Source organism: Labilibaculum euxinicum, from assembly GCF_009795715.1.
GTDB classification, from domain to species: Bacteria; Bacteroidota; Bacteroidia; order Bacteroidales; family Marinifilaceae; genus Labilibaculum; species Labilibaculum euxinus.
The window spans coordinates 173,015-347,073 of sequence record NZ_WTCR01000006.1 but is presented as its reverse complement, the minus strand read 5'-3'; the positions used below and the strand labels follow the sequence as shown (position 1 = coordinate 347,073).

Below are 174,059 nucleotides of genomic sequence, written 5' to 3'. Positions count from 1 at the left end.
TTGCCTTCAGAAAGGATCTTTTAGGTACTAATCTGGCTCTCAGGAAACTTTCAAATGGCATTTTGCAATTTCCAAAATGCATGTTGGGAGTTTCAAAATGCATGTTGGGATTTTTCTGAGACGAAAACGGGCACAATTTGGCTCATTTGGAGCGCCCAAAATGCCAAAACTAACTTCAAAAACGTCTTTTGCAAATGCAAACGGGTCTTTTGCAAATTGTAAAATGTCTTTTGCAAATTGCTGCATGATACAATTTGTTCGGAAAAACACTTACACGCCATATTTTTCACAAAAACAAAATTTACCATTAACGGCAAGTAAACAGATGTCTTACAAGCGAAACATTACCCCCAAAATAGCTAACAAAACTAATTAAATGTAGGAAAACGTCATTTTTTTATCCTTTCGCTTAAAGCACATGCAACAACCTGTTTATTAAATAGCAGCAACACAAAACAAAAAGGGTGATTTTTTGAACTTCGCCCTGTTTAGGCTTTTTCTAAACTTAACCATATATTATTTTGCTTTTTGATTTATAAAAAACATTCAAAATTCAGCTCTTGGCAGGCTATCAGAAAAATAATTTTTCATCCTGTAAGCCCAGTATTTTTGCGATGTTAAGTCTCCTGAGAAAAAAAACATCAAAAAAAAGCATTTTTATAAAATAATCTTTCCTGGCTTTAATACAGGATCCCAAACAATATGTTCAACCAATAAAAAAATCCACACAACGGACGATAGTAGTCTTCAAAGATACTTTTAAAGACCTTTTTGTTTCCTTCCGCCAGTTGTTTTAATAGTAATTCGTTTTCCATCAGGAGCCAAAAATAGAAATGGGATTTCCAAAAAAGAAAGATGATTCACAAAAAACAAGTCTGCCCTTTTCTGTTGCGCAACAAGAATCATAAAAACATAAAGAAACACCCCCCCTTGTTTATTCCGGATATTGTTTCAATAAATACCTGTAATGACATTGGCCATCACTCTTTTCATCATCTCTCATGTTTTTTTACTTAGATTGCTTATTGAAAACATTCAATTGGCTAAAATCCATTTACTTTATTCATAAAAAAAACACCTCCAAAATGGAGATGTTTTAAACGTATTGCCTACGTATTTGTAATCACATAAAATAAGTCTGCTTACTGAAAAAGCTCTTTCAATTTCTGATCCAATGCTTCTCCTCTCAATTTATCATCCATCACTTTGCCGGTTGATGCATCTACAAGGAAAATAGCTGGAATCATTTTCACAAAATAAAGATCGTCTACGTCATTTTTATTCAGCAGATTAGGCCAAGCCATGTTTTCTTTGTCTAATGCTTTTTCCCATGCTTTTTTATCTTCGTCTTTGGAAATACTGATAATTTGCAAACCTTTCGAAGCATACAATTCATACATGTGTTTTAAATTTGGTATTTCTCTTCGGCAAGGACCGCACCACGATGCCCAAAAATCAATCAGAATGTATTTTTTGCCTTCCATTAATTCTGAGGAGTTAAAAGTTTTTCCTTCCCGGTCGGCCAGGGTAAACTCCGGAGCTTGTTTACTGACAACTCTTTCCGGATAAAGTTCCTTTTTCACCAATTGCCCATAGTAAGAATTTTTAGCCGTCTCCGAAAATTGTTCATACAAAGGAATTTGTTCATCGGTAAAATAACTCATCGACTCCAGCATTACCAAAGGTCCCCACCATGAATCTTTGTTTGCCAAAATAGCCTCATTACTAGTTTTCTCTACACTAGTAAAAAAGTCTTTTTCTGCTTGAGCAAAAGCTTTGTAATCATCTGTATTTCTTAACGAATCTGCAATAGTTTTACTTTTAGCATTTCTTACGGCGACTAATATCGCATCATGATCTTTGTAATATTTTTCGTGTAGTGCACCGAATTTACTTTTAAATGCCAATTTCTCCATATAAAGATCATTTGCATTTGAACCACTTACCTGAACATCAGAAAAATCAACAAAAGTTCTATTATTACTTTCCTGAAAAACAGCCTTTGCTTTTAAGCTGATTTCTGAATTTTCAAGCATTATTTTAAGAACCCCAAGCTGATCAGCTACTTGAAGATAATATAAACGTGGTTCTTCCAATTTACCTGAAAATTCAAATTTTCCGTTGGTCACAACTGCACTGGCAACAGGCTCTTCTTCATTATGCGTTGCAGCAGGCACCAATTCTAATTTTGTTCCCTCTTTCAGTCCGCTTATTTCGCCACTAAATGTGTAATCTGCGTTTTTTTGTGAACAGGCAGTAATCATTACTATGAAAATGAATACTACTAATCCTGAAATACTTTTATTCATTGTTTCAATTTTAATATAAAATTATAGCTGATTTACCAACCAGCAAATTTTGAATGTGGCTGATTAATTTTTTCTTGCTGAGCATTTAACTTTGTTTGATCTATCTGTTTGTTGTTCCTATTCGCCAGAGCTAAGGTAAAAACAGTCGTACTGACACAACATTAAGTATCTTTAAAATTCCCGGAGTGCTTAAACAGCTCTCCGGGAAAAATACTGTTTATTTAACGGGGAGTGTTTTGCACCAATGTTCCATTGCCCGGATTACTGGTAGCTCCCATTGGGAACGGCATTACCCACATGTGCGAATCAGGTGACAATTCCAAACTTTGATTGTCGAAAACTTTAGTTAAAGTTTGTGCATAATTTACATCCTTATTAAAACGTCTCATGTCCCAAAATGGGATGGCTGTCTGCACGTATTCATTTGCTTTATCTTTGCGGATGTAAGCTATTGCCTCAGCCGTTGAGGAAGCTGTTAAATCAGCATATTTATTGTCGAAAATTCTGGTTTTACGAACTGTATTTAAGCTTAGCATGGCTTCATCCAAATTGGCTTGTCCGCCTTTACGGGCCAAACACTCTGCTTTGATGTAATACATTTCTGGCGTTGTAATTCCACCGGCATTAAATTTATCCGACCGTATGCCATAATAAATGCTATCCGGAGCCTGATACTTTTTCTTCCATTTAGAGGCAAAACGGGCATCACCATCTTCAAATTGTGCCGCTCTCGACAATGTAAGTGCTGCTTTTGTTCCCGATTGTCCAGAATTTTTATAGGTACTGGAACCATATCTGAAAATGTAATTCTCAGGACTGGTCATGGTTTTGGAAGGATAACTTGTTGACCAATCGTCTTCTTTTTCTATTTGTTCTTTGTTTTCAGTGTAGTATTCCTTCCAATTGAACAATTTATTGTTTTGATCCAAAGCATTCTGTGCATACTTCAGAGCACTGTCATAGTCTTCCATCTGTAAATAAACCCTTGCCAGCATTGCATACCCACAACCTAAATCCGGATGCAGCAAAGTAGCACTCTCAATAGGTAGATTGGGAATTGCATCTGTTAAATCGGTAAGAATGAATTCGTACATTTTTGCAATGCTAATCTGCTCCGAAGGTGCTCCCATATCGGCACTTGTAATTAAGGGAACAGATAATTTAGTTGCAGCCGTTGCTTCATCGTATTGCTCTGCATAATAATTAGTCAGATGAAAATAGTTCATCGCTCTTAATACCTTGGCCTGAGCAATCAATTCCAGTTTTTCGGCATCACTTGCATCGGTTGCATCAGGAACATTATTGATAATTAAATTCCAATACGAAATGGCTGCGTAGGAATAATAGTAAGTTGCTTCATCCGAATTGTTCTGAATAATACGATCCTCATTTCCCATCCAATTGTAATTGATAGAGCTTAAGGAAACGTAACTCAAATCACTTGGCCGCTTGTATACGTCATTCAACAGATTAATGGCTTGTTCCGCATCATTTAAATGATTGTATTCATTACGGACAAACGCCTCATAATCAGATAAACTTGTTGGTATTTTCTCTCCTTTGGGCAACACATCCAGGTAGTTGTCGCAAGACGAGAACAACATGGCTGCCAAAAGACTAATAATTGCAATATATGATATTTTAAATTTCATAATTCTCTTGTTTTAAATGTTAAAAACTCAAATACACTCCTCCAACAAATGTGGGTTTTTCCTTAGCACCCAACATATATTCGGCTTTTTTATCAAAAGCAAAAGTCTTTAGATTTTCTACATTAAATTGTACTCTTGCACTACCCAATTTTAGTTTATTGCACCATTCTGAAGGCAGGTGATAAGCCAATGAGATGTTGTTTATCTTCACATAAGAGGCATCCAGCACATGAATATCTGAGTAATTGTATACGGATTCACGATAATAGCTGTAATCTGGAGAATTGCCATAGAACAGTAATCGTGGAACATCCGTTTTGTTTTCATCTCCTGCTTGTTTCCATCTGTTTCGAATGTCTTTACTGGTTACACTTATCATCGCAGAACCATATGGATCGGCCATATTAATTTTAGGAATGTTTGTATTTCGAACTTTATGACCTCCTGCATATAGCACCAAAACTGATAAATCAAAATTCTTGTAAGAAAAACCATTCATGATGGAGCCACTATACTTAGGAACTGTGGTGCCACTGAAATGAATGTTGTCCATGTTGGTGTAATCCTCAGCAGTTTTATTCCCATCAACATCGTAAATCTGAGGTTCTCCCTGATCATTCAATCCAGCCCACTTATAAGAATAAATTCCATTAAATGCATTATTCACTCTGGGAAATTCCTGCGGATAATCAAATTGCAAGACATAAAAAGGTGCTTCCACATTAATTTTGGTCACTTTATTTTTATTGTATCCCAAAAGGAAACCTGCATTCCAGGAAAAATTCTTTCCACGAACAAGATCAGCCTGAACAGCAAGTTCAAACCCCTTATTCTCCATTGATCCATTATTAAATGCAAGGGTATTGTATCCAAATCCTTCAGTTGGTGTACCTTGCTGATTGGCTAATAAATCCACACTCTTCTTTTTATAAACATCAACAGAACCTGACAGGCGGTTGTTGAGCAATGAAAAATCAGCCCCGGCATTTATTGTTGTTGTCTTTTCCCATCGTAAATCTGGGTTCGGTGGCGAAGAAATATTACCATAAACACCCCCAACTAAGGAACTGGTATAATAACTGGCTGTTAAGTAAGGCGCAGCATCTTTTGCAATGTTACCCCCAATACCATAAGAAGTTCTTAGTTTCAACATGTTCACCCACTCCACATTAAAGAAATCTTCCCTATTTACGTTCCAATTGGCTCCTACCGACCACAGTGGTTTGTTCTGATACTTGGAGTTAGTTCCCCAAAGATTGGAACGATCCCAACGAATACTGCCCGATAAGGTGTATTTATTATTGTAACTGTAGGCTGCATTCGAATAAAAGGAAACAAACCGGTTAACCAACTCTTGTTGGCTGGCCAAATCACTATTATTTAAATAAGCCCATGAATTCATCAAACCGGAAAAGCCGCCTGTCAGTAAAGGTTGGTTCAAATACTGAGAAGTCAGCATATCTGAGTCATAACCATAACGGGTTTGATCATTATATTCCAGTTTGCTGTGCCTTGTCTCCGATCCTACAATCCATGTAATTTGATGTTTCTCCTGAAAAGTTTTGTTCAGATTTAATTGTTGTCTGAAATTGTAAGAATTTGAAAAATGGTTATGATTGTAGTAAATATCTCCTTTGGGAAGATTATAGACTGCACTTCCATCCGAATTGCTCGCAAATTTATTAATGGTTGTGCGGGTTGAATAAGAATCCAGTTCATTTAAACGTTGATAACGATTTACTCCATATTCATACTGAAACATAGCATCATAGTTCAACCATGGAGTAATCTTTACATTCAATTTTGCATAGGTTCTGTTGCTGAATTCTTTCCTTTTGCCCAGTTTTCTGCTCAATTCATCCAACGGAGTTAGATCTAAACTGTACAAACCGTAATTTGCAACATTATCGCGAACAGTCTTTTTAACCTGAGAAGCAACGCTTACAGGGGTTCCATTATCATCAACCAAACGGTCGTATGGACTTCCGGTAAAACCAGCGCTATAAGAGTCTAACAAATTGTATGTTTGCACTGTAGCCTTCTTGTAATTGATATATACTCCAACATCAGCTTTTAGCCATGAAGCAAGTTGTAAAGAGTTTGCTATATTTAAACCAAGCTGATCGCTATTCGAATAAATATCTTCCTCTTTGTTCTTTTTGTAAGTAGCCGAAAACTTAAAATTATTTAGTTCGGTCGCTTTTCCAATACTTAAATTGTATTGCTGATAAAACAGATCACGTTTTGCATACTTGGCCACATCATCGTAGAACTGAAATCCTCTTGAAGCAAGTTCTGATAACTTCGCATTGGCATCGCTTTCTGAAATTGCACCTGAATACATATCCAACAGAACATCTACCCCTGCACTTGGCCATTTGTAATTGTTCCGACGATTGTCAGCCTCTGCCTGAGCACGAAGCAGTCCATTATTTAATTCCGGATTAGAGGCTGCCCATTCTTTTTCCAACTCAATAACATCAGCCGAATTGGTTAAATTTCCAGTATAATAATCGTAAGGTTTCCAGGTAACTGTACTGGAAAAATCAACTTGAACTTTTCCTTTTTGAGCTTTTTTGGTTACAATAACCACCACTCCATTGGCAGCTCTGGCTCCGTAAATCGAAGCTGCTGCGGCATCCTTCAAAATGGTAATGCTCTCAATATCTTCAATATTAAGGTCTGGTGTATTTTCTGTAACATTTCCATAATTATCAATGCTTGTATTCTCAACCGGAAAACCATCAATTACATACAATGGTGAAGCCATGGCATTCATGGTGGATACACCACGAATAATTCCATCGGAATACCCAGCGATCTGTCCTTCCAAAACATCAGCCAAGCTATTCAATCTTCGGGTCTCCAGACTTTTACTGGTTACTTTCGAAAATGATCCGGTTGACCGCTCTTTGGAAATGGTTTGATAACCTGTTACTACCACTTCATCCATTTGTTCTGAGTCTGCCTTAAGTGCAATATTCAGTAATGCTTGTCCATTGTAAGCAATTTCCTGTGGAAGCATTCCTACAAAAGAATATACAAAAACAACATCCTCACTATCAAATGAAATTGTATAGTTACCATCAATATCAGTTGCTGCACCAATTGTGGTTCCTTTGATAACAACAGATACTCCGGGTAAAGGAATGCCATTTTCATCGGTAACAGTACCATGTACCTCCTTCTCTTGCGCAGATTCATCAAGATTGGGTTTTGGAGGCGCTGGCATCAAAAGAATTACTTTATCTTCAATCTTGTAAGTAATTTTCGTTCCTTTCAAACATTCGTTTAGAATTTCTTCTACATGCGATCCGTAAAATTCAGCATTGTTAATTTTAACGCCTTCAATTTCATCATCCGAATAAAGAAAATCAAATTCACTGCTGTTTTTAACTTCCTGCATCATATCATAAATGTCCGCATCTTTAAACTCAACCGTAAAAGTAGTTTGCTGAGAATATACACTTGCAGAAATCTGCAAACTGGCTATTAAAATTAAAAAACCGGTGATTTTCATAATGCGAATTAATTTCCGAAGCTCTTCCCCGAGAGGAAAAACTTTGTACAAGACTAATTTTTTCATAAATTTGTTTTGGTTAGATTAAACATTGTATTCCAATGGAATACTTTATTTGATTTTAAGACAGGGGATGTTGCCGCACTCCCTGTTTTTTTTTCATTTCGGGTTTTAAGGGTTTACTTCTTTTTAATTTGAATAATATTATTTTTTATATCAAAGTTAATATTTGTTGTTTGCTGCATTTTCTCCAAAATATCATTGATATTGCCGTATCTGTCAATTCTGGCGCTAAAACGCATATTTTTCAGCTCATTACTTTGGAAGAACACTTTAATATCATACCAGCGCTCTAACTTTCTCATAATATCGTTTAAACTCTCTTTTTCGAAAACAAACTTTCCGTTTTTCCAGGCAATAAACCTGTCAACATCTACTTCTCTGGTTTCAACACTTTTTGAAAAGCGATCGTAATCGGCCTGCCGGCCGGGACTCAAACCCACTGATGTGGTTTTTCCGGATAATTCTTTTGCTTTTAGGCTTACAGCACCTTCAACAAGGGTAGTTTGTATGCTTCTCTCGTCAGGATAAGCCATAATATTGAATTGTGTTCCTAAAACTTTTACCTCAACATCGTTTACATCAACAATAAAAGGTTTTCGTGCATCTTTAGCCACCTTAAAGTACACCTCTCCCGACATTTTCACTTTTCTGGTATTTCCGATAAACCGAACAGGATAACGAATTTCAGACTTTGCATTCATCCAGACTTTTGTTCCATCGGATAGGGTTAACTGATATTCACCTCCAACCGGAGTTACTATCACATTTTCAGCAATACGTTCCGGTTCGATATCAAGAGTATTGGTCTGATAATTTAAACCTAAACTGTCTTTTTCGATTACAGAACCGTCAGTCTCTCTTATTAAATCCTTCTGCTGCTTCTCTAAATCTACAATTCTTCCATCTGAAAGATACAACTGAGCCTTTGTTTCACCTGGTTTAATTTCAATAGTTGCCTGTCCCACTCCATCAGGTTGGGTAACATCAGTTAAATACAACATGTATACTGCAAGAGCTAACGGCAAAGCCAGTATGGCTGCATAACGAAGTATTTTTGCGAAATTTATTTTCTTGCTTTTAAGCCTGAATTGAATCTTCCAATCTACCTTTTTACGTGCTTCTTCAAGGTTAAAAGTCTGATACCTCTCCAAGCGGTCAAAATCAATTCCTTTTTCTCTTACCGATGAAAGGATCTCATTTTTATCTTCCTCTTTTTGGAAAAGTGTCAATTGTTCTATTTCAGCATCAGACAATTCACCGGCAAGTTGTTTTGCAAGTAGTTGAGCTAGTTTTATATGTTCCTGTGTGTTCTTCATTTCTTCTTCTTGTATAAATTAGAACACCCAACTTAAAAAAGAGGGTGAAGAATGATCAAGAAAAAGATACAAAAATTTACATCCACATGATATACATTACGATATCGAAGATATTTTGAAGTTTGGAACGGAGTGTTTTGTAGGCAATACTTTTTTGTGTTTTTACCGAATTTACAGAAATCCCCAGATCCTCAGCAATTTCCTGATTTTTTAAACCCTGCATGCTTAATTGTAATATCTTCTTGCACTGAGGAGGAAGCTCATCAATAGAATTGGCAATAATACGACTTGTCTCTTCTTCTACCACCTGCTTCAAAAAATAGGTTTCCGATTCAACTTGATGAACCTGCTCGGCTTCGTACTTTCGTTTTACCTTTTCGTGACGTATGGAATTCAAGCAAGCATTTCTGGTTGCCTGATATAAATATGCTTTAATGGCATTTAAAGAATCAAAATCATCAAATTTAGCCCACAATTTCACAAATACTTCCTGAACCAAATCCTCTCCTTCGCTCGAAACCATCAAAAACCGCTCGGAGAATAAACAAAGCCCGGCATACATTTCATTAAATAATGAATTGTAGCTTAGTGATTCATTATTATCGATAATAATAATTTTATCAGGGGTTTGGTTCATTGCGTGGTTATTTTAGCAACAAATTAATATTAATTTTTTAGTCTTTCCAAGCCCCCTTCTTCTTTTCCCATTTGCAAACACCTGTTTATGTTCTGATTTTATATACATAACACAAACATCACATATCCTAATAATTATATAAAAAAAACGAGCTTGTTTACCCGTTTTATACACAAAAAAAAGGATCGTCTATTGGGCAGTTTTCGCTGCAATTTAAAATGTCATCTAACTGAGATATTTTACATAGGAGAACTACCTTTCTCCCTGATATCCCAAAGTATTATTTACCTCTTTAATCTCAAAAAGAATTCGAAAAAGGAGAACTAACTAAGCTTCCTTTAAAAATCAATAACAAAACCAATGGTGGGAATTGGCTTCCCATCTTCCTTTCCAACCTGAACCAGATTACGAGGTTCTATTATACTTCCCATATCATTTCTTTGAAGAACGTATTCGGGAGCCTCCGGAGAATTACGCATCAGCAGGTTTTGTATTTCAAAAAACAACTCCACCGAAAGTTTTTTTAAATTCCACTTTTTATCGATACGTACATCCAGTTGGCTGAAAATGCCCAAGGATTCTTCTCCCAGCCGACTGTAATCCAAAACAATATCCGGATAACGGGCGGTAGTTTCCTCAATATTTATTGGAACAATTGGGGTTTCGCCTGCAAATCGATAACGAGCACTTACTTCCCAGTTTCTTTTGAGTTTGTATCCTCCTGTAAAAGACACTAAATGCCGGCTGTCCCAAACCGATGGTAAATACTTCCTTCGATCGAATCCTGTAAATTCGCTGTAGAAAAAAGTATAGGAAAAGATACCATAAAAGCGATGGCTCAACTTCTGCTGAAACAAAAATTCCAAGCCGTAACTTCTCCCTTTACCAACTGATTCTACCTCTTCGTTTCCCAGCACATTAAAATCGGCTCCTTTATTCGCTAATGAAACCCGATCGCGAACTGAAACGGGATAATCTTCATAACGTTTGTAAAACCCTTCTACACTAATATTTGAAGAAGTACCAAGAATTCGCTCGAAACCCAATACATAATGATCACTACTGGTATAATCCACATCTTTATTTAGAAACACTCCATTTTCTTTGTAACCAAGTATGGTATATGGTGGTAGTTTGTAGTATCGTCCTACACTTACGTTGATTTTCCAGTCGTCGGCGAATTCGTAGGACAAAGCCAATCGTGGAGAAAAAGTGGCAAATAAATCATTGCCTTGAGTAAAACTATCGCCATCGATTCTAAAACCAAAAGAAAAGTCCAGTTTCTGATCCAGAAACGATTTTGTAACATTAGCAAACAACCCGTACTTCAAAAAATCAATTTTCGTATCGTACTGAAATCCGTCAATCAAATCAACAGTTTCATTTTTGTAGTCACTGCGTTGTATATTAAAACCACCAACAAATTTCCAATCCTTAACAAAGTAGGTCAGGCCATATCGCAGCTTGGTTTCCATTTCACGAGAATCATTCCTAAAATACAGATCTGCTTGATTTATATTATCACCATATCTCGAAAAATCATTGATCAGTAAATTGTTACTGATGGTAGACTGCATAAAACCTTTTCCACTTTTAAAACGCATCTTCCAACTTGCACCAATGGTATTGGTTTGTTGTTCGATAAACGGAGTCTGATCAAGTGTCGATTGCTCATTCTCATCAATGCTTCCCGATCCCTCTACAGCAAAATCATCTATCGATCCTACTCCAATTAAATTCAGCGTATTGTATTTGTCTATTTTATGAGTGATTTTGTATTGATAATCCCAATAATCAGGACGAATGGGCAACCCAATCATTTTAAATAAAAACTGTAGGTATGACCGACGCACTGAGACGATATAGGAAGTTTTGCTCTCTTCTTTATCACCCTTAAAAAGAGGACCTTCATGCGTAAGCGCAGCCTCGCTGGCACTCAGGCGAAAGTTAGTATTGTGTTTTCTCTGATTTCCTTGGCGCTGTTCAAACTGAAGTACTCCTGAAAGCGGGTTATCATATTGACTGCCAAAAGCAGATGTTGCCAAATTTACATTATCAATGAAGGAGACATTTAAAATCCCCACCGGACCACCTGAGCTGCCTTGAGTGCTAAAGTGATTGATGTTGGGAATCTCTACTCCATCCAAATAGTAAACTGATTCGTTGGGAGCTCCACCTCTAATAATTAAATCATTACGAAATCCGCCCGGCGAAGGAGATATCCCCGGCAAAGACTGCGCAACACGAACAACATCGTTATTTCCTCCGGGATAAGTCGCAATTTCAACGGCACTTAAAGTCTGAGTAGAAAGCGGCGTTTCGCGGGGTCGTGTTACCTTATTTTGATTGGATACGATTACTTCGGATAAATTTTGACTTTGTTCCAAAAGGGTAAAATTATACAATTGATTTCCAACCGATTTCACTTCAATATTGTAACGGGTTTGACTATCATAGCCTAAATAGCTAACTACTAAATTATAAGTATCCGGGCTTACATTAACTATTTTATAATATCCATTTGCATCAGTAACAGCACCTTTGGTGGTATTTTCGAGATACACCGAAGCTCCAATCAATGGAAGATCGGTTTTGTCTTTTACGTATCCGGTGATTTCAGTTGTAACTTGCGCCTGAACTGAAATGACCAATAAAAACAGGTAAAGTATAATAAGTTTCTTCATTAAATCATTCTTTGTGACATCATCTGAAATATCAAATAAAAATAACATCCCAAATAAAAAATTAATTTCATCCTTAGAAGATAAGTACTTTTATTGTTTTTCTATATTCGCCTATACCATAAAACCAGATAATGCTAAATATTTAGACGTATAATCACATACAATTCCTTACCTTAGTCGTACTATTAATTACAAAAAATTATGAACGAAACTAATGATTTGAACCTGGCGGTTCTGATTGATGCCGATAATATTCCCTATTCGAACATTAAAGGAATGCTTGATGAAATAGCCAAATTAGGCACTCCAAGTATCAAACGCATTTACGGCGACTGGACAAAACCAACTGTTGCGGGCTGGAAACCGGCCTTACTGGAACATGCCATTACTCCTATTCAGCAATACTCCTACACTACCGGGAAAAATGCTACCGATTCGGCGATGATTATTGATGCCATGGACATTTTGCACGATGGTAAAGTGGACGGCTTTTGTTTGGTATCAAGCGATAGCGATTTTACGCGGCTGGCTACAAGGCTCAGAGAATCTAGAATGCTTGTTATTGGCATTGGCGAAAAGAAAACGCCAAATCCTTTTATTGTTGCCTGTGATAAATTCATTTATATCGAAATTATTAGTGGTAAAAAGATTCGCGAGAAGAAAAAAGAAGCCACTGCAAGTCCTGCCGAAACTCAGAAATTTGATAAAATAGACAAACAGTTTCTTAACCTTCTGATCAATTCGATTGAAGACATTGCCGACGACGATGGCTGGGCTTTTCTTGCAGAACTAGGTTCTTTAATTAACAAGAAGAAACCCGATTTTGATCCTAGAAACTACGGATTTAACAAACTCACCCCTCTGCTTAAATCAATGCAGCAACAGTTCGAAATTGACGAACGGGATAGTGGCAAACGCAATATCAAACACATTTTCGTAAGAATTAGAGAGTAATAATTCTTAAAGAAGATTTGCTGCGAATTGAATCATAAGCTATTCTGAAAACGAAATAAACATTAAAAAACTCCTTTGACCAAATCAAAGGAGTTTTTTAATCAATATTGTACTAATGGATGTTATCATTAGTCTTAGTTACTTTTTCTCATTTTAAGCCCTTCGATTCTTTTCTTATAATAATCACTGCCACTTAATTCAAAAGCTTTGGTTACATATTTTACCGCATTGGTTAAGTCCCCTTTTGTCTCATAATATTCAGCCATCGAATCGAAGGCATTCGCACTTTCGGGATAATATTCTATGGCAAGTTCAAAGTACATTTTTGTCTTTTCGAGCTGTTCCATTTCCATATTCATATAACCTGACATATTTAAAAGTTCTTCCGGATAAGGAGGTTCAAAATATCCAAAATGGTCTTTGAGCTTCTTTTCCCTGTATTTTATTATGCTGAGAAGTTCTTCTTTTGGCGTGTCAAATGAATTTATTTTATCAGTATTTTCCATTTGGTACCATTCAAAAAGCGAAATCAAACCATCCATAATGGAAGGAAAGGGAATTGTGCCATGCAAATCTCTGGGATAAAATTTCCATTCGAAAGACGGTCCGTTTTTAGCATTTTGCCTTAGCTCGTTTGAAAAGGCAATATTCGAACGGGCAAACAAAGTAAATTCTGTTGTGTCTTGCATTACATTGTCCAGAGTTATCTTTGAATTTTGCATGTGCAATTGTCCTCCTAAAGACATAAATAAAGATTTGTTTTCATATGTCTGAGTGGCAAGTAATCCTTGTGCTTCTTTCAATAGTTTTTGATCGTCCCAATCCAAGCTTGGATCTATGGCTAAATAGTTGGTAAACAAATTTGGATGATGAATTAGTGCATAAATGGCAAACAAACCTCCATACGAATGACCAATTAATGTTCTAAAATTGGTAACAGGATATTTATTCTCGATAAAAGGAATAAGTTCCTTTTCAAAAAACTCGGCAAAATGATCAGCCTCTCCATTTTCATCATTAAACGGCATTCCATATTTCGTCGATATAGTTGAGGTCGTTAAATCTCTTATCCTGTTTTTAGCATTGGAAATTCCTATTAGCACCATTTCAGGTGTAAAGCCTCCACTATAATAGTTTTGCACATCACTAAGCGTAGGTAGAAATATTTCTCCGTCTAAAATAAAAACTACGGGATATTTTTGATCTTTATCAGGATTGTAACTGACAGGTAATTGTATGTAAATCGTTCTCGACTCGTTTAGTATTTGGGAATAAAGACTATCTGTAACACCAACTTGCTGCAAAAACTGTTGATTTTGATTTGCCTGAGCTTTTACAAATTGTTGAAAGAAAACAATGAATCCTATTGCCAATCCTATTTTTAATTTACTTCTCATTTTATTGTTCTTAATCATTCTTATTTTTTTTTAATTGAGATTAATAGCTGATGTGAATTTTTGCAGCGGACTCTCCGGGCAACTTTTTGTCCGATAGTACCGGAAATTTGATGCGGGACTCTGCCCTCTGAAAACCACTATAAGCTATGAAATTTACACTTTATTGGCTGTAGTTCTTAATTTTTCATCTCTAAATTCCAAGCAATATTCTTTTCCGTTATTTTCAATAATTGCTTCAAAAGGTTCAGGCTTTATTATTATTGAAGTAGGAAACCAAATTTCTTTTAATTTGTAATTGGGTAATAAGAAAATTCCTTCTTGAGAACCGTTGGTCCCGAATCTCTTTAAATCACCTTTCCAAAATTTTGTTCCTAACTCTGTTTTAAGTTGGTGGTTTATTTCCTGAACATCTTTAGTAGCTACACCTATTTCATTAATTCCTAAAACTTTCGAAATATCAAATTCAGACTCGTCATTATTTTTTAAATCATATCTGACTATAAATTCGGCAACGTTTCCACTTGCATCATAGAAATAGAATGAATCAGCATTCCAACTTTTAAAATTTTCAATTTTTCTACCATCTTCTATATCTATAACCTTAGTTCTTCTTTCCATCCATTCCAGTGCTTGATTCAATTTATTGGCAGGAATTAAGAAACAATAATGATATTTGTGTTCTATTTCAGATTGTTCGAATGATAATTCACTCCAACCAATTTCTAAAGAAAAAAAATTAGAATTTTCGTCTAAAATCTTAAATCCTAAGATCTCCGAATAGAACCTCTTCTCTGATTCAAGTTTATTTGTGTAAAGTTTTAATTTCTTAAATTTCATTTTAATACTTTTTTGGTTTAAATAACTCTAACGGCAGTCTGTCTAATAAGCTCAAGCAACTCATTTAGATTCTAATATTTCTTCACTTTTAGAGACAACTACCAAAATAAATGACCGCCTGTTATCATCTATTGAACTATTAATACTACTCAAAATCAATAATTTAAGCCTTGCTATAAAAATAATTGATCTTAAAACATACACAATACATCCTCATATTAAGTGTATTGTGCAGCTTTTCTCAAATAGTCCCCCCTAATCTACCAAATCTCAATTAAAATTACTTCCTGTAAATAATTTAATGTTCAAAAATACTTGTCCGGAATGGAAATGAAAATCCTCGAAAGAGAAAAAGCTATGCAGAAAGTTTTTTTTCATATATCAACATCACAGTATCTTATGGCGAATTAAGCCCTAAATTCATCTGAAAATTCAATACTCAGTTACAGCATTCTAAAACATTTATTTTTTAATTCCAAAGAGAAGCTCATATTCTCAATTTTGTTATATTTAATCTTTCCAAACGGAAAGATTTGTGCGCTGTTGCACATACTTCTCTGTGAATAACATTCAAATGCAGGAAATAGAAAACATTGAATTATCCTTCTTAAGTTTAGATGATTATCAGGAACTTAAAAAAGCCATGATTGAGTCGTACACAAGTATGCCTAATTCATATTGGAGAGAACATCAAATCAAAACATTAATTGATAATTTCCCTGACGGTCAGGTAGTAATTAAAGTCAATAATCACATAGCAGGATGTGCTTTATCGATTATTGTTGACTATAGTAAATTTGACGACAAGCATACTTACAAAGAAATAACGGGAAACTATACTTTCTCGACGCACAATCCGGATGGAGATGTTTTGTACGGAATTGATGTTTTTATTAAACCGGAGTTTCGTGGCTTACGATTGGGCCGGCGATTGTACGATTACCGAAAAGAATTGAGTGAGCGTTTGAATCTAAAAGGAGTTGCTTTTGGCGGACGAATACCAAACTATCACAAATATGCCGATCAATTATCACCGAAAGAATACATTGAAAAGGTTAGAAGAAAAGAAATTCACGATCCTGTTTTGAATTTTCAGGTTTCGAATGATTTTCATCCGGCCAAAATTCTGAAAAACTATTTGGAAGGTGATGAAGATTCTAACGACTATGCAGTACTTCTTGAATGGGATAATATTTACTATGAGAAGAAGAACAAGAAACCCAGCACTATAAAAAAAGTGGTTCGTCTTGGTCTGATTCAATGGCAAATGCGTTCCTATAATAATTTGGATGAGTTAATGCATCAGGCCGAGTATTTTGTGGATGCTGTTTCAGGTTACCGATCGGATTTTGCCTTGTTTCCGGAATTTTTTAATGCTCCTCTCATGGCCAAAGACAATCATTTATCGGAACCTGAGGCAATAAGAAAATTGGCAGAGCATACTGAAACCATCGTTCAAAAATTTTCGGAACTGGCCATTTCTTACAACATCAATATTATTAGTGGCAGCCTGCCTGAAATTAAGGATGATCGATTGTATAATGCCGGTTATCTGTGCAAACGTGATGGAAGTGTTGAGCGTTATGAGAAACTTCACGTAACACCGGACGAGGTGAAAGTTTGGGGGATGCAAAAAGGATCGGAATTGAAAGTTTTTGATACCGATTGCGGAAAAATTGGCATCCTGATTTGTTACGATGTCGAATTCCCTGAATTGAGCCGTTTGCTTGCCGACGAAGGAATGGATATTTTGTTTGTACCCTTCTTAACGGATACACAAAACGGCTATTCCCGGGTTCGGAATTGTGCTCAGGCCAGAGCCATTGAAAATGAATGCTACGTTGCTATTGCAGGTAGTGTAGGCAACTTGCCTAAGGTACACAACATGGATATTCAATATGCTCAATCGATGGTATTTACCCCCTGCGACTTTGCTTTTCCGGCCAATGGCATTAAAGCTGAAGCAACACCGAATACAGAAATGATTCTAATTGCTGATGTAGATATCGACTTACTTCGCGAATTGAATCAGTTTGGCAGCGTACGAAATTTGCGGGACCGCAGAAATGACATATATGAATTAAAAAAGATGTAATTAAATTCGGGAGTCTTACCTGGAGTATGGCTCCCGAATTAATTTTAATCCCTTCAAAAGTCTGATAAGTACAGCCTTTACTCGAATATCCAATTAACATCAATACTTTCCTTACTATTCAATTTACGGTTCCTATTTTCGTCTATTATCAAACCACTACTGATACAGTATCCGGACTACTGTTAGTCCACTGTCAGAACCACTACTAGTCCGCCAGCAAGACTAGTAGTCGTCTGATTTCAATCAAACATTTCCATAATATCTAATAGAAAACATGGCTAATACCGAAAAGGATTTCAATAAAAAAAATACACTTTTTATTGCATGAAAATTAATCAGGATGGCAAATAAAAGATCATTTTTTCGTAAATTCAGAATCGATTTAAATGAACGAAATAAACTTCCATGATAGATAAACTTCTCATCACCCCATTCCAGAAATTTGTTAAAATAGAAAGTTTTAGTGGTATTCTGCTTTTTATTGCCACTCTGCTTGCACTAATTTGGGCAAACTCTCCTCTGGCTCATTTATACGATTCATTATGGCAATATAAAATTGGGATAACAACATCTGATTTCGAACTGAATAAACCAATAATACTCTGGATTAATGATGGACTAATGGCTGTTTTCTTTTTCCTGATTGGACTGGAAATTAAACGTGAACTTTTAATAGGCGAACTAAATACGGTTCGAAAAGCAAGTTTTCCATTTTTTGCAGCTTTGGGTGGAATGTTGGTTCCTGTGGCCATGTTCTTTTTACTCAATAACAATCAAAGCACATCAAATGCATGGGGAGTCCCTATGGCAACCGATATTGCATTTTCTTTAGCTATTCTTAAACTTCTTGGTAAAAGAATTCCTTTGGGTTTGAAAGTATTCCTAACCGCCTTTGCCATTGTGGATGATTTGATTGCGGTATTGGTAATCGCAATATTTTATAGTGGAAATATCGAGTGGATATTATTAGGATATGCGGCCATTCCTATCCTAATATTAGTCTTTTTATCATATCGGAATATCTATTTTCCTTATTTCGTTTTTATTATGGGCGTACTTGTTTGGTATCTGTTTTTAAAATCAGGTATACATCCTACTGTTGCCGGTGTGTTAATGGCATTTACAATTCCAATCAGGCAAAAAATTGATATTAAAACGTATTCACGCAAATTAATGGGCATTGCTAAGGATATTGAAGAAACATGCGAAAAACCAATCCTCTCCGATCATCAGATTGAACAAATCGACAATTTGGAAGATTGGACCAGTCAGGTACAATCCCCATTGCAGCATTTAGAACACAAGCTGCACAACTGGGTTGCTTTTTTTATTATGCCGGTATTTGCCCTATCCAATGCAGGAATCAAATTTGGTGCAGATATAAATCTGGAAATGCCTTTGGTCATCAACATTGCACTTTGTTTAATTATTGGAAATAGTGTTGGCGTGTCCTTAATATCCTTTATCGGCATTAAACTAAAATTTGCTGAATTGCCGCAAGGAGTGAAAGCCATTCAGGTAGTAGGAATATCATTTCTGGCTGGAATAGGATTTACAATGGCAATATTTATCGCCAATCTGGCTTTTATTACCAATCCTGAATTTATCGATTCGGCTAAAATTGGTATCTTGATTGGCTCGTTTACTTCTGGAATTATTGGCTACTTGATACTAAGATTTGGCAGTCGCTATATTCAACACAAATAATTTCGGAAGCATTAATCACAAATTTTTCCAATGCGAAAAAATAATTAAACTTTTCGGCTAACTCATTACTGATAGAATAAAATGACTGTCTTTACTAATTTTCGTTTTTGCCTGATAAAAAGGATACCTTAGTTGGATGAAAAGCTGTACCTAATTAGAGTATTTCTCTTGCAAAAAAAACAGAGGTTCTTCAAACCCAAATTGTAATGGGTTGAATACAGAATAACAACAAATTACAAACACACGAAAATAAGTGATCCAAGTCGCATAGCGACTGATACATGCTTTACCTCTAATGTCAGGCATATGCGAGTACGTGAAATTAAAACGAAAAAAATAACAATATGATAGAATATTTAACCTACTCTTTATCTGTATTTACAGGCTTTTTTGCCATAATGAACCCGATTGCCAATATTCCTATTTTCTCATCATTAGTTCAAGACGCCGATGAATCAACGAAAAAAACAATTAATAAAAAAGCAACTGTAATTGCATTTTGTATTGTATTTATATTTGTGCTGTTAGGTAAATTCATATTTGAATTATTTGGCATTACAATACCTGCCTTTAAAATAACAGGTGGTATTTTACTCTTTTATGTAGGTTTTGAAATGCTGGAATCAAAAAAATCAAATATAAAACACCTGCAAAAAGTAAAGGTAGATGAAAACATTGCCGTATCCCCTTTGGCAATACCTATATTAGCTGGCCCGGGAACAATTGTTACAGCCATGAATTTTGTTTCCGACAACAACTATTTACATATTGGCATAGTCATTTTTATTTTTGCAATAATGTGCTTCATCACTTATTTAGCCTTCCTTTTTTGTGACTATATCGTTGAAAAGATTGGCCATAATATAATAACTGTAATCGGAAAAATAATGGGGCTTATTCTTTCAATAATGGGAATTGGAATGATCATTCAAGGGATCAAACTCGCATTCCACCTATTCAATTAATCCAATTTTAAACAATACAATCTTCTGATTTACTATGTCCATTAATATATCCAATATTTCCCGCCATCAACTTGACGGCGAAAATGCAAAACACTTCAAACAGCTGTTTCATGCACTCATCATCGGGCTTATTGTTGGACTTGTTGGCGGCTTTTTTAGAAATACACTTAGCTATATCGAAAATATCAGGGATATCTTATATCATCAGGCAGGCCAATCGGGATTCCTGAGCTGGCTTTGGCCGATTCTGTTTGCAATCATCGGAATAAGTATCGCTTTGTTTTTGGTGAAAAAATATGCACCAGAAGCCTCTGGAAGTGGAGTTCAGGAAATAGAAGGTGCACTGGATGGACTGCGTCCCATGCGTTGGAAAAGAGTACTTCCCATCAAGTTTATTGCTTCCTTATTTTCTTTAGGAAGCGGGTTGCTGCTGGGACGCGAAGGACCTACAATTCAATTGGGAGCTAACATTGGTAAGATGGTAAAAGACACCTTAGGCATACCCGACACCGAAAACAATTCATTGATCTCTGCTGGTGCCGCAGCAGGACTTGCAAGTGCCTTTAATGCACCTTTTGCAGGAATTATTTTCGTCATCGAAGAAATGAACGGCCATTTTAAATTTAATTTTTATTCGTTAGCGACTATTATGATAGGTGCAGGAACCTCAGACTTTATTGTTAGGGTGCTGATTGGATCTAAACCTATTATACAGATGACTGTATTTCCAAGCCCAAATATATATGGATTCTGGCTGTTTATTTGCCTCGGTTTATTATGCAGTATTATTGGTCTTTTCTACAATAAACTCCTTATTATATCTTTAGATTTCTTTCAGTTCACCTCGAAACTGCCCTTTATTTATACAGGGATTTTTGTGGGGCTAAGCATAGCAGTAATTGGTATCTTTTCTCCGGATATAATAGGTGGCGGATACGATACAATTGCCAAAGTTCTCGATCATTCTTTCACCTTATCTTTTCTATTGTTTTTATTTATCGCCAGAATGCTGCTGTCCTTATTCAGTTATAGTTTTGGTATGCCTGGAGGGATTTTTTTACCTATGCTTACACTTGGTGTTATTTTAGGCATGCTGTTCGGAGTCAGCATGCAACAATTTTTTCCCCAGTTAATTTCAAATCCAGGCGTTTTTACCATAGCAGGAATGGCAGGCATTTTTGCTGCAACTGTTAGAGCTCCTTTAACAGGATTAGTACTTGCAGTAGAAATGACATCAAACTATGAATTAATTTTACCTTTAATCATTACCACAGTTACAGCATCTGTATTTACATCACTTTTGGGGAATAAGCCAATTTATACAACCCTATTAAAACGCACGTTAGCAAATGTAAAAAAGGAAGAAAAATTTGATGATATAGAGTAAAGCCTATCAAATACTCTAATCTGCGAATTGGCAAACTAAAAGAACAAACAGTTAAACTTTTCTGCTTACATCCTGTTGATCGTGAATAGTAAATGAAAAATAGAAAGCCAACTTTAGCAATAGTTGGAATGCAATTGCAATTCCTATTTGCTGTAAAATATTTTAATGAAACAATGATCACAGGGAGGAACAATCTCATATTTTTCGAGTAATTTAGGTGTTCTTATAAATAATACAACAAACATGGAACCTATACTATTAAAAAATACAATATGCACTGAAGATATCGACCATTTGATTCTGAAAGGTGTACATGATATGGATATCAATCAGGATAAAAGAGATGCAATAGAATCGGAATCTAAAAAGCTATCCGGCACTTTAGTAAAAATAATTGATTACCATATGCATAATGGTGAAAATCCTGATGCTTCCTATACTTTCCGAATCGCAGTTAATTTCAATAATTTCACAGAGCAATACCGACAGGCATTTGTCGAAAATTACAAAAAGGATGTTTTGATTGGCTTTGGCATAAGTGCAATTTGGATGGGTATTTTAAATGGACTGGATGCCGAGAGTGGAATTATGCCCAATCATCCGTTAAAAAGAGAAATTGCAGCCTGCCTGCGGACAATAAGTGAAATCTTAGACAATAAAGGATAAAAAACAAGTGTAAAATCGAAAGAAATAAGATGAAAGTAAAGGCACTTCTTTAATAGAGAAATTGACTCAAACTTCACAAAATTTACAGTTTAATTATTTTTGATCTTCTTGTCACAAATCATAAAAAAATCCCCGTTTGGAATTATTTTCAAACGGGGATTTCGATGTATAATAATTGAGTTTTGACTATCTGTTTTCTTGCGAGAACTTACGTCCGGCATGAAGAGCCTTAATATTCATATCTACCACTTCTTCCCCTTTTCTAGCGAAGATTTTACGAATTCCTTCCTCCAAATATTCAAATGGAACATCGATAAAAGGAGATGCCGCCCCCAACATTACAAAGTTAAAAGCACGTGCAGAACCAACTTCTTCCTTTGCGATTCTATCTGCATCAATCAACACATAATTAGGCAAAGCTTTAATGGTTGCTTCCAATTTTTCCTGCTCAGGATAATCAGTAATATTGATAAAAGGAGTTGAATTAGTTACCACATAGCCACCTTTTTTCAAGTAAGGAAGGTAACGCAATGCTTCCATTGGCTCAACTGATAAAATGATATCAGCACCACCTTTAGGAATTAAATCGGAATAAATAGGCTTATCCGAAATTCTCATGAATGACTGAACATCACCTCCACGCTGACTCATACCATGAGTTTCAGCTTGTTTCATATATAAATCGTTGTCTAGTGCAGCAGAACCTAAAGCAGCAGCAATGGATAAAATCCCTTGACCACCAACACCTGCTATAACCATATCTGTTTTCATCTGTTTGTAATTTTTTGATTAAGGTCAGATGGAACTTACCATCGATCAAATAATTATTTTTGTGTATTTTAATAATTAGTTAATCATGGCCGTTTCATCTGTTTACTTTTTTCAGGTTAATATTTAATTAAGCTTTAGCCGCTGTTTTTGCCATACTTGCTTTCTTTATTTTTTGATCTCTAACATTCTTCTGTACACATACTCTGCGTGGAATAATTACAGAAACCCCTTTGTATTCAAACTCCTTACGGAAGATTTCCTTAATCTCATCATGTTTCTTAGGCACGGGAAGTAATACATGAATGTGCTCCTTCTCTACTCCTAAACCTTCGCAAATTGCTTCCAACTTGCCTTTAGCAGATGATTTCTGACCACCTGTCATTGAGATCGATTCATTATCAGAAATAATTACTGTAATTGGAGTCCTTTCATTAACAGCATCCAATAAACCAGTCATTCCCGAGTGCGTAAAAGTTGAATCACCAATAACGGCTACCGAAGGAATTAAACCAGCGTCAGCAGCACCTTTTGCCATAGTAATTGATGCTCCCATATCCACACAAGAGTTAATGGCATTAAAAGGAGGCAAAGCACCCAAAGTATAACAACCTATATCAGCAAACACACGACCTTCGCCATATTCTGCAATCACCTCATTCAACGCCTTGTACACATCAATATGACTGCATCCAACACACAATGCCGGCGGACGGGCAGCTACAATATCTGGTATTTCAAGACTTTCTTCAATTTTAAATCCAAGAGCTCTGCCAACCATATCCGGAGTTAACTCACCATCACGGGAAAGAGTTCCATCCAAACGGCCAATAACAGCTTCTTTTTCCAAATATCCTTTCAGGATTTCCTCAATCACAGGATAACCTTCTTCCAAAACCAATACTTTACCGCACTCGCCGGTGATCTTTTTGATCATTGTGCGTGGAATTGGGTACTGGCTGATCTTAACAACAGGATATGGACAATCTCCATCAGGATAATTTTCCATTAAGTAATTATATCCTAAACCACAAGCAATGATACCCATTGACTTATCAGCAGCATCGGAATATGTATTATAAGCTGAATCTTCTGATGCGGCTTCGAATTTCTCCTGATTGCTTAACAATTTCTTATAACGCTTACGCGCGATAGCTGGAAGTAATACGAATTGAACCTTATCTTCAGGAAGTTTCAACTCATTTTGTACCATTACCTCAGCAAATCTTGCAACACCGGCACGGGAATGAGCCAAACGAGTCGTAATTCTCATTAAAACAGGAATCTCAAAAGCTTCTGACAATTCGAACCCGAAACGAGCCATATCGTATGCTTCCTGTTGGTTTGACGGCTCTAAAACCGGCATCATGGCAAACTTACCGTATACTCGGGAATCCTGCTCATTTTGAGAAGAGTGCATAGATGGATCATCTGCAACTACGATCAACATTCCTCCGTTTGCTCCTGTAATGGCAGCATTCATAAAACAATCAGCAGCTACGTTCAATCCAACGTGCTTCATACAAACCATTGCTCTTTTTCCTGCATATGACATACCAAGAGCTGATTCCATGGCTGTTTTCTCATTCGCAGCCCAATCGCTGTGAATGTTTAATTCTTTTGCTTGTTTCGAATGTTGTATGTATTCGGTAATTTCAGTAGACGGAGTTCCCGGGTACGCGTAAACTCCAGACATTCCACCATCAATTGCTCCTTGAGCAATGGCTTCAACGCCTAATAATAAAGACTTTTGCATGTTGTATTTGTTTAACTATTTTGATTAATCTATAAGTTACAACACTTAGAAAAAAAAAGTGCCTAATTATAAAATTATTGATGTACTAAAACATCAATTACATTTACTCAAAAAATAGAATAGAAAATTGATCACAAGGATCGAGGTAGGGAATGGATTTTATAGTCCGCCAAACATTTCAAGGTAACTTACCAAGTAGGCGCAAACGTAAAAATAAATTTCAAGAAAATCCATATTTTTGCTTGTGAATTGGAATTAAAACAAGTCTTGTTTTTAATATTCGGTACTAAAATACCAATATTTGGTTTAAAATCAACAAAAGAGAAACCAAAGCAGGAAGTTTAGAATTAGTTCAAATAACGAAAACGGTTGCGTAAAAATAAACTACAAAGCTTTTGTATTGATATTCAATAAAATAACAAAAACTTCTTATAAACTGGCGAGGGATACTATTTCTTAAATAAATTGGCTTTAATTCGTCCAAAAGAGTCGAATGCAAAACGATTTGCCAGAAGAATACTAAGCATTAGATTTAAAGAGCAACCAACAAATATGGCGAGCATAATTAATATCTGATATTTTATGGCGACCATAGGAGAACTTCCACCTAAAATCTGTCCTGTCATCATCCCGGGTAAGGAGATTAAACCAATTACAGACATGGTAGCTATTAATGGATTTAAACCACTTTTTATGGCCGAGCGGATAAATGGTGCCAGTGAATTCTTTCTGCTATCTCCGTTCACCAAAAGAAAATAATACAAATCCTGTTCCTTAGTTAACCTGCCAAAATAATTGCTGATACCAACAATGTTATGATTTAAAGCATTTCCCAACACCATTCCTGATATAGGAATAAAGTAACGGGCATCAAAAACATAGTCGAGATGAATAACAAAACCTAGAAAGAAAGCATCCAAAATTAGAATACTTATAAATCCTGAAATTGCAAACGGAAGGATGAAAAACCGATAGGTAAGCCCTGCCCTCTTAATTGTAGTAAAAGTACCAACCAGAATCATTACACAAACCCAAATTACATTTACCCAGGCATTGTTCCATGCAAAAATATATTCCAGATAAAAGGCGACCAAAGAAAGTTGCATCACCATCCGAATTAAAGCAATAACAGTTTCTTTAACAATTTTCACTTTAAAATAGATGAAGCCTGCAATGGGAATAACCATGAGCAAAAATCCCAAGGCCAAACTCCCTATTCCTATGTCAACGATTTCTTTCATATGATTATAATTTTAAACTTTTGCCATATGGAACTTACCATGCTGGAATAATCATCCCCCTGTGTGTCAAAATATCTTTGGCATGGACGTTTCATAACTCAATTGTTCTGTTGCAATAGTCAATCCATTTCTTGTTATGGGAAGTTGAAACTATTGTTTTGTCAGGCAAAGAATTCAATGTAGCAAAGAGAAGATCGATGGAATGATCATCAAGAGCAGAAACTGGTTCATCCAGAAGGATTATTGGCTTATCAAGACTTAAGCATGCAGCCAAAACAATTCTTTGCTTTTGTCCTCCGCTTATTTCAGCAAAACTTTTATCAAATCCACATTCCCTAACTCCCAACTGATCCTGAAATTGTTGAAATCTTTCTACTTGTTCTGCATTCATTTGAAGTAAATCAGATAGCTCATTGGCTGAATCAACAGGTAAATTACTATTTTGCGGCAACCAGATCATTTTGTTTCGAATCGCTGCAATCGTATCGCTATTCAACTCTAAACCGTCAATTTGAATATTCCCGGATTGTGGTGTAATAAATCCCATTAATACTTTTAATAATGAAGATTTGCCCTTACCTGATGGTCCGCTAAAACATATTGACTCACCTGCAAAAACCTCGAAACTAAGATCTTTGCATATGAGTTGACCAGGAAAACTTAAATTAATCTTTTCACATTTTATCATATTCCCCATCTATACCATAAAGAAAATAATATTATCTCAATTGTACCCAATGCGAATCACATTTCTTTAGCAGAGATGAATACTGTCTGATAAACCACCCTTAATAATGAGAATATTCTCATATGATGATTTTCAATATCATTACAAATAATTTATTAAACACTCTTTATCAGACAGTTTAATCAATGCAATCGATTTAACATGCTGAGCAACATATTAAAAACCAACATTGCATTAGTGATAAATTTTTCTGAAAGATTACTTTTGCATGATAGATATATGGATATCTACATATGATGATTACAATAAAATAACTTTTAAAACATATAACAATGGCAAAATACTTAATAGTTGGTGGTGTAGCAGGAGGAGCAACAACTGCGGCTCGTTTACGCAGAATGGATGAATCGGCAGAGATAATCATGTTCGAAAGAGGCGAACATATTTCGTATGCAAATTGCGGTTTACCATACTATGTTGGTGATGTTATTACAGAGAGGGAAAATCTATTGCTGCAAACTCCTGAAAGCTTCAAAAAAAGATTAAATGTTGATGTTCGGATTAAAAACGAAGTTGTTAGAATTGACCGCGAAAATAAATTAGTAGAAATCAACGACCTCATCAACAATACAAGCTATACTGAAACTTTTGATAAATTGGTTGTTTCTCCAGGCGCAGAACCGATAAAACCACCAATTCCCGGCATAAAAGACAAAGCAATTTTCACTGTTCGAAACGTAAATGATACAGACAAAATTAAAACTTACATCAACGAAAACAAGCCAAAGAAAGCTGTAGTTGTTGGAGCTGGATTTATTGGTTTGGAAATGGCTGAAAACCTTCATCACCTAGGTATGATGGTTACAATTATTGAAATGGCCGAACAAGTAATGACGCCTCTTGATTACGAAATGGCGGCCGTTGTACATCAGCATTTAAAGACTAAAAATGTTGAATTTTATCTGAATGATGGTGTTAGTCAGTTCAAAAGAGATACTGATCATCTTGAGATTCATTTGCAATCGGGCAGAAAAGTGGACGCTGATATGGTTATTCTTTCTATCGGTGTTAAACCTGAAACCAAATTAATTAAAGAGGCAGGTATTGAGTTGGCTCCCAACGGAGGTATTAAAGTAAACGAATACCTTCAAACCAGCGATCCTAATGTATATGCCTTAGGTGATGCTATCGCTTTCCCACATCCTATTACCGGCAAATACACCAATGCATATCTGGCAGGCCCTGCCAATAAGCAGGGTAGAATTTTAGCAAACAATTTGGTTCTGGGACACAAACAAACTTATAAAGGTTCAATTGCAACTGCCATAGCTAAAGTATTTGATCTCACCATTGGATCGACAGGATTGGCCGAAAAGGTTCTTAAAAAGGAAGGCATTTCTTTTGTCTCTAATATTACTCATGGAGGATCGCATGCAGGATATTATCCCGGAGCAATGCCTACAAGTATAAAAATCACTTTCGATCCCCACAGCGGGAAATTATATGGTGCTCAAATAATTGGATATGAAGGTGTAGACAAGAGAACCGATTTAATTGCAACAGTTCTTAAAAAAGGCGGAACAATTTACGATTTACAGGAAATCGAACATGCTTATGCTCCCCCCTACTCATCGGCAAAAGACCCTGTAAATCAGGCAGGATTTACTGCAGGAAATATTATTGAAGGTTTGGTAAATATTATTCATTGGGATGAATTGAATCAATTGCATGCAGCAAATAATTTTATATTAGATGTTCGTACTCCTGATGAATTTGAACTGGGTCAAATTGAAGATGCCGTAAATATAGAAGTGGATCAAATCAGAAATCGCCTGGACGAAATACCTAGAGATAAAAAAATAATAATCTATTGCGGGGTTGGTTTACGTGGCTATTTTGCATCAAGAATCTTAATGCAAAAAGGCTTTTCGGACGTTTACAATTTAAGTGGTGGTTACAAAACCTACGAACACGCAACCTGCAAACAAAGTAACGAGGATATTTTTGAATCCAGTTATGTGGCCAAAGACAGTCATATCTATAGAAAAAAAACAAGCTTCGAAGAAAAAGAAATTCAGTCTGAGAAAAAAATCATTGAGGTAGATGCTTGTGGATTGCAATGTCCGGGACCCATCATCAAACTAAAAAAGGAAATTGACAAATTAGAGAACGGTGACCGATTGCTCCAAAAAGTTACTGACCAGGGATTTATGAAAGATGTTGCATCATGGTGTAACATGACGGGAAATAAATTAATTTCTCTTGATTCTGATAAAGGAATTATATCTGCAGTTATTGAAAAGCAGAAAAAAGATGAACAATGTTCTGTTTTAAACAATGGCATAGCCAAGAATAAAACCATGGTAATTTTTTCTGATGAATTGGATCGGGCTTTGGCATCACTTGTTATTGCCAATGGAGCTGCCGCCACTGGAAATAAAGTAACCCTCTTCTTTACTTTTTGGGGATTGAATGTGATTAAAAAAGCAAACAAACCAAAAGTTCAAAAAGATTTGATGGGCAAGATGTTTAGCAAAATGATGGCAAACAGCGCAGATGATTTAAAACTGTCAAAAATGAACATGATGGGTTTAGGTTCTAAAATGATGAAAAAAAGAATGATGGCGAAAAAAGTAGACTCTCTTGAGGATTTACTAAAAACCGCTATGGAGAATGGTGTTGAGATGATTGCTTGTCAAATGTCGATGGATGTAATGGGAGTTGATAAGGGTGAATTACTTGAAGGTGTTTCTATTGGAGGTGTAGCAACCTATCTTGAAGAAGCTGAAAAATCCAACATTAATCTATTCATATAAAACAGTAGTGTCACTGTAAAACAAAAGGGTTGTTTCAGTATGGAAACACCCCTTTTTTGTATCCTGAGATTTAGGAATTTCAATGACAGATTTCATTGTAAATAACAAAAGAAATTTTTTGGATTAGTATTCCTTAAACCTCACATTTTTCCATATAAAACTTCCTAATTTACTGGACATTGCTTCTTTAATTTTGTAATTTGAATACTCAATTAACACAAAGGAAATTCTATTCCAAAACGATCCTCACCCTCTCAAATTTCAAAAGAAAATTGATTCAATATTTCCCTCAATCGAATTCTACAAACTTATACCCGATGATGCTAATTGATTAAATTAGAAAAAGCTAAGTTGGTTTCTCTCTGGAAGTAGAGAAAAACCATTAGTGAGTAGGTTGACTGAAATAGCAGAGTTTCTTATAGTCCCTTAATTTATAGAATTCTGCTATTTCTTTCAACATTGGAGAATGAGAATACATTCAATTCAAAAAAGGCGGTAAAATCAAAATACATGATTTTACCGCCTTCTATAATTATTTTATTTCTGGTAGAAATAAAGGTCTATTCATCATCCATATCATCGTCATCATCGGCAATGTTATCCACATCCTCATCATCGTCTGACATTAAAAAATCGGAATCAGAATCAGAGTATTTATCTTCATACGATTCCTTCTTACTGTCCAACAGATTTCCATCATCGTCAAAATCGTCATCATCTTCGATAAGTTCCTGAGCTTTACGAACTGACATACGAACCATGTAAATTTTATCCTCAGTCTCAAACGGCAAGGCACTTACTAATTCATTTTTATGATTTCTGAACTCAATCAAATTATCCATATATCCCTCAGGATAATACAATTTTATTTGTTCCTGTATCTCCTGGCTAAGCTTTTCATAGCTCTGGATTACTCTCGGTTTATTGCTGCTCTTCATACAATAATATGTTTATCGAAAAAATGGAAATATATTTGGCTTATTATTAATTACCAACCTAGTAGATATGCAAAAACCAAGGGTGCCACAATTGTAGCATCTGATTCAATAATGAATTTAGGCGTTTCAATACCTAACTTACCCCAAGTAATTTTCTCGTTCGGAACAGCACCCGAATATGATCCATAACTTGTTGTAGAATCAGAAATTTGGCAGAAATAACTCCAAAAAGGAGTGTTTGTTCTTTCCATATCCTGATACAACATAGGAACTACACATATTGGGAAATCTCCTGATATACCACCACCAATCTGGAAAAATCCGATACCTTGGTCTCCTGCGGTATTGCTATAATAATCTGCCAACCAAGTCATGTATTCAATTCCAGATTTCATAGTTGACGCCTTCAATTCTCCTTTTAAGCAGTAGGATGCAAAAATATTTCCCATGGTAGAATCTTCCCAGCCAGGAACTACAATCGGAAGATTTTTCTTTGCAGCTTCCAACATCCAGCTGTTTTTAGGATCAATTTCATAATATTGTTCCAACACTCCTGAAAGTAACAGTTTATACATAAACTCGTGTGGAAAATATCTCTCGCCCTTATCTTCAGCGTCTTTCCAAATATTATAAACGTGTTTCTGTAATCTTCTAAAAGCTTCCTCTTCAGGAATACATGTATCTGTTACTCTGTTTAAACCTTTCTCCAGCAAAGCCCACTCGTCATGTGGTGTTAAATCTCTGTAATTAGGCACTCTTTCGTAATGTGAATGAGCAACAAGATTCATGATATCTTCCTCAAGATTTGCTCCGGTACAAGTAATAATATGAACTTTATCCTGACGAATCATTTCTGCCAAAGACCGACCTAATTCAGCAGTACTCATAGCACCTCCAAGGGTAATCATCATCTTCTTCCCTTCTGCTAAATGCTTTTCGTAAGCAACGGCAGCATCTACCAAAGCAGCTGAGTTAAAATGTCTGTAATGTTCCAATATAAATTTAGTAACGGGTCCTTTAGTTTGCATGATTTTATAATTTATAGCAAAGCATTTTAATAATACTATCTGGCAATTAAAAATTTGAGATTTTCGTCTCTCTTGCAGTGCCAATTCTGCAATTTTATTTGTAATACAATTACTTCTTTACTTTTTGTATCCTAAAAGTTTAAACATCTCATCGGCAGATTGTTCGTTTCGGTAAACATAATCGAAAAAATTGCCTTTTTCATCTCTGTCAATTATTACATGTTTTGGAGATGGAATCAAACAATGCTTAATGCCTCCATATCCGCTGATTGCATCCTGATAAGCTCCGGTATGGAAAAAACCAATATACAATGGCTCTTTTTCATCATTGGAATAACTCGGCAGCAAAACCTCCTGATTTAAATCTTCAGAATTGTAATAATCCGAGTGATCGCAGCTAATTCCGCCAATATTTACACGTTTGTATTCATTTTTCCATTTGTTGATTGGCAATAGAATAAATTTTTCGTGAATAGACCATGCATCAGGAATGGTATTCATTAAACTATTATCAATCAAATACCAAGACTCTGTATCATTTTGTTGTTTCTGTTCCAGCACTTTAAATATGATTGCACCACTTTCTCCAACTGTATATTTACCAAATTCAGTATAGATGTTTGGCTCTGGAATTTCATCCTTAATGCAGGCATCCTTAATGTTGGAAATAATTTCATTAATCATGTATTCATATTGGTATTCGAACCCCAGATGATTACGTATCGGAAAACCACCACCTAAATTAAATGAATCAAGAGTTTCACTATCCTTCTTTAATTCGGAATAAACCTTTAATGCCTTCTGAAATTCACCCCAATAATACAAACTATCCTTAATTCCTGAATCTACAAAGAAATGAAGCATTTTAAGCTCAAACTTTGGATTATTCTTGATTCTATCGTGATAAAAATTAATGATTTCATTACTGCGAATACCCATTCTTGAAGTGTAATAGGCAGATTGAGATTCCTCATTAATAGCCATTCGCAAACCAATTTTCACTACCCGATCCTTTGCCAGTATTTCCAAACGATCCAATTCCTGTACACTATCAAAAATGATGATGCTGTTCTTGAATCCAACCTCCTGCATATCCAGGATTTTTTTCAAATATTCATCTGTTTTGTAACCATTATGAATAATAATTCTGTTGAAATCAATTTTTTTATCTCTGTAAAGATTCAAAATCAAATCGATATCAAAAGCTGAAGAAGTCTCAAGATTAACATTGTGTTTTAATGCTTCACCAATTACATGCGCAAAGTGATTGCACTTTGTACAATAACAATACTCATAAGAACCTGCGTAATTATTTTTCTTGATTGCCTTGTTAAAAAGATTCCGGGCTTTTTTTATTTGATCTCCTATTCGGGGAAGATAAAAGAATCTAAACGGAGTACCATGCTTTTCTATAAGATACTTCATAGAGATCCCCTGAAAAGTAAGGTAATCATCGCGTAAGTCAAAGCCTTCCTGTGGAAAATAATAGCTCTGCTCAATCAAATCAAAATAGGTGTTTTTCATTTACGTAATCATAAAATATTTTTGTTGTTATTAACTGCCTCAATTTGCAAATAAAACCATTTTTTCAATGAAATATCCACTTCATAAAAAAAAAATCACACAAGAACTTGTTTTTTTTGCATAATCTTCCAAAACCCCAACAAAATTAACCCGTTCAAGATTCTTGCCCGTTCCATGACAGTCACAAAAATCATTGTATAACTTCATTCTCTGCATCTTGATCTTCGGGTTTAGCCTTTTTAAATCCTTCAACCAACGTATAAACCAGCCCCATTACACTTATAAAGCCCAACAACTTAATGTATTGTTTAAGTATCGACTTTGATTCTACAGTCCAATCATAAGTTAGATCAGGGAAGCCATTAATAACCAAAACACTACTAACCGAGAGAAATAAAATAACTGACAGGACAACAACCACAATTGTTTTTTTATTCATTATCAACTTCTTATGTTACAAATTAAAAACTCTTCTAAGCTAAGAGTCATGTTAAATATACATGGTAATATAATAAAATATCATTCCAATCAAGACTACTTCCCTTTTTCCTTCTTTAATTGAGAAATTTCAAAAAACAAATATTGGGCAATGAATACAGAATTTCATATATTGAGATATGTAGATTTAATCTTTAACCAAATTTTACAGCACATGATAGATAAGATTAGTACTCTGGGCGGATACATCCATGAATATCAGAAGAGTGTGACTAAACCGGAAGAATTCTGGAGTCGAATTGCAGAAAGTTTTTTTTGGAAAAAAAAATGGGATAAAATATTGGATTGGAATTTTTCTGAGCCAAAAATAAATTGGTTCACTAACGGCAAAATGAATATTACTGAAAATATATTTGAGCGCCATCTTTTCACCCGGGGAAATCAACCGGCAATAATTTGGGAGCCTAATGAGCAAAATGATGAAAATCGCATACTAACCTATAATGAGCTGTTTACAGAGGTAAAGAAGTTTTCCAATGTTCTACTTCAACACGGAATTAAAAAGGGCGATCGCATTGCCTTTTATATGCCAATGATTCCAGAATTGGCAATTGCTATGTTGGCATGTGCCAGAATTGGTGCGATCCACTCCATCGTATTTGCAGGATTCTCTGCCAATTCTCTCGCTGACAGAATTATTGATGCTGAAGCTAAGATGGTTATAACTTCGGATGGTGGCTATAGGGGCAGTAAAATTATCCCTATTAAGGAAATTGTAGATGAAGCAGTATCAACTTGTCCAACGGTAGAAAAGGTGATAGTGGTTCAACGAACTAATTCAGAAATTGCTTTCGACGATAGAATAGATTTATGGTGGCACGAATGCATGGCTGGAGCAGAAGAGTATCATGAGGCCGAAACAATGGATGCTGAAGACACCTTATTCATCCTGTACACTTCGGGTTCGACCGATAAACCAAAAGGAATTGTTCACACTTGTGGTGGCTACATGGTTTACACGGCTTATACGTTTAAAAATGTTTTCCAGTACAGCGATGGTGATATCTATTTTTGTTCTGCTGATATTGGTTGGATTACCGGTCACTCTTACATTGTTTACGGTCCTTTGCTAAATGGTGCTACCACAATGATGTTCGAAGGAATACCAACTTACCCTGATGCAGGCAGATATTGGGACATTGTAAGTAAATATAACGTTTCGCAATTTTACACCGCCCCTACGGCCATTCGATCGTTGATGTCGAAGGGTCAGGAATATGTTGAAAACAAAGATCTCTCGTCACTAAAAGTTCTTGGAACAGTTGGAGAACCAATTAACGAAGAAGCCTGGCACTGGTATCACGATCATATTGGTAAAAACCGATGTCCCATTGTTGATACCTGGTGGCAGACTGAAACCGGTGGAATTGCAATCAGCCCAATTGCAGGAATCATACCAACAAAACCTTCCTTTGCAACTTTACCTCTGCCAGGCATTCAACCCATAATTGTTGATGCCGAAGGAAAAGAATTATCAGAAAAGAGCGTGGAAGGAAATTTGTGCATTAAATATCCCTGGCCCGGAATGCTTAGAACAATTTGGGGCGATCATGAACGATTTAAAAAAACCTATTTCAGCACCTACGAAAATCTATATTTTACGGGAGATGGTGTTAAACGTGATGAAGATGGCTACTATAGAATATTAGGGCGCGTTGATGATGTTATTAATGTATCGGGGCACCGAATGGGAACTGCTGAAGTAGAAAATGCAATTAATGAACATCCACTGGTAAACGAATCGGCTGTTGTTGGCTTCCCTCACGATATTAAAGGGCAAGGCATCTATGCTTTTGTTGTTTGCGGAGAGCTGTCAACCGGTGGTGTAGAAGGGATCAAAACCAGTATCCGAAAAGGCGTTACCAAAATTATTGGCCCAATCGCAAAACCAGACCGAATACAACTTGTGAGGAGCTTACCTAAAACCCGGTCGGGCAAAATCATGCGACGTATTCTTAGAAAAATTGCTGAAGGAGACTATTCCAACTTTGGCGATATTTCTACTCTTCTTGATACCTCGGTTGTTGATGAAATAATAAAGGGGGCCTTAGAAAATGTAAATAAGTAACTGGCAGAGAGCTTATCGAAATCGATAAGCTCTCTTTTTAAATAAAAAAACGAAATTAAAATAGATAAATCAGAATCAAATGAGTAATTTATGGATTGATAAATTCAGTTCTGAAACAAGATATTCTTAACACCCTATTTTAGGCGTAATCAATCGATATGAAAAAACAATTTTTAGGTCTGCGAACTACTATTTACAAAACAAATGAACTTTCAAAAGCAAAACTTTGGTACTCCAGAGCTTTTGAGACTTCTCCATATTTTGATGAGGATTTCTACGTTGGATTCAATATCGGCGGATTTGAATTAGGGCTTTTGCCTGATACAGATTCAAACGCTTCAAAAACAGATAACGTTTTATCATACTGGGGAGTTGATGATATTAACAAAACATTTTCACATTTAATAGAAGTGGGTGCTGCAGTTCACGAACAGCCTGCAAATGTTGGAGGAGAACTTTGGGTAGCAAGTGTAAAAGATCCATGGGGAAATGTTATTGGTATCATATACAATCCGGAATTTAAAGCCCAGTAATTAATGAGAATAGGAATAGCATTAGGTGGTGGCGGCGTTCGGGGCTTCGCTCATATTGGAGTATTAAAAGCACTCGAGGAAAAAGGAATCCGTCCTGATATAATTTCTGGTGTTAGTGCAGGAGCAATAGTTGGTGCCTTTATAGCCTCCGGCTATACCTATGAAAAAACGCTGAAGATTCTAAAAAACAAGAGTCTAATGGCCTACTCCAAATTGCATTATCCCAAATATGGATTATTTGGCTTGAATGGCTTAAAAGAAGACATTCAAAAACACATTAAAATCAAGGAAATTGAAAATTTAAAAATTCCGTTATTTATTACAGTATCGAATTTAAACGATGGTAGGGTTGAATATATTAAGGAAGGAGATTTAAGCACTTATCTTTTAGCCTCGGCTAGCATTCCTGTACTCTTTGCCCCTGTTCTGATTGATGGCAAAATGTATTCTGATGGAGGACTATTCGACAACCTTCCCATCTCCCCCTTATTGCAAAAATGTGATGTAATTATTGCTGTAAATGTGAGCCCTGTTCATAAAATTGAAAAGTTTGACAACCTGGTTCAGGTGGCATCCCGAACTTTTCAGTTAGGAGTTCATTCAAATATTATTCGTCACAAAGAAAAATGTTCTTTATTTATAGAGCCAACCGGCTTACGTGAATATGAAATACTAAATGGAAATCACGCTCAGGAGATTTTTGAATTGGGATACAATTACACAAAAAGTTTAGAAATCGCTCCGTTTGAATAAATGACAAATAGACATTGTTCCAAAACAATAATTTAATTACATTTAAGCTCCGACAAAGAACATATTGTATTGCAAATTCAATCAAAATCACTCTCATGAATTCAAAAGCAACTCAAGCTTTAGAGGCTTTTCAATCGGGAATGAATTGTGCCCAATCGGTGCTGTTACCATATTCTACCGACTATAATTTTGACGATAATTTAGCTTACCAAATCTCAAGTGGATTTGGTGGCGGTATGGGAAGACTTCAAAAAACCTGCGGTGCTGTTACCGGTGCATTTATGGTTTTGGGAATTCATAACTGCAAAAAATACAGCAATCATCAACTCCAAACAGACAACAATCGAATTTTAATTCAGGAATTTAACCACAAATTTGTACTAGAGCACAATTCTACAAATTGTGATGAACTAATAGCATGTAATCTGAATACAGAAGAAGGACAAGCTTACGCTGAAAAAAATAAAGTGAAAGAAAAGATTTGTGAAAAATGCATCATCGATGCGATCGAAATTATAGAATCATTAATAAAATAAGCACCGATAAAATACCAATAAAAAAGCAGGCTAAAAGCCTGCTTTTTTTTATATTATTTCTGAAGATTCTATTTTAAAGAGCTTCTCCAGCACCTCTTTTAGCGAATCAAGTTCAGGATTAATGTCGAAGATATGAGATGGTTTCAGATAGCAAACCTCTTTTTCTCTTTTAAAACGTTCTTCTCCTCCTCCGGTTATATTCAACATGATGCAAGCTTTTTTATTAATATTTCCTTCCTGCACATATTTAATTAAACTAGCTACAGCAACAGCAGAAGCAGGGTGAATATCATTTCCTTCAGTCTCTTCAAATATTTTGGACGCTTCCATTGCTTCATCGTTGGTCGCTTTCAAAACATCTCCACCGGCATCCTTTATCGCATCAAACATTCCTCCAACAATTGAATAAGGAGGTTTGCGATTCGACAACACCTTAGCTACGATTTCTTCCACTTGTTTTCTCGCCAAATTATCGTCTAGTGGCAATATTTCTCTCGAATCAGCTTTCCATGCATCATACATTGGCAAGAAAGGCGTATTCTGAGACACCATCAATTTCATTTTGTTGGAACCAAAACGGCCATCTTCAATAAAACGAAGATTAGCTTCCCATGCCGCAATTGCACCTGTTCCACTGCCAACTGCCTGAAAATAGTAATCAGGAATTTTACCAATCTCTGTTACCGCAGAAAGAACTGTAGTTCCCATTCCATCTCTTCGGGCAACATTTTTAGCTCCGCCTTCAGTAATGAAACCGTCTAACTGACAAGCCAGATTCGATAAATGAATAGCATCAAAATAATCGCTTCCCGATTTTGTTGCAATCAACCTAACATTCTCCTTAATTGGCTCATCGAACCATAGCGCATCAATATTATCCTCTGGAACACAAAGCAACAAAGGAATATTATTATCGGAACACACTCTTGCAAATGCACGTGCAGTATTTCCTGCAGATGCAACCACAAGTATCTGTCCTGTATCACTCAATCTGCCACTTACCGAAAAAGCCTCAGTTTCTTTGAATGAACAGGTTCTGAAATTTGCTCCCTTCTCAGGCCAGTACCCACTAAATGTGATATATAAATTTTCTAATCCCAAATATTTAGACAACCCTTCACTTTTATATGTTGCCGGAGCAGATGATCCTTCCAATGTTCTGTGAATAGGTAACCAATCGGCGAACTTATAAATCCCCAACGAACTATCCTTAAGCTCAAGCTGCTTTTTTTGATATTTCGTTCTTATTAAACAAGCTTTTTCTTCAGCAGGAGCATCCAAAGTCCACCCTTCATCTTCAAATTTCTTTCCTGTCTGTAAAGACTCAAGAATATATTCAGTAGCTCGAAAATCTATAGCCATTCTTTTATGTTTTGATTTTGAAAGCATAAAAATAGACATTTTGAATGGCTTGGTAAACTTTTTTCAGCTATTTAGAAACATTTCCTCTAAGTTTCCCAATCAATTTACTAAGAACAGAAAGAGGTAAGAGAATATAATCAGAGATGATATTCAACAGGTTGGTAAAAAAACAGAATGCTCAATTCCGACCTGAAATTGATTTTATTAATAAAAAACACATTTAAACAATACTGTTTTTCATTTCACTTTTTGGAACAAAAGCTTATATTTAACAATCAGAAAATTTATATCCGAATCCTGATTTTTCAAAAGAATTCGTTTTTATATTCTTTTTGAATAAAATATTAGGTAAACACATGTTTTTATGACTATTAAATGGGGAATTTTAGGTGCAGGCAGAATTGCGAAGAAATTTGCAGAAGATTTTAAAGTTGTGAACAATGGGACAATTATTGCTGTCGCCTCAAGATCGCAAGACCGATCCACAGAATTTGCTCATGAATTTGAAATTCCGAAGGCATATTCTTCTTACGAAGAAATGGTGAAAAATTCAGATATTGATGTTGTGTACATTGCGACGCCTCACAATTTTCATTTGGAGCATGCCAGACTTTGTCTGAACAATGGAAAATCTGTTTTGTGCGAAAAACCGGTTACTGTAAACTCTGCAGAGTTTGAACTTCTTCAAAATCTGGCCAAAGAAAAGAATTTATTTTTCATGGAAGCACTGTGGACCTATTACCTGCCAGCCATTATCGAAGCCATGAATTGGATTCGGGAAGGTAAAATAGGCGAAGTTAAACAAGTACAGGTAAGTTTTGGCTATGCTGGTAATATGGATGAAAAAATTCGTTTGGCAAATCCGGATTTGGCGGGTGGCGCTTTATTAGATATTGGAATATATGGTATTGCAATAGCTGAATTGGTGTTTGATGAAGAAATTGAAGACATACAGGCAATGGCTCATTTTTCTAAAACTGGAATTGATGATTACAACAGCATCCAATTAAAATATATCAATGGCGGATTGGCACAAATTTCAAGTTCTCTGGTTTCCGAACTTAAAAATGAGGCCGTAATTTGTGGTACCAAAGGACGCATAGAAATCCCTCAATTTTGGATGGCTAAAAAAGCATTTTTAATAAGTCCTGATAAAAAATTAGAGTTTATCAATAAAGAATTGCAACTTGGGTATAATCATGAAGCTTTTGCGGTAAATGAATTGCTGAAAAAAGGAGCAGTTGAAAGTTCTGTAATACCTTTATTAAAAAGTAAAAGAATATTATCAATAATGGATCAAGTAAGAGAACAAATAGGTTTAAAATATCCATTCGAAAAGTAATTGTATGAATAAAAACGACATCATATTGGGTAAAGGTATCTTAGGAATTCAATTTGGCATGCAACGTGCCGAAGTTGAAAAAATACTGGGAAACGCAGATGATGTTGGAGAATACTCCCTTTCTCCGGATGAAGTAAGTGTCACACTTTTATACATTGACAAAGGACTTAGCTTTACATTCGAATCCATTGATCAGAACAGACTCAGCTACATTTCGGTTCTGAATGAGCAATACAGTATTTTTCAATTCATTAAGGTTGGTTTAAGTAAAAAAATGCTGCTGGCTGAACTGGAACTTTTTCAACTTGGAAAACCGGAATTTGAGGACGTTGCTTCAGAGGAATTTCCAACTCATGAATTGATATTTTTCCCAAACGAAAATCTGCATCTTTGGCTTGACAACAATCAAATTTCAGAAATTCAATTTGGCCCCTTCTTTGATGATTTTAAAACAATTGTATGGGAAGATTAATAATCTTCCTTTTTTTTGCTGATCACTTCATAGAATCAAACTGAAACTGTTTTAAGGTGAAATACTTAATTCAATATCCCAGGAATTGGTTCTATTATCCCGGTCATATTTGTTGTCTGCTAAATTATTTTTTATAAATTGCGCCCATATTAAAACAAGGAGCTAAAGCTCCATCACAACTTTTATTACTTCCTAATCAAAAAAGTTTAGCCGGTTCCGGTTAACTGCAGAAAGATGGTTTTCAATTGTTAATTGATGTATTAGAGATAATCACATCACGGGTTAATTGTGTTCAATTGGCTCATTTATACATAAAAGAATGAACAAACTATCTTACGAGCACGGAAGCTCGAATTTGCCTCTTTTAGGCGAAACAATTATTGAACGACTTCGCAAAACAGTTGAATTATTTGGCGATAGAGATGCCTTAATTGTTCCTTATCAAAATTACAAAGCAACATATCTTGAATTTTGGCAACAAATTGAAGAAGTAGCAAAAGGACTACTTGCATTTGGTGTTGGAAAAGGAGATCGGGTTGGAATATGGTCACCGAACAGACACGAATGGGTAATTGTTCAATTTGCCACAGCACGAATTGGTGCTATTTTGGTAAATGTTAATCCGGCCTATAAATCAGCAGAACTTAAATTTGCCCTTCGTCAATCAGAAATTAGTCTTTTAATTATGTCGGAAGGATTTCGAAAAACCAACTACTTCGAAATTATTCAGGAAGTAAGACAATCCTGCATTCATCTAAAACAAATTGTAATCTTAGATCGGGACTGGCATGCATTAATTGAGGCAGGCAAGAGAATTTCAACATCTCAAATAGAAGAAATAGAATCTCAGCTTCAGTTTGATGATCCGATCAATATTCAATACACTTCGGGAACAACAGGTTTTCCAAAGGGAGCAACCCTAACCCATCACAACATTTTGAACAACGGCTACTTTATTGGTGAGCGTTTGCATTACAATGAAACAGACCGGGTTTGTATTCCTGTACCGTTTTATCACTGCTTTGGTATGGTATTAGGCAATTTGGCTTGTATTACTCATGGTTCCGCAATGGTAATTCCAGGTGAAGCATTTGAAGCAGAAACTGTACTAAAAACTGTTCAAGATGAGAAATGCACCTCACTTTACGGAGTGCCTTTGATGTTTATTGCGGAATTGGAACATCCTAATTTTGAAAAATACGATTTAAGCAGTTTACGTACCGGTATTATGGCGGGAGCATCCTGTCCTGAAAAAGCAATGCTTGAGGTTCAGGAAAAAATGAACATGAAAGAAGTAGCCATCTGCTATGGCATGACAGAAACCTCTCCTGTTTCCACTCAAACATTTGTTAATGATGAACTAAGTAAAAGAGTAGGAACGGTTGGCCGGGTTCATCCTCATCAGGAAATTAAGATTATTGATCCGGAAACGGGAAAGATTGTTGCGCGTGGTGAAGGTGGTGAATTTTGTACCCGGGGATACTCTGTAATGCTAAAATACTGGAACAATGAAGAAGCTACCAAATCGGTTATTGATAATGCCGGATGGATGCATACAGGTGATTTGGCCAGCATGGACGAGGATGGTTACGTAACCATAACTGGTAGAATAAAAGATCTGATTATTCGCGGTGGAGAGAATATTTCTCCATTCGAAATTGAAGAATTCTTCCATTCTCACGAAAGCATTAGCGAAGTATATGTAATTGGTGTGCCCGACTACAAATACGGCGAAGTTGTAATGGCCTGGATAAAATTTAAAGAAGGAAAATCGGCCACCGAAGAAGAACTTAGAGATTATTGCAAAGGGCAAATTGCAACCTATAAAATTCCTAAGTATTTTAAATTCACAAGTGAGTTTCCAACCACGGTAACCGGTAAAATCCGTAAAGTTGAGATGAGAGATATTTCGAGTAAAGAATTAGAGTTGATTGGACGATAAAATATTCTCAATTTCAAAAAGAAACTATCCTCATGTATTCAATTACATGAGGATTTTTTATTTAAGTATCTTTCATCCTCTTTTTCAGTATGTTTGCGAGTATTCTACAACACACAAGAGTTCTTAAGCTTCAGAACAAAACACATTTAAACACTAACAATCAGAATCTTACATTTCTCAAAACAAAAACACAAGCTAAAAGCATGTTTTATAACTACTTAGATATAGTACTGGTCTCTTGATCTAATTGCTAGTTTTGCGATCTGAAAAATCAGAATAAATATATATAGATGAGCAACGTAAAATTAGGTAATCCGGCTGTAGTCGGACTTGGTGGGTTTGGATTGACAACCCTTTTATTGCAGTTTCATAACATCGGATTGTGTGGATTAGGTCCTGTTGTTGCAATGGGATTTGTTTTTGGTGGACTGGCACAGCTTATGGCTGGTATGCTCGAGCACAAAAACGGCAACAATTTCGGTTTTGCAGCATTTTCCGGTTACGGTTCATTTTGGATTGGTTTAGGTGTTATCTGGCTGATGAATTTTTACGGAGTATACAAATCATCGACCACTGATGTTGGATATTACCTGGTTGCATGGACCTTATTTACTGTTATTTTATGGGTAGCATCATTCTTTATTCATGCTGCAATGGCTACCACTTTTACTACATTACTTATTGGTTTCATTCTTTTGGACTTAGGTCATTTTGGATTTCCAATTTTAGATGAGGTAGCTGGATACGAATTGATTATTTGTGCATTATGCGCCTGGTACATGATGGCTGCTATCATTATTAACGACGTTGCTGGTCGTACAATTTTGAAAGTGGGTCAGCCATGGATCAAAGCGAATTAATATTCTCTTAAATTCAACTCTTTTCGAGTAGAGTTTAACTGAACTAAAAAGAGGTAAACCGAAATCTTTCTCAAATCAGATCGGTTTGCCTCTTTTTCTTTTTCCTACTTTGTACGCCTTTGCGTCTCCCTTTGGTTAAACCATGCTACTTTAATATCTCCTTGTGCAGGCTCACATCAAACTCCTTTACGTGATCTGGTTTGCCATCATTAAAAAAGTCGGTAATATATTTTTGACTGCAATGCTCGTCGAAGGTTTTCTGATCGTAAAACTTCTCTACAAAAGTAATTACATGCGGATTATCGATGCTCTGATTTAGTTCGTAACGAATGCACCCTCCCTCCTGATGTGTTGGCAATAATAAAGCATGTAAATTTTTGATTAACTGATCGGCCTCGCCCTCATTCGCAATAAATCTGGCAATACAAACCAACTGAGTTTCATTTTTTCTAATTTCCATATCTGTTTTTTATGTTTTGATTCTTTCGAAATTCAAACTTAAGGAAAATTTCAGAAACGATCATCACTTCTGATAAGGGATTGTGAGGGAATAAATTGACTGATTAAAGCGACGTGACTTTGTTCTTTAAGAAGTTGCAGAAATTGCTAATAGCGGGCTATTAAATGTTTTTTCAAGGAACTTAATGGGCAAAAGAACAAGCTTAAAGCGTCAAGTTATTTCGAAACATTTCCTAAGAATAAAAGGCCGTTGATATTGCATCAACAGCCTTTATTTTCGCGATTACCCTACAATCTTTCTAAACCCGGAAAATCAATTCCATCCATTTCCGTTCCCTTTACGGTTTCTGTATTTATTTTGATAATCATTCAAACAGCCACTACCGCGTTCGGTATCCGAATTAATGATCTCATTAAAATTATCCTCACCTAAAACTGTAGGCTCATAATCTACACCATAAGTACTTAACACCCGAACAAAAGCCCGTAAATGATTTCGTGAACCTCTCTGCAAATTATCATACACCAAAAGAATATCCTCATTCTCAGTTTCAGCCATCAAATCCTCTAAATCTTTAATATCCACTTCTTCAATAAATGCACCGGCCTTTAGGGCTTCTTCTATTGACAATTTCCCTTTTTCGCTTAATTCATCATACAAAGTTTGCAATGTCTCATTATTGTATTCCCCCGCAATTCCGGTTGCCGGATCCTCAATTCCAAACAAATCCAACAAAGTTAATACTGCTGCTGCATGAGTTGATTCCGAACGGGTAATATTGCTGAAAATCCTTACATCATACAAATCAGCAAACAGACTGTATGTATCATGAGCCAGCAACTCTTCTTCACGCATTAGCAGCAATCCCTCCTGCTCACTTTCATCAGCAACTGTTGTATCCATACTCAATACCGTTTTTAAGTTCGCCGTAATGATATCGGTATATCCATCGGTCGAAACTTCAACCAAGGGCAAATTTGCTAAAGCTTCCGTTCCTCCATCCTCACTGTCGCAGGCAAAAAAGCCAAAACTCAGTGCAAAAGCGATTAAAAATTTTGTCATTCTATTATTCATCTGTTTATAATTTTAAGTTTTTGTCAGATGGAACTTACCATATAATCATTTCCCTGTGTGTAGAAAGCTTTATACATGGACGTTTCATGATTTCTGAATTTTGTTTTCAATTTTAAAATATCCATTACCAGTTTCCACGACCTTGTCCACCTCTGCCTCTTCGGCCTTGTCCGCAACCATTACCACAAGCTCTGCCTCTTCGGCCTTTTCCTGAAATATACTGTGCATTTGAGTTTCTGTTTTGCAGGTATTGCACGCGCTGTTCAGGAGTAAGCACTGCGCTTACTGCATTGGTATGTTTGCTTAGCTCTGCCTGCATTTTTTCTCTCACATTTGCTCTGTCGCTATTACTTACAGCGGCCCTTCTTTCGGCACGCAAAGCGTCCATCACTTTCAAATGATCTGCTCTCAAATCATTCAACTGCTTGTTCTGTTCAACCGTTAAATTTGAAATCTGACTGCAATCATTTGCCCTGCGTCTGTTTTGTGCAAAACTGTCGGCAGCAGGAATTGTAAACATGATTACCATCAATAGTAATCCTAAGTTTCTAACTAAATTTTGTGTTTTCATGATCTCATTTTTTAATTATTTTTTTGACATACTTCTCCCGGGATGCAATACAAATCACTTCCTAAAAAGAATATTTACAATAAAACGCTATTGATTTCTACCGCCGGGACCATTACCATGTCCCCAGCCTCTTCTTCTGCCTTTTGGTGTTTTTACATTTTCATCCTTTTGCAGCAAGCGGCTAAACAAATCATATAGTTTGGCCTGTTGCTCTTCATTCAATTCACTCTTCATATCCAAATAAAACTGAACAGTTGTCAATTTCAACTCCCTATGCATCTCGCCAATCTCACCGGCAATATTTTTCAGTTTCAAAGTATCGCAATTCTTGTTTCCCAATTGCTGCACCATCTCGCTTCGCAAAGCACTCAACCGATTCATAATCTGGTTTGCATCGTGATTGTAGTTCCTGTTTAATGATCGGAATATCATCTTCTCCTCTTCATTCAAGCCCAATTGATCTTTCAGAAAACGAGTTCTGAATTCATCAGGCATCTCCACCTTATTTTCTTCCACAATTCTTTCCTGCTGCATGTGATACCAAAACGAACCAATCGTTGACAAATTAACTGCCAGTAAAATTAAAGCCAGCCACATCCAAATTTTATTCGCTTTATTCATGATATCCATCGTTTAAAAAGAACAATTCAATGGTTTCGTTATCTATTTCGTTAAAATAGGGATCAATCAAATTCGATTGCTGAATATTTTCAGTATCCGAAGCAAAATTTGCTCCCATAAAAATGCCCGATCCAATAGCCAATACAAACAGGATACTCACAAAGGCAGGCATTAATAGTCTGGTAAAAACCGGCTGATTGGCTTTTCTTTGCTCTTCCTTAAAACGGTTCATCGTTTTTGATACAAAATATGGATTCGGCTGTAAAAATTTCTCCTTCTCAATAACTCCCATAGCCGACTGAAGTAAAACCAAGCGATCGGAACATGAACTGCACTTCGACAAATGATTTTCCACCTGCAGCATTTCATCTTTCAAAAGTTCCTTTTCCAGATAAAAAATTAGTTTGCTATTTACCTCGTTGCATTTCATTTGTATTGTTTTTTATATTGGACACCACTCTTAATAAAAACTTGCGCTACCTCCTAAAATTTTTATAATACCCGATGAGTTTTTTCTGCAAATTCGATTTTGCCCTAAACAGCAGCGACTCTACCGACGATTTCGAAATCTGCATCAACTCAGCAATTTCTACATAGCTCAGTTCCTCATACTTACTCAATGTAAAAGCAATTTTCTGATTTTCGGGCAAAGAATCCAAAGCTGCATGAATTGCATTGGCATGATCTTTTTCCTCGAGAGCCTTACCGGGATTTACAAAACCTGCCTTTTCCTGAACCTCTTCCTTTTTTCCCTGAAAAAAATCTTCGATACGACTAAAAAACTTTCTCCTTTTATTGGCCCGAATTGCATTTAAACTGCGTGTTATTGTAATTCGGTACAACCAGGTTTTCAGACTCGACTCACTTCTAAAATCAGCTATCGAATGATAAACCTGAATAAAAACATCCTGAGCAACATCTTCAGCATCTGTCTGATTGTGAATCATCCCCATAGCCGTATTCACCACCATTGCCTGATAGGTCTCTACAAGCTGGCGAAATGCAGTTTCGTTTCCGGATTTGAGTTGTTCAACTAACTCCTTTTCAATCATGGTAAAAATACTTCGATGCTGATTATGTGAATTTAAATGCTTAGACACCCATTCGCAAATAAACTTGCGTTCTTCCCCGAAAAAAATTGAAATAAGTAAATCTAAAAACTTCGATAAGGAAGGTATTAATTTATCTTTTTAGTATGTTAAGAAAAATGATTTTCATAAATTAGCGCTTTTTTATTTTACAAATAAAAACGGAACTGTGGAATCAAACACCACTATAAAAATAGGGCGTATCCGAAAAGCCAAACGAGTAGGATCATAATATATAATTTAGCAAAATGGATTCACAGAAAGTGGACATGTTTATCATGACCTATGGAAAGTTTTTTGAAAGTCACCAGATTATCGGAGTAAGAGAAAGTTTAAAAAATGCCGATGAATCAAAATGGGCAATTGTTCAATCTATTTCATTTAAAGATCCAACAACAAGTTTAATCGTTTCCTTACTTGGCGGAACACTGGGTATCGATCGTTTCTTTTTAGGCGATACAGGATTGGGAATTGGCAAATTGGTAACATGTGGTGGCTTTGGAATCTGGACCCTTATTGATTGGTTTCTGATTATGGGCGCAGCAAAAGGAAAAAACTTGTCGAAACTTATGCAGGCACTGGCTTAATGGCAGGAAGCAGGAATCGGCTTTATATGCTACTGATTGGTGCATGTTTAGTGGGGTATCTATGGTTATTTATCAACCTAAATAAAGAAACTTCAATATTTCCGAATGAAATAAATGTTTGTTTGTTTAAAAAAATAAGCACAATTCCCTGTCCTTCCTGCGGCTCTACAAGGTCTGTTCTATCTTTGCTTCATGGCAGGATAGAACAGGCTTTTCTTTTAAATCCTATTGGTTTTCTTCTATTTTTAATAATGACGGCAAGTCCGATTTGGATCTGTATTGATTTTCTGCTTAAAAAGGATAGCTTTTTTATTTTTTACAACAAAGCAGAGCACATCCTAAAACAAAAACCCGTTGCCATACCTCTTATCGTGTTGGTTCTCTTAAATTGGATTTGGAACATTTATAAAGACATATGATATCAACTGGTAAGTTTGCTTACGAACCAAAAGATTATGAAGCTGAAAAAGCTTCGAACAGCTATGTGATGTCGCTTGCTGCCCTGGTAGCCGGGTTACCTCTCCCTATAATAAATTTGATTGCAACTTTCTTTTTTTTTATTGCCAATAGAAAAGGAACCTACTTTGTTCGCTGGCACTGCACACAGGCATTGTTATCGCAATTCTCTTTGCTATTCATAAACAGCTTTGGCTTTTGGTGGACCGCAGCAATCCTGTTTGATTCCGAACCCATTACAAACAGATACTTTTCCTATCTGATTACTGCTTTTATTTTCAATCTGGCCGAATTTATAACTACAATATATACAGCAGTAAACACACGAAAAGGAATTCATGTATCGTGGTGGTTCTATGGCCGCTTAACCGATATACTTTGTCATCCGAAAACAGAAATACCCGGGAAATAATTTTAACCAAGCTTATTTCAGATTAAAAATATGAAACTCTTATTATTTCAGGCTATTATATCTATAAGTTTATTCTTTGGAATTTGGGGATTACTTAATAACGTCAATTGGATTTCTATTTTTAAGATAGAACGAATTCAAGAAAATACGGAAGAAAAACTAAGAGAGCTTTATTGGGAGCTTTTTAATGAATATGATGCAGAAATAAAAGACATTGAAGTTCTTGCTCCTCTGGATAGTATTCTTTCGAAAATTTGTACTTCTAATAACATTGACAGGACGCAAATTAAACTCCATATTATTAAGAGTGACGAAATATCTACCAGTAATCAAGATTCAGGAATACCTGAAAAAGGCGTAATGGAAAATCAGGAATAAAATTGAAGAAAGTATGAATTTTCAGAAATTAAGAAACTCCTGGATTACAATTTTAGGCTTATCTCTTAAACTGTAATGCCGGATCAGAAATAAGAATCTTTTGCCGTTAAGATAGCAGTAAAAAGATTTTTATAAATTTGTTCAACCGTAGATAGATTAAAGAACAATACTACTATCATAAATTAAGTAATAATCTGTCAAGCTATTTCAGGAAAAGACATCCCTCTGCCATAAAGTAAGTTCCCGATCCTAAAAAGTGGCTTCCCTATGTTCAAAAGCGACAATTTGTCGGAAAAAGCGTCCTCCCAATCCTAAAAAGTATATTCCTTATGTACAAAAGTGCTTTCCCTGTCCTAAAAAGCTTTCTCCCAATGGTAAAAAGTTCCTTCCCTGGGGAAAAAAGTAAATTTTTAGTTAAAAAAATGAATTCCTAATCATAAAAAGTAAAATACCTTGGCACATTGCGTTTTTTATAGCCTGCCAATCAATTTCCACCCCTTATTAACATATCCATCTTCACATTAAAACATAACTTTAATTTCTTATGTTTTTGTTTTTTAAAATATTATACTTACTTTCAGTATCGCTTAAAAAAAACATATAGATAAACAGAACAATTGACCCTGAAAAAGATATTATCATGCCAAAAAGTTTACAAAAATCCTTAGAAGAATGTAGAATACTCGTATATGGTTTATCGGGTAACGAAGCTATTAAAACAAGAATTGCGGCGATTTATCCGGAAAAGCGGATTTTGGATGGAGTAAAGCTTTACGAGAATGCGAAATCGGCTTTCGAAAGCCAATCGACAGAAAAAATTGAATCGACAGAAGCAAATCGTGAATTTAAGATTGTATACGAAAAGATCTACGGGCAATTGGTTAAGATCCGTAAAGCCGGACGTTACTTCTTTAAGAATAACGCCGAACTAAGAACTCTTCTTCGTTTAAACAAGGAAATACCGGGCAACTATGCTGACTGGAAAAACCTATGTGAGGAAACTACAAATGCAGTTCTTCAGCACGTTGTAATTCAGGATAAATTAGCATTGGTTGAATTAGGCTCTGAAAAAATTACTGAAATGGCACAGCAATTGGAAAAAATTGATGAGCTAAAAATAAAAGCGGAAAAAGAGGATGGTGAAGCTCAGGTTGCCACGGTTCGAAAACAAGAAACTTTTAACAAATTAATGGCATACTGCACCGATTTACGCGCTTGTCTGGATCTGTTTTACGAAAGATCGGAACGCCAAACCTTAGAACAGCTTGGAATATTAATTAAATAGAAACTACTACCACATATATATTTTGAATATGTACCCCCAATTGCTTTACAGCGGTTGGGGTTTTTCACAATAAAAAGACGCGATAAAAAACCGCGTCTTTCTGATATCTCATTGATTCTGTTTTCCCGAACACGAACTGTGGAGGAATGACTAAAATTTAGATTCGCAGCATCGTTTTATGATTGCGAGAGTTGTAGAATCTTTATCATACACTCCATACCATCCCTGCAATTCGTGAGGAGGATCCCCTAAATAAGTATCGCCTTTTTTCCAGAATTTTCCTGGATGTAGTGGTCTTCCTTCTCCTGAATAGGACCAAAAATTTACACCTCTCACCATTCCATTATTCTTTATGGATTCATCTACTTTGTTGAAAATAAATTCGAAAAAACGATCGCGGCAATTGGTCGTTGTGTCGGGAGAAAAAGATGAACCATCGCGGGCAATTCCAAATTCTTCGAGCACTATTGGCTTTTGAAGCTTTTTAGCTGCATCTACGTGAACATCCCAATAAGAATTTACCTTTTGAAGCATTTCAGTGTATACCGAATCGCTTTGTTCGGGACTATACCAACCCCAATTTTGTGCCCAGATGTGCATGGTTATGTAATCGATATTCGAATCGTCGTTATCAATTAAAACATTAACCCCGGAAACCAAATCGGCCGTATTTCCTTCGGTACCCAAACTCACCAAATGATTTGAATCAAGACTTTTGATATAGGCTGAAGTGGCACGCGTCCATTTCTGCAGTTGCTTAGGCACATCGTAACCCCGTGGTTCGTTCGCCAATTGCCAGGCCATAATCACAGCATCATCTTTATAGGCTTTTCCGGTTATCGAATTAATTCTGCCAATAATGGTTTTAATATGATTCTTCATCATCTCCTGCGCCGAATCGTTGCTAAAAAACTGTTTGGAGTAGTCGGTGAACTGCTGCCACGAAGTTGGAGGCTCCTGAGGATAGGGAACTTCCCCCATACCTGCCCAACGCAGATACTGAGGAAATCCCCCACTCCAGGTCCAGAAATTACCAAGCACCATAACCGCTTTCATCTCTCTTTTTCCCATTTCGGCAAGTAGAAAATCCAATCCTTGCCATATATCATTATTATACACTCCCGGAGCCGTTTGCAGGGCTGGATGGATACAGTAGCGCATAGCAGAGTCCGCTTCACTTGCAGCCAATATCCGCAAATTGGTAATCCCCAATTCCTGCATTTCATCCAGTTCCCTTACTAATCGCTGCTGATCGCCCGATTGAGGCGCTCCCAGATTCATTCCCTGCCAATAATTGGCTCCTTTAAAGTTATATTCCTTTCCGTTTAGTGTGAATCCATTGTTAGCCACTTTAACAAAGTTGGCTTCATGTTTTTGCTGACAAGCAGAAAAAACGATGAGTAAACCGGCTAATAAAAAGAGTAGAGTCTTGTTCATAATTTTTATAAGTTTATGCACCAATACTTTTTTAGGTGCTGTAGTTTTTCTTACTCGGAAATTTGCTGCAAATGCCTTATTTGCAAATCGCTTTGCTTTGGTAAATCATTTCCTGTCAATTCTATTGTTCGTTTTTCGCCCGGCAGTAAATCAAAGTAATTATCGGAACATCTAATATCTGAATCCTTAAAACTCAGGTACAAGTCGCGAACTAATTTATCGGCTGAAACTTGAATAAAGTGCCTGTCTTCTTTTTCGATCAATTGTACGTCAATCTTAGCTTCGGGCAAAAGTTGATCTTTTGGTTTGGCAAAATAGTACCTGCCGTCAGCCAGAAGCCGATCCTCTTCTTTTACTTCCATTTGCAGCACAACCGACTTTTTATCGAATTTACCAAGTAGATCAGCAAGACTGCTTTTGAAAAGTACCGAACTGGTATTGGCTTTCAAATCAACATAAATTTCCTGTTTGAACAATTGTTCTCCTTCAAAACTGATCAGATTCAGACTCAAAACACCCTTCTTCCCAACCAATAAATCTGAAACACCATAAATGGACAGAGTATCATTTTTTGCAAAAGCAGATACCAAAACGGGTTTATATGCTTTTCGAACCATGTAATGCATGGCTTTCCATTTGTGATAATAATCGGTACTGCTCCAACTGGCAACCGGCCAGCAATCATTAATCTGCCAGTAAAGAGTTCCCATGCAATAAGGTCTGGCCCGCCGGTGTGCCTCAACAGCGGTTTTTATTCCCCTTGCCTGCAATACCTGACTCATGTATAGAAATTCCTCAAAATCAGCGGGTACTTTGTAATCCCAACCCATGTATTCTTTAATGCGTAAATTACCTATTCCGCTTCGCTGATGAGAAGCCATCACTTCTGATTCAATGTTGTAATCTTCGGGTAAGGTGTACTTTTTCACCGTTTCGAAATCGGGGAAAGATTGAAAACCGTATTCGCTCATAAAACGAGCTTTGTATTTGTCAAAATCCTCGAACGGATGCAATCCGTGCCACACGCCCCAATAGTGCATATCTCCGCTCCTGCTGTCGTAAGCCGCATGCTTTTCGGGTTCGAATCCTGCCTGTGGTGACGATGGCCAATAGTCATCTCCATCTGTATATTCCGCAACTGCGTCCGGTAAAATGGCATGGAAAATATCCATGTATGCCTTTTGAATTTCTTCCCGTTGTTCTTCGTTATATAATTCTTTCCAACCCCAACCGGCTTTGGAAAAATAACTCCAGGCAGTATTTATTTCGTTGTTTCCGCACCAAAGGGCAATGGATGGATGATTGCGCAAACGCACAATATTGTCTTTGGCTTCCTGTTTCACATTTTCTAAAAATTCCTCGTTGCCCGGATACATGGAGCAGGCAAACATGAAATCCTGCCAAACCATAATGCCGTTTTTATCGCACAGATCATAGAAAATATCGTTCTCGTATGTGCCGCCACCCCAAACACGAAGCATGTTCATGTTGGCATCTTTTGCATCGGTAATTACCTTTTCGTAATCTGCTTTGCTAACCCGTGGCAAAAAATTATCATTGGGAATGTAATTTGCACCTTTTGCAAATACTGCCACGCCATTTAGTTCAAAATAGAACGACTCCCCTGCCTCATCTTTTTCCCGAACCAGCTTCAGACTTCTCAATCCTGTGCTTAGCACGTATTTAGATATCACCGAATTGTCCTTCACCAATTGAGCTTCGAATTGGTACCTGTTCGGCTCACCCAATCCGTTCGACCACCACAATTTCGGATTTTCGATATTGAATGGAACAGAAATCAAACTGTTTCCTTTTTCAATTTCAACCTGCTTATTCAGCAATTCTTTGCCGGTAGATTGATCTTTTACGATTACTTTTCCTGTAAAAGCTTCGTTTGCTTCCACAGTAAAATCAGCAATCAGTTTTGCCTGCTCTTTCTTTACCGATTTTTGCTGAATGAACACATCTTTAATACGAGCTTCATCCCAGGCTTTAAGCTCAATTGGCCGCCAAATACCTGAAGTCACGAAACGCGGTCCCCAATCCCAGCCATAATGATAACCGGCTTTGCGTGTGAAAACCGACACTTTTTTGTCGCCCAACCCGCCATTTTCTGATTGATCGTTACCCGCAGGATATGTATAGGCTGATGCATTCAATAATTCCAATCCTTTTTTAACAGGAGAATGAAAATAAATGCGAAGTTGATTCTCACCTGCTTTTACCAGACTTTTAATATCTATTTCCCATTCCCGAAACATATTATCGGCTTTCAACACCAACGAACCATTAACATACACATCGGCATAAGTATCCAATCCTTTAAAATCGAGACGCAGATTTTGCCTGCTGATTTCCTTTTCGGATAATTGAAAAGAACTGCTGTATTCCCAATCCTCTTTATCAATCCATTGCTGATTTTTTTCGTTTGTACGATAAAACGGATCTTCAATCTGTTTATTCGCAAGCAAATCGGTATGAATGGTTCCGGGTACTGCTGCTTTTCCTGCCAACTCACCATTTACCTGATGATAAGTCCAGTTAGAGTTTAATTCCCTTGTTTCCATGTTTTGAATTTCATTGGGTTGACATGCATTGAATAGTCCTGTAAAAAATAGTAATGCCATTAAATTCAACCTGTAATTGTTCATGAGCTTGTTGTGGTTTTTACAAAGTTTATTTTGATAATAATTCTATTAGTTCCTCCGGACGTTCATCGGAATCTACAATTTCGCTTCAAAAGGACCCGCTGGTAATTTCGCAGAATTGATTAAGTTGCAATCGGGATTGGAACTCCATGCGTAACGCACCGAAATAGGTTCTGTCACCTGATCCGAACTAAGAATGATTGTATTCTTATCAATTTTAGCCTTTGCCCAATGGTAAACTCCATCTTTTCCGGCAATTGCAAAACCTGTTACCTCTCTGTTATCCGAAGCTGTGAGCCCTTTGTAACAATGATCAAATTCTACAACGAGAGAAGAATTTTTAGCAAGCATCGCTTTATAAGTGGGACCGCAATAAGGGATATTCTCGCCATAAACTTTGTTTCGAGCCCACAAAGCCAAACGTTTTCCAACATCCTGTTTGTTGCCTGGATGAATGTTTTTACCATCTCCTATATCAACAGCTACGGCCATTCCTGTGTTTGGTAATTTAAGGGTTAAACGCTGCGCCTCGCGAAGTTCGGCCCAACTATCATTCACGGGTTCCGTATTTCGCTTCAGATAAGAAGCCAGCTGTACAAAAACAAAGGGAAAATCCTCTCCGCCCCATTTGCTCCTCCAGTCATTAATCATAGCAGGAAATAATTCTTTGTACTGCTTTGCTCTGCCGGTATTGCTTTCTCCCTGATACCAAATTACACCACGAAAACTGTATGGAATTAAAGGATTAATCATGGCATTAAACAATACTGTTGGTTGATTGGGATCGTTTAGTTCCATTGGAATTGTTTTAATGTCTTTTAAATCATATCCGACCTTACACTTCCAGTTTTTAGCCAATTCCATTCTAAATCCATCTTCCGATGTTAAAGCAAAATGAGAAGCTTCTCCCATAAAACCACCGGCACCACGATAATCGGATAAACGAATTGCAATTACATTTTTACCGGGTTTTACCAAATTCGAAGCCAGCTTGTATTGTCTGGGAACATCCCATTCGGTGCTCTCTCCCACTTTTACACCATTAAACCATGTTTCATCGGCATCGTCAGGCGCGGCAATGTGCAAAGTCATTTCTTTATTCGCATTTTCATCAGAAATACTGATGGTTTTTCTGAACCAAATACTTCCGTCAACAGATCCAATTTTAGTGCTTTCTACCATACCCGGCAGATTCATTGGCATCCAATCTGCATCATTCAAATCAACCGAAGCAAAAATGGTATCCTTACCATTAATTCCTTTATCGGCCTCGCCTGTTTCCTGAATAAAAGCAGCAAGGTCTTTTTTGTATTTTAGTTCCAACTCTTCTTTGGATGTTGGATTTTTTTCAATTTGAAGTACTTTCTCCCGAAAATCAGCTATGTTTTTTAAGGTTTCAGCACTCGTCCAGGCTTCGGCTACGGTTCCTCCCCAAGCTGTCTGGATTAACCCAATGGGCATATTTAAATTTTCAAGCAAATCGCGGCCAAAGAAATAAGCAACTGCCGAAAATTTTTTACAGCTCTCGGGAGTGCATGTTTTCCATCCTTTCGATTCCATTTTTGTTTCAGGCTGAAAAGATGTGTTTCGGTCAACCATAAAAAAGTGGAGGTTTGGACGATCTGCATTGGCAACCTCCTCTTCAGCATTGTTAACATGAGCCCAATTGCCTAAAAGCGGCATTTCCATATTCGATTGACCGGAACAGATCCAAACTTCGCCCACATAAACATCTTTAATTTCCAATGTTTCATTTTTGGTTTTCACCGTCAGGTTATTCGGACCACCATAAACTTCAGAATCAAGTTCAATTTTCCATTTTCCATTTCCATCTGCGACTGCTTGTTTTTGCTGATCTCTGAAGAGAACAGTAATTTTTTCGTTAGCCGGAGCTTCACCAAATACAGAAACAGGCTTATCGCGCTGAATAACCATACCATCACCAAATAGCGGAGACAGACTTATTTCCTGAGCAAAACAGTTCGCGCCTGAAAATATCAGTGTGAACAAAAAAATGACAAATTTATAATGTTTCATATGTTTTTTTAATTTTATTATGAATTCAAAACCATGAACAAATTCCTTGAATCCTTACTATATCTATTTACTAATAGCCTCACCAACAATTTCAGACATCCGTTTGTACCCAATTTTATTAGGATGAATTTTGTCCGGAAACAAATCTTCATTATTGTACATCGCAGAATGCAAATCAATCAATTTAACATCTCTTTGAGTTAAAATGGAATCGATAACAGGAATAACGCCATTTACAATAACTGAATCACGAATACCCCAAACCTGAGCAAATGCACGCGGCGGATAACAAACAAAAATCTGCATTTTCGGATTGGTGGTTTTAAGAGTATCAATCATACTCAAATAATTGGAATAGAATTCATTGCCATATTGATCCCAATTCTGAGGCTTTGAATCATTGGTTCCCAATAATATTATTGCGACATCGGCATTATACTGCAGTGCCTCGGTAAAAGCGCTTTCTTTCCAAAGGGGAAAGTCTCCTTTTTTCAACATGGTTCTGCCACCAACACCAAAATTTCTCACCTCTTTGTTTTCACCCAACATTGCGTTCATCTGATTTGGATAAGAATCCTGATTATCTCTTCCAAATCCTTGCGTAATACTATCGCCAATACATGCAATTTTAACAACATGCTCCTTACAGCCAAATAAACAGAAGCAACTTAGAAGACTTACAATTAGAAATTTTCTCATTTTATCTTATTTAAATTAATTTATATCAAAAATATAAATCCATTTGGGCTTACCAACACATTAGTTTTCTAAGTTCCATTTCCAATTCGTCAGCAATCAAAGCATGATCATCAATATTGGGATGAGTGTCACAACCTCTGATATACCTGTTTTTAAAGAAATATTTACTCACTTTGTTATCTCCTTCACTCTTTCTTCTTTCTACTACACTGTTGATGTATTTTTTCAGGACATCATTTAAAGTTTTATCGCCCATTGGACTTGTTAAACATACAATTTGCGTTTCTGGATAATAGGTTCTAATCAGCTTTATAAAATTAAGGTAGGCATTACAAAACAAGGTAGAATCCTGAATCCCATCATTCTGTCCCAGGCAAATCGTCAGTACATCTGGAATGTATTTGTCAAAATCCCAATTTTTGCCATCAATACCCAAACTTGTTCGGTGAAATACTTCAGGCATTTCCGTTGATGATCCGCAACAACTATGAACCAGTCCAATTCCCGAAACAGAAGTCAAATGCCATTGTGCATTTAATCTTCTGGCCGTTCTCGGGCCATAAGCCATATAAGCATTGTGTTGATCGTACCATTCTGAAGTGCCGCATTTTTTATAGGATTCGTCGCTGCCCATACCGCATGTAATTGAATTTCCGATGCACTCAATCTTTCTTTCGGATGATAATTTGCCGGGCATAATCGATGCACAGTGAATCTCTTTTATTTTTATGTATCCGATACCAGCTTCGGTATCCTTGCAGATTAAAACCGTGTGTTCACCGGAATCTAAATTTGTCGGAAGAGAGATTGTATCCAACTTTCCACTAAGTCTGATGCGGTTCTCAATTGAATTATCAATTACCAATTCTATAAAATTATGATTTCCCCATAGGTTTTCATCCTCAATAATAAACCGGCAAGAATTCCCTTTAAAACGAAACCGGAGATAAGCTCCAGGAGCCCACACCTTTGGGCATTGACCGCTAAAGTCCCAGCGACCTATGTATTCTATATTTTCATTCGAAAAATTCACTGATACTAAATCAGATTCGCAATTTTGATTTTGAGAAATCGCAGGCAAAACAAAATTAGAATTTCCATTTTGTCCCAATGCTGAAAAATGCATGCCTATTACCAATCCTAATATGTATAAATATTTTGTCCTCATTACTATTCTCCAATTTACTTCAACAAGATGTTTTTAACTACTTTCAATTCCATAGGTGTTAGACACTTCAACTTATATTATTGACGCTTTTCAGCCAATTCGGAAATTACCTGTTTCATATATTTATCGCTCAATTTATACAGCAATAAAAACAGAGCAGAAAGCGCGGCACCAATGGCTGGATAAATACTAATCATCAAACGAATTCCTTTTAATGATTCGAAAGATTGTTCAGCATTGGCCTCAAAACCATAAGCGGCCAACAACCAACCTGTAACGGCGCCTCCAAGTGTCCATCCCATTTTTTGCGACATTGATGAAGATGAAAACACCAATCCAGTAGCGCGTCGTCCGGTTTTCCATTCCGAATAATCGGCAATATCAGCGTACATCGACCAGATTAGCGGCAATACAATTCCAGCTGTTACTCCAATAAAAATGTTGAGCAGAAAAATCAATCCTATTTGTCCGGGTTGCAGCCAATATAGGGCAATACTGAAGAACGATGCCAAAACCATTGCTCCGATAAAGGTTTTCTTCTTTCCTATTCTTGCTGAAACGGGTTTGGCTAACAAAACTCCTATCATATTTGTTACCAACCAAATGGTCATATATGCACCCGCCAATTTATCCCACTTCATTTCTCCAAGTAAAGGAACTGTTTGATCTTTGATAAAATATTTGAAGTAATACATGATGCTTCCATCGCGAAGAGAATTGAAGATCAGCACAGCAATACCAGCGCCAAGCATAATAAACCACTGTGCATTTTTCCCCAAATCTTTTACATCTTTCCAAATCGAATTTTTCACTTCCAATGGCTTTACTCTCTCTTTTGTCCACAAATAGGTCATGATGAAAAAGAAAGCTGCTACAACAGCATAAATTGCAACAGAATATTGATAGCTGCCTGCTTCACTTGAACCTATTTCCCTAAAAAAATCCAATAAATATGGAATAGAAGCAGTCATGAAGATTCCCCCGGAATAGGCACCAATAAATCTGAAGGAAGCCAAAGATGTTCTTTCATCCGAATTATCGGTCATTACTCCCATTAAGGAAGAATAAGGAACATTAATTGCCGTGTACACCATCATCATTAAGGTATAAGTTACATAGGCGTAAATCAATTTCCCTGACGGACCAAATTCCGGAGTGGAAAAGGTTAAAACCCCAATAATTCCAAACGGAATGGCAACCCATAAAAGATAGGGTCTGAATTTTCCTTTCGATGTACTGGTTCTATCTGCAACAATTCCCATAATCGGGTCATTCAATCCATCCCACAAACGAGTCAATAACAACATTGTTCCAACTGATGCAGGAGATAACTCAACCACATCAGTGTAAAAAATCATGAGAAACATGGAGAAGATCTTCCAAAACATAGAAGATGCAAAATCGCCAAAACTATATCCAATTTTTTCTTTTAAACAGATTTTCTGATCCATTCTATTCGCTTTTAGTGGAGCTGTGTATAAATACTCCAGATAGGTTCGTACTTGCAAATGCCATTCAACACAGCTTCCCGTTTGCTGGTTTTATTATTTCTGAGGACTAAGTTTTAGCAATAAAACATCATGCCCTTTAATTTTTGACTCAAAATTTTTATTGGTTAACCCGATATTTTTGGATGCATACAGATCGTACATCGAGTAACTTTTGTATTTCTTTTCCAATTGCTTGTGAGTTAGCTGATCGTTTATTGGATGTTTCCACCAATCATAGGAAAGGAGTAATTCATCGTTGCTCATGTTAATAAAAGCCACAGCCCATTCTCCATTGGCAAGAGGTTTCACCCAGATTTCCAATTCCAGACTTTTCAGATGGCAATAAGCTTGAATACCCAAAACATCCTGATTGACTGCAATTACATTTTTATTTTCGATTGTTTTCAATGTTTCGTTAGACATGCTGCGGAGGTCGTTTCCTAAAATCAGAGGCGAGGTCAACAAACTCCACATGGCAAAATGTACACGATCTTCCGAATCCGTCATGCCGTTCCCGACCTCCATCATGTCTAAATCGTTCCAATGACCCGGGCCTGCGAATTTCCGGAGGTCTTTACGTAGATTAATAATTGGCCAAATGCCTCGTGATGACCAGTTTCCATGACCTACTTCACAATCCCAGCAATTGGTAATATCGCCAGTTACTCTCCACAAATGTCCAATATCCTTTGCCCATTTCCAAGGCTCATTATCGCCCCATTCGCAAATACTGAAAACAATTGGTTGTTTGCTTGCATGCAAGGCATCTCTCATGGTTTCATAAGCTCCTTTTGCATTTAAATTTTCGGTATTGCACCAGTCATATTTCAAAAAATCAATTCCCCATTCGGCGAAAAGTTTAGCATCCTGATACTCAAAACCACGGCTACCAGGATAACCAGCACAGGTTTGATTTCCGGCACATTCGTACAAACCAAATTTTAACCCTTTTGAATGCACATAATCAACAATGGATTTTATTCCTCCAGGAAATTTCTTTGGATCCGGAACCAGATTGTTATTTTCATCTCTTTCCTTAGCCATCCAGCCGTCATCCAATACAATATATTCATATCCGGCTTCTTTTAATCCTAATTCAACAAAAGCATCAGCGGTTTGCATTACCAACTGCTCATTTATATCTGTACCAAATGTATTCCAACTATTCCAACCCATAGGTGGAGTTAAAGCCAAATTCTCTGCTTTTTGAGCATTCACGCAAATGCTGAACACAATCATTATTAGTAATAAAAACAATTTTCTCATTCTGATTATTCTTTTAGTCTGCTATAACTTTCAATTAGTGCTCTGGTATTATGGTACGGACATTTCCAAAATCCTACTTTGCAATCACTGGCTACAGGTTTTCCTGCTGCATCAACCCGCCAAAACCATTCTCCACCCTTACCATCTTTAATATTGGCTTTAACAAATGTCCATATTTGAATGGCTCTGTCTAAATACTTTTTATTTCCTGTTATTTTGTATGTATCCACCAAGCCTATAATCGCCTCGGCTTGAACCCACCAGTGCTTATCTTTATCAATAACCCCATCAATTTTCTCGTAAAAAACACTGCCATCACGATCCATTCCGTCATGAATAACTTTATCGGTTACCTGAACGGCTATTGTTTCCATTTTCTCAATCCATTTCTCATCATGAATCACTCTTGCCGCATCGCTAAGCAGCCAAGCCGATTCAATATTGTGTCCAAAGGATATTTCATTGGATTTTACGGTCCAATCCATATCAAAAAACAATTGAAACTGGAAGGTTTGTTGATTAAGAATACGATTGTAAAATATCGCCAGCAAATCTTTAATGCTATTCTTCAATTCAATATTTTCCCATACTTTATACAAATTAGTGTAGGGTTCAATAATATGAAGGTGAGTATTCATTGACTTTGGCTCATTGGCATCTTTTGTGCTCAATCGCATATCACTTAATGGTTTCCAATCCTTACTCAAAGCTTCCACATAACCTCCAAATTCATCATCTTTGTATTTACTTTCCAATAAATAGAAAAGATTTATTGCATGTGTAAGGCTCCTTTGATCTTTTGATGCTTTGTAATATTCGGAGAAAGCATAAATCCCAAATCCTTGTGCATAAGCTTGTTTTCTATCATCAACCACCTGTCCGGCAGTATCAACTGCCCAAAACAAACCGCCGTTATCATGATCAAAAAAATAGGTGAGGATATAATCGAAAGCCCGCTTGGCTATTTCAAGATACCGCTCATTCTTACAGTAATTATAAGCGGATGAAAATGTCCACAAAATTCTTGTGTTTAACACAACCCCTTTTGCAATTTTACTATTCACCACCCCGCTATTATCAATCTCTCCTAAAAAACCACCATTGTGCTTGTCAATTGTACTTTCTGCCCAATAATCAAGTATATCAAACCATTCTTTTTTAATTTCATCTAGGAATTGCTCCAATGAATCATTTTCTTCACTCATTTTCAATCTATTAATTCATTTTGGAATCTGTATAAAAACATGAAACCCGCAAAATATTTATGTCTTTCAATTGATAGGTTATTGTATTGCTCCCAGCTACGTACTTGCCAAAATTTCTCAATATCAATAACTTTTATCCGATTTTATTTGGACTTGCGCCTTAAACCAAACGCATTCCTTATTTACTTTAAATCAGGAATTTGATCACGGGTAAGTACATAACTATTACTAAATGCATTTGTCCACCACGCGGCATTGGCATGTTCATGATCTGTACTGGTAAAATCCACCTCATTGATATCATTTGTCCTATCATAATCGTACCAAGGCATATAATAGACCCATTTAGCTCCGGCATCCCATTGTTCTGATACATCGGCCGTGTTGCCACACTCACTTAGGGTGATCATTTTAGTAGGATAAGTTTGCTGTATTGTATTGAATTGATCAGCAATAGAAGTAGCCTCGGTATTATTATAAATGTCTCTTCCAACGATATCCACATACTCGTCACCAGGATAAAAGTCGCTGTCTTTTGTCTGTGTAGTCCACACCCATATCAAATTGTTCAATCCGGCATCCTGAAAATGGCTAAACATATAAATCCACAATTTTTTGTAGGCCACGGAACCATTTGCGCCCCACCAAAACCAAGCTTTCCCATCGGTATATTCGTGAATATTACCTGCAGCCTCGTGCAAAGGACGCCATAACACCGGAATATTCTTTTGCTTAAGCAGCAGCAAATAATCGGTTATTTTTTCAAGATTAGCCTTTACAAAATCATTTTCCCAGGTTCCTTCAATAGTTGCATTTGAAGCCTTAAAAGTTGTTTCATCCGGTTTGTAAGTATAATCTGTTGAACCTTCGTAGGTAGGAATCAACCAGTGCCATCCTGCACTTATAATTCCATTATTGTTCCACCAGTCTTCTACTGCTGAAATATCAGAATAGTCGATCCAACTTGCCGGAGAAGACATAAGATGGATATAATCAAACGTGTTTATCGCAGGATATTTCCCAGTTTGTGAATAAACCCATTCAGCCTCATTAAAATTCCAGTTTACATTGGCCATCGTTGCGGAAATTATTTTTTCTCCGTAGTTGTCTTTTAAAAAGGCATAAAGATTTGTTGCTTCAGAGGAAGGATTAGTAACAGCAAGATTATTTGTAATACCAATCGCCTGACTTGCCCCTGTTGTGAAACGAATTAAAATTTGCTCTGAATTTACCGCTCCATTTATTCTTTTAAAAGCAAAGGCATCAACAAGCAATGTGTATTCTGTTTCAGGTTGAAGAGTTGAAAAACTTACTGTCACAATATTTTCTTCGGCCGTTGCGTTGTTTACAACATCGCCATTTAAATAAATTTTTGATTTTGAAACAACAATTAGATTGCTTTCAAACACCAATTGCATAGATGTCGTTTTTGTATCTACCTCTGTAGCTCCATCTTCAGGATTTGAACTTACCAAATGAGGAGTTTCAAGTACAGGAGGTTCATCTGGGCCACTTTCAGCACCGCACGAAACAACAAAAAGCACAAACAAAGCAGGCAACATACTTTTCACTAAACGATTATACAGGAATCTTTTTTGTAGCATTATTGATTATTTTAACCTTATTGCCTTTTTCTCGAAAGAGAAAAGTGGCAATAAGGTTTATTGAACAAATAAATTCAAAATTGAATTAAAATTTTATTAGGATCCGATAGAAACTTCTGTTGCAGTATAATCATGCCCACCAATTATCAATCCTCCCGATTGCAATGCTGTTAAAATATCTGCTGTAATCGTCAGTTCAAAATCTCCGCTTATATCGAAGTAATCCGTTCCTGCAGCTATTTCTGTCCATGAGCCATTTTTTAACGAACCTTGTGCCCCAGTCAGAACATCTATGGTTTTTACGTAAATTACATCACCAACATTTGCAGAAGTAAAGAGATCGGCAGATAATTGAATATTTCCTGACCAATCACCAGGCATTACTTGTGAGCCTGTCCAAACCGTTTCAGAAGCTGAGGCCACGAAAGTAATAACAGACACCTTCGATATAACCAAATTTTGGCCTTGTATTATCGTAGCAGTTTCAGACCATCCGTCACTTGTATTTAATATCTGATCCAGAAATTCCTGTGTCAGCTCCATTTCATAAGATGTTTGGGCTGCATCGCTAAACTCCAGCATGGCTTGTTCTCCCCAATTTGCATCATTAATCTGCATTTTTCCCGGAGTAGCTGATACGGTAAAATAGAATTTCAAGATTGACCCTGCCTGTACTCCGTCAAAAGAAGGTTTGTAAAGACGAAAAGCTCCACCAGCATCTTCACTTGCCCATGATGCCAAATCATGAGTCTCATTCATAATTACTGTTTCTATACTACTAACACCAATTACTGAGATTGTGTATGAAATACTTCCTGTAGCAGAAATCAAAGTTAAATCGGTATTGCCGTTAGCCTTACTTGGAATAAAAACATACATAGTAGTTCCTTCAACAAAAGAACTAGTCGTATTACCATCCACTTTTACCTCTGTTAATGCGTCCCCATTTACTACATCAATCGAGAATATTTTACCCGAATTAATCTCCGTCTCGGAATCAGGAAGTATTGGAATATAGCAATAATCAGGACTATTTATAGTTATTGCGGAAGTGTTAACCGTTCCTCCGTTGCTCATGGTCAATACCAACACACCTGTTGTGGCCAGCATTGGAACTTTAACGGTTATGCTTGTGCTGGATTCAGGACTTACATCAACGGTTAAATCATTCGCAAAAGTGACAGATTTCACCAAGTCCAAATCAGTACCAGTAATTGTAATGTCGTTATTTGCATCGACCGGATTTGGTGTTATATCGGTTACGACCGATTTTGCCAATACAATAGCATCTGTGGATGCACTTTTACCGGAAGCAGTATTAAGAGCAAGCATTCCATCAATTGCATCATCAGGAATAGTAACGGTTATGCCAGTCCCATCATAAGTGAATTCGGTTATTGCAGTTCCTCCTGCAAACTGCACCGAAGTTGTCAAATCAAGATCAGATCCTGAAATAAGCACTTCAAGTCCAGCTTTGTACCGACTTACAGCAGCAATACTTAGTCCTGATGGAATAATGGTTGTTACAGATTCAGTGCTAACTACTTCAACACCGGAATAAGCCTTCAAAGTAATAGCACCATCCTGAATATAAGCAGAACTTACTACCTCGATAGAGGTTGCGCTCATGCTTACAAAATCTTTAGCCACAACCGATGAATCTCCGGAAAAGATTACTTCTGAAACCAAATCTAGATTTACCCCACTAATCACTATATTATTACCCGCCTTAATTAGTGTTGGTGCGAAACTCGTTAGTACAGGCTGTGAAATGGTTAATTCCAAATCCGAATACAATTGATTCTCATTTGCATCTTCAATGATGATCTTACCCGAAACAGCTTCTTTTGGTACTTTTAAAACTATTTCCTTACGAGATTGAGATACAAAATTAGCCGAATCAACACTTGCACTTCCCTGAAAAACTACTTTTACAATGTTGTTTAGGTAATCGCCGCTAATTGTCACCTCTTCTCCTTCACGAACCGCGGTTTCAGTTGGAGAAATAGAGGTAATTGAGTAAGGTTCAGTATAGCCAATTTTTGATTTTGTTGTAATAGAACCTCCTTTATAGTTTAAAGTCACAAGACCTGGTCTAGCCTCCTGTGGCACTGTAATCGTAATTTCGGAGCTACTAAGCACTGTAATATTGGTAACCTCAATGTTATCCGGTAATACAACAGATGAAACTAAGTCAAGATTTTCCCCTATAAAATGGATATCATTGCCACGTAAAACCGGACTAGGTCCAAATGAATATAGCTCAATCCTTCCACCATTGTCATCGTCTTTGTCGCAAGAAGCCACAAATATACCAGCCAATAGTGTAATGCATATTAATGCTATACGTAATCGATTATATATTATATTTTCCATAACTAAAATTCGTTTTTTGTTCGATTTTTATTTTTTAACATTAACAAGGCGAACATTATCAATCCATAATTTCAACCCGAATTCGGTAGTTGATTCGTTAACATCTCCAAACCACATTACATTTAAATTCTGAAGTTCATCAAAACTTGTAATCGCACGATCTGTTTCCGATTCATCCTTGCTATACTTAAAATCCGAAATTGGCATTGTTACAGTTATCCAACCATCAGTTGTATAATTCTCTGAAACACCATTATTACTATAAGGTTTCCAATGGTATTGAGCATCGGCTCCATCTACATTATGACTGCCATCATTGTCAAACCAAATTAACATGGGTGTATCGTGCCATTCATGACAGAAATATTCAAATTTCAACACATAATCAGTCACTTCACCCACCGAAACAAGAGGTTGTGCATCTGGATTTACATAAAACATTTGAATTGCATTAGATGGCCAGGCCCAAGCACCTGTTGCACCTTCAAAATTCACATACGATCCATCAATTCCATCAACAGAATCAAAACCCGATAAGGACCAGGCATTCCATTCTGAAGTGTTTTCAGCATCAATAAAAATATCACTATCATCTCTGAAAATAAAAGATGTGCGCCCTGTTCCATAATCATTAGTTACAGTAATGTAACCTTTCATCGCTCCATTCGGCACAATAGCTGTAATAGATTCAGCGGTAAAATCAACCACTTCAGCTAGTAAATTACCTGGAAACAAAACCTGTATATCACCATCTGCTTTTGGAAAAAAGTACGAGCCGTAAAGGATTATTTCTGAGTCATCCCCAGCCCATTCGCAACTTACTGCTTTAATCGTTGGAGGAGTAATTTTAGTTGTAAAATCATAAACCAAACTTTTACCTGACAAAGTGGTTAAAGTCATCGTATTTGTAATTTCATTAGGAATTGATCCAGGAACCGTAACAATAATAGAAAATGAAGTTACGTAAGTTGGATTTAGCTTGGCTTGCTGATCATTAAAATAAATGGAAACAACATCCTGCAAATCTTTTCCTATTATTGCAATAGTTTGCCCCATTGAAGCACTAATCAGTAATGAGTCGGAAGCCGCTGCTTCGGTAGGGCGTACGTATTGAATGGACGGTGTGCCTCCATCGTCATCTTTATCACAGGCCGTAAAACCCAATGTTACTATAAATAGGAATGATAATATCTTTAGTATATTTTTCATATGCTTATTTTTTTCTAATCCTTAATTATTAGGAGTTTGCCATAGTTACGATACATTTTATTCACTATAATAATCAACTGCTCCTTCAAGTAAAATAGGCGCTTTTGTAGTTACCTCAGCAGGTAAACTAATGTACATTGATGAACTATTGAAAACTATATTATTAACACGTTCTCCATCCCATTCTCCAGTGTCAGTAGTTTCCCATCCGATTACATAAGAATTTCGATCGTTCTCAAGAACATATTTGTCAGCAGTGGATAATCCATCCAAATTGTTAGTGTTGAAATCAAATTGATACAATTGGTCTCTTTTCATGCTATTCAAATATTCTATAGCAGCAGTGTTATCTCTATAGTAGTAACGTTTTATATCGTACCACGAATTTCCTTCAAAAGCAAATTCCTTGCGACGCTCTTTAATTAAATCAAGAAAGCTTAAAGGAGCTGAGACATTGTAGCCCGCACCCTGCGTATCCAATACTTTATTGATATTTCCGATTGCTGTGGCATCTGATGTTGATTCGCCTAAACCCATTGTTGCTTCGGCATAAAGGAAGTAAACATCGGAAAGTCGCAGAATGTAAATATTGTTACCTGCATCCTGATTTGTACCTACTTGTCCTCCTGTATCAGCGGATTTACCAATAACATACTTTTTAATATGTGCTAACATCCCATTCGTTGATTCTACCTGAGTATCTAAATCATCCGGATCGCGGTATGAGAATTGGTATGTATATCCACCATTGGCCTTGTCTAGATTCTCATAATAATCTCCATGAGTCATATAAGTCCATTTACGGCGGGCATCATTAGGCTGTTCATTAAAAAGTTCCTGCAGTGAAATAGTAGGTCCTTTTCCTGCTCCCCATGTTTGGTCTGCAATACGAGATCCCCGACTCCAATTTACATTGCGTGCATTCCCGTCGCCATAACTTCCTACCATGCATTGAATAGAGAAAAGAGATTCAGAACTGTTATTCGCTTCTACATCAAACATCGAAGAAAAATTATCATACAAAGCAAGGTTCGATTCTTCAATTACCTGACGAGCATACTCCTTCGCTAAAGTAAAATAATCACCATTTGCCTCATAGGCTCCTCTGGTTATGTAAACTTTTGCCAACATACCTAAGGCCGACCATTTGGTTACACGTCCCTCTTCATCCGTATTTGGAAGAATACTTGCAGCAAACTCCAGATCTTCACACATAAACCTATATAGGTTTGATTGTGTATGTTTATTAACGTAAATATCGGCGACGTTTCCTGAAGTAATCAACTCTGTGGCATTTTCAATAATAGGCGCTTCACCCCAATTTTCAGCAATATAATAGTAAGCTACAGCTCTCATGAAACGGGCTTCGCCGAGCGCTTTTTGAATTACATCTTCTGAAACACCATTTAGGCGTGCGGATGATGGCATGTCGTTTATAATCGAGTTAGAAAAAGATACCACACGGTATAAACCTTCCCAGCCAGTATTGTTAAATTTATTACCAGCTCCAACCTGATTGTAATAAAACTGACCTTCGGCATCGTAGGTGTAATAAATATCACCTGCTAATTCGTCTCCTGCCAACCACATAAATTGAGTGTGGAAATCCCACCAAACACTGCCATAAAGCGATGCCGTATTAGCCCTTACGTTGGACTCTGAAGTATAATAGTTTTCTGCAACGAGTGAATCCTGTGGCACCACAGTCAGAAAATCGTCACAACCACCCATTGTCATTACAACAATTAAAAAATATATGATTTTAAATAAATTCTTCATCTTCTTCATTTTTTAGTTTAAAATCCAACATTAATACCAAAAGTATAAGTACGAGGAGTTGGATAACGTCCCATATCAATATTTTGATACAATGCAGATTGGTTGTAAGCTCCAACTTCAGGGTCGTAACCAGAATAGTTTGTCCAAGTAAAGACATTTTGAACTGTTCCATAAAACTTAACATTTGACAATCCGATGTATTTTAATGCAGATTTTGGAACACTGTATCCAAGAGTAATATTTGATATTCTTAAATAACTTCCATCTTCAATCCAACGATCACTCATTCGGGTGTTTCTGTTAAAATCGTTGGTTGACGGACGAGGAATATTTGCTTCCGGGTTTAAAAGATATGCATTACCAGAACCATCGGAACCAACCTGAGCACGATTAACAACAGCCTTTGACTGATTGTCCCAAATTGAGGTCATTCCCTCTGTTCTTACGCGTGAAAAATTTAAAACATCACCTCCATAAACACCGTTTATCCCAACGGCTAATTCAAAGTTTTTATAGCTGAAAGTATTAGTAAATCCGAATGTAAATTCAGGATTAGGATCTCCTATTACAGTTTGGTCGTTATCATCGATAACTCCATCAGAATTTAAATCCTGGAATTTGATATCACCTACATAAACACCTGTTTTCTGATTGTATAAATTCAGATCAGAATTTCCCGGATCTTCGACTTGAACAGGTGAGTTTAATATATCTTCTTCATTGGTAAATAAACGATCAGTTTTGTATCCATAATACACTCCCATCGGTTGACCAACCATAATAGCTGTTGCTGTTTGAAATTCACTCCACCAATCCAAATTTCCATAAAGTACCTGAGAATCATCATTCAAGGCAAGTACCTTATTTCTGTTTACTGAAACAACAACATCAGAAGTCCATTTAAAACTATCATTCGATATATTTACAGTATTTAAAGATATCTCAACACCTTGGTTTCGGGTCTCTCCAATATTAACATAAGGAGCTGCAATTCCTGAATATTCATCTTTATCCCCCAAATAGGAAGGAATTGAAACCTGCATCAATAGGTCTTTTGTTGATTTCCGATACATATCAACAGTTAGAGAAATTCTGTTTTGAATAATTCCCATGTCAATACCAGCATTGTATTGTTGAGATGCTTCCCATTTTAGTTTTGGATTGGATACATTGGCCAATCGGTAAGCTGTTCCCAAAGGAGTAGTCATAGTATGCATAGCAGAACCGTATTTATAGGTTCCAATATTGCTGTTACCTACCATACCGTAACCTAATCTTAATTTCAAATTGCTGACTAATTCAAAATCCTTAAGAAATGATTCCTGCGAAACTCTCCATGCAACAGCAGCAGAAGGGAAATACCCCCATTTGTTATCTCCTCCAAACTTAGAAGATCCATCCGCACGCATTGTTGCAGTTAATAAGTATCTATTGTCATAATTATAGTTAAGCCGACCAAACACAGAAGAACTGGTTGCTTCGTCTTTCCATCCATCATTAGACACAAAATCGCCGTCTTCTGTCATTACAAAAATATCATCCGTTGTAAAACCTTGTTTAATAAACTGAGTACCTTCCCATGCGCTTTTAGACATCTCAACACCAGCCATGATATTAAAACCATGTTTTTCCAGCTTGAAATTATATGTTGCATAATTTTTCCATAACCAGTATACAGAATTGTCTTCGCGCTGCATCATCTTATTAAGGTTCGATTCAATCAGACCAAAATCGTAGGTCGGAATAAAACTTTTATTTTTGCTACTCGAAATATCATAACCAAACTCACTTCGGATATTCAAATTTTTCACCGGATCAATTGACAAATACACATTCCCCATGGCACGATTTCGAGTCAATGTATTGTTTTGCATTTTGGCTAACCAAACCGGATTGTACTGAGAGGCGCCGTTAATATCCCCTGGACCTGCCCATGTACCGTCAAAGTTGAATACCGGTACGGAAGGCTGCATGGTTAAAGCCTGCATAATCACACCATCTGTACCATCTTGACGCGTTATTGTTTCATCGGTATGTGTAACAGCAAGAGAAGCACCCATTTTAAGCCATTTACGAACCTCCCCATCAACATTAAGACGTGAATTATATCGTTCAAAACCAGAGCCAAATATGATACCATCCTGATTCATATATCCAACACTGGCGGCAAGTTTGAATTTCTCTGATCCTGCGGTTAATGATAACTGATGCGATTGCAATGGTGCAGTTCTAAAAATTGCATCCTGCCAATCTGTACCTTCGCCCAAAATAGAGGGATCTTTGTATGCCTCATCAACCGGTTGTTGTATAAATTCCCCAAGTTCAACCTGATATTGTGCATAATCTCTCAGATTCATCATATCAATCGTTTTGGCAACTTTTTGAAATGCCATATAGCCTTCGTAGCTAATCTTTGCCTCACCGGATTGCCCCCTTCGGGTTTGAATAATTACAACACCATTGGCTCCTGCAGCACCATATATTGCTGTTGCTGATGCATCTTTTAAAACATCCATGGATACGATATCTGATGGCGAAATAGTAGATAAAGGATTCACCTTTGTTTGTCCACCAGTTCCACCAGCCCAAGCAAAACCACCAATTTCTGATCCTTCACCGCTAAATGGAATACCATCAATAACATAAAGTGGTTCGTTGGAATTGTTGATTGATGAAGCCCCACGTATTCGAATAGATGCAGCTCCACCAGGAGCTCCGGAGTTTTGAGTAACCTGAACACCAGCCAGTCTTCCTTTAAGCATTTGGTCGGCATTCGAAATGGTCATTCCCTTAAGCTCGTCTGTTTTTACAGAACTAACAGCTCCTGTCAAATCACTTTTTTTCATCTTACCATATCCAACCACTACGACTTCATCCAAACCTTCTGTTTCAACTTCCATTTTCACATTCAACGAAGTAAGTTTAGATGCATCGATGATTTTGTCTTTAAAACCAATAAAGGAAAATACAAGAACTGTTTTTCCCTCTGGAATAGAGAAACTATAATTTCCGTCAACATCGCTGATTGTACCTTGTGTAGTACCTTTAATTACGATGGAAACTCCCGGTAATGGGAGCATTTGATCATCTGTTATTGTCCCGGTTATTGTTTTATTTTGTCCGTAAGCCAATTGCTGTGAACAAAACAAAAAAACAATAACCAAGATTTGTAGACTCTTGTTCATAAAATATAGATTTAAATTTAAATGGTTAAATTTATTTACACATTACACTCTGTAATTGTATTTTACTCATCATTATTTAACAGTTAAGAAAACAATATAAGTGATGAAACAGCGCATTATTTTGTCTTTAAACATTAGTAGGCCGGCATGGAATATAGCCTTTGGGCAGATTACCTTATCATTTTAACATATTTGTGAAATTTAGATTTTTATCAATCAATTCATTAATTGTATTTACAGATTGATGTGAGTGAAATTTATCTTGCGGTGAATTAATGCAATAGTCAACTAATTGATCAATAGTTGAGGTTGCCACATGCATACGCGTATCCGAAGAAGCATAATAGATTTTCACACTGCCATCTTCATCAGCAATCCATCCATTCGAAAAAACTACATTCGAAACATCACCTACACGCTCAGATTGCAAGGGGGCAATAAAATGACCATGCGGTTTGTGAGTAATCACCCATGGCTTTTCCAGATCCGTCATGAACATGTATAAGGTATATCTTAATCCTGCCGCAGTATTCCGAACCCCGTGTGCCAGATGCAACCACCCATCTTTTGTTCTTATTGGTGCCGGGCCTAATCCGTTTTTCACTTCGTAAATGGTGTGATAGGTTTTGGCATCTACAATGATTTCATTTTTCACTTCTGCATCTTCAATTGTTTCTGACAAACCAAAACCAATTCCTCCGCCTTTTCCTGTATCAATAAAACCATCCTGCGGACGGGTAAAAAATGCATACTTTCCCTCAATTAAGTGAGGAAATAACACAACATTGCGCTGCTGTCCTGAAGTTGATTTTAAATCAGCCAAACGTTCCCAACTCACAAAATCTTTTGTTCTGGCAATACCAGCCGAAGCTACTGCGCTTGAAGTGTCACCATCCGGTGCGTTTGGATCTTTTCTTTCAGTACAAAACACGCCATAAATCCATCCATCATCATGTTGAGTCAAACGCATATCGTAAACATTTGTATCCTCATCTTCAGTTTGAGGCATGCTTATTGGACGATCCCAAAATTTAAAATTATCCACCCCATTTGGACTTTCAGCAATTGCGAAAAACGACTTTCTATCGTTTCCTTCAACACGAACTGCAAGAAGGTATTTGCCATCTATTTTCACAGCACCTGCATTAAATGCTGCATTAAACCCGATACGCTCCATAAAAAACGGGTTGGTATCTGGATTAAAATCAAACCGCCACTGCAATGGCAAATGATCTCTTGTTACAATAGGGTTTGCATACCGATTGTATATTCCATTGGTACTAAACAGTTTTTCATTCCTTCTTCCCAACAATTCTTCATGTTTTTCACGAATCAATTTTATTCGTTCTGCAAACAACTCTTTATTCATACCAAAAGTTTAATTATTTATTTTTTCAGTTTATTAAAATCGTTCAGTAAAAGCATTTTAGACTGATCTAAAAAGTTTCTGGCATCAGTGGCTGACGAATGATTTTCGTATGGAAAAAAGAAATGAACCTTTGGGTCATTCCTCCAAACCATTACATAACTTAATTCTTTGCTGATTAATGAATCACCAAGCACTTTGCCCAGCTTTTTAGTAAACCACAAGGAATCAGAAACATTCTCCAAGCCTGTTTCTGTAAGTGCTGCCAATTTGTGCTTCTCTTTTGCATAACCAATTAGCAAGTGTAATTTTTTAACAGCCTCCTTTTCTCCATCCTGTATTTTTAAATCGTAATAATTGTCCATTCCGATAATATCAACAATATCATCACCAGGATACCATGTAAGGTATCCGTCCAATGTTGTAAAATTTCGATCGGGAGAGTAAGCAACCAACATTTGAGTCAGTCCTTTTTTGTTTTTTAAATAGTTTATCGTAAACCTAAATAACTCCTTAACTTCTTCTGCATTGCAGTTTTTTATTCCCCACCAAAACCAAGTTCCATCCATTTCGTGCCACGGACGAAAAATAAAAGGCATTGCGATTCCATCATCTGTTTTCAGGGATTTAAAGAAATCAGCAACTCTATCCAATTGAATCAAAAACTCCTTGTGATATGATCCATTTGGTAAAATATGCTTCACGACATCGTTTTCGGTATTCCATGAACTTTCTCCATTAACAACCGAAAAAGGATGCCAGCTAAACGTATTGATTCCACCCATTAAATACCCTTTTATTGCCAATCGCTTCATGTCCGAAAAAGGAACGCTATCCAAATTGTGCGTGCGTTGAAGTTCTATACCACCTAATTCCCATCCGAATATGGCTGGATAATCTCCGGCAACCCGTTTCACATCCGACTCTCCATCCACATAACTCCAATTCTTTCCATAAACCAAATCATCCTGATGTCCGAAAAGAATTCCTTTCCCTTTCACAGATTTCAATTGTTCTGCAATTGAATTGGTGATTTTCTTAACTGGTTTTTGGGAGCAAGCCATTAACACAGACAGACCTAAAACAGCTGTTATTTTCGGTATTATCATTACATTATTATTTTTATATACTCTTTTTAATGGTAACTTTCTCATCTATACAAAATCCCCTAAATAATTATATTTCAAAATTATATCGTTTGCACACTTCAGCCAAGTATTTTTCGATCGTAAGATGATACTTTATTATCATTTCTGATAAAAATGATATGCGACACCCAAAAACAAACAAAAATCACTCTTATTCAATAGAATAACAAAACAACCAAATAACAAAAAACCCGAAAACACAGCTAAAACACACAATACATTTACCAAAACTTAACTCTACAATCCAAATATTCATCTTAAATAGTACAATTCAATCACTATTTGTTGTACTATCACATCAATTTAAGTAGTTTTGCATAAAACAACAAGCTATGAAAGACCATATTCACAGAGAAATTACCCCTCTGCAAGAGAACGATTGTTTCCTAATATTTGATAGAGAAAGAAATGCTTTTAACTTTCCAATTCACTTCCATCCTGAATTCGAAATTAACTACATACATAAGGCAAAAGGAGGGAAAAGAATCATTGGAGATCACATTGGGGAAATCCAAAACAAAGAATTAGTTATGGTAGGTCCTAATCTTTATCATGGATGGGAAAATTACAAAAACGACAGTAAAGAACTTCTGCATGAAATCACAATACAATTCCCGAGAGAATTATTTGATGATAACACTCTGAATAGAAATATGCTTAAACCCATACGGGAATTGCTCAACAATGCCAACAGAGGTATTTTGTTCTCAGAGGATACGACAAGAATGGTGGAACCAAAACTGATTGCTCTTAGCCAGAAAAGAGGTTTCGACAGCTATTTAGCATTTCAGTCCTTATTATATGATCTGGCCATTTCCAGAGAACAACATTTGCTTACGAATATGTCATTCCACCGCCAGAATGATTTTCATAACAGTGAAAGAATTGAACGGATCTACAAATACATACAAGACAATTTCCAGCAAAAAATTAAGCTTGAGGATGCGGCTGCACTTGTAAACATGTCAGTAATATCATTTAGTCGCTTGATAAAGCAACGCACAGGGAAATCTTTTGTTGAATTTGTTATCGAAATTCGTTTGGGAATAGCTACACGGCTATTGATTGAAACCAACAAGAGCATCGCGGAAATTTGTTTCGATTGTGGCTTCAACAACATTTCCAACTTCAATAGAATATTTAAGAAAAAACAAGACTGTACTCCGTCTGAATTTAGAATGAACTTTAACGGGACTAAAAATGTATATTAACCTAGCATTAGTTAAAGGTTTACTGCAATTTTATGACTGTGGAAATAATCCTACAAAAAAAAAGAGATCCTGCAAGCAAGATCTCTTTGATATATTTTCATGAACAAAAGCTATTTATTTTCTTGGTCTGATTTGATTGAAAGCAATGTTTAACGTTTTTTGGAAATAACGAAGGTTTTTAAGCTCCTTGTTATTCACCAATGCCAAAGAAACACCTTCTTTACCTGCACGGGCAGTTCGTCCGCTTCTGTGTGTGTAATACTCTTCTTTATCAGGCAATTCATAATGTACCACAAACGAAAGATCGACAATATCGATACCACGGGCAGCAATATCTGTTGCCACCAAAATTCGCAGGCTTTCGTTTTTAAAAGCACGCATTACCTTATCACGTTCTATTTGCTTTAAATCGCCGTGAATGGCATCAGTTGGAATGTTTTTTGCAATTAACTGCTTAGCCAAAACCTGTGCCGAAGCCTTGGTTTTACAAAACACCACTCCCCTGTTTTTTTGCTCCGATTTTAAAAACTGAATCAGGATATTCAATTTTTCATTGTCCTCGCAGATCAGGAACTGATGCTGAATATTTTTGTTCACCACATTTCGTCCACTCACCTCAATTTTGTGTGCGCTGGGAGAAAAGTGTCTTTTAATAATCTGCATAATTTCCTGAGGCATGGTAGCTGAAAACAACCATCGGTTTTCTACACGCGACAGATGAGTTAAAATCTCATCCAACTGGGTTTTAAAACCCATACTCATCATTTCATCCGCCTCATCCAAAATTACCGTCTTTACATGGCTCAAATCAACCGCTTTTCTCTTCACCAAGTCAATTAACCGACCTGGAGTCGCAACTATAATATGAGTTGGTCGACGCAAAGCGCTAATTTGTCGGTCAATTTGTTCTCCTCCATAAACCGATTCAGTAAAAATCTTATCGGTGTACTTGGTAAACTTGAACAATTGCTTGGCAATTTGCTGTCCCAATTCGCGGGTCGGACAAAGAATCAAACCTTGAACCTTGTCTGACTTGGTGTTAATTCTGTGCAGCAAAGGGATTCCGAAGGCTGCTGTTTTGCCTGTACCAGTTTGAGCCTGGCCAATTAAATCGGTGTTAGCCTGAAGAAGTACCGATATCACTTCTGCTTGTATTTGAGTAGGCTTAATAATATTAAGATCGTTTAATCCCTTAATAATATCTTTATTTACACCTAATTCCTTAAAGTTTTCCACAACAAATAATTTAAATAGTCCGCAAAGATAGCTTAATCAATTCAGAATTAAGAATGATGGCTAAAAATACCGGGACACAAAGAATATGAAGAGCGAAATTAAGGTCACAAAATTATTTTTATATTTAATTACTACCTAAAAAACCTCATCCCCTGCACTCATTATAGAATACAAGATTGATTCATCTTAGAATAATTCCCTGTCTTCTTCATTTTCTATTTGCATAGCATGTACCAATGTCCACTTAAACGGAAAGGACTTACTCAGGGTGTACAAAGCCATGATCCACGGTAAAAACCAAATCAAATTTTCAGTTAGTGAATAGGCCAGCATAGCTACAATTCCTGTTAAAGCTCCAAATAACATTTTAAAAGAAAATGCTTTTCTGAAATATTTTAGCTTTTCTTCCAAAGTCTCAAACAAGCCCACATATTCCAATTTCTTTTTATACATCATTTCCGAAATAATAATCTCCACAATAATCAAAGAAATTCCCAATATGTTCTTCCATATCGATATATTCAAACTTTTATGAATACTTAAAATTGAATATTCACCACTAATAGCCACAACTCCCAAAGCAAGTTCAACAATAAGAACAATAAAAAATGCTGAAACCAATCCAAATCTTGTCCACTGAACCAATTGTTGTAAATTCTTCATAATATATAAATTGAGCAATTAATAATAGATTTAATCTTTATGTAGGAGGATGGCAATCTTAATGAATAATCACTTCACTTTGAGCCATACTGATTAAAAAAACAAGTTTTTTTAAACTTTTTTAACACACAAACGATTACAATTCATTGGTAAGAATCAACAGAGGAATTAAAATTACTCCGAAACAAATGGATTAATAAAATATCCAGTTTGCAACTGGATGCTTCGTGTTTCTGAAAAAGCAAAAGCCGTATTGCACTTTATAATGAACTTAATTCCCATTCTAAATATAGAAAACAACAAAATGGGATGTTTTCTTTTGATTGGACATATACACAATATCAAATGATTTTGGAAGCTCTCCTCCTTCTACTAACTGAGGAATTGGGGAAAACATGTAGAACACTTCCCCATATTTTGTCAATCTTCAAAATATTAGATCCATTTTAATTTTCATCATCTTATTGATACCATACATTTTACTGTATAAAGAGTAATATCTGGCACGTTTATTGGCTTTCTCGAGTCATTAAAAAGAAACAAAATTATTTTTTTAACGTTTTCAGTTAATAAACTTTAATTAAAATTTAACACACAATGAAGATTTTTAAATCACTAAGTGCAATCAGTCTTGTAATTTTATCATTGATTTTTATCCAATGTTCCGATGACAATGTAAAACTTACAACTCCTGTAAAAATTAGATTAACAGATGCTCCTGCACAATACGATAAGGTTAATATTGATATTCAGGCTATTCAATTTCATTCATCAAACGATGAAAACACAGAAGATGGATGGCAGGAAATGAATTTATTAAATGCTGGTATTTATGACTTATTGGAGTTCAATAACGGTTTAGATACTCTTTTGGTAGATCAGGAAATGCCAAGTGGCACTGTTTCTCAAATGCGTTTGATTCTTGGCGCAAATAACTCGGTAGTTATTGATGGTGTTTCTTATGATTTAGATACTCCTTCTGCTCAGACTTCTGGTTTGAAATTTCAGATTCACGATGATTTCTTAGCTGGAATTGAGTACAAATTATGGATAGATTTTGATGCTGCCCGTTCTATTGTTTCAACAGGGAATGGCAAATACATACTAAAACCTGTAATCAGAACTTTTAACGAAGCGACAAGTGGCGCCATTTCTGGAACTATATCTCCAGCTGAAGCACTTCCAACTATTCATGCAATAATCGGTTTGGATACGATCTCGACCATTGCCGAAGAAAACGGAAGTTTCCTTATTAAAGGATTGCAAGCAGGCACATACAAACTTGATTTAATGCCAATTGATGGTTATGCCGAAAAAGAAATTGAAGGTGTTGAGGTAAACAATGGTGCTGTTACCGATGCTGGAACAATAGAAATTTCAGCTAATTAAAAATAAACACTACTACTGTAACTAAAGGTTGTTCTTTTTAGGGCAGCTTTTTTTTATTTATAAAAACTCTTCAGCCAATGTTCCCTCCTTATTTTTGCTTAACTAAATTGATCTTCATATATTTAATTGAAAAGAAATAGGAATGAAATTTAAATACAAAATATCTCCAGATTTAAAACTGATTAATGAATACTATTACGGTTATTTCAAATGGGATGATCTAATTCGTCATACATTATGCACTCGTGAAGATTCTTTATTTGATGAAACCTACAATGTGATTGCCGATTTTACACAAGCAAAAGTCATACTGAATATCAAAGATTTGGATGATTATATTGAGGAATACCAAAAGTACAGTCTAATAGCAAATAAATGCGCCATTATTGTAAACGAATCTTATGACACCTCAATGGCTATGCTGTTCGAAATTCAAATCCGAATTCAAAATGCGAAAGTTTTTCATTCCCATGAGGAAGCATACGAGTGGCTTGAAATTGATCCTGTTCTAATCGTAAAAGAATAACCTACCCTGTTTAAACTTATTCAAACTGATTTAAAATTACCTCTCCATCAGTCATTTAACTTGACATCCGCCATTCAATGAGTTAACTTTAATTCTACACCTGGGGATGAATGAAAATTTGTTCCAAGCACCTAAGATTCCCTCCTGAGGAATTGGCAGTATTGGTTTATCTCCCATACCTAATTTAGTTCGTTAATTTATAGTATGAATTGGTAAGATATTTTTTTATTGGAGCAAATCTTACAGCTTGTAATGCAAGCTACGGGTCTTCCAATTTCAATGCAATATCAAAAAAACAGTCACCCTTTAAATCTTGAATCATGGAAGAAAAGAATGAAAGAAGTGTAATTTCAATGCCACGTATCGGTGATAAAGCTCCCGAATTTAGAGCAGTTAGTACTCAGGGGAATATCCATTTCCCGAATGACTACAGTGGCTCGTGGGTCATACTATTTAGCCACCCTGCCGACTTCACTCCTGTATGTACTTCAGAATTCATGACTTTTGCAAACATGGAAAGTCAATTTCAAGAAGCAAATTGTGAGTTAGTAGGCTTATCAATTGATGGTTTGTACAGCCATATTGCCTGGCTGAGAACAATTAAGGAGAAAATTGAATACAAAGGGATGAAAAACATAGAAGTCAAGTTTCCTTTAATCGAAGACATTACGATGGAAGTGGCAAATAAATACGGCATGATTCAACCTGGCGAGGACAGTACAAAAGCTGTTCGTGCTGTATTTTTCATCGACCCGCATGGAATTATCCGTACAATTATTTACTATCCTTTAAGCTTAGGACGAAATTTTGATGAAATCTATCGTGTAGTTATTGCGCTGCAAACCGCCGACAAATTTTCAGTTGCAACCCCGGCAGATTGGCGCCCGGGCGATGAAGTGATTGTTCCTCCTGCCGGATCTTGCGGCATTGCAAAAGACCGAATGGAAAATATTGATGAAAATGTGCACTGCTACGATTGGTTTTTCTGTACAAAAAACATAAAAAAAGAAGAGATTTTAGATGCTATTCTTAAAAAAAAGGAGCACGTTCATTAAAAAACAAGCAATGGTTGCAAAAGTATCTTTTCTTCTGCAGCCATTATTTTTATTAGCTCATCAGAATATCTTCATTTACAGATCCTAATAAATATGTATTATTTCATTACAAAAAGCACTATGAATATATTTTTTTAAATATCTTAAGGTTAAAATATATCTAGAGAAGTTAAGATGAAGAATGACTTGCATCACGAAATAATTAAATCTTTACCCTACCCATACTATATAATTGAAGTAGATACATATAGAGTCATTGATTCAAATGATCCAAATTTTATTGTGAATCAAAATTGCAGCAATCTTATTTTCTCCAATCCAAATAATTACACCGCAAAAAACCATGGCAAATGTTTTGTGAATATGGTTTTGGAGAAAAAAAAATCCATAAGAACAAAACTCAATAATGTCAGTATTAAGGGTGAAACCAAAAGTATTTGGGTTCATGCCAGTCCAATTTTCAATTCCAATCAAGAAATCACTCATGTAATTGAATATTTTATTGATATTACCGAACAGAAAATTTTACATGATGAAGTTGAGACCAAAACACGTGATCTTGAAGCCGCCATCTCTGATCTTTCAAAGCTTAACTCAGAATTAAGCGAGACAACAAACAAGTACAAAGCCTTATTTGAAAACTCCCCGGAATCTCTTTGGGAGGAGGATTTCACAATTTTAATATTAACTATAGAGGATCTTAAAGCTAAAGGAGTAACTGATTTCAAAAATTATTTTGATGAGCACCCAGAATTATTAATTGAATTAGCTCAGCAGGTTATTATTGTTGATGTTAACCAAGCAACAGTGAATCTATACAAAGCTAAATCAAAAGAAGATCTGATAGGGAATTTAGCACTGACATTTCTACCGGAATCCCTTACCGTTTTTAAAGAGGAATTATTGGCTATTATCAATGGTGAAAACTCGTTTGAAAAAGAGGCGAAAGTAAAAACACTTGAAGGAGAAGTTGTTGAGGTGATCATTAAACTTTTTTACACCAGACATAATGATAAGTTTATTGCATATGTTTCAACAACAGATATAACATCGCGTAAGAAAACAGCTCATGCATTAAAACAAAAAAATGATGAGTTCTTAAGATTAAACGCTGAACTTGAGAGTACAAATAAAGAATATGAGTTGCTAAATCTAGAATATAAAACAATTAATTCTGAGATTCTTAAAACCAATATAGAGCTTGAAAAAGCGAAAGAAAAAGCCATAGAAAGCGATCATCTAAAGTCAGCTTTTTTAGCAAATATGAGTCATGAAATACGAACTCCAATGAATACAATTATTGGTTTCTCGGATTTATTAGGTCAACCAAGTCTTACCCTTGAAAGAAGACAGAAATTTTTAAAATTAGTTCAGTCGAGCAGTGAACACTTACTTCGAATTATTGATGATATTATCGATGTTTCAAAACTTGAATCGAACCAACTAAAAGTGAATAAGAAATCGTGTCTTTTGAACGAATTACTTTATGAAATTAAGGAGTCTCAAAGCATGATTAAGATTGTGAAAAACAAAAATGATATTACACTTCAATTAAACATCCCCCCAAACACTGAAAATCTAAATATAACCTGTGATCCTACCCGATTCAGACAAATTGTTTACAATCTGGTTTCCAATGCTTTTAAATACACTGAAAAAGGCTTTGTGGAAATTGGTTATTCGATATCGCATGTTGATTCGATGGTTCATTTATATGTGAAGGATACAGGTTTCGGTATTCAAGCAGAAATGTTTCAGATGATTTTTGAGCGATTCAGGCAAATTGAGAATCAAAATTTACAAGAAGGAACTGGTATTGGCCTTAGTATTGTAAAAGGTTTAGTGCATCTTTTAGGAGGAGAAATCTGGATTGAATCGAAGGTTAACGAAGGCAGTACATTTCATTTTACAATACCAATATCCGAACAAAACAAACCTGTCATCGAAAAAAAAGTGACTCCTCAAATCACAAATAGTATAGACCTTTCAGAATGTCTTGTTTACATTGCTGAAGATAATATTTCATCTTTTCTTTTACTTGAAGAGTTGCTGCAGACTACAGAGGTTAAATTAAAACATGCTGTGAATGGTGAAGAATTAGTAAATCTTATTAATTCACACACACCCGATTTGATACTACTTGATATTAATATGCCGGTAATGAATGGTTTTGAGGCAATGAACAAAATCAGAAAAACTCATCCATCCATTCCTGTTATTGCCCAAACAGCATATGCTATGGCTGAAGAAAAAGAAAAATGTATTGCTGCTGGTTGTACTGATTATATTTCCAAACCAATTAACGCAACTCTGCTATTGGAAAAAATAAGAAAATATCTGACCTGCCACAGTAATCATCAATAGTATTGATTCATAAAAAAGCATCCAAATTGCAATTCTATTGATCAACGTTTGTGTTCTTCCATCTTCAATACGAATACACCTAATAAAAAACAAGACAAATAAGTAAATATATATGCCGGCAATTCATGCAAAGCTGATTTCATCTGTTTCTATTTTTAATTTTATGGTCAGATGGAACTTACCATGAACCAATAATCATCCCCCTGTGTTTAGAATGATTTAAACATGGTCGTTTCATTTTAAAAAAAGTTTTGTAATTTTCGCTTCCAATTATGCTTATCAACATTATAATGAAAATGAAGAAAAATTTTATTACTATTTTATGTGTGGGTATTTGCCTGCTATCTTCTGTTACAAGCAAAGCACAAAAATACAATATTGACGTTAACCTAATTGGCTGTGCTGATAGTACTGCTTATTTAGCGCACTATTTTGACGGCAGAATATTTGCTGATGATACTACGCAATTAATTAATGGCAAAGGCTTATTTAGTAAAGCGAAACAATTGGATGAAGGCATTTATGTCATCTATCTTCCTTCTCAAAAATATTTCGATCTGTTAATTGGTAAAGATCAGGAATTTGCCATATCAGCAGATCCAGTTAGCTTTATAGAAACGATTAAAATTACCGGTGCCAAAGAGAGTGAAGCATTTCATTCCTTTCAAAAATTCATGAAAGCCCAAAACGAGAATTCTAAAAAAATTCAGGAAGCATACAAGGCAAACAAGGACAATGAGAAAGAAAAAGAGAAATATCAGGAAGCTTATAAACAAGCAGATGAAGATGTACGTGCATACATTCAAAAACTGAATCAGGATTACCCCAACGGAAGCTTTGTTTCCAAATTTGCACAGTTGACCTTATCACCAAAAGTTCCCGATTTTTCAAAGGAAATTCCTGAATCTACTCCAGACAGAGATCAGGAGATCAAAAAAAAATCATACTTGTACAATAAAGATCATTACTTCGATTACGTAGATTTCACTGACAACCGTTTTTTAAGAACACCAATTCTTAAAAATAAACTGGAGTTTTTTTATGAGAAAATTTTGGTTCAAAGTCCGGATACAATTGTAAAAGAAGCCACTACTATTATTGAAAAATCACGATCTGATCAAGAGTTCTTCCAATATCTGGTACAATACTCTCTCAACTATGCAGTTAAAAGCAAGATTATGGGAATGGATGCGGCTTTCGTTAGTCTGGCAAAAAAATACTATTTAAGCGGAGAAGCTAATTGGGCCGATTCAACTTTACTTGCCAATATTCGCGAGCGGGTAATAAAACTTCAATACAATTTAATTGGCATGAAAGCCCCGGATCTTAAAATGGAAACGCCCGAAGGAGAGTTTGTTCGTTTGCACGAAGTAGAAGCTCCGTTCACTATTTTATATTTTTGGGAACCCGAATGTGGTCATTGTAAAACATCAACTCCAAAATTAAAGACTGATATTTTAGATAAGTACAAACAAATGGGTGTAAAGGTGTTTGCTGTCTGCACTCAAAACGAAAAAGAAGAATGGGAAAATTTTATTGCTGATAAAAACTTATTTGATTTTATCAATTGCTACGATCCCCACTATCAGACCAATTTCAGAATTTATTATGATGTTTTTAGCACTCCAACCATATACCTGCTTGACAAGGATAAAAAAATTATAGCCAAACGGCTGGATATTGACACTCTTAAAACCTTTCTCGATCACGAGCTTGAAAATAAAACAAATTAAGCATGAGGACACTTCAAAAGGTGTCCTTTTTTGTTATTCCCATGTTAATTTCCTCCTTCACCCCCGATTATAAGCAGGTTATTCAATAAACAGCCTTTATTTTAGAATAATTCGGAAAAATAATCTTTTCTACCTATACACAAAAGATATAGAGCTTAAAACATAGTAGAAACTAAATTGAAAATCGTATTTTTGACAACTAGTACCAAGATTAAACAGCTTAACCATATTTTTACAGGCTGATAAAATAACTATTAAACAATTTTTTATGTGTGGATTTGTTGGAGTTTTTGATTTGAAGATGGATGCTCAAGAGCTGCGCCCTCAAATTTTAGAAATGTCAAAAAAGATTCGTCATAGAGGTCCGGATTGGTCTGGAATATTTTGTGATGAAAAAGCGATTATGTCTCATGAGAGACTATCGATTGTAGATCCTCAATCGGGAGGACAACCACTTTACAGCAAAGACGGTAATCTGGCTTTGGCTGTTAATGGTGAAATTTATAATCATCTGGAAATTCGAAATCAGATGAAAGACTCTTACGAGTTCCTGACAAAATCAGATTGCGAAGTAATTCTTGCCCTATATCAACAAAAAGGTATCGATTTTATCGATGATTTAAATGGTATTTTTGCATTTGCCTTATACGACAAAAAGAACAATTGTTACCTTATTGGACGGGATCATATGGGAATAATTCCATTGTATCAGGGATGGGACAAGTATGGTAACTACTACGTGGCATCGGAACTAAAAGCATTAGAAGGTTATTGCAATAAAATTGAAGAATTTCTTCCTGGAAAATTTCTATACAGCAAAGACGGCGTTGTTAAAGATTGGTATCAGCGTGACTGGAAAGATTACGAAAATGTAAAAGACAACAAAACAGATATGGCTGCCCTTCGCAAAGGATTAGAAGATGCTGTTCATCGTCAGTTGATGTCTGATGTACCTTATGGAGTATTACTTTCAGGTGGTTTGGATTCATCTGTAATTTCGGCTATTGCAAAAAAATATTCCAGTAAGCGTGTTGAATCAGGTGATCAGAAAGATGCCTGGTATCCACAATTGCACTCATTTGCAATTGGATTGGTAGGTTCTCCTGATCTGGCAGCCTCTCGTTTAGTAGCTGATCATATCGATACAATTCACCATGAAGTAACTTTTACTGTTCAGGAAGGATTGGATGCTATCCGCGACGTGATCTATCATTTGGAGACTTACGATGTAACTACGGTTCGTGCTTCTACCCCTATGTATTTAATGTCTAGAGTGATTAAATCGATGGGAATTAAGATGGTTCTTTCCGGTGAAGGTGCGGACGAAATGTTCGGTGGATACCTGTATTTCCATAAGGCTCCAAATGCGGAAGAATTTCACAAAGAATGCATTCGAAAATTAAATAAACTTCATCTTTACGATTGTTTACGTTCGAATAAATCGATGTGCTCATGGGGTGTTGAAAGCCGTGTGCCGTTTCTGGACAAAGAATTCCTTGATATTGCAATGAGAATTAACCCGGAAGATAAAATGGCTAAAGATGGTAAAATGGAAAAATGGGTGCTGCGTAAAGCATTCGAAGACTATTTGCCTGAAAGTGTAGCCTGGAGACAAAAGGAACAATTCTCTGATGGTGTGGGTTACAGTTGGATTGATACTTTGAAAGAAGTTGCAGAGAAAAAGGTTTCTGATGAACAATTGGCAAATGCCAAATTTCGTTTTTCTGTGAATCCTCCAATGTCGAAGGAAGAATATTACTACAGAACAATATTTTCAGAACATTTCCCATCGGATACAGCAGCAGCATGTGTACCTTCAGTACCATCTATCGCTTGTAGTACTCCTGATGCTTTAGCCTGGGATGCATCGTTCCGTAACAACGCCGATCCTTCGGGAAGAGCGATTAATGCCGTTCACAACGACGCATATAAAATGAAATAAATATTTTAACAGATAATTAAATGAGGCTGTCCCAAAAGGGCGGCCTCATTTTTTTATCTGCTCAACAGACCTCTTACAGCTCAAATCCTATGCCTCAAGACATCTCAGTCGAACATCGGTGCTTCAATATCAAGGATCGAAGCATCGAAATCAAGCATCGAGACACCTCAATCGAGTATTGAGGCTCCAACATCAAGCATCGAGACACCTCAATCGAGTATCGAGGCTCCAACATCAAGCATCGAAGCACCTCAATCGAGTATCGAGGCTCCAACATCAAGCATCGAAGCACCTCAATCGAGTATCGAAACACCCTTTCACTCAAAAAAGACACGGCACAGCATGGTTCGAACCTCGATTGAACCCAAAAGTTTTGGCTTCGGCCTCAAAAAATTACTGTTAATAAAAGAAGAAAATCCCGCTGCCCGAAACATCACCAAGCTTCTTACAGTAAGGACTTCTGTTTCTCTATTGATCTGCTGGTTGCATTGTTTTTATTAGTCTGTCTTGCAAAAATATCAAGTTATGAATCAGATTCAACATCTAATTTCCTGTCTTAAATGTTCCTTTGTTGACACAATAAAAAAAATGGATTTCCAATTTTGGAATAAAGGCGACTTTCTTCCATTAATGTTCTAATTTAGCAGATTCAAATTAGAGAATTATATCTATGCCAGATAAGAAGAGAAAACACCCAAAAAAGAAACCCAGTTTGCATCCCAGAAATAAAAATCGTAACCGCTACGATTTTAAACAACTGGTGGAAACTTGTCCGGAATTAGCTCCATTTGTTATTCTGAACAAGTACGATGATGAATCGATTGATTTTGCGAACCCCGATGCGGTAAAAATGTTGAACAAAGCTTTGCTCATGCATCATTATGGACTTAGTGACTGGGATATTCCTGAAAATTACTTGTGCCCTCCTATTCCCGGAAGAGCAGATTACATTCATCATATTGCTGATTTGCTGCAACAGAACAACTATGGTAAAATTCCTGCAGGAAATAAATTTACTTGTGTAGATATTGGCGTAGGTGCGAACTGCATTTATCCTATTATTGGAAACAATGAGTACGGATGGTCGTTTATTGGTTCGGATATCGATCCTGTTGCTATTGATTCTGCTGAGAAAATTATCGCTTCGAATCCTTCACTAAAGGGAAATGTGAAATGTGTACTTCAAGAGAATCCCAAAGATTATTTTTACGGTGTTATTCCAAAGGATGAACTGGTTGATTTATCGATTTGCAACCCTCCTTTTCATGCCTCGGCTAAAGATGCATTGGAAGGAACCATGCGCAAAACAAGAAACCTTTCTACCGAAAAAGTGACAAAGCCTAGTCTTAATTTTGCAGGACAAAGCAACGAATTATGGTGTGATGGCGGCGAAGAACGCTTTGTTAGAAATATGATTAATCAGAGTAAGAAATTTGCGAAATCGTGTTTTTGGTTTTCTACACTTATCTCGAAAGAATCTAACCTTAAGAGTGTTTACCAAGCTCTTGAAGCGGCTGATGCTGTTAAAGTAGAAACCTTACCTATGGGACAAGGAAACAAAAAGAGCCGGATTGTTGCCTGGACTTTTTTATCGAAAGAAGAACAACAGAAATGGAAGAATGTAAGGTGGAATAATCAAACTGAGAAAAAAAAGAAAATTTAATAGTTCAGACCTGACTGTTTTTGAAAACCAGTCAGGTCTAAAAAGAACCCAATATGCTCAGCCAGCTTTTTATTTAGGCTGCGGTGCGTTGCACCTTTTACTTTTTTGATGATTTATTTCTACAAATACTATGGTGCTCTGCACCTGAATAAATGGCAACAGACGTTGTTTCCATGATTAAACTTTTGATTCTTTAATTGTAATTGTGGCTACTTGAATTGTAGGCTGCGGTGCGCTGCACCTTTTGCTTTTTTGATGATTTATTTCTACAAATACCATGGTGCTCTGCACCTGAATAAATGGCAACAGACGTTGTTTCCATGATTAAACTTTTGATTCTTTAATTGTAATTGTGGCTACTTGAATTGTAGGCTGCGGTGCGCTGCACCTTTTGCTTTTTTGATGATTTATTTCTACAAATACCATGGTGCTCTGCACCTGTTGTTTATTAAAATTTAAGTAACAGAGTTGTGCAGTCTTTGTAGGTTAATTTATACGATAGTGAATTAGGTACAGAGTACCGAAGCTCTTTCTGAATTTACTGTCTAATATTTAGATTTTGGATCAAGTCATACCCTGACATGTTTGGCTTGCTTAGATTTAGAGCATGACGGGGCTCAGATTGTGGATTAAATTGCAACTGAGTTTTGATGTTAAATTGTTTGAGTTATCTTGGCTGCACCTTTTGATATTTTGATGATTTGTTGCTGCAAATACTGCTTACTACGTACCTGAATAAATAGCAACGGGCTTTGCCAAACTCCACGATTAAATACTACATCCCTGAAAGAATAGTTAGCAACAGAGTTGCGCAGTCTTTGTAGATTAATTTATACGATAGTGAATTAGGTACAGAGTACCGAAGCTCTTTCTGAATTTACTGTCTAATATTTAGATTTTGGATCGAGTCATACCCTGACATGCTCGGCTTGCTTAGAGTCAGAGCATGACGGGGCTCAGATTGTGGATTAAATTGCAGCTGAGTTTTGATGTTAAATTGTTTGAGTTATCTTGGCTGCGCTGCGCTGCACCTTTTGATATTTTGATGATTTGTTGCTGCAAATACTATGGTGCTCTGCACCTGTTGTTTATTAAAATTTAAGCAACAGAGTTGCGCAGTCTTTGTAGGTTAATTTATACGATAGTAAATTAGGTACAGAGTACCGAAGCTCTTTCTGAATTTACTGTCTAATATTTAGATTTTGGATCAAGTCATACCCTGACATGTTTGGCTTGCTTAGATTTAGAGCATGACGGGTATTTTTATTTTGAGAATGCGTTAGGGATTGAAATGGAAACCCCACAGCGAGGGACGAGCGAGGAGTTGTAATAGAAAGCCCGCCCGAAGGGAACGCCAAAAAAAAGGCCAGTATCTGGAAATACTGACCCTTTAAAATCAAAACTAACTTAACTATAATGAGTTCTTCTTAATAAAATCGATTACTTCATCGATGTAGGCGAAACTCATTCCGACTACGGTATCTGCAGCGCCGTAATAAACGGCAACTTTATTTCCTTCGGTTAATGCGGCACATGGGAATACCACATTAGGCACATCGCCAACCAACTCGTAAGGTGCTGCCGGAGCCAATAAATAGGGTTGAGAACGGGACAAGACCTTATCGGGATTTTCGAGGTCGAGAAGGGCTGCTCCCATCGAATAACGGAATCCGTTGCAGGTATTGATTACCCCGTGGTAAAACATCAGCCAACCTTCGTTGGTGCGGACAGGAACTGAACCGGCTCCAATTTTGGTACACTGCCATGCACTATCGGTGAAATTTGATACCTTCATTACACAACGGTGCTCTCCCCAATATTTCATATCGGGACTGTAAGAGATATAAATATCACCGAAAGGTGTGTGTCCGTTATCGCTTGGGCGGCTTAGCATTGCGTATTTTCCATCAATTTTCTCAGGAAACAAAACGCCGTTACGGTTGAATGGTAAAAATGCATTTTCGCACTGGTGAAATGTCTTAAAATCGAAGGTGTAAGCGATACCGATTGTTGGTCCGTGGTACCCGTTGCACCAGGTAATCCAATAGCGATCTTCGATCCAACAAACACGGGGATCGTATTTGTAATCGGAATCGATCATATCGGTGTTGCCTGCAACCATTTGAATGGGATCGTGATTGATGTCCCAATTGATTCCATCTTTACTGAAACCGGCAAAAATATTCATTTGCACCGATTTATTATCGCAACGGAATACTCCGGCAAAGCCCTCCCCGAAAGGAACTACTGCACTATTAAAAATACTATTGGATGTTGGTATGTCGTACCTTCCAATAACAGGATTTTGAGAAAATCTCCACATCACATCCTTACATCCTTCCGGCCTGTCTTCCCAAGGCATATTTGCTTTACTAGTCATTTTTTATTGTTTATGAATTTAATTCTATTCAATATCGTTTTAGTCTTCGTTGATTTCTTTTTTGCAATACTTATAATCTGCAGGATAATCTTCAAGTTTTTTGTACCAAGTGAAATATAGGATAATGCTCGTAATTATGAATAATGCTGCGACCCATGACAATGAAGTATACCTTCCGATCACAAAATAAATTGGGATGAGTGGCAACATCATTTGCCAGCCTGCTCCAATGGTACAGTTAAACATGTCTTTTAAGAAATCGTTATTCGGTTTTGCTTCTGGTTTTTGTGCTTTCAGCTTTAAGTAAACCGGTTTCCAAAATCCCCATGGACGAACACTTTCGTAAAATTTAATTAACACTTCATCGGATTCAGGTTTGGTCAGCAAACTACCAATAACAGATGCAGCAAAAGAGAATAAGAAAATAAAGGGAAAAGCATAAATTGGTGATACCTCAGGAAACACAAGAGGTGCCACCAACGAAGCTATTAAACCGGCAAGCATTCCATAAAAATAGCCATAACCATTAAATCTCCACCAAACCCATTTCAAAAGATTTGATGCGGTATATCCGCCAAACAAGGCTCCTACCAACCACTTCATAACGGTATCGATACTTTCGGCAAAAAAGCCAAAGAATATTCCTACAATTACAACTGCGAATGATGACAAATAACTCATTCGAATGTATTTCTTTTGAGAAGCATTCGGATTGATGAATTTTTTATAAATATCGTTTACAATATAGGCGGGTCCGGCATTTACATTTGCTGCAAAAGTGGACATGAAGGCCGCGATTAATCCTGCCAGTAATAATCCTTTGGCTCCATCGGGAATAAAATTATTCAAGGCATACGGCAAGACCATTTCAAAATCGATATTATTGCCCATCTTATTGAATTCGGGAGCCAGATAAACCAATGCCAATACTGCCAGCCCCGCAATCATCAAATAACGGGGAACGAATAGTACCAAAGATACAATTCCACTCATTTTAGCGGCATCTTTAGGTGTTTCGGTAGAAAGTATACGCTGCATGTCGTAACTGGGAACCGGTCCGGCAATACTCACCAAAACACCTTTGAAAATCATCATCATCATTAAAACGGAGAACAAATTATAGCCGTCGATATCAATTTTGTGGTTTACTGCAGGAATTAGATTGCTCCAATCCAAATCAAGAGTCCAGCCAAAAGAAATATCAGCCCAACCTGCAGGCACGGCTGCAGCAATCTGCTCCGGAGTAACTAAGGATACCGCAATTACACCTACCATGATACAGGCAATGGTCATAATTACAAACTGAAGAACTTCGGTAAAAACTACGGAATACATTCCCCCTTTTACTACATACAAAGTGGTTAATCCCATAATGATAATGGCGTACATGTTCTCCGATTTGATGCCTAGTCCGAAAACAGAGGTGTGTAAATCCCAGGGAAAAAATGTTTGTGCAAATTTACCAACGCCGACAAATCCGTAGGTTATAAAGCCAATTACACTAATAATGGCAAACAGAACAACTATTAAATGCGAAAGTTGTGATCCTCTGCCATCACCAAAACGGGTTTTCAACCACTCAGCTCCTGTCATTACATTCGAACGCCGTAGCCAGATAGCCATAAACATCATCAGGAAAATTTGATTCCAAACCGGCCACAACCATGGAATCCACAATGACTTTAAACCATAAACGAACAAAATGGTAACCGTCCACATGGTACCGGTGATATCGAACATACCCGACGCATTCGAAATTCCAAGCATGTACCATGGTATTTTGTTTCCACCCAAAAAGTAATTGGAAAGGTTTTTTGATGCTTTCGTTGATAAAAAGTAACCAATGAATATGGTTAAAATAATGTATCCTACAATTATGGATAAATCGAGTACAGATAAGTTCATTTAATAGATATTAGACTTTATTTTCATCTGCTTCGCTTTCTTCAGAATGAACAAAAGGAACAAATTTTGCGGCTAACAGAGACGGAATTATAACAACAAGTATGCATATAAAAAATAACTTATAGCCTAACCAATCGCTCATAAAACCACTTAACATACCCGGCAGCATAATGCCAAGATTCATGATACCTGTAGCAAATGCATAATGAGCCATTTTATATTTCCCCGGAGCAACTTGCTGCATCATAAACAACATTAACCCCACAAAGCCAAAACCATATACAAAATATTCAACCACAACTGCAGATCCAATTAGAAATATACTTTCCGGGCGGTAAACGGCCAATAGAGCGTAAATTATGAATTGAACATTAAAAATACAAACAAGAGTGAATAAAGATTTTTTTAATCCCCGCGCGGAAATATAATAGCCCGCTAAAATTGACCCCAGAACAAAAGCTGCAGAACCAAATACACCATAAATAAGTCCTATTTGCGAAGTGCTAAGTCCCAAACCGCCATCTTCGATTGTGGCTTTAAAAAATAAAGGAGCTATTTTAATGGCAAAGCCTTCGGTAAATCGGTACAAGATGATAAAAACAATAAACCAACCAATGTGTTTTTTCTGGAAAAAGGTTTTTATAACATCCCACAAGGTTTTAAATCCCTCATTTAACGATGCAACTTCGCTGCTTGCATTTCCTCCTGATGGTAACATTTTAATATGATACAAAGCCAATGAAATCATTATTATTGAGTAGGTAAGCATAACAGCCATCCAAGCATGCAATACACCAAAACGTTCTTCGAGAATACCTGCTAAATAAACAAAAGCACCAGCAGTTAAAATTTTTGCAATGTTATACGACGCACCTTGCCATCCAATATATTTTGCTTGTTCTTTTCCTGATAAAACACTTAGGTAAACTCCATCGGCAGCAATATCGTGGGTTGCACCACTAACGGCTATAACAGCTAATAAAGCAATAGAATAGGTAAAAAAACTATCTAATGGCAGAGCCAATGCGACCAGAGCAAATGTAAATCCTGTTACAAGTTGCGTTGCTACAACAAAATGCTTTTTTGTTTTAAACATTTCCAATATTGGACTCCATAGTGGTTTTAATGTCCAAGGCAACATGATGAGCGAGGTCCAAAATGCAATTAATGAATCGGAAATTTCGAAACTCTTAAACATAAGCACGGATGCTTGAGCAATAGCAACAAATGGTAAGCCCATCGCAAAATATGCAGTGGGAATCCAAGTAGCCGGATGTTTTGGTTTGTTATTGGTTTTTGACATTAGTATTTAACAGGTGTTATTAGGTTGTATTTTTATTTTTTTAGAAAAAATTCCAGTTTTCCTCCTTCGCTTATTGCTTTGTGATTAATGAAATAAGAGTTTTGTTTCTTTCCATTAATCATCATTTTATCAATAAACAAATCGCCTTTATTCTTACGATGTGTAATGATTTCAAAAGTTTTTCCTGAATAAAATTCGGGATCGAGCTGTATGGTTATTTTATCGAAAACAGGGCTTGTAATAGCATAATCGGTATCTCCAGGACAAACAGGGTATATTCCCATCATGCTGTAGATTACCCATGCAGATAAGGTGCCGCAGTCATCATTCCCAGGTATGCCATCAGGTGCATTTTTGTAATACGTATCGATTAATCGGTGAACTTCTTTTTGCGTTCTCCACTCTTCACCTTTGGTATAGTTGAATAAGTATGGATAGTGAATATCTGGTTCATTCGCCATATCGAACAATCCTTCGTCAAAAACCATCTGCAATTTGTTTACGAAATTTTTCTTCCCGCCCATTAATTGTGTCAGGCCTTTTATATCGTGCGGAACACAAAAGGTATATTGCCATGCTGTTCCTTCGTGAAAGCCTGGGCTTGGTTCAAAGTTTTCGCCTTGTTTTGGATCAAAATTTGTTAAGAAATCACCATTTCCCAAGCGAGGGCGAATCATTCCGAATTTCTGATCGAAATATTCTTTGTAACGAAGAGATTGATTCAGGAATTTCTTGTAATCCTCCTTTTTATCAAGAGCCTTGGCGAATTGTGCCAAATTCCAATCGGCAATATAATATTCCAAAGCATGAGAAACCGAGTTGTCAAACTCCTCAACCAAAGGCACATATCCTTTTGCTAAATAATGATCGATATCTGGCCGCAGTTTGTTATTTTTCCCTTCAGTCGTTGCAGATTTCACCATTGCAGAATAGGCAGCTTCTACATCAAAATCTATTAATCCACGCAAGTAAGAATCAACAATAACCGGAATTGCCGGATCACCTTCCATAACGTGTGTTTCTTTGCTGTTTAGCTCCCATTTTGGTAACCATCCGCTTTCCTTGTACATGTCGACCATAGATCGAACCATGTCTTGCTGCTCCTGAGGATATAACAAGGCCATTAATGGGTGGAAATTTCGATAAGTATCCCACAAAGAAAATACGGTATAACGATTGCAATCTTTGGTCTCGCGAATTTCGAAAGATTCCATGGCCGGATATTGTCCGTTTACATCGTTTATGATGTTTGGATGAATTTGCGTGTGATACAAAGCGGTGTAAAATATTGTTTTTTGGTCTTCGCTTCCGCCTTCCACTTTTACCCTGCTCAAAGTACTATTCCATTCCTGTGAGGCCTGCAATCTTGTTTTGCCAAAATCGAACTGATTCGATTCAGCATTCAAATTCATTCTTGCATTGGCAATACTTACATATGATACGCCAACTTCTGCAATTATTTGTTCGTTCGTGTTGGTATCAAATGTAAAATAAGCTCCAATTTCGTCACCAAATAACTCTTGTGTGTAGTTTTTGTAATATTTGAACTGACCATCGGTATCGCTCCAAGCAGATTCGGCTTGCATTTCGGGCATTTTTTTCCACACCCCAAATTCTTCCGCTTTTTTACTGAAGCGAGCCACAAAATAAACCGGACGTTCCGAACCATCATTGTAACAAAAACTTCCTGTCATACGGGAACCTTCTATTTCCTGATTGTTTACGATCCGAACCTTTGCACCCGTTTCGTTGGTTAAACCCAAACCTAAATTTAAAAGTACATTCGATTTCCCTTTTGGAAAAGTATAGCGACTGATACCGGTTCTTTTGGTAGAGCTCAGCTCTGCTTTAATTCCATACTTTTCCAAGTCGGTTGCATAATAACCTGGTCTTGCCTCCTGATTTGTCATGATAGATCCGTATGCTTTATGATCTGCATTGACTTCACCGGTAGTCGGCATCAATAAAATAACGCCCAAATCGGGACAACCAACACCACTTAGGTTTACATGTGAAAATCCGGTAAGAAAAGAATTATCCCAGGAATATGGTGTTGACCACCATCGGGCATCTTTGTCGTAGGTATTCAAATCGGATCCGGAAACATTAAACGGACTTACTGAGACCATTCCCCGTGGTACAATTGCTCCCGGATTTGTGGTACCAAAATTAGTCGTTCCAATAAATGGATTTACGTAATCGACAAATTGAGCAAAACCATTTATGCTTAGAAAAAACAGAATCAAAATTCCTGATAAGCGCTTCATCAAGTTGAGTTTTGTTAGGTTGTAATTCTAAATTAAAATAATACCGAACGGGAATTGGGCCAGCCAAGCTCTTCCCCGAACGGTTACTAATTTCTAATCTGTTAGTCAAATAAAAGCTTTATGGATTAAAAGCAGATTAATTTTAAGATTAATCACTCGTTACATTCATTAATCCTTATAAAAATAACCAAAGACTTAGAAACTGTTTAAAAATTTATCCTTTAGCTTCTCTAATTTCGATAGCCTGTCCTCCACTATTCTGCATTTTCACATGCAATTTTGTTTTGCTGTCGACTGCTTTTTTAAAGATTTTTATTTCGGTTGGATTGTCACTTAAGCTAGTGTTATCTGTATCAGAATAAATGGTTGCTTCGTACTTTTTATCAGCATCCAAAAAGCCTAAATCCAAATCAATTTCCCGGGCATTTTCATCGGTAATGGCACCAATGTACCAATTCGAAGCTTTCCGACGGGCAACAGCATATACATCTCCGATTTCTGCTGCCAATACTTTAGATTCTTCGAAATCCGCCGGCAGATTCACAAAAAAATGAAAAGCCGGCTGATCTTCGTAATTACTGATCATATCAGAAGCCATTTGCAAAGGACTGTACAAACAAACCCACAAAGCCAATTGCTTCGCTAAGGTGGTATTTACCCGGCTATTGCCTTTGTCGTTGCTGTTCCATTTAATGTAATCCTTTCGGTTTTTGTACAAAATATCAAAAGTTCCAGGCGTGTAATCAATTGGTCCTCCCAAACAACGGGTAAATGGCAAAATCACATGATGCTCCGGCGGATTTCCTTCACTCCACCCGTTCCACTCCATTCCTCTAACTCCTTCGCGTGTCATCATGTTTGGATAAGTACGGCTGATTCCTGTCGCTTTTATTGGTTCATGTGCATCCACCATCAAATGATATTTGGCCGCAGTTTCCACTACTTTTCGATAATGTTGTACCATTTTTTGTCCGTGATGAAACTGACCGTTAGGAATTGGTCCGGCATATCCTGTTTTCACTACCCTAATGCCATTATCATGCAATTTTGAAAAGGCTTTATCCATACTTTCTTCATAAAAGATATAATCTCCGCCTGTTTCGTGATGTCCTATCAGTTCAACGCCTTTTGACTTTGCATAGCTCACAATTTCATCAAAATCGAAATCGGGATAAGATGTTACCTGATCGAATGCCTTTGGTTTCCCCCAATTTTCCCAGCCTGTGTTCCAACCTTCGGCCAAAACTGCCTGAATATTGTTATCAGCAGCAAAATCAATGTATTTTTTCATATTATCAGTAGTCGCACCATGTTTTGGTCCAGGAGTCCAGGTTTCAACCCCCAAGTGCATTCCCCACCAAATACCAACATATTTCATGGGTTGAATCCATTTCGTATCTGGAATTGCACAAGGCTCATTCAAATTCTGAATTAAATTCGATTCAACTAAGCCTGCCGCATTTTTGCATAGCATTACTGTTCTCCATGGAGACAGTAATGAACCTTTTGCTTTTACTTTCACTCCATCGGGCCAAGGAACCAAATTCGCTTGAAAATTAGTGCTACCCGTATTCTTCAAAGTCATTCCTGCATAATTCGTCAGGTTTGCCTCATGAATACTCACGTAATAACCCGATTCCATTTTTACCGTAATTGGTGTATTCGCATCTGGTACTTCGCTTAATTGGGTAGTTCTATAAAGCATTTCATAAGAATCAAAATTTGCAGGAATAGACCATGCTGTTCCATTTTTAGCAAAATTAAATTCTGTTAATTCCTTAGTAATGTTAATACTATCGATGCCATTTTGCTGAGGGATTTCATATCTGAAACCCAATCCATCATCGAACAAACGCACATATAACTTCAAATCATTATTTGCATGATTTTTTAAGGAAACTATTAGCTCATTGTACTTTTCGAGTATGCTATCATTTGGTCCCCAAACTGGTTTCCAATTCTCATTCTTTTCATTTCTTACTACATTAATAATTCGCAAGCCATCGGTAAACAAAGAATCTTCCCGCAATTCCATCCCTAATCTTGAATCAGAGAATATTTGATTTTTATTGGTTTGAAGCTTATAAAACGCCTGTCCATTCTCATTCACTTTCAGGTCAAAAGCAATTTCACCATTGGGTGATAACAAGTCAACGCTTTTACTCGATTCGCATGCAGAAAACAGCAAGACTGACAGCAATACTACAATTGTCATTTTATTCATAATTACTCAATCACATAAGTTTTTAATTCGGGGCCTACACCCTTTATGGTTAATTTCCTCCATTGTTTTGGCAAACACGGATTTTCTTGTTCTATTCCATTCTCTGTAAAATGTAATCCTCCAAATCCGAAAAGAACTGTTTGCAGCATACCGCCAGCTCCTGTCGCGAAATACGGATTATTACTATAAGCAGATTCGGAAAGTGCTCCAAATGGCGGTCGTTTATTGGGCACATAAGCTTTCTTGAAAAGTTCAAATGCTTTTTCCGGCTCACCCAATCGTGCATACAATACGCCTAAAACAGAATAAGACATTGCCGGACCTTCCGGAGCAATCTTAGACTCATAGTATTCCAAATCTCTTCTTATTTCTTCGGGTTTAGTAACAATTGCAAAAGGATAGGCCAATAAGTTAACATCTGCCTGTTTAATAATCTCCCCATTGTATTCCGAATTCTCTTTGGTCACACCATCCTCAAAATAATGAAACTTTAATCCTTTGGCGACATTATCCCAACGAGGATTGCCTTCTTTTTTGAGAATTTCTCCCGCCTCAACAGCAAATTGCAAAGCGGTTTTCGCCGATCCATTGGTAAAGGCATTATCATTGGCATGATGATAGAATTCATTCGCACCAACTACATTGTTAATGGAATAACTACCATCATGATTCTGAACAGAACGACTTACCCAAAAATCAGCAACTTCTTTCAGTACCGGAAATCCAATCTCTCTCAACCACTCCTTATCTCCTGTAGTTCTGAAATAATTCCAAAAAGCGATAGCAATATCTGCTGTAATATGATGCTCGAAGGTTCCCGTCAAAGCCCAGGTTGGCGTCGCCTCTTCACCTGTATCATCCGATTCCCATGGAAACATGGCACCTGTATAGCCATAATTCTGAGCCTTCTTCTTTGCCATTTCCAGTCTGTCAAATCTGTAATTCAGTAAAGATTTTGCAATTTTCTGATTGAAAACCAAAAGAGGTGGAAACATCCATATTTCAGTATCCCAGAATACATGTCCGTTATAGCCTTGAGATGATAAACCCATTGGAGCAATGCTCAAATTAGAGTCATCTCTGGCAAAAGAATACAAATGAAACAATGCCAAACGGATATCTTGCTGAGACTCCGGATCTCCTTCAATTTCAACATCACCTTTCCACAATTCAGACCAAAGTTCTTTATGACGATTAATCACAGCTTGTTTATTTCCCAGTAGCTGAAAAATAACCATTCGTTCCGATTCACTTTTCGGATCTGTAAAATTCTGCGATGTACAAACCGATCCACACCAGGCAAATTTATATTCTTCCTCTTTTTTCAAAGATTTAGAAAAGCCCAGTTCATTGGTAAAAGGATCTTTCAAATTGTGCTTTAAATCGGGTGTTTCGCCTTCAAATATAAATGCTGCACTGGTTGCCAAATCGTGTTTCCCAAACGGACTCTTTGCTACAGTCTGCAATATTGGCATTCGTGCATCCAAATCTTGTAAAATCCTAAAATCAGAAGTCACATCTTTATATTCACTTGGACAAACAATTTGTCCATTCACCTTAAATTCTAATTCCTTTTGCAGGGATTTTATTTTCACGTCTACCAATCCGGAATAAGGCATTCCTCTTAATGCATAAAGCGTAAAAGATATCTCGGCATATTCTTTAAACTGACATGATGTTGCGAACGAAGCAGATTTCATATTCAGCACTTGTTTCCAATTGGAACAATTTGCAGTAGAAAGCGTGTCTTGATTGACAACTATTTCAATATTTGCAAAATTAATTCCCAACAACACTTTACTAACACCAAATTTCGATTCCTTATCGTAAACATTGTTCAGAATAATCGATTTGGTTTTTCCTGGCTCGGCTGAAGGAAGAATTCCTATTCGTCCATTTGCAACTGATATTCCTGTATAATTGGTATAATCATTTGCTTCAATCATCCAAGCTGGATTCTCCTGTGCAAATAAGCAATTTCCAAAAAATCCAAAAAGAAAAGATAACAGTAACAATTGTGCCCTAACTCGTATCATATCACTTACTTTTAGATTGATTCATCAATTTCATACAACAAAGGCCTACAAACTCATGTTTGCAAGCCTTCCGTTATATTTGATATGCTAATATCATTCTTTCTTATTTACTCATAGAATATGGAAAACTTTCTTTAGTAGTTCCTCTCACCTTATTTGGTTGTGCCGACATATTAAATTCAAGATTTCCCCCGTTTAAAATATCGTTGTGTTTAATGAAATTTGCTCCATAAGACTTTCCGTTTAACTTGATGTCATCCACAAAAACATGATCTGATGAATTATCAGTACTTGAAATTGTAAACGTTTTTCCATTTTCGAGGCTCAAAGTAATTTTATCGAAAAGCGGAGCACCAAAAACATACTCATCGGTTCCGGGACACACGGGATAAAAGCCCATTGAACTAAACACGTACCAGGCAGAAGTTTGTCCGTTATCCTCATCCCCACAATAACCGTCGGCCTGCGGAGTGTAGAGCTTATCCATTACCTCACGAACTCTTGCCTGCGCTTTCCATGGCTGTCCAGCGAAATTGTACAAGTAGATCATGTGTTGAATGGGCTGATTACCATGTGCATAATTCCCCATGTTTGCAATCTGCATTTCACGAATCTCGTGAATTACGCCACCATAATATGAATCATCAAATTTAGGAGGCATCTCAAAAACACCATCCAAAGTAGAAATAAACTTTTCCTTTCCCCCCATCAAATCAATTAAGCCATTCACATCCTGAAATACCGACCAAGTGTAATGCAAACTGTTTCCTTCAGTAAAGGCATCGCCCCATTTTAATGGATTAAAAGGAGCCTGAAAAGAACCATCCTCATTTTTTCCTCTCATCAAGCCAGATTCGTTATCGAATACATTCTTATAATTCTGAGCTCTTTTGGCAAACAAATCAATTTCTTCCTGCGGACGACCCAATTCTTTCGCAAGCTTCCAAACACAGAAATCATCGTAAGCATACTCTAATGTTCTGGCTGCATTCTCGTTGATATTCACATCGTAAGGAACATAACCCAACTCGTTGTAATAATCTGCTCCATAACGACCTACAGATGTAATCTCTTTGTTGCAGCCCTTAGTATTTTTAAGAATTGCTTCGTACAATGTTTCAATATCATATCCGCGAATTCCTTTTAGGTAAGAATCTGCTATTAAAGAAGCCGAATTCGAACCAATCATGCATCCTCTGTGACCAGGACTCGCCCACTCGGGCAACCAACCACTCTCTTTGTAAGTGTTGGCCAATCCTTCCATAATCTGAGCGTTAATATCAGGATACATTAGTGTGAAAAATGGAAAGACTGCCCGGAATGTATCCCAAAAGCCATTATCTGTAAACATATAGCCGGGCAGTACCTTACCATTGTAAGGGCTGTAATGAATTACTTCATTATTATCGTTAATTTCATGAAACTTGCGGGGGAATAATAGTACCCTGTACAAGCATGAATAAAATGTCTTTAATTGATCATCGGTTCCACCTTCCACTTTAATTCGGGAAAGCTCCTTTTCCCATGCCGATTCAGCGTCGGTTAATACCTTATTAAAATTTTTAGTTCCAATTTCCCGGTCCAAATTCAATTGTGCCTGTTCAGGACTTACAAAAGATGAAGCCACTTTCACATGAACTTCCTCTCCTTTTTGAGTTTTAAATCCAATAACAGCACCAACATGCTCTCCGCTTGCTTTCAGTGAATTTTCAGTTAATTTGTCTCCATGCCAAGTATGTGTTACCTCAAATTCTTTATCGAATTCGGCAACAAAGTAGTTGTGGAAGTTATCAGGAACACCACCGCTGTTATTTCTGCAGTAACCGATTATTTTTCTTTCTTTCGGAAGAATTGTCACTTCAGATCCTTTAAAAAATGCGTCCAACAAAATATAAGATGACTCATTTTCCGGAAACGTAAAGCGAAAAACAGCCGCTCGTTCTGTAGGCGTTATTTCAGCGGTAACATCATAATCCGCCAGATAAACTTTATAGTAGTTTGGTTTCGACACTTCAGCTTTATGTGAAAACCAAGATGCTCTTTCATCCTCTTTAAATTTTAAATCACCGGTAACGGCCATTAATGAAAATGCAGCGTAGTCGTTTATCCACGGACTTGGTTGATGGGTTTGTTTTATTCCTCTGATTTTTTTTGCATCATAGGCATAACACCAGCCATTTCCCATTTCACCGGTTTGTGGTGTCCAAAAATTCATTCCCCACGGCAATGCAACAGCCGGATATGTATTTCCATTTGACAAAGAATAGTCGGAATCGGTTCCCATTAATGGATTTACAAAATCAACCAAATTCTGCTCCTTACTGATTTCCTTTTCTCCTCCACATGCAGCTAAAACCACAATAAATAACAATAGTAATACGTTTGCTTTCTTCATCTTAGTACTAGTAAACAATTGATTTAGGTCGATCTTGAATTGATTTTCCAAAATTTGGATTTGGCCTTGCTCCCATTTCGAATGTCAGCTCTCCTCCTTTTAAAATATCTTTGTGTGTGATGAATGATTTTGTATACTCCAATCCGTTTAAAGTCGCAGACTGAATGTAAATATTATCATCACTGTTGTTGTTTGCTTTAATGGTAAACTTCTTATTTGCTGGAAGATTAATGCTTGCTTCATAAAACAAAGGACTGCCAAATACATAAGCACCATTGCTTGGATTAACAGGATAGAATCCCATGGAAGACATTACATACCAAGCCGACATCTGTCCACAATCTTCATTCCCGCACAAACCATCAGGTTGATCGGTGTACAATTCATTCATGATGTAACGAACCTTGTCAGCCGTTTTGAATTGCTCGCCGGCATATGCATACAAATAAGTGATGTGATGACTTGGCTCGTTTCCATGTGCATATTGACCAATTAAACCAGAAATATCCGACGACGCTCCTTCTTCCAATTCCGAAGAAATTGAGAATAGACTGTCCAACTTATTCAGAAATGGCTTTTCGCCTCCCAAAAGAGCAATTAATCCTTCCGGATCTTGTGGTACCAACCATAGATATTGCCATGCGTTGCCTTCACAATAATCGTTTACACGATGCTGTGCTGAGTAAGGATTGAAAGGTGTTCTCCAGGAGCCATCTTTCATTTTTCCTTTCATAAACCGATCTTTCGGATCGAAATATTTGGTATATGCTTTAGCTCTCTCCTCAAAATATTTTACATCATCAGTTTTACCCAATTTTTCAGCTAGTTTGCTGATTGCCCAATCACTAATCGCATATTCCATGGCACTTGCCACCGATTCATGCATCATATCACACGGAATGAAACCATATTCCTGTAACTCTTTAACGCCAGGCTCAAAATCGCCCATAGCCGTTGCTTTTACCGCTTCGTAAGCTAATTCGTAATCTATCCCTTCAAATCCTTTCAAGCAAGCATCTACTACAACCGGAACTGCACTGTATCCAACCATTGTATTGGTTTCGTTTCCCCTTAAATGCCAAACCGGTAATTTCCCTTGCTGCTGATAAATTGTCAGCATTGAATTAATCATATCCGGAACACGTTCCTGTTGTGTCAAAGTATATAAAGGATGCGCTGTACGGTAAGTATCCCATAAAGAAAATAAGGTGTAATTTGTAAAATCAACATTTTGGTATACTTTTTTATCAACACCTCTGTAATCTCCATTGTTATCATTAAATAAGTTGGGAGCAATTAATGTGTGATACATTGCTGAGTAGAATACTTTCTTCTTTTTAAGATCATTGGTTACGATCTCAATTTTAGACAGCTCTTTATTCCACTTTTGTTGATTCTCAGAAAGAATTTGTTGAAAATCCCATGATTTCATTTCAGCCTTAATATTCGCCAATGCATTTTCCATGCTAACAGGAGACATCCCAAACTTAACCTGCACTTCTTCTGAAGCTTCTGTCTCAAATTCCAGGCAAGCTTTTACTGCAAGTCCCTTTGCTGCATCTCCCTCCACTAATTTGTCGCCATTATAGACTTCAATATCTTTAATCGGCTTAGACAGAACCATTGCAAAATATTCTCTTTGATCTTCAGCCCATCCGGTTGAAAAACGATAACCGGCTACAATTGTATCATTTACTTTATGAAAAAATGTTTCGGTAGCGTTATCACCGTTTCCCTCCTGCAAATCAAGAATTATTTTTGACTGATCTGATTTTGGGAATGTTATTTTATGAAGAGCTACACGTTCACTTGTGGTCATTTCAATATCTATATCATAGGTATCCAAATGCACTTTATAGTAGCCAGGCTCAACCCTCTCGGTTTTATGACTGTAATAGGAAGCATAACCATTTTCCGGATGTTCCTGTGACCCAGGATTCATTTTCACATCACCTACAGCAGGCATAATTAAAAAATCGCCTAAATCGGCACAGCCTGTTCCACTTAAATGCAAATGAGAAAAACCTTTGACGATGCTATCTGAGTAATGATACGAAGAACACCAATCCCAGCCTTTATGGAAATTGCTCGGGCCAGCCTGAATGGCTCCAAAAGGTACACTCGCACCTACAAAAACATGTCCATGTCCTGCCGATCCAATTAAAGGATCAACAAATTGAATGTAGTTACCTTCGGTATCTTTTTGCTCTCTGTTACTACAGGAAAATAAAGTAGTAATTGCCAAAGAAAGCAAAATTAATGATTTAAGAGAATTTTGGTATAGCATCTGATTTTTGTTCTTAAGTTTTATAATCTGCTGATATATGTTGTAGCTCAAGGCTGTTTAATCTTCAATTTTAGTACACCTTTTTTCGAAAAGGCTGGAAAAAAATCCTTCCCTTTTATGGAGGCGGAAGCAAACCCTATAACGGGAAACAATATTTGTATAATTTCTAATGCAAACCAAAATAACAGTTCACACATGTACGAAATTTATCACTAATTGCTATTTAACTACTTATTTTAAGCAGGAATAATAGAGCTGCCCCCATAAGAGCAGCTCCATTCAAAATATTTTTTTTCTAAAAATTACTGTTCATTAATCCACCTGATTTGGCTTTTGTATTTTCAACATCCCACCAAAGTTTGATATCCATACGGTCTGTTTCGATCGTATTTAATGCCGATGGCATTGAAACTTCATTTAAATTGTGTTGATTATCAGGGTAACGAACTCGCTTCACATAAGTATCGGCAGCTACAGAAGCGTTTCCACTTACTCCATCGTAAGGCAGGGTTAAGTCAGGATAATCTGTTCTTCTAAAATCAGCCCAGGATTCAATTCCATTTGGAAAGTTTGCAATCCATTTCTGAGTAATAATTTGCTTCAACTGAGCTTCATTACTTCCCGTTAAATCATTTAATCCGGCAACATAAGCATCACCATCAACTGCATTCACTCCAACAAAATCCATTGATGCTTCAACAGCTTGTTTGTATAATGCATTCGCATTGCCAGAAGTCCACCCACGAAGAGCTGCTTCAGCCTGAAGAAATAGAACCTCCGAATAATACATTACCGGACAAAACATTGCATTTTTATCTCCATCACCTGAGAATTCCACGAATCCATTTTCCAAACGAATAGTCGCTTTACCTGTTACTTCAGCCGATGATGATGGCATACTTGCATCTAAGCCATTCTCCAAGCCTTCATAAGTTGCTTTTCCAGCTGCTTCTTTAGTTAACGGTTTTCCGTCTACTTTATAAGACAACCAACGTGGTGCTCTAGGATCTTCTCCAACACTTGACTGACCATATAAATAATTAGTAAATGTTTTAGCTACACGAATATTATCCCAATACCATGCCATCTGATGAAGATAATCATACCATCCATTGCTCCACATCGGAACGTGTGCAATATCATCATTGCTTGTCATCACTCCACCGGCAATCGCTGCTTGAGCCTCAGCCTGTGCTTTAGCTGGAGCAATATTTGAAATACGCATTGCAAGTCTTAAGCGAAGCGAGTTACCAAAACGTATCCATTTTGCCACATCTCCCTTATAAACTAAATCGTATTCGCCATAAAGTGCTTGTGTTTCATCATTTTTAATGCTCTTAATTGCCTCATCAAGTTTAAGAAACAAATCATCGTAAATAGCCTCCTGAGAGTCGTATGCGTTAGTTTCGGCATTACTAACACCAAAATATGGAATGTCTCCATAAGTATCAGTCATACGCGACCACCAATACACCATCCAAATATTTTTAATGGCAATCTGATCATTATAGGCAGGTTTATCGCCAAATTGTGCATCAACAGTATTCGACTCCAAATTAAATTGAGTATAATGTTCTTTCCATTGATTTCCAATCCAATCATCTTTGTATTCATATCGATCAGACACAGCCCAAGCACCTGTAGATGCCCAGTATTGCGCATAAAAGTCAGGATATAAATTAACGTTTCTCTGGTAGTTTGCAAAAACTCCCTGAACCATATCCGAAAAGAAAAATCGAGGTTCTACTTCCGTTACGGAATCTTTGGGCGTATTCATCTCCTCAAAATCATCGGTGCAACCAAAACCGATGAATATCAAGCCTAATAATAGTAATGAATTATATATTCTTTTCATCTGTATATTTTTAATTTTCAACAGGCACATGAATCTCGTAATTTGAATAACACTTCTGTCCTATCAAGGTATTTTCATTAGTTCGATTCATGATCATTAATACTTATAACTCTTAGAATCCCAAATTAAGTGAGAAACCATATGTTCTGGTCGCTGGAACCGGAGAAAAATCAAATGCCGAAGCCTCAAATCTAGAGCTGTAAGCACTTGCATCAGGAGCAGTCCCAGGTGTGTCTTTATAGAAATAGAACAAGTTTCGTCCCACTATTGAAATTCTTGCGGTTTTAATCGGATTCTTACCAATTTTACTCAAGAAACTTTGAGGTATTGAATAACCAACAGCCACTTCTTTTAGTTTCATATAGGATGCGTCATACACAAACTCTTCATCGATACTGGAAATTCGACCCCAATATCTTTCTGCTGTTGCAGATGTTAAATTTACTGCTCCACCCTCTGTTAGTCCATCAACTGTATAAGGATTCCTATTATTTTCAGCTGTTCTTTTTGCAGTACCTGCTCCAACAGCTCCTTTTTCGGTAATCGAAACGATATCGCCTCCTTGCTGAATGGAAAGTAGCGCAGACACATACAATCCTTTATAATCAGCCTTTAAACCAATAGATCCTGTCCAGTCTGCTTGTAAATTTCCAATCACCTCAAGCTGTTCTGTTCTCATTGGCAGTCCTTCCGAGTCTACTAATATTGCACCAGCATCATTTCTGCGATATTTATACCCTTTAATATCACCCAGTTTTTCTCCCTCAATACCAACAACCATTGGGCTTCCATTAATATCCCCAAATTTGTATTCTTTTAGATCAGCATCAAGCTCTTTTACTTTTGTGGTATTAGCAGCAAAATTGAAGTTTAGATCCAAAGTGAAATCCTTGGTCTTAATTGGAGTGGTTGACAACATGATTTCAACTCCTTTGTTTGAGATTTTACCAGCATTAATCAATTTCTGCTGATAACCAGCACTTTGATCCATATCAACCGGCATAATCTGATTTTGAGTATTTTCATCATACAGGGTGAAATCAATTCCAATGCGATTATTAAACATTCTTACATCAAAACCAAATTCTGTAGAAGACGAAATTTCAGGTTTTAAATCTGGATTAACTAAAATACTCGGCACTGAACCTTTTAGTAAATTAAAATTACCCGTTTCAATTTTATACAACATACTAGTCTTGTATGGATCTGTCGCTTTCCCAACCTGAGCCCATGAACCTCTTAATTTAGCGTATGTAATCCAACTTGGCATCTCAACCATTTCAGATAAAACTCCACTTAAACTAACCGATGGATAAAAATAAGAGTTGTTATCATCTGGAAGTGTTGACGACCAATCGTTACGTGCTGTAAAATCAAGAAATAACATATTTTTATAGGCTACCTGACCAAATCCGTAAATAGACTGAACTTCTTCTTCGGAAATTGACTCACTTGAAGAAATGTTGGTACCATATCCTAAAAAATAGTTTCCTTCAGAAGGCAACTTGCCCGACTTGCTTGATAAATTCTCTGTAGTAGTATACATTTTATTACCACCTACATTTAAACTAACAGCAAAATCTTCACTTAAATCTTTATTGTAACTCAACAAAAACTCATAATTCTCTTCTTTAAAAAATCGCTCCATCGTATTGTAATCAGGGTGATTACTATATACATTATCAGCATATTTATACATAGATTGAGCATCTTCACGATAGTAATCCAAACCGTACTTTAATCTAAGTTTTAGATCAGAAGTCAATTTCATATTGGCTGCAAAATATCCAAAAGTACGGTACCTCTCATCCTGATAACTTTGCTGATCTTGCAAGAAATATGGATTACGAAAACTTGCATTCGAAGTTGTATACAACTTCTCAACATGGTTACCTCCTACCATATCATATCCAGGTTTTAAATCCTGAGTTCGGATATTCATAGGCATTTGATTAAAATATGACATATAACTATAGAATCCCATCTCAGGTCTTTCCTTACCTTTGGTATTCATATAGGACACTTTTGTGTCAATATTTAACCATGGATTAATATTGTAGTCAGCTCTTAAATCAAAATTCATTTTTTCTACCTTGTGTCCATCATAAATTCCATTGGAAATATCTTTCCCCATTGATGCACGATAGGATCCATCTTCGTTTCCACCTGTAAATGAAAGGTTGTGTTTTTGACTCACACCTGTTCTGGTAAAATCTTCTATCCGATTAGTTTGAGCCTCATAAGGAATCATTTCTCCAGTCCAGGATTCAAGCATTTGTCCCTTCATTTCCGGCCCCCACGAAGAAGTTCCGTTTTTATCGTAAACACCTTCGGTTCCCTGACCAAATTTATCCTGCATATCAAGAAAGTAAGCTGCCTCGGAAATAGTTACACTTCCAGAATAGGCAATTCCCAGACCTGCATTTTTCTTCCCTTTTTTGGTTGTCACCAAAATAACACCATTACCGGCACGAGAGCCATAAAGAGCTGCTGCATTTGGTCCTTTCAATACAGAAACAGATTCTATATCATCTGGATTAATATCAAAAGCTGCACCTGATTTATCAACACCACCAAAAACTCCGGCATCTTCGCCTTCTCTGGAATCATTAAAAGGAACTCCATCAACAACCCAAAGCGGAGCATTGTTACCTGTAAGGGAACTAGCACCACGAATTTCAATTCTTGAACTACCTCCAACACCACCACCAGACTGATTAATCTGAACTCCTGCAATTTTTCCTTCCAAAGCACTTGCTAAATTAGCATCAGCTCCTTGTGTTATTTCATCAGATTTAATATCCTGAACAGAATAACCAAGAGCCTTCTTTTCTCTTTTAATACCTAAAGCTGTTACTACAACTTCTGCCACTTCTAATGCATTCACAGTCATCACAACATTAATTACAGATTGAGAACCAACTGTAATTTCCTGTGTTTGCATACCAACAAAACTAAAAACCAGAATACTGGTTGATTCAGGAACTGTGATCTCGAATTTTCCATCGATATCAGTTACTGTTCCAATTGTAGTACCTTTAACAACAACTGATACTCCAGGAAGTGACATCCCTGAGTCTTCAGTAACAGCACCTGTAACAACTTGCTGTGTTGCAGAAACAGATAAATTGTCATTAGTTAATGTGTTAACGTTTGCATTTGCCGAAAATGGAAGAACCATCATCGCACAAAGCAAAGCAAAAATCCCAATCTTACTTCCAAGTCCTAATGGGTTAGCCAGGCTTGAATGAAGATTTCGTAAATAGCATTTCTTCATAGTTAGAATTATTAATTATACAATGAACAAAAAAAATGTTGTTTTTTTCTGCAACCAATATTAGCGCAAACGTATTAATTCACGATTAATATTGAATTAACAAGGCACATAAAATCATTAATCAACTGTTTTACATCTGATTTACAAAACTTTACTAAAAGTGGCTCGCCGGGCAAAATTAATTAGGTTTTTTAGCAATTCCTTATTTGTTCCAACTATTGAATGAAGTCGATTTTAGAAACAACTTATACCTATCACAATTCCACCACCTATTTACTGTTTTTTCTATTATCGAAATGAATAAATTAATTTGATTGATATCAAGCTGAAATAAGTTCACAAATTCTTCTTCCGTTTTGTGCAATGACCTTAGTCTTTTTAGGCTTTTATCTTTAAAGTCTTGGTATATTTCGATATATTTGGAAATTAACAAACGCCATAAATAATAATGAAATTTCTACTTACATTATTTGCTTTAATTATATCTTCCCCTTCTCTTTTTGCTGACCATGGTATTTATTTTAAATCCAACGAGGTTTCGAAAGAGAATCGGACTGGAATTGATATTACACACAAGAATAATATTTCATATACCAAAAGCTTCACCATTGCTTTTATGCTTTCTTTACGGGAAACAGAAACGCATTATGGGGAAATCCTATCTTTAAAGGAGGAAAATGGTAAAAACTTAATTCAGGTTACCTATAGAGAACCGGATTTATATGTAATCCACAATAAAAAAGAAACTAAATTTCATTGTAATTTTAATTCATTAAACCTTCTTCGAAACAGATGGATTCCATTCCAACTTAAAATTGATAGTGAAAATGGAGAGATTTCCTTAACTCTTGGGGAAAATCACTTTGAAAATTCAATTCAATTCCCCAAATCTTCCGAGTTTTCCTTATCGTTAGGTGTCATAAACAAGTATGGCTTTTTTATTGATGAAGTTCCCTCGATGTCTGTAAAAGATTTGGCCATTCATATTGACGGAACACCAAAACATTTATGGCCATTTCGAAAAGTTGCCAACAATGAACTTAAAGACATTTTATCGAGCAGAACTGCGAAAATTTACAATCCTGATTGGGTAATTGATTACCACAATCAGTGGACAAAAGTTAAAACATTATCGTTTCCCACAATGCCATCAATGGCATATGATAAAAAAAATGAAGTAATTCATTTTGTTCTTAAAAATGGTGTTACAAGCACCTACTCATTAAAAGCAGGCACTTTAATTACAAACAATAAAAATTCCGGATACCCTGTTTTTGAAAAATCTCAACAGCTTATTATTGACAGCAACAATCAATTAGTTTCGTATAGTTTAAACCAAAACGATCTTTCAACTTACAATTCAGTCAATCAAAGCTGGAGTCATGCCGACAGTGTAACTAATGACCTGCCAAAGTGGTGGCATCACAACAAGCTGATTCATCCAATTAATCACCAAATAACTACTTTGTGCGGATACGGTTACTATTCCTATTCCAATTCAATTAAATCATTCAACGAAAAAAGCAAAGTATGGACTGAGCTCAAACTTAAAGGAGATGTAATCGAACCTCGGTATTGCAGTTCTCTTGGATTTTCGGCTGAAAACAGTAATGTTGTTTATTTATTTGGAGGACTGGGAAATCCTCTTGGAAAACAAATTTTAGGAAAAGAATTTTACTACGACCTTTATCGAATTGATTTCAAAACAAATGAAATAAAAAAATTATGGGAACTACAGCAAAATGATCAATTTCAATACCTGCCCGTAAATTCATTAAAAGTAACTGAAAAAGACAGTGCCTTTTATACATTACTATTTCCTTGTCAAAAAAGCAGTACTCACCTTCGAATAGCAAAAGGATTTATTAATGATCCAAAACTATATTTTATTGGCGATAGTATACCTTACGAATTTGTAGACATTAAATCATTCGCTGATTTATATTATTGGGAAAGTGAAAATAAATTGATTGCACTTACATCGCAGGAAACGAATGCGGATGCTGAAACATATGAGGTATCTATGTATTCGATAAGCTATGAACCCGGAGCAGATAAAGAATTGAATATGAATAATGATTCACTTCCGTTCGCCATAAAATTATTCTACGTTTTTTTAGCCGCAACACTTTTGTTCCTGATATTTTTTGTGAGGAGAAAAATTAGAACTAAAATAAAAATTGAAAAATTAGAAAATGATTCCATTTTAACCTTTCAGGAAAAACTACCGACTTTTGAAATTCCACAAGTAAACTCTATCCTGTTGTTTGGAGGATTTCAGGTTTTTGATAAGAAAAACAAAGATATCACCTACCGCTTTAGCCCTACTCTAAAAGAATTGTTCCTTTTGATATTATTGTATTCTCTTGAAGATGGAAAAGGAATTTCATCAAGAAGAATTCAAGAATTCCTTTGGCCGGATAAACCGGAAGATAAGGCCAAAAACAACAGAGGTGTTAATATTAAAAAGTTACGTGGCATCTTAGAAGATATTCAAGGAATTGAAATTACTTTCGACAATAATTATTGGAAGATGGTACTCGAAGAGAACATTTTCTGCGATTTGGCACACATTCAAAAATGTATTAGTACCCAAATAACAAATTCGGATAATGATAAAATAGAGGAAATAATTCAGATATTACACAGAGGCACCCTGCTTCGCGATATTATTCCTGAATGGCTGGATTCTTTTAAAGACAAAACAACCGGTACAATTGTAAGTACTCTGGAGGAATTATTAACTAAATTCGATTTTGAACCAAGCATACGCCTGGCCATTTCAAATGTTATTTTTGAATTCGATCAGATGAATGAAACCGCCCTTCGGGTGAAATGCAATCTCCTTTCCATACAAGGAAAACATAGCTTGGCAATGGAGACGTATGAAAACTACATAAAGCTCTATGTGAAATTATACAATGAAAAATATCAATTCACATTTAAAGAGATCGTTTCAGAAAATACAACAGTTTAATCCATAAAAAAACCAGGTATGAACCTGGTTTTAAACTAATCTAAATCTCATCCTTCTTATGAAAAAGGTTCGGAAAGAGAAACAAATTTGCTTCTCAATCCGAAGGCAGCACACTACTACTGCAAAATCTTACTATATGTTGTTCCATTTTACAAACTACTAATCATGAAACAGCATTATTTATTACATTTCAGCCTATACAATTTCCAAAATAGTAGGTCTCTCATGAAACAACTTAACTATTAATTCTCCAAATAATGTATTTGCCCAGGCAAACCATGATCTTGTGAAATTTTCAGGATTATTTTTATGAAATGTTTCATGCATAAACCCTGTTTCTGCATGAGTATTAATCAGCATTTGCATGCAGCTGATAATTTCCTGTTCATCATCAGAAGTCATCGCCCGCATCACAATACTCATGGGCCAAATCATATCAGCACCAACATGTGGACCTCCGATTCCTTCCGCATATTTCCCTTTGTAAAACCACGGATTATTTGCGCTCAAAACAAACTTTCGGGTGTTTTGATAAAGAGAATCAGTCGTTTCCATTGCTCCCAAATAAGGAAGAGACAGCAAACTTGGAATATTTGCATCATCCATAAACAGCTTATTTCCAAAGCCATCAACCTCAAATGCCAATATATTACCATAATTTAAATGATCCGAAACAGCATACTTTGCAAGCGCTTCATCTACTTCATTTGCAAGCTTCAAGGTCTCTTCAGCCAATTTAGTTTGCAAACCTAAATAAGTTGCAATCTCAGCCAATTGTTTTAACGAAACTACAGCAAAATAATTAGAAGGAATCAAAAACGGCAAAAGGGTTGCATCATCAGATGGTCGAAATGAAGAAACAATTAATCCAACAGGATTCACAGGGTTACCATAGCCTCCATCCGGTAATGTGTCATAAGGCTTTCTTGTTTTTCTTTGAAAAGAATACGGACCTCTATCCTCTTTTCGTTGTTGCTCTTTAAATGTTTTAACAATTAATTCAGCAGCCTCTTCCCATTTCGCATCAAAACAGCTGTCATCACCCGAAGTTTTCCAATAGTGATACGCTAAACGAATGGTATAACAAAGAGAATCTATTTCCCATTTTCGTTCATGCAACTCAGCTTTCATTTCTGTATAATCACTTTCCCAGTGACTCCCTTCATCTCCCTTATTAAAAGCATTTGCATATGGATCAATCAAAACACATTTTGTTTGTCGGTTGATTAAACCTTTAAACAAGTTTTTTAATTTTTCATCTTCGGGAACCAATGATAAATATGGCCATACCTGAGCTGTTGAATCCCGCAGCCACATGGCATTTATATCGCCCGTAATTACAAAAGTATCTGGTTTACCTGATTCTTCAGAATACTGAACTGTAGTGTCCAATGTATTTGGAAAACAATTTTCAAACATCCACGACAATTCCGGATTAGAAATTTTCTCCTTTATTTGATCAATCATCTCATCGACAGAAGAACTAACAAAATTCCTTTTGTTTTTTGCTGGTCGATTTGAAACGTAACTTAAGCCTTTAGGGGATGCAACTGCACCAAGCCCTGTCAGTGCAATTCCTCCGGAAAACAAAATTGAATTTCTTAAAAAAGTTCTTCTCTCCATGATTTCAATGAAAATTATTATTTCAAATTTTTCAATGCAAATGCGTATGCTCCGATTGCAATCGCTTTACTTGCTCCAAGCTTGCTGAAACAAACTGCTAAACGAGGATTTGAATCATATTTAATCATTTTGTCTGTTCCTGGTATTTGTATATCTATTGAACAATCTGAAGCAAATTCTTTAAATTCTTCATCGTTATCAATATTGTAGATCTTTTGTACCAAACGAGGAAGAGATTCTCCACCTGCAGTGAAGCAATTTCCATTCATCTCTTTCAAAGCTGCAGGCATATATAAATCATGAGCGCCGGTTAAACCTCCACCAATAACAGCAATACCATCGGTAATGGTTAAAAGATTAGCCAAACTATCTCCTAAACATGTTCCAAACAGTTCAAATGCCTTTAGAGCTGCTTTTTGATCTGGATGATTATTGTCAACTGCCACATCATAAACATCTTTTGGCATCAATTCATCTGAATACTTACCTTTTGCGTTTTCCAGAAATGTTCTTTGGATAGCCCGGGTACTTATTCCCTCTTCAGCAAAACGATCAGGAAAAACTCTTGAACTGGTTAACCAAACCTCAGTTGCAATCGAATTATCGCCAGTAAATAATTCATTATTGTGCACTAATCCGCCTCCAAATCCGGTACCAAGTGTTACGCCAATTAAATTTCGATAACGCTTAGGACTATTTTCTTCTTCCAAACGTTTATTGATAGCTGGCAATACGCCTCCCAAGGCTTCGCCATAAGCAAATAAATCACCGTCATTATTAATAAAAACCGGTATTGAGAATTTCTCTTCGAGCATTGGTCCTAAGGCAACGCCTCCTCTAAATGCAGGAAGATTTGGCAAATCACCAATGATTCCATTTTTGTAATCGGCAGGTCCCGGAAATGCAAAACTAATTGCAACAGGTTTCTCTGCAAGCAGATTCATAACTTCCTGAAATCCGTCAATAATTGTTTTTAAACACAAATCAAGTTGATCTGCATTTGACGGCTTACGAATTGGTTCAACTACTTCTTCTCCGCTTTTCATTGCCGAAAAAACAAAATTTGTTCCTCCTGCATCAAGAGTCATCACAACTCTTTTATCATTCCAAATATTCATATGCTTTCTTACTTTCTTTTGTAAAACGACAATCCAAAAATGTAACCAATACACACCAGCGTAACAACAAAACCACCCATAAGTGAGAAAACATCTGCTACAGCTCCAAATATTACAGGTACAATTGCACCTCCAATAATAGCTGTCACCATCAAACCTGAAATTTCGTTACTTCTCTCAGGCATTGCATCAATTGCTATTGAAAATACCAATGGGAAAATATTAGCAAATCCCAATCCAATTAAAAATATTGCAGCAAATCCCATTATCGAACTTGTTGCAATATAAAGTCCGGCAATCCCAATTAAAGATAAAAGAGTTGTAATTTTCAAAAATCTTGAAGGAGACATCCAATTCAAAATTACGCCTCCCAAAAAGCGACCGGTCATTAAAGCAATGAAGAAAAATAAGGTTCCCCACAAACCTAGTTCCTTAATGTCAAAATTAAATTTTTCGGATAAATAGTTTGGCAGCTTAGCACTCATACTTACCTCTGAACCAACATATAAGAAAATGGCTAAAACCATAAAGAAAACATATGGATTTTTCAACAACGCAAGTACCGATCCAAATGAAGCAGGAGATGCTGAATCATCTTTTTTCTCTTCAATAGTAACAACATATAAATAAATTGCTGCAACTAAAAGAATACCGGAATAAATTGGGAACAAAAGTTTCCAGTCCAATCCCCAATACTTAGCAGCCAACAATGGAATTAAAGCACCCGACAAAGAACCGATTGCCTTAATAAACTGTCCGAACGATAAATTTCTTGAATATTTTCCTTCAGGTGATACATCTCTCATAATTGGATTACCTGCAACCTGCAGCAAAGTAGCACCTGTTCCTAACAGCAATAATGATCCTAATAACAATCCAAATGATGAGAAATTGCCTAATATAGGTAAGACTAAACCTACTAGCGCTGCCAGCATACCAAGAAGCAATACTCGTTTTTTTCCTTTTCTATCCTGATACAATCCCATTGGAACGGAAAGCAAACCAAACATGATAAACCCCATAAAGGTTACCAATCCAGCCAAAACGTTACTCAACTCATATTCGCTTTGTAACTGACTTGTAAGCGGCCCTACAACATCACCAAATCCCATGCACAAGAATGCCAAAAAAATTGGCCCTGATTTTAGATAATTATTCTTCATTGTCGACTCTTATTATTAACGTTCTATTAATTTAGGTTTCAATTCTATTCTTGTATTCTTACTTTCTTTGTTTTTAATTACTTCCTCCAGAATATCTACAGATTGCCTGGCAATACTCATTATAGGTTGTGCAATAGAAATTACTCTAGGCATCGAATAATCAAAAATGTCCAGATTATCGAAACTCACAAAGGTGATTTCTTTTACCTTTTCAGGATAATGCATATTCATTAACCAAATAGCCGTAGCAGTAATCTGATTATTGGTAAAAACAACTACATCAACCCCAGCTTCAATCAAGTATTTCAATTCTTTTTGAGCACTTTCTTTAATATGATTGTAATCTACAATTCGAAGTAAATTTTCATCATATTCCAAAGCATTATCTGTTAATGCCTGCTTGTACCCATCTATCCTCAGTTTTAATGAATAAACATCAGGTGTAATTGACAACAGACCAATTTTTTTTGCTCCTTTATCTATTGTTTTCTGAATGGCTTCCTTCATCGGATTTTTGTTTTCAACCAAAATATAATTGGCTAAAAATTCAGGGTCTTCCCGATCGAAAAAAACCATTGGGAAATTTTGCCTGGAAAGAGATTTTAAAACATCTCCTTTTATAAAACAAGACGCAATAATTAATCCATCAACCTGCCTGTTCACAAACATATTAAGCAATAACTCCTCTTTCTCTTTTTTCTCATCGGTACTCCCAATTAGTAAATGATATCCTTTTTCCCAAAGCAAATCTTCAATCATCCGTCCGATTTTAGCATAAAATGGATTCGAAATATCAGGAACCAGATAACCAATAGTATTAGTAGTACCATTCTTTAAACTCTTCGCAATTTGATTCGGCTGATAGCCTACCTCTTCGATGTAATCCAATATTACTTTTTGAGTTTTTTTACTGATGTTCTTTTCATCTCCTTTTTTATTTAAAACAAATGAGACAGTAGTTTTTGAAACTCCTAAATCCTGGGCAATATCTTTAATTGATTTCTTTTTCAAAGGTTTTCGGTTTTGCTAAATCGGTTTACTAAATCGTTTTAGCAAAAATATGGTTTATTTTTAAAATTCAAAACAAATATCCAAAAAGAAAATAGGGCTCTACAGGATATTGAATTTAAAGCATCAAAAAAAACACATAATCAACTATTAATAAGCAACTTATTGCAGTAATATACTGGTATAGTGAATTAGTATCAGATGAAATTTTTCATTCTTCTGATTTCAAAAAAAATTGTACTTTTATGCACGAATAAAAATTATACACACCTCCTTATTTTCTTACAAATATTTTAAGCCCGGTTTTATATGGATTTAATTAACTTATAGTTAAATCGTGGCATTAGACAAATATGAATGAATATGAATGATCAAAAAATTTGCGTTATTGGTTGTGGTAATTTAGGTCGATCAATTGTTAAAGGACTTTTGAATAATGATACTTTTAACTCGGGTCATGTAACCGCAACAAGAAGAAATACTGATTTAATAGCGGATTTAGCAACAGAGGGAGCCGCAATTACATCGGATAACTGTGAAGCTGTTAGAAATTCCAATATTATTTTAGTTGCCGTAAAACCTTATAATGTTGGTAAAATAATTAACGAGATTAAAAGCGAAATCATTGAAGGAAAACATGTACTTGTTTCTCTTGCAACCGGACTGACAACCGAAGAAATTTCAGAAATGCTGGATCATAAAATACCGGTTTTTAGAGCTATGCCGAATATTGCAGCCAATATATCTGAATCAACAACCTGTATTTGCAGCAAAAATGCTTCTCAGGAAGAAACAAAAAACATTAAAGCTGTTTTCGATTGTGTTGGAGAAAGCCTGATTATTAATGAAGAACTAATGGAGGCGGCCACCATTTTAGGTGCTTGTGGAATTGCTTTTGTGTTCCGTTTTATCCGTGCAATGATTCAAGGTGGAATTCAAATTGGTTTTGATGCCAATACTGCCAAACAAATAGTATCTCAAACAGTAAAAGGAGCTGCTGAAATGCTCCAAATTAATAATGATCATCCTGAATCGGAAATTGACAAGGTTACTACACCAAAAGGTTGTACAATTGTAGGGTTAAATGAGATGGAACATCAAGGGTTTTCGTCTGCATTAATCAAAGGAATTGTAACATCTTTTCAAAAAATTGAAAAATAACAACATTAGTTCTCATTCTATTGCTTAAAAAATAGAATGAGACTATCTTTTACTTTGTCAGCAGGAGTTTTCTTTTCAAATCAACACCGTCAATATTCAAGTTTAAGATATAGACTCCTGAAGACAATCCATTCAGATTAAAATTAATCATACTTTCATAGCTGGAAACAACTCCTGAGCGAATTTGAGATCCTTTTGTATCATATACCGTCCAAGTGGTTCGCAAGTAAATTATTTGGCTTAAATCAACCGTAAAAGCACCATCGGATGGATTTGGATAAATCTTTAATAAATCATTATAGGTGGTTGTTATTTCTTTTGATGTTGAATTTATACCACACAAATTTTCAGCACTAAGTTTTATGGTATATTTTCCTGTTCCGGCATAAGTATGACTTGGACTTTCCTCCTCTGAAACTGCTCCGTCACCAAAATTCCAATTGTAGGTCATCCCTTCAACCGATGTATTAGTCATTTGAACCTTATTCAAATCAACCGTATAATCAAAATTTGCCACAGGAACATCCATGGCCAAAACAGAACGAACAACACTATCAGTAACACCATTCTTTCGCACGATTAATTTCACTTGTTTACGACCCGGGCTACTGTAACTCACAACATGAGGTCCTTTTCCTATTGAAGTTTGAGGAGTAGCTCCATCACCAAAATTCCAATAAAATTCATCTGGTTCACCTAATGAACCATCTGCAAAGGTAACCTGAGATTCATAACAGATACTATCCTGAGAAGCAGTAATAACGGCTCTTAGTCCTTTGTATGGATCAACACCATCAAGTGTTTCCAAACCTAAATTCAATGGGTCCAACCAAAATTTCAATTGCTGATTCGCCTCGGAATAATTGGCCCAACTTTCTGAAAATTTTGCAAAGTAATCGTATACTGGATCTTCACAATCAGCCACTCCTCCTGTTAAATCTCCAATTAAGCGATGGTTTTCATCAAATAAAGGTGATCCGGAAGATCCACCTTCTGTAGTACCAATATCCCACTCCAAAATACACCAATGTGTATTCACATCAAATGTAAATTTAGTATCTGAATACGAATCCGTTATTGGAGAATCAAAATCCACAGATATCTTTTTTACGTCTCCATTGGGGTGATGAATGCAGGTTGTGTTTATGGGTACCCGGCCTGATCTATCCCAACCAGCATAATAAGGAGAATACGACGCAGGCGGTATTACTGAAAGTTCTAAAAGCGTAAAATCCAACCTGCTTGTTGTAGCCAGCAAACTCGATCCTGAAATAGATTGAGATTTTGAACCAACAGAGGATTCACAATCTACAGCTTCATAATTAAAAACAAAAATGGCAACATCTGCATCTTCCTGACTATTTACAGCATGATGGGCTGTCAGTAAAAAAGGCCGTCCATCATAGCCGGTATTATTTATCAGGGCACCCGACGCAATGTAACCACTATACAAAATATGGCAGACTGAGTGCTTTTCAACCTGCCATTCATCTCCTTCCGCACAATTAATATTTACATTACAGGTTCCTGATGATTTTAGCCGGGATTCGGCTCCTTGCAGCTGATTAAAAATATTTTTATAGTCATGCAGCACACTTCCAATTTCTAAATCCGCAATAAAATCAGGATGCAAAGGTTCTATATATTCTACAGTTATTTCATCTCCCTGCAAAGGTTCAACCGAAAACCTGCCCGATTCTTTATTGTTTTTTTCATTGTATGCTCCAAGTATCCGGTTCGATTGATTATTGTACACAAACATCTGGCTGCCGGCCGGAATTCTAAATTTAGAAAAAATCAATCCTAAAGAATATGCTCCCGGCGACGAAATGGATATCCGCCAGACTCTTCTGCCATCGCTTAAAACTTGCCATTTACCTGAATTTAAAGCATTGTAGCTTGTTGTATATTGATAAGCATACTGTGCATGTTTCAGGTAACTTTTACCTTCAACCTGTTCATATGCCTTACTCATTGTTGCCATCTCGAAACGAGGCAAATAAATGGTTGACAATTCCGACTTTAACTTTCCTTTTTTAAATAAAGGTTCACCACCATAAGAGATTTGAGCCTTGGAGGAAACCCAAAAAAGAGTTAAGCTAATAAATAGCCCGAATCGAATAAATTTAGAGATCATGCAGGTATATTTCAATCAATAATTATCAAAAATAGCAATTAAGAAAGAAATGTCAACCTATTACCGACAAACAATCGGTATGACCTAATCTGTTTCACCAAATCTATTTCAAACACGACAGTAAATCGTATGAAAACAAATATGATAGTCACTTGATATCATTTTTTGGTAATTCAAAATAAATATTTAACCAACTGTCTTTTTAAAGGGATTCTATATAGAGCATCTTCTTTTGAATGCTAATAATTTTATATAAATTTGAATTAAGTCAAAAACCAATTTAGCGCACCAAACTATACCTCATGAATTTAATCGAACGTAATTGGTCCTCAAAAACCATTCTTATTGCAGAAGATGTAGAATCCAATTTTCTTTTTTTGGAAGAGGTAATCCGAAAAACAGGGGCTGAAGTTCTCTGGGCAAAAAACGGGGAGGATGCTATTGAAATGTTCAACTGCAATAAGGTTGACTTAATATTAATGGACATTCAAATGCCACTCATGAACGGTTTTGAGGCAACAAAAATCATCAAGAAACAAAATCCAAAAATTCCAATAATTTCGCAAACAGCATATGCAATGTCCGAAGACCGGGTTAAGAGTCTGAACGCCGGTTGTGATGATTATATTGCCAAACCAATACCAAGTCAAAAATTATTAGACTTACTTTCTGTTTACATTTAATCAGAACACACCTGAGCTAAATAAAGGTTAGAGTAACATCTTTTAAAAATTTATCCTCAAGAAGACTAACTATTCTTTTTACAACTGTTCTTCTGATCTCCAATTCAATAGGTAAACTGGGATCCTGATGAGCAAAATTAATTCTTGTTCCGGAAATAATTGAGATTTTATCACTCTGTAAAAGATAGTGAACTATCTGATCAGCAGGCCCGTCTCCCAAATCATAATCACTATTGTAATCCCCAAGAATCCGGGCAACTTTTCCAATCGTTAAAATGCCTTCGGTAACCAAATTTATACTTTCCATATAAGATGCCGGCGGAAGTTCCGGATCCGTAATTTTCATTCCGGCGGCAAATTTTAAATTTAATTCGCGACCCAAAATTTCGGCCGTTGTTCCTCCGCAAATAATTTTTTTCCCTTTAAAATGATACACTCTCATGGCCAGCTCAGCATCCTTATCCTTTTCGTAAGGAGGACCCGTGCAAATTAAAAGTTTACGCGGTTCCCGATAATAGATTACACCGGCACTTGTATCGTCCTTTAGCTCATCCTGATCGTTTCTGGCCGCTTTTTTCACTAACTGCATGCCCAAATTACGGGCAGATATGTAAGGGGTCGATTTTACAATATTGGTGACAAATTTTAAAGCACTTTCATGTCCCCATCCAAAAGGCAATTCCCTGCTTCCCATTCCCGACTGCATAATTCCATCGGACCAAAACAGAATACGGTCTTCTTTTCGGGCAGTAAATTCACAGGTTCTAAGTTCTTTTCCTTGATTTTCTTCACTGTCAAGCAGAATTGTCCTCCATCCCGGATCGAAAACCTCAGAACCACGCATCACCACACACAAGGGATTATCAAACTCAATGATACGTGTTGTTCCATCAAATTCAATATCAATTATGGTGAAGGTTGAATAGCTTACTTTTCGAACGCTGCAAACAGGAAGCGTGTTCATGATAATTTCGGCAATGGTTTTTACATCTTTGTGTTCTGCTGTAAAATTCATCGCCATTGATGCAGTCAATGTTGCCAGCACATTGGCCTTCACTCCACTTCCCATGCCATCACTCAACACAGCAATTGTCCTGTTTTCCTCTTTAATTCTCTTCGAGAGAAACACATCACCGCAAATCATTTCACCATGATGAAAGAGTTGCTGACAGTCAATATCTATATGAAATTTCTCGTCCATTATTCGCCTTTCCCTTCTTCCCCTGAAGCATGGGATTTAATGATCGAGCTTAGTAATTTTTCCGTTTTGGAAGCACTCTCACCCAATAAAAAGGCAATTTGCTGCACTGTTTGAAGATTCTCTTTAATAACCGCTCTTGCTCGGCCAATAACCTCTTCTCTCCTTACTTCAGGAGCGTATAAATCGCGAATAATACCACCAACAATCTTATTTTTTTTAATGGTAAAAACCGAAACATTGAACAACCTGTTTCCAAAATGTACATCCTTGTTTAAGATATCCTCTCCATTCAAAATTACTGTGGAAAAGAATTTATGAAAACTGATCAATTTTGTTAAATCTGCATCAACTAATCCGGGAATAATTTCATTCAGCATTCGGGTCTCTTCACCCAATAAATCAACGAAAGTTTTATTCGACTCAATTACTTTCAGCCTTTCGTCGACAATTACAACTCCCGAAGGAAGTTTCTGTAACATGGCCGACACCGTTTCTGAAGCTTCCTGCGCTATAATTCTTTCTTCGTTGGCAATTCTTTCCGATTCCTTTAATGCCGCTTTTGTTTTAGTTAACTGCGCATTTGTATTTCCCAGCTCTTTAATATAGCTGTTCATATTTTTAATTGTAAAGGAAGAACACATCTCATAATTGGCCAGCCCCTGACATTTTGCAATCGCAAACTCCCTGCAAGACTCATAACCACAGGAACCACAACCTAATTGGTCTTCAATTTTTCCTTTTCCCATCTCCACCAATACTTCCAATATCTCTTCTTCTGTAGGAACAGGAAGCTCCCTTCCTTTCGATTTAAATCCCCGGGTTAAATCAAGATCACTGTATTCATCAATTTCTTTCTGCCATTTAATCTCATCAAGAGTTTTTAACCTTTTGCGCACGTAACGAATTACTTGAGACCGACGAGAGAATTTTCGCCCTCCCGGCGAAGTTCCAGGTCCCATAATACAACCTTCGCAATAAAATAAATCAAGATGCTGGTTCAGATCATGCTGAGTTTTAAACTCATTGATCGACCTCAAAAAATTGTTTCTTCCCTCAGTACTAATAATCCCACCATTCAGCATGGATATATCGATATCTGCAGCCTGAAACAGACCATGACTAATTGGAAATAAACCTCCTAAACGAGCGAATGGAGGATCAAACTCTGAGAATTCAACTGAGTTTTCCGAAACTCCGTACTCTGTAAACAGCTTTCTTAATTCGGCAAAACTTAAAACTGCATGAACACTTCCGTCAGTTCCATTAAATGCTTTCACATCATCTTTACTGGCAACGCAAGGCGATAAAGAAACAATCTTAACATTTTTGCCATACTTTTTTCGTACCACTTTTGCCATGGCAATACCAGGCGGTACAATTGGGGCCAGATTATCAACTAATCCGGGATGAAAATTCTCAATATTATTTACCAGAGCCGGACATTTTGTTGAGATATAATACTTCCCATGGAAATTTGCGAACAGTTCCTTGTAGCGGTAGGCCACCAAATCTGCACCAAAAGCAGCTTCAACAACGTAATCAAAACCCAAAGCCCTAATCATACCAACAAAATTCCGAAAGTCCAGAATATCATCAAACTCACCTGAAATACTTGGATCACATATGGCAACTACAGGCTCGGTATCAGCTAACAATTGCTTAACCAAATCTTCCGAACTTCTATATTCTATCGCATTTTGAGCACAAACAGTAACACAATTTCCACAACCAATACATCTGCTTTTAATGATGTTTGCAAAATCATCCTTTATTTTAATTGCTTTGGCAGGACAAACCCGAATACACGTATAACTAAGATTACACTTGTTCTTATTGGTTACAATTAATGGCATAATGAGTTTTTTAGGATTGAGAGACTTAATTAAACGAGCCCAAAAACACCGTTTAATATTTCAACGACACTATCCGGATCGACTTCCTCGTGCAGTTCATCTCCAATTTTTAAAATAGGTCCTTTGGCACAATTTCCTGTACACAATTCACCATGAAAGAACACCTTGTCTTTCAATTTATTTTCTTCCAAAAAGGTATTAATCGCTTTTAAAGATTTCCCGTTACCTCTTGAAAAACAAGAACTTCCCAAGCAAATGGTAATTTCGATTTTTTCGGCCATTTAGTAATTGTCTTTATGATCTGTTTCATGAGGATTGTTACTTTCTTCCAATTCACCAACAAGACTACCCACCAAATGGAAATTCAATCAACAATACCCCATGTTTAATATGGGTTATATTTCATTTTAAATATAACTAAGATCTACTTCTTTTAAAAACTTTTCCTCCAGTAGAGCAACAATATTCTTTACAACGGTTCTGCGTATCTCTAATTCCATTGGTAAATTAGGATCCTGATGCGCAACATTTATCTTTGTTCCATTGATAATAAAAATTTTATCACTTTCCAATAAAACCCGAACCAGCAGATCCGCCGGACCTTGTCGCAATGATGAATTTTGTTTGTAATTTTTAAGTAAGCGATATACTTTGCCCAAAGTTAAAATGCCCTCGGTAACCAAATCAATACCATTAATATGTGATATTGGCGGCAATTCCGAATCAGTAATTGTTAATTCAACCTCAATTGGAACCTGAATTTCACGAGAGATAATCCCGGCTGTTGTGCCCCCGCAAACCACCTTCTTACCCACAAATTCCACAACTTGTTTTGCCAACTGCACATCCTTCGATTTTTCGTAGGGAGGTCCCGTACATATTAATAAATTTCGTGGTTCCCGAAAATAGAGTACCCCGCATGAAGTATCATCTTTAGGTTTATTTCCATAATTAGCACAGGCCCGGTCAACAACCGAAGCACCCAATTGCCGGGCAGATATAAATGGCTGTCTGCGAATCAATCCTTTTACATACGCATCCAGATTATCCAAGCCCCAGCCAAATGGCAATCGCGTACTTCCCATTCCCGAATTGGTAACTCCATCGGAGCAGAATACAATCCTGTCTTCTTTCTGAGCCATAAACCGATATGAATACAGTACTTTTCCTTCATTGCGATCACCCGTAAGACTTAACTCTTCACAATCGGGGACAAAACTTTCCAATCCACGCAAAATAAGGCATTCAGGACTATCATATCGAATAATCCGGGTCTCACCATCGCATTCAATTTCAACAATGGTAAAAGTAGAATAACTTGCTTTTCGTTTGCTGCAAACCGGAAGAGTTTTCATAATTACTTCGGCCGCTTTACGAATATCCTTATTCACCTTCATGTAGTTCAGAATCATCGATGCCGTGAGTGTACCCAGCACATTCGCTTTAACACCACTTCCTAATCCGTCTGATAAAACAAGAACTGTTCGTCCCTCCTCTTTTATTTTCCGCGACATAAACACATCACCACAAATGGACTGACCATTAAAGTTCTTCTGCTGGCATTCTACTTCTATGTAAAAATTGGATGACATATATGACTGTTAATCTTGTGAGAGACTGTAAAATTCGACGATAGAGTTCAGCATTTCCTCTGTTTCCGAGGCATTCTCTCCAAGTAAGTAAGCAATTTTCTGCACTGTTTCCAGATTTTTTTGGTTTACAGATTTTGCTCTCGATATCACTTCTTCGCGTTGAATAAAAGGTTGCGACATGTCCCGAAGAATAGCTCCTACTATTTTATTTTTATGAATACTGAAAAGTGTAATGTGAAACATTTTGTTACCAAAACGAATATCTTTCTCCAAATTATCAACACCCGTTGAAAGTGCCGATGAAAACAACTTGTAAAAAGGAGCAATTTTATGCAAATCAGCATCCACTAAACCGGGAACTGTTTCATACAATTGTTCAATCTCGGCTCCCATCATTCTGGAAAAACTAAGATTCGCCTCTATAATTTTCAATTGCTCGTTGACAATTACAACTCCCGAAGGAATTTTACGCAAAAGTGCTGATGATTTATCATGCGCAATTTTTCGCATGTAGGATACACACATGTTTGGCTCCGACCGATCTTCAAGCAGTGCTCCTGCAAACTCCCTGCAGCTGTTGTAACCACAACCGCCACAATTAATTTCATCTTTATCGGAGTACTTCCCAACCATGGTTAGTGCTTCTTTTATATTACTCTCAGCATGTTCTCTTCGCTCTATTGGGAGAATAGAATCAAAAGTTCTTTCAATTGAAAAATCAGTTTCCAACTGATAAGCCTGCTCTTTACCAAGCTTATTGATTACCTCTAAACGTTTAATCGCAGTTGAATAGGACTTACTGGTTCCCGGTCCATTAACACAACCGCCATCGCAGGCCAAAAGTTCCAAAAACATCACATTCGATTTCTTGTACTTATCCAGATCAACTAAAACGGATTGAATGTTGGTAATTCCGGAGAAAGTCATATAAACAGCATCGGTTGCGGTGGTATTGTTCTTCACGCCCATTATCATTCCTCCATCTATTGGGTAAAGTACGCCTCTTCCTGCTTTTCCCGGAACAAAAACCTCTTCTTTCTCGTCCTCCGAAAATAAATAAGGATCGATATTTTCTTCTTCGAACCATTTCCTTAAATCCGAAAATGTGAGTGCCGCATCCAACAATTCAGGAAACTGATCACTCTCGGCTTTTTTTGCGATACAAGGGCCAATAAAAACAACATGAGTATCATCTCCATACCGGTTTTTAAGGTATTTGGAATGGGTTAAAAGTGGTGATAAAAACGGGGTTATGTAATTTTTATATTTTGGATAATGTTTACAGATCATCTCAACAACCGATGGACATGCCGAAGAAATATAAATTCCTTTATCCTGTTTTCCGATAAATTCAGACACTTTTTTTGAGACCTCCTGAGCTCCCAATGCAGTTTCAGACACATGTGCAAATCCCAATGATTTTAAAGATGCTGCAATTTGCACGTCGGACAAATTTGGAAATTCGGTAACAAATGATGGTGCCAATGAAACAATTACTTTTTGATTGCGCTTCAATAAACCCTTTACTTTATTTACATCGCTGCGAACTTTCTTGGCATTTACCGGGCAAATTAAGGTACAGGTTCCGCAGTAAATACAATCATCGTGAAGAATCTGAGCTGAATTATTAACCACCTTAATGGCTTTCAATTTACATTCCCTTATGCATTTGTAACAATCCTGACAATCGTTTTGCTCCGTATAAACAGGCTTAAAGACATCCATATTATCCTCCTTGTGTTATCTGTATCAATCAACCAAGAGCTTCTGCCCCTTTGACCTTTAGTCATACAAATCTCAGAATTTATGTTTTAGATATCAGATATTTAATACTATTCTAGAACACATCAATACTATTCATATGAATTTTAAATAATTCGCAATGGATTGCGAAACGATGCACAAAACCAATACTTTACAACACACACAATGAATTGAAAACAGTTTGGATTCAAACAAATTATATGCCCGCCTAAACTTCCCCGAAAAAACAAAGATCTCACACAAGAAACAGGTTGATTTAACAACACCTTTAAAAGTATAAGCTCTTCCAAATATATAACCATTGTTTTTCATGATCTGTTCGGTTTGTTCTTCAACAAAATTACATACAATAGCATCATTAACAGAGAATTACAATACTTATCATTGTGTAAAAACCACAAGGGTATATATAAATTACTGCTTAACGAATCATTTGAATTTATTATAAAATTCCAACTAGAAATCTGAATTAGCCATAGTACTCGCTATTTACAACAAGCTAATTAATTGAGTCGTAAGATTTCATCGAAACACCAAATACTGACTCATACCACGTTACTTAGAAAGTTTTTAGTACTAACAATAAAAACCAACTAAATCCTTAGTGGAAAATCATAATATTATAATTATATTGATAGATCGAAGAAAACAAAACCCAAAACCCTAACCATTAATGCTCAAAAACTATATAAAATCAGCCCTTAGGAACCTAAAACAAAATTATGTGTTCACAGGAATTAACACCCTCGGACTATCCATAGCCTTAGCTGCTTCCTTCATTATTATTCTTTTTGTCATTAATGAACTTAACTACAACAACTGTCACAAAAACAGAAAATCAGTTTACAGAGTTCTCAACTTTTACAATGCATTCGACCGCACTTTAACCAGAACTCCTTTTATTTTAGCTTCTACTTTAAAGGAAGAATTTCCACAGGTAGAACATGCAATTAACACCAAAAACATTAGAGATTTTACCATTCAGTACAAAGGAGAGGATATTCTAGTAAACAATGCAGTAGCGAGTAGCTCCGAAGTGTTTAACATTTTCACACTTCCTCTAATTAATGGCAATACCACGAAGGCATTGCTGGAAGATAAAAATGCGATTTGCCTATCACGAAACCTGTCCGAAAAATTATTTTCGGGGACAAATGCAATTGGGAAAGAAATTACTGCAAGTATCAACAAAGAAGAACACGTATTAACAGTAACAGCCGTATTTGAAGACATCCCCCAAAACTCAACCTTCAAAGCAGAATGCCTGATAAATAATTCATTTACGATTACATATGCGAATAAACACTTTGGAACAACTAATGCTGAAACAAATTGGGATCAAAATGGCTGGCACACATGGGTGCGCTTGATTTCCGAAAGCAATACCTCCCTGATTGACAGTCAGTTCTCTATTCTTGAAAATAAGCACATGGGCGAGAATCCTGCATATCACTATTCTTTACAAAATTTATCGGATGTTTATTTGAGATCAGAAAAAGTGATGAACAACAGCATACAGGGAAACTGGAACAGTATTAAAATATTTTCGGCCATTGCTCTACTAATTGTATTGATAGCCATGATCAACTACATCATCCTCTCAACAGCCGTTTCATCCGGCAGATCAAAAGAGATTGGCATCCGAAAAACATTTGGCGCTAAAGACAATCAGATAAAGTATCAGCTTCTTACAGAATCTATTGTGCTCACAATAATTGTATTACCACTTGCAATTGTATTTATGATTCTGGGCTTACCCTACGCCGAAGAACTTTTTCAAACCAATTTGCCCATTATCGAAGCGAACATTTTATATTACATCTTATCCTACTTCATCTTAACTGTTTTAATCGGAATTATTTCGGGTCTTTACACTTCCGTTGGATTATCAAAACTAACTATTTTGAATATTTTAAAAGATAAGAATATGACAGGCAAAAAGAAGAACTTTGTCCGGTCAGGCCTAATCATATTTCAGTTGGTTATTTTTTGCTTCTTTGTTGCTAGTGCCCTGGTTATTCGGGCTCAATATCAATATTCTTTAGAAAAGAATCCCGGCTTTCACAATAAGAATGTCTTACTAATAGATATCAAAGACAGAGAAAACTACACTCCATTCTTAAACGAAATACAAGCCAATCCTAATGTGATTATGGCATCCGGAGCTTAAAGTGGCCTTCCCACGTATAGCTTTAGTGCAATGATGCTTGCTCATCATGAAGATCAGGAAAAAAAGGTGGAAGTAGAGCAAATGCTTATTGATTTTGGTTTTCTAAAAACCATGGGCATTTCCCTTACTGAAGGCCGTTACTTCTCCACTGATTACGGAAGTGATCTTGCAAATTCATGCATCCTAAATGAAGTGGCAGTGAAAGCTCTTGGAATAAAAGATCCTATCGGAAAAAAAATTGGAGAACAGACCATTGTTGGTGTGGTGAACGACTTTTACCTTCACTCTTTTCGCTCCGACATTCCTCCTTTGAAAATCGCTTTAACAGAGAAATATCTTAAACAAATAGCAGTTTATTACAAAGATGGATCGGCAAAAAAACTCATTCCTCAACTTGAAAAATCGTGGAGAAAAATTGCCCCCGAACAGGCATTTTCCTACTCAACGGTTGAAGAAATTATTGAAGGATTTTATTCTGAAGAAAAAAGCAGATATAGTATCGTGAGCATATTTGCCTTTTTCACGATGCTAATTGCCTCTTTCGGCCTGTTTGGATTAACGCTTTTTATAGCTCAAAGCCGCACTAAAGAAATCGGTATAAAAAAGGTTTTGGGATGTTCCGACACGATTATCATTTTCTCCTTTTTACGGATCAATATTCTTTATGTAGTAATAGCCTCGGTCATCTCCATTCCAATAACATTCTATACCATGACTGAATGGTTAAGCGATTATTCGGCACGAACAGAAATTCATTGGTGGATATTTGCTCTGTCTTTCCTAATTGCCGGAATCGTGGTAACAGCAACTGTATTTATCCATTCCTACCACGCAACAAAATTAGATCCGGTTAAATCTTTACGATATGAGTAGCACCCCATAAACAGACAAAAAAAAGGCTGCCAATCCTACGATTAGCAGCCTTTACATATTTTACTCTTCTATGAATTTATTTCACCGCAATAGTTTCTATTTCAATTAATGCTCCCAAAGGAAGATCCTTAACTGCAAAAGCAGCACGGGCAGGACATTCTTCTTTGTAAAATTCGCCATAAACGGCATTCATTTCAGCAAAACCAGAAATGTCACTCAATAAGCATGTCGATTTAACAACATCCTTGTAGGTATAGCCTGCTTCTTCTAAAATATAACCGATATTTTTCATTACCTGTTCGGTTTGCTCCTTAACACCGCCTTCTACAAATTTTCCTGTTGCAACATCAACAGGAAGCTGACCTGAAATGTAAAGTGTTCCGTTAGCTTCGACAGCCTGGCTGTATGGTCCGATTGCTTTTGGTGCCTTTTCTGAATTAATAGTTTTTTTCATTTTGTTTACTCTTAGTGTTTGTAAAAAATTCGCTTATTTTGCGACATCAAAGTTAAAATAAAAAGCTTAAATGAGAATAGTAATCATAGATAATTACGACTCTTTTACCTACAATTTGGTTCATATCGTTGAGCAGTTTTGTGAACAGGTAATTGTTATGCGAAATGATGATATAGACTGGAAACAAATAACAAAATGCGACAAACTTATTTTTTCTCCCGGCCCCGGACTACCAAGAGAAGTAAAAGTAATGGGTGAAATATTGGATCAATATGCCAATTCAAAACCAATACTTGGCGTTTGTCTGGGTATGCAATACATTGGCGAATACTTTGGTGCTGAATTAATCAATCTGAAAGAAATTGTTCACGGTGTTCCAAAAACTACATTAATTGCCGACGACAACGAACTTCTGTTTAAGAATATTCCTTCTCAGTTCGATTCGGGCAGGTATCATTCCTGGACATTATCGAAAAATAATTTCCCTGAATGCCTTCGTATTACGGCAAGGGACGAACAGGATGTGATCATGGCCATCCGCCACAAAAAATTCGATTTATGCGGTGTTCAGTTTCATCCTGAATCCATCATGACACAGTATGGCAAAGAGATTCTTAAAAATTGGATTCTCAATCAGGCATAAAAAAACCAGCATGAAAACATACTGGTCTAATAATATTAATAAATTTTAGCGTTAAAAATTCACATCCTGCCAAGCCTGTTTCTTTTCGTATTTTAAATCTGCCAAAATTGAAGATTCCACATTAATTCGGAAGTTATAGGATTGATACGCCCCAAATGGTATGGTATTGAAAGACATTTGCCAACAGTGCAGGTCACGGGTAATCGTGAATTGAGAAGAGGTTACTTCTTTTGCTGTAAAATCATATCCAGATGAAAAACTAACCTTCCACTTTGGTGTTAAACTAAAATTTCCATTCACACCCATTCTCTGTCCAACTGTACTTCTTGATGTTGGTTTCGAATAAGTCCAACCGTAATCAATAGAGAACGACCAGGGAATATCAAAATCAACATATCGGGTATCTCTCCAAGGTTCAGCAGACTTATCATCTTTTTTGTCCTTCCCACTATCTCCCTTCAGGTCTTTTGACGACAATCTAAAGCCCAAATCGATAGAAGCATTGGTTAATCGTGGGCCAAACTCATTAATTCTAATATTATTTGCATTAAGTTTATACGGATCGACGGTTGAACGTACACTTAAATCCAATTTTTGATTAAAAAGCTTGGTTCTTCCCGACATTTGAATGTAAGACCAGTTCAATGAATCTGCAAACATATTATATGAGGTAGAAAATTTCAAGCTCTCAATAATCTTTACCTTTTTAAATTCTTCTGTTCCGGTTGAATCATTTGCCGTACGCATTTTTGCCTCAACATTATTATCCAAACCAAAACTAATACTTCCCGATTCCTGTGCTCCTGTTGGAGTTCCATACACACTCCCCTCAAATATTGAATATTCAACATCTTTATCAGTAGCTTCGTTTCGGTAAGTTTTGTAATATTTACTTCTGGGAATACCAATTTCAGGCGTATAACTCACACTAATACTTGGAGTCATTACGTGTCTGATAGCTGCTAATTTTGAGCTTTCCTTAAACGTATACATTCCATAAATTTTCGGACTTAAGGAAAGCGAGGCACTGGTTGAATAATTGTGTGCATATTTAAAACCCTGAATCGTATCCGTTCGAACACCACCTTCTCCATCCTTTAAGGTGGCATCCCAGCTTTTCTTGACCGATTTAGAATACAAAACACCTTGATAATTTAATGTTGGCGAAAGAGTAAGATCTTTCGTTAATTTAAAGTTCGTACTAATTGGAATACTATGTTGATAACCATTTTGCCAATCTTTAACCAATGAAGAACTCATCAGTTTTTTTTCCTTCGTATTGATTCTATTTTCCAATTTTGAAGAATAGCTCACTCCCACCTTATCATACCATTTCAAATTGGTACTTTTCCCTTTTACCCGAAACGGGTAAATTTGTGTCATATTTAATGACATACTGGGCAAGGTAAGTGAAATAGAAGTATCTCTGCTATTCTGAGAGTGACGAAAACTGGCATTCAAACTAAACGGACTGTCTGCCCATTTTTTACTGTATGAAATACTTGATTGCTTCTGGTTATTTGTAATTTTCTGTATTGATTGTGAGTTGTTTCTATCATTATTACTGGTAGAAAAGTTAACCGAAGCAGAAAATGTTCGATACGGATTGGCCTTCGCATCTTGAGTATGATTCCAACGAATCGCGAAATCGGTCGACTCCGAAAAATCGGCCAACCCCTTATCACCATAAGTATTGGAATGATATTCTGCAGCAACCCGGCCATTGAACCGGTATCTCTTTTTATAACTCGATTCCATATATCCACCCCACGATCCGTTGGCGAAAATATCACCAGTCACTGCCAAATCCAGATATTCATTAATCGCCCAATAATAACCTCCTCCGCGAAGATTGAATCCTCTTCGCTGCTCTTCTCCATAACTAGGAACAATAATTCCTGATGAATAGGAAGAACTAAAAGGAAACATAGCAAAAGGCAAACCGATAGGCAAAGGCACATCTTCCAACACCAGATAAAGAGGCCCTGAAACAATTTTATCATCCTTAATCATCTTAGCTTTTGTCATTTTCACATAAAAATGCGGATGAGGATGATCACAGGTCGTATATTTTCCATTTCTAAGATAAAAAGTTTTGTCATCAATACGCTTGGTAATTTCAGAATGAACGAATCCACCTTCCTGCTCGGTAATAATTTCATTCACCAACCCCTTGCCTGTGTCAAAATTGTATTTAAGCTCCTTACATGTAAATTCTTCAGCACCATCTTTAAACTCAGGAGTATCGATAAATGTTCCGGTTGAATCTTTTATCCCGTAAGCAAAAGCTTCTTTCTTTTCCAGGTCAAGCTCGATGTAGTATGCTCTTAACTCAATCTCACCATATTTTACAAAAGCATTCTTAGTTAAAAACACCTTTTGTCCGGTAAGGGAAAAAACAATTGTATCATCAGAATTGTATTCGATAGTTGCTTCAAAAAAAGCTTTTTTCTCCTTTTTAACAGAATCAGACACTAAAGTATCCGACGAAACTTTTAACAAAGTATCTTTTTCAGATATTTTATATTCCAATAAATGTGAAACAGCCTCAGTATTCCACTTTGTAACCGGTTGATAATTACCATAATCATTAGTCAGATTAACAAACCCGAAGCTGCTCAATGGAAATACTATTCCAATGAAAATAATAAAAACCCTTTGTAGTAATTTCAATTGCAATTTTTATCTGTTATTTTTGTAGAATAATCGAATTAAATGGCGCCAAGTCCGTTTGACCAAATTTAACAGTCACGCTTTCTTAGGACGCCAAAAATACAAATAAAAGTGCTATATTCCCTAATCGAAACGAACTTCAAAAACATTTTTTAAGTTCTTTTATGAAGATTTTTCTAATGAACATTATTCCAGAATATATATATCGTGGTCTAATTACAAGATCATCAGTCGTTTTATTACTGCTATGCGCCATTGTTCTACAACCTTTTGTTGGAATGTCGCAAAGCAGTCATTCCAAGATCAATACTGTAGTAATTGATGCTGGCCATGGGGGGAAAGACCCTGGTGCAATAAGCAAAATCATTAACGAAAAGGACGTTGTTCTAAGTATCGCACTTAAATTAGGCACTTATATAGAAAAATACTTCCCTAATGTTAATGTAATTTATACGCGAAAAACTGATGTTTTTATTCCATTAAATAGAAGATCGGAAATTGCAAACCAAAACAAAGCAGATTTATTCATATCTATTCATGCAAATGCAAATGATAATCATTCCATTAGCGGCACAGAAACCTATACATTAGGATTGCATAAAACCAAAGAAAATTTAGAAGTTGCGATGAAAGAAAATTCTGTTATGCTCTACGAAGATGATTACAGTACAAAATATGAGGGATTCGACCCAAAAAATCCGGCCTCCTATATCATCTTTAATCTATTACAAGGTATGAATAGGGAAAACAGTATTAATTTGGCAGAATTCACCGAATTTCAATTTAAAACAAGAGTGGGTCGTCACTCGAGAGGTGTTCGTGAAGCCGGATTCTGGGTTCTGAAGCAAGTTAGTATGCCATCTATACTAGTGGAAGTTGGTTTTGTCTCGAATCCTACCGAAGCCAATTACCTGAAGCATTCTGAAAATCAGGATTATCTTGCCAGTGCAATTTTCAGGGCTTTTCGCGATTACAAAACTAAAGTTGAAGAATCGAGCGTAGTTTTGGAAAGGAAAGAAGAATTGGTTCGTATTGATACAACTATAGCAACGTCTGTAATTAATGAACCGGAAACAAATCCGCAACTCGAATATTGCATTCAGATAAAATCTTCTACGAAACAAATACCATTAAATTCTGCAGCTTTCAATCAGCTTGAGAATATTAAAGAGCGTATGAGCGATGGAGTTTATAAATATACCGTTGGCTCCACTGACAAATACAAAGAGATTGTTATCCTCCAAAAGGAAATTAGAAAAGTAATTAATGACTGTTTTGTGGTTGTATTTTACAATGGAGAACGTATTTCCCTGTCAAAAGCAAAAAAACTTCAAAAAACATAAGTAGTTTTACCATTAAAATTATCCACAACCACTCAATCTGAAATTAAAATACCGAATTATGAAATTTTCAAAAGACGCAAAAATAGGACTTGTTGTTATTGGAGCCATTGTAATTTTAATTTGGGGTGTAAACTTTCTGAAAGGATTTAATGTATTTTCCAGCGAACAAGTTTTTTATGCAAGATACGAAAGGGTTGATGGGCTAAAAAAATCAAGCTCAGTTACACTAAAGGGCTATAAAGTAGGCCAAATTAAATCCATCAAATTTAGCAGCGCATCAGCAGATCATCTTCTGGTTGAATTTGCCATCTCTAATCAATTTAAACTTCCAGCTAATTCGGTTGCTCGTATTGAGAGTGCAGACATCATGGGCACAAAGGAGATTAAAATTATACCCGGCAAAGGGAAAACTCTGCTTCAAACAGGCGATACAATTAAAGGAAGTATTGAAGGTGATTTAAAAGAACAGGTGAGCATGCAGATGTTGCCGCTGAAGAAAAAGGCCGAAAAATTAATGTCTGGTGTTGATTCGGTGCTTACAGTAATACAGTATATATTTAATGAGAATACACGTGAAAATTTAAGAAAAAGCTTTGGTAGTATCGAACAAACCTTTAAAAAACTTGAAAATGCGTCGGGAACACTTGACACTATAATGACAGGACAAAAAAGTCATTTTGAAAATATTTTCGCAAATGTAGATTCAATAACAGGAAATTTAAAAGACAACAATAAAAACGTATCTACAATTCTATCTAATTTTTCAAATATTAGTGATTCCTTATCGGCTACAGATATTGCTCAAACCATAAATAATGCAAAAGCAACCCTTAAACAAACCAATGAAATTCTTGAAAAAATAAATTCAGGAAAAGGTTCTATGGGCTTATTAATTAATAACGATACTTTATACACAAATCTGGAAGCTGCTTCAAACGGTCTAACCAATTTACTGATTGATGTAAAAAACAATCCTAAAAAATATATGCACTTTTCATTATTTGATACTGGAAAAACCGTTTATATGGATTCTGAAAAATCTCAAAAGAAAAAAGACAAAGAGAATCACGTTTACTATAAGGTTCAGATTATGTCTTCTGCCTCTCAAATACCTTTGGATGACACAGTATTTAAAGGACACAGAAAGATTGAAGAAATCTATTTTAACGGAAAGTATAAATATACAATTGGGGAAACACAAAACTATAAGGATATTATCCGACAACTTAAAAAAATTCGTGATGATTTTCCAGATGCCTTTGTAATTAAGATAAGCCCTGAGAATTGATTTATATTTAAAGGTTGAAATTATAGTAAATCAAAACGTCTTAAACAACTGAAGCCCTACCTTGTAAGATCAGTTTAATAGCTTATTTAACACGCGATCGGTTATGTTTACAATGGATTGATTATAGATTGTATAATAAAGACCTTAAAGTATCGTATTCGGAAATGACTAACAACCAGAAAGTTAAACAAAATCAAAGCTTAACATGCTGACTAACTGTAATTTAAATAATTTCTTTTTTTTTACGATTCTGTATCCCTTGTTTTATATAGAGTAATAAATGTTTTTAAAAAGTCAATAGCTAAATAATTTTTTTTTCATTTTTTTTTTGACAATCTTGCATAAGCAAAATTTAGCACACCCTACATTTTTAAAACACTGACACAGAAATGAATAATCATCACCTCCAGGTTTGGAATAATTGCTTGGCTGTAATAAAGGACAACGTGCCCCCAATAAGTTACAAAACATGGTTCGAACCAATCGTACCATTAAACTTGGAGAACCAGATCCTGACATTGCAAGTACCAAGCCATTTTTTCTACGAATATTTGGAGGAGCAATACATTGATATTCTAAGAAAAACACTGCGAAAAGAAATTGGCAACAGTGCTAAATTAGAATATAATGTTGTGATGGAAAATAATCACATTGCAAATTCTAAACCTTTTTCTGTTGTAGTTCCCGGGAATAATGGCTCAAACACAAAAAATCGTCCGGTTAGTATGCCTTCTGATAAGGAAGAACTAACCATTCGAAATCCGTTTGTTATTCCTGGAATTAAAAAATTACATATCGACTCGCAATTGAATCCGGACTATTCATTTGCAAACTTTATTGAAGGAGATTGCAATAGACTGGCAAGATCAGCAGGTGTGGCTGTTTCTGAAAATCCAGGAGGTACAGCTTTTAATCCGTTGGTATTGTATGGTGATTCCGGTTTAGGAAAAACCCACCTTGCTCAGGCAATCGGAATAAAAACAAAAGAATTGTATCAGGATAAAACAGTATTGTATGTAAGTGCAAACAAATTCCAGACACAATTTACTGAAGCAATCAGAAATAATAATAAGAATGACTTTCTTCATTTTTATCAAATGATTGATGTTTTAATTATAGATGATATTCAGGAGTTAGCAGGGAAAGAAAAAACGCAAAATACATTTTTCCATATATTTAATCACCTTCATCAATCGGGCAAGCAGTTAATTCTTACTTCTGATAAAGCTCCTATTGAGCTGAAGGGAATGGAGAATCGTTTGCTTTCCAGATTTAAATGGGGACTTTCGGCAGATCTTCAGAATCCTGATTACGAAACCAGAGTTCGAATTTTACATCAGAAAGCATATAAAGATGGTATTGTACTTGATAACGAAGTGATTGAATACATTGCAAGTCATGTAACCAATAATGTTAGAGAACTGGAAGGAGCATTAATTTCGTTATTAGCTCAGTCTACCTTAAATAAAAAAGAGCTTAATCTTGAACTAGCCATTACTATTATTGACAGGTTGGTGAAAAATACCAAGCGCGAGCTTTCCATTGACTACATTCAAAAAGTAGTGTGTGACCATTTTTCATTGCCAATTGATGTATTGCAGGTAAAAACAAGAAAAAGAGAAATTGTACAGGCCAGACAAATAGCAATGTACTTCTCGAAAACACTAACAAAAGCTTCTTTGGCTTCCATTGGCTCTCAAATTGGGAAAAAAGATCATGCTACAGTGTTACATGCCTGCAAAACAGTAAACAATTTGATTGATACTGACAGAGGTTTCAAAACTCAAATTGACGAAATTGACAAGAAATTAAAAATGTAATTTTATTACTAATTATTATATTACTACCCTAAAAGCAGATTCATTTTGAATCTGCTTTTCTAATTTTAGGTAAGGTATTTTTCATTACTTTGCGCAAAAATTAAGTCTATGCTCAATCTATTATTTGCAATTCTTACTTCCACAGGAATATTTATCACCTTTAAATATCTGGAAAAATTCAAAATTGATATTCTTCCCGCCATTATCATCAACTACCTAATTGCCTCTTTATGCGGATATTTCCTAACAAATACCACATTCAATTTCAGTAAAATTATTCTACAAGATTGGTTCAGCATATCCATATTAATTGGTATTCTTTTTATCATCGTATTCTTTATCATTGGCCGATCTACGCAAAAAGCAGGTATATCAGTAACTACACTAGCTAGTAAAATGTCCTTTGTTCTCCCCCTTCTTTTTTCCATCATGTACTATCAGGAAATCATAACCGGCAAAAAGATTTTTGGGATAATAATTGCAGTTAGTGCAGTATTATTCAGTATTTATAAAGAACAAGGAGATAAGATAAACCGAAGATATATTTGGTTGCCAATACTTCTTTTTTTTGGAGCCGGAACTGTTGATTCACTAGTTAAATATGCACAACAGGAATACTTAAATTCTGGTGGAACAGAAGAGTTTTCGACACTGCTTTTTGCGATTGCAAGTGTTGCAGGGGTGATTACTTTGCTTATCCGAAAAGATAAATTGCGTGACCTGTTTCAGCCTAAAGTATTAATTGGCGGGAGTATTTTAGGGCTTGTGAATTTTGGCTCTCTTTATTTCCTGATTGCTTCATTAAACAATTCAGGATTCGATAGCTCAGTGGTTTTCAGTATTGTAAATATAGGTATTGTAGCTTGTTCTGTAATTATTGGCTTGAGTATTTTCAGAGAAAAACTGAACAAAGTAAATATATTGGGAATACTGCTGGCATTTATTGCTATTTTTATCCTAACAAATTAATTCAACAAGTATTTTTGAGTAAAAAATGAGCAGCGATACTTACAAAACAATCAATCCGGCATCCGAAGGACTATACAAAGAAAAGGGAAGTAAATTCATTGCATATGCTTACCCTGTAACCAACGAAGAGGAGATTAAAGAGTATATAGCCAATCTAAAAAAAGAATACTACGATGCCCGCCATCATTGCTATGCATATATGCTTGGCGCTGATAAATCTGAATACAGGGCGAATGATGATGGCGAACCTTCATCTACAGCAGGGAAACCCATTTTGGGACAAATACTCTCGAATGATATTACCAACATACTCATCGTAGTTATTCGTTACTTTGGCGGAACTAAACTAGGCGTAAGTGGTTTAATACATGCTTACAAAACAGCTGCTGCCGATGCAATTGCCAATACCGAAATTATTGAAAAGACTGTAAATGATATTTACGATGTTAATTTCGATTATCTGGTTATGAATGATGTAATGAAAATTATTAAAGAAGATCAACCGGAACAGTTGGGGCAGGATTTCAACCTAACCTGCCGAATCACTTTAAGTATCCGCCAAAGCGAGGTCGATAAGATCATCGAAAAATTTTCTAAAATTGATAGTGTGAAAACAGAATTCGTCAAAACCATTTAGTTAATTCGATATCAACATTCTATGCAAACGCATTTCCCTGCTTATTTTTCGATCAAAAAAAATGTTAATAATTAATCGATTTCTGATTTGATTTTCAGAATAATTTATGCCTATATTTGTAATCTAGAATGGAGATACAACTAATTCAATCTGGAACTGCAAATAATACCAAAAGAAGTAAAGACCTTTACTCCTTCTTACACATTTTCCATTATTTATTTCGAAGCAAACACGATTTGAGGATTAATTCCCGATTTGGCTATTTGGATAATCCTTTTCAAGAATATTTATCAAAAAACCCAACATTACTATCAATTTTAGTAATTGTTGGTTTTTTTTTGTGCAAAAAAAACAATCATATTATAAACACACTTAATTTTTAATCAATGGATAACAAAAGTTTAGTATCGATCGACGACTACACAAAAGAAGAAATTCTGGAAGTATTAGCAAGAGCTGCTGAGTTCGAAAAAAATCCTAACTGCAGCTTATTAGAGGGAAAAGTTGTTGCTTCATTGTTTTTTGAGCCATCAACCCGCACTCGCTTAAGCTTCGAAACTGCAATTAATCGCATGGGTGGAAGAATTGTTGGATTCACCGATTCTTCGTCATCAAGCGTTACTAAAGGGGAAACTTTAAAGGATACCACTAAAATGGTGAGTAACTATTGCGACCTGATTGTTATGCGTCACCCAATTGAAGGTTCTGCACGCTATGCTTCAGAAGTATCTGATGTTCCGATAATTAACGCCGGCGATGGTGCCAACCAGCATCCAACTCAAACAATGCTCGATCTTTATTCCATCATGAAAACACAGGGAACACTTGAAAACCTGAATATTTTTATGGTTGGTGACCTTAAATACGGTCGTACTGTTCATTCTCTGTTAATGGCACTTTCTCACTTCAATCCTACCTTCCATTTTATTGCTCCTCCCGAATTGGAAATTCCACGCGGGTACAAAATTTTCATGGAAAAAAATAATATCAAATATTTCGAACATACCGAATTTAATGATATTATTAACGATGCTGATATTTTGTATATGACCCGTGTTCAAAAAGAACGTTTTGCGGATCCTTTGGAATATGAAAAAGTAAAGAATGTGTACATCCTTAAGAATGATATGCTTAGCAACACGAAGGATAACATGAGAATTCTTCACCCGCTTCCAAGAGTAAATGAAATAGCTGTGGATGTTGACACCAATCCAAAAGCCTACTATTTTGAACAAGCTTTAAATGGTGTTTATGCCCGACAAGCAATCATCGCAAAAGCTCTTAATCTATAAATTCATACTCACGAATAAAAGCACATCATCATATGAACACAAAGAAAGAATTGCAAGTAAGCGCTATTGAAAACGGAACTGTTATCGATCACATTCCTGCTGAATATCTTTTTCAGGTAATTACAATTTTAGGATTGGACAAAAGTAAAAATTCAGTGACTTTTGGAAACAATTTGGAAAGTAAACTATTGGGAAAGAAAGCCATCATCAAAATTTCCGACAAGTTTTTTGAAGATGAAGAAATCAATAAAATCTCACTAATTGCTCCGCATGCAAAACTAAATATCATTCGTGATTACAAAGTTGCAGAAAAGAAAATTGTAGAATCGCCTGAAAAAGTTATTGGTATTGCTAAATGTATGAATCCAAAATGCATTACAAATGTAGAAGCTGTGACCACTCGCTTTAAAGTGATAAATAATTCTCCTATTACCCTGAAATGCCACTATTGTGAGAAAATAACAGATCACAAAAACATAGAAATTGTATAATTTGCATTTCATTGTCCCTCATATAAAAAGAAGTCCGTTTGGGCTTCTTTTTTTGTAGAATAAATATTCATCCCCTATAGATAAAAGGATAATTGCTACCTTTATATCCTCTAAAAAATAAATATCCCATAACATGACATCTTCAGAAGAACAGCTTCGAAAGCTAATATTACAAGCTATTGAGAAAGGGCAAAACGGAAAAATAAGGGCTTGTAATAAAGACTTGAATGCCATTTATTTGATTCTTAAAAAAGATCCTTTCTTACTTTGGGATGATACTGCCATTTCCCAATTGGGAAAGGCAATTATAATGATGCTTCATTTTGATTTGATTGACGATGAAGAACAAAATATTGGACTGGCTCATCTCTCCTATCTGTTTATTACCAGAGGAATTGAAAAAGAAGAAAATTTAGCTCCTGAAGAAGATCCGGCAGAACTTTTCCGATTAAGAAAAGATCGTGTTATTCTGATGAAAAGTTGTGATGATTCGTTTGTTGATAGTTTGCAGGAATTCTATTTTGCGGATAGCAAAGCCAAGGATTTGGATGAATATAACGATCAGAGAAAGGCAGTATTAAGTCGTCTGCCCTATCTTATATTTGCTGACATACATTTAATTGAACAGGAATACCAAAACCTTAGAGATGATGCATACTTACTTGAAACAGCAAATTTTATTGAGTATGAAAACGAGATGAGTGACGAAAACTTACAGGAAGGACTTTTACTGCACAAAATTTTGTATAAACATACTTATCAGAAGTTGAAAAATGGAGAATTGAATTACTAACAACTCCTTAAAAATTAAAGGATTATTATATGTTATTTGAATACTTTTTACCTTAAAAATTTATTCCTTTACACTTGAATTTTTGTTACTTGTGACTCTAAACAAACAGGATTGTGTGAGGGATAGCAGCGGTATCCTTTTTTGAGGAACGAAAAAAAGATTTAGCGAATAGCCCGCCCCGAAGGGACACACCCAAACAAAAGAAAAAGACTTTTTCATCCGTAAAACATATAAAAGTTTATGGGTTTGCACTTTTATTTATATCTTTCTACCTGATTTCGCGGGAAGCACAAAAATGGCTGTAATTCTTCCTTTTACGAATATATTTTACCTAAGCATAACACGCCTGCAATTCAGCGAATTAGAACAATAAATAATAGTTTTTATGGATATAGAAAAATACGACCTTGTTGTCTTGGGAAGTGGACCGGCAGGTTTCTCGGCAGCAATGCGTGCCATCGATTTTAAAAAATCGGTTTGTATCATCGAGGCAAGTCATTTAGGAGGTGCCGGTATTATGAATGGTGCTTTAACTTCAAAGGCAATGTGGGAATTATCGAGAGATTTTTCAATAGCGTCGTCGGTAATGAGAGGTTATCGTGCATCGGGTTTAAATGTTGACTACAAAAAGGTTCAGCAAACCATTATACAGGCTGCGAAGCAAAAACAGCTGCAAATGCTGTCGCAAATTGAGACTTACTCGAAACCTTCGGAGACTTACGGAAATATTACCTTAAAATACGGCTGGGGAAAATTTATAGATTCACATACGGTTGAGGTAATTTCCAATGACAAAATAGAGCAGATTAAAGGCGATAATTTTATTATTGCGACAGGTTCCCGCCCCAGACCAATGCCAGATGTTGAGATTGATAATGAGCGAATTATTGACTCGGAAGGCATAATGGATTTAAAAGAATTTCCGGAACGAATGATTATTATTGGCTCGGGAATTATTGGTTGTGAATATGCCACTATTTTTTCCAATTACAACCAGACGGAAGTTCACTTATTGGACCGACAGCATAAGGTAATTCCTTATGAAGATGATGATTTGAGTAGTTTTGTTGGGAAAAATTTAGAAAGCAATGGTGTAATTATACACCATACAGCCAACTTAAGAACGATTCGAAAACGTCCGGATTTTTTAGAAGTTGTACTGGATTATCAAGATGGACATTCGACTGTAATAGAGGTAGATGTGGCTATTGTAGCTATTGGAAGAATGCCGAACCTGAATAATATTGGACTGGAAAATGTTGGAATCAACACTACAAATCGTGGTTATCTTGATATTAATGAAGTTTGTGCCACAGACAATTTTCAATCGTGCAACATTTTTGCTGCAGGTGATGTATCGGGGCATGCACAATTGTATTCGGTTGCCGAGCTGCAGGGCAGATATATTGTTGAAGCTTTGTATGGCAATTCAGAATATCCGTTGGACTACTCAAATATGTCGACCTTAATGTTCTTTAAACCTGAAGTTGCGGCTGTCGGTTTGAATGAGAAAGCCTGCCGAAAATGTGGTATTTCGTACAAAGTTGCAACCTATTCAAACTCATTGGTAAACCGTGCGATTGCCATGCGCGCTACCGATGGATTTGTGAAAATTATTGTAAGCGATGATGGTAAGGATCGAATATTGGGTATGCGTGCTGCTGGGCCGCAGGCTTCTACCCTAATCACATCCATTGCATACCAGATTACACAAAAAGGAACTTTGAAAGACATTCGGCAAAACGTTCATCCACACCCAAGTATTAGTGAGGGAATTCAGGAGTGTTTGCGGGTTTTTGAAGGAAAATCAATCTATAAACCCAAAGCCTTTCCCGATTTAATAAAATTGGAGAGTTGGAAACCGGAAAATTAATAGAAAAAGGCGCAATTTGAGTTGCGCTTTTTTTTTCACTATTCAACTTTCCTCATTCGTGCTAAAAAATGTTTTGATGTAAATCCCTGAAGATTTCGTAACTTTTAGTAACCCAAAATCTTAAAACAAACAGCTATGAACTCAACAGAAATGATGAACATTATAATGAATGGTGATTGGCGAAATACAGAAACAAATGATATCTGCTCTTTTTCCTGGTCGGATTCGGATCATTCAATAACGATGAAATACATTTCGGGAGACAAGACCGGACGCAAAGATTCCCATCAATTTGTAAAATTATATCATAACGCTGAGTACCTGAAAAATTGCAATCTACTGCGGTATCAGAGTAATTTGTTTACCAGTGAATTTACACTTGAATCGGAAAATGGTCCCCTTTTGGTGGTTTCGAATGTTTTTGGGAAAATGACACTAATCCGGCAATGAAAAACCATCTTACAAGAACATACAAGATGGTTTGGTGCTATTCGATATGCTGTTAGTTTTCTATTTCTTTTATAAGCTCGAGAGCATTATCACGAATAGGCTTATACTTTGATACCCAAAGGAGATACCCAGCTAAAAACGATATTACAAATATAAATATTAACATTCCTGTTACCATAAATACAATTATCATTGGAAATTCATTTACAGTTTTAGCAAGCATTTTAAACCAATGCTCTCCACTAAACAGAAACTGCCTTGCTTCTATCAAATAAGCACACAAATTTAGATCTGAACTAAAGAACTCCTTAGTTGCTAAAAATGTTTTTTTGCTAAGACCTAGACCTATGACTAAGAAAATAAATGCGGGAATACTAGCTAAATCCAAGAGATGGAATGGTCTATATCTTTTTTCTGTTTTCTTTAATAAGATCAAAGTTGGTTCGGCGTACGATATTTTTTTTATCTTCTTTTGCGCATAGGCAAAAACAAACAAAAATGTAGAGAAACCCAAGGCAATAAATACGACCTTAACAACTTGAAAAAGTCCTCCCTTTTCTATTTCAAAATAGAAGATTGGAATGTAAATAATCAAAAGAACGATGTATGTTATTTTTAAAATCTTAAAGATTTTCTGAAGATTATTATCTTCCCTTTTTAATTTATCGATAAACGATCCCATACCGTTTGTATCCTGTGAAATCTTACTGTTATTCATGCTTGCCTCCTGATAATTTAGATTTTAACTGCTCTTTAATTCTATGAATCTTCACTTTTACATTGGGCTCGGTAATGCCAATAACATCAGCAATTTCCCGCATCGAAAGACCTTCGAGCATGAGCGACATCAGTGATTTATCGATTACCGACATTTGATTTAGCTCAATTTGCAGTTGATTCAACTGAGCTTCCTGCTCGAGCTTTTCCTTTGTGCCTTCATCAAACAGAAGAGAAAGATTTTCAGTATCGACATCTACAATCATCTGCATTTGTTTGAATGCTTTTCCGGTAAAACCCAAAGAAGTATTTACTGCAATCCGATAGATCCAAGTGTTGATTGAAGCGTCACCCCTAAAAGAATCAAGGCTTTTCCAGATATTAACCAAAATATCCTGATACATATCTTTCCTATCCTCGTGATTGGGACTGTAATAGCTGCAAATCCGCCTAATTCTTTCGCCATTATCCGTGACAATATCATTAAACTTATTTTCCTTATTCACCATATTTATAGTTTGTGTACATATAGTTAGTTGGCAAGCATAACTATTAGTTACATTTTTCGAATATCTTTTTTTCTAAAATTTACTGTAATTATTACCCAACTGAGAAAACCTATTCCATTTCAAAGATATGCTTGAGGTTTTAACGCTGAACTACCTCAGCAACAATTGCAGCAGGATCATCTAATATGGCTTGCTCTGCGCGATTTAATTCCAATTCCCGCATCAATTTCTCTTTAGTTGGGTAATAAGTTGCGAACAGCAGCATAATCATAACGGCAAAACCCAGCAAAAGCAATTCGCCGGTGAGTAAATAGGTAATAATGGCGAAGAAAGCCATTCCTTCGAGCATCGCATATTTGATAATGTTGATTGCCCGATAAGATTCCATTTTAGTTTTTAATTCAGTCTCCTCTTTTGCCAGCTTTAATTTTTTGTTTGAAACTAAGTTGCCAACACTGTAGGTCACAAGAAAAAACAAGGGTATCATAATCATGAACATAGTGCGCAGCACTTCATCGCCGGCCACAACTGCTCCTTGTGTTTGATTGATAAAAACGGCAAAGGATGCGAAAAACACCTGACCAGTTAATAAGGCAGCATGAATAAGGATACTGCTGCGTTGGTACTGCTGAAAGTTTTGTTTTGTTTTATTCATATTGGTTTAAGATTTTTCTTTTTGATAGATACTATTTCTTAGATAAAACTTACTTTGAATTCATATAAACAGTAACCGATTTTGAGTTCAGCAAAACCAAAAGTACAATCAGTGTGATGAATAATGCTGTATATGCCATAGCGTAATTCAGGCCCATTGCAAAAGCCATGAATATTGTGGCAAACAAAATAAATCCTGTTAGAATTCCTGCAATGTGCCGAACAAATTTCCATTTTGCAAGCAAGCCAATGGCCAGAATAATACTTAAACCACCCATTATTTTAAAATGCCCGGTTTCTGATACGAAAGACTCTTTGTATACATCGGTCACAATAGGTATTGCAATAAGAATAATGGCAGCACAAAGTGTTGCTTTAAATCCTTTTTGCTGGTAAAATTTTAAATTCATAAAATTGTAATTTTCGTTTCGTATTTATCTGAAATAGATCTTTTACCTGTTTCAATTCCCGAATCTACAAAACAGAAACTAGCTAACAAAACATTTATATCGAAAAATTTAAACCTACTTTATAACATAAAAAGACTACTTTATCTTATTCTATTAAACCGTGGCTACATTACCAATAAAAAAAAGAAGGGTGTCATTAAAATCATTTTTTCCGTTTCGCAGTAGGGGTATTTCTTTCTTCAATTGTCTTCCTGATGATTTTAAGAATAATAATGCGAAATAAAAATCATGAAAGTAAGAAATTACCTGTTAATGTTACTGTTGATTCTTCCATGGAATCAGGAATCCAAAGCACAATCAAATAGTAAACTGTACTCCCAAACCATTCGGGGAACCATCATCGATCATGAAACCAAACAAGGACTTATTGGAGCTAATATTGTGATTCTAAATTCCGATCCATTTAAGGGAACGGCGAGTGACATGGATGGCAATTTCATTTTAAAGCAGGTCCCTATTGGCCGAATTTCCATACACATTAGCTGTTTAGGCTACGAAGCAAAAACCATCGCAAATATTGAAATAGGTTCAGCTAAAGAAGTTGTTCTGAAAATTGAATTAATCGAATCGCTTATACATATCGAAGAGGTAACAGTTCATCCGAAAACAGCCAAACACGAAACTTTGAATAAAATGGCTACTGTAAGTGGTCAGGCTTTCACCGTTGAAGAAACCAGCAGGTATTCGGGATCTTTGAACGACCCTGCCCGTATGGTATCAGGTTATGCCGGTGTTTCGGGCGACGGTGAGGGCTCAAATGAAATTATTGTACGAGGCAACTCTCCCAAGGGAATTCAATGGCGAATGGAAGGAATAGAAATACCAAATCCAAATCATTTTGCCGACGAAGGATCAACCGGAGGTGCAATTAATGCTCTAAACAGCAGCATGCTGAGCAATTCCGATTTCTTCACGGGTGCCTTCACTGCAGAATACGGAAATGCCTATTCCGGAATATTCGATATTAATTTACGTTCGGGTAATAACGCCAAACACGAACAGGCCTTTGGATTTAGCACTTATGGTATCGATTTTACTGTTGAAGGTCCTCTAAAAAAGAATTACTCCGGCTCTTATTTAGCCAACTATCGCTATTCTTCACTTGAACTGTTGGATAATATCGGATTGGTAGATTTCGATGGTGTTCCCAAATATCAGGATGGATCGTTTAAAATTGTACTCCCTACCCAAAAAGCTGGTAAATTCACTCTATTTGGTCTTTTGGGAAAAAGCAACATCCTGGCTAAGGAAGAGAATGATGAGGAAACGATTACTCTTGGGGAATACAATGTCAATTCAGATCTTACTGTAATTGGAATATCAAACCTTTTGCCCATTGGTAAAAAATCGTACCTGAAAAACACTTTAGCCTACTCAGCAACCAATACTCAAAATGAATCAAGAATCTTAGGTGATGACAATACTATGTTTGTTGCCTTAAATGAAAAATATCAACACAATTACTTTAAATATGTCAGCACATTCAACACAAAACTAAATGCTAAAAACAGTGTAAAGGCCGGAATTGAATACACCCGTTTGGGTTTTGACATCAAGAGTGTTAACGACTTTAAAAATACCGGAGCATTTACAACAGATGTAAATTCCGAAGGTAAGTCTCATTTATTCCAATCCTTTGTGAACTGGAAATACAGAATTACATCAGACTTCACTGTAGTAAGCGGAGTGCATGCAAGTTATTTTAAATTGAATAATGATTACACCATTGAACCAAGAGTTGGATTGAAGTATCAGTTTTTATCCAACCAATCATTTTCCTTTGGCTTTGGTATGCATAGCAAAACAGAGAGTCTGTCCACCTATTTCGTTCAATTGCATGATAATGAAAACAATACCTACACGCCAAACAAAAATTTAAAAATGAGCAAAGCCATACACTATGTACTTGGCTATAACAATCAGCTGAACTACAACCTGCATTTAAAAGCAGAGGCCTATTATCAGGATTTATATGACGTAGCTGTTGAAAACGACCCAAACAGTAAAATAGTACTTCAGGATATAAAAGAGGGTTTGGCCAATTTTGATTTTGTAAACGAAGGTACTGGTAAAAACTACGGTTTGGAGTTAAGTCTGGAACGATTCTTCCATAACAATTTTTACTATTTGCTTACCGGATCTTTATACGAATCAAAATTTACAGCCTTAGATGGTATTGAACGCAATTCAAGATACAATGGAAATTATGCGACCAATCTGCTTATTGGAAAAGAGTATAAAGTTGGACAAAATGATCAGAACAGAATTGGTTTAAATGGAAAAATAACATTCAGAGGAGGACAATATTATACACCTGTAGATTTGATGAAAAGCCAGAAGGCTGGAGAAACGGTATATCTCGCCAATAGTGAATTCAGCAAACAAGGAGATGATCTTTTTATTCTGGATGTTTCGTTCTCCTACAAACTAAACCGCAAAAAAACCCAGCATGAATTCAAATTTGATATTAAAAATGCAAGTAATAATAAGGCCAAAATATTGGAAAGATATAATGAAGCAACTCATAAAATAGAAGATGGTGAACAACTGTCTTTATTGCCTAGTTTGCAGTATATACTTTACTTCTAAGGCTAAATAAAACAGACTAAAACAAATAAACACCACGCAAGAATCGCAAAAAACGTTCCTTGCGTGGCATTCTATTTATATATCAGAGCTTTAATTAATTTACATCATAAAAAAAACATTTACCTTTGTTGCTCTTAACTAGCTTAACATTGACTACAGAAGAAACAATACGATCGGAATGTATTAACAGAATAGATTTCGAAACTTTGTTTAACGCCCATTACAGTCGTTTGTGTTCTTATGCCTATAATTTTCTGAAAGAAGAAGAAGGATCCGAAGAAGTTGTTCAGGAAGTTTTTTTCAAACTATGGATTCACCGACACGATATTCACATTGAAAGTTCAATGGAATCCTATTTATACCGTGCCGTTCGAAACTCTAGTCTAAATCTGATTAAACACATCAATATCCGGGAAAAATACAAAGAACATAACCGACAAGAAATCGAATATTCCGAACGTCTGGAAAATGATCCGATGAATGCTTCCGAATTGGAACTTAAAATCAGAAGCAGTATTGATCTGTTACCGGAACAACGAAGGAAAATATTTATTCTAAGCAGATATGAGCAATTCAAATACAAAGAAATAGCTGATAAATTGGGGATATCTGTTAAAACAGTAGAAAATCAAATGGGAAAAGCCCTGCAATTTTTGCGAAAGGAATTGGCAGACTATCTCCCGTTGCTGCTTCTATTCTTCCATCATTTTTTTAACGGTGAATAGGGTTAAACACAATTACAATTGTCATACTTATAAAGAACAATACACCAAATAAAAGCAATACCCGATTAAGAGAAATTAATTGTGCATGAAAAACGATAACCTACATATTAATGATACATTCCTTGCCAAATTCCTTTTGGGTGAAACCAACAAGGAAGAGCAAAACATGGTTATTCGTTGGCTGGAAGAAAAGGACGAAAACCGCAGACATTTAGATCAATTGGAACAAATTTGGCTGGAAAGCGGCAAATTAAATCCTCATCCAATTTCGGTTAATAAAAAATCAGCGTGGACAAAGCTATCTTCCCGGTTGGATCAGCATGAAAAAAACCTCTCTCCGTCTATTCAACGGTTTTCCCGATTTAGAACTGCTTTAATCAGCTCTGCAGCGGCATTCATTCTTATTCTTTTTGGTATTTTCAATTGGTATTCCGATGATTATACTCAAACAGAAGAATTCTTACTGACCAACACCAGCCAATCTACCATTCAGGATAGTTTACCTGATGGATCAAAAATTTATTTGAATAAGTTCGCTCACATTAGCTACCACACCTCAAAAACCAAGCAACGCATTGTAAATTTGCAAGGTGAAGCTTTCTTTACTGTGAAAAGAGACACTCTCAGACCATTTATTGTTAATGCAGGTATTGGCGGCGTTAAGGTATTGGGGACAAGCTTTCAGGTGAAGATGAAAGAAAACGGAGATATTCTTGTGGATGTGAATTCCGGTAAAGTAGAACTCTTCCGCCCAAATAAAACTCAAACCGATACCTTGCACATGATTTTAACCAATAACGAAGGAGGCTTAATTTCGAGCCAACAAGATACTATTATAAGATTGACAAGCAATTCTTCGGCTTTTTTCTGGGTTGATAAGAGATTGTCTTTCAGAAACAAACCCTTAAAAGAAGTATTCAAAGTACTTGAATCCTGTTATCAAATCACTATAAAATCAGACAATCCTGAAATAAACAATCTGTACTACTCTTCTTCATTCATTGATGAAAATGCTGAAAATGTGATTAAAGTTATCTCAAAGACATTTAACTTAACTTACAGCAGAAAAGAAAACACGTTTATAATATCATACCCGGAAAAGAATGAATAAAATTGCCCTGATTCTATTAATAACAATAGCCTGTATTCTCTGCACCATGAAGATACAGGCTCAAAACTTTCTGGAAAAGAAGATTAATCTGGAAGTTACAAATCAAAGTACCGAAACTACTATGTTTATTCTAGAGAAACTAGGAGGCTTTAACTTCTCTTACGATGCAATGTTACTCGACCCAAGTAAAATGATTTCGATTAAGGGTAAGCATCAGTCTCTCGAAGAAATATTAGATGAGCTCTTTAAAGGAAGATTGACCTATAAAGTGATCGGCTCGCATGTTATCTTACAATCGAAAAATAAGTCTGGTTTGAGCAGTACAATGTGGGTTTTATCTGGTGTGATTACAAATTCAAACGGAAATCCACTCGAAAATGCAATTGTTTATGAGGTGAATCGGCAAGCTTCATTCATTACCAATCCTAACGGAAAATACCTGTTGCACTTAGAAGGCAATCAAAATTCTGCTATTAACTTTAGCTGCAAAGGATACAAAGACACCATTGTCTATGTTCAGGCTGGTAAAAAACAGCAGCTAAATATTATTCTTAAACCATGGCAGGCACAAAGCATCTTTAAAACAGAACCTGCTTTTGCCCAAAACTTACATTCCAGAACCAAAGCAATTAATTGGGCCTATACCAATAAAGAGTTACAGGATATTGGTTTTGTCAACCTGATGGTGACGAACAAAGCACTCTATATTTCCAACAACCTCAATGTGAAAGAAGTACGATTTGTTCAGGTATCATTTATTCCCTCTTGGGGAACCAATCAATTAACAAATGGACTGGTTACAAACAAATTATCTATGAATATTATCGCCGGATATTCGGCAAATATTGAGGGGTTCGAAATTGGAAGCGTAGCCAATATCATCCGGCAGGAAATGAATGGTGTCCAAATTTCGGGCGTTGCGAACGTAGTGGGTGAAGATGTGCATGGTGTTCAGGCTTCCGGTGTTGTCAATACAAATCTGGGAAACATGGATGGAGTTCAACTAGCTGGAGTAATTAACAGAGTAAAAGGCGATATAAAAGGCCTTCAAATGAGTGGAGCCATAAATTCTGCTGCGGCAAAATCATTGGACAGCATCCCCTACAGAGGTTGGAACGGACAAATCAGTGGAGGAATTAATCTGCATGGTGGTGAGCGAATTAATCTGCAGGTTGGTGGTGTCTACAATCAGGCAAACTCGGTAGATGGTCTTCAAATTTCGGGGGCAATTAATATGGTGAGAGGGACAACCAATGGGGTGCAAATATCTGGGATCTACAATCAAACCGACAAATTGCGGGGCATACAAATTGGTCTCATCAATTTTGCCGATACTATTGAAAATGGTTTTCCGATTGGATTGGTGAATATCATTAAAAACGGCTACCACAAATGGGAACTTTCAACCGATGAGTCGTTCTACTTTAATGCAGCCTACAAAACGGGTGGCAAAAATCTTTACAGTTTTCTAAAAATTGGAGCGGGTAAATATCTTAACGCGGCTTATGGTATTGGCTGTACAAGCAATCCCAACCGTAAATTTTCAGTCAATCTGGATGTGTCTGGTTCTTCCCTTTTTAACACTGATTCAGACTACGATGTTTTTGCCGGTGATCTGTACCGGGCTCAGCTGGGTCTTACAATTAAACTGAATAAAAACATCACCCTTAGTACTGGTCCATCTTACAATTTCTGTAGTCCGGATAAAGAACAAAATCAGATTTCAAAAATTAATTTCTCCAGTAAAAACACCATGTATTTTGGAAATTATTATCTGGATAAAGCTGTTGCAACACTTAAAAATCAATATTGGCTTGGCTGGCAATTCGGCCTTAGATTCTAAATATTTATAATCTGATTCAACACAAAGAACATGAAAAAATATGGATGCACTTCTGCATTCTTCTTATTTTCTTTCCCAGGATCAATTTTTTGAAATTGTAAATAGGGGTATCTCCCACTACAATTGTCCTCCTTCTATAAGATCATAAAATCAAATTTATAGAAATGACAAAAGTAAAAATTGTACTAGCATGCATGATACTGAGCTTAGTAAGCCCGGCTATTGCCCAAAACCACACAAAATATCAAGTCGGTTTTGTTTCTCCTATCGGAACCAATGGAACAAATTCAATCAACTACATCAACGATTATTCCTTTAACTTACTGATAGGGATTAATGGTGGTGTAAATAAAATGGAAGTTGGCGGCTTAGCGAATTACAACAAAGGAAAAACAACTGGATTTCAACTTGCCGGAGTTACTAATGTTATCAGAAACAAAGCAGATGGTTGTATAATTGCCGGAGTCGCTAACTTGATAATTGATGATGCAAAAGGATTTCAGCTTTCTGGTGTAGGCAATATTAATTCCAGGAATTCAAATGGAGTAATGATATCCGGTGTTGCCAATATCACAAAAGAAAATGCCAAGGGGTTTCAGTTGTCCACGGCAAACATCACCAAAAACAAATTAAATGGTGTGCAAATAGGAGCTTTCAACTATGCAAAAATCCTAAAAGGAAGTCAAATAGGTGTTTTTAATCTTGTCGACAGCCTTGAAAGCGGCACACCAATAGGCCTTTTCTCTATTGTAAAAGGAGGTTATTATGCGCTTGAAATTTCTACCAATGATGTTATTCACGCTAATTTAAACTACAAAATGGGTGTTGAGCATTTCTATACCCTATTTACAGTTGGATTTGATCGATACAAGGGCAAAGATCTTTTTAAATACGGCACCGGATTTGGAAGTTTACTCCCCATTGGTCAAAGATACAAGTTATCCATTGAAGCAACATCAAACCAATTGGTATACGATAACGACTGGAGTGAATTAAATCTTTTAAACACATTGCAAACCAATTTTCATTTTCACTTTACTCCTCAATGTTCCCTCTTTGCCGGCCCTACCCTTAATGCTTACATAACCAATAAGAAAGTTGGTGAACAATATGGAACAATAGACATTCCCCACACGATCTACGATCATACAAGCAGTAAAAACAAATTGTTTGTATGGATTGGTTTTAATGCTGGTGTTTCATTCCAATTTTAACCGAAACTAACAAAAAAGAACCGCAATTGTGTAATGCGGTTCTTTTGTTTTCATGAATTATTTCTTTCTCCAAACCGTCATCTGCGATATGGTATGCTGAAATTTCCGTGACGTTTCGCGAATTACAAAAGGAACATCCTTGGGCTCATCCAACAAATCGAAATGTTCCCTCAAAATGTCCTTTAAACCATCAAATGATGTAAAAGGTTCGCCATCTTTTCGGTATCCTCCTACCCATTTATCAGCCTCGGTAAATTCTTCCAGCCAAGTATAGGGCGAAGTGATAACCAAAATTCCACCATCATTAATCCGCAAATGAATCTCTTGCAGAAATTGAATTGGATCGTACAGTCTATCGATTAAATTGCCTGCAAACACCAAATCGTATCCGGTATAAATGGGTTTTAAATTGCAGGCATCTGCCTGAAAAAATTCAACTTTATCACGAACAGAATCCAAACCGCAATCATCTAATTTAATTTCCTGATAACTTGTTAGCTTCCCTTCTTCCTGTCGGATATACTTTAGTTTTCCAGTTTCTTTCAACTGAGTTCCAATGCGAATGAAACGAGCTGAAAAATCCAAACCTGTTACCTTATCAAAATATTTTGCCAACTCGAAAGTCGTTCTGCCCGTTGCACATCCTATATCCAATGCATTTCCTTTTTTCAGGTTTTTTAAGTGATCTTCGATAAAAGCAAGACAAGTTTTAGAATAATCTTTCACACCAAAATATTCCTTTCCATACTGGAATTCACAATATTGCGATACTAAACCATCCGTTTCATAGTAATCTGTTTCAATTAGCACCTCCTGATCTGATTCAATGTACCGAAAACCAGCATGTTGAAAAAAATGACGCCGAAAAGCATAACGGGAATCGCGAATGGCCAGATTTCCTGTCGATATCCAGGAACCACCTTTAATCAGATTGTGCTTGGCATCAAAAGTTGGCGTTGAAAAATCATCGTAAAACGGATGAATCTCAAAACCATCCAAACCTGAAATAGGCATCTCTGTCCATTGCCAAACATTCCCAATTACATCATAAAAACCATCGGTTTCAAATTTATCCACAGGACAGGATGAAGCGTAATGCTCCAAATTAATATTCCCGGGAGCCGTTTCCCATTCAGGTTGATCTGCTATTTTTAATGAATCTCGTAAGCGATAATACTCTGCCTCGGTTGGCAGGCGCAAAGTTTTGCCTGTCTTCGCAGATTTCCAGTTACAGAAAGCCTTTGCTTCCAGATAATTTACCTCAACAGGCCAATTCCAAGGCATTTCAATCATCTCGAGCATGGTACGAAACTTCCATACACTTCCTTCTTTCAGCCACCACAAAGGATGCTCACATTTTTTATAAGTCACCCAGCCCCAGCCTTCTTCCGTCCACCATTTTTCTGTTTTGTATCCATCATCGTCAACAAAACCCTTAAACTCCTCATTCGAAACCAAAAACTTAGATGCATGAAATGATTTAATTTTAGACTGGAATTCTCCAAACTCATTGTCCCAGCCATACAAAGCATTGTCCTTGCCTTTTCCTATTCTTACCTTTCCCGATTTCACTTTTAACAATTCATTGACCGGAGCATTTCCCCATTCCTTACAAATCTTAAACAGCAAATTGGGTTTTATCAAATGGATGGGCAACTGACGAATCAGTACCGATGATGTTTCGATATGAATTCGCTGATGCTCTATTCCCATCATTATTACCCAAAACTGACTTTCCCAATTGATAGGAATTTTCAGCGGAAGCTCTAAAATCAGCTTCTCAATCATCTTCTTTGCTTCATTACGATATGCCAGAGTTTCCTGCATCGTTGGCCATTCGTAATGTTTGTCATTCAAATCATCCCACGACATTTCGTCCACTCCCACAGCAAACATCGATTCAAATTTTGGATTTAATCTATCGGTGATGATTCCTGCCAATATCAATTTATTTACGAAAAAGGTGGCTGTATGTCCAAAATAAAAAGCCAGAGGATGGCGCAATGGATCAGCCCGGTGTAAAAATGCCTCTTGTCCGTTTAAGCAATCGTATAGGAGTTCATCCAATTCCCATGTCTTTCTAAAATAGTTGAGAATCTCTTTTCTTTTTTCTTCCGGATTCCCTTGGTTCAATATCGGTGTTTTAGTCACCAATAAATCTTGACGACTCTTTGTTTCTATCATATTTTCCATAAAATTTCAGCTTTGAATATTCCATTTTCATTGCAAAAATGAAGTTAATAATTATTCTTATCCATTCAAAAATCCATTGCAATGCAAGACAAGTAATCAATAATAAAAAGATTGTTTTTGTTTTAAGAAATTTTAGTAATTTAATAAGGCACTAATTCTCAACACATGAACTATCTTATTTTTTTACTAATTGGACTTGTAGCCGGATGGATTGCGAGCATTTTATTAAAAGGTCGTGGTTATGGCATGATAATCAACCTGATTTTAGGTGTTATTGGTTCTTTTATAGGAGGTACAATCTTTGGTATTTTTGGGATACATTTAAATGGATTCTTTGGTTTGCTTATATCTGCAACAGTAGGAGCTATTGTTCTTATTTGGGTAGTAGGCTTGTTTTCGAAGAAATAAGGCTCGTTTTACAGCATTCACCCCTAAATCCCCTTTAGGGATTTGGGTTACATTTATGAATCCGAAACACTATTTCTCGAAAAAATAATCCGATTCCACCTTACAGATTCGAACAGCATATTTTTCGTACCAATTCTCTTTGCCTCTTTCCTGAGCAATTTGATGAGCGGGATGTGCCTGCCATTTTTTAATTGCATCTAAACTCTCCCAATAAGAAACCGTTATTCCAGTCTCCTCCCTTGCTGATTCAACACCTAAAAATCCTGCTTGTCTTTTGGCCAATTCCATCATAGATTCAGCCATTTCTGAATAGCCATTATCAGCCGTTGTTTTTATTGATGAAAATATAACAGCATAATACGGTGTCCCGTTAGTTTTAGCAATCATTTTTCTATAAAATTAGTTTTTACAATTTCCTTATCTTCTCCACTAAGCATTTGCGAAGGAACACTATCTTTAATAACCTGATTAATTACATTTAACAGATTTCGTCTCACTTCTGTTTTTAATGAAACCATAGTCACCTCTCTCACCTTCTTCCTCCCTTTAATCTCCTTTATCATTTCCTCCTGCTCCGAAGGAATCATCAAAGTAGAAAGTTCCGGCAAAAAAGTAATTCCTCCTTTGTATTCAACAATTCTTCGAAGTGCATCTATATTATTGCTCTCATAAACAAAATTTCCGTTCTGATTCGATTGAATACTGCAAATATTAGTCACCTGATCCATAAAGCAATTCCCTTCTCTTAGCAACCAAACATCCGAAAAATCCAATTTACTAATGTCTATTTTATCCTGAGCAAACAACTCATGTTTATCTGACACATACAAATAAAATCGCTCGTAAAATAAGGGAGCCAAATCCAAATTACTTTTCAATTCAATTGGTGTTGAGATGATTCCACCATGAAAAGTTCCGGTTTTAATTCCCCGCAAAATATCTTCGGTAATTGCCTCCTGAATCCTTATTTTAATCCTGGGATACTTTTTATTCAACTCATCGATAAACAAAGGCACAAGAAATGGTGATAAGGTTGGAATAACGCCCAGGCAAACCTCTCCCTGAATTTCTTCAGACAATTGAATGGCAAAATCTTCCAGTTGCTTCGATTCTGTCACCAAAAGTTGTGCTTTTTCCAAAAAAGCAATTCCATTTAAGGTCGGTTCCACATTTTTGGTCGACCGATCGAAAAGAATAATACCCAACTCATCCTCTAAGGCCTGTATCTGCAAACTAACAGCCGGCTGCGATACTCCCATAGATTTGGCAACACCGATGTAACTTCCCAAACGGCCTAAGGCCAAAGCGTATTTTAATTGTTTTAAGGTCATTCAATAACTTTTTCTTATTTGAATGATGAAGTTAATTAAAAATATCAATCTCTAAACTATCAGATCAACAGTTCTATCTTCGGATAAGAGAAAAACGGATCAATAAAATTCTGATTAATACGTTTAAAACTGCATTGTTTTTTAACTTTGCCCACTTACTTAAAACAGCAATATTATCTTTGTACTCTGTACTTGATACTTACTACTTGATACACAAAAAATGAAAATTGGAATTATAGGTGCAATGGAAGTCGAAGTAGTTAAACTTCGCAATCAATTGTCCAACAGAAAAGAACAGAAAAAGGGCTCTTTTGTATTCTATACGGGTACTTTAAACAATGTTGAAATTGTTTTGCTTCAATCGGGAATTGGAAAAGTAAATGCAGCTATCGGAGCCACTTTACTCATCGACAACTTTAAACCTGATTATATTATTAATACAGGTGCTGCGGGAGGTTTTCCCGGTGATTTAAAAGTTGGAGACATTGTAATATCCGAAGAGGTTATTCATCATGATATGGATTGCACTGTTTTTGGTTATAAAACAGGACAAGTTCCCGGAATGCCGGCAAGTTTTGCTGCCAATGAGAAATTAATTTCTTTGGCCGATAAATCGGTTCACCAATTAACCGATTTACAGACAAAAAAAGCAACTATTCTAACCGGTGATCAATTCATGAATAATGCCGAAGCAACCAACAAGATAAAAACTTTATTCCCTGCAGCCGAAGCTGTTGAAATGGAAGGTGCCGCAATTGCACAAACCTGTTACCAGTTCGATATTCCATTTGTGGTTATCCGATCTATTTCGGATATTGCAGGACAAGAGAATGCAATGGAATATCAGGAATTTGTTGAAATAGCTGCCGTAAATTCAGCCAAAATGGTGACAGAAATGGTACGTGAGTTAGGAAATCAGAAATAAAAAAAGAAAAAATGGAAAAGATACAGAGCTTTACAGTAGACCACAATAAATTGAAAAGAGGGATTTATGTATCCCGTAAGGATAAAGTTGGAGCAGAAACATTAACAAGTTTCGATATCCGAACCAAATTGCCAAATCAGGAACCGGCAATGGATATTCCGGCAATGCACACCATGGAACATTTGGGTGCTACCTTTTTAAGAAACCATAAAGAATGGGCAGACCGTACAATTTATTTTGGCCCAATGGGATGTCGAACCGGCTTTTATGCAATTTTCAACGGCGATTTGGAATCAAAAGATATCGTAAAGGTAACTCAGGAAATGTTTGATTTTATGGCTGATTTTAACGGCGAAATTCCAGGAACAAACAAGATAGAATGTGGAAATTACATGAGCCACGATTTACCTATGGCTAAATGGGAATCAAACAAATTCAAAACTGAGGTTTTGGAGCATCTAACTGACGAGAATTTGAATTATCCTGAATAAGGATTGAAAGTATACACAAAAAAAAGTGACTGTTTTTCTTATTGAGAGGCAGTCTCTTTTTTTGTTCAAATTTCCTTATATTTAGTGATAATAAATAGCTCCATGCAATGAAGATTTCTGGTTCAAGGTTTCTTATTATTACAATTTTAATATTACTGATTCCCATTTATGCAAATTGGAAACTTATAGTGTATGGGGAGAAAACAGAAGGTATTGTAGTAAAAATAGTAGAAGAAAATACCGGCATGTTACTCTCTTTTTATTCCGTTATTGCCTACGAAGCCAATCAAAAGCAATTTACCTTAAAAGGTCCTGAGAATGTTGAATATCCTATTGGAAAAAAATTTCAGATTCTTCACTTACAAGAAGATCCTCAAAATGCAATTATTTTCTCAATAAAAGGATTCTATTTAAATAAATTCACTTCAACTTCGTTTGTGTTATTCGTTTTATGGATCGCATTTTACTTAAGCTTCTCACCAAAGAGTGCAAACCGGGACTCTGGAAAGCAAAAAATGAATTCAAATAAAAAAAATTGCAGAAAAAAATTAGTTTAAACCAGATTTTCTATCTCCCAATATCCAAAGTATAAAACCTCCCCTTATTCATTTCACATTCCAAACATTTTAATTCTAAATTGCAGCAAGTATGCTGCGAAAACTAAACAAATCATAAGGAAAACCAGTCAGATTTTACTAATTTGGCAGGCAAACATTCTATAAGTACTAATACTAAACCTAACAACGTGAAAAAGACTTTTCTTTATGTACTTGTTGCAGGTATGGGTTTAACCGCCTGCAATAGTAACAAAAGTGAGCAAAAGACTGAAAATCCGTTTTTTGCAGACTACAACACTCCTCACCAAACAGCTCCATTTGATTTAATTAAATTTGAGCACTTCGAGCCGGCTTTCATGGAAGGCATGAAGCAGGGTCGTGCAGAAATTGATGCTATTGCCAACAATACTGAAGCACCAACTTTCGAAAATACGATCGAAGCAATGGATAAAGCCGGACAATTGTTGACTAAAGTCAGCAATGTGTTTTTTAATCTTTCGGGTTCGGATACCAATGATTCCATTCAGGCTCTTTCGAAAAGATTGGCTCCTGAATTGACAAAATATGGTGCTGATATCGACCTAAACGAAAATTTGTTTAAAAGAGTTAAAGCTGTTTATGAGCAAAAAGATGCATTAAACTTAGACGTTGAAGCAAATACTCTTCTAGAGAAAACATACAAAGGATTTGTTCGTGGTGGTGCTGATTTAGATGCCGGTAAAAAAGCAAAACTTCGTGCAATCGATGAAAAATTATCATTATTAACTCTACAGTTTGGAGAGAACCAATTGGCAGAAAACAATGCATTTGTATTGCTTATTGATAATGAAGATGATTTAGCTGGTCTTCCGGAATCTGTTAAAGCAGCTGCCGCTGAAACCGCAACTGCAAAAGGAGAAGAAGGAAAATGGGCTTTCACTTTAGACAAGCCAAGTATGCTTCCTTTTCTTCAGTACGCAGATAATCGCGAATTAAGAAAAAAAATCTACATGGGTTATGTGAACCGTTGTAATAACGACAATGAGTTCGACAACAAAAAAGTATTGTCAGAAATTGCTAACCTAAGAGTAGAAAAAGCTCAATTGTTTGGATTTAAGAGTCATGCAGATTATATTCTTGCCGAGAATATGGCAAAAACTCCTGAGAAAGTATTCGAATTATTGAATAAACTATGGGATGCTGCTCTTCCAAATGCAAAACTGGAAGCTGCTGAAATGCAAAAAGTGATTGACAAAGAAGGTGGTAAATTCAAACTGGCATCTTACGACTGGTGGTACTATGCTGAGAAAGTAAAGAAAGCGAAATACAATTTAGATGAGTCTGAACTTCGTCCATATTTCGAAATTAACAACGTTCGCGATGGTGCTTTCGAATTGGCTCACCGCCTTTATGGAATCAATTTCATCGAAAGAAATGATATCTCAAAATATAATAAGGATGTTCAGACCTGGGAACTGCAGGAAGCAGATGGAACTCATATTGGAATATTCTATTTAGATTATTTCCCCAGAGCTTCGAAGCGTGGTGGTGCATGGATGAACAGCTTCCGCAAACAATCAGGTTGGCAAACAGAAAATGCAATTACTCCAATTATCTGCAACGTATGTAACTTTACCAAGCCTGTAGGCGATCAGCCAGCTTTGCTAAGTGTTGATGAAGTGGAAACTTTATTCCACGAATTTGGCCACGCTTTGCATGGATTCCTTTCAAGATGCAAATACAACACTCTTTCCGGTACTGCAGTATCACGCGATTTTGTTGAACTGCCATCGCAGGTAATGGAAAACTGGTGTCTAGAGCCTGAAATGTTGGCATTGTATGCCAAACATTACCAAACCGGAGAGGTAATTCCTGTTGAATTGGTTAAAAAAGTTCAGGATGCCGGTAAATTTAATCAAGGATTTGCTACTGTTGAATACCTTGCTGCTTCGTTGTTGGATATGAAATATCATACTTTATCTGAAGTTCAGGATATCGATGTTACAAAGTTTGAAGATGATTACCTGAAATCAATTGGCTTGATTCCTGAAATCTATTCAAGATATCGTTCTACTTACTTTGCTCACATTTTTAGCGGTGGATACTCTTCAGGATACTACGCTTACATCTGGGCTGGAGTATTGGATTCGGATGCTTTTCAGGCGTTCAAGGAAACTGGTTTATTCAACAAAGAAACTGCTGCAGCTTTCCGTAATAACGTTCTAGCCAAAGGTGGTACTGAAGATCCAATGAAATTATATAAACGATTCAGAGGTGCTGAACCAAATATTGATGCTTTATTAATCAAACGCGGTTTAAAATAATTTATAAATTCTTGACTAAAGGCAATTTGTCTTTAGCAGATTTGCAAAAACATAAAGAATCCGGTTCACGATATGAACCGGATTCTTTTTTATTTATAATCTCAGATTGAATAAAATCTAATCTTCGTATTCGGTTTTTTTAATGTACATATTCAAAACTTTCTGCTGCATTTCATCAATTGGATACCCATCAGGTTCCAAAACAAAATTCATCGCAATTCCATCGAGCATCGAGGCCAGAAAACGTGTTTCCATCTTGGGGTTTTCAGTACCTTCTTTACTAAAATATTTTCTAATTATATTTAATTTCGGACTTACGATTTCGTGCAATTCATGTTTGTACTGGTCAACCACCCCCGGCTGAAGTCTCAAAGAATAAAAAAGGCGAAAGAAATCAAGATTTTTTTCAACAGAATCAAAATAATCGTTAATAAAAAAAAGCAATTCAACCTCCTGCAATTTACCATCCTGATTTGGATCCACTCCATCAAATATTAGATGTACTGCCTCAGCAACAATTGTGTGAAGCAAATTCTCCTTCGTTTTAAAAAGAGAAAATAACTTTTCCTCACTAATACCAACTTCACCGGCAATCATAGCACCTGTTGTCGAGAAATAGCCATCACGCACAAAAATTTCTAAAGCAATGTTAAGAATCTCTTTCTTTAATAAATCATTTGCTGGATTATTTTTCGTTTCTGCCATAATCTGAAATTTTAAGAATTAAGCCACTACTCCCTTTGTAAGTTACAACAGAATTTAGCTTAATTCCAAAAATTTTTATTTTCAGCAACATTGGTTTTATCTCAAAACTACCCTGCAATGAAATTATATTCAAACAAATCCCGGCAAAAAGCCAGAACAATGTTTTAGTTCAATATTACATTTTTCTTCTCAAAAAAGAATAGCCTTAAATTCTTCTGGCCTTAACGGATTTATAAATCGAAGTCGTCATTGAATTTTCGTGCAAAACTTTGAATATCAAAAAAAATACTATCCAACAATTCGCTTTACTCAATTTTTTATACTCCCCACTAAATATTCCTGGCTCTTCACTCATATATTTTTTTTTCATAAATGCTTTTTAAGAATATTTACCGACAGACAGTGACGAACGAATTAATTTTTAACATTAAATAACATTTTTATTACACTAATATAATTTAATGTTACCGATTTATGGTATGCATAAAATTAAAATGATCTGGACAATTAAATCATCGATTCCAAATCATTTAAAACAGATTAAACAAAGTCCGCAGAAACTCTGTGGCATGTTATGGATAATAAGATCCATCTGTAACATCAAAAAAAATAAAAAAAAGACAATTTTATGAAAAACTCAACAAAAGAAATGGAGAATGTTGCCACACTAGTTGCAAACAGTCAAACCGGTGGAGATGAATTCTACGCAGAATTGCAAAAAAAAGCCCAGGATGCGGTAGCTTCAATTTTCAAATCACCATTGTATCCAATTCAGTATCCTTCTCAAGGAGATTTTTTATGGAACTGGCAAAACATGAATAACGACTTTAACGAATCAACCTACAATTACATTAATTCAGTCGTAGCTCCCGGGGATATTACAAACACTGCTAAGCTTGGATCACCAGGAAGTTTTCCAAACGCTTATATTCAAATATTGAATTCAATAATGTACTCGCTGAACACCAAAGATCAAGGACGGTTGGATCAAGCAACAAAAAATGCTTCGACACAGGGAGGAACAGTCGTTTCTGATTACCAAACTTGTTACGGTAACATCTCTGCTGAAGAGATGGAAAAAGTGAAGGTGAAAACCAAACTGGACTACATTATTGGTTATATTTTTGGTAGTGTTTGGAGTGGAAAAGAAGCTGCAGGCGAAAGCCCAATCAGCTATACCCAAATGACTGAGGCCAGAAACTTAAAAAAATTATTGCCTAACCGCCCTGCATCAAGTGATCAGGTAATTTCAGACGTTTCTATCTATCTAAATATTATGAGTCCGGTAAATGCTTTGCAAGATGCACTGCAAAACGGCTCGTGGATACTTACATCATTAAAAGATTGCACTGAGTTTCCAGATAAAAAAAATGGAGGAATTAAAACGGTAAATCCTAATACCGGAGTAATTTCTGACAAATTTAATGTTGGGTATAGTATCAACAAATCAAAACAGGAGATTTCAAACGACCTGCAAAATAAAGGCCGTACCATTGAAATTAAAATGGAAACACATTCAGCTTCAGGAAGCGAAATGAATGTACATATTGAAGGTCAGGCTGGATTTAGTGTTGGTTCCTGGTTGAAATTCGGAATCTCAGGCGGAGGTTCATACGACATGTCGAAAGCTGAAGGAACAAGTACTGATTGTTCCGTTTCAATGAAGTGGGAAGGATATGCAATGATACCAATGGGTCCTACAGCATGGCAGCAAGCTACTGAAAAAGGATGGTATTATGCTGATCCAATTTCTCAAGCGGTAGTTAACGCAGAAAAGGATATTAGCGGATTTAAGTTTGTGATTAAACCGCCCTTCAATATGGACACTTTTAAAAATGGTGGAAACTTTGGTATGCTAAACAACCTTTTAATTGCTAACTACCCAACCGTTGAAATCACATATCGAAATGCAAATTTCAGAAAATTCAAAGAAAGTTGGGAAGAACATGCATCGGGAAATCTGACACTTTTTGGTTTTATTAAACTAGGAAGCTTTAGTCAAGGAGTTTACAAAAGCTCTTTCAAAGAAAGTTCTGACAACAGTTCATTTAAAGTTACATTCTCTGCTTCGGATGCTATTGTTAGTGTTCCTGAACTGCAGCAAAGTGCATATGCTATTGGAGGTGCAATTACAAATCCAGGTGCTTAATCAGCTGTTGTAACAAATACCTGTTTCCACTATGCAGGTAATACTATAGAAGACCTGCTTTTCAGCGGGTCTTCACATATTACATAGATTCTATCCATATTGTAAAAAGAATATTTGAGATGACTAAATCTATAGTAAGAATACTTTTACTTCCCCTTCTGGCATCTGTTGCTCTTTCATTTCAAACGGACACATATGAAATTGCTCAGTGTAACAATACAAAAAATGATACGGATACAACACTACATCAGGTATCAGAATCGCTTTACCCTATTCTTACGGATGCAATAAACAAAGGAATTGCTTCCTTCTATCAGGAACAGATAACTCTTATTCAATACCCGTCACAAGGTAGTTTAAAATGGTACTACCAAAATATGAATGGAATATTCAATGAAGGAACATTCAACTATGTAAGTGCACGGGTACAACCATCAGAAGATTCAAAATATTTAGCATCACTATCCCATGCAGGCGGATTTCCAAACGCTTATTCCAATCTGCTCAATAATATATATTATAATACAGGCGAAACGGAACAACTAAGTGATTCCATTCCTCAAGGTCGATGGGCATTATATCAACTTACAGAGAATACCTGTAATCCGACAAACGCAAATGGTGGAATGAAAACAATAAATCCAAATACCGGTACTATTTCAGAATCATATCAGGTTGCCTATACAATCTCAAACTCAATTGATCAACTGAGAACAGAGCTGAAAAATAATCGAAAATCGATAAAAATTGAGATAAAAATAAACAATCCAAACCCAATCAATGTGCAAATTATTACCTACAATGAAACAACAACCGACAGTATTTTGTACTGCTTGCCTGATTCGATAACATCGCTTCTTCTCCCATTCAATGCGGGAACGATGGAAAATGGAATACTGGGAATGGAATATTACGGAGTTACGATGTTCAATATCCTTCCTAAAAAATGGGAATTTGAATCAAATACAGGATGGTACAATGGATTTCCGATTGCAGATGCAGTCAAAAATACGAACCCAAAAAATAAAGGATATCACTTTGCAGTGACACCTAAATATAATTTAGGCTTACTAAAAGACGGAGGAGACTTTGGTTTTATTACCAATTTATTGATTTGTGACTCTTTGGTCAGCACATTCTCTGATCTTGAAGAACCTGTTTTAAAGGAAAATCCAAATACTCTCACCCCGTCGAACCTATTTCGCGGCAATCGGACTTCCAATGAAAATGTTGTGATCAATCTGAGAGAATCCATTTTTCCTAAATTGAGTGTTCCGATCCTTGAGCAAACAGCTACAGTTATCGGCGGCACTTTTTGTTTTCCCGGCGCAGAAAAAGCAACTCCCTGAAGAAAAAATAAGATTTTCTTAACTGCTGCCGGTTATACAACAGACAGCTTCTATTTTTTCAAATACGTAACCAAACGATTTATAGATATCATATCAAAATCACCAAACTTTTCAGCTTCATAATTCTTAACAAATTCCCGATTGATTAAGAATAGTTTACTGTTGTAGGTGTCCTGCAGAAATGTATTTTCGCTGTGAAAATCCTCAAAATTGGTAAAATTAAGCGGACAAGTTGATAATTCCCAGTCATCGCCTTCGGGACTCATAAATAACAAAGGCAGTCCGTGTGTGCGGCAAATAAAAGGTCTGGATTGGTAGATTTGACACAAATCATTAATCAGGAAATTGCAGTCGTCAGCTTCTTCATCCAGTTCCTGATACTCTTTTGGCGGATTTGCCTTCAATTCCTGCAAGATGCTGAAATACTCCACCGGTAAAACTGAAAAATGCATACAACACTCCGAACAACCTTTTTTGCAAGCCATTTCATCTTTATGCAGGTTGGCTAACTTCTCACTCAATTCGCTTACTTCATTTCTTAGTTCGCGATATCTTTCCAATTCGTTTTGTGCCTTGTCATTCATGTTCTATCTCTTTAGGCTGGCAAAAGTAAGTAATTACGCCTTTATTCCAATTCGAAAGGCAGTAGTTCTCTTAATTCTATTCTTTCCGGCGTTACAATTGCCCGGATGGGATAAACCTCCACTCCATTTTCGTAAGCTTCTTTTAATGTTGTGGCATAATCAGGATCGATATCATATGCAGGAGCAAATTTATCGATGTCGGTTCGTTGAATCACATAAACCATCACAGCTCTTTTGCCTTCTTTCTTTACCTGCATTAATGTATTCAGGTGCTTTTTACCCCGAATTGTCACCGCATCGGGAAAACGTGCATACTCTCCCACTTTCACACTCACATTTTTCACTTCGATAAAACACTCCTCCTCCTCATTCGATGCAAAAACATCAAAGCGGCTATCGCCAAATTTCACCTCTCTTTTTACGAACGAATATCCTCTCAAAGCACCAATTTCTTGATTTTTGACGGCTTCGTAAACCAATAAATTAGGAACAGCTGTATTAATTCCTACCCAAGATTTGTTAATCCGGATCATCTCCCAGGTATACTTGGTTTTACGTTTGGGGTCATCAACAAAGGTCAGGAAGACCTCAGCTCCTTCTTCCAGACAAGATTTCATACTGCCCGAATTCGATGTATGAGCAACAACAATCTCCCCATTGTCCAACTCAACATCAGCTAAAAATCTTTTGTATCGCTTTATTAATCGACCATGCACAAGTTTATTGGGAAAAATCATATTTATAATTTATGTTGGAAAACCAAAGATAAGCAGATTTCACCTACTTTTGTGAAATTAAAAAGATATGAATTTGAATGATGCCAACTGAAATTTCTCCAAAAATATTTATTTACAATCCTACCTGCGAAATGGCCATTGCCAACGGAACGGTTAGCTTTATGCCCAATAAAATCTTAACAAAGTTTGAGCAGGATCTGGATGTATTGCCGATGTTTTTTGCAGATAAAATGGATACAGTATTGGTTCATCAATTGCCTGACCCGCAATTTATTGATCTGCTGATAAACGCAGGTGTAACCATCCCTAATTTCAAACCACTAAGCGCAGCATTAGCAGACTCTGATTTTATTAAAATGCCAAAAGGCAGTCTTCATCCGTGGGGCTGGAGTCCAAGAATTCATCACATTTTTAAACCATTTAAAAAGTCTTGCAGTCCTGATTTTTTAAATCAACCAAATGCCTGTTGGAAAGCAGAACATCGTGATTTGTACAGTCGTAAAAAAGCTCTTGAAATTGGAACTGATGCTATTAACCGCAGAAAAAACTCACTGTTTATTGATCCCGATCAGACAGCACAAGTCTGCACCAGTGTTTTAGAGGTAGAAAACCTAATGAGCAAATGGAAACAAATTGTAATTAAAGCACCATTAAGTTCTGCAGGAAGAGGCATACAGATTCTTCGGTACGCCAGCTTAAATGAATCCATTATTCAATCGATTAATGGGATACTTGCCTCACAATCCTATGTAATGGTTGAACCTTTTTTTAATAAATTATTCGATTTCTCGCTTCAATACTATTGCAATGGGAAGGGTGAAGTGAATTATTTGGGTTTGGGATTTTTTGAAACTGATTCGAAAGGACAATACCTGAGTAACTATCTGGGGGGTATTCCAAGCAAAATGGAAAAACTATTGACCGGAAAATACATTCATGAATTGGAGTCCTGCATGTCGGAAACGCTTGCAGATTCGGATATAGCAACCAACTATACGGGTTATTTTGGAGTTGATTGTATGTTGGTTTTAGATCGTGAAGAAAAGCTGAGAATTCATCCTTGCCTGGAGATTAATCTTCGGTACAACATGAGTACTTTGGCTCTTTTTCTAAACAAAAATATTCGTTCGGGCTCGAAAGGCAATTTTAAAATCTTTAATCAATTCAAAGCAAGTTTCGACCTATTCCATTTGGAAATGATGAAGAAACATCCACTTGAAATTCAGGATGGAAAATGGGTAAATGGATATCTGCCATTGGTAAGTCCATTTCAAAATAAAACTTTTGGTGCCTATATCTTACTCGAAAAGGAATAAAAAAAGGGATTCTCACTCCATGTGAAAACCCCTGTAATTCAAATTCTAGTTGGCACTAATTGTCACCTTAAGCAAATCATTTACTGCAGGATACGTAAATCCGTCATTCACCTGCATTACCTTAACCTCTTCAGTATCTCCGGTATTCGGTTCCGCTTGTCTTGGTGCCTGATTATTACCTGCACCCGGGTATTCATTCACCTCGGTTCCGGCATCCCATAATTTTAACATCGATGTTACATCTCCGGTAACCGGAGTTCCATTATTGAATAAAGCAATTCCCATATCATCAAAAGCTGCAAATATATCATTTGATTGTCCCAACATCGTTGCCAGATTTAAATAATCGCCTTCGGTTGCTTCAAAAGTAAATTCGAAAGCATCTCCCGGGAATATAGGCGCTCCGCCACTTTGTCCCACAGGTTCCGAAAAAACACCGTGACCAACAACAGAAGACAAACCGTTCAAATAGGTATCTAAATCTCCGGGATCGCCATCTTCAGCCAATTTTTCCAAACCATTACCCGCTTGAACTTCACCATCTATGAACAATGGGTAACCAACTGTGCTTACCGAAAATACACCGGGAGCAAAAGGGGAAACATATCCACTGTTATCAGCTAAAAACATACCTGTACCGGCATTCTCTCCATCCTCTGCCAATCCTTCCAAACCATTTGCTACAACCTGATTAGCTGTGAAAACAGGCATTCCTGAATTATGAACTACCCAAACTCCTGGTGCTATTGGAGACTGGAAGGCATACATGTCGGATACATTATTAATGGTGACTGTAAATTCAGAACCACCATCGTGAGCCAAACTCATCTGAATTACTTCAGAATTTGCCGGATAGGTGTATCCATCCATTACATCGGCAACCAATCTAACAGTTCCGTTTTCATCCATTCCAGTATTTGCACCTGCTTGTCTGGGAGCCTGATCGGCTCCTGCGCCTGGTTCTTGATTTACCTCTGTTCCTGCATCCCAAAGCATAATTTCAGAAGTTACGTCGCCTGTTACAGGATCTCCATTTGCATCGTACAAAGCTAATCCTGTATCAGCAAAACCATAAAACAAATCATTGGATTGAGCCAACATTGCAGCGAAAGAAAGGCGGGAACCCTTTCCTGCATTAAAGCTAAAACTTAATGATCCACCAGGCCCAACAGCATCAGATGTACCCGATCTAAAAAAATCTTTACCTGTTTGAATATTTTCCACCCGAACTGTGAAAACTCCTTTTTGAAGTGGATTCATTACAACATCATCGTCTGAATTGCAGGCTGAGAATAACAATGCGCCTGCTGTGGCTAAACTTAGTATCTTTTTCATCTTTTTACATTTTTTGATTATTACTCTATACCAAAATTAGCATCGTCAACAATCATAAAATGTAAGCCATATCACATTTGCGAAAAAAGATGAAGTCTTTATAATTTTTCTTTCGCTAAAATTTTTATTTCCTTCCTTGAATAATCAATAATTCCTTCTTCCTTCAATTCATTAAATAAGCGTGTAACGGTTTCTCTGCTTGTTCCAATTAAATCTGCAAAATCTTTTTGAGTAAAAAAATGACTCACAACCAGTTCTGTGCCCTCCATAGTTCCACTTTCATCGGCCATCTCCTTAATAAACTCGCATAATCTGGTTCTAACATCCTTAAAAAGGAGAGCTTCCAAACGCCGTTCCATTTTTTTTATCCGTACACCTATCAGTTTGTAAATTGAAAAGCCAAACTTTTCATTTGTACGCATTAGTTGATACATATCCGACAATCTCATTGGGCACAGTTCGGTGGGTTCACTGCAGGCCAGTGCATAATCACTTCGTTTTTCTTCTCCCAGCAGAGCTTTTTCTCCAAATATTTCTCCTTTCCCTAGAATAGCCTTCACAACTTCCTCTCCATCTTCGTTATAAGAAACAATTTTCACCTTTCCTTTACTCACCATAAAAATTGATTGAGAAGCATCTTCGGGAAAATAGATAAAATCTCCTTTCTTAAATCCTTCAAAATGATCTTTTCCAAACTCCTTTAACTTATGCGGACAAAGAACCTGATAAAGGTTAATATTCTCGAAACACCAAATTGAATCACTCATTGTAATACTAATTTTAGAATCTGAATTTAATTCATTCTATTTTAAATAAACACGTCCCTTTTACAATCTGTATATATTGAAAAAATCCCTTCCTGTGCAAGAAAGGGATTTGTGAAACACCATATATTTTTAATGATGATGATGTTCTTCCTCTCCAAAATACAAATGAGAAAGCTCTTGAACTGCCTGCTTTAACTTCTCAACATATGTTAGATCTGTAGTTTGTTTAGACTTCATTGCATAAACACAAATTTCGTGAAGAACAGCCAGAAGTTCTGCATTTTTAGCCATTATTTTAGGATCATCTGAAACTTTTACCCTTTGAAACATAAAATACTGGGTAGCAATATCCTGAATTTTATTGGCATGATCTTCTTTATTGGTGATCCATCGAACCAGTTGATTGTAGTCTACTTTCTCTGAAGATGATAATTCGGTAATCTTTTTCATGCTT

Annotated in this window: 133 protein-coding genes (1 of these 133 cut by a window edge); 57 read left to right on the top strand and 76 right to left on the bottom strand. The window is 36.3% G+C overall.

Annotated features, from left to right (window positions below; translation table 11 throughout):
- Positions 1-1,142: 1,142 nt before the first annotated feature.
- The 6 genes from GQR60_RS10510 to GQR60_RS10485 all read right to left on the bottom strand — a co-directional run bounded on the left by GQR60_RS10510 (position 1,143) and on the right by GQR60_RS10485 (position 12,181).
- Positions 1,143-2,309, bottom strand: a complete 1,167-nt coding sequence (locus tag GQR60_RS10510) for a TlpA disulfide reductase family protein (protein ID WP_124992876.1) — start codon at positions 2,307-2,309, stop codon at positions 1,143-1,145.
- Between the two features lie 221 nt (positions 2,310-2,530).
- Positions 2,531-3,961 carry a RagB/SusD family nutrient uptake outer membrane protein gene (locus tag GQR60_RS10505; protein ID WP_124992875.1) on the bottom strand — a complete coding sequence of 477 codons (1,431 nt, stop codon included), beginning with the start codon at positions 3,959-3,961 and terminating at the stop codon, positions 2,531-2,533.
- A gap of 19 nt (positions 3,962-3,980) precedes the next feature.
- Positions 3,981-7,547: a SusC/RagA family TonB-linked outer membrane protein gene (locus GQR60_RS10500; RefSeq protein WP_124992874.1), complete on the bottom strand. Its 3,567-nt coding sequence runs from the start codon at positions 7,545-7,547 to the stop codon at positions 3,981-3,983.
- A gap of 113 nt (positions 7,548-7,660) precedes the next feature.
- The gene (locus tag GQR60_RS10495) at positions 7,661-8,860 is read right to left on the bottom strand and encodes a FecR family protein (protein ID WP_124992873.1); all 1,200 of its coding nucleotides are present in this window, start codon (positions 8,858-8,860) and stop codon (positions 7,661-7,663) included.
- A gap of 76 nt (positions 8,861-8,936) precedes the next feature.
- The gene (locus tag GQR60_RS10490) at positions 8,937-9,497 is read right to left on the bottom strand and encodes an RNA polymerase sigma-70 factor (protein ID WP_124992872.1); all 561 of its coding nucleotides are present in this window, start codon (positions 9,495-9,497) and stop codon (positions 8,937-8,939) included.
- A 338-nt stretch (positions 9,498-9,835) separates the two neighbouring features.
- Positions 9,836-12,181: a TonB-dependent receptor gene (locus GQR60_RS10485; protein ID WP_124992871.1), complete on the bottom strand. Its 2,346-nt coding sequence runs from the start codon at positions 12,179-12,181 to the stop codon at positions 9,836-9,838.
- Between the two features lie 201 nt (positions 12,182-12,382).
- Between GQR60_RS10485 and GQR60_RS10480 the strand changes: the two genes are divergently transcribed.
- Complete coding sequence (locus tag GQR60_RS10480; protein ID WP_124992870.1) at positions 12,383-13,135, top strand: NYN domain-containing protein; 753 nt, start codon at positions 12,383-12,385, stop codon at positions 13,133-13,135.
- 134 nt (positions 13,136-13,269) lie between these two features.
- On the opposite strand, the gene GQR60_RS10475 is transcribed toward GQR60_RS10480, so the two are convergent.
- Together GQR60_RS10475 and GQR60_RS10470 are read right to left on the bottom strand one after the other, a co-directional pair.
- Positions 13,270-14,550 (bottom strand): alpha/beta hydrolase-fold protein, encoded by a 1,281-nt coding sequence (locus GQR60_RS10475; protein ID WP_225441385.1) that lies wholly within the window; start codon positions 14,548-14,550, stop codon positions 13,270-13,272.
- 135 nt (positions 14,551-14,685) lie between these two features.
- Complete coding sequence (locus GQR60_RS10470; protein ID WP_124992869.1) at positions 14,686-15,369, bottom strand: VOC family protein; 684 nt, start codon at positions 15,367-15,369, stop codon at positions 14,686-14,688.
- A 574-nt stretch (positions 15,370-15,943) separates the two neighbouring features.
- Here GQR60_RS10470 and GQR60_RS10465 point away from each other — a divergent pair.
- From GQR60_RS10465 to GQR60_RS10445, 5 genes are all read left to right on the top strand, one after another.
- The gene (locus tag GQR60_RS10465) at positions 15,944-17,464 is read left to right on the top strand and encodes a carbon-nitrogen hydrolase family protein (RefSeq protein WP_124992868.1); all 1,521 of its coding nucleotides are present in this window, start codon (positions 15,944-15,946) and stop codon (positions 17,462-17,464) included.
- A gap of 405 nt (positions 17,465-17,869) precedes the next feature.
- A complete protein-coding gene (nhaA, locus tag GQR60_RS10460; RefSeq protein WP_124992867.1) occupies positions 17,870-19,171 on the top strand; it encodes a Na+/H+ antiporter NhaA in 1,302 nt (433 codons plus the stop codon).
- 344 nt (positions 19,172-19,515) lie between these two features.
- Positions 19,516-20,136: a MarC family protein gene (locus GQR60_RS10455; protein WP_124992866.1), complete on the top strand. Its 621-nt coding sequence runs from the start codon at positions 19,516-19,518 to the stop codon at positions 20,134-20,136.
- Positions 20,137-20,170: 34 nt separating this feature from the next.
- Entirely contained in the window at positions 20,171-21,523 is a 1,353-nt protein-coding gene (gene clcA / locus GQR60_RS10450) for a H(+)/Cl(-) exchange transporter ClcA (protein ID WP_124992865.1), read from the top strand.
- Between the two features lie 243 nt (positions 21,524-21,766).
- Complete coding sequence (locus tag GQR60_RS10445; RefSeq protein ID WP_124992864.1) at positions 21,767-22,189, top strand: hypothetical protein; 423 nt, start codon at positions 21,767-21,769, stop codon at positions 22,187-22,189.
- A 186-nt stretch (positions 22,190-22,375) separates the two neighbouring features.
- Here the strand turns inward: GQR60_RS10445 and GQR60_RS10440 are convergent, their stop codons facing one another.
- The 4 genes from GQR60_RS10440 to GQR60_RS10425 form a co-directional block, all read right to left on the bottom strand.
- Positions 22,376-22,960, bottom strand: a complete 585-nt coding sequence (locus tag GQR60_RS10440) for an indolepyruvate oxidoreductase subunit beta (RefSeq protein WP_101307825.1) — start codon at positions 22,958-22,960, stop codon at positions 22,376-22,378.
- Between the two features lie 127 nt (positions 22,961-23,087).
- Positions 23,088-24,713, bottom strand: coding sequence for a thiamine pyrophosphate-dependent enzyme (locus GQR60_RS10435; protein ID WP_124992863.1), 1,626 nt, complete (start codon positions 24,711-24,713; stop codon positions 23,088-23,090).
- A 449-nt stretch (positions 24,714-25,162) separates the two neighbouring features.
- Entirely contained in the window at positions 25,163-25,954 is a 792-nt protein-coding gene (locus GQR60_RS10430; protein ID WP_124992862.1) for an ABC transporter permease, read from the bottom strand.
- 91 nt (positions 25,955-26,045) lie between these two features.
- A complete protein-coding gene (locus GQR60_RS10425; RefSeq protein WP_160463458.1) occupies positions 26,046-26,642 on the bottom strand; it encodes an ATP-binding cassette domain-containing protein in 597 nt (198 codons plus the stop codon).
- A 332-nt stretch (positions 26,643-26,974) separates the two neighbouring features.
- Here GQR60_RS10425 and GQR60_RS10420 point away from each other — a divergent pair, with 332 nt between their 5' ends.
- Positions 26,975-29,458 (top strand): CoA-disulfide reductase, encoded by a 2,484-nt coding sequence (locus GQR60_RS10420; protein ID WP_124992860.1) that lies wholly within the window; start codon positions 26,975-26,977, stop codon positions 29,456-29,458.
- Between the two features lie 560 nt (positions 29,459-30,018).
- Here GQR60_RS10420 and GQR60_RS10415 read toward each other — a convergent pair.
- From GQR60_RS10415 to GQR60_RS10400, 4 genes are all read right to left on the bottom strand, one after another.
- Positions 30,019-30,396 carry a hypothetical protein gene (locus GQR60_RS10415; protein ID WP_124992859.1) on the bottom strand — a complete coding sequence of 126 codons (378 nt, stop codon included), beginning with the start codon at positions 30,394-30,396 and terminating at the stop codon, positions 30,019-30,021.
- Between the two features lie 50 nt (positions 30,397-30,446).
- The gene (locus tag GQR60_RS10410) at positions 30,447-31,424 is read right to left on the bottom strand and encodes a deoxyhypusine synthase family protein (protein ID WP_124992858.1); all 978 of its coding nucleotides are present in this window, start codon (positions 31,422-31,424) and stop codon (positions 30,447-30,449) included.
- 117 nt (positions 31,425-31,541) lie between these two features.
- A complete protein-coding gene (locus GQR60_RS10405; RefSeq protein ID WP_101307832.1) occupies positions 31,542-32,948 on the bottom strand; it encodes a type III PLP-dependent enzyme domain-containing protein in 1,407 nt (468 codons plus the stop codon).
- 190 nt (positions 32,949-33,138) lie between these two features.
- Positions 33,139-33,387, bottom strand: coding sequence for a hypothetical protein (locus GQR60_RS10400; RefSeq protein WP_101307833.1), 249 nt, complete (start codon positions 33,385-33,387; stop codon positions 33,139-33,141).
- A gap of 213 nt (positions 33,388-33,600) precedes the next feature.
- Between GQR60_RS10400 and acs the strand changes: the two genes are divergently transcribed.
- The 4 genes from acs (at position 33,601) to GQR60_RS10380 (ending at position 37,336) form a co-directional block, all read left to right on the top strand.
- Positions 33,601-35,514 (top strand): acetate--CoA ligase, encoded by a 1,914-nt coding sequence (gene acs / locus GQR60_RS10395; RefSeq protein ID WP_124992857.1) that lies wholly within the window; start codon positions 33,601-33,603, stop codon positions 35,512-35,514.
- 158 nt (positions 35,515-35,672) lie between these two features.
- Positions 35,673-36,047, top strand: a complete 375-nt coding sequence (locus GQR60_RS10390) for a VOC family protein (protein ID WP_124992856.1) — start codon at positions 35,673-35,675, stop codon at positions 36,045-36,047.
- A 3-nt stretch (positions 36,048-36,050) separates the two neighbouring features.
- Positions 36,051-36,800: a patatin-like phospholipase family protein gene (locus GQR60_RS10385; protein ID WP_124992855.1), complete on the top strand. Its 750-nt coding sequence runs from the start codon at positions 36,051-36,053 to the stop codon at positions 36,798-36,800.
- 95 nt (positions 36,801-36,895) lie between these two features.
- Complete coding sequence (locus GQR60_RS10380) at positions 36,896-37,336, top strand: C-GCAxxG-C-C family protein (protein WP_124992854.1); 441 nt, start codon at positions 36,896-36,898, stop codon at positions 37,334-37,336.
- A 48-nt stretch (positions 37,337-37,384) separates the two neighbouring features.
- Here GQR60_RS10380 and GQR60_RS10375 read toward each other — a convergent pair whose 3' ends face one another.
- Positions 37,385-38,698 carry a cysteate synthase gene (locus tag GQR60_RS10375; RefSeq protein ID WP_124992853.1) on the bottom strand — a complete coding sequence of 438 codons (1,314 nt, stop codon included), beginning with the start codon at positions 38,696-38,698 and terminating at the stop codon, positions 37,385-37,387.
- Between the two features lie 364 nt (positions 38,699-39,062).
- On the opposite strand from GQR60_RS10375, the gene GQR60_RS10370 reads away from it, so the two are divergent.
- The 4 genes from GQR60_RS10370 to GQR60_RS10355 all read left to right on the top strand — a co-directional run bounded on the left by GQR60_RS10370 (position 39,063) and on the right by GQR60_RS10355 (position 43,314).
- A complete protein-coding gene (locus tag GQR60_RS10370) occupies positions 39,063-40,040 on the top strand; it encodes a Gfo/Idh/MocA family protein (protein WP_124992852.1) in 978 nt (325 codons plus the stop codon).
- Positions 40,041-40,044: 4 nt separating this feature from the next.
- On the top strand, positions 40,045-40,512 hold the full coding sequence (locus GQR60_RS10365) for a hypothetical protein (protein ID WP_124992851.1): 468 nt from the start codon (positions 40,045-40,047) through the stop codon (positions 40,510-40,512).
- A 319-nt stretch (positions 40,513-40,831) separates the two neighbouring features.
- Positions 40,832-42,454, top strand: a complete 1,623-nt coding sequence (locus GQR60_RS10360; RefSeq protein ID WP_124992850.1) for an AMP-binding protein — start codon at positions 40,832-40,834, stop codon at positions 42,452-42,454.
- A gap of 290 nt (positions 42,455-42,744) precedes the next feature.
- Positions 42,745-43,314, top strand: coding sequence for an acetate uptake transporter (locus tag GQR60_RS10355; RefSeq protein ID WP_124992849.1), 570 nt, complete (start codon positions 42,745-42,747; stop codon positions 43,312-43,314).
- A 145-nt stretch (positions 43,315-43,459) separates the two neighbouring features.
- On the opposite strand, the gene GQR60_RS10350 is transcribed toward GQR60_RS10355, so the two are convergent.
- From GQR60_RS10350 to GQR60_RS10325, 6 genes are all read right to left on the bottom strand, one after another.
- On the bottom strand, positions 43,460-43,774 hold the full coding sequence (locus GQR60_RS10350) for a putative quinol monooxygenase (RefSeq protein WP_101307842.1): 315 nt from the start codon (positions 43,772-43,774) through the stop codon (positions 43,460-43,462).
- Positions 43,775-44,086: 312 nt separating this feature from the next.
- A complete protein-coding gene (locus GQR60_RS10345; RefSeq protein ID WP_124992848.1) occupies positions 44,087-44,848 on the bottom strand; it encodes a DUF2202 domain-containing protein in 762 nt (253 codons plus the stop codon).
- Between the two features lie 124 nt (positions 44,849-44,972).
- Positions 44,973-45,419 carry a Spy/CpxP family protein refolding chaperone gene (locus GQR60_RS10340; RefSeq protein WP_124992847.1) on the bottom strand — a complete coding sequence of 149 codons (447 nt, stop codon included), beginning with the start codon at positions 45,417-45,419 and terminating at the stop codon, positions 44,973-44,975.
- Between the two features lie 87 nt (positions 45,420-45,506).
- Positions 45,507-46,040 (bottom strand): periplasmic heavy metal sensor, encoded by a 534-nt coding sequence (locus tag GQR60_RS10335; protein WP_160463457.1) that lies wholly within the window; start codon positions 46,038-46,040, stop codon positions 45,507-45,509.
- Positions 46,033-46,470, bottom strand: coding sequence for an anti-sigma factor family protein (locus GQR60_RS10330; protein ID WP_124992845.1), 438 nt, complete (start codon positions 46,468-46,470; stop codon positions 46,033-46,035). The genes GQR60_RS10335 and GQR60_RS10330 overlap by 8 nt, the downstream gene beginning before the upstream one ends.
- A 46-nt stretch (positions 46,471-46,516) precedes the next feature.
- Positions 46,517-47,092 carry an RNA polymerase sigma factor gene (locus GQR60_RS10325; RefSeq protein WP_124992844.1) on the bottom strand — a complete coding sequence of 192 codons (576 nt, stop codon included), beginning with the start codon at positions 47,090-47,092 and terminating at the stop codon, positions 46,517-46,519.
- Positions 47,093-47,376: 284 nt separating this feature from the next.
- On the opposite strand from GQR60_RS10325, the gene GQR60_RS10320 reads away from it, so the two are divergent.
- From GQR60_RS10320 to GQR60_RS10300, 5 genes are all read left to right on the top strand, one after another.
- Positions 47,377-47,715, top strand: coding sequence for a TM2 domain-containing protein (locus tag GQR60_RS10320; protein WP_124992843.1), 339 nt, complete (start codon positions 47,377-47,379; stop codon positions 47,713-47,715).
- On the top strand, positions 47,715-48,134 hold the full coding sequence (locus GQR60_RS20390) for a DUF2752 domain-containing protein (RefSeq protein ID WP_124992842.1): 420 nt from the start codon (positions 47,715-47,717) through the stop codon (positions 48,132-48,134). The genes GQR60_RS10320 and GQR60_RS20390 overlap by 1 nt, the downstream gene beginning before the upstream one ends.
- Positions 48,131-48,583, top strand: a complete 453-nt coding sequence (locus GQR60_RS10310; protein WP_124992841.1) for a hypothetical protein — start codon at positions 48,131-48,133, stop codon at positions 48,581-48,583. Before GQR60_RS20390 ends, GQR60_RS10310 begins: the two co-directional genes overlap by 4 nt.
- A 30-nt stretch (positions 48,584-48,613) precedes the next feature.
- The gene (locus GQR60_RS10305) at positions 48,614-48,961 is read left to right on the top strand and encodes a hypothetical protein (protein WP_124992840.1); all 348 of its coding nucleotides are present in this window, start codon (positions 48,614-48,616) and stop codon (positions 48,959-48,961) included.
- A 640-nt stretch (positions 48,962-49,601) separates the two neighbouring features.
- The gene (locus GQR60_RS10300; protein ID WP_124992839.1) at positions 49,602-50,246 is read left to right on the top strand and encodes a hypothetical protein; all 645 of its coding nucleotides are present in this window, start codon (positions 49,602-49,604) and stop codon (positions 50,244-50,246) included.
- Positions 50,247-50,396: 150 nt separating this feature from the next.
- On the opposite strand, the gene GQR60_RS10295 is transcribed toward GQR60_RS10300, so the two are convergent.
- The 15 genes from GQR60_RS10295 to GQR60_RS10225 all read right to left on the bottom strand — a co-directional run bounded on the left by GQR60_RS10295 (position 50,397) and on the right by GQR60_RS10225 (position 74,824).
- Positions 50,397-51,683, bottom strand: a complete 1,287-nt coding sequence (locus GQR60_RS10295) for a glycoside hydrolase 5 family protein (protein ID WP_124992838.1) — start codon at positions 51,681-51,683, stop codon at positions 50,397-50,399.
- Positions 51,684-51,733: 50 nt separating this feature from the next.
- On the bottom strand, positions 51,734-54,334 hold the full coding sequence (locus GQR60_RS10290) for a beta-mannosidase (RefSeq protein WP_124992837.1): 2,601 nt from the start codon (positions 54,332-54,334) through the stop codon (positions 51,734-51,736).
- Between the two features lie 72 nt (positions 54,335-54,406).
- Complete coding sequence (locus tag GQR60_RS10285; protein ID WP_124992836.1) at positions 54,407-56,368, bottom strand: sialate O-acetylesterase; 1,962 nt, start codon at positions 56,366-56,368, stop codon at positions 54,407-54,409.
- A gap of 63 nt (positions 56,369-56,431) precedes the next feature.
- Positions 56,432-57,067 (bottom strand): GDSL-type esterase/lipase family protein, encoded by a 636-nt coding sequence (locus GQR60_RS10280; RefSeq protein WP_124992835.1) that lies wholly within the window; start codon positions 57,065-57,067, stop codon positions 56,432-56,434.
- 49 nt (positions 57,068-57,116) lie between these two features.
- On the bottom strand, positions 57,117-58,235 hold the full coding sequence (locus GQR60_RS10275; RefSeq protein ID WP_124992834.1) for an SGNH/GDSL hydrolase family protein: 1,119 nt from the start codon (positions 58,233-58,235) through the stop codon (positions 57,117-57,119).
- A gap of 77 nt (positions 58,236-58,312) precedes the next feature.
- Positions 58,313-59,686, bottom strand: coding sequence for an MFS transporter (locus GQR60_RS10270; protein WP_124992833.1), 1,374 nt, complete (start codon positions 59,684-59,686; stop codon positions 58,313-58,315).
- Positions 59,687-59,779: 93 nt separating this feature from the next.
- Positions 59,780-60,991 (bottom strand): glycoside hydrolase family 27 protein, encoded by a 1,212-nt coding sequence (locus GQR60_RS10265; protein WP_124992832.1) that lies wholly within the window; start codon positions 60,989-60,991, stop codon positions 59,780-59,782.
- 5 nt (positions 60,992-60,996) lie between these two features.
- A complete protein-coding gene (locus GQR60_RS10260) occupies positions 60,997-62,196 on the bottom strand; it encodes an AGE family epimerase/isomerase (protein ID WP_124992831.1) in 1,200 nt (399 codons plus the stop codon).
- Positions 62,197-62,378: 182 nt separating this feature from the next.
- Positions 62,379-63,800: a glycosyl hydrolase gene (locus tag GQR60_RS10255; RefSeq protein WP_124992830.1), complete on the bottom strand. Its 1,422-nt coding sequence runs from the start codon at positions 63,798-63,800 to the stop codon at positions 62,379-62,381.
- A gap of 96 nt (positions 63,801-63,896) precedes the next feature.
- Positions 63,897-66,176 (bottom strand): IPT/TIG domain-containing protein, encoded by a 2,280-nt coding sequence (locus GQR60_RS10250; RefSeq protein ID WP_101260141.1) that lies wholly within the window; start codon positions 66,174-66,176, stop codon positions 63,897-63,899.
- 27 nt (positions 66,177-66,203) lie between these two features.
- Positions 66,204-67,385, bottom strand: a complete 1,182-nt coding sequence (locus GQR60_RS10245; RefSeq protein ID WP_124992829.1) for a glycan-binding surface protein — start codon at positions 67,383-67,385, stop codon at positions 66,204-66,206.
- A 57-nt stretch (positions 67,386-67,442) separates the two neighbouring features.
- On the bottom strand, positions 67,443-69,164 hold the full coding sequence (locus GQR60_RS10240; protein WP_218972135.1) for a RagB/SusD family nutrient uptake outer membrane protein: 1,722 nt from the start codon (positions 69,162-69,164) through the stop codon (positions 67,443-67,445).
- Positions 69,165-69,181: 17 nt separating this feature from the next.
- Entirely contained in the window at positions 69,182-72,349 is a 3,168-nt protein-coding gene (locus tag GQR60_RS10235) for a SusC/RagA family TonB-linked outer membrane protein (protein ID WP_124992828.1), read from the bottom strand.
- A gap of 178 nt (positions 72,350-72,527) precedes the next feature.
- On the bottom strand, positions 72,528-73,718 hold the full coding sequence (locus tag GQR60_RS10230; protein WP_124992827.1) for a glycoside hydrolase family 130 protein: 1,191 nt from the start codon (positions 73,716-73,718) through the stop codon (positions 72,528-72,530).
- A gap of 17 nt (positions 73,719-73,735) precedes the next feature.
- Positions 73,736-74,824: a glycoside hydrolase family 26 protein gene (locus GQR60_RS10225; RefSeq protein ID WP_124992826.1), complete on the bottom strand. Its 1,089-nt coding sequence runs from the start codon at positions 74,822-74,824 to the stop codon at positions 73,736-73,738.
- 371 nt (positions 74,825-75,195) lie between these two features.
- On the opposite strand from GQR60_RS10225, the gene GQR60_RS10220 reads away from it, so the two are divergent.
- Positions 75,196-76,074, top strand: coding sequence for a helix-turn-helix domain-containing protein (locus GQR60_RS10220; RefSeq protein ID WP_101307867.1), 879 nt, complete (start codon positions 75,196-75,198; stop codon positions 76,072-76,074).
- A gap of 114 nt (positions 76,075-76,188) precedes the next feature.
- Here the strand turns inward: GQR60_RS10220 and GQR60_RS20275 are convergent, their stop codons facing one another.
- Together GQR60_RS20275 and GQR60_RS10210 are read right to left on the bottom strand one after the other, a co-directional pair.
- Positions 76,189-77,310, bottom strand: a complete 1,122-nt coding sequence (locus GQR60_RS20275) for a DEAD/DEAH box helicase (protein WP_124992825.1) — start codon at positions 77,308-77,310, stop codon at positions 76,189-76,191.
- A gap of 186 nt (positions 77,311-77,496) precedes the next feature.
- Entirely contained in the window at positions 77,497-77,973 is a 477-nt protein-coding gene (locus GQR60_RS10210) for a hypothetical protein (RefSeq protein ID WP_124992824.1), read from the bottom strand.
- Positions 77,974-78,570: 597 nt separating this feature from the next.
- Between GQR60_RS10210 and GQR60_RS10205 the strand changes: the two genes are divergently transcribed.
- From GQR60_RS10205 to rlmF, 7 genes are all read left to right on the top strand, one after another.
- On the top strand, positions 78,571-79,362 hold the full coding sequence (locus GQR60_RS10205; protein WP_124992823.1) for a DUF4382 domain-containing protein: 792 nt from the start codon (positions 78,571-78,573) through the stop codon (positions 79,360-79,362).
- Positions 79,363-79,504: 142 nt separating this feature from the next.
- The gene (locus GQR60_RS10200; RefSeq protein WP_124992822.1) at positions 79,505-79,888 is read left to right on the top strand and encodes a hypothetical protein; all 384 of its coding nucleotides are present in this window, start codon (positions 79,505-79,507) and stop codon (positions 79,886-79,888) included.
- Positions 79,889-80,208: 320 nt separating this feature from the next.
- On the top strand, positions 80,209-80,943 hold the full coding sequence (locus GQR60_RS10195) for a peroxiredoxin (RefSeq protein WP_124992821.1): 735 nt from the start codon (positions 80,209-80,211) through the stop codon (positions 80,941-80,943).
- 174 nt (positions 80,944-81,117) lie between these two features.
- A complete protein-coding gene (locus GQR60_RS10190; RefSeq protein WP_124992820.1) occupies positions 81,118-83,307 on the top strand; it encodes a response regulator in 2,190 nt (729 codons plus the stop codon).
- A gap of 296 nt (positions 83,308-83,603) precedes the next feature.
- Positions 83,604-85,040: a TlpA family protein disulfide reductase gene (locus tag GQR60_RS10185; protein WP_160463456.1), complete on the top strand. Its 1,437-nt coding sequence runs from the start codon at positions 83,604-83,606 to the stop codon at positions 85,038-85,040.
- Positions 85,041-85,308: 268 nt separating this feature from the next.
- Positions 85,309-86,982: an asparagine synthase B gene (gene asnB / locus GQR60_RS10180; protein ID WP_124992818.1), complete on the top strand. Its 1,674-nt coding sequence runs from the start codon at positions 85,309-85,311 to the stop codon at positions 86,980-86,982.
- A gap of 670 nt (positions 86,983-87,652) precedes the next feature.
- The gene (rlmF, locus tag GQR60_RS10175) at positions 87,653-88,645 is read left to right on the top strand and encodes a 23S rRNA (adenine(1618)-N(6))-methyltransferase RlmF (RefSeq protein ID WP_124992817.1); all 993 of its coding nucleotides are present in this window, start codon (positions 87,653-87,655) and stop codon (positions 88,643-88,645) included.
- 193 nt (positions 88,646-88,838) lie between these two features.
- Here the strand turns inward: rlmF and GQR60_RS20205 are convergent, their stop codons facing one another.
- From GQR60_RS20205 to GQR60_RS10125, 11 genes are all read right to left on the bottom strand, one after another.
- Positions 88,839-88,967, bottom strand: a complete 129-nt coding sequence (locus GQR60_RS20205) for a hypothetical protein (protein ID WP_262885270.1) — start codon at positions 88,965-88,967, stop codon at positions 88,839-88,841.
- 1,089 nt (positions 88,968-90,056) lie between these two features.
- Positions 90,057-91,025, bottom strand: a complete 969-nt coding sequence (locus GQR60_RS10170) for a glycoside hydrolase family 130 protein (RefSeq protein ID WP_124992816.1) — start codon at positions 91,023-91,025, stop codon at positions 90,057-90,059.
- A gap of 39 nt (positions 91,026-91,064) precedes the next feature.
- Complete coding sequence (locus tag GQR60_RS10165; RefSeq protein WP_124992815.1) at positions 91,065-92,930, bottom strand: sodium:solute symporter family protein; 1,866 nt, start codon at positions 92,928-92,930, stop codon at positions 91,065-91,067.
- Between the two features lie 10 nt (positions 92,931-92,940).
- Entirely contained in the window at positions 92,941-94,233 is a 1,293-nt protein-coding gene (locus GQR60_RS10160; RefSeq protein WP_124992814.1) for an MFS transporter, read from the bottom strand.
- Positions 94,234-94,265: 32 nt separating this feature from the next.
- Positions 94,266-96,500 carry a GH92 family glycosyl hydrolase gene (locus GQR60_RS10155; RefSeq protein WP_124992813.1) on the bottom strand — a complete coding sequence of 745 codons (2,235 nt, stop codon included), beginning with the start codon at positions 96,498-96,500 and terminating at the stop codon, positions 94,266-94,268.
- A 214-nt stretch (positions 96,501-96,714) separates the two neighbouring features.
- Positions 96,715-98,715: a glycoside hydrolase family 97 protein gene (locus tag GQR60_RS10150; RefSeq protein WP_160463455.1), complete on the bottom strand. Its 2,001-nt coding sequence runs from the start codon at positions 98,713-98,715 to the stop codon at positions 96,715-96,717.
- 11 nt (positions 98,716-98,726) lie between these two features.
- Positions 98,727-100,760 (bottom strand): glycosyl hydrolase family 95 catalytic domain-containing protein, encoded by a 2,034-nt coding sequence (locus GQR60_RS10145; protein WP_124992811.1) that lies wholly within the window; start codon positions 100,758-100,760, stop codon positions 98,727-98,729.
- 103 nt (positions 100,761-100,863) lie between these two features.
- Complete coding sequence (locus GQR60_RS10140; RefSeq protein WP_124992810.1) at positions 100,864-103,155, bottom strand: GH92 family glycosyl hydrolase; 2,292 nt, start codon at positions 103,153-103,155, stop codon at positions 100,864-100,866.
- Positions 103,156-103,162: 7 nt separating this feature from the next.
- Positions 103,163-105,442 (bottom strand): GH92 family glycosyl hydrolase, encoded by a 2,280-nt coding sequence (locus GQR60_RS10135; protein ID WP_124992809.1) that lies wholly within the window; start codon positions 105,440-105,442, stop codon positions 103,163-103,165.
- 295 nt (positions 105,443-105,737) lie between these two features.
- Positions 105,738-107,297, bottom strand: coding sequence for a SusD/RagB family nutrient-binding outer membrane lipoprotein (locus tag GQR60_RS10130; RefSeq protein WP_160463454.1), 1,560 nt, complete (start codon positions 107,295-107,297; stop codon positions 105,738-105,740).
- 112 nt (positions 107,298-107,409) lie between these two features.
- Positions 107,410-110,574, bottom strand: a complete 3,165-nt coding sequence (locus tag GQR60_RS10125) for a SusC/RagA family TonB-linked outer membrane protein (protein ID WP_124992807.1) — start codon at positions 110,572-110,574, stop codon at positions 107,410-107,412.
- A 448-nt stretch (positions 110,575-111,022) separates the two neighbouring features.
- Here GQR60_RS10125 and GQR60_RS10120 point away from each other — a divergent pair, with 448 nt between their 5' ends.
- Positions 111,023-113,551 carry a Kelch repeat-containing protein gene (locus GQR60_RS10120; RefSeq protein WP_124992806.1) on the top strand — a complete coding sequence of 843 codons (2,529 nt, stop codon included), beginning with the start codon at positions 111,023-111,025 and terminating at the stop codon, positions 113,549-113,551.
- A gap of 195 nt (positions 113,552-113,746) precedes the next feature.
- On the opposite strand, the gene GQR60_RS10115 is transcribed toward GQR60_RS10120, so the two are convergent.
- From GQR60_RS10115 to GQR60_RS10100, 4 genes are read right to left on the bottom strand one after another with little or no spacing between them, the layout of a single operon-like run.
- Positions 113,747-115,174: a glycoside hydrolase family 125 protein gene (locus GQR60_RS10115; protein WP_124992805.1), complete on the bottom strand. Its 1,428-nt coding sequence runs from the start codon at positions 115,172-115,174 to the stop codon at positions 113,747-113,749.
- A gap of 17 nt (positions 115,175-115,191) precedes the next feature.
- Positions 115,192-116,292: an ROK family protein gene (locus tag GQR60_RS10110; RefSeq protein WP_124992804.1), complete on the bottom strand. Its 1,101-nt coding sequence runs from the start codon at positions 116,290-116,292 to the stop codon at positions 115,192-115,194.
- Between the two features lie 8 nt (positions 116,293-116,300).
- Complete coding sequence (locus GQR60_RS10105; RefSeq protein WP_124992803.1) at positions 116,301-117,455, bottom strand: MFS transporter; 1,155 nt, start codon at positions 117,453-117,455, stop codon at positions 116,301-116,303.
- A 15-nt stretch (positions 117,456-117,470) separates the two neighbouring features.
- A complete protein-coding gene (locus GQR60_RS10100) occupies positions 117,471-118,466 on the bottom strand; it encodes a LacI family DNA-binding transcriptional regulator (RefSeq protein WP_124992802.1) in 996 nt (331 codons plus the stop codon).
- 360 nt (positions 118,467-118,826) lie between these two features.
- Between GQR60_RS10100 and proC the strand changes: the two genes are divergently transcribed.
- Positions 118,827-119,624 (top strand): pyrroline-5-carboxylate reductase, encoded by a 798-nt coding sequence (gene proC / locus GQR60_RS10095; protein WP_124992801.1) that lies wholly within the window; start codon positions 118,827-118,829, stop codon positions 119,622-119,624.
- A 49-nt stretch (positions 119,625-119,673) separates the two neighbouring features.
- Here the strand turns inward: proC and GQR60_RS10090 are convergent, their stop codons facing one another.
- Positions 119,674-121,761, bottom strand: a complete 2,088-nt coding sequence (locus tag GQR60_RS10090) for a PKD domain-containing protein (protein ID WP_124992800.1) — start codon at positions 121,759-121,761, stop codon at positions 119,674-119,676.
- A 302-nt stretch (positions 121,762-122,063) separates the two neighbouring features.
- On the opposite strand from GQR60_RS10090, the gene GQR60_RS10085 reads away from it, so the two are divergent.
- Complete coding sequence (locus GQR60_RS10085) at positions 122,064-122,444, top strand: response regulator (RefSeq protein WP_124992799.1); 381 nt, start codon at positions 122,064-122,066, stop codon at positions 122,442-122,444.
- Positions 122,445-122,460: 16 nt separating this feature from the next.
- Here GQR60_RS10085 and GQR60_RS10080 read toward each other — a convergent pair whose 3' ends face one another.
- From GQR60_RS10080 to GQR60_RS10060, 5 genes are all read right to left on the bottom strand, one after another.
- A complete protein-coding gene (locus GQR60_RS10080; protein WP_124992798.1) occupies positions 122,461-123,645 on the bottom strand; it encodes a SpoIIE family protein phosphatase in 1,185 nt (394 codons plus the stop codon).
- Positions 123,645-125,498, bottom strand: a complete 1,854-nt coding sequence (locus GQR60_RS10075; protein WP_124992797.1) for a [Fe-Fe] hydrogenase large subunit C-terminal domain-containing protein — start codon at positions 125,496-125,498, stop codon at positions 123,645-123,647. The genes GQR60_RS10080 and GQR60_RS10075 overlap by 1 nt, the downstream gene beginning before the upstream one ends.
- Positions 125,499-125,527: 29 nt before the next feature.
- On the bottom strand, positions 125,528-125,779 hold the full coding sequence (locus GQR60_RS10070; protein ID WP_124992796.1) for an NAD(P)H-dependent oxidoreductase subunit E: 252 nt from the start codon (positions 125,777-125,779) through the stop codon (positions 125,528-125,530).
- Between the two features lie 126 nt (positions 125,780-125,905).
- Positions 125,906-127,090: a SpoIIE family protein phosphatase gene (locus tag GQR60_RS10065; protein ID WP_124992795.1), complete on the bottom strand. Its 1,185-nt coding sequence runs from the start codon at positions 127,088-127,090 to the stop codon at positions 125,906-125,908.
- A 9-nt stretch (positions 127,091-127,099) separates the two neighbouring features.
- Complete coding sequence (locus tag GQR60_RS10060) at positions 127,100-128,815, bottom strand: [Fe-Fe] hydrogenase large subunit C-terminal domain-containing protein (protein WP_124992794.1); 1,716 nt, start codon at positions 128,813-128,815, stop codon at positions 127,100-127,102.
- 763 nt (positions 128,816-129,578) lie between these two features.
- Between GQR60_RS10060 and GQR60_RS10055 the strand changes: the two genes are divergently transcribed.
- Positions 129,579-131,024, top strand: a complete 1,446-nt coding sequence (locus tag GQR60_RS10055; RefSeq protein WP_160463453.1) for an ABC transporter permease — start codon at positions 129,579-129,581, stop codon at positions 131,022-131,024.
- Between the two features lie 30 nt (positions 131,025-131,054).
- Positions 131,055-131,897 (top strand): ABC transporter permease, encoded by an 843-nt coding sequence (locus tag GQR60_RS10050; RefSeq protein WP_124992792.1) that lies wholly within the window; start codon positions 131,055-131,057, stop codon positions 131,895-131,897.
- A gap of 76 nt (positions 131,898-131,973) precedes the next feature.
- On the opposite strand, the gene GQR60_RS10045 is transcribed toward GQR60_RS10050, so the two are convergent.
- Complete coding sequence (locus GQR60_RS10045) at positions 131,974-132,351, bottom strand: RidA family protein (RefSeq protein WP_124992791.1); 378 nt, start codon at positions 132,349-132,351, stop codon at positions 131,974-131,976.
- A 70-nt stretch (positions 132,352-132,421) separates the two neighbouring features.
- On the opposite strand from GQR60_RS10045, the gene GQR60_RS10040 reads away from it, so the two are divergent.
- Positions 132,422-132,994 carry an anthranilate synthase component II gene (locus GQR60_RS10040; RefSeq protein ID WP_124992790.1) on the top strand — a complete coding sequence of 191 codons (573 nt, stop codon included), beginning with the start codon at positions 132,422-132,424 and terminating at the stop codon, positions 132,992-132,994.
- A gap of 51 nt (positions 132,995-133,045) precedes the next feature.
- Here GQR60_RS10040 and GQR60_RS10035 read toward each other — a convergent pair whose 3' ends face one another.
- A complete protein-coding gene (locus tag GQR60_RS10035) occupies positions 133,046-135,667 on the bottom strand; it encodes a putative LPS assembly protein LptD (RefSeq protein ID WP_124992789.1) in 2,622 nt (873 codons plus the stop codon).
- 164 nt (positions 135,668-135,831) lie between these two features.
- Here GQR60_RS10035 and GQR60_RS10030 point away from each other — a divergent pair, with 164 nt between their 5' ends.
- From GQR60_RS10030 to GQR60_RS09985, 10 genes are all read left to right on the top strand, one after another.
- Positions 135,832-137,010 carry an N-acetylmuramoyl-L-alanine amidase family protein gene (locus GQR60_RS10030; RefSeq protein ID WP_124992788.1) on the top strand — a complete coding sequence of 393 codons (1,179 nt, stop codon included), beginning with the start codon at positions 135,832-135,834 and terminating at the stop codon, positions 137,008-137,010.
- Between the two features lie 58 nt (positions 137,011-137,068).
- On the top strand, positions 137,069-138,298 hold the full coding sequence (locus GQR60_RS10025; RefSeq protein ID WP_124992787.1) for an MlaD family protein: 1,230 nt from the start codon (positions 137,069-137,071) through the stop codon (positions 138,296-138,298).
- A gap of 389 nt (positions 138,299-138,687) precedes the next feature.
- Positions 138,688-140,118, top strand: a complete 1,431-nt coding sequence (dnaA, locus tag GQR60_RS10020; RefSeq protein WP_124992786.1) for a chromosomal replication initiator protein DnaA — start codon at positions 138,688-138,690, stop codon at positions 140,116-140,118.
- A gap of 108 nt (positions 140,119-140,226) precedes the next feature.
- On the top strand, positions 140,227-141,087 hold the full coding sequence (locus tag GQR60_RS10015) for an EamA family transporter (RefSeq protein ID WP_124992785.1): 861 nt from the start codon (positions 140,227-140,229) through the stop codon (positions 141,085-141,087).
- A 25-nt stretch (positions 141,088-141,112) separates the two neighbouring features.
- Positions 141,113-141,724 (top strand): IMPACT family protein, encoded by a 612-nt coding sequence (locus GQR60_RS10010; RefSeq protein ID WP_124992784.1) that lies wholly within the window; start codon positions 141,113-141,115, stop codon positions 141,722-141,724.
- Between the two features lie 386 nt (positions 141,725-142,110).
- Entirely contained in the window at positions 142,111-143,016 is a 906-nt protein-coding gene (gene pyrB, locus GQR60_RS10005) for an aspartate carbamoyltransferase (protein ID WP_124992783.1), read from the top strand.
- Positions 143,017-143,048: 32 nt separating this feature from the next.
- Positions 143,049-143,507 (top strand): aspartate carbamoyltransferase regulatory subunit, encoded by a 459-nt coding sequence (gene pyrI / locus GQR60_RS10000; RefSeq protein ID WP_101307913.1) that lies wholly within the window; start codon positions 143,049-143,051, stop codon positions 143,505-143,507.
- Between the two features lie 133 nt (positions 143,508-143,640).
- A complete protein-coding gene (locus tag GQR60_RS09995; protein WP_124992782.1) occupies positions 143,641-144,300 on the top strand; it encodes a hypothetical protein in 660 nt (219 codons plus the stop codon).
- 385 nt (positions 144,301-144,685) lie between these two features.
- Entirely contained in the window at positions 144,686-146,173 is a 1,488-nt protein-coding gene (locus GQR60_RS09990) for a dihydrolipoyl dehydrogenase family protein (RefSeq protein ID WP_124992781.1), read from the top strand.
- Positions 146,174-146,308: 135 nt separating this feature from the next.
- On the top strand, positions 146,309-146,623 hold the full coding sequence (locus GQR60_RS09985) for a hypothetical protein (RefSeq protein ID WP_124992780.1): 315 nt from the start codon (positions 146,309-146,311) through the stop codon (positions 146,621-146,623).
- Positions 146,624-146,675: 52 nt separating this feature from the next.
- Here the strand turns inward: GQR60_RS09985 and GQR60_RS09980 are convergent, their stop codons facing one another.
- From GQR60_RS09980 to GQR60_RS09965, 4 genes are all read right to left on the bottom strand, one after another.
- Positions 146,676-147,341 carry a hypothetical protein gene (locus GQR60_RS09980; protein WP_124992779.1) on the bottom strand — a complete coding sequence of 222 codons (666 nt, stop codon included), beginning with the start codon at positions 147,339-147,341 and terminating at the stop codon, positions 146,676-146,678.
- Entirely contained in the window at positions 147,334-147,849 is a 516-nt protein-coding gene (locus GQR60_RS09975) for an RNA polymerase sigma factor (RefSeq protein ID WP_124992778.1), read from the bottom strand. The genes GQR60_RS09980 and GQR60_RS09975 overlap by 8 nt, the downstream gene beginning before the upstream one ends.
- 139 nt (positions 147,850-147,988) lie before the next feature.
- A complete protein-coding gene (locus GQR60_RS09970) occupies positions 147,989-148,504 on the bottom strand; it encodes a hypothetical protein (protein ID WP_124992777.1) in 516 nt (171 codons plus the stop codon).
- Positions 148,505-148,553: 49 nt separating this feature from the next.
- Positions 148,554-148,913 carry a hypothetical protein gene (locus GQR60_RS09965; protein WP_124992776.1) on the bottom strand — a complete coding sequence of 120 codons (360 nt, stop codon included), beginning with the start codon at positions 148,911-148,913 and terminating at the stop codon, positions 148,554-148,556.
- 288 nt (positions 148,914-149,201) lie between these two features.
- Between GQR60_RS09965 and GQR60_RS09960 the strand changes: the two genes are divergently transcribed.
- The 5 genes from GQR60_RS09960 to GQR60_RS09940 all read left to right on the top strand — a co-directional run bounded on the left by GQR60_RS09960 (position 149,202) and on the right by GQR60_RS09940 (position 156,455).
- Positions 149,202-151,562, top strand: a complete 2,361-nt coding sequence (locus GQR60_RS09960) for a TonB-dependent receptor (protein WP_124992775.1) — start codon at positions 149,202-149,204, stop codon at positions 151,560-151,562.
- A gap of 149 nt (positions 151,563-151,711) precedes the next feature.
- On the top strand, positions 151,712-152,287 hold the full coding sequence (locus GQR60_RS09955) for an RNA polymerase sigma-70 factor (RefSeq protein WP_225441384.1): 576 nt from the start codon (positions 151,712-151,714) through the stop codon (positions 152,285-152,287).
- A gap of 85 nt (positions 152,288-152,372) precedes the next feature.
- Complete coding sequence (locus tag GQR60_RS09950; protein ID WP_124992774.1) at positions 152,373-153,398, top strand: FecR family protein; 1,026 nt, start codon at positions 152,373-152,375, stop codon at positions 153,396-153,398.
- Positions 153,391-155,241: an STN and carboxypeptidase regulatory-like domain-containing protein gene (locus GQR60_RS09945; RefSeq protein WP_124992773.1), complete on the top strand. Its 1,851-nt coding sequence runs from the start codon at positions 153,391-153,393 to the stop codon at positions 155,239-155,241. Before GQR60_RS09950 ends, GQR60_RS09945 begins: the two co-directional genes overlap by 8 nt.
- A 164-nt stretch (positions 155,242-155,405) precedes the next feature.
- Positions 155,406-156,455 carry an LA_2272 family surface repeat-containing protein gene (locus tag GQR60_RS09940; RefSeq protein ID WP_124992772.1) on the top strand — a complete coding sequence of 350 codons (1,050 nt, stop codon included), beginning with the start codon at positions 155,406-155,408 and terminating at the stop codon, positions 156,453-156,455.
- 57 nt (positions 156,456-156,512) lie between these two features.
- Here GQR60_RS09940 and ovoA read toward each other — a convergent pair whose 3' ends face one another.
- A complete protein-coding gene (gene ovoA / locus GQR60_RS09935) occupies positions 156,513-158,648 on the bottom strand; it encodes a 5-histidylcysteine sulfoxide synthase (protein ID WP_124992771.1) in 2,136 nt (711 codons plus the stop codon).
- A gap of 165 nt (positions 158,649-158,813) precedes the next feature.
- Between ovoA and GQR60_RS09930 the strand changes: the two genes are divergently transcribed.
- Complete coding sequence (locus GQR60_RS09930) at positions 158,814-159,056, top strand: GlsB/YeaQ/YmgE family stress response membrane protein (protein WP_101307928.1); 243 nt, start codon at positions 158,814-158,816, stop codon at positions 159,054-159,056.
- A gap of 69 nt (positions 159,057-159,125) precedes the next feature.
- Here GQR60_RS09930 and GQR60_RS09925 read toward each other — a convergent pair whose 3' ends face one another.
- Together GQR60_RS09925 and GQR60_RS09920 are read right to left on the bottom strand one after the other, a co-directional pair.
- Positions 159,126-159,443 (bottom strand): antibiotic biosynthesis monooxygenase family protein, encoded by a 318-nt coding sequence (locus tag GQR60_RS09925; protein ID WP_124992770.1) that lies wholly within the window; start codon positions 159,441-159,443, stop codon positions 159,126-159,128.
- Positions 159,440-160,387 carry a hydrogen peroxide-inducible genes activator gene (locus tag GQR60_RS09920; protein WP_124992769.1) on the bottom strand — a complete coding sequence of 316 codons (948 nt, stop codon included), beginning with the start codon at positions 160,385-160,387 and terminating at the stop codon, positions 159,440-159,442. Before GQR60_RS09920 ends, GQR60_RS09925 begins: the two co-directional genes overlap by 4 nt.
- 220 nt (positions 160,388-160,607) lie before the next feature.
- Between GQR60_RS09920 and mtnN the strand changes: the two genes are divergently transcribed.
- The 4 genes from mtnN to GQR60_RS09900 all read left to right on the top strand — a co-directional run bounded on the left by mtnN (position 160,608) and on the right by GQR60_RS09900 (position 164,663).
- Entirely contained in the window at positions 160,608-161,312 is a 705-nt protein-coding gene (gene mtnN / locus GQR60_RS09915) for a 5'-methylthioadenosine/S-adenosylhomocysteine nucleosidase (protein WP_124992768.1), read from the top strand.
- An 11-nt stretch (positions 161,313-161,323) separates the two neighbouring features.
- On the top strand, positions 161,324-161,803 hold the full coding sequence (locus GQR60_RS09910; protein WP_101307932.1) for an S-ribosylhomocysteine lyase: 480 nt from the start codon (positions 161,324-161,326) through the stop codon (positions 161,801-161,803).
- Between the two features lie 107 nt (positions 161,804-161,910).
- Complete coding sequence (locus tag GQR60_RS09905; RefSeq protein ID WP_124992767.1) at positions 161,911-162,360, top strand: hypothetical protein; 450 nt, start codon at positions 161,911-161,913, stop codon at positions 162,358-162,360.
- A 188-nt stretch (positions 162,361-162,548) separates the two neighbouring features.
- Positions 162,549-164,663, top strand: a complete 2,115-nt coding sequence (locus GQR60_RS09900; RefSeq protein ID WP_306598441.1) for a M3 family metallopeptidase — start codon at positions 162,549-162,551, stop codon at positions 164,661-164,663.
- A 117-nt stretch (positions 164,664-164,780) separates the two neighbouring features.
- Here GQR60_RS09900 and GQR60_RS09895 read toward each other — a convergent pair whose 3' ends face one another.
- A complete protein-coding gene (locus tag GQR60_RS09895) occupies positions 164,781-165,368 on the bottom strand; it encodes a TetR/AcrR family transcriptional regulator (RefSeq protein ID WP_124992766.1) in 588 nt (195 codons plus the stop codon).
- A 628-nt stretch (positions 165,369-165,996) separates the two neighbouring features.
- On the opposite strand from GQR60_RS09895, the gene GQR60_RS09890 reads away from it, so the two are divergent.
- Together GQR60_RS09890 and GQR60_RS09885 are read left to right on the top strand one after the other, a co-directional pair.
- Positions 165,997-167,517 (top strand): hypothetical protein, encoded by a 1,521-nt coding sequence (locus GQR60_RS09890; RefSeq protein ID WP_124992765.1) that lies wholly within the window; start codon positions 165,997-165,999, stop codon positions 167,515-167,517.
- A 119-nt stretch (positions 167,518-167,636) separates the two neighbouring features.
- The gene (locus GQR60_RS09885) at positions 167,637-168,866 is read left to right on the top strand and encodes a hypothetical protein (RefSeq protein WP_124992764.1); all 1,230 of its coding nucleotides are present in this window, start codon (positions 167,637-167,639) and stop codon (positions 168,864-168,866) included.
- A 50-nt stretch (positions 168,867-168,916) separates the two neighbouring features.
- On the opposite strand, the gene GQR60_RS09880 is transcribed toward GQR60_RS09885, so the two are convergent.
- Entirely contained in the window at positions 168,917-169,450 is a 534-nt protein-coding gene (locus GQR60_RS09880; RefSeq protein WP_124992763.1) for a YkgJ family cysteine cluster protein, read from the bottom strand.
- 41 nt (positions 169,451-169,491) lie between these two features.
- Positions 169,492-170,187 carry a DNA/RNA nuclease SfsA gene (sfsA, locus tag GQR60_RS09875; protein ID WP_124992762.1) on the bottom strand — a complete coding sequence of 232 codons (696 nt, stop codon included), beginning with the start codon at positions 170,185-170,187 and terminating at the stop codon, positions 169,492-169,494.
- A gap of 77 nt (positions 170,188-170,264) precedes the next feature.
- On the opposite strand from sfsA, the gene GQR60_RS09870 reads away from it, so the two are divergent.
- Complete coding sequence (locus GQR60_RS09870) at positions 170,265-171,503, top strand: hypothetical protein (RefSeq protein ID WP_124992761.1); 1,239 nt, start codon at positions 170,265-170,267, stop codon at positions 171,501-171,503.
- Between the two features lie 45 nt (positions 171,504-171,548).
- Here the strand turns inward: GQR60_RS09870 and GQR60_RS09865 are convergent, their stop codons facing one another.
- The 3 genes from GQR60_RS09865 to GQR60_RS09855 form a co-directional block, all read right to left on the bottom strand.
- Positions 171,549-172,838, bottom strand: coding sequence for a spondin domain-containing protein (locus tag GQR60_RS09865; protein WP_124992760.1), 1,290 nt, complete (start codon positions 172,836-172,838; stop codon positions 171,549-171,551).
- A 98-nt stretch (positions 172,839-172,936) separates the two neighbouring features.
- Complete coding sequence (locus GQR60_RS09860) at positions 172,937-173,605, bottom strand: Crp/Fnr family transcriptional regulator (RefSeq protein WP_124992759.1); 669 nt, start codon at positions 173,603-173,605, stop codon at positions 172,937-172,939.
- Positions 173,606-173,734: 129 nt separating this feature from the next.
- Positions 173,735-174,059: the 3' portion of a superoxide dismutase [Ni] gene (locus GQR60_RS09855; RefSeq protein WP_124992758.1), read on the bottom strand. The gene runs 164 nt beyond the window's last position; only the last 325 of its 489 coding nucleotides appear in the window; the start codon falls outside the window, past its right edge; its stop codon occupies positions 173,735-173,737.

Excerpts from the sequence above, each read along its gene's own strand:
- GQR60_RS10510 (WP_124992876.1), bottom strand. The coding sequence starts at position 2,309 with ATGAATAAAAGTATTTCAGGATTAGTAGTATTCATTTTCATAGTAATG.
- GQR60_RS10505 (WP_124992875.1), bottom strand. The coding sequence starts at position 3,961 with ATGAAATTTAAAATATCATATATTGCAATTATTAGTCTTTTGGCAGCC.
- GQR60_RS10500 (WP_124992874.1), bottom strand. The coding sequence starts at position 7,547 with ATGAAAAAATTAGTCTTGTACAAAGTTTTTCCTCTCGGGGAAGAGCTT.
- GQR60_RS10495 (WP_124992873.1), bottom strand. The coding sequence starts at position 8,860 with ATGAAGAACACACAGGAACATATAAAACTAGCTCAACTACTTGCAAAA.
- GQR60_RS10490 (WP_124992872.1), bottom strand. The coding sequence starts at position 9,497 with ATGAACCAAACCCCTGATAAAATTATTATTATCGATAATAATGAATCA.
- GQR60_RS10485 (WP_124992871.1), bottom strand. The coding sequence starts at position 12,181 with ATGAAGAAACTTATTATACTTTACCTGTTTTTATTGGTCATTTCAGTT.
- GQR60_RS10480 (WP_124992870.1), top strand. The coding sequence starts at position 12,383 with ATGAACGAAACTAATGATTTGAACCTGGCGGTTCTGATTGATGCCGAT.
- GQR60_RS10475 (WP_225441385.1), bottom strand. The coding sequence starts at position 14,550 with ATGATTAAGAACAATAAAATGAGAAGTAAATTAAAAATAGGATTGGCA.
- GQR60_RS10470 (WP_124992869.1), bottom strand. The coding sequence starts at position 15,369 with ATGAAATTTAAGAAATTAAAACTTTACACAAATAAACTTGAATCAGAG.
- GQR60_RS10465 (WP_124992868.1), top strand. The coding sequence starts at position 15,944 with ATGCAGGAAATAGAAAACATTGAATTATCCTTCTTAAGTTTAGATGAT.
- nhaA (WP_124992867.1), top strand. The coding sequence starts at position 17,870 with ATGATAGATAAACTTCTCATCACCCCATTCCAGAAATTTGTTAAAATA.
- GQR60_RS10455 (WP_124992866.1), top strand. The coding sequence starts at position 19,516 with ATGATAGAATATTTAACCTACTCTTTATCTGTATTTACAGGCTTTTTT.
- clcA (WP_124992865.1), top strand. The coding sequence starts at position 20,171 with ATGTCCATTAATATATCCAATATTTCCCGCCATCAACTTGACGGCGAA.
- GQR60_RS10445 (WP_124992864.1), top strand. The coding sequence starts at position 21,767 with ATGGAACCTATACTATTAAAAAATACAATATGCACTGAAGATATCGAC.
- GQR60_RS10440 (WP_101307825.1), bottom strand. The coding sequence starts at position 22,960 with ATGAAAACAGATATGGTTATAGCAGGTGTTGGTGGTCAAGGGATTTTA.
- GQR60_RS10435 (WP_124992863.1), bottom strand. The coding sequence starts at position 24,713 with ATGCAAAAGTCTTTATTATTAGGCGTTGAAGCCATTGCTCAAGGAGCA.
- GQR60_RS10430 (WP_124992862.1), bottom strand. The coding sequence starts at position 25,954 with ATGAAAGAAATCGTTGACATAGGAATAGGGAGTTTGGCCTTGGGATTT.
- GQR60_RS10425 (WP_160463458.1), bottom strand. The coding sequence starts at position 26,642 with ATGATAAAATGTGAAAAGATTAATTTAAGTTTTCCTGGTCAACTCATA.
- GQR60_RS10420 (WP_124992860.1), top strand. The coding sequence starts at position 26,975 with ATGGCAAAATACTTAATAGTTGGTGGTGTAGCAGGAGGAGCAACAACT.
- GQR60_RS10415 (WP_124992859.1), bottom strand. The coding sequence starts at position 30,396 with ATGAAGAGCAGCAATAAACCGAGAGTAATCCAGAGCTATGAAAAGCTT.
- GQR60_RS10410 (WP_124992858.1), bottom strand. The coding sequence starts at position 31,424 with ATGCAAACTAAAGGACCCGTTACTAAATTTATATTGGAACATTACAGA.
- GQR60_RS10405 (WP_101307832.1), bottom strand. The coding sequence starts at position 32,948 with ATGAAAAACACCTATTTTGATTTGATTGAGCAGAGCTATTATTTTCCA.
- GQR60_RS10400 (WP_101307833.1), bottom strand. The coding sequence starts at position 33,387 with ATGAATAAAAAAACAATTGTGGTTGTTGTCCTGTCAGTTATTTTATTT.
- acs (WP_124992857.1), top strand. The coding sequence starts at position 33,601 with ATGATAGATAAGATTAGTACTCTGGGCGGATACATCCATGAATATCAG.
- GQR60_RS10390 (WP_124992856.1), top strand. The coding sequence starts at position 35,673 with ATGAAAAAACAATTTTTAGGTCTGCGAACTACTATTTACAAAACAAAT.
- GQR60_RS10385 (WP_124992855.1), top strand. The coding sequence starts at position 36,051 with ATGAGAATAGGAATAGCATTAGGTGGTGGCGGCGTTCGGGGCTTCGCT.
- GQR60_RS10380 (WP_124992854.1), top strand. The coding sequence starts at position 36,896 with ATGAATTCAAAAGCAACTCAAGCTTTAGAGGCTTTTCAATCGGGAATG.
- GQR60_RS10375 (WP_124992853.1), bottom strand. The coding sequence starts at position 38,698 with ATGGCTATAGATTTTCGAGCTACTGAATATATTCTTGAGTCTTTACAG.
- GQR60_RS10370 (WP_124992852.1), top strand. The coding sequence starts at position 39,063 with ATGACTATTAAATGGGGAATTTTAGGTGCAGGCAGAATTGCGAAGAAA.
- GQR60_RS10365 (WP_124992851.1), top strand. The coding sequence starts at position 40,045 with ATGAATAAAAACGACATCATATTGGGTAAAGGTATCTTAGGAATTCAA.
- GQR60_RS10360 (WP_124992850.1), top strand. The coding sequence starts at position 40,832 with ATGAACAAACTATCTTACGAGCACGGAAGCTCGAATTTGCCTCTTTTA.
- GQR60_RS10355 (WP_124992849.1), top strand. The coding sequence starts at position 42,745 with ATGAGCAACGTAAAATTAGGTAATCCGGCTGTAGTCGGACTTGGTGGG.
- GQR60_RS10350 (WP_101307842.1), bottom strand. The coding sequence starts at position 43,774 with ATGGAAATTAGAAAAAATGAAACTCAGTTGGTTTGTATTGCCAGATTT.
- GQR60_RS10345 (WP_124992848.1), bottom strand. The coding sequence starts at position 44,848 with ATGAATAATAGAATGACAAAATTTTTAATCGCTTTTGCACTGAGTTTT.
- GQR60_RS10340 (WP_124992847.1), bottom strand. The coding sequence starts at position 45,419 with ATGAAAACACAAAATTTAGTTAGAAACTTAGGATTACTATTGATGGTA.
- GQR60_RS10335 (WP_160463457.1), bottom strand. The coding sequence starts at position 46,040 with ATGAATAAAGCGAATAAAATTTGGATGTGGCTGGCTTTAATTTTACTG.
- GQR60_RS10330 (WP_124992845.1), bottom strand. The coding sequence starts at position 46,470 with ATGAAATGCAACGAGGTAAATAGCAAACTAATTTTTTATCTGGAAAAG.
- GQR60_RS10325 (WP_124992844.1), bottom strand. The coding sequence starts at position 47,092 with ATGATTGAAAAGGAGTTAGTTGAACAACTCAAATCCGGAAACGAAACT.
- GQR60_RS10320 (WP_124992843.1), top strand. The coding sequence starts at position 47,377 with ATGGATTCACAGAAAGTGGACATGTTTATCATGACCTATGGAAAGTTT.
- GQR60_RS20390 (WP_124992842.1), top strand. The coding sequence starts at position 47,715 with ATGGCAGGAAGCAGGAATCGGCTTTATATGCTACTGATTGGTGCATGT.
- GQR60_RS10310 (WP_124992841.1), top strand. The coding sequence starts at position 48,131 with ATGATATCAACTGGTAAGTTTGCTTACGAACCAAAAGATTATGAAGCT.
- GQR60_RS10305 (WP_124992840.1), top strand. The coding sequence starts at position 48,614 with ATGAAACTCTTATTATTTCAGGCTATTATATCTATAAGTTTATTCTTT.
- GQR60_RS10300 (WP_124992839.1), top strand. The coding sequence starts at position 49,602 with ATGCCAAAAAGTTTACAAAAATCCTTAGAAGAATGTAGAATACTCGTA.
- GQR60_RS10295 (WP_124992838.1), bottom strand. The coding sequence starts at position 51,683 with ATGAACAAGACTCTACTCTTTTTATTAGCCGGTTTACTCATCGTTTTT.
- GQR60_RS10290 (WP_124992837.1), bottom strand. The coding sequence starts at position 54,334 with ATGAACAATTACAGGTTGAATTTAATGGCATTACTATTTTTTACAGGA.
- GQR60_RS10285 (WP_124992836.1), bottom strand. The coding sequence starts at position 56,368 with ATGAAACATTATAAATTTGTCATTTTTTTGTTCACACTGATATTTTCA.
- GQR60_RS10280 (WP_124992835.1), bottom strand. The coding sequence starts at position 57,067 with ATGAGAAAATTTCTAATTGTAAGTCTTCTAAGTTGCTTCTGTTTATTT.
- GQR60_RS10275 (WP_124992834.1), bottom strand. The coding sequence starts at position 58,235 with ATGAGGACAAAATATTTATACATATTAGGATTGGTAATAGGCATGCAT.
- GQR60_RS10270 (WP_124992833.1), bottom strand. The coding sequence starts at position 59,686 with ATGGATCAGAAAATCTGTTTAAAAGAAAAAATTGGATATAGTTTTGGC.
- GQR60_RS10265 (WP_124992832.1), bottom strand. The coding sequence starts at position 60,991 with ATGAGAAAATTGTTTTTATTACTAATAATGATTGTGTTCAGCATTTGC.
- GQR60_RS10260 (WP_124992831.1), bottom strand. The coding sequence starts at position 62,196 with ATGAGTGAAGAAAATGATTCATTGGAGCAATTCCTAGATGAAATTAAA.
- GQR60_RS10255 (WP_124992830.1), bottom strand. The coding sequence starts at position 63,800 with ATGCTACAAAAAAGATTCCTGTATAATCGTTTAGTGAAAAGTATGTTG.
- GQR60_RS10250 (WP_101260141.1), bottom strand. The coding sequence starts at position 66,176 with ATGGAAAATATAATATATAATCGATTACGTATAGCATTAATATGCATT.
- GQR60_RS10245 (WP_124992829.1), bottom strand. The coding sequence starts at position 67,385 with ATGAAAAATATACTAAAGATATTATCATTCCTATTTATAGTAACATTG.
- GQR60_RS10240 (WP_218972135.1), bottom strand. The coding sequence starts at position 69,164 with ATGAAGAATTTATTTAAAATCATATATTTTTTAATTGTTGTAATGACA.
- GQR60_RS10235 (WP_124992828.1), bottom strand. The coding sequence starts at position 72,349 with ATGAACAAGAGTCTACAAATCTTGGTTATTGTTTTTTTGTTTTGTTCA.
- GQR60_RS10230 (WP_124992827.1), bottom strand. The coding sequence starts at position 73,718 with ATGAATAAAGAGTTGTTTGCAGAACGAATAAAATTGATTCGTGAAAAA.
- GQR60_RS10225 (WP_124992826.1), bottom strand. The coding sequence starts at position 74,824 with ATGATAATACCGAAAATAACAGCTGTTTTAGGTCTGTCTGTGTTAATG.
- GQR60_RS10220 (WP_101307867.1), top strand. The coding sequence starts at position 75,196 with ATGAAAGACCATATTCACAGAGAAATTACCCCTCTGCAAGAGAACGAT.
- GQR60_RS10210 (WP_124992824.1), bottom strand. The coding sequence starts at position 77,973 with ATGAAGAATTTACAACAATTGGTTCAGTGGACAAGATTTGGATTGGTT.
- GQR60_RS10205 (WP_124992823.1), top strand. The coding sequence starts at position 78,571 with ATGAAGATTTTTAAATCACTAAGTGCAATCAGTCTTGTAATTTTATCA.
- GQR60_RS10200 (WP_124992822.1), top strand. The coding sequence starts at position 79,505 with ATGAAATTTAAATACAAAATATCTCCAGATTTAAAACTGATTAATGAA.
- GQR60_RS10195 (WP_124992821.1), top strand. The coding sequence starts at position 80,209 with ATGGAAGAAAAGAATGAAAGAAGTGTAATTTCAATGCCACGTATCGGT.
- GQR60_RS10190 (WP_124992820.1), top strand. The coding sequence starts at position 81,118 with ATGAAGAATGACTTGCATCACGAAATAATTAAATCTTTACCCTACCCA.
- GQR60_RS10185 (WP_160463456.1), top strand. The coding sequence starts at position 83,604 with ATGAAGAAAAATTTTATTACTATTTTATGTGTGGGTATTTGCCTGCTA.
- asnB (WP_124992818.1), top strand. The coding sequence starts at position 85,309 with ATGTGTGGATTTGTTGGAGTTTTTGATTTGAAGATGGATGCTCAAGAG.
- rlmF (WP_124992817.1), top strand. The coding sequence starts at position 87,653 with ATGCCAGATAAGAAGAGAAAACACCCAAAAAAGAAACCCAGTTTGCAT.
- GQR60_RS20205 (WP_262885270.1), bottom strand. The coding sequence starts at position 88,967 with ATGGAAACAACGTCTGTTGCCATTTATTCAGGTGCAGAGCACCATGGT.
- GQR60_RS10170 (WP_124992816.1), bottom strand. The coding sequence starts at position 91,025 with ATGACTAGTAAAGCAAATATGCCTTGGGAAGACAGGCCGGAAGGATGT.
- GQR60_RS10165 (WP_124992815.1), bottom strand. The coding sequence starts at position 92,930 with ATGAACTTATCTGTACTCGATTTATCCATAATTGTAGGATACATTATT.
- GQR60_RS10160 (WP_124992814.1), bottom strand. The coding sequence starts at position 94,233 with ATGTCAAAAACCAATAACAAACCAAAACATCCGGCTACTTGGATTCCC.
- GQR60_RS10155 (WP_124992813.1), bottom strand. The coding sequence starts at position 96,500 with ATGAAGCGCTTATCAGGAATTTTGATTCTGTTTTTTCTAAGCATAAAT.
- GQR60_RS10150 (WP_160463455.1), bottom strand. The coding sequence starts at position 98,715 with ATGACAATTGTAGTATTGCTGTCAGTCTTGCTGTTTTCTGCATGCGAA.
- GQR60_RS10145 (WP_124992811.1), bottom strand. The coding sequence starts at position 100,760 with ATGATACGAGTTAGGGCACAATTGTTACTGTTATCTTTTCTTTTTGGA.
- GQR60_RS10140 (WP_124992810.1), bottom strand. The coding sequence starts at position 103,155 with ATGAAGAAAGCAAACGTATTACTATTGTTATTTATTGTGGTTTTAGCT.
- GQR60_RS10135 (WP_124992809.1), bottom strand. The coding sequence starts at position 105,442 with ATGCTATACCAAAATTCTCTTAAATCATTAATTTTGCTTTCTTTGGCA.
- GQR60_RS10130 (WP_160463454.1), bottom strand. The coding sequence starts at position 107,297 with ATGAAAAGAATATATAATTCATTACTATTATTAGGCTTGATATTCATC.
- GQR60_RS10125 (WP_124992807.1), bottom strand. The coding sequence starts at position 110,574 with ATGAAGAAATGCTATTTACGAAATCTTCATTCAAGCCTGGCTAACCCA.
- GQR60_RS10120 (WP_124992806.1), top strand. The coding sequence starts at position 111,023 with ATGAAATTTCTACTTACATTATTTGCTTTAATTATATCTTCCCCTTCT.
- GQR60_RS10115 (WP_124992805.1), bottom strand. The coding sequence starts at position 115,174 with ATGGAGAGAAGAACTTTTTTAAGAAATTCAATTTTGTTTTCCGGAGGA.
- GQR60_RS10110 (WP_124992804.1), bottom strand. The coding sequence starts at position 116,292 with ATGAATATTTGGAATGATAAAAGAGTTGTGATGACTCTTGATGCAGGA.
- GQR60_RS10105 (WP_124992803.1), bottom strand. The coding sequence starts at position 117,455 with ATGAAGAATAATTATCTAAAATCAGGGCCAATTTTTTTGGCATTCTTG.
- proC (WP_124992801.1), top strand. The coding sequence starts at position 118,827 with ATGAATGATCAAAAAATTTGCGTTATTGGTTGTGGTAATTTAGGTCGA.
- GQR60_RS10090 (WP_124992800.1), bottom strand. The coding sequence starts at position 121,761 with ATGATCTCTAAATTTATTCGATTCGGGCTATTTATTAGCTTAACTCTT.
- GQR60_RS10085 (WP_124992799.1), top strand. The coding sequence starts at position 122,064 with ATGAATTTAATCGAACGTAATTGGTCCTCAAAAACCATTCTTATTGCA.
- GQR60_RS10080 (WP_124992798.1), bottom strand. The coding sequence starts at position 123,645 with ATGGACGAGAAATTTCATATAGATATTGACTGTCAGCAACTCTTTCAT.
- GQR60_RS10075 (WP_124992797.1), bottom strand. The coding sequence starts at position 125,498 with ATGCCATTAATTGTAACCAATAAGAACAAGTGTAATCTTAGTTATACG.
- GQR60_RS10070 (WP_124992796.1), bottom strand. The coding sequence starts at position 125,779 with ATGGCCGAAAAAATCGAAATTACCATTTGCTTGGGAAGTTCTTGTTTT.
- GQR60_RS10065 (WP_124992795.1), bottom strand. The coding sequence starts at position 127,090 with ATGTCATCCAATTTTTACATAGAAGTAGAATGCCAGCAGAAGAACTTT.
- GQR60_RS10060 (WP_124992794.1), bottom strand. The coding sequence starts at position 128,815 with ATGGATGTCTTTAAGCCTGTTTATACGGAGCAAAACGATTGTCAGGAT.
- GQR60_RS10050 (WP_124992792.1), top strand. The coding sequence starts at position 131,055 with ATGATGCTTGCTCATCATGAAGATCAGGAAAAAAAGGTGGAAGTAGAG.
- GQR60_RS10045 (WP_124992791.1), bottom strand. The coding sequence starts at position 132,351 with ATGAAAAAAACTATTAATTCAGAAAAGGCACCAAAAGCAATCGGACCA.
- GQR60_RS10040 (WP_124992790.1), top strand. The coding sequence starts at position 132,422 with ATGAGAATAGTAATCATAGATAATTACGACTCTTTTACCTACAATTTG.
- GQR60_RS10030 (WP_124992788.1), top strand. The coding sequence starts at position 135,832 with ATGAAGATTTTTCTAATGAACATTATTCCAGAATATATATATCGTGGT.
- GQR60_RS10025 (WP_124992787.1), top strand. The coding sequence starts at position 137,069 with ATGAAATTTTCAAAAGACGCAAAAATAGGACTTGTTGTTATTGGAGCC.
- dnaA (WP_124992786.1), top strand. The coding sequence starts at position 138,688 with ATGAATAATCATCACCTCCAGGTTTGGAATAATTGCTTGGCTGTAATA.
- GQR60_RS10015 (WP_124992785.1), top strand. The coding sequence starts at position 140,227 with ATGCTCAATCTATTATTTGCAATTCTTACTTCCACAGGAATATTTATC.
- GQR60_RS10010 (WP_124992784.1), top strand. The coding sequence starts at position 141,113 with ATGAGCAGCGATACTTACAAAACAATCAATCCGGCATCCGAAGGACTA.
- pyrB (WP_124992783.1), top strand. The coding sequence starts at position 142,111 with ATGGATAACAAAAGTTTAGTATCGATCGACGACTACACAAAAGAAGAA.
- pyrI (WP_101307913.1), top strand. The coding sequence starts at position 143,049 with ATGAACACAAAGAAAGAATTGCAAGTAAGCGCTATTGAAAACGGAACT.
- GQR60_RS09995 (WP_124992782.1), top strand. The coding sequence starts at position 143,641 with ATGACATCTTCAGAAGAACAGCTTCGAAAGCTAATATTACAAGCTATT.
- GQR60_RS09990 (WP_124992781.1), top strand. The coding sequence starts at position 144,686 with ATGGATATAGAAAAATACGACCTTGTTGTCTTGGGAAGTGGACCGGCA.
- GQR60_RS09985 (WP_124992780.1), top strand. The coding sequence starts at position 146,309 with ATGAACTCAACAGAAATGATGAACATTATAATGAATGGTGATTGGCGA.
- GQR60_RS09980 (WP_124992779.1), bottom strand. The coding sequence starts at position 147,341 with ATGAATAACAGTAAGATTTCACAGGATACAAACGGTATGGGATCGTTT.
- GQR60_RS09975 (WP_124992778.1), bottom strand. The coding sequence starts at position 147,849 with ATGGTGAATAAGGAAAATAAGTTTAATGATATTGTCACGGATAATGGC.
- GQR60_RS09970 (WP_124992777.1), bottom strand. The coding sequence starts at position 148,504 with ATGAATAAAACAAAACAAAACTTTCAGCAGTACCAACGCAGCAGTATC.
- GQR60_RS09965 (WP_124992776.1), bottom strand. The coding sequence starts at position 148,913 with ATGAATTTAAAATTTTACCAGCAAAAAGGATTTAAAGCAACACTTTGT.
- GQR60_RS09960 (WP_124992775.1), top strand. The coding sequence starts at position 149,202 with ATGAAAGTAAGAAATTACCTGTTAATGTTACTGTTGATTCTTCCATGG.
- GQR60_RS09950 (WP_124992774.1), top strand. The coding sequence starts at position 152,373 with ATGAAAAACGATAACCTACATATTAATGATACATTCCTTGCCAAATTC.
- GQR60_RS09945 (WP_124992773.1), top strand. The coding sequence starts at position 153,391 with ATGAATAAAATTGCCCTGATTCTATTAATAACAATAGCCTGTATTCTC.
- GQR60_RS09940 (WP_124992772.1), top strand. The coding sequence starts at position 155,406 with ATGACAAAAGTAAAAATTGTACTAGCATGCATGATACTGAGCTTAGTA.
- ovoA (WP_124992771.1), bottom strand. The coding sequence starts at position 158,648 with ATGGAAAATATGATAGAAACAAAGAGTCGTCAAGATTTATTGGTGACT.
- GQR60_RS09930 (WP_101307928.1), top strand. The coding sequence starts at position 158,814 with ATGAACTATCTTATTTTTTTACTAATTGGACTTGTAGCCGGATGGATT.
- GQR60_RS09925 (WP_124992770.1), bottom strand. The coding sequence starts at position 159,443 with ATGATTGCTAAAACTAACGGGACACCGTATTATGCTGTTATATTTTCA.
- GQR60_RS09920 (WP_124992769.1), bottom strand. The coding sequence starts at position 160,387 with ATGACCTTAAAACAATTAAAATACGCTTTGGCCTTAGGCCGTTTGGGA.
- mtnN (WP_124992768.1), top strand. The coding sequence starts at position 160,608 with ATGAAAATTGGAATTATAGGTGCAATGGAAGTCGAAGTAGTTAAACTT.
- GQR60_RS09910 (WP_101307932.1), top strand. The coding sequence starts at position 161,324 with ATGGAAAAGATACAGAGCTTTACAGTAGACCACAATAAATTGAAAAGA.
- GQR60_RS09905 (WP_124992767.1), top strand. The coding sequence starts at position 161,911 with ATGAAGATTTCTGGTTCAAGGTTTCTTATTATTACAATTTTAATATTA.
- GQR60_RS09895 (WP_124992766.1), bottom strand. The coding sequence starts at position 165,368 with ATGGCAGAAACGAAAAATAATCCAGCAAATGATTTATTAAAGAAAGAG.
- GQR60_RS09890 (WP_124992765.1), top strand. The coding sequence starts at position 165,997 with ATGAAAAACTCAACAAAAGAAATGGAGAATGTTGCCACACTAGTTGCA.
- GQR60_RS09885 (WP_124992764.1), top strand. The coding sequence starts at position 167,637 with ATGACTAAATCTATAGTAAGAATACTTTTACTTCCCCTTCTGGCATCT.
- GQR60_RS09880 (WP_124992763.1), bottom strand. The coding sequence starts at position 169,450 with ATGAATGACAAGGCACAAAACGAATTGGAAAGATATCGCGAACTAAGA.
- sfsA (WP_124992762.1), bottom strand. The coding sequence starts at position 170,187 with ATGATTTTTCCCAATAAACTTGTGCATGGTCGATTAATAAAGCGATAC.
- GQR60_RS09870 (WP_124992761.1), top strand. The coding sequence starts at position 170,265 with ATGATGCCAACTGAAATTTCTCCAAAAATATTTATTTACAATCCTACC.
- GQR60_RS09865 (WP_124992760.1), bottom strand. The coding sequence starts at position 172,838 with ATGAAAAAGATACTAAGTTTAGCCACAGCAGGCGCATTGTTATTCTCA.
- GQR60_RS09860 (WP_124992759.1), bottom strand. The coding sequence starts at position 173,605 with ATGAGTGATTCAATTTGGTGTTTCGAGAATATTAACCTTTATCAGGTT.